This is a genomic window from Lysobacterales bacterium, from assembly GCA_014946745.1.
GTDB lineage: Bacteria > Pseudomonadota > Gammaproteobacteria > Xanthomonadales > Xanthomonadaceae > Aquimonas.
In genome coordinates this window covers 115,344-346,029 of the sequence record JADCRD010000002.1, presented here as the reverse complement: position 1 = coordinate 346,029, position 230,686 = coordinate 115,344, and the positions used below count along the sequence as shown (strand labels likewise).

Genomic DNA, 230,686 nt, shown 5'->3' with positions numbered 1-230,686 from the left:
CAGATCGGACAGCACGTTCACATGCCGCGACTGCTCCAGGCCGATGCGGAAAGCCTGGTCCAGCGAGTCGTCGAAGCGCGGGTCGCCGGTCAGGTTGCGCAGGTCGGCCAGCACCACCCAGTCGCGCTCCGCGAACGCGATCGCCGGCGCGGGCGTGAGGAAATGCCAGGCCGGCAGGGCCACCGCCAGCAGCAGCGCAATCATCTCGAAGGCCAGCATTGCCGGTCGGCGCCACAGCGGTACTTCGCGATGCGCCTTTCCGCTCCAGGCGGGCGCCTTGAAGGGCGCGATGCCGTCCTCTCCGATCTCGTACACGGGCACAGCCTCGGCCACGCCCTTGAAGCGGAAGTCGCCGTGCGCTTTCCACTGCACGCGCGACAGTACGGCGCCCAGTTCGCCCTCGGCGCGATGGGCGAGGGTGTAGGCCACACCCGAGAGCAGGATCTGGCCGGGCAGGGCCATGCCCATCAGGCGCGCCGCCACCGGCTTGGCCAGGCCCTCGACCTCGGTGGGTTTGGCCCCCTTGGCGACGTCGGCCAGGTCGTTCTGCCAGGTCATCACCTCGCCGACGTGCACGCCGATGCGGGCCGAGACCTCAATGCCATGCTCCAGCGAGAACGCGCGCAGTCCGCGCTGGTAGGCCAGCGCGAAGGCCACGGCCTGGATGGGCCGCTCGAACAGGCTCAGGAAACCATCGGTCTTGTCGATCTCCTGCCCGCGGTGCTCGCGGATCAGGCCGCGCAGCAGGCGGTCGTGGGCGCGGATCAGCTCGGTGGCGCGCACGTCGCCCAGCCGTTCAACGAGTGCGGTGGAATCGCAGAGGTCGGCAATGACCACGCTGCGCAGCAGCGCGCGCGCGCCGTCGGGCGCGGGTTCGGTGCCGAGGTCTTCCGGTGCAAGCTGGGCGTTCATCGGTATCGCAGCTCCTCGCACGGCGGCGGCGCGGACCGCCCCCAAGGCGGCCGCGCAGCTCAAGCGGGCTCCCGGCCCCGCGTGGCGACCCCGGCCTCCCGCCGGCGTCGTTCAGGCGGTCGATTGTGCGGCAGTCTCGTTCGCTTCGCCATTGCCCAGGGCACCACCCCGGCCGATGCGACCTGCTGTCGGTGGCGTGTTACTGGGGCTGCTAAGCAGCAGCCGTGTCGAGCATGTCTCGGACAGGACGCGAGGAGAATCCAACTTCGAACCCTGAGCTTGTTGCGCAAGTGCAGCGAGCGGTACAGTCCGCCCTCGCATCCAGATGACTAGTCGGTTCATGAAGGTACGGCGCCGTTTCGGCAGCGTGGTCGAGATCAGCGAACGTCGGCTGCCTGATTTGAAGAGCCTGCTCATGGGCGCTGCAGGTCTCGCTGTCCGGGTGGAAGCCACGGCGACCTGCGTGGTCTCTGGTGCGCAAGCAGAGGTTTCCGCGAGCGAGTTCAGTGTGCTCAGCTGCGTGTCTCGCAGCGAGTGGATCGATGCCGAGGCGCTGTGTCGGGCCGCTGATGTCGACATGGATCTGATCCTCTCGATGGTGGACAAGCGGCTCCTGCTCTCGGATCGAGCGGAGTGCAAGGGCTTGGTGGAAGCCGATGCTCAGCTCGAGGCTCGCGGTTGGCTCCCCATGGCGGCGGCGTATCACGCAGCGACGCGTTGGTCTGGCGTGCTGGGTGATGAAGCTGTGCGTGATCACTCGCCCGACGCGGTGCGCGCGCGCATGGATCAAAGCATGCGGCAGTTTGGCGCGCCGCCACCGCACCTGCCCGAGCACCCGGAAGCCACAGTCAGGATCGCTCTGGGCGAGCAGCGCGTGTCGCCGGCGCTGAGCGTGCTCCTGGGTGACCGCGCCACCCGACGCGCCTATCGCACTGACCTGACGCTTCCCTTCGGTCAGTTCGGGGCGGTTCTGCACGCTGCCTTCGCTGCCCAGGGTGCCCGAACCCTTGCGCCGCACTGCGTCGCCATGAAGCGCACGAGCGCGTCAGGGGGTGGCCTGCATCCCATCGAGCCCTATGTACTGGTTGTCAACGTCGAAGGGCTGGAAAGCGGGCTGTACCACTACGAGTGGGGCAGGCACGCGCTGGCCTTGCTGCGTCCGGTGGACACCGAGATACTGCGAAGCTGCATCGAGCGATTCGTCATCGGCCAGTCCTATTTTGCAGAGGCGCACGCGCTGGTGTTCCATGTGGCGCGCGCTTCCAGAAACACCTGGAAGTACAGAAAGCACGCCAAGGCCTACAAGGTGTTGTTCATGGATTCCGGCCACCTGTCGCAAACGCTCTATCTGGCAGCGGCCGACCTCGGCCTGGGTGCTTTCTTCACGGGAGCCGTCAACGACGCGGATTTCGTCCAGTGGGCGGGTCTAGACCCTCTGGACAGCATAGTCATAGGCGCGAACGGATTCGGCATCATCGATGCTTCGCGCACTGAACTGGATATGCGGCCGGAGCCTTGGGAGGCTTGATCCTGACTGCAGGTTGCACGGTTCGCCCAGGGGGGTGCTGTCCCTGCACCCTCGACAATGACACGTAGCAAGGTTTCTCAAGAGGCCAGCGGGCAGTTCGCCGGCGCCCAGGCTTCGGTTCCTTTCCACCCCGGCGGCACACAAGGAGTGCAGCGCGATGCAGAACAATCAGACCGTGGAGTTCGTCAACCGTCTGGCCCATGACGTGGCCTTCCGTGAATCCCTGCTGCGTGAGCCCGCGGCAGTGCTGGGCCAGTACGGATTCGACGCCGACCTTCTGCCGGGTGAAGGTGGGATCACCTTGCCAGACCCGGAAGCACTGCGGCAGATGGTCAGCGAGATCGAGCTTGAGGGGCATGGCCGCATGGCCATTCTTATCTTCAGTGTCTGATGGCGGAGAGGTTGGCGCCCGACGGGTGCGCGCGTGTCTGTGTACGAAGCATGCATGGGATGGACTCGCTTGAACTCGGTGTTGCCTGAGCGTGTGCGCAGGCGTCATCTGCACTTCATCGCCATAAGGGATGAAGTGCAGATCGACCTCAAGGCGCTATTGGCGGGGAGCCCGCAGCCCGGCTCCTGCATCAGGATCGAGCTGCTCTGCCCGATCACGGGCAAGCGGATTGCCCTGGGTGCCGAGGAGCTTGGGCTGCTCTGCGAGGTTCCGGCAGACCGCTGGAGCACCACCGAGTCCCTGCTTGCGCGGCTTGGAGTCTCGGTAGCGCTGCTGGCTGGCCTGGTGGAGCGAGGCCTGCTGCTTGCGGCCGACGTAGAGGGGGCACACGGTGCGCTTGAGGTCGAGGATGCACGCTTGGGTCGATCAGCATGGCACCCCATCAGCCTGCTTTATCACGCGATGAGTGCCTGGTCTGGCATCTCAAGCGACGACCCCTTGGCGGAGAAGCAGGGCACGGCGTCGCCCGAGCGCCTGCGAAGACACATCGCCAACCATGGCCGGGCACCGGAGCAGTTCTGGCGGCACCCCCAGGGCGCAAGCAGGACATGGCTCAAGGATGACCTGGGTGACAGCGCGTTGGCTGAGCTGTGCATGCACAGGAGCACATCAAGAGCGTTCTGCGTCCAGACGGCGATTGCCAAGGACGCGCTTGCCCGCCTGCTTCGCCTGAGTTTCGGCATGCTCGGGGTGCGCGAGATCGCTCCAGGCCTATCAGCGGGGCACAAGCTGAGCCCCTCAGGCGGTGGGCTCCACCCGATCGAGGCGTTTGTTGTCTGCCTGAACGTCGAAGGGCTGGCCAGCGGCTTGTATCACTACGAGTGCGGGGCGCATGCGCTGAGCGCGGTGAAGCTGGAGAACGTCGAAACGCTGAGGTCGCGCATGACAGAACTGCTGACCGGGCAGTCTTTCTTCGCGGACGCGGCGGTCATCATCTTCCAGGCTGCACGATCGAGCCGGAACTACTGGAAGTACAGGCGTCACGCAAAGGCGTACAAGGTCCTTTTCACGGACGCAGGGCACCTGTCGCAGACCTGGTACTTGGCCTGCGCGTCCGAGGGGCTCGGCGCCTTCTATACCGGCGCCATCAATGATCGCGACTTTTGCGTGTGGGCTGAACTCGACCCGGCAGAGTTCGTCGTGATCGGTGCAAATGGCTCAGGCAAGGTCGAGCAGGCCGATAGCCCCTTGCACCTCAATGCCGAACGACTTGTGCTTGATGCGCGCCCGTGAGCCGTCTCAGCGCCAGCCGATAAACCTGCGCCCGAGGGCGTCCTCGGCCAGGCGCCGCATGCGCGGTGAGGGGTCTGTCGCCGCGACGTTCTGCAGGTGCCACTCGGCATGCTCTGGCAGCAGGGCACGGGCCAATTCGGCCAGATGCAGCCGGGAATCCAGCGGCGAGCCAACCAATCCCGTGACGGTGCGTGCGGCCTCGCAGAACATGTACTGGGGCACGGTGTCGCGCTGTGTGTGCGTCATCAGGTTCAGCGACACCGACAGTGTTTCCGGGGCGATCTGCGAGTGCACGTCTTCGAACGCGCGGTAGAGCATCACATCGCCAGTGGCGAGGCGCTCACGCGCGATGTACTGCAGATCCACGGTTTCACCGATGGCGCGGTCTGTCCACGGGTCGGACCAGCGCCAGTGGTCGGTGAGGTAGCCACTGCCGCAGTAGCCGACGGTGAGCAGGTGAAAATTGTGGTTGTGCGGAATGCCATACCCGAACGCGAGGCGCTCGTGGTGTGAGAGCTTCGAGACTGCGTTTTCGGGCTGCCAGAAGTTGGCACGCAGCAGGTAGTCCGGGGTGACCCGCAGCACCAGCGATTGATAGTTGTAGAAGTTGCCGGCCTGGAACTGATCGCCTTGCTGCAGATGGGCCTGCAGCATCCAATCGCCCAGAAAGTGGGGGTTCTGCGCTAGCGCCCGCAGCGGCTGGGCGGCCGTGCGCAGGCTTTCGGGCTCGCGAAAGTCGATGTTCGCTTCGATCCAGTCCACGAACTGCTGCAGCGAGATCGCGGGCTCAGCGTGTGTGTGGAGCTTGAGACTCATGCTTCGGCTCGCGTCTGTTCCAGACTGGCCTGCACGCGCTGCGCCAGCGCAGCGATCTGCGGATGCGGATCGCCGGAGGCGGCGCCCAGAAGTTCTTCGATGCGATCGGGGGCCAGCCTGTTGCAGGCCTGGGTCGCCGCCCAGCGCAGGAAGTACTCGGGCGCGCTGCGCAGACGCTCAGCAAAGGCTTCCGCTCCGCGATGCCTGGTAGCTAGCAGGAAGTCCAACATCAAGCGCTCGCGCGCGGCGTTGACCCGCGCTGGATACATCATCTGCGCCTTGTGGGTTGCAGCATCGAAGCTCCAGACGAAGCCCCGCTGTCGCGGGCCGTCAATGCGCAGACACAGCGTAGGCCCCTGCACCTGCCAGTCGAAGCTGGTTTCGACACCGGGGCGAAGCCAATGCAGACAGCCGTCAGCCAGCGCGGCTTCATCGGCGTGGTGCAGCTGCTGCCGCGAGTCGAACACGTCGTTGACGACTTCGCCCGAGGTTTCCAGGCGTCGATAACGATCTTCCCGCGCCACAGGCGAAAGCGGGACCAATACGAAGCTGCCGGGTTCGGTGACCCGCGAGCTGCGCGTCTCTGGCGCCAGGGTAATCAGCCGCAGGCGCACCGCGGGGGACTCATGCAGCACCCATTCCCCCGGCGCGCAGCGTGCGGGCAGATGGTCCTGCCGGTGGCGCAGAAGCAGAAGCTCACGCAGCAGCAGGCGGCGCAGGCGTGTCCTCACGTGACGGCCTTGGCAGCGCTGCATCAGCTCGCGCAGCGGATCCGCGCTGTTGGCTGCAAAGGCCTCCTCAGCCTGGACGGACAGAGCGTTGAGAAAGGTCGGGTTCTGCATCGGCATGGCGCGCACCTGCAGGCCGCGCCGCGGGGGCGCGGCCTGCAGTCAGCCCTCAGCGCTGGGCGGCGAAGATGAACGCGGTGGAGGCCGCATTGGCCTCCGGACCGGTCATGGCCATGCCGCCGCTCTCGACGCAGGGATCCTTGCGCGCAGCAAAGATGAAGAGCGTGGACTTCAGTTCGCCCGAAGAGGCCGCGAGGCTGCAGTCCTGATCAAGATCCGGCAGGTCAACGTGCTTGCTCATGTTGGATTTCCTTACGTGCTTGTTATGCCCTGAAGCGGCCAGCGGACGATAGCATGAGCCTGAGACCCGAGGTTCGGGGCGCTTGTGCGCTGGGCCGTTCGCCTAGCTCTCGACTTCGGTCGGCTTGGCGCCGCGGACGATGTCTTCTGCGCTGTTCTGCTTTGCCATGACCTCGCCTACGCGGATGCCGACGCGGGCGCGCAGGGCTTGGCCGGCTTCGCTCGCGAAATCGCGCAGCCCGCGCGGGTAGGCCAGCGCGAAGGCAGCGGCCTGTACCGGGCGCTCGAGAATCACCAGGTAGCCGTCGATCTTGTCGATCTCCTGGCCGGTGTGTTCGTGGATCAGGCGGCAGGCTAAGTGGTCGTTCTGGTGCAAGACTTCGGCGGCGTGCGCATCGCCCAGGCGTTCGACTACGGCGGTTGAGTCGACCGGATCGGTCACCAGCAGGGCCTCCTGAAGCGCACCGCCCCTGGTGTCGTGTGCTTCTGAGCCTCCCTGCCCAGACCCTCGCAGCCATCAGACGCCTGCACGGCGCAGGCGGTAGCGCGGTGACCTGCGCTGGGTCTTTTGGCCACTGCGAGTGCGGGCAATGCGCCGGTCTATCGCCTGTGAACGGACCCGCAATGAGTGCATGCAAGAAATCGCTAAGCTACTGAGTGCGGAATCGTCATCTTGAGCTCGCAATCTGCGCGCAGCTCCGCGAGTCTTTGCATCGCTTTGCTGAGCTGGAATTCATGCTCGCTTCTTCTGGAGGCGGACCCAAGAACTCTCCCTGAATCAAGATCCACGATCTTTGAATCGCGCTTGGTCGGAGGCCACGTGCCGATTAGATTTATGGATACCGTGATCTGGTCTGGAGGGAGTTGAGCATGGAAGTCGCAGAACGCGTCATAGATTATGGCTTCGCCGGGGCCGAAATCCACTGTTGTTGATGGGGTTAGATCGAATCTCGCCGAATTGGATTCGTCAACAGCGCATGCCGTCACCGTTTGATATCCCGGGCCCCAGAAGCAGCAGCTAATCAGCGTCTGGTCGTGGTTGTGACCAATCCTGTAGATATTGGCTGCGGCGCGCTTTGCCCAGGCCGGGGTGTTTTCATTCAGTGGGTACCAAACGTTCGCGCGCAGCATCCAGCATGGCGATCGCCAAAGCACGAATGAGGTAACGTCATAAGGGTTTCGATGCTGCTCCTGCATGCCGCTTTCTACGACCTTCAGAGCCCAATTGCCCAAAATATTCCGAGTCAGACAAAGCTGCTGGAGGGCGACAGCAGCGCGTTCATCACCTTCTGGCGATACTCCAATAGGGTAGGTCCCGAAGTCCCTAAGGAACTCGTCTAGCGAAATGGGCGGCAGACTGGTTCGCCCAAACTTCTTCATGGTCGAGATCCCAATCGTTTCCTAGCCCGGGCCTTCAAAAAGAACAAGTCGGTTTCCACGAGAGCAGAAGCCGCTCGATCCAGCGAGTCGCACGGCAGATCCCGCGCGGCGTCCAGGATCGCAGCCAGTCTGTACGGTGTCGAACTCTCAAGGCGTATGCCAGTGGATTGGAGAGTATGGCCGCACACAACGTGAGAAAGATTGGAGCCGCCCAGAAGTCTTGCGTGGAAACTCAGGCTGCGTGAGCCTTCTGGTAATGCCAGCCCGAAGCCCGGCGGGAGAAGAATCCCGCCGCTGAAGTCTGCCCAGTCATGAACTGGAGTCACTCTGATCTGGGTGGTTGGTGCCGAGACTGGACTTGACGATGCGTAAATCGTCGCAGCGGAGAAGAGTGGTTCAAGAAAAAGGTGAGTGCTCGGGAAACTGGATATGAGGAAGTTGTTATCGGCGCTCACCTCAACAAGGCAGATCTCGATCTCGCTGCTTCGGTAAACGGTGAGTCCTGTCCTCAGATCAGCGGATTCCAACGAGGTCTGGTCAAGAAACTGACGCCTGATCGTCTCTTCGGCAATCTGGAACGCAAGTGGGAGAACATCCAGGCCCAACGATCTGGGTGACCTCGCCCTTAGTGCCCCCCGCAGCAACTGGGTTAATCTGCTGTAGTCTTGAGCCGCTTGTTGCATTTACTTTCTAGCTTGGGTCTGCCGAGTATCGAGGCGTCTGCCTGTGGCTTAGAAGCCACTGCAGGCGCCTATTGGGACCTGCAGTGGAAGTGCCTCGTTCAGGCCTCAGCCCGGAACATGAGTGCCGGGCGCTGATCCTGAGGTGGCAGCATCATGTCGTCGAAGTCCGCCAACTCGGTCGATGACTGGTTCTGGGGAGGCATGACTTCTTCGATCTCATTCTGGTTCATTGGTTTTCTCCATGATCGACGGTGGCTCCGTCGTCCCGAAGGCTAATTCACTCTGCACCGGTGTGCAACGGAAGCTTCACGACGGTAGCGCCGGCTGTCGTGAACTGTGCAGGCTGTCTGTCCCGGGAAACCAAATGTGCTGTTGCCCTGCCGCGCCCGGGAGCTTTCCGCCGCCCTTCGATCATCGTCTCGCAGGTGCGCGCGGCTCCTCGCCTGCCCGCAGGCGCCTCAGAGGATGTAGCGGCTCAGGTCCTCGTCCTTCACCAGGGCGCCGAGCTTGGCGTCGACTTCCGCCGCGTCGATGCGCACGGTGTCGCCCTCGCGATCAGGGGCCTCGAAGGCGATCTGGTCGAGCAGGCGCTCCAGCACCGTGTGCAGCCGGCGGGCGCCGATGTTCTCGCTGCGGGCATTGACCTCGTAGGCGATCGCGGCCAGCCGCTCGATGCCGTCGTCGGTGAATTCGAGCTTGACGCCTTCGGTGCCGAGCAGGGCCTGGTACTGGCGGGTGAGCGCGGCCTTGGGCTCGGTGAGAATGCGGCGGAAATCCTCGCGGGTGAGCGCGGTGAGTTCGACGCGGATCGGGAAGCGGCCCTGCAGCTCGGGGATCAAGTCCGAGGGCTTGGCGAGGTGGAAAGCGCCCGAGGCGATGAACAGGATGTGGTCGGTGCGCACCGTGCCGTACTTGGTGTTGACCATCGAGCCTTCGACCAGCGGCAGCAGGTCGCGCTGCACGCCCTCGCGGCTGACGTCGGCGCCGTAACCTTCCGAGCGCTTGGCGACCTTGTCGATCTCGTCGATGAAGACGATGCCGTTCTGCTCGCAGTTCTCGATGGCCTGCTGGCGGACCTCGTCCTCGTTGACGAGTTTCGCGGCCTCTTCTTCGATCAACTGCGGCCAGGCGGCGCGGATCTTGACGGTCTTGCGCTGGGCTTTCTGGCCGCCGATCTGGTTGAACATCTGCCGGATCTGCTGACCCATGTCCTCCATGCCTGGCGGGGTCATGATGTCGAGGCCGAGGTTCTGCTGGGTTTCGATCTCGATCTCGCGCTCGTCCAGCTTGCCCTCGCGCAGCTGCTTGCGCAGCTTCTGGCGAGTGTCGGAGTCGCTGCCGCCCTCATCGGCCATCGGCCAGCCGGAGGGGTCGCGACGGCGCGGCAGCAGGGCGTCGAGGATGCGGTCTTCGGCGCGGTCCTCGGCCTGGCTGCGCACGCGGGTCTTGGCCTGTTCGCGGTGCAGCTTGACGGCCTGGTCGGCGAGGTCGCGGATGATCTGCTCGACGTCCTTGCCGACGTAGCCGACCTCGGTGAAACGCGTGGCTTCGACCTTGACGAAGGGTGCATTGGCGAGTGCTGCGAGCCGGCGCGCAATCTCGGTCTTGCCGACGCCGGTCGGGCCGATCATCAGGATGTTCTTGGGCGTGACTTCATTGCGCAGGCCCTCGTCGAGCTGCATGCGCCGCCAGCGGTTGCGCAGCGCGATCGCGACCGCGCGCTTGGCCGCGTTCTGGCCGACGATGTAGCGGTCGAGTTCCTGGACGATCTCGCGGGGGGTCATGTTCATTGCGCTTCGATCCGTCGTTGCGGTGTGCGTGGAGGCATTGGGAGGCCGGCTGGAGGGGCGGGGTTGAGCGGGGATTGGGGATTCGGGATTCGTGGAAGCGGGCTGCGGCGAGCTTTTGGCTCTGCGCTCTGTCGAATCCCTAATCCCTAATCCCTAATCCCTAATCCCCAATCCCGAGATCCAAACCGAAGCCGCGGGCTACAGCTTCTCCAACACCACGTTGTGGTTGGTATAGATACAAATGTCGCCCGCGATCTTCAGCGCGCGGGTGGCGACTTCGGCGGGCGGCAGGTCGGTGGATTCAAGCAGGGCGCGGGCGGCGGCCAGGGCGAAGGGGCCGCCGGAGCCGATCGCGATCAGGCCACCTTCGGGCTCGATGACATCGCCGTTGCCGCTGATGATCAGCGAGGTTTCGCGGTCGGCGACCGCGAGCAGGGCTTCGAGCTTGCCCAAGCGGCGATCGGTGCGCCAATCCTTGGCCAGTTCGACGGCGGCGCGGATCAGCTGGCCGTGCTTCTCCAGCTTGGCCTCGAAGTGCTCGAACAGGGTGAAGGCATCGGCGGTGGCACCGGCGAAACCGGCCACCACCCGGCCGTCCGCGATGCGTCGCACCTTGCGCGCATTGGCCTTCATGACCGTATTGCCGAGAGTGACCTGGCCGTCGCCGGCGACGACGACGTCACTGCCGCGGCGGACGCTGACGATGGTGGTGGCGTGGAAGCTTTCGCGCATGGTGGCGTGGGCATGCATTGCGGCGCGGACGCGCCCGGAACACCGCTAGCTGGGGGCGTGATGGCCCGCTTGCAAGCGCGACTGCTGTCGGCATCGTCGGCCGAGATGTCGCGATGTCGCAGATCGAAGCGCGCACAGGGCGGGCCCTGGCCCGTCGGAGCCTCAGCTTCGCCTCGGTGGCGGCGCTTGTCGCCGCCTACGCCACTCCGTGCCGAACGCAAGGTGCCGGAACCTGCACATCGAAGCGCTGCGGTGCCCGCGACCGCGACCGCGAACGGCATGCGCGTGGCGGCGTGGGGTCATGGTGAGCCGCGCCGCGCCCTGTGCGTGAGCGCATGCGCTGAATGCTCGACCCTGTCGCCAAGCGCCAAGCGCCAAGCGCCAAGCGCCAAGCGCCAAGCGCCAGGCCCCAACAGCGAACAGCCCGCGCAAGGCAAACCGTCCGCCATGCATCTGGAGCGTCCCTTCATGCGGCGTGGACGACATCGCCCAGGGGCGAGGTGAGCAGGATGCACCAGGCCTCCATCCGCATCGGCCCGCATCTCAGTAGCGGATCGACCAGCTGTCGAGATAGCCGGTGAAGCCCGTGGCCATGTCGGTAACCCTGAGCTTCCACACGCCGCCCGCGGCCTCTGCAGAGAGATCGACGATGTAGGACGCATTCAGATTGCTTGCCGTGCCTCCCGCGCGGTCGTGCAGCAGGTAGGCGCGACCGCCCGGCGCGATCAGGCTCACCTGCAGCTGATTGATCCGGCCGTGCACGATGGCCACGCTGACCACCGTGCCGGCGGCCGCATTGCCGCTTCGGCCGCCGACGGCAATCGTGCTGTCGATGCTGCTGTTGTCGCGGATCGTGAAGTCGTTGGTGTTGGTGTAGGTGGTGGCACCGGCCCGTGGTGGAGGCGGCGGCGGAGGCGGCGGCGGCGGAACGACCACGGGCGGTGGCTGCACCGGTGCGGGGTTGGCCGGGGGTGGGGCGGAATTCGCGCCGGGGAAGCGGATTCTCCATTCGTCGAGGTAGCCCGTGTGGCCGGTTGCGCCATCGACGATGCGCAGCCTCCAGACGCCGCTGGCAAGCGCCGAGCTGGCGTCGATCGTGTAGGTGGTGTCGATGTTTGCGGCGGTTCCGCCGCTCCTGTCGTGCAGGGTGAACACGCGGTTGTCCGGCGACAGCAACTGCACCGTCAGCTGGCTGATGCGGGAATGCCAGAGCTTGACCGAAACCCGGGTGTCGGCAGGCGCAGCACCCGTCCAGCCAGTGATCGGCAGCGAGCTTTCAACGTTCGCGTTGTCACGAATCGAGAGATCGCGCGTGTTGCTGGCGCTGATTTCCAGCTGGCCGGGCGCGGGCGGCGGTGGCGGCGGCGCCGAGACCGGTGGTGGACCGCTGCCGCCCATCGCCGCCCATGCGTTGACAATGCCAGCACCGCAGCCCTCGGGACAGGCCGCGGGCAATGCGCGCGCGGTGGCTCTGAGCTGGGCCTCGACCTGCGCCGGCGTGCGCGTGCTCAGCCCCTGCATCAGCGCCACCACGCCCGCCACGTGGGGAGCGGCCATCGAGGTGCCGTTGTAGCTTGCATAGCTCGCCGAGAGCGGGGTGGAGCTGCCGGTATTCAGGGTCGAAAGAATGTTCTCGCCCGGTGCCGATACATCAATCGACGCACCGTAGTTGGAGAACGCGGCGCGCCCCCCGCTGCGGGTGGTCGCGGCGACCGTGACGACATTGGCGCAGGACGCCGGCACGAACAGCGTTGCGTCGGAGTTGCTGTTGCCCGCCGCCACGACGACGACGCTGCCGCGCGCGACCGCAGCGTCCACGGCCGCCTGCATGGTGGGGCCACAGCCACCCGAGCCGCCCAGGCTCATGTTGATGACCCTGGCCGGGGTCGGGTTGGCGGGCACTCCTGAGACGCTTCCGCCCGAGGCCCAGATGACGGCATCGGCGACATCCGAGAGGCTGCCGCCGCCGCGCCCGAGCACGCGGATCGGCTGGACCCGCGCGCCGAACGCGACGCCGGCGACTCCGCTGCCGTTGTTGCTGACGGCGGCGACCGTGCCGGCAACATGGGTGCCATGCCAGCTTGAGGGTCTGCCGTTGAAGAAGTCGCCTGGATCTGCAGCACTGCTGTCACGTCCGTTGCCGTCGCCGGCGACGGTCGGATCGCTGATGAAGTCGTAGCCGGGCGCGAGGTTCGCATCCAGATCCGGGTGCGCGGTAATGCCGGTGTCCAGCACGGCCACCACAACGCCCGCACCGGTCCCGAGGTTCCAAGCCGCCGGCAGGTTGATGCCGCCGGTCGTCTCGAAGTAGTGCCACTGCTCAGCGTAGCGGCTGTCGTTCGGGGTCAGCGCCGGATGCAGGATGCGATCGGGTTCGACGAACTCGACGCTGGGATCGGACTCCAGCGTTTCGATCAGCCTCAGCGCTGCGTCCGCACTCAGTGCGCGATCGAGGTGCAGCAGCGAACTGCCGGTGGCAGTGCGCCTGCCCTCGGTCAATTCCAGCCCGAGCTTGCGCTCGGTTCGCATCAGCGAGGTCTCGCGCAGGGACTTCTGCAGCGAGGCCGGGCCGCGGAACTTGACGATGAACTGATCGTAGACCTCGGTCGGGGCGACCAGGGGTTGGCCGTAGCCCGCGAACTCTGCGGTCGCGTCCTGTGCGCCCGCTGTCGTGGCCGATAGCGCGAGCATCAGCGAGGCGGTCAGGAGACTCCGCGTCTGGCTGCGTCGGGCGGGGATCGAATGCGATCGGGAGGGCGGCAGGACTGCGTTGGCGTGCATGTGGGCTTGACCGGGACGAATGCCCGTTCCGTGCAAGCCTCGTGCCGGATTCTGTCGGGTGTGAGGCATTGCAGACTTCCGCTGCAATCACGATCGCGCTCACACGGCGCACGCGCGGAGGTTCACGGAAAACCGATGCGCCCTCGTCCGCGGCTCTGACGCGCAACTCCTCTCGCGTCGACAAGCGGACGCGAGTTGAGGGGCCCATAAACGCCCGAGCCCGCGTACGGCGGGCTCGGGGTGCAGCTGGCGGAGGTGTAGCTCAGCTCACTCGATATCGAGGAAGCTGCGCAGCTGCTCCGAACGGCTGGGGTGACGCAGCTTGCGAAGGGCCTTGGCTTCGATCTGGCGGATGCGCTCGCGGGTGACGTCGAACTGTTTGCCGACTTCTTCCAGCGTGTGATCCGTGTTCATGTCAATGCCGAAGCGCATGCGCAGCACCTTGGCCTCGCGCGGGGTCAGGCCCGCCAGCACGTCGCGCACGGTTTCCATGAGGCCGGTGACGGTGGCGTTCTCCATCGGCGACTCGATGCTTGTGTCCTCGATGAAGTCGCCGAGGTGGCTGTCTTCATCATCGCCGATCGGAGTCTCCATCGAGATGGGCTCCTTGGCGATCTTCAGCACCTTGCGGATTTTGTCCTCGGGCATGTCCATCTTCGCCGCCAGCTCTTCCGGCGTGGCCTCGCGGCCCATTTCCTGCAGCATCTGACGGGAAATGCGGTTCAGCTTGTTGATCGTCTCGATCATGTGCACCGGGATGCGGATGGTCCGCGCCTGGTCAGCGATCGAGCGGGTGATGGCCTGGCGGATCCACCACGTGGCGTAGGTCGAGAACTTGTAGCCGCGGCGGTATTCGAACTTGTCGACCGCCTTCATCAGGCCGATGTTGCCTTCCTGGATGAGGTCCAGGAACTGCAGGCCGCGGTTGGTGTACTTCTTGGCGATCGAGATCACGAGGCGCAGATTGGCCTCGACCATCTCTTTCTTCGCCTTGCGCGCCTTGGCCTCGCCGATGGCCATGGTGCGGTTGATTTCCTTGATGTCCGACAGCGACAGCGACAGCGCCTGCTCGAGCGCGGTCATGCGTTCCTGTTCGGCGACGATCTGGTCCTTGACCTCGCGCAGTCCCGAGGACCACTTCTGCTTGCGGCGGATCATCTCGTCCGCCCAGGTCACATCGGTCTCGGCGCCCGGGAAGGTGCGCAGGAAATCCTTGCGCGGCATTTTGGCCTGGCGCACGCAGAGGTCGGTGATGTTGCGCTCGTGGCCGCGGATCTCGCCGATCACGTCGCGCAGCTTGCGCACGAAGCCATCCATCTGCAGCGGATGCAGCTTCAGGCTCATGAAGATCTCGGCCATCTCCTCGCGCAGCTTGATGACCTTCTTGTCGGCCGGGCCGGCCTTGCCGTGGCCCTTCTGGAACTTGCCGTAAAGGCCGCGCAGCTCGTCCATGCGGCGGGCGACTTCGGCCGGGTCCGGGCCGGTGTCGGCCGGGCTGGCGTCGGCGTCTTCTTCGCTGACTTCCTCTTCGTCCTCGTCCTCGACGTCGACGTCGGCGTCGACAACCGCTTCCGGCGGCACATCCTCGACGGCGTCGTTGAAGCCGACCACGATCTCGTTGAGGCGCTTCTTGCCTTCGAGATGCTGGTCGTAATCCTCCAGCAGCATCTGCACCGACCACGGGAAGCTGGCCAGCGCGCCCTGCACCTGCAGGAGGCCTTCCTCGATGCGCTTGGCGATGGCGATTTCGCCTTCGCGGGTCAGCAGCTCAACCGTGCCCATCTCGCGCATGTACATGCGCACGGGGTCGGTGGTGCGGCCGGCTTCGGAATCGAGAGAGGACAGCGCGGCGACGGCTTCTTCGGTGGCGGTGTCGTCATCGGTGCCGCGCGAGCCTTCGGCCAGCAGCAGGGTTTCGGCGTCCGGCGCAACTTCGTGCACCGCGATGCCCATGTCGTTGATCATTCCGATGATGTCTTCGATCTGCTCGGACTCGACGACGTCGTCGGGCAGCAGATCGTTGATCTCGGAATAGGTCAGATAGCCCTGCTCGCGGCCCTTTTGAATGAGCTGCTTGATCTCGGACTGCTGTTCCTGCTTTTCGATGGCCATGCGGCGCCCGGGTTGGATGCGGGTGGAAGTGAACGCGGCAGTATACGCGGCCGAGGGCCTCGCTGCCATGTCAATGAATGAAAAGCGTTTTTGGCTGGGCTGGGGTTCAGGACCGCGGGCGGGCCGGATGCAAGAGCCCTGCCGTCAGCTTTCCAGCCAGAACGTCACCGGCCCGTCGTTCACCAGCGACACCCTCATATGGGCACCGAACTCGCCGGCTTCAACCGTGGGATGGCGCGTGCGCGCCAGCGCCAGCAGTTCATCGAAGCGCTGCCGGCCGAGCGCCGGTGGCGCGGCGGTGCTGAAGCTCGGCCGCAGGCCGCTGTCGGTGTCAGCGGCCAGGGTGAACTGCGGCACCAGCAGCAGGCCGCCACCGGTGTCCTTGAGCGCGAGGTTCATCTTCCCCTCGCTGTCGCTGAAGACGCGATAGCCCAGCAGCTTCTGCAGTAGGCGTTCGACCTGCGCCGGGCCGTCCTGCGGCTGCACGCCAATCAGGGCCAGCAGGCCGGGACCGATGCGTCCGGTGCAGCGCGCATCGACATCGACGCGCGCTTCGGTGACGCGCTGGATCAGGGCGATCATGCGGGGCGTGCCTCGCGCTCGGGCAGGGGTCGCGGACTATCCGCGCTAGACTTCGTGCATGTCCAGCACCCCTGAATCGAGCGGCCGCGATCGCGCGCTCGCTGCCCTGTTGCACGCCCTGATGCGAGTGATCGGCCGCCTGCCGCTGCAGTCCCTGCACGCGATTGGCGCCGCACTGGGTGAGCTTGCGCGGCGCTTCAACAATCGCGAGACCCGTATCGCCCGGCGCAACCTCGAACTCTGCCTGCCGGAACTCGAAGCCGACGCCCGCGAGCGGCTGCTGCGCGAGGTCATGCGCGAGGCGGGACGCACGCTCACTGAAACCTGCCGCCTGTGGACCCGTCCGCAGGCCGACAACCTTGGTCTCATCCGAGAGGTCGTGGGAGAGGAGCTGTTCCGTGCGGCGCTGGCCTCGGGCCGCGGGCTGATCGTGTGCGCGCCGCACCTGGGCAACTGGGAACTGCTGAACCAATACCTCGCCGCACACACGCCGGTCTCGATCGTCTACCGGCCAGCGCGCCAGGGCTTCACCGAGCTGCTGCTGCGGCGCGTGCGTCAGCATCCGGGTGTGAGCCAGGTGCGCGCGGAAGCTTCGGGCGTGCGCCAGCTGTTTCGCGATCTCAAGGCCGGCGGCGTGCTGGGCATCCTGCCCGACCAGCAGCCCAAGCAGGGCGAGGGCGAACACGCGCTGTTCTTCGGCCTGCCGGCGCTCACCATGACCCTCGTCTCTCGCCTCTTGGAGCGCACCGAGGCCGAAGTGCTGTTCGCCTTTGCCGAGCGCCTTCCCGCAGCCGGCGGATTCCGCATGGTCTTTCTGACCGCGCCTTCAGGTATGGCCGGCAGCGATCGTGCCGCGCTGGAGGCGCTGAACCGCGGCGTCGAGGCCTGCGTGCGCCGGGCGATGCCGCAGTACCAGTGGGGCTACAAGCGCTTCAGCATGCAGCCGCACGAGCGGCTCAGCGTCTACGACCACGCGGGCGCGGTCGAGCGCGTCTGGTAGGCGCTGCACGCTGTCACAACCCTGGCGCAATCAGCATCGCGGTGCGCCGAACCCTCGAGGTGCATGTCCATGTCCGAAGCCGTTGAGACCCGCGGTGCGAGTGAACACAGCGAACTCAAGCCGCTGGCGGCGCAGGCGCGGTGGGGCTTCCAGATCGGCTGGGCCGTCGCCGCGCTGGTGCCGCTGCTGCCGATCGGCCTGATCGCGGGAGCGAACGACGTCGAGGGCCTGTCGCTGTTGGCCCTGTTGGCTGCGGTGTTCTTTGCCCTGCAGCTCGCCGCCTTCCTGTTCGCTCGCGCCAGCTACCGACGCACGCGCTACGCGCTGGACTTCGATGGCCTGCTGATCGTGCGCGGGGTGGTCTGGCAGAGCGAAACCCGGGTGCCGCGCTCGCGGGTGCAGCACACCGACATCAATCGCGGCCCGATTGATCGTTGGCTGGGTTTGGCCGAGCTGAAGGTCCACACCGCCGGCACCCGCCTCGCCGCCGTCAGTCTCGGCGGTTTGAGCGAGGACGAGGCGCGGCGCCTGCGCAACGATCTGCTGGGAGAGGACGATGACGCCGTCTGAGCCCGGCCCCCCGACCGAGCCGCCTGCCGTGCGGCCGCCGCCGCTGCCATCCGCCACGGCTGCCAGCGCGAGCGAGCCGGGTGTCGTGCTGGGCGAAGCGGGCGAAGCGGCGATCGCGCGTCTGCGCGCCGAACAGGATCGCCGTCTGCATCCGCTGTCCTGGCTGTTCGTGCTGCTGGGCAGCCTGCGTCAGTTCGCCCTGCCGCTGATCGCCTTCGTGGTGTTCGGCCAGCGCGCCGATGAAGACGATCTGTGGTTCCAGGCCCTGGGCCTTGCGGCGGGCGTGCTGCTCACGCTGGGCGCGGTCGCGCGCTACTACACCTACCGCTTTCGCATCGAGCGCGGCGTGCTGGTGGTGCGCTCGGGCCTGCTGAGCCGCAACCTGCGGCAGATTCCCCTGGCGCGCATCCAGAACGTGGCCCTCAAGCAGGGCCTGCTGCACCGCGCACTGGGCGTGGCGGACGTGCGGCTGGAGTCTGCGGTCGGCGGCGGCACGCCCGAGGCGCAGATGCAGGTGCTGTCGCTGGCCGATGCCGCAGCGCTGGAGGCGGTGGTACAGGCCGCGGGTGCGGTGAACGCACCGTCTGCCGACGAGGCCCAAGGCGATGCGGCGCGGGTCGCCGCGATGCCCGCTGTGGCCAGCGAGGGGCAGACCCTGCTCAGCCTCGACACGGGCGAGCTGGTCAAACTGGGGCTGACCTCGAACCGCGGCCTGGTGCTGGGCGCGGTCGGCTTCGGTGCCTTCACCCAGTTCGGCGGCGAGGGCTTCGGTCGCACGCTCGCCAACACCGCCGAAGCGGGCGTGGAGTACGCGGGCCAGCTGGGCCTCGGCTGGGCGCAGTGGCTGCTGCTCGGCTTCGTTCTGCTGCTGGCTTTTTTGGCCGTGGCGCGGGCGGTGGCGGTACTGCTGGTGGTGCTGCAGTTCCACGGCTTTCGGCTGACCGAGACGGCCGGCAGCCTCGGCGTGGAGCAGGGGCTGCTGACGCGCCTGCGCATGCGCGCCCCGCTGGCCAAGATCCAGCGCTGGACGGTCTTCGACAGCCTGCTGCACCGGGTCTTCGAGCGCCGCAGCGTACGCGTGGAAACCGCGGCGCTGCAGGCCGTCAACGAACAGCAGGCGCTCGCCGAAGTGATCCCGATCGCGCATCCCGAAACGGTGGACGCGCTGATCCAGCGCTGGCTGCCCGAGATCGACTGGGGACGCTGGAACTGGCAGCCCCTGCATCCGCGCGCGTGGCGCCGCGTGCTGTTTCCTTCGCTGCTGCTGATCGCCGGGCTGACGCTGCTGGCGACGCTGCGCTTTGGTCCGTGGGGTCTGCTGCTGCCGCTGGCGCTGCTGCCGCTGGCCGTGCTGAGAGCGCGTGGCCTCGCGAGGCGCTGCGGCTGGGTGCTGACCGACCGCGTGCTGGCCTGGCGCAGCGGCTGGCTGGACCGCCATGTCTCGTTCGCCGAAGTGCATCGCCTGCAGGGCCTGCGGCTCTCGCAGTCGCCCTTCGATCGCCATCACGGCATGGCCACGCTGTATGCCGACACCGCCGGCAGCAGCCCCTTCACCCACCAGCTGGAGCTGCGCTACTTGCCTGAAGCCGAGGCGCGCGCGCTGTTTGCCGAGATCAGCCGGCGCATCGCGCGGCGCCGGCTGCAGTGGTGATTCACTCCCGCCAGAACCCCGGCGTCAGCAGGACCAGCACCGAGAAGACTTCCAGACGGCCCATGATCATCGCCAGGGTGCCCAGCCAAACGGCGGGCGTGGGCGCTTCGGCAAAGGTCACGGCGACCGAGCCCAGACCGGGGCCGGAGTTGGTCAACATGGCGGTGGCGCCACCGAAGGCCGAGACGATATCGAGGCCGCTGGCGTTCATCGCGAGGGTGAAGCCGAACAGGCAGGAGATCCACAGCACGAAAAAGCCGGAGACGGAGATCACCACGCTCTCCGACAGCGGTTTGCCGCCCATCTTCACCAGGAACTTGCCCTTGGGGTGGACCAGCTGGCGCACCTCGCGAAACCCCTGCCGCAGGACGAGCACGATGCGGGCCACCTTGATGCCGCCCGAGGTCGATCCCGAGCAGCCGCCGATGATGGCCACGCAGAGCACCAGCAGCGGGGCCACACCCGGCCAATCGACAAAGCTGGCGGTGGTGAGGCCGGTGGTGGTCATCATCGAGGTGACCTGGAACAGCGCCTGCATGAACGCGGTGCCGGCGCTCTCGTAGGTGCTGCTGAACCACAGGATGGCGGCGACCACCAGGGACACGCCGAAGACGATGCGGAGATAGGCCTTCATCTCCGAGTCCGAGTAGTAGACCGACATGCTGGCGCGTCGCCAGGCCATGAAGTGGAGGGCGAAGTTCATGCCGCCGAGCAGCATGAAGAGGATGGCGATGGCCTCCAGCAGCCGGCTGTCGAAGTGGGCGAAGCTGGCGTCGTAGTTGCCGAATCCGCCGGTGGAGAGCACCGACATGGCATGGCAGATCGCATCGAATGCGTTCATGCCGGCCACCCAGAACATGCCGGCGCATAGCAGGGTCATGCCGGCATAGACCAGCCACAGCGACTTGGCGGTTTCCGCCACGCGCGGGGTGAGCTTGGAGTCGTTGTTCAAACCGGTGCTTTCGGCCCGGAACAGCTGCGTGCCGCCAATCTTGAGCATGGGCAGGATCGCCACCGAGAGGATGACGATGCCCATGCCGCCGACGAAGTGCAGGATCTGCCGGTACAGCAGCACGCTCTTCGGCAGCGCATCGAGCCCGACCATCATGGTGGCGCCGGTGGTCGTCAGGCCGGAGGTCGCTTCGTAGACCGCAGCCGTGAACGACAGGAAGGGCGGCGCGTACATGAACGGCAGCGCCGACACCAGGCTGGCGAAGATCCAGGTGAGCGTGACCACCAGGAAGCCGTCGCGCAGACGCAGCTGATAGTCGACATGGCGCACCGGCAGCCAGACCGAAACGCCGATCAGGAACGACAGCGCAAAGCTGGACAGAAACACATTCGCGGTCGACTCGCCCAGGGCCAGCGCCAGCAGCGCGGGCGGCAGCTTGGAGATCGAGGTCGAAGCGACGATCACCCCCAGCACGCGCAGGATGGCCTTGACCCGCAGGCTCATAGCCAGGTCGCTCCGGCGTGGAACAGCGCCGTCAGCTCGGGCAGACGCTTCTTGTCGGTAAGGAACACGATCAGGTGGTCCTCGGGTTCGATCACCACATCGTGGTGGGCGATGATCAGTTTCTCGCCGCGAACGATGCCGCCGATCGTGGCCGAGTCCGGCAGCTTCAGCTCCTCGATCGCGCGGCCGATGATGCGCGAGGTGCGGGCGTCGCCGCGGGCGACCACCTCGATGGCCTCGGCGGCGCCGCGGCGCAGGCTGTGCACGCGCGCCGGCGCGCCTTCGCGCACGTGCGCCAGCAGCGCGCCCAGGGTGATCTGCTGCGGGCTGATCGCGATATCGATGCTGCTGCCTTCGACGAGGTCCGCATAGGCCGGGCGGTTGATCAGTGACATCACCCGCTGGCAGCCCATGCGCTTGGCCAGCATGGCCGAGAGGATGTTGGCCTCGTCGTCGTTGGTGAGCGCGCAGTAGACGTCGGTCTGGTCGATGTTCTCCTCGCGCAGCAGGTCTTCATCGGCGCAGTCGCCGACCAGCACGATGGAGTTGACCAGGTCTTCGGCGATCTTCTTGGCGCGATCCTTCGAGCGCTCCAGCACCTTGACGCTGAAGCGGCCCTCCAGCGCCTTGGCGAGGTTGCGGCCGATATTGCCGCCGCCGGCGATGAAGACGCGCTTGGCCGGTCGGTCGACGCGGCGCAGCTCGCTCATCACCGTGGTGATGTTCTTGCGGTCGGCGAGAAAGAACACCTCGTCATCGACGTGGATGACCGTGGCCGCGGTGGGCACGATCGGTTTGCCCTTGCGGAAGATGGCGGCGACTCGCGCATCCACGCCGGGCGGCAGATGGTCGCGCAGCTCGCGGATCTCATGTCCCACCAGCTTGCCCTGCTGCACCGCGCGCACCGCCACCAGCTGAGCGCGACCGTCGGCGAAATCCAGCACCTGCAGCGCACCCGGAAACTCGATCAGGCGCTGCACGTGGTGGTAGACCTGCGCCTCCGGGCTGATCGCGACATCCACCGAGGAGCGGTCGCGGCGGATGAACTCGGCGGCGCCGAGGTAGTCGCTTTCGCGCAGGCGAGCGATGCGGGTGGGGGTGCGGAACAGCAGGTCGCAGACGCGACAGGCCACCAGGTTCACTTCATCGCTGCTGGTGACCGCGACCACCAGGTCGGCGTCTTCGGCGCCGGCGTGGCTCAACACCCGCGGCAGGCTGGCGTGGCCCTCAACGGTGCGGATGTCCAGGCGCTCGGCCAGTTCGCGCAGCCGCGCAGCGTCGTTGTCGACGACCGTGATGTCGTTGTTCTCGGTCGACAGCGCTGCGGCGACGGATGAGCCGACCTGGCCCGCCCCGAGGATCAGAATCTTCATGTGTGCCTCATCCCCCTGATGGGCGGAACCTGTCCGTAGCGCGACCCATCGCGGACAGCAGGCGCGAATGATCGCATGGCATTGCGCTGCAGTTGTCGGCCGAGCGGGCTCGCGATCCTGCACAAGCGCCCGCAGCCTCGTGCGTCAGAACGCTGCTCCGGCGCGGGATCGGCGCAGGATGCTGCGAGCGCACATTGTCGCGCTCCAGCCCCCCGGCAGCGCAAGAGGCGTCGGGAGTCGGCGAAGCGAACCGGCGCGGTGCGTCGCGTTCAGAGCGCTTCCTCGGTTCGCTCGCCGATCTGCAAAAGCAGCTCCGCATACGCCGACTGCATGCGCTCGCGGCTGAACTCTGCGAGCGCACGCTCACGGCCTGCCGCAGCCAGTGCGGCGGCTCTGGCGGGATCGCGCAGCAGGGATTCCAAGGCATCGGCCAGCGCCTGCGGAGAACCGGGCTCGACCAGCACGCCGTCCTGCTCGTGGCGAATCAGCTCCTGTACGCCGGGCACGCGCGAACCCAGGACCGCGCAGCCGGCGGCCATGCCTTCGATCAGCGCCAGCGGCATACCTTCGTAGCGCGTGCTCAGCACGCAGATCTGCTGACTCATCAGCAGTTCGGGCACGTTGCGAACGAGCCCAAGAAAACGCACCTGCTCGGACAGGCCGAGCCGCTGCGCCAGCTGTTCCACCGGACGACGATGCAGGGCCTTGCCGCCACCGGCCAGATGCAGTGTCGGGGTGAGCCCGCGCTGTCGCAGCAGTGCCAGCGCTTCGAGCAGGCTCGCGTGGTCCTTCTGCTTGGAGTAGCGAGCGACCATGACCAGACCAGGCTCACGCGCCGTCAAGGGATGTTCTGCCGCATTCGCGAACGGCTCCAGGCGGATGCCGTTGCTGATGGCGATGCAGCGTTCGGCGGGAAGCCCCTGCGACAGCAGCACCGAGCGCACGCCCTCCGAGCAGCCGACGATGCGCGCGGTTCGTGCAGCCAGCCAGCGCGACTGCAGCAGGCGCAGCCAGGTATAGCGCTCGCGGGTGTTGTGCTCGACGTGAACCAGTGCGGGAACACCCGCGATCAGCCCGGCGTAGCGGCCCCAGAGATGCTCGCTGAAGCCATGTGCGACCAGAACCTGTGGTCGAAACCGTCGACACAGCCGGACCAGGGCCGTGATGGAAGCGAGGTGCGACCAGCCCGGAACCACCTCCACCGCGATGCCGCGCGCGCGCAGTTCCTCGATGCGCGCGGGGTCGGTATGCCGCTTGCGCCGCAGCACCAGCAGGGGCTGGATGCGACCGCCTGCGTTCGGCATCTCGCATAGGGCCGCCGCGACCTGGGTGGCGCCGCCGGAGAAGCCGCCGGTCACGAAGTGCAGCACCCGCAGCGGCTCAGGGCTGTCAGCCATCCTTGCCGCCCCGAAGTTCGATGCCGAGGTCGCGCAGCTTGCGGTACAGGTGGGTGCGCTCCATGCCAACCGCCTTGGCCAGCTTGCCGACGCTACCCTCGCACTGCTCCAGCCAGTGCAGCAGGTAGGCGCGCTCGAACTGGTCGCGGGCTTCGCGCAGCGGCTGCGAGAAATCCGCGCGGAAGCCGCCTTCCTCAGCGGCCGTTGCCGTGGCTGTCGCCGCCGCCGCAGGACGCCGGCCGAGCGCGGATTCCACCTCGCTGGCGTCGATCTGCGCCTCACCGCCCAGCACCAGCAGACGCTGCACCAAGGCGCGCAGCTCGCGCAGGTTGCCGGGCCAGCTGTGTGCCGCCAGACGCGACGCAGCGGCGTCGCTGAAGCGGCGCGGCGGCAGGCGGTCGCGGCTGACAAAGTGCTCGGCCAGGGCCTGCGCCTGCGCCAGCACGTCGGCGCCGCGCTCGCGCAGCGGCGGCACCCGCAGCGGCAGCACGTTGAGCTGGTAGTAGAGATCCTCGCGCAGTCGCTGTGCGCCGAGTTCGGCTTCGAGATCGCGGCTGCTGGCGGCGATCACCCGCGCGCGCAGCGGCACCGGCTGACGGCCGCCGACGCGCAGCAGCTCGCGGCGCTCCAGCACGCTGGACAGACGCAGCTGCAGCTCGGGGCCGAGTTCGGTCAGCTCGTCGAGATACAGCGTGCCGCCCTCGGCGCGCTCGATCAGGCCGGGCACGCTGCCGCTCTCGCCTTCCGAGCCGAACAGCGTCGCTGCAGCGGCCTCGTCGGCAATCGCGGCGCCGGCGACGGTGACGAAGGGCTGGCCGGCGCGCCCGGAGTGCTCGTGCATCCAGCGAGCGAGCCCCTCCTTGCCGGTGCCGGCCTCGCCGAGCAGCAGCACCGGGGCATCGACGCCCGCCAGCCGTTCGAGCTGGGCGCGCAGGCGCTGCATCGCCGGCGATTCGCCCAGCGGTGCAACCGGCGGGCTGAGCTGGCGTCGCAGCGCCTGGTTGTCGGCGCGCAGACGCTGCGCTTCGAGTGCGCGCTCCAGCGTGATCAGCAGCTTTGCCAGGGTCACCGGCTTCTCGATGAAGTCGTAGGCGCCGAGCCGCGTGGCTTCGACCGCGGTTTCGATGGTGCCGTGGCCCGACATCATCACCACCGGCGTGTCGTCGCCCGCGGTCTTCCATTCGCGCAGCAGCGCGATGCCGTCGGTGCCGGGCATCCAGATGTCGAGCAGCACGGCGTCGAAGCGGCCTTCGCCGCGGGCGGCACGTGCGGCCTCGGCGTGCTCGGCGGTGGTAACCGCATAGCCTTCGTCCTCCAGCACTTCGCACAGCAGCTGACGGATATCTGGCTCGTCGTCGACCACGAGCAGGCGGGCATTCGGCATGGGGGGTTCCTGCAGGGCGTTGCCCGTGTTCGAGGCGGACGCGAAGCCTGCAAGGATAGCGGCAGGTGGGCTGCGGCGTGAGGCGCGTCGACGCCGGCCTGTCGAAGCTCAGCCCAGCACGCGCAGCCTCAGCACGCCGCGCCAGCGCTCACCCGGCGCCAGCCGGATCGGCTCGACGATCGCGCCGGGCTCGACGCACAGGAAGCGATCGCCGGCCTCGCCGCCGAGATCGGCGAGCGCCTCCGCGCCTGCGCGGCCGGGATTCCAGATCACCCAGTCGCGGAAGCCCTCGGCCTCGACCGCCAGGGTTGCTTCGCCGTCGTGCAGGCGCAACGCGGGCGCGGGTCCACGGTAGATCCGGTCCAGCGGAGGCGACGGCACCAGCGGGTCATCGCCCGACGCCCGATGCCAGTCGCCGCCTTCCTCGAAACCGCAGCCGGTCAGCCCGAACACGCGTGCCTCGCCGAGCGCGCAAGCGAGGTAGCTGTGCAGGGCGCAGCTGAACTCGAAGGGGCTGGCATCGCGGCTTTCGACCGTCAGCGCCAGCGCCAGTGCGCCCGCCGACAGGCTGGCCTCAAGGCGCAGGGCGAAGCGATGCGGCCACAGCGCGCGCGATGCCTCGGAATCGATGAGCTCAAGCAGCAGCCGCTCGTTTGCACGCTCGCGCAGCTGCCAGGTCTGCGTGCGCGCGAAGCCGTGCCGCACACACGGCCCGCGCGCGTTGAACTGCGGAAAGATCACCGGCACGCCGCCGCGGACCGCAGCGCTGCCGTCGAGCACCGCGCGCGGGCTCAGAAACAGGCGCTCGCGCCCCTGCGTGCGCCAGCACAGCAGCTGGCCGCCGAACAGGCTGAACTCGGCGATGTCATCGCCATGCTGGAGGGTCACGATCGGCATGCGTGGGATGCGTAGGAAGGTCCGCGCGCAGCCTGCCAGAACTGCGATAGCGCGCGCAGCCCCTGGCTGCGCGCCCATGCGTCTGGCATGTCCGCAACACCCAACACGCCGCGTCGGAGCCTGATCCGCGAGCGCGGCGAGCTGGCGCCGACCGCGCTTACAGCTGGGTCAGGCCGACCAGCCGGCGCAGCAGTTTGCGGATGGGGGCGGGCAAGCGCTCGGCCGGAATCGCCTGGCCGTCGATGCTGACGCTGCCGCCGAACTCGGGGCCGTCGCCCTCACGGGTGACGGTGAGGTCGTTGATCTCCAGCACCCGCGGCGTGCTGCTGGTGGCCCCGGCGGCCGGGGTCAGCGTGAGCCGGCCGCTCAGCACGCTCTCGGTGTCGCGGCCTTCGCGGCTGAACTCGCGGCGCAGGCTGCCGCTGATGCGACCGCCGTCCTCGCGCGGCTGGAAGTTGGAGAAGGTGGCGTCGGTGCTGCGGCTGGCGTCGGCCGCGCCGAGCTCGCCGGTGGTCACCGCGACCATCTGGCCGCCGCGGCCGTCGGCGAGGGTGGTTTCCTTGTTGAGGGTCAGGGCCTGTCCCGACTGGGCGAAGGCGAACAGGGCAAGGGCGGCGAGGCTGCTGCGAAGGTTCATCGGGGGTCTCCTGTGGGGGCGCAATGGGAGCAGGCCGCTGTGGGCCTGCCCGCGCTTCAACGCACGGATGCCGGCCGCGTTGACAGCGCCCCGAGCCAGAGCGCGATCAGCGCGAACAGCAGCACCGACAGGAAGCTCGAATACACCGCGTAGTGGGTGTTCAGCGGAAACAGCAGGGTCAGCAATGCGAGGCTCGCCGGCCAGGCCTGCGCGCGCGCGGCCGCGGTCGCCGCGCGCAGGGCGCGCAGGGCGAAGCCCAGCGCGGCCAGCCAGCAGAGCAGTCCGAGCGTGCCGGTCTCGCTCAGGATCTCCAGCACGATCTGATGGGCGTGAAAGGCCCCCTGTTCGCCACGCTCGCCTTGGAACACGAAGCGGTCGTCGGCCGCCGCGTGATCCGGGTACGCATACCGATAGGCGCGCACCCCGACGCCGTTGACGGGATGCGCCTCGATCATCGACAGCGCTGCGCGCCAGATCGGCAGGCGGAAGGACAGCGCGTGGTCCAGTGCTTCGGAGTCGCCACCGAGCGCTGCGGCACTGCGCTCAATACGCTCGGCGAAGCGCTGCGAGCTGTGGTGCAGGACCAGGCCCGCGCCGAGCAGCAGCGCGCAGGCGATCGCCAGCGCACCCAGCCGCTGGGACAGGCGCGGCAGCGCGAACCACAGCAGAAGCGCGAGTACGCCGGCATAGCTGAGCCAGGCCGCGCGGGCGCCGGCCAGCCCGATCACCACCGCCAGTGCCAGCGCCGACAGCGCGAAGCCGCGCCAGCCGAAGCGCTGACGCGCCGCCACCAGCAGCAGCGGCGACAGCGCCGCCATCACCGCGCCGAGCTTCAGATCGTCGTCACCGAAGATGCCGCTCAGGCGATCGACGCGGTTGGCGCCGCCCAGTGAGACGCCGGCCACGGCCTGTATCAGCGCGTCCACGCTCCATAGCGCCACCAGCAGGGCCAGGCCGCGCAGAGCGAAGGCGGCAGCACCCGGCTGCGACAGCCCGCGCTGGGCATACAGCAGCACGGGCAGGAAGCGCAGGTCCACTGCGACCTCCGTCCAGCTCTTGGCTGGCGCAATCGAATCGACAGCCGAGAACAGCTGCGGCAGCCAGTAGCCCAGGAAGAGCAGGGCGGCCAGTCGCTGCAGCGGCTCAGCGCCCGCGCGGAACAGGCCGGGCACCTGCTTCGCGCCGAGCACGGCCATCACCAGCAGCGGCAGCTCGTAGCTGCGCGAGAACGGCAGCAACGCGAATACCGCGAGCAGCGACAGCGCTGGCGCCTGCGCGCGCACCACCGCGAGATGCGCGCGCAGTGCCTCGCTCATCCGCGCGCGGCCGCGAGTTCGGCGTAGAGATCCAGCGTGGCCTGCTGCATGTCGGCGAGGCGGTAGCCCTCGAAGGGCGAAACCGGCACCGGCGAGGCCAGCAGGCGCTGCGCGGCGTCCAGCAGAGCCGCGCCATCCGCCAGGGGCACCGCGCCGGCCGGATACAGCTCGCGCAGCAGTTCGCCGACACCGCCGTGCTCGAAGCCCAGCACCGGCACGCCCATGTGCAGAGCCTCGATCACCGTGCGGCCGAAGGCCTCGGGCTTGCTGGAGAGCTGCAGCACTAGATCGCTGATCGCGTAGACATCGGCCACGTCGGCGCGCGGCGGAGTGATCGCCAAGCGGTCCTCGACGCCGGCCGCACGCGCCTGTGCGCGCAGTCCGGCCAGATAGCGCTGGCGACCGGCTTCGTCGGCGCCGAGCAGCAGCAGGCGCGCATCGACACCGCGCGCTACCAGGCCGGCCAGCAGCGCGATCGCCTGCGCATGGCCTTTGAGCCGCGTGCCGCGGCCGGGCAGGGTCAGCAAATGGCCGCCGGCCAGCTGCGGATGGCTGCGGAAGAAGTCCTCGCGCCAGGCCGGCGTGGGCTCATGCCCCGGCGGGAAAGCAGCAGGCTCGATCCCGCGCGGGATCACCACATAGCGCTCGTCCGGCACCTGCGGGTAGTGCCCACGCAGATACTCGCGCACCGTGCGCGACACGCAGATCACGCGGTCACCGCGGGCCATGATCGCGCTGTAGCGGCCGGGCGAGTTCAGGCCGTGAGCGGTCGTAATGAAGATCGGCCGCGGCCGCAGGCCGATCATCGCTGCGAGCGCCATCCACGCCGGCAGGCGCGATCGCGCGTGCACGATGTCGGGCTTGACCTCGCGGATCAGCCAGCGCAGCGCGAAGATCCGCGCCGGCGTGGCCAGCGATTTGGCGCCGATCTTCAGCTCGACGTGGCTGCTGCGCTCCTTCTCCAGCTGCGCCACCAGCCTGCCGCCCCCGCTGACCACCCAGGAGCGATGCCCGGCCGCGACCAGAGCGCGGCCGATTTCCAGGGTCGAGCGCTCGACGCCGCCCGCGTCCAGTCGCGGCAGCAGCTGCAGCACGGTCAGGCGCTTCGGGCCCGCGGGCTCTTCGATGGGCTCGTCGGGCAGCGGCTGCCCGGGGTCGGCTTCAAGCATGGGTCAGGGTTCGCGCTCGGGCGTGCGGGGGAGGATGGGGCGCCGAAGGGCCAAGATCGCGCGCCACCGCCGGCGCGGGGGCTCACAGATTGGCCTGAGCGGGGTGCCGAGTCTCGTGCCGGCCGGCGTCGCGGCGTGCACGCAGGGCCGGCGCAGCGGAGCAAAGCCCTTGAACTGCCAACCGCGGGCCTGAGGCCCGAAGCCTCAGGCCTTCAGCACGTAGTGGGCGCCGCAGTAGGGGCAGACCGCCTCGCCCTTGGCTTCCACCGGAAGGTAGACCTTCGGGTGCGAATTCCACAGCGACATCCCGGGCATCGGGCAGGACAGCGGCAGATCCGCCTGCGTCACCTCGTAGCGGTTCTGGGCGTTGGCGGGGATCACGCGGTCAGTGGCGGTGGCGGGCATGGTGGTTGGACGCGATGGGGCGAGGATCGGGATTCTAGCGCGGTGAGCAGAAATCACACCCGTGGCGCCAGTGCCCGCCGCTTCGCTTGACCTACCGTCGACGTCATGGCTCCGGTATCGTTTCGCGCCTGACCAGCTTGCTTGGATCAAGATGCGGGGCTTTTGGTGCTAGCGGTTTTCTGCCAGCTGTGGGCCAGACTTGATCCATGACCCGGCATTCCGTATTCGCCGCCCAAGCAAGACGTTCTTACTTCGCGTCTGACTCCGGAGTCTACGATGATCAGTTTTTTCAGAGTTTCGGCTGCGCTCGCGTTTGCAGCATCGAATTGGCTGGGAGTGGCTGCGTGTCATGCAGCTGGGCTCGAAGCGGCAGCGAAGCCGGCGCAACTGGACCATGGTCAGTGGGCGTCGCTCCAAAGGGCCGTCGACGCGAACTTGCAAAGCCTCGTGCAGTTTGAAGGCGATGCGGCCACTGTCGGTGCAGACGGCGCCCCCGAGGATGAGTTCAGCTTTTCAGTGGCGTTCGATGGGGATACAGCTCTGATTGGAGCGCCTCGCGATGATGTTGGCAACGCCGTCGATCAGGGCTCTGTGCATGTGTTCAAGCGAGTCGGCGAAAACTGGCAGTACGAAACCAAGCTGGTGGCTCAGGACGGAGAGTCGACCGATCTGTTCGGCTATTCCGTCGATCTGGATGGGGATACAGCGATCATCGGTGGACTGTTCCGCGGGCCCGATGGCAGCAATCGAATTGCTGTCGCTTACGTTTTTGTGCGCAGTGGCGGGGCGTGGGTTCAGCAGCAGCGACTGACGACTAGCTACATCCATGCCTTCGACCGATACGAGACGTCGGTGGCAGTGAGCGGCGACATTGCGCTGGTGGGCGTTCGACACGAAACGGTTGGCACGGCGGTGGAGCAGGGTGCTGCGTACGTTTTCGTCCGAGTTGGATCAAGCTGGTCTCAGCAGGGCCCAATGCTGGTAGCCGCGGACGGTGGTCGAGGAAGCAGGTTCGGAGCGTCGGTTGACCTCGTTGGCACGACTGCACTGATCGGTGCCTGGACGCATCAGGTGGCCGAAAACTTCGATCAAGGAGCCGCCTACGTGTTTGTCCAGAGTGGCGGCGGGTGGATACAGCAAGCAAGGCTGACGGCCAGCAATGGCGCCGATTATGACTTTTTCGGGTTCTCGGTGGCCTTGGATGGAGATGCCGCGTTGGTTGGCGCACCCAATCATCGTGTTTCGGGAAGCGTGGCACGTGGCGCGGCCTACGTGTTTCGGAGATCCGGCACGAGTTGGTCTGAGGAAGCGCGGCTCTTGGGGTTCGGTGGCGAGGCTGCCGCTAGGTTTGGTCACTCCGTGGCGCTCGACGCGGGCATCGCAGCTGTGGGAGCGCCTACAACCTCTGCTTTCGCTGGGCGCGCCTATGTTTTTGCCCGTACGGGGAGCACTTGGTCTCAGCAGGTCTCCTACTCTGCTCCTCCACCCGTCGAGTTTCAGAGCGCGCTTGGAACCTCAGTTGCACTGAGTGGAGGAAGCTTGCTCATGGGCGCCCCTGGGCGGGACGTGGAGGGAAACTCGAAACAGGGGGCTGCATTTTTTGCTCCGAGCGCGGTCGCGGGCGCCGCTGTTCCGGAACAGATCGCTGTCCGCCGCAGTGGCGACATCAAGGGCTTTGGCTATCGCGTGGATACTCACGACGGGACCGCCGTGGTCTCGGCATCGACAAGCTCCGGAGGGCCTCAAGCGAACCCCGCCGCTGCCTACGTCTTTGCCTACGAGGACAAGCAGTGGATTCTGCAGGCGCGACTGGAGTCGCCGGATCCTTCAATGGGCGATAGCTTCGGCGCATCCGTTGCCATTTTTGGAGATCTCGCATTGGTTGGTGCCCCTCATGCAGCCGTTGGTGGCGTCGCCGGGCGTGGCGCCGTCTATGCGTACCGTCGCAGCGGATCGACCTGGGGGCTGGAGGCTACGCTGACCTCCGAGGACGGGGAGTTTCTTGACGGGTTCGGCGCTGCCCTTGGCTTGCACGGTCAGTCTGCGGTGGTTGGGGCGTTTGGACACAGGATTGGAGGCAACCCTGACCAGGGAGCCGCTTATGTGTTCGTGCGTGACGGCCAGCGGTGGTCCCTCCAGGGCAAATTGACAGCGAGTGATGGCGCGGCCCAGGACCGTTTCGGGCTGAGCGTGTCCATCTACGGCGATAGGGTGCTTATCGGGGCCACGGACGCCATCAATGCCGGCGGCCTCTATCGTGGGGTCGCCTATGTGTTCGAGCGTGTTGGGTCTGCATGGTCGCAGAGCGCCAGGCTTACTCCGGATCTTGAGAGACAGGGGGGAGGCTTTGGCCTCGCAGTGGATCTCGACGCTGACACTGCCGTCATCGGCGGTGCTAGCGAGCGAGCGCAGCCGCAACCTGCGAACGCTGTTTACGTCTTCTCACGAGCAGGCTCCAGCTGGAGCAGACAGGCGAGGCTGGAAAGCGGGCAGTCTTTCTTTGACGCGTTCGGCGCTTCGGTGGCTGTCAGCCGGAACTCTCTTCTGGTCGCTGCGCCCGAGTCAGACTTGGTCTATCTGTTCACGCGAGAACAGGGCGTCTGGTCGCTCGAGAGGGCTCTGACCGACAACGTGGCCCGATCTGGCGACAGATTTGGCAACTCGGTGGCTGCTTCCGGCGGTTTCGCCCTGATTGGTGCCCCTGGCAGCGGGGGCACCCTGCCCTTCGGCAACCCTCAAGACGGCGGGGCTTATGTTCTATCGGGGCTCGCTGAGCTTTTCTCGAATGGATTTGAGTCACCCGCGAGGGCAACGTCCGCACGAGGGAATAGCGACTCTCCCTAGTCGCCGCCGAGGCGACGGAGGCATTGGTGGACGTCGCGGTCCGCGCGAGCCCCGTTAACGGTTGCCGATGCTGGCCCATCCGGCAAAGTCCGAGGCAAAGGCCCGAGGCAACGCTGAAGAATCGAGGGTTGCCTCGCGCGATAGAGGGCGCGCGTGCGCATCAAACACGGGATGCTTGAGCCAGCGAAAGCGAGCCCGGACCCGTGCCGGAATCGCGAGCACTGATCAGTTCCACGATGGCCTTGACCAGTCTCGCCCACCAGTTGTCGCGTCCGCAGACGAGACCCGGTGTGTCGCGCCCTCCAGTCGCTGCAGCACTCGTTGCTGCGACCTGATTAGTGTCGAACCTCAGTGCGCAACGCTGGCCCGGCGATCAGAAATTCCTGCAACATCAAGCCTTGAAGCAAGATTCGCACGGTCGGACTCCGAGGCTCGCCGTGGGTGCGCGAAACTTAGGCCGCTCAGAATCACGAAAGCCAAGTGCTGCAGGAGCCTCGACGCCCAAGCGCTCCAATCGTCAACTGAGGTTCGACACTAATCAGGTGCTGCGAAAGTCAGGGCCTTGGTCGCCGGTGCAGTGCAATCTCTGTTGGTCGTGTCCGCCGCCGGCGAGCAACCTCACGCCTTTCTGCGTCGCTCAGTCGGCAGCGAGCCCGCCCAGCCGCACGGCCTGTTCGCGGACGATGGCGAGGCGGCGCTGGCCGTTGATGACGCCGCCCAGCGAGCCGCCGTCGCTGCTCAGCGCAGTGAAAGCCTCGTACTGGGCGTCACGCCAGGCCATCCACGCGCGCTGCGCGGCCTTGACCTCGGTGAGTGACTCTTCCGACAGGCCGGCGGTCAGCCGCTTGTAGTGCAGGTTGAGCTGCAGATCCCAGCGCTCCATGGCCTCGCCGAGGCACTCGTGCATGCCGAGCGTGCTGTCCCTGAGCTGCATGCAGCTTTCCGCTGCCCGCGCGATGGGGTGCTGGTCGCCCAGGTCGTCCACCACCGGGATCTGCGGGCCACCGTTCGGCAGCACCAGCACGGTGCCATGCTCGGCATCAAAGCCAAGCGCCAGCTCGGCGCCCGGCGCCAGCGCGTCGACGGCCTCCCAAGCGCCGTCGTCGTAGAGCACGCTCAGTTGCCGACCGTCCGCCAGGGCGATCAGGTTGGGGTCGTGCTGATCCTGGAAGACCACGCGGGCCTCGCCGATCAGGTCGCTGGCCTGCGCGGCTCCGGACAGCAGCAGGGTGAGCACGAAGGTCGGGATTCTCTGCATGGCTGGGCGCTCGGCGGGGACCGCTGCGGATACTAGGGCAACGCAGAAGGGCTCGGCGTTGCGGCGCGCCATGGCGGCGGGTTTTCAGGCTGGATCGGGTGATCCGCGGGCGTGACTCGCGGCCGTGCCCTCATCGAGGCCGCACGAACGACGGCGCCCAAGGGATGACACCGGTGGCGCTGGCGCGATCTGCTCTGGGAGGCGCAATGCCGGTCGAACGCGGGGCCTCGCACGCCTGGGCACGACATGCGTTGGACAGTTCAAGTGACGCTGCTTTCATGCTTACATCACGCCCCCGAGGGGCAGGCGCCGGGCCTGCCAACGAGCGAACGTCATGCCCAAAGCCGCCCGCAAACAGTCCATCGATCTGAAGCGCATTCTTGGCCTTGTGCTTGGCATCGCCGCTCTCACGTGGTGGACGCTCGACCGCGCCGAGTACTTCATCTCGCGCAGCATTCTCGTCGCCTACGGCGACTTCGAGACGACCTTCCGCGGGGCCTGGTTCGAGTGGGATGGGGATCTCTACGCGAAGGACTTCCGCATCGTCGACGAGAACACCGGCGAGGCGGTGCTGCGGGCCGAGTACGTGGTCGCCGAGACGCCGGGCTGGTTCTGGGTGCTGCGGAATCTGATCTTCCAGAAGCGCCAGCATCGCATCCAGGTCGATCGCATCCATCTGGAGCTGCTGGGCGTGGAGGCGCATGCCGACCTTGGTGACCCCAGCCTCGGCGATCTCGGGCCCTTCAGCGCCGATGCGGCCTCGCCCTGGGATGGCGAAGGCTGCAGCGACCTGCTGGCCTTCAGCCGCTTCCAGCTTGCCGAACTGGGCTTGAGCCCCGGCGCGGCCAGATTGGTGTTCGACTATGAGATCCGGGGCAGCGACCTGGACGCGCAGATCCTGTTGGAAGTGCCCGGTGTCTCGCAGGTGCGGGTGACGCGCAAGGAGACGCTGCTCGGCGGCAGCAACGCCCTGGTGCTGGATCACCTCGCCACGCAGATCCACTCCGAGCGCATCGAGATCGAAGACTTGGGCTTCGTTGCCGCGCGCAATCGGCAGTGCGCAAAGGTCGCGGGTATCGACGAGGCGGCCTTCGTGCAGCGGCATATCGATTCGCTGCAGCGCATCTTTGCCCACAACGGGCTGTCGGTCGACGATGAATCGGTGCGCCTCTACCGCGAGTTCGCCGCGCGCGGTGGCAGCCTCGCCGCCGAAGTGCGCTATGCGCCGCCGCTCGATTCGGACGACTTCTACGGCGTGCGCCAATCCATGGAGGTGCTGCCGCGCTTGAACATGAGCCTGCAGCGCGCGGGGCGAACGGTGGCCGTGCAGTTGGCGCAGGTCCGTGAGCGTCCGCTCGATGGCTTTGACAGCGCGCTCTCGACCTGGCGTCTGATCGAGCGTGAGCAGGAGGCGCTGGCGCGAGCGCAGGGGCAGGGCAGCGGCCGTCCGCTCGCCAGTCTCGGCGGAAGCGGTGGCGTGCGCTCAGGACGCAGCGTGCAACCCGCGCGCGCGGCCGCCGCTGGAGCTGCGAACGGGGCTGCAGGCTCACCCGCCCCTGTTTCGACGGACGTGCCGAATGCTGCGCTGGCCACGCGCCCTTCGGCGCCGACCAGCAGCGCTGCCGACACCGAATGGCAACCGGAGTATCGCGATCCCAGCGCCCTGCAGTGGGACGAGTTGAAGCCGCTGGTGGGCGAGCAGGTGCGCGTGTTCACCCGCCACAGCGGTGGTCGCGTCGTGGAGCTGATCGAACACCGGGGCAGTGAGCTGCGCGTGCGCGCCGCCTTGGGCGGGGGCAGCGCCGAGTACAGCATCCAGCGCGAAGCCTTCCAGTTCGCGCGCAGGATCTGAGGCGCGACAGCGCACCCGCGCCGCCTCGCGAAGCGCTGAGGGCGTGCCCCGGAACCACCCGACGATAGCCGAAGCCGGAGCATCCAGGTGCCGGGTGTGGGCGGGCGGATCCAGAGTCCAGGCCCGACACGGGGAACTTACGTTGTGACCCACTTCTTCCGTAGCAGGTGGCGGCTGCGGACTTGAGTAGGGCGAAGTCGGTCGGGGTAGATGTGCCGAGGCCCGACGCGCGCCGCTCAGCCCGGCTGCGCAGGCAGACGCACCATCCGATGCATCAGATGCTCCAGCGTGGCCACCAGATCACCGCCGCAGCGGCCCATGTGCACGGGCGAGGTCTGGATGATGGCGCTGCGCTGCGCCGTGAGCCAATGGAAGCGCGTACGCGGCGGCAGCAGGCCGATCGGCGCCGCGGCTTCACCGCCGCGGCAGATCGCCGGGATCGCCTCCAGATGCCGGCAGACCAGTTCCATGTCGATGGCCGGGTCGAGCGCGCGCAGGCGCGCCGCGTCCACCTCGATCCGCGCCTGCAGAAACCCGGCCGCCTCGCAGGACAGGATCACGCCGACGTTGATGAACTCCTCGCGCTCCACGCGCGGCACCACACGAATCACCGCGTAGTCGTAGAGCTCATGTGCGCGCACGGATCGCCTCCTGCACGAAGCCCTGGCGCTCCGCCAGCCGTCTGCTCAAGTAGTCCACGTAGGCCGTGCGCTGGGCGCGCGGATCGCCGAAGTCCTGCGCGCCCTGCAGCCACGCATCGGGCACCTGCACCACGACCTCGGCGATCGCATCACCCTGCAGGCGCTGCGCCATGTCCGCGTCGACCTCCGCGATGGCGGACGCCGCGCGCAGCAGCACGTGGTCGCGGATCAAGGGGAAGGGCTTGCCGGCCTGCGCCGTATCGCCGTTCCAGCCGTGGTGGAAGTACAGCGCCGCGCCATGGTCGATGAGGAACAGCCGGCGGTGCCAGACCATCAGGTTGGGATTGCGCGCCGTGCGGTCGAGGTTGTGGATGTAGGCATCGAACCAGACGATGCGCGAGGCCAGCTCCGCATCGGGCTGCTCGGCGACCGGATCGAAGTTGATCGCGCCGGGCAGATAGTCCATGCCCAGGTTGAGCCCGGCGCTGGCGCGAATCAGATCCTGGATCTCCGGATCGGCCTCGGTCCGCGCCAGCTCCGCGTCCAGATCCATCAGCACGATCTCCGGCACCGGCAAGCCCAACGCCCGCGCCAACCCACCCGCAATGACCTCCGCCACCAGCGCCTTCGGCCCCTGGCCCGCGCCGCGGAACTTGAGCACATACAGCCCCTCGTCCTCGCCTTCCACCACGGCGGGCATGGAACCGCCTTCGCGGAGGGGGGTGATGTAGCGGTTGGCAGCTAAGTGGCGTAGGGGCATGGAGGGAGGATAGCTGTCGGCTTTGGTGTGGGAGCTGCGCAGTGGAGCTGGGCAATTACTTCTCACTCCTGCTGCGTCAGGGGGGACTTTGTGGCTGGAGCAAGGCTAGGGGCGACCGTTCGCGCGACACTTCATGCATTCGGAGGGTCAGTAAGCGGATGTGTTAGAGGCCGCCTTTGGGGCCCTGTGCAGAGTCTCGGCACTCTCGACAACACTCCCAAAGCCGTCACCCGCCAGTGTGTGTCCACCGTGCTTGGGGCGTGAAGCTGTTTTCCCGCCTCCTCACCTGCCGCGAACGTCAGAGCGGACGTCGATACTCTCGCGACCATCCATCGGGGCACATCGACGTTGACCAATCGCATCTCATCGCGCGAGGGCCTGGTCGACGGCCCTTCCGGCGAAGGCTCGGCGCTCATCTGGCCGGCAAGCTACGCCAAAGGTTGGATACTGTCAGAAAACTGCGTACGCTTCTGACAGGAGGATGGCCATGCAGCGTTTGACCGAGCAGATTCTTGAGCACGCAAAGCAGCAGCCGGAAGGCATGCCGGTCGCGGCCAAGAGCTTGCTCCATCTCGGTAGTCGTGCCGCGGTGGATCAGGCCTTGTCGCGTCTGGCCGAGCGTGGTCGCCTGCTGAGAGCCGGGCGCGGCGTCTACCTGCTGCCGGTGACGAGCCGGTTTGGCACGCGGGCGCCGTCGGTGGAACAGGCAGTCGAGGCGCTTGCCGCCCAGCGCGGCGAGGTCATCGTCTCCAGTGGTGCGGCTGCCGCCAACAGCCTCGGCCTTACGACGCAGGTGCCGGTCCGGTCGGTGTATCTGACCTCGGGGCGTACCCGGAAGATGAACCTCGGCAAGCAGATCGTCGAGCTTCGCCACGCCCCGCGCTGGCAACTCGCCATGGCGCATCGGCCGGCGGGGCAAGCAGTGCGAGCGCTTGCCTGGCTCGGACCGGAGCGGGCCGAGTCTGCTCTCCAGACCCTGAAACGCAAGCTTCCGCCCGCCGCGTTCAGCGAACTGGTGGCGGCGGCGCCTCAGCTTCCGACTTGGCTTGCTCGCAGCGTGGGCAAGGTCGCACATGGCTGACGCCTTCCTCCGCCTTCCGGCCGAGGATCGCCTTGAAGCCTTGAGCGTCGCTGCCGACCGCTCGGGTCGACCGGCCCACCTGCTGGAGAAGGATGCGTGGGTGGTGTGGGCGCTGGCGACGCTCTACGGTTCGTCGCTCGGCGAGCATCTGGTGTTCAAGGGCGGCACTTCATTGTCGAAGGCCTACGGCGTCATCCGGCGGTTCTCCGAGGACGTTGATCTGACCTACGACATTCGCGCGCTCGCCCCCGACCTTGTCGGGGATAATGGCGAAGCGCTGCCGAAGACGCGGAGCGAGGAAAAGCGCTGGACCAGCGCGGTGCGCGAGCGCCTGCCGCAATGGGTAAAGGAGGCCGTTCAGCCGGTCATCGCCGAAGCACTGGCGGGCGAGTCCCTATCGGCCGTGATCCGCGTCGAGGGTGAGAAGCTCTTCATTGACTATCAGGCGAGGGCGGCAGGCTCGGGGTATGTCTCGCCCAGCGTCATGCTCGAATTCGGCGCTCGCTCGACGGGCGAACCTGCGAGCCCGCGAGATGTCACCTGCGATGCGGCCGGGCTGGTGGATGGCGTGATCTTTCCGACCGCTCGGCCGAGGGTCATGCATGCCGAGCGGACCTTCTGGGAAAAGGCGACCGCGATCCACGTCTTTTGCCTTCAGGAGCGGCTGCGCGGCCATCGTTTCGCGCGTCATTGGCATGACGTGGTGCGTCTCGATGAAGCCGGCTTCGCGGTGGCGGCGTGCGCTGATCGCGAGCTTGCCAACGCCGTGGCGCGTCACAAGGCGATGTTCTTCCCCGAGAAGGCCGCCGACCGATCTCTGATCGACTACGCCTCAGCTGTGAACGGCGGGTTGCACCTGGTGCCAGCCGGCGACGGCGCGAAAGCTCTCGCAGAAGACTACGCGCGGATGGTCGAGGATGGGCTCCTTCTCGACAAAGCCGAGCCTTTCGAGGTGCTCATGGAGCGCTGTGCAGACATCACCGCGCGAGCCAACAGAGCGGCGGGATGAGCGAGCGTTCACTCCGATCCCTGCTCTTCCAAAAGTCAACCTGACCCCCTTCTACTTTTCTTGAATCTACCTGTTCTTGTGCATGCGGCGCAGCGCCGAGAGTATCGAAGCCCTAACTTGAGGGCTCGCAGGAAGCTTGTCGACATGAACAGATGAAAATGGTCGGGCTTCCGGAGGCATTCTCGCATCTCCAACCGTGATCGGAAGGATGTCCTTGTCAGCTGCGAATGCGCGATCAATAGCAAACGAGATCAAAGGCTTCATATAGTCCTCTCCAGAGAAAACAGGCACCAAGCAATCCGCCTCGTCAATTTCGAGTGAGATCCGATCCGCGGCATTATGGTCACCCACAACCTCTAGGCGTCGTTTTGCACCTCCGTAGCCGGCTTCTTCCGACAGCTTTTGTATCTCCTCAATGAAGCTCGTGTCGCGGGACCCCCCGATTATGCAAATCTTAGGCTGGGTCGATTCCTTGACCTCCTCATTCTCAGCCAAAACTGATTCACCACCTTGATCTCGCGATCGCAAATAGAGCCCCTTCAAAAACTCAACCACTTGCGAATGACTGCCGTCTCTGGCGTACGTTATGCAGTCCAACTGGCGATCTTGCAACAGCCGCCTCCGCTCAAATGCGGAGAACTGATCACTCGGAAGGAGAATAAAATGCCGACCTAAACCTCTCTCGTAAAGAGCGGAAAGCTTGTCGATCACTGCATCAAGATCGGGGTCATCTCCACCAAACCCGACAAATAGCACAGTGTGACTTGAGAAGATTGCCTCCAGAAATGATCTATAGGCCGGGCTCAAGTACAACAATCTCGTGTAATCTCTAGATCCGAGGACAATCGAGCTCGATTGGTTCAAGTCACCGTGCGCCTTGAAAACGAAAAATCGTCCTTCGCGCAAACAACTGAGCGCTTGATCTAAGCCAGCCTGCGAATAGACGGGCGGCAGTATTCCTCCCGACTGCGCAGCGAACGCACCCTCAATTAGCGCGTCATAGTTCGATGTGATTACGCAAGAGACGGGCAGCTTTGTCAAAATCTCGTGAGCCATGCCTGGCCGAGCATCAGCTGTTCTTAGAATTTTGGAGAGGCAAGAAGCCTGTCGCTGGCCAAGCGACTGCTGAAGTTCCTCGGCCACGCTCAAGAACCTTCGCCGATTGACTGCACTTCGAAGCTCGTCAGGTTCGGCCTGAAGCGTAATCCCTTCGTCGACGCACCAATCGATCATTTCGACTAGCAGCCGTTGCCAGTTTGGCAGGGGCTTCCCGTCGGGCGTTTGCGCTTGAGAAGAGAGCCCTGAGCCCGCGAAGATTGCGCAACGACCAGTCGAGAGCGCTCGGACAAGGCTTTGCGGGATCAATCCCTTGAAATCATGGGTTGAGAAACCGATGCTGTCAGATAGATTCTTCATTAATCCAACGCCCTACACGCTTAGAATTCTCGAACAGGTGGCAAATCAGGGGCCACTGGAAATTGCAAGCTTGGGGGCAGGTCTAGCTTTGTAGCTTCGACCAAACGGCGCTGCGCCACGAGAACCGACTGACGCATTGCTGGACCTGACCACGCGCCTCTCCCTCACCTCAACACCCCCACCATCGGATGCCTAGCACTCGCCGCATCCAGCACCACCCGCCGCACCTCCAGCCCCTGCGCTTCCGCTGGACATCGCTGCAGCGCCTGCGCGTAGTCTTCTTCCGTACCCTCGCCCACCTGCAGGCCCAGCGGTGAAGGCAGGCGCATGCCGACGAAGTTGCGGCCATCGCCGGTCGCCGCCTTGATCCAGCCGATGTAGGTCACAACCCCCGCGGGCGCATCAAAGCGCAGGCCGAGGCTGCCCTCGTTCGGCACCTGGTAGCCGCTGCCGCCGCCGGCGTAGTTCCAGTAGCGGATGCCGTTGAATTGCTGCTCGCCGCCGCGCACGACCTCGCAGAAGTAGAACCAGCGCTGGCGCGACTGCATGTCGACGATGTCCCATTCGGTGTCGTTGCCCGTGATCGATCCGAACTCGGCCTTCAGGAGTCCGGGGATGTAGTCGTCCGGCGTAGCGGGCTGCTCGACCTGCCCGAAGTAGGTGGTCAGGGCATTGAAGGCCTGCTGGCACTTGGTCTGCGACTTGTGCCAGCAATCCACGCCGTAGCGGCCAATGACATAGCCGCGCTCAGATAGCGGCACGGCCTCCAGACGCTGCTGCTTGACCTGCGTGTACGGCGTGCACCCCGACACGGCCACCAGCGCGAGCGCGGCGCTGAACATACGACTGCTTCGGATTTTCATGTTGCCCCCTGATGCGAGCCCGCATGAAAGTCCATGAACTGTCGGGCGTCAAGACAGGTCCCGAGTCGAAGTGGGGCCGATCTGCTAGCAGCGGGCGGGCCTGTTGAGCTGGGGACGGGCCGGGTTCACGTTCCAAATTCCGGCATGGGCCGAGGCCCGACAGCGCGACCGATTGCCTCGTGTTCTTTCTATTCCTGGTCTGGCGTCAGCCTCGCTTGCCCGCCACTCCGATGCGCTGAGCGGCCGGCCCGGTGGCCTGAAGCAACCCGCCTCAAGCCCGCTCCAGCGCGTGCTCCAGATCCGCCAGCAGATCCTCGATGTGCTCGATGCCGACGCACAGGCGCACGGTGTCGGGGGTGACGCCGGTCTTCTCCAGTTCGGCCGGTGACAGCTGGCGATGAGTCGTTGATGCCGGATGCGTGGCCAGCGACTTGGCGTCGCCGATGTTGACCAGGCGGGTGAACAGCTGCAGGGCATCCAGAAAGCGCGCGCCGGCTTCGACGCCGCCGGGCAGGCCGAAGGTGAGCAGGCCGGAGGCGCCGCGCGGCAGGTACTTCTTCGCGAGCGCGTGCTCCGGGTGGTCGGGCAGGCCGGCGTAGTTCACCCAGGCCACCTTCGGGTGCTGCTGCAGGTACTGCGCAACCGCCAGCGTGTTCTGGTTGATGCGGTCCATGCGCAGGTGCAGGGTCTCGATGCCCTGAAGGATCAGGAAGGCGTTGAAGGGCGACAGCGCCGCACCCGTATTGCGCAAGGGAACCACGCGGGCACGACCGATGTAGGCGGCGGGGCCCAGCGCCTCGGTGTAGACCACGCCGTGGTAGCTGACGTCGGGCTCGTTCAGGCGCGGAAACCGGGCCCGGTGCTCGGCCCAGGGGAAGCGGCCTGAATCGACGATGGCGCCGCCGATGCTGTTGCCGTGGCCGCCCAGGTACTTGGTCAGCGAGTGCACGACGATGTCGGCGCCGTGTTCGATCGGCCGCAGCAGGTAGGGCGAGGGCACGGTGTTGTCGACGATCAGCGGCACACCGTGCGCGTGCGCGACCTTCGCCACGGCCTCGATGTCGGTGATGTTGCCGCGCGGGTTGCCCACCGATTCGACGAATACCGCCTTGGTGCGGGCGTCTATGAGCTTGGCGAAGGCATCGGGATCGCGGTAGTCGGCGAAGCGGGTCTCGATGCCGAACTGCGGCAGGGTGTGGGCGAACAGGTTGTAGGTGCCGCCGTAGAGCGCGCTCGACGAGACGATGTTGTCGCCGGCTTCGGCGATCGTCTGGATCGCATAGGTGATCGCGGCCTGCCCGGAGGCCAGCGCCAGCGCGGCGATGCCGCCTTCGAGCGCGGCCACGCGCTGCTCCAGCACGTCGGTGGTCGGATTCATGATCCGCGTGTAGATGTTGCCCGGCACCTTCAGGTCGAACAGGTCGGCGGCGTGCTGGGCGCTGTCGAAGGCGTAGGCGACGGTCTGGTAGATCGGCACGGCGACCGCGCGGGTGGTCGGGTCCGGCGTGTAGCCGCCGTGCACGGCAACCGTTTCGGGCTTCCAGTTCGGCGGGGTCTGGCTCATGCGGGCGGCTTCCGTGGGCGATTGGCCCTCGAAGCTAATCGAGCTGCTGCGCCCATGCCTGCATATGGCCCGACATGCTCCGCGACGGACTAAGCCGGCGGCCTCACGAAACGAAGAAGAGCGGCCCCAGGGCCGCCCTTCTGTCGATAACGCGATGCGAAAGCGCTTACTCGGCGGCTTTCAGCGCGCCTTCCAGACCGATCGAGATCTTGATGTCGTCGCCCACGGCAGGCACGGCGTAGCCCATGCCGAACTCCGAGCGCTTGATCGTGGCGGTGGCGTTGAAGCCGACCCACGGCACCTTGCGCATCGGATGTTCGCCGATCTTGTTGACGGTCACGTCGAGGGTGACCGGCTTGGTGACGCCGAGCAGGGTGAGGTTGCCGGCCACGGCCAGCTTGCCTTCGCCGTTCTGGGTCACGCCGGTGGTTTCGAAGGTCATCGCGGGGAACTGCCCGACGTTGAAGAAATCCTTGTTCTTCAGGTGGTCGTTCAGGCCGCCGTGGCGCATGTCGACGGTGCTGGTGTCGATGCTGGCGCTGACGGTGGAGTTCGCCAGGTTCTCCGGGTCGACCTTCAGGTCGATGTCGAACTTAGTGAAGTCGCCGTACATGTCGGAGAAGCCGAGGTGGTTGACGTAGAACCACACGCGGGTGTGCGACAGATCGATCTCGACCGGCTGCGGAGCAGCGAAGGCGGGCGCGGCAAAGGTGGCTGCAAGCAGGGCGGCGGCGATGGGCTTCAGCATGGGCGGTTTCCTCGTGGAGAAGGCGCGGGCGCGCCGGTGGGCGAAGCGCCGCGAAGCGACGCGATGGAGCAGGGGAGCGAGGGCTTACAGAAACTGACAGGCTTCGTCGAAGGGCAGGCGCGGGCTGCGCGCGAACAGCGCGGACGCATCGCCATAGCCGAGGTTGACCAATACATTGCTGCGCCAGCCGCTGTCCTTGAAGAAGGCCTCGTCGACCTTGGACTGGTCGAAGCCGGACATCGGGCCTGCGTCGAGGCCGAGCGCGCGGGCGGCGAGGATCAGGTAGGCCACCTGCAGCGTGCCGTTGCGGAAGGCGGTGGTTTCGGCGACCTGGGCGCTGCCGGTGAACCAGCTGCGCGCGTCGGTGTGCGGAAACAGGTAGGGCAGCTTGTCGTAGAACTTCGGATCGTTGGCGACGATCACCGTGACCGGGGCCGACATCGTCTTGTCGAGGTTGCCGGCCGACAGCGCGGGCTTGAGCCGTTCCTTGGCCGCTTTCGACTGCAGAAAGACGAAGCGGGCCGGCGAGCAGTTGGCGCTGGTCGGGGCCATCTTCACCAAGTCATAGAGCTGCTGCAGCAGGGCGGGCTCGACGGCGCGGTCCTGCCAGGCGTTGTGCGTGCGGGCCTTCAGGAAAAGCTGGTCGAGGGCGGTGCTGTCGAGGGAGGGCATGCGGGGCTCCGGTGCGGGATCTGCGTGAGCAGCGGCAGGCGCTGCGGCTTCACAATCGTAAAGGCTAGGACTGCAGGGGTCAGGAGCCCGTGAGTGCGAGCGGCAGTCTAGGTCTGGTGCAGCCGTGGAATAATCCGGGCCCGACGCAACGCTGCGTTGCAGATCCGGGGCCCCACCGCATGCATCCGACGCTGGCTCCGGCCTGGGTTCTGACCGACGGTGCCGCAGGCAACCGCAAGCCCGCGCTGGCCTTGGCCGAGGCCCTGGGCATCGAAGCCCGCGAGTGGACGCTGCAGACCCGCGCGCCCTGGCGCTGGCTGGCGCCGCGCTGGCTGCCGGAACGCGGGGATGTTTTCGCGCCGGGCATTGAACAGGCGCTGGGCGAGGCGCCGCCGCGGCTGGCGATCGGCTGCGGACGTCAGGGCGCGCTCGCGACGCGCTGGCTGAAAGCGCAGGTCCCGGGCTGCCGAGCCGTGCAGATTCTTGATCCACGCATCGATCTGCGGCACTGGGATGCGGTGTTGGCGCCGGCGCATGACGGGATCGCGGGCCCGAACGTGCTGAGCTTCACGGGCGGCCTGCACGGCGTCGATGGTGCCACCCTGGCCCGGGCGCGGATCGCCCACGCCGAACTGTCGCGTCTGCCCTCGCCGCGGACGGTGGTCCTGCTGGGCGGCCCGCATTCCTCCTTCGATCTCGATCGCGGGCTGTGGCTGCGCCTGTGCACGATCCTGCACCACTGGCAGGCCCGCGACGGCGGCAGTCTGCTGGTCAGCAGCTCGCGGCGCACTCCGCCCTGGCTGCGCGAAGCCGCGCGCAAGGACTTGGGCGATCTGCCCGGTCTGCAGTGGCATGGCGAAGCCGATGGACCCAACCCCTACGGCGGCCTGCTGGCCTGGGCCGACCGCATCGTGGTCACGCCGGACTCCGCCAACATGCTCGCCGAAGCCAGCGCCACCGCGGTGCCGGTGCTGGTGCCGGCGCTGAAGCCGGTGCGCGGCAAGCTGGGACTGCTGTACCGCGACCTGCTGGAGCGTGGTCGGGTGCGACCGCTCAAGCTCGACTTCCAGGCCTGGGATGTTCTGCCGCTGCGCGAAACCGCGCGGATCAGCGCGGAACTGCGGGACCTGCTGGCTGCGAACCCGATCACATCCGCGGCGCGCTCGCCGGCTTCGAACTTAAAGTAGTTTCGAGCTTGGCGGCCCAAGCGCATGTTTCAGTGCGCTTTTGCCCGCGATCTGTCAGAACCCGTTCAGAAAACCCCAATGCCGACAGGGGTTTAGCTGCGTTTTCGCTCCTGAAATTTCTTGACACCCCTTTACACCGTGCTTAGTGTGGGCAGCCGTAGAAAAAACGGGTTTTTTGTGGGGTTCAGTGGGGAATGTTTCAGGGCGAGACCGCCATCACGATCGACGACAAGGGCCGGCTGGCGGTGCCCACCGCTTACCGTGAGCTTGTTGCGCGCGATTGTGCGAACCGCCTTGTCGTGACCTACAACCCTTACGAACAGGGGTGTCTCTGGCTGTACCCGGTCGCCGCCTGGGAACAGGTGCGTGACCAGGTCAACGCCCTGCCAAACGCCAAGAAGGTGCATCGCGCCCTGCAGCTGAAGCTGGTGGGTGCGGCGACCTTCGTCGACGTCGATGCGAACGGGCGCCTGCTGCTGCCGGCCAGCCATCGCAACGCCGCCGGCATCGAGAAGAAGGCCGTCCTGCTGGGCATGGGCGGGAAGTTCGAACTCTGGAGCGAGCAGGCACACCTCGCGCAGATCCGTCAGACCATCGGGGAAGACGAGATCAGCGAGGCCATGCTCGACCTCACGCTGTAGCCGGGGAGGGATCGGGCGATGCGCAACGAAGCGCCGCCGGCCGACCACATCCCGGTGCTGTATGCGCAGGTCATGGAAGGCCTGCGGGTGGTCAAGGACGGTACCTATCTGGACGGCACGTTCGGGCGCGGCGGACACGCGCGCGGTGTGCTGGATCAGCTGGGGCCGCAGGGCCGCCTGCTGCTGATGGACAAGGATCCGCAGGCGATCGCCTGCGCCGAAGCCGAGTTCGCGGGCGATCCGCGGGTGGCGATCCGGCGCGGCAGCTTCGCGGCTCTGGCGGAGTGGGCGGCGACGGCCGATGGGCTGGATGGCGTGCTGCTGGACCTTGGGGTGTCCTCGCCCCAGCTGGACCAGGCCGAGCGCGGCTTCAGCTTCATGCAGGACGGGCCGCTGGACATGCGCATGGACCCGGATTCCGGGGAGAGCGCAGCCGAGTTTTTGGCGCGGGCCACCGAGACGGAGATCGCGGATGTGCTGTGGGCCTATGGCGAGGAGCGTATGAGCCGGCGCATTGCGCGGGCCATCGCTGCGCGCCGGGCCGAGGCGCCGCTGAGCCGTACCGCGGAGCTGGCTGATCTGGTGCGCGCGACCATCGGTCGCGGCGAGCCCGGCAAGCACCCCGCCACACGTACGTTCCAGGCGCTGCGGATCTTTCTGAACCGCGAGCTGGACGATCTGGTTACAGGGCTGGCGGCCGCCCTTTCCCGGCTGAAACCGGGGGGGCGGCTTGCCGTTATCAGCTTCCATTCGCTGGAAGACCGGCAGGTCAAGCAGTTCATGCAGGGGCTGGCCAAGCCGGCGCCCGGCAACCGGCGCCTGCCGGTGGCGGTCGAGTTCACTCCGACCCTGGCCTTGATGGGTGGCGCCATCCGCGCCGACACCGACGAGCTGATGGTCAACCCGCGCGCCCGCAGCGCCGTGCTGCGCGTGGCGGAGAAGCTCGCATGAACCTGCGCGTGCTGATCGGGCTGCCGCTGCTGGTGGGTGTGGTGCTGAGCGGCATCGCGCTGGTGCAGTCGCGCCATGCGCATCGCCAGCTGTTCGCCGAACTGAACCGCCTGGAAGCGCAGCGCGACGAGCTCAACATCGAGTTCGGCCGTCTGCAGCTGGAGCAGGCGACCTGGGGCGAGACCTTCCGCATCGAGCGCGTGGCGCGCGAGCAGCTGGGCATGCGCTCGCCCGAGCCGGTCGAAGTGCAGGTGGTGCGGCAATGAAGAAATCGCGCCGCCCTCCGGTCAATCTGCGCATGCGCCTGAACCTGCTGGCAGCGGGCCTGGCCTGCTGCGGGGTGCTGCTGGTCGCGCGCGCGGCCGATATGCAGCTGCTGCGCGCGGACTTCTACCAAGCCAAAGCCAAGCAATACCACCTGCGCGAGCTGCCGGTGCCTATCTCGCGCGGGATGATCACGGATCGCAACGGCGAGCCGCTAGCGGTGTCCACGCCGGTCGCCTCGCTGTGGGCCAATCCGAAGGAACTCTCCGGCGAACCCGGGCGCATCCCCGAGCTGGCCGCGGCGCTGGGCCTCGATCCGGCCGAGCTCAAGCGCCGCATCGACGAGCGCGCCGACCGCGAGTTCCTGTTCCTGCGTCGGCAGATGAATCCGGACGATGCCGAAGCCGTGCTGGCCTTGGGGGTTCCGGGCGTGCACAACCGCCGCGAGTTCCGCCGCTTCTATCCCTTGGGTGAGATCGCCGCGCACGTGCTTGGCTTCACCAATATCGATGATGTCGGCCAGGAGGGCCTGGAGCTCGCCTTCAACGACTGGCTGAGCGGCAAGCCCGGCAGCAAGCGGGTGCTGCGCGACCAGAAGCTGCGGCCGATCGATGTCGACCTGCTGCGCCCCGCCCAGCCCGGTCGCGACCTTGCCCTGTCCATCGACCGGCGCCTTCAGCACGTCGCCTACCGCGAACTGCGGCGCGCGCTGGAGGAGAACCGCGCGGCCTCGGGCACGGTGGTGATCACCGACGTGCCGACGGGCGAAGTGCTGGCGATGGTCAACCTGCCGACCTACAACCCGAACACGCGCGAAGGTGCCGATGCCTCTGCACGCCGCAATCGTGCGCTGACCGACGTGTTCGAGCCGGGCTCGGTGATCAAGGTCTTCACCGTGGCGGCCGCGCTCGAGACCGGGCGCTGGCAGCCCGACACGGTGATCGAAACCAGCCCCGGCTACATGCCGCTGGCCCGGCACACGATCCGCGACATCCGCAACTTCGGTACGGTCAGCCCGACCCGACTGCTGACCAAGTCCTCGAATATCGCGGCGGTCAAGCTGGCGCTGGACATGCCCAACGAGCATTTCCACGACCTGCTGCGCCGTTTCGGCTTTGGCGAACTCACCGGCGCGGGTTTTCCCGGCGAACAGGCCGGCGTGCTGACGGCACCCAGCGGCTGGGGCGTGCTCGAGAAGGCCACGATCTCCTACGGCTATGGCCTGTCCACCAATGCTCTGCAGATCGCGCAGGCCTATGCCGCGATCGGCAACGGCGGCGTGTGGATGCCGCCCACCTTTGTGCGTGGCGGGGCCGGTGAGGGGCGCTCGGTCATCGATCCGCAGCTGGCCCGGACCCTGCTCGACATGCTCGAAACCGTGACCGGCCCCGAGGGCAGCGCGACCCGCGCGCGCGTGTCCGGCTATCGCGTGGCCGGCAAGACCGGCACCTCGCGGCGTTCGGTGCCGGGCGGCTACGAGAAGCGCTACATCAGTATGTTCGCCGGACTGGTGCCGGCCTCACAGCCCCGCCTCTCGATGGTGGTCGTGATCAACGATCCGGATCCCAGTCAGCATTTCGGCGGCCTCGTGGCTGCGCCCGTCTTCGGCCGCGTCATGGCGGATGCGCTGCGCATCCTTGACGTGCCGCCGGACGACATCCAGCAGTGGTACGTGTCGACGCCGCTCGAGGCGCCGATCCTTCCGCCCGGCGAGCTGCCGCTCGAAGCCGAAGGCGCGATCGAGCCGACGCCCGATACGGGGGTGGTGCAATGAACGCCCGCCTGCCCGCGCTCAGCCTGCAGGAGCTGCTGCCTGAGCGCTGCGATCTGCCCACTCTGTCGGTGTCCGGCCTGCGCTTGGACAGTCGCGCGATCGAGCCGGGCGAAGGTTTCGTCGCGCTCGCGGGTGCGCGCACCCACGGCCTGCTGCACGCCGCCGAAGCCGTACGGCGCGGCGCCGTGGTGGTGCTGTCGGAACCCTTTGAAGGCGAGGCGCCGCTGCTGCCGGTGCCGCTGGTGCTCGTGCCCGGCCTGCGCGAGCGCCTGCCGCAGCTGGCCCAGGCGCTGTATGCCGCGCCCACGCTGGGGCTCGACCTGATCGGCGTCACCGGCACCAATGGCAAGACCTCGACCGTGCAGCTCACCGCCCAGGCCCTGCAGCTGCTGGGTCGCGTTGCCGGCAGCATCGGCACGCTCGGTGCCGGCCTGCACGGCCAGCTGGTGGCGCATGAGCGCACCACGCCTGACGTGCTGGAAGTGCACCGCCTGCTCGCGCATCTCAGTCTTTCCGGCGCGCAAGTGGTGGCGATGGAGGTCTCCTCGCATGCCTTGGACCAAGGCCGCGTGGCGGGCCTGCAGTTCGACATCGCGGTGTTCACCAATCTCAGCCGCGATCACCTCGACTACCACGGCACCATGGAGGCCTACGCCGCCGCCAAGGCCAGCCTGTTCGCCTGGGACAGCCTGCGCGCCGCGGTGATCAATCTGGATGACACCCAGGGTGCGTTGATTGCGGCCGGCTTGCCCGAACGCGTAGATCTGATCGGCTTCAGCGCGCTGGGTGCGGGCGATGCGGTGCTGCGCGCAGGCGATCTCGTGCTGGACGCGGCCGGTCTGCACTTCCAGCTGCAGTACGGCGTCGAGTCGGTGCGCATCGACTCGCCCCTGCTCGGCCGCTTCAACATCGAGAACCTGCTGGCCGTGGCTGGCGTGCTGCTCGCCTTGGGCGTCGACTTCGCGCGCGTGGCGGCGCTGCTGCCGCGGCTCTCCGCCATTCCCGGCCGCATGAACCGTCTCGGCGGCGCAAGCGGCCAACCGCTGTTGGTGGTCGACTATGCGCATACGCCTGACGGCCTCGAACAGGCCCTGGCCAGCCTGCGCCAGCACACCGCCGGCCGCCTGCTCTGCGTGTTCGGCTGCGGCGGCGATCGCGATCGCGGCAAGCGTCCGCAGATGGCGGCCATCGCCGGTCGACTGGCGGATCGGGTGTTCGTCACCGACGACAATCCGCGCAGCGAGGATGGCGAAGCCATCGTCGCCGACATCCTCTCCGGCTTTGCGCCGGGAGCGGCGGTCGAGGTCGAGCGCGACCGCGCCGCCGCGATTGCGGCAGCGGTGCGCGCGGCCGCGCCCGGCGACACCGTGCTGGTCGCTGGCAAGGGGCATGAGACGTATCAGGAAACCGGCAACCGACGGCTGCCTTTCGACGATCTGGCGGTGGCCGCGATGGCCTTGAGAGGACGCGCATGAGGCCGCTCAGCCTTGCCGAGGTGGCGCGGTTTGCCGAAGCCGAAGCGCTGCTCGGCGCCCACGATCACGCGGAACCGGTGCTGCGGGTGCAGACCGATTCGCGCGCGCTGTGCCCGGGCGATCTCTTCGTCTGCCTGCGCGGCGAGCGCTTCGACGGCCACGTTTTCGCCGACGCTGCCCTGGCCGCTGGCGCGACCGCGCTGCTGGTCGAACGGCCGCTGCCGGTGGCACTGCCACAGATCCGTTGCGATGACACCCGGCTGGCGCTGGGTCGGCTCGCGGCCGGCATGGCGCGCAGCCGATCCACCCGCGTGTTCGGCCTGACCGGCAGCAACGGCAAGACCTCGGTCAAGACCCTGCTCGCGGGCATCGTCGAACGCGCCGGCCGCGCCTACGCCAATCCCGGCAACTTCAACAACGAAATCGGTCTGCCGCTGTCGGTGCTGAACCAGCCGGAGGACGCCGAGTACGCGGTCTACGAAATGGGCGCCGGCGCGCCCGGCGACATCGAATGGCTCGCGCGCATCGCGCGGCCGCGCTACAGCCTGGTCAACAACATCGGCCCGGCGCATCTGGAGCGCATGGGCTCCCTGCTCGGCATCGCCGAGACCAAGGGCGCGATCTACCGCGAGCTGCCGGCCGAGGGTGTGGCGGTGATCAATGCCGACGATGCCTTCGCGCCGCTGTTCACACAGATGGTGGGCCCGCGTCGACAGCTGCGCTTCGGGCTGGAGAACGACGCCGACGTGTTCGCGGAGGCGCTGCGCCTGGACGCAGGCGGCAGTTGCTTCCGCCTGTGTTCCCCAGCCGGTGCTCTCGACATCCGGCTGCCGCTGCCCGGCCGGCACAGCGTGATGAATGCACTGGCGGCCGCGGCCATGGGCTTGGCGGCCGGCATGGATCTCGTGCAGATCGGCGAAGGCCTGGAGGGGGCACAGAGCGTCGCGGGGCGCTTCAGCCCGCGCTTGCATGCCAGCGGCGCGCAGATCATCGACGACAGCTACAACGCCAACCCGGGCTCGGTGCGCGCGGCGATCGACACGCTGGCCTCCTCCGCGGGCCCGGCCTGGCTGGTGCTGGGCGACATGCGCGAGCTGGGGCCGGATGGCGAAGCCCTGCACGCGGCGGTCGGTGCGCATGCGCGCGCGCAGGGTCTGTCAGGCCTGTTCACGGTGGGCGAACTCGCCGCTGCCGCCAGCCGCGCCTTCGGCGAGGGGGCGCAGCACTTCGACTCGCAGGAAGCCTTGGCCCAGGCCCTGCGCCCGCGGCTGAGCGCGGGCTTGCGCGTTCTCGTCAAGGGCTCGCGCGGCAGCCGCATGGAGCGCGTGGTCGCCGCGCTTTTCGACGATGCCTACAGCGGAGGCCCGCATGCTGCTTGAACTGGCGCGCTGGCTGGAGGGCTTCGACCGCTTCTTCGCGGTCTTCAACTACCTGACCCTGCGCGCGATCCTCGGTGCGCTGACCGCGCTCGCGCTGTCGCTGTGGCTGGGGCCGGCCTTCATCCGCCGGCTTGCGGCACTGAAGTCGGGCGGCCAGCCGATCCGCAGCGATGGCCCGCAGTCGCACTTCTCCAAGGCGGGCACGCCGACCATGGGCGGCGCCCTGATCCTGTCGACCGTCGCCGCCTCGACCCTGCTGTGGGCGGACCTGTCGAACCGCTACATCTGGATCCTCTTGGGGGTGCTCGTCGCGTTCGGCTTCATCGGCTGGCTGGACGATTACCTGAAGATCGTGCGCCGCGATCCGAAGGGCCTGAAGTCGCGCTGGAAGTACCTGCTGCAGTCGGTGTTCGGCCTGATCGCCGCGATCGCGCTCTACGTCACCGCCGACGTGCCGGCCGCGACCGCCTTCCACATCCCGCTGGTCAAGGACTTCGCGCTGCCGCTCGGCGTGGGCTTCATCGTCGTCGCCTACTTCTGGATCGTCGGCTTCTCGAACGCAGTCAATCTTACCGACGGCCTGGATGGCCTCGCGATCATGCCGACCGTGCTGGTGGCCGCTGCGCTCGGCATCTTCGCCTACGTCTCGGGGCATGCGGTGTTCTCGCAGTACCTGCTGATCCCGCAGATCCCCGGCGCCGGCGAACTGGTGATCCTGTGCGCGGCGATCGGTGGCGCGGGCTTGGGCTTTCTGTGGTTCAACACCTATCCGGCGCAGGTGTTCATGGGCGACATCGGCGCGCTCGCGCTGGGGGCCGTGCTCGGCACGCTGGCGGTGATCGTCCGTCAGGAGATCGTGCTGGTCATCATGGGCGGCATCTTCGTCATCGAGACGCTGTCGGTGATGATCCAGGTCGCGAGCTTCAAGTTGACCGGGCGCCGGGTGTTCCGGATGGCGCCGATCCACCACCACTTCGAGCTCAAGGGTTGGCCCGAGCCGCGCGTGATCGTCCGCTTCTGGATCATCACCGTGGTGCTGGTGCTGATCGGGCTTGCCACGTTGAAGGTGCGCTGATGCTCGGCCTGCCGATGCCGCAAGCGCAGAAGCGCGACGAGATCGCCGGCGCCTACGACGGTGTGCTGATGGCGGTGGTGCTGACCCTGGTCGGCATCGGCGTGGTGATGGTCGCCTCCAGCTCGCTGGCGATCTCCGAGGGCCACGGCGTCGAGCCGCTGCACTACCTGCACCGGCATCTGTTCTTTCTCGCCGTCGGCCTCATCGGCGCCGTGTTTCTGATGCGCACCGAGCTGCGCGCGCTGGAGCGCCGCGGCAGCAGCCTGCTGATCCTCGCCTTCGTCCTGCTCACCGCCGTGCTGGTGCCGGGCCTGGGGCGCGAGGTCAACGGAGCGACGCGCTGGATCGAGCTGCGCTTCTTCGGCTTCCAGGCGGTGGAAGCGGCCAAGCTGCTGCTGATTCTGTGGCTGGCCAGCTACATGGTGCGCTACCGCGAACAGCTGCAGGACCGCTTTTGGGGCGTGTTCAAACCGCTGGCCGTGGTCGCCATGCTCGGCGCCCTGCTGCTGGCCCAGCCGGATTTCGGCTCAACCGTGCTGCTCTGTGCAATCACCGGCGGCATGCTCTGGCTGGGCGGCGCGCGCGCGCCCTTCCTGCTGGCGCCGGCGCTGCTGGGTGCGGTGGGCCTCGCCGCGCTGGCCGTGTTCGAGCCGTATCGCATGCGTCGCCTCGTGTCCTTCCTCGATCCCTTCCAGGATCCCTACGGCGCGGGCTATCAGCTGAGCCACTCGCTGATCGCGATCGGCCGCGGCGAAGCCACGGGCGTCGGCCTCGGCGCTTCGGTGCAGAAGCTCTTCTACCTGCCCGAGGCGCATACCGACTTCATCTTCGCGGTCTACGCCGAAGAGACCGGCTTCATCGGCGTCAGCCTGCTGATCGGTCTGTTCGTGCTGCTTGCGGCGCGGGCGTTCTGGCTGGGCCTGCGCGCGATCGAGATGGGCCGCGCCTTTGCCGGCTATTGCGCGTTCGGCGTCGCCCTGTGGATGAGCCTGCAATCCCTGGTTTCGATCGGCGTCAACATGGGCGTGCTGCCCACCAAGGGTCTGACTCTGCCGCTGATTTCCTCGGGTGGCTCCAGCGTGATCCTGAGCTGCATGGCGCTGGGCCTGCTGCTGCGCGTCAGCTACGAAGCCGAGCGCGCCCGTCGCCAGGCGGGCAAGCTGCGGAGCGAGGATCTGCAGGATCCGGCCGAACTCCTGCAACGCCCGGCGTCCGCTGCGCCGAACCGCGCTGAGGCGCCAAGCCCGGTGTTCCGGCCCGGTCCGGCGCGCGCGCGCATCGAGCCCGGCATCGGAGCGCTGCCATGAGCGGCCCTGTGCTGATCCTCGCCGGCGGCACCGGTGGCCATATCTTCCCGGGCCTGGCGGTGGCGCGCGCCCTGGCGGCGCAGTCGGTCGCGGTCGAATGGCTGGGCGCTGAGGGCGCGATGGAAACCCGGCTGGTGCCGGCGGCCGGCATTGCCCTGCACATCCTGCCGGTGCGCGGGCTGCGCGGCGGCGGGTGGGTGCGCCGGCTCACCGCCCCCTTCATGCTGCTGCGCGCGGTGTTCGGTGCGATGCGTCTGCTGCGCCGGCTGCAGCCGCGCTGTGTGCTGAGCTTTGGCGGTTTCGCCGCGGGCCCCGGCGGGCTTGCGGCCTGGCTGCTGCGACGCCCGCTGCTGCTGCACGAGTCGAACCGCGCCCCGGGCCTGACCAACCGCCTGCTGGCGCGCTTCGCGCGTCGCCGTCTGGTCGGCATGCCGGGCACCTTTGCCCGCGAGGAAGTGGTCGGCAATCCGGTGCGCGCCGAAATCGCCGGGCTGCCGGCGCCGGCCCAGCGCGAGCGCGCGCCCGGGCCGCTGCGCCTGCTGGTGGTCGGCGGCAGCCAGGGCGCGCGCGCGCTCAATCAGCACCTGCCCGAAGCCCTGCGCCTCAGCGGCGTCTGCTGCGAGATCCGCCACCAGACCGGCGCGACCGCGCTCGACGCGACCGCCCAGCGCTACCGCGAGGCTGGGCTGCGCGCCGATACCGTGGCCTTCATCGAGGACATGCCGACGGCCTACCGCTGGGCCGATCTCGTGGTCTGCCGTGCGGGCGCGTCGACCCTGGCCGAACTCTGTGCGGTCGGGCTGCCGGCGGTGCTTGTGCCGCTGCCGACCGCCGCCGACGACCACCAGAGCCGCAACGCCGATTGGCTGGTCGAGGCCGGCGCCGCGCTCAAGCTCAGCGAAGGCGAGGGCTTCGTCCAGCGTCTTGCCGGTGCGCTGGCCCAGCTCGCCACCGACCCCGCGCGTGCCGCCGCAATGGCCGAGGCCGCGCGCCGTCTTGCCCGCGTCGACGCCGCCGAGCGCGTCGCCGCCATCTGCATCGAGGAGTCCTGCGCATGAGGCGCCTGTCCGACCACGGCGACATCGCCAGCGCCTTCCGCCGCGTCCACTTCGTGGGCGTGGGCGGCGTGGGCATGAGCGGCATTGCCGAGGTGCTGTGCACCCTGGGCTACACCGTGTCCGGCTCCGATCTGGCCGACGGCGCCGCCACCGCGCGCCTGCGCGAGCAGGGCGTGCGCGTCGACATCGGCCACCGCGCCGAAAACGTGCGCGAAGCCGACGTCGTGGTGGTCTCGAGCGCGGTGCGCGCCGACAACCCCGAGCTGGTGGAGGCGCGTGCGCAGCGCATCCCGATTGTGCCGCGCGCCGAGATGCTGGCCGAACTCATGCGCTTCCGCCGCGGCATCGCCATCGCCGGTACCCACGGCAAGACCACCACCACCAGCCTGACCGCCAGCGTGCTGTCGGAGGGCGCGCTCGACCCCACCTTCGTGATCGGCGGCAAGCTGCTCTCCGCCGGCGCCAATGCCGGGCTGGGGCAGGGTGACTGGCTGGTAGCGGAGGCCGACGAAAGCGACGGCAGCTTCTTGCGCCTCACGCCGCTGATCGCGGTGGTGACCAATATCGATGCCGACCATCTGGAGAACTACGGCGGCGACTTCGCGCGGGTGCGCGCGGCGTTTTCCGAGTTTCTGCACCGCCTGCCGTTCTACGGCCTCGGAGTGCTCTGCATCGACGATGCCGAAGTGCGCGCACTCGCCGCCGAGATGCCGCGCCATCTGGTCACCTACGGGCTCGCCGAGGAGGCCGACGTGCGCGCCACCGCGGTCAGCCAGCGCGGCGCGCAGATGCAGTTCACCCTGCACCTGCCGGGCGAGGCGCCGCTGCCGGTGCTGCTCAACCTGCCGGGCCGGCACAACGTGCAGAACGCGCTGGCCGCAGCCGCGGTCGGCTGGCAGCTGGGAGTGGAGGGCGCCGCCATCGCCCGCGCGCTGGCGGCCTTCCAGGGCGTCGGCCGACGCTTCAATCGCCTGGGTGCACTCGACTTGCGTGCGGGCAGCGCCGAACTGGTGGACGACTACGGCCACCACCCGCGCGAGCTGGCGGCGACGATTGCCGCCGCTCGCGGCGGCTGGCCCGACAAACGCCTGGTGCTGGCCTTCCAGCCGCACCGCTACAGCCGCACCCGCGACCTGCTCGATGACTTCGCCGCGGTGCTGAGCGAGGTCGACGTGCTCGTGCTGACCGAGGTCTATCCGGCCGGCGAGGCGCCGATTCCTGGGGCCGACGCGCGCGCCTTGGCCCGCGCGATCCGCGCCCGTGGTCGCATCGACCCGGTACTGGTCGGGCATCCGCGCGACCTCGCCGCGACCCTGCCGGACCTGCTGCTCGATGGCGATCTCTTGATCCTCTCCGGCGCCGGCGACATCGGCCGCAGCAGCCAGGCCCTGGCCGCCGCCGGACTCGACTTTTCTGCCCACACGGACGGGGCCCAATGAGCATGAGCACTCTCGATCCCAAGACCTTCGGCCGCGTGGCGGTGCTGCTCGGCGGCAGCTCCAGCGAGCGCGAGGTCAGCCTCGACTCCGGACGCAACGTGCTCGACGCGCTGCGCGCCGGCGGCGTCGACGCCTTCGCGGTCGACGGCATTCCGGCCCTGCGCGAGCTGCTCGCCCAAGGCGCGGTCGATCGCGTCTTCAACATCCTGCACGGCCATCACGGCGGCGGTGAGGACGGCATCGTCCAGGGTCTGCTTGAAGCCTTCGGCGTTCCCTATACGGGCTCTGACGTGCTGGGCTCGGCCCTGTCCATGGACAAGATCCGCAGCAAGCAGGTCTGGCTCGCGCTCGGCCTGCCGACGCCGCGCTACGTCCGCCTAAGGAAAGGCGACGACGTGCAGGCCGCGGCGCGCTCGTTGGGCCTGCCGGTGATCGTCAAGCCGGCCTGCGAGGGCTCCAGCGTGGGCGTCAGTCGAGTCTTCAGCGAAGCCGACCTCGACGCTGCGATCGAGCTGGCCGCGCGCTATCCCGGTGAGCTGCTGATGGAGCAGCTGATCGAGGGCGGCGAGTTCACCGTCGGCGTGCTCGACGGGCGCGCCCTGCCGAGCATCCAGATCGTGCCGAAAGGCGCCTGGTACGACTACGAGGCCAAGTACGTCTCCGACGAGACCCAGTACCTGTGCCCGGGCCTGCAGGGCGACGCGGAAGCGGAACTCGGTGCGCTGGCGCTGGCGGCCTTCCAGGCGCTGGGCTGCCGCGGCTGGGGCCGCGTCGACGTGATGCGCGACCGCGAGGGCCGCAACTGGCTGCTGGAAGTCAACACCGCCCCCGGCATGACCAGCCACTCGCTGGTGCCCAAGGCCGCGCGCCAGACCGGGCTTGGCTTCGAGGCGCTGTGCCTGCGGATCCTGGCCCAGACCCTGGAGGGCCACGCGCGCGCATGAACGCCCTGGTCCGCCTGCTCGCCTGGCTGTTCGCTCTGGCCGTGATCACACTGCCGGTGGTGGCGGTGCTGAACGGCTGGTTCGCGTCCGACCGCTGGCGGCTGGAACAGCTCCGCGTGTCGGCCGAATTCCAGCGGGTCAGCGCAGAGCAGGTGCGGTCAGCGGTGCGGCCCCATCTGGACCGCGGCTTCTTCGCAGTCGACGTCGAGGCGGTGCGCTCGGCGCTGGCGGCACTGCCCTGGGTCGAGCAGGTGGCTGTGCGCAAGCTGTGGCCGGATACGCTCGAAATCGTGCTAGTCGAGCACCGTCCGCTCGCGCGCTGGGGCGAATCGCGCCTGCTGTCCGATCGTGGGCGCCTGTTCGAGGTGCCTGACCTCGAAACCCTGCAGGGCCTGCCGCGTTTCGAGGCCGAGGACCGCGACGTCGCCCGGATGATGGAGATGCACGCCGCCGTGCAGCCGCTGCTGACCCTGGTGGGCGATCCGCCGCAGCGCATGCAGCTCAGCCCGCGCGGAAGCTGGACCCTGGCCCTGGTCAGCGGCACCGAAGTGGTGCTGGGTCGAACCGAGCCGCTGCCGCGTCTGCGCCGCTTTGTCGCCGCGCTGCCCGAACTGGCGCGCTCGGCGGCGCGACCCCTGCTGCGCGCCGACCTGCGCTATGCCAACGGCTTCGCCCTCCTGTGGGCCGAGCCCCCGGCCGTCGAGGCCGGCACCCCCGCTGTCCCGGAACAAGACACATGAACCGCAAAGGCGACAAATCCCTGATCGTCGGCCTCGATATCGGCACCTCGAAAGTGGTGGCGCTGGTGGGCGAGTACTCGCCCGATGAGCCGCTGGAGGTCATCGGCATCGGCAGCCACAGCTCGACCGGCCTGCGTCGCGGTGTGGTCGTCGACATCGAGTCGACCGTGCATTCGATCCAGCGCGCGATCGAAGAGGCCGAAGTCATGGCCGGCTGCGAGATCCGCTCGGTCTACGCGTCGATCTCGGGCAGCCATACCCAGTGCAAGAACTCGCCAGGCATCGTGCCGATCCGCGAGGGCGAGGTCAGCTACGCCGACATGGAGCGCGTGCTGGAGGCCGCCAAGGCGGTGGCGATTCCGTCCGACCAGAAGATCCTGCACGCCATCCCGCAGGAGTACATCGTCGACAACTCGCAGGAGGGCATCCGCCATCCCGTTGGCATGTCGGGCGTGCGCCTGGAAGTGCGCGCGCACCTGGTGGTGGGCGCGCAGTCGGCGGCGCAGAACATCATGAAGTGCGTGCAGCGCTGCGGGCTGCAGGTCGATGACCTCATCCTCGCGGGCCTCGCCAGCTCGCAGGCGGTGCTGACCTCGGACGAGAAGGAGCTGGGCGTCGCTCTGGTCGACATCGGCGCCGGCACCACCGATATCGCCGTGTTCGCCCAAGGAGCGATCCGCCATACCGCCTCGCTGCCGATCGCCGGCGACCAGGTCACCAGCGACATAGCCCACCTGCTGCGCACGCCGACCCCGCACGCCGAAGAGATCAAGGTCCGCTATGCCTGCGCGCTGGCCCAGCTGGCCACGGCCGAGGAGAGCATCCAGGTGCCGAGCGTCGGCGACCGTCCGCCTCGCCGACTGGCGCGGCAGGCCCTGGCCGAAGCGGTGCAGAACCGCTACGAGGAGATCTTCGAGATGGTGCAGGCCGAACTGCGCCGCTCCGGCTTCGAAGAACTGATCCGGGCCGGGCTGGTGCTGACCGGTGGCGCCTCGCGCATGGAGGGCGTCGCCGAGCTGGCCGAGGAAATGCTGCACATGCCGGTGCGGATCGGCATCCCGCAGTACGTCGGGGGCTTGGGCGAAGTCGTGGGCAACCCGGTGCACGCCACTGGCGTCGGCCTGCTGCTGTGGGGCAGCCAGCAGGAACGTCCGCGTCGCGCGCCGGTGGTGCCGGGCAAGGTCGGCAGCGCCTTCGGGCGTCTGCGCAACTGGTTCAGGGGCGAGTTCTAGAGCTGTCGGCGCCGTGCGCCGGCGGAATCAATCAGGGGTCATCAAGCAGCTGCGTCATACGGAACGGAAGGAGAGCACGATGTTTGAACTGGTGGAGCGGACCGCACCTAACGCGGTCATCAAGGTGGTCGGAGTCGGCGGTGGCGGCGGCAATGCCGTTGCACACATGGTGAACTCGAGCCTGGATGGCGTTGAGTTCATCTGCGCCAACACCGACGCGCAGGCGATCCGGGGCACCGGCGCCAAGCGCATCCTGCAGTTGGGCTCGGGCGTCACCAAGGGGCTGGGCGCAGGCGCCAACCCCGAAGTCGGCCGGCAGGCCGCACTGGAAGACCGCGAGCGCATCGTCGAGGCGATCACGGGCGCCGACATGGTGTTCATCACCGCGGGCATGGGCGGCGGCACCGGCACCGGCGCGGCACCGGTGATCGCCCAGCTGGCCAAGGAGATGGGCATCCTGACCGTGGCCGTGGTCACCAAGCCTTTCCCGTTCGAGGGCCGTCGCCGCATGCAGGTGGCACTGAAGGGCATCGAGGAGCTGTCCAGCCACTGCGACTCGCTGATCACGATTCCCAACGAAAAGCTGATCACCGTGCTCGGCCGCGACGCGACCATGGTGCACGCCTTCCGCGCCGCCAATGACGTGCTGCAGGGCGCAGTCCAAGGCATCGCCGACCTGATCGTCCGCCCCGGCCTGATCAACGTCGACTTCGCCGACGTGCGCACGGTGATGAGCGAAATGGGCATGGCGATGATGGGCTCGGGCTGCGCCCGCGGCGAAGAGCGCGCCATGGAGGCCGCCGAGAAGGCGATCAGCAACCCGCTGCTGGACGACATCAACCTGTCCGGCGCCTGCGGCATCCTGGTCAACATCACGGCGGGCCCCGACTTCACGATGCGCGAGTTCGACGAGGTCGGCCGCACCATCGAAGAGTTCGCCTCCGAGGACGCCACCGTGGTGATCGGCACCGTGCTCGACCACGAGATGCAGGACGAAGTCCGCGTCACCGTCGTCGCCACCGGCCTGAATCGCGGCGTGGCGGCCCGCCCGGCCCCGCGCAATGAACGCATCGAGAAGGTCGAGACCCCGCGCCTGCGCCCGGTCGCCGGCCTGCGCGATGCCACCACGGGCATGGCCATCGACCCGGTCGCCGCGCCGGCGCCGCGCGCGGCTTCCCGCGGTGAGGGGCGCGTCGCCACGGCCGACCTGCCGATGGACTACCTCGACATTCCGGCCTTCCTGCGCCGCCAGGCCGACTGATCGAGCCGCACCGGATTCCGCCCCGTTCGCGGGGCTGAATCGCCGCCGACCGCGTTCCGACCGTTCCCGGAACGCGGTCACGGTTCCGTTTCAGTTTGTTGCTTTTTGGCAACGGATTGTGGGGTATTTACCGACTGTTGCGCTTGCGTGACGTTGGGACGCGTGCCATCCTCCGCGTCGTTTTGTCACGCACTCCCTCGGGAAGCCGACCGCGCATGATCCGTCAACGCACGCTCCGCAATGCCATCCGCGCCACGGGCGTGGGCATCCACTCGGGCGAGAAGGTCTACATGACCCTGCGCCCAGCGGCGGTCAATACCGGCATCGTGTTCCGTCGCACCGACCTCGCCGAGCCCGCCGAGATCAAGGCCTGCGCGCACTGCGTCGGCGAGACCAGCATGGCCAGCACCCTGGTCAACAAGGATGGCGTCAAGGTTTCTACCGTCGAGCATCTGCTGTCCGCGCTGGCGGGCTTGGGCATCGACAACTGCTACATCGACCTGTCGGCGCCGGAAGTGCCGATCATGGACGGCTCGGCCGGCCCCTTCGTGTTCCTGGTGCAGAGCGCCGGCATCGAAGAGCAGAACGCCGCCAAGAAATTCATCCGCATCAAAAAGACCGTCACCGTCAAGGACGGCGACAAGTGGGCGCGCTTCGAACCCTTCGAGGGTTTCAAGGTGGGCTTCACCATCGACTTCAAACACCCGGTGTTCTCGAAGAACACTTCCAGCGCCGAAATCGACTTCTCCACCACGAGTTTCGTCAAGGAAGTCAGCCGCGCGCGCACCTTCGGCTTCATGAAGGACATCGAGATGTTGCGCGAGCGCAACCTGGTGCTCGGCGGTTCGATGGACAACGCGATCGTGCTCGATGACTACCGCGTCCTCAACGAGGACGGTCTTCGTTACGAGGACGAGTTCGTCAAGCACAAGATCCTCGACGCCATCGGTGATCTCTACCTGCTCGGCCACAGCCTGATCGGCGCTTTCTACGGCTACAAGTCCGGCCACGGCATGAACAACCAGCTGCTGCGCGCGATGCTGGCCGATGCCAGCGCCTGGGAAGAAGTCACGTTCGAGGACGAAGCCAAGGCGCCGATTTCCTACGCCCATCCGGCGCAGGCCATCGTCTGAAGCATTGCGATCTTTTTTGGGCTGCCGTGTTGGCGGCCCCGGGGCGTTCGCCCCATCAGGACGCGGAATCGGCCAGGGAGGCCAAAGCCAGCAGCTGCTGTCGGAGTTCGGGGTCAGTGGCCTGGAGGGCCGCTTCCCGCAGCGCCGCTGCTGCCGCCGGTGTGACGGGTGAGTGCGATGCCTGCTCCGGGGGAACGGTCAGCATCGGCGCCACTTTCACGGTGAGTTCGAAGGCGGGCACACCGGCTTCGCTGGCCGCAGCCAACAGGCTGACGGCTTCCAGTCGAAGCCGAGTGCGCCACAGCGGCGAACTCGCCAGAAAGACAAGCCTGCCTTCGCGCACGTTGGCCAGACGACACTGGCTGGCGAGCGGCTCGGGCAGGGACTGACGCAGACGCTTGTCGAGCGCGGCCAAGGCACGGGCGCGATCGATCAGGCTGACGAGAGGCGAGCCTTCCTTCGCCGCCAACAGCGGTTGGAAGGTGCTCTTGGGAAAGGTCTGCATGGGCGAACGAACGACCGGAGTGCCATGAACGTCATCATCGTAGCGAGTTTCCTGAAGGCGCCGCGCAAGCTGAATCTGCTTGACGCGCGCCTGATTGCCGGCAGCCTCGCCGCGCTTGCCCTTCTGGTGGGCAGCGGCTTCGGCCTGGGCTGGGTTCTGCGCTCGAGCGAAGCGCTCGCGCTGAACCAGCTTGAAGCCCTGAATGAAGAGTTGGTCGCGCAGCGCGACTCCATCTCCGCCGCGCGCACCGAGGCCGAGGAAGAGCTGAACGCGATGGCGGCTCGCCTCGGTCAGCTGCAGGCCCAGGCCAACCGCCTCAATGCGCTGGGAGAGCGCCTCACCCAGATCGGCCGCCTCGAAGACGGCGAGTTCGATTTTTCCGAGCCGCCGGCCTTGGGCGGCCCCGAAGACATGGGCGCAGTCTCCAACCGTAGCAAGCAGGAGCTGGTGGATTCGCTCGATCGCCTGGCCCAGCAGCTGGCACAGCAGGGTGACCAGCTGGGCGTGCTGGAGAGCCTCCTGCTCGATCGTGAGCTGGAGCAGGCGATGCTGCCCACGGGCAGCCCGGTGCGCTCGGGCTACGCCTCGTCCACCTACGGCACCCGCATCGATCCATTTACCGGTCGCAGCCACTTCCACTCGGGCGTCGACTTCAACGGCCCGCGCGGCAGCGATATTCTCTCGGTCGCCGATGGCGTGGTGGTGTTCTCTGGCCGCCATCCTGGCTACGGCAATATGGTCGATATCGACCACGGCAACGGCTACGTGACCCGCTATGCCCACAATCAGGAAAACCTGGTGAGCGAGGGCGATCGGGTCCGCGCCGGCGACCTGATCGCCAAGATGGGATCGACGGGGCGCTCGACCGGCTCGCACGTGCACATCGAAGTGATCCACAACGGCCGCACGGTCAATCCGCATCCCTTTCTCCGCCAGGCCCGACAGGCCCCCGCGCGAGGCTGATGGCGCATCCGCGCGCCGGGCTGCGTCGCGCTTGATTCGCGCGAATTCACCCACAGGTTAGAATGCCGGGCGCTGCGGCGCTTGAGCGCCAGACCAGGCCGCTGCAAGGCGGCCTTTTTCGTTGGCGGCTTTGTTCCCCTTCTTCCACCTCCACGGCGGCCGCCGGCCGCGACCCGGAACTCCCCATGTTCAACGCCCTTCTGACCCGCATCTTCGGCAGCCGCAACGAGCGCCTGGTGCGGCAGTTCTCCAAGTCTGTCGCGCGCGTCAACGCACTTGAGCCCGCGATGCAGGCGCTCGATGACGAGGCGCTGAAGGCCAAGACGCCGGAGTTCCGAGAGCGTTTGAGCAAGGGCGAGGGCGTCGATCAGCTGCTGCCCGAGGCCTTCGCGGTGATGCGCGAAGCAGCGCGCCGCGTGCTCGGCATGCGCCACTACGACGTCCAGCTGATTGGCGGCATGGTGCTGAACTCGGGCCGCATCGCCGAGATGCGCACCGGCGAAGGCAAAACCCTGATGGCGACGCTGCCGGTGTACCTCAACGCGCTGGAAGGCAAGGGCGTGCATGTGGTCACCGTCAACGACTACCTGGCCAAGCGTGACGCCGCCTGGATGGGGCGCGTCTACAACTGGCTGGGCCTGTCGGTCGGCGTGGTCTATCCCGGCATGCCGCACGGCGACAAGAAAGCCGCTTACGCCGCCGACATCACCTACGGCACCAACAACGAATACGGCTTCGACTACCTGCGCGACAACATGGCGCTGCGCTTCGAGGACCGCTTCCAGCGCGGGCTGCACTACGCCATCGTTGACGAAGTCGACTCGATCCTGATCGACGAGGCGCGCACGCCGCTGATCATCTCCGGCCCGGCCGACGATTCCCCCGAGCTTTACATCCGCGTCAACAAGCTCGTGTCCAAGCTCTCCCGGCAGAGCGACGAGAAGGGCGAAGGCGACTACTGGGTCGACGAAAAGGGCAAGCAGGTGCACCTTTCGGAAGCCGGCATGGAGCACGCCGAGCAGCTGCTGCGCGAAGCCGGCATCCTCAAGAACGACGAGGATCTCTACGCCGCCCACAACCTCGCCGTGGTGCACCACCTGAACGCCGCGGTGCGTGCGCATGCGCTCTTCCAGCGCGATGTCGACTACATCGTGCGCGATGGCGAGGTCATCATCGTCGACGAGTTTACCGGCCGCACCCTGCCGGGCCGGCGCTGGTCGGACGGCCTGCACCAGGCGGTGGAGGCGAAGGAAGGCGTGCCGATCCAGCGCGAGAACCAGACGCTGGCTTCGATCACCTTCCAGAACTACTTCCGCATGTACAAGAAGCTGTCCGGCATGACCGGCACGGCCGACACGGAAGCCTACGAGTTCCAGAGCATCTACGGCCTCGAAGTCACGGTCATCCCGACCCACCGGCCGATGATCCGCAAGGACATGCCTGACCTCGTGTTCCTCAAGAAGGAAGCGAAGTACAAGGCGATCAGTGAGGACATCAAGGCCTGCCACGAACGTGGCCAGCCGGTGCTGGTCGGCACCACCTCGATCGAGACTTCCGAGCTGCTGGCGAGCCTGCTGAAAAAGCAGAAAATCCCGCACGAGGTGCTGAACGCCAAGCAGCACGAGCGTGAGGCCCAGATCGTGGCGCAGGCAGGCCGTCCGGGGGCGGTGACCATTGCCACCAACATGGCCGGCCGCGGCACGGACATCGTTCTCGGCGGCGCGCTGGACTCGGAGCTGCAGGCGCTGGGCGAACAGGCCTCGGAAGCAGACCGCCAGCGCGTCCGCGCCGAATGGCAGGCGCGCCACGATCAGGTGCTGGAGGCTGGCGGCCTGCACATCATCGGCACCGAGCGCCATGAGAGCCGGCGTATCGACAACCAGCTGCGCGGCCGCTCGGGTCGCCAGGGCGACCCTGGCAGCACGCGCTTCTACTTGAGCCTCGAAGACAACCTGATGCGCATCTTCGCGGCCGACTGGGTGCAGAAGGCCATGGCCTTCCTCGGCATGAAGGAAGACGACGCCATCGAGGACCGCCTGGTCAGCCGCCAGATCGAAAAGGCGCAGCGCAAGGTCGAGGCCCACAACTTCGACATCCGCAAGAACCTGCTCGACTTCGACGACGTCAACAACGACCAGCGCAAGGTCATCTACGAGCAGCGCAACGAGCTGCTGGAAGTGGAGGACGTCAAGGACACGGTCGCCAGCATCCGCGCCGACGTGTTCACCGAGGTCACCCAGCAGCACGTGCCGGCCAACTCGATTGACGCGCAATGGGACATCGAAGGCCTGGAGAAGGTGCTGGCCGCCGATTTCGGCCTGCAGGTCGACATCAGAAAGCTGGTCACCGAGCGCGAGGAGCTGACCGCCGAAGACATCGCCCGCCACGTCGTCGAGGCGGCCGAAGCCCTGTTCGCCGAGAAGGAGTCGCAGGTCGGCGCCGAGCTGATGCGCGCCCTCGAGAAGCACGTGATGCTGACCGTCCTCGACGGCAGCTGGAAGGAGCATCTCGCGCGGATGGACTACCTGCGCCAGGGCATCCATCTGCGCGGCTATGCGCAGAAGCAGCCCAAGCAGGAGTACAAGCGCGAGGCCTTCGAGCTGTTCTCCGAGATGCTGGAGAAGGTCAAGCGCGAAGTCACCACCATGCTGGCCCGCGTGCGCATCCGCAGCGAGGACGAGGTTGAGCGCCTGGAGGCCGAGGAGCGCCGCCGCGCCGAGATCGAAGCCAAGCGCATGCAGTTCCAGCACGAGAGCGCGGGCGGCTACGGCGCCGACGAGGAAGCCGCGCAGCTCCAGCAGGCCCAGGCGCAGACGCCGCTGCGGGGCGACCCGAAGGTGGGACGCAACGATCCCTGCCCCTGCGGCTCGGGCAAGAAGTACAAGCACTGCCACGGCCAACTGGCCTGAATGCACACGACAGGGCCGCGCAAGCGGCCCTGCTGCTGTGCGTGGGCGAGCAAGCCAGCGCAACTACCGACATGACCGCGATCCTGCCTGAGCTGCGCGTTGTCGCGGGCCTGCTGTTCGACGCCGCGGGACGCGTGCTGCTTGCGCAGCGTCCCGTGGGGCGCGAGGACGCTGGCCTCTGGGAATTCCCCGGCGGCAAGCTCGAAGCCGACGAGACGGCGTTCGCGGCCCTGCGGCGTGAGCTGATCGAGGAGCTGGGCGTCGAGATCGCTTCTGGCGCGCCGCTGATTCGCGTGCCGCAGCGCCAGCCGCGACGCCTGCTGTGGCTGGACGCCATCGAGGTGCGCGACTGGCGCGGTGAGCCCCGTGCGCTTGAGGCTCAGGCCCTGCGCTGGCTGGCGCCCGCCGATATCGACCCGAACGCGCTGCCGGCGGCGGACCGTCCGATCCTCGCCTGCCTGCGGCAGCCCGCGCACTACTGGATCAGCCCCGAAGCGGTGGCGAAGCCGGCTCTGATGGAGGCCTGGTTCGCCGCGGCCACGGCCGCAGGTGCCAGGCGACTGCAGCTGCGCGTCCCTTCGCTCGGCAGCGAGGCCCGGGCCGCGCTGGCGCGCCTTGCGGCCGAGCGCGCGCAGGCGCTGGGCATCGAGTTGTTGCTGAATGCGCGTGGCCCCGAGGATCTCGAGCTCGCCCGCGCGCTGGGCTGCGGCGCCCAGCTCAGCCGGACCCTGCTGATGCGGCTTGACCAGCGTCCGGAACTGCCTTGCATCGGCGCTTCGTGCCACGACCCGGTGTCCCTGCGCCGGGCCGAGTCGCTCGGCTGCGACTTCGCCCTGCTGTCGCCGGTGCTGCCGACGCTGAGCCATCCGGAGGCGCAGCCTCTGGGCTGGTCAGGCTTCAGCACCCTCCGCGCGGGCACCTCGCTGCCCGTGTATGCCTTGGGCGGCGTCGGGCCCGCCGATCTCGTCGCCGCCCGCGCAGCCGGCGCACAAGGCGTCGCCGGTATTCGCGGCTTCTTTGCGGACGCCGACGAGTAGCGGCCGGGCGGCATCGCAGCGGCAGCCCGCGGACAAGGCCCGAAGCCCCAGGGCAACACGGATGAAGTCCCCCCCGAACTCGATCCTTCGCCGCGAGTCCGGCGTCGCCGGACTCGCTTGCGCTGGATCAAGCATGGCGTGCTCGATCCGCGAGCGTGACCGCCATGACGCGCAAGGCGCTTGGAACACTGGAGTTTCCTGCGCCATCCGGGCCGGCACTGGGCGCCGGCCCATCTGCGCTCAGGCGCGTCCAGGCAGTCGGAAGTCGACAGGCACCCGAGCAATGGCGGCGATCGCACGGCCATCGCGCTCGGCGGGCTTGAAGCGCAGCCGCTTGAGCGCGTAATCGACGGCGGCGCGGTCAAGCGCACGGTGTCCGCTGGAGCGCTCAACCTCGACGTGTGTGGGCACGCCCTGCGTGTCGACGTGGATGCGAAGCATGACCAGGCCCTCCTGGCGAGCCCGCAGCGCGGGTCCCGGGTAGTTCGGTGCGCCGGGCGGACGCGCGTAAGCCAGGTTGCTCACTTCGTAGGGGCCTTCTTCGACAGCAGGACCGGGCCCCGCGTAGGCGCTGGGCAGCTCGCGTGTCGGTTCAATGGGTGGCGTGTAGACCGCCATCGCGCTCGGCTCGGGGATGTCCACCGGCGGCGGGGGGGCGACGGCCGGCAGCGTCGGCCGCGGCGGCGGCGGCCTCTTTGGAGGCGGCGGTGGGGGCGGAGGCGGTGGGGGGGGTGGGGGCGGAGGCGGCGCATCGATCCAGACAAACGGTTCTGACGTAGCGGGTGCCTCGGCCTCTGCGGTCTCGATCGGTTTGGCGCCGACGAACATCATCAGACCGGCGCCGAGATGCAGGCTCAGGGTGGCCGTCATGCCGAGGCAGCGCATGACCGAGAATCCCTGCAGTGTTTTGGAATGGGCTGACATGGAACACGCTCCCCCTGGCAGCGGAAGGGCCAGGCGGAGGCTCTGTACGCAGCAGTCGAGCGAACGGGGTTACGGGCATGCGGGGCTGATCGGCAGCAGCGCCGATCGGGCTGCGCGGAAGGCTTCGGGAGCCGCTGCCGCGCCAAGCCCGGTCTTCGGGCGGCGACGAGCTGCCGCTATACTTCCGTGATCGCCGCCACGGCTTTCGCCGCGCGGCGTGGCCGTGTCCCTTCGCCTGCACGCCCGTCTGCGGCGTGTCCGCCTCGATTCCCCCACAGCGACCGGCCTTGGCCGAGTCGCCGCCAACGGAGCCGCTATGAGCATCGAACAGCTGGAAGACATCGCCCAGGCCATGGTGGCCCCGGGCAAGGGCATCATCGCCATCGATGAGTCCACCAACACCATCAAGAAGCGCTTCGAGAGCGTTGGCGTCGAGAACACCGAGGAGCACCGCCGCGCCTATCGCGAGATGCTGCTTACCGCGCCGAACCTGAGCCAGCACATCTCCGGCGCCATCCTGTACGACGAAACCCTGCGTCAGGCCACCCGCGCCGGCCTGCCCTTCGCCGAGTACATGACCAAGAACGGCATCCTGCCGGGCATCAAGGTCGACAAGGGCACCGCCCCCCTGGCGGGTTTCCCGGGCGAGCTGGTGACCGAGGGCCTCGACGGCCTGCGCGACCGCTTGAAGGAGTACGCCCGTCTTGGCGCGAAGTTCGCCAAGTGGCGCGCGGTGATCACCATTTCCGATGACACTCCCTCGGGCAGCTGCATCGAAGCCAATACCCACGCGCTGGCGCGCTATGCGGCGCTGTGCCAGGAGCAGGGCATCGTGCCGATGGTGGAGCCGGAAGTTTTGATGGACGGCGCCCATGACATCGAGACCTGCTACGAAGTCACCGAAGCGACGCTGCGCTCGCTGTTCGGTGCCCTGTACGAGCAGAACGTGCTGATCGAAGGCACGATCCTGAAAGCCAGCATGGTGCTGCCGGGCAAGGACTGCCCCGAGCAGGCCTCGGTCGAGGAAGTGGCGCTCGCCACCCTGCGCTGCCTGCGCGCCTCGGTGCCTGCCAACCTGCCGGGCATCGTGTTCCTGTCGGGTGGCCAGAGCGATGAGGCCGCCACCCTGCACCTGAACGCGATGAACCAGCTCGGCCATCGCCCCTGGCCGCTGTCCTTCAGCTACGGCCGCGCCATGCAGCAGGCAGCGCTGAAGATCTGGGCCCAGGACATGGCGGGTAACCTCGCGGCCGCGCAGAACACCGTGTTCGAGCGCGCGCGCGCCAACGGCCTGGCCGCGCTGGGCGAATACCCGGGCTGATCGCCCGCGCAGACCGCGATGCCGGGCGCGGGCCGCGTGCTGGGCAGCGCCGTCCCGCCGGGATCGCGCAGGCGCACCGACAGCCGCAGCAAGGGCCCCGGGCGCAACAGAGCAAGCCCCTGACCGGCCGCTCTGTTGCGCAGCCCCGTCGAATCGCGGCGTGCGGAGGTCTGCCGCACGCCACGGGGGCGAGACCGCCGATCAGGCTCAGGATGGACGTGATCCGTGTTGCCTTAAGTACACTGCCACCGATGTCCGCCGCGCGCGGAGCCCATGGAGCATTCCCTTTGAACGCACGTGCCGCACTGCTTCCCTGTCTACTGGCGCTTCAGCTCAGCGCCTGCTCGAACGCGTCCGAATCGATGGACAGCGTGCCTCCGACCACGGAGGTGACTCCATCCACGGAGGCGACTCCACCTGCTGCCGTTGCGCCTGGGCTGATCAAGGACCCCGAGTTCGCCGTCGCGGGCGTCGAGCAGGCGCTGAAGCACTGGCAGCTGCGGCAGCATGCCGGCGATGCCTCGTACAGCCTGGAGGTCAAGGAGGGCTGGGTCGTACTCAAGCGTATCGGCGTCGAACCCTGGGGCAGCATCGGCCAAACCTTCGAAGTGGCTGAACTGGCGGGCAAGACCTTGGAGTGGTCAGCCGAGCTCACCGGCGAAATCGGAGAGGCCCGCGGCGAAGCCTTCGACGCCACCGGCCTGTCCGTCGAGGTCTCCGGCTTCGCGCCGGGAGATCTGCCGATGATGGGCGCGCGGACCCTGCTGGCGCTGTCGACCGAGCCGCCGATGCAGGCCGGTCCCGTCAAGCAGCAGCGCTACAGCCTGCGTTTCCAGATCCCTCAGGGGACCGATCAGCGCCTGAAAGTGGCGGTGCAGCTCACGCGAGACGGCGAACTTCGCATGCGCGCGCCCAGCTTGCAGGTGATCCAGGAAGCGCCCAGCCAGTAGAGCTGTCCTGATCCGCGCGCGCGCCGTCCCTGGCGCGAGAGAAGCTCCGATAGATCGGAGCTTCCTCAGGATGCCGAACCGAGTGCGGCGATCAGTCCGTCATCGGCGCGAAGAGAGCGCGCACGCGTGTGCGCCTCAGGTGCGGGGCAGTGGAAACCGCGCGCGGCTCCGGCGGCTGTCCCCTTGAGCCGCGCGAGCAGCGAACCGGCCTGCTGTTCCAGTCGCCAGTCGTAGATCAGGCTGAAGGCCATGACGCGGGCAACGTACTCGCGGGTTTCGTGGAAGGGAACCGTCTCAAGCCACAGCAGCGGATCGTCCAGCAGTGGCGCGGTCGGCGGCCGCGCTGCCAGCCAGCGTCCAACCGCCGCCGGGCCGGCGTTGTAGGCCGCCGTGGCCAGCCCCGGCTGGCCCTGGTGGGCGTCGAGCATCTGCCGCAGGTAGGCCGTGCCGAGCGCGATGTTCAATCGCGGTTGATGCAGGGCCTGGGCGCCGCTGAAGGCGAGGCCCAGGCGACGCGCGGTATCGCGCCCTGTGCCCGGCAGCAGCTGCATCAGTCCACGCGCATCCGCCGGCGACCGGGCTGATGACATCCAGCTGCTCTCGGCGCGGATCAGCCCTGCCACCCAAGCGGCCGGCAGGCCATGGCGGCGGGCTTCGCGCTGCAGCGCGGCGGCGTGGGGGAGCGGAAATCGCTGCGCGTAGTAGCGCATGCCCGCGCCGCTGCCCAGGGTCTGCGAGGCGCGGTCGTACCAGCCGCGCTGCAGTGCGGCCTCCACCGCCAGCGCCTGCTGGTCCAAGGGCAGCCGCGCCATCGCCTGCTGCCACTGCAGGTGCGCCCAGCCCGGGCGGCCGAGCGCGTACAGATCCAGCGCCTGGGCCACGCCGGCGCGTTCGAGCGCGCGCTTGGCCCCAGCGCCGCGCGCGGCCGGCAGCGGACAGAGCGGGTAGTCGAGGCCTGCCAGTTCGGCTGCCAGAAAGCCGTGGAAATTGGCTTCGGTCGCGGCCTGCCGCAGCCGCGTCTGCGCCGCTTCGGCATCGCCTCGCGCAGTCAGCAGACGGGCCTCGATCAGCTGCCAGCGAGCGCGCTCGCGCAGCGTCTGCGGCATGGCGGCGAGCGCCGCGAGCGCGGCCTCTGCGTCGCGCCGCGCGATCGCTTCGCGCACCCGCCACTCGTGCAGGCGCGCGTCGAAGGCTGCGTTCGGCACGCGAGCGAAGCGGTCGGCGGCTTCCGGCAGATAGCTGGCCGCACTCCACAGGGCGATCGCGTGCCGCACGCGGCCGATCCGATCGCTCTCAAGCGCCAACGGCGCGCTCATGGCATCCAGCAGAGACTCCGCTGACGCAGGATCGCGTCGGGCCAGCGCCGTGAGCCCTGCCTCGATCGCGGCGCGCGTGCGCGGCTTCGCCGGGGATGCCGCTTGGATGAGGCCGGCCGAAGGCGCCTCGACGAAATCCGCCTCGGCTTCGATGCGCTTGCGCAGACCGGGCTCCAGCGACCTGGCGAGGTGCCGCATCAGGCCGGCATTGCCGAGTGCAGCGGCCGCTTCGATCCGCCGCAGCACGCGTGGCGCATCCAGCTGGCCGATCCGCCGCAAGGCCTCGATGGCGGGGTCGCAGGCGGCGGGCAGAGTGTCGCCGCGATCCCAGAGCTGCAGTGCCTCGGCCACGACCGTCGCGTCGTCGCCGCGCGCGAAGCGCGAGGTCAGCTCATGGCAGCGCAACTCGGGATCATTGACCTTGCCAGGGCCCAGGCCGATGCGCTGGAAGCCCGACCAGTCGCCGCGCTGCGCCAGCTCCCGCAGCAGCGCTGTCCGCAGCACGGCCGCGACGGGTTCGCCCGCGTGGCGGTCGAGAAACTCCACGAGGCGCTGTACGGGCACATGCGCCTTGCGGCTGCGCAGGTGCTGCTGCTCGATCCAGGGCCAGAGCGGATCGCGTCCCAGTCGCTGGGCGAGGGCGCGCAGCGTGGCCTCATCGCTCTGCGGCGCCTCCGTAAGCGCGCGCCGCAGTTCGGACAGCCGATCCGGATCCGTGGCGAACACAGGTTCGGCGTGCGCTGCGCGAGGGCCGCACAGGCTCAACAGACACGTCAGAGCGAGCCGCAGGTGATTCAACATTCCGGGTCATCAATGGGAGAGGGGGGCGGCCTGCGTGGGACAATGCCGGGCGGACTGGCCCATCGCCGCCACGTGTCGCGCGCGAACCTGATCGGCGACGACCTTCGTGGTCGGGCAGCGGGGCCGCGCGCTGATTCTTCCACAGGCCCCTGGGCCGTGCCGCTTCGAGGGGACGCTTGCTGATGAGCCTATGGCTGATGTACTTGGCGCTCGGCGCGTGTGCGGGACTGCTGGCCGGTCTGCTGGGCGTCGGCGGCGGGCTTGTGATCGTCGCCGCGCTGGCCTGGCTGCTGCCGCTGCAGGGCGTGCCCGCCGAACAGGTCATGCATGTCGCGCTGGCCACCTCGCTGGCGAGTATCGTGCTGACGGGACTGTCCTCGGCGCGCGCGCACGCGCGCCGCGGCAGCGTGCTCTGGCCCAGCGTCTGGACCTTGGTGCCTGGCCTGCTCGCAGGCGGAATCGCTGGCGCTGTCTTCGCCAGCGCGTTGGCCAGCGACACCCTGCGCTGGTGCGTCGCGGGCTTCTGTCTGCTGGCGGGCAGTCAACTCGCCTTTGGCACGCCGCGCGCCGCGCAGCAGCGCAGCGATGCGCCGCGCTCGCCGGGTCTGGCGGCGGCGGGCCTCGGCATCGGCGGGCTGTCGGCGGTGGTCGGCATCGGCGGCGGCAGCATGACGGTGCCCCTGCTGGTCTGGCTGGGCGTGCCGCCGGTGCGCGCGGTGGGAACGTCCAGCGCCTGCGGCGTGGCCATTGCTTTGGCCAGCGCCAGCAGCTACGCCTGGCTGTCGCCGCCTGCGCCCGGCCTGGCCGGCTCGATTGGCTACGTCTACCTGCCGGCCGCGCTCGGTATTGCTGCGGCTTCGGTCACGATGGCTCCGCTGGGCACGCGCCTCGCGCATCGTCTGAGCGGCCCGGCCCTGAAGCGCGTGTTCGCGGCCTTCCTGTACCTGGTCGGCTTCAGCCTGTTGATCCGTTGAGCGAAACGGATCTGCGCTGAACAGTGTCGTGTCTGATCAGCGCAGCAGGATCAAGAGTTGTCAGCATGCACGCCGCGCGCTAAAACTCCGCGCGCCGATCGCGTCGGGGGACGTCGATCGGCACCGATCCGCGCCTGCGGGCGCTCTTTGCATGAAAGGGGAGCCATGAACACCATCCGTCACCGTCGTCTATCGGCGGCGATCCACTGTGTCCTGCCTGTTCTGCTGCTGCCGGCGCTCGCCGTGGCGCAGGACGAAGCGCGCGAGCTTGAGCGCGTCGAGGTCACCGGTTCGCGAATCAAGAAATCCGAGATCGAAGGCCAGTCGCCGATCCAGGTCATCACCCGCGAACAGATCCAGCGCACGGGCCTCACCGCCGTGGCCGATCTGCTGCAGCAGATGACCGGCGGCGGCTCTTCGCTCAACACCAAGTTCAACTCCAGCGGCAACTTCGGCTTTCCGCCGGACGGCAGCGGTGTGGGCGCGGGCGCCGCCACCGTCGATCTGCGCCACCTCGGCGCGCAGCGCGTGCTGGTGCTGGTCGACGGCGTGCGCTGGGTGAACGAATCCTCGGCCTCGGGCGTGGGCTCGGCCACCGACCTCAACACCATCCCGCTCGGCATCATCGAGCGCATCGAGATCCTGGAGGACGGTGCATCCGCGATCTATGGAGCGGACGCCATCGCTGGCGTCGTCAACATCATCACCCGGCGCGAAACCGACGGCGCCCAGGTCTCGGTGCAGTTCGGCGGCTACGGCGGTGACCGCGGCCAGACCAGCTCGATCGATGCCAGCCTGGGCGGCAGCGGCGATCGCCACGCCTTCTTCCTCGGCGTCTCGCGCACCGAGCAGAAAGAGATCGCGTCCTCGACTTACGACTTTTCCGGCGTTCCGCGTCCCGGCACCGGGCTCACCTTTGGCAGCTCGGCGACGCCGAACGGCCGCTTCGTTTTCACTGACCCCAATACGCGGCAGGCGCAGAACATCACCACGCCGAACGGCCAGTCCTTTCCGAACGGTCCGCGCTACCCGCAGGATTTCATCCCCTTCACCACGGCGAACCGCTTCAACTTTGCCGAGTACAACCTGATTCTCACCCCGAGCACCCGCAAGTCGGTGTTCTCGCAGGGCCGCATCGAGCTGGGTGAATCCACCACCGCCTACGTCCGCGCACTGTTCAACCGTCGCGAGTCGGCCAATCAGGCGGCGCCCGAGCCGATCTTCCTCGGCCCCGACGCCGGCACCGGCAATCCCTATGCCGACAACATCCGCATTTCCGCGAGCAACCCCTTCAATCCTTTCGGATTCGATCTGATCTCCAGCGGCCCCGGCGCCAACCTGGTGCTGATCGGCCGCCGTCCGATCGAAGGCGGCCCGCGCCGCTTCGAGCAGGTGGTCGATACCTGGTACTTCGGCACCGGCCTTGAGGGCAGCTTCGACCTCGGCGGCCGCGCCCTGCTGTGGGACCTGAACTACGCGCGCAGCAGCAACCAGGCGGAGCAGACCAACTTCGGCAGCTACAACATCCGCCGCATCGCTCAAGGCCTGGGCCCGCTGTCGGTCTGCCAGGCCGATCCACGCTGCGTGCCGATCAACATCTTCGGCGGCCCGGGCACGCTGACCCGCGAGATGCTGAACTACATCCAGCCGGTGGTGCGCGACGCCAGCGAGAACAACATCGAGCTGATCTCAGGCAACCTCACCGGCGACCTGTTCAGCCTGCCTGCCGGCGCGCTGTCGTTCGCGACCGGCTTCGAGCACCGTCGCCTGGACGGGTTCTACCGCCCGGATGCGCTCACCGTCGCCGGCGAGTACAACGGCGTGCCCTCGCGACCGACCTCGGGCGAGTACGACGTCACCGAGTACTTCGTAGAGCTCAATGCGCCGATCTATGAGGCTGGGAGCTCGCGCCTCGACCTCAGCGTGGCGGGGCGCTACTCGGACTACTCCACCTTCGGCGGCGAGAGCACCGGCAAGCTCGGCCTGCGCTGGCAGCTCAACGAGCAGTTCCTGCTGCGCGGCACCTTCGCGGAAGGCTTCCGTGCGCCCTCGATCGGCGAACTGTTCGGCTCGGCCAGCCGCTTCGATGCTCAGCTCGACGACCCCTGCCTGATCAGCCTGACCGGGGCGCCGCCCCGCGCGAACTGCGCGGCCTTTGGTGTGCCGGCGGGCGCCCAGCAGGCCAATTCGCAGATCTCGGTCACTACCGGCGGCAACGTCAGCCTGCAGCCGGAAATGGTCGACAGCACCTCGGCGGGCTTCGTGTGGAGCCCGGGCTTCGCCGAGAACAGCGCCTGGTCGCAGCGTCTAGACATCGAGTTCGCCTGGTATCAGCACGAGCTGGAAGGTGGCATCCAGGCCATCGACGCGCAGACCCAGCTGAACCTGTGCGTGGCGGGCGGCCCGTCTTCGCCCTTCTGCCAGGGCATCACCCGCGCCACCACCGGCGGCATCAACGGTTTCGACAACCGCCTGCAGAATCTCGGCAGCTTCGAGACCAGCGGCTACGACTTCGACATCGGCTGGACCTTGCCCGACACGGGTATTGGCCAGTTCCGCGTCGACTGGCAGAACACCTTCGTCGACGACTACGTGGCGCGCGGCGCCAATGGCGTGCAGCAGCCGCGCCGCGTGGGTATCGAGGTCAACAACAGCGCGATCCCCGAGTGGACCTCCAACCTCGCGGTCGACTGGACCTACGGCGATTTCAGCGCACGCTGGACCACCCGCTTCATCGATCGCCTGACGGAAGACTGCGGCACCGCGCGCACGCTCCCGGTCTGCCGCAACCCGGCGCCGAGCGCCAACCCGCTCGGCTCGACCACCTACCACGATCTGCAGCTGGGCTGGCAGGCACCGATGCTGGAAGGCGCCCAGTTCACGCTGGGCGTCAACAACCTGTTCGAGAAGCGGGCGCCGCTTTGCCTCTCCTGCTCATTGAACGGCTACGACGCGTCCACCTACGACCTGCCGGAGCGCTTCATCTACGGCAAGATCGACCTGCGCTTCTGAGCCTCAGTGTGATCGCATGCTGAAATGCACGAGCCCCGCTGCGCGGGGCTCGTGCTTTCGGGGATTCGGGATTGGCGCTAGCGGTGTGCCGAGTAGCTGCAGGCGGCTTTTCGCTACAGCGCCCCTGGCAGTTCGATCTCGGCCGCCACCGGCAGGTGGTCGGCGGGCGCCCCCTCCAGCAGCCAGCGGCGCTGCACCCGGATGCCTTCGCTGACCAGGATGTGGTCGATCGCGCGCTTGGGCCGCCAGCTCGGAAAGCTCGGCAGCATGCTCTCAGGCGGCAGCAAACGGGTGCGTCGATACAGGGCCTGCATCTCGGACGACTGCGGTTCGCAGTTGAAATCGCCCATCAGCAGTGCCCGGGGCGCGTCCTCGATGAGTTCGGCAATGAAGCTGAGCTGCGCCAGTCGCGACTTCACGCCGAGCGAGAGGTGCGCGACCACCACCACCAGGGCATCGCTGCCTTGGCCGTAGCGCGCCAGCAGCGCGCCGCGTCCGGGGATGCGGCCGGGCAGGGGATGGTCGATCACTTCCTGTGGCTCCAGCCGGCTCAGCAGCGCGTTGGCGCTGGTGGCGATGCCGCCCATGCGGCGGTTGGGCTGATGGCTCCAGAACGGAAAGCGGCCGCGCTCAGCCAGGTAGTGCGTCTGGTTGACGAAGCCGGAGCGCAGCGAACCCGGGTCGGACTCCTGCAGGCCCACCAGATCGAAGCCGCGGGCCATGCCGGCCAGTGCGTCGAGATTGCCGCGCTTGTCGCGGTGGGGCAGCACATGCGTCCACGGCCGCGAGACGTAGTCCATGTAGCGGTCGGTGCGCGCCCCGGCCTGGATGTTCGCACTCAGCACGGACAGCCGCGTGGACGCGGGCACCTGAGACGCAGCGGCCCCGGGCGCATGCGCGACCGGGGCCGATGGGAGACGCTTGGGCATTGCGAGCTGGAGCGGCGAATCAGCCGCCCGTGGCGGCGGCATGCTCCTGCGCGACCAGGGCGTCGACGATCTCAAGCAGGCGCGGGAACCCCCCCTGCGCCGGCGACATGACGCGGTACTTGCCGTTGACGATCATCGAGGGCGTGCCCTCAACGCCGTAGCGCTGCACGGTCTGCTGGGCGCGGGCGATCTTCGCGTTGACGGCGAAGCTCTGCATGCTGGCCAGGAAATCCTCGCGGGTCACGCCATAGGGGGTGTACAGATCGGCCACGTCCTCGATGCTCTGGACGGGCTTACGGTCGGTGTGCAGGGCCTTGAAGATCGCGTCGTGCGACTTGTCGAGGATGCCCATGGTCTCGGCGGCGTAGTACGCACGCGCATAGATCTCCCAGGCGCCGCCGAACACCGCGGGCATGTAGCTGAACTGGACGTGCTCGGGCAGCGTCTTCTTCCAATCGTTGACCACCGGCTGGAAGGTCGCGCAGTGCACGCAGCTGTAGCCGAACACTTCGACGACCTCGATCTTGCCCGGGGCGGCGCTGGTCGGCACCGGCGGGTTGATCAGGACGTAGTCGGTGCCGGCGACGGGCGCCGTAGCGGAGGCCGGCGTCTGGGCCGAGCAGGCGGTGGCGGCGAACAGGGCGGCAGCGGCGAACAGGCGCATCAGCATGGAGGGTCTCCGGATAGGTAGAGGCCCGCCGAGCGTAGGCGGGCCTGTCTGAACATCAGGTCACGGCCCGCGGGCACCGCGAGCCAGGCCTGCGACCGCGTGCGGCGCGAGGGGTTCCGCGCCTATTCCGCTTCGTGCAGACCTTCAATATAAGTGGCCAGGGCCTGGATCTCTTCGTCGGTCAGATAGCGCGCCACGCCGGACATCACCGCGTTGGCGTTCGCGTCGCGGCCGTGCACCAGACCGTCGCGGAACAGCTTGAGCTGGGCTGCCGTGTAGGTCGCGTGCTGTCCGCCAAGGCTTGGGTAGGCCGGACCCGGGTTGCCCTTGCCAGCCGGGCCGTGGCACGCCGCACACGCCGGGACGCCGCGTTCGAGGTCGCCGCCGCGGTAGAGCTTCTCGCCTACCTGGTAGAACTTCTTGCCCTCGTTCGGGCCGCTCTCGATCACGCTCTCGTCAGCCAGACCGGCGCGCACCTTCTGGGTGGCGAAGTAGGCCCCGATGTCGCGCATGTCTTGCGGCGACAAACCGGCCGCGAAGCCGAGCATGATCGCGTTGTTGCGCTCTCCGCTCTTGTAGAGCGCCAGATGACGGGCGATGTAGCGCTCATGCTGACCCGCCAGCTTGGGGTACTGCGGATCGGCGGAGTTGCCGTCCATGCCGTGGCAGGCCGCACACACGGCGGCCTTGCTCTGGCCGGCTGCGGCATCGCCAGGCACCGGCTTGGCGTTGTCGTCCGCCAGTGCAGCCACTTGGGCAGGCGCCTGCTCCGGCGCTGCGGTCACCTCCGCGGCGTTCTGGGCGAGGACGGAGGAGGCGGCCAGAAGGCCCGCCAGCCCAAGGAAGCGGCGAAAACTCATACACTTGCTCCGAACTGGAATGCTGTCTCGACCGCTGGCACCACCGTAGGCTACGGCGGGCGCGGGAATCGCGGGATTATTCCAGCCCGCCCATGACGGGTCAACGAAGCCGCATCGCGCGCCGCCCCCGTCCGCCTTGGATTCTTCATGTCAGAGCCGAACCCGTTCCGCGCCGCCAGCTATCTGCTGAGCGTGCACACCCCGCGTCAGCTGCCTGCCGATGACGCCGTCGAAGTGGCGATCGCAGGCCGCTCGAATGCCGGCAAGTCCAGCGCCATCAACCGCGTGTGCGACCAGGGTGCATTGGCCCGCACCAGCAAAACGCCCGGACGGACCCAGCAGCTGGTGTACTTCCAGCTCGCGCCGGCGCGTTTCCTTGTCGATCTGCCCGGCTACGGCTTCGCCAAGGTGCCGCCAGAGCTGCGCGATCACTGGCGGGGGCTGATCGAAGGCTACTTTCAGAACCGCCGCTCGCTCGCCGGCCTGGTGGTGGTGATGGACATCCGCCATCCGTTGCGCGATTTCGACCGTCAGATGCTTGGCTTTGGCGAAGCGCGCGGCCTGCCCTGCCATGTGCTGTTGACCAAGGCGGACAAGCTCGGCCGCGGCGCCCAGGCGCAGACCCTGCGCGAAGTGCGCGCGGAGCTGGGCGAGGGCCAGAGCGCGCAGCTGTTCTCGGCGCAGACCGGCCTCGGCGTGGACGAGGCGCGGGCGCGGCTTGCCGCCTGGCTGCAGTTGGGGCCCGTTGGCGGATGACGGCGGTGACTCCGGCCCTCGTCGCACGCCTGCAGGAGTTGATGAGCGCAGGTCGGATGGCGCAGGCGCTGGCGCTGCTGGAGGCCTGCCCGCTTCAAGACCAGGCCGCGGATGTCGCCTACCTGCATGCGGTGGCGGCGGCCCAGTGCGGGCAGCGTGCCCGCGCCCAGGCGGCGCTGGCCCAGTGCCTGGCCCATGCGCCCGCGCATCCGGGCGCGCACTTCCAGAGCGCAGCGATCGCGCTGCAGGACGGCGACGTCGACGCTGCGCATCGGGGGTTCGACGCGGCTGCGCGCGCTGCCCCGGCCTGGGCCGAGGCGCACTACAACCTCGCCGTGGTGCAGGCGATGCAGGGCGACTTCGCCGCTGCCGAGCACAGTTATCGTGCGGCCTTGCAGGCCAAGCCGCAGCTTGTGCAAGCGGCCAACAATCTGGCCAACCTGCTGAGTGAGCGCGGCGCGCTGGCCGATGCTCAGCTGCTGATGCAGTCCGCGCTCGCCGCCGCGCCGGACTTCGCGATCGGCTGGTGCACGCTGGGGCGGATTTTCTTCCAGTTGCGCCGGTTCACGCCGGCGATCGAGGCGCTGCGTCAGTCGCTGGCGCTGGATGCCGGCCAGTCAGCGGCCTGGGAGAATCTCGGCGAGGCCCTGCAGCTCGCAGGCGACACCGCCGCCGCTGCCGAGGCCTTCGCCGAGGCGCTGGCCTTGAACCCCACCTCGCCCAGTCTGGCCTTCAAGCTCGACACGCTGCGCGGCGGGCAGCCGTCGCGCCCGCCCGATGCCTTCGTCCGTCGTCTGTTCGATGACATGGCCGGCGACTTCGACCAGTGGCTGGTCGAGCGGCTGGGCTATCGCTTGCCCGAACAGCTCGGGCAGTACCTGCCAGCGGCCGCGGATCTTGATGTTCTCGATCTCGGCTGCGGCACCGGGCTGGCCGCCCCCGCCCTGCGTCCGCTGGCGCGACGTCTGGAGGGCGCGGATCTGTCGCCGAAAATGCTGGCGAAGGCCTCGGCGCGCGGGCTCTACGACGCCTTGCACGCGGCCTCGCTGCAGGTGCAACTGGCACAGACACCGCAGGCCTGGGATCTGCTGCTGGCCGCGGACGTCTTCATCTACGTCGGCGCTCTGGAGGAAGTCTTCGCGCTGTCGGCTTCCGCGCTGCGTTCCGGCGGCTGGCTGCTGCTCTCGATGGAAGTCCTGGAAGGTGAGCACGCTCCTGGCTTCCGCCTGCAGCCCAGCGGTCGCTACGCGCATGCAACGACCTATCTGCGCAGGCTCGCCTTGGAGCATGGCTTCGACGTAGAGCTCGATGTGCCGATCGAGCTGCGCCGCGAGCGCGAGACCATGCTGCCGGGCCGCGTGCTGCGCCTGCGCCGCCGCTGAGCCCCGCCCGGCGCGCCGCGGCGGCCCTCAGAACAGCTCGATGTCGTCGCCCTTGTTCTTCATCTTCTCCATGAACTCGGCCAAGGCCTGCTGCACGGACTTTCCGTGCAGCAGCACCGCCTCGAACATCTCCACTTCTTCCGGCATCGAGTAGCGGGCCCGGATCTTCTCCTGCAGCGACAGCCACTCCTCCGGCGTTGTCGCGCGCTGTTCATCGCTGACGACCTCAGCCAGCCACTCCAGGCCGTGGCTGACGTGGCTCAGTCGCTGCACCAGCCGGTCGTAGAACTGGAAGGCGATGATCGACTGGTGAACCATGCCGGTCACCTGCGCGGCGGCGCCGGACATCCGACGCTTGACCTCGCCCAGCTCGCCCTCGTCGGGCAGGCTGGCGGCGTCGGACGCGATCGTCGCCATGTGCCGCGCCATCACCGTGAAGGTGTCGGTCAGGACCTGCACCGAGCTGTCGCTGTCGCGCATTGCGCCTTCGATCTGGCCGACAGCGAGCTCCATCATGAGCACCGTCTCGCGCATCTTGTCCCAATTCGGATCGGGGATCCGCACGCGGGTGCCTCGGGGCTCGGCGGTGTCGCTCATGTCTGGACTCCTGTGAATGGGCGCCGTTGCTGCGGGTGCCCTGCGCTCGGTTGTCCCGACCGGGCAAGCAAGTCCCATACCGCGTGAGTGTCACCGCCGCGTCGCCAGCGGCGACAGCCCACGGCGGCATATCGTTTGCAGGCGTTCGGGCGCAGCGTGCGCTGCCCGACGTGGATTCTTCCTCCTTGTCTGCTGACGCTGCCCCCTACGCGTCTCGATCGCCGCGCTACCAGCGCGCGCGTGCGCTTGCCGGCGCGCTCTTCTTCGGCGTGGTGGCGCTGCTTGCGGCGGTGGCCCTGGTGCCGCCGCCGACGCCCCCGTTGGCCGTGGCCATGGGGCCGTGGTTGGGCTACGACCCGCTGGTCCTGCAGCGTGAGCAGGGGCAGCTGTCGTCGCGCGTGCGCCTGGTCGAGCTGCCTTCAGCGACCGACACCCTCAACGCCCTGCGCGATGGTCGACTCGACGCCGCTGCGGTGACGCTCGATGAAGCGCTTCGGCTGTGGCGCCGTATGCCGGATCTGCGGGTGATCGCCGTACTGTCGGAGTCGCGGGGCGCCGACGGCGTCGTGCTGCGTGCCGGCTTGGATCCGGCCAGAGGCCTTTCGGGACGCACCGTGCTGGTCGAGGACAGCGCCGTGGGCGGGCTGATGCTTGCCGCCAGCCTGCGGGCATCTGGGCTTGGGCCCGACGCCGTCTCTGTGGCGCAGGTGCGTGCGGTCCATCTTGAACGGCGCTGGCAGGATGGCGATGCCGACGCGGTTGTCTGCTACGAGCCTGTGCTGAGTCGTCTGCTGGCACAAGGCCACACGCTGCTGCACAGCACGCGCGAAATCCGCGGTCTGGTGTTCGACGTTCTGGTCGCCCGTGAGCCTGTGATCGAAGGGCGCGCAGACGCGCTGGCCGAGCTGCTGACGGCCTGGCAGCGCGGCGTCGCCGAATTCAGTGCACCTGCGGCCCTGCCGATGGGGCTGCTGCTGCCGGGCACGGGGCTCAGCGAACAGGAGTACCGGGCCGCACTGGCGGGCATCGAGTTCTTTGATGCCCGCCGCAGCCATGTCCTGCTGACGGCACCCGATTCTGCGCTGGCGCGCGTGCTGCCCGAGCTGTCCTCGCTGCTCACTGCTCGCAGAGAGCTGGTCGCTTCGCCAAGCCTGGCTTTGCTTGATCCGCGGCCGCAGGCCGCGCAGCTTGCGAGGGAAGACCGTGCGGATTGAGCAGGGCTTGCGCGCTGTGCTGATCCGCTGGCCGGCTCGGCTGACACTGCCGGTCTTCATCATGTGTCTGTCTGCCCTGGTGCTGCTCGTGCAGTTCCAGCTGCGCAGCATGCAGGCCCTGGAGCAGGTTCGCACAAGCGCCATGCTGAGCCTGGGCGAGCTGGTCGGGCAGACCGCCAGGCGCATCGAAAGCGATGCCGAGATGGGCGATATCGCGGGGCGTCGGGCCTTGGTCACGCGGCTGGCGCTGTACCCGGCGGTGCGCGAGGCCTGGCTGCTGGACGATCGTGGCGAGGTGCTCGCAAGCCTGCGTCGCGCCGACATCGGAGGCGCCCTGCCCGCGATCAAGGCGCGCCTGAACGCCGATGAGCTGAGCCTGCTGCAGCGCCTTGCGGGGTATCCGCCAGAGGACGCCGCACTGATCGAAGCCCCGCCGCGCGCGCTGCGAGTGGAGCCGGTTCTGACCCGCAGCGCGCCGCCCGCCTACGGCCGTCTCATGGTGTTGATGGACATGACGCAGGAAGAGGCCCAGGCACGCTGGGACATGCGCCGACTGTTCCGGGGCGAAGCCTTGATCCTGGTGATTGCAGCGGTCCTGATCTGGTGGTTGCTGCGTCTGCTTCTGCTCGAGCGCAGTGCCCGTCTGCAGGTCGCTGCGCACTCGCTGTACGCCGGCGCCAGCCCGGAGGTTTCCGGCGTCGATGGCGACGATGAGCTGGGCATGATCGGTCGCGCCCTCGATGCCGGGCTTGAACGACTCAATCGCCATGAAGGCGTCCAGCGTCTGACTCTGCACGGGGGGCGCCTGCTGGCCGAGGACCGACCGCTCGACGAGCGCCTGCAGGCCCTGTGCACGCTGCTGGTGGACAGCGGAGGCTTCGCGGCCGCGCGCGTGCTGTCGACCGGCCCCGAGCCGAAGACGCTGGGCGCGGCCGGAGAGATCCCAGCGCCGCTGCAGATCACCTCCGGTGCCCCGAACTGCTGCTTCGATCTGCGCGTGCAGGCGGCGGACGATCCGCACATGCCCGGCCTGCTGGAGGTCTGGCGCACGCCGGGCGAAGGCGAGCGCGAATGGCTTTCTGCCCTGGAGCTGTTGGCGCGCGATCTGCACCTGTTAATCGGCCGCCAGCAGGCCGAGCAGGCACGCCGCAGCGCCGAGCGGCGCGAGCGTCTGGCCATGGAAGCGGCCGAGTTGGGCGCTTGGCAGCTGCACCTGGGCCCCGCGCAGCTGCGCCTGTCAGCGCGCGCCGCGCGCATGCTGGGCACCGAGCTCTGCGCCGGAGCGCAGGCCGAGCTTGACGCTGCCAGCGAATCCAGCGTCAGCGATGCCCTGCAGCCTGTCGAACGGCTGCTGGCGCTGCTGCATCCTGACGATGCGCGCCGACTGCAGGAGCGTCTGCGTCCCGGTGAGCCCTGTCCGATGCTGCTGGACGAGGAGTTCCGGGTGCGTCGCGGCGAGGGCTGGGCGTGGCTGCTCGGCCGCGGCACCGTGGTCGAGCGCGATGCCGCTGGCGAGCCGCGCGCCCTGGCCGGGGTGCTGATCGATATCGACGCGCGCAAGCGCACCGAATCGGCGCTGCGGCTGGTCAGTGAAGTCTTTGCCAGCAGCCAGCTCGGCATTCTGATCTGCGATGCCGAAGCCCGCATCATCGACGTCAACCGGACCTTCGAGACGATCACCGGCTACACGCGCAGCGAGGTGCTGGGACAGCGTCCCAATCTGCTGGCCTCGGGCCACCACACGCCGGAGTTCTACGCCGCGATGTGGCGCGATCTGTCCGAGAAGGGGCGCTGGGAGGGCGAGCTGTGGAACCGCCGGCGTGACGGCAGCGTCTATCCGCAGTGGTTGACCATCACCCGCGTGGATGACGCGCACGGACAGCCGATGCACTACATCGGCCAGTTCGTCGAGACCTCAGACCGCAAGGCCTTCGAGTCGCGCATCGAGTACCTGGGCGCGCACGACCTGCTGACCGGCCTGCCGCGGCGCGAGCGTCTGCTCAAGGCGCTGGAGGCGGAGCTGCAGGCAGGCAAGTCAGCCGTTGCCCTGCTGCATGTCGACATCGATCGCTTTCGTCAGATCAACGAGTCCCTGGGCTATGCCACCGGTGATCTGCTGCTGCGCGCCATGCCCGGACGCATGTCGCGCGAGCTGCCTCCCGAAGCCTGGATATCGCGGATCAGCGCCGATGAGTTCCTGGTGGCGGTGCCCACGGCCAGCGCCGAACAGGCCCAGGCGCTGGCTGTCCGCGTGCAGCGTGCGCTCAGTGAGCCTTTCGAGGTCGACGCCGGCGAGCTGAGCCTCGGCGTCAGCATCGGGCTCGCGATGGGGCCGGAGGACGGTGCCAGCGCCGAGGCTCTGGCCAAGTCGGCCGAGCTCGCGCTTGGCGCGGCTCAGCGGGCCGGTCGCAACACGGTGCAGGCCTATCGCGCCGATCTGGCCAGTCGTGGCCTTGCGGCGCTGACGCTCGAATCGCAGCTCCGGCATGGGCTCATCCGTCAGGAGTTCTTCCTGGTGTTTCAGCCACAGATCGATTTGCGCAGTGGCGCGCTGGTGGGCTACGAAGCCCTGGTGCGCTGGCGCCACCCCGAACGTGGTCAAGTCTCGCCGGCCGAATTCATCCCCCTGGCGGAGCGCACGGGCTTGATCGTGCCGCTCGGCGAGTTCGTTCTGCGCGAGGCTTGTGCGGCCGCCATGCGCCTGCGCCAGCGCGGGCTGCCGGCGGTGCCGGTATCGGTCAACGTTTCGACCCTGCAGTTCAAGCGCGAAGACTTCGAAGCCAGCGTCGAGGCGGCGCTGACCGACAGCGGCCTGCACGCCGAGGCGCTGGAGCTGGAGCTCACCGAGTCGGTGCTGATGGAGCACGCGGATTCCGTGCTGCTGCGCCTGGATCGCCTGCGCGCACGCGGGCTGAAACTCGCCATCGATGATTTCGGAACGGGCTTCTCCTCCCTGGCCTATCTGGGGCGGCTGCGTCCGGATCGGCTCAAGATCGACCAGAGCTTCGTGCGCGGCATGGGCCGCTCGGTCACCAGCCAGGGCGTGGTCAAGGCGATTCTTGCACTGGCTGAAGAGTTCAGCCTCGCCACGGTCGCCGAGGGCGTCGAAACCCACGAGGAGGCCGCAGTGCTGCGCGCGCTCGGCTGCGACACCGGCCAGGGCTATCTGTTCGCGCGCCCGCAGGAAGAAGCCCTGCTGCGCTGGCCGCTCGAACCGCCCGCTCAAGCCTAGGGCCGGCTCGGCCCTCCATCGCCCCGCATCAACGCGGCGCCATAGGGTGGGCCCTGGCCCACCGCGGCGTTGAAGGGTGTACACGTGCGCTGGCCCAGCCACACGAGGTCTGCGGTGTGGGCGGGCCTGCGGTGCGCCAGGGCCCACCCTATGCGTCGCGCTGCTCGATGCGCGCGCGCAGGCCGTCGATCACCGCGTTCACCAGCACGATGCCGACGCCGACCGTCGCCACCACGCCCAGCACCAGGGTGTAGTCGCGGTTGAGCGCGCCCTGCACGAAGTAGCGCCCCAGGCCCGGCAGGCCGAAGATCTGCTCGACCACCGCCGAGCCGCTCAGCAGGTTGATCGCCGCCGGCGCAATCCAGGCCAGCAGCGGCAGCAGGGCCACCGGCGCGGCATGCCGCAGCAGCAGGCTTGATGCGGACAGCCCGCGGGCCTGCGCGGCGCGATACCAGTCCGACTCCCAGGCCTCCAGCAGGCCCGCACGCACCAGCCGCGCCGCATAGGCGAGGTTGGGCAGGCTGAGCGCCAGCACCGGCAGCACCAGTTGGACCGCGCGTCCCCAGCCGCCGGCCGGCAGCAGCTTCAAGAGCACGGCGAACACCAGCACCAGCAGCGGTGCGACCACGTACTTGGGCAGGGCCAGCCCGAGACCCGACACGCCCATCAGCAGGCGATCGGGCCAGCGTCCGCGCGCCCGCGCCGCCAGCCAGCCCAGCGGCAGAGCCAGCACCAGCGCCAGCAGCAGGGCGAGGCCGCCGGTGATCAGCGTCACCGGCAGGGCCTGCAGGATCAGGTCGCTGACCTGCTGGTCGGGATAGGTGAAGCTCGGGCCCAGATCGCCGCGCAGCAGGCCGCCGAACCATTCGAAGTACTGCTGCCACAGCGGGGCATCGAGGCGATAGGCCTGGGCCAGTGCGGCTTCGATTTCGGGCGGTGCGGCGCGCTCGCCGTCGAAGGGCCCGCCCGGCGCCAGCCGCAGCAGCACGAAGCACAGGCTGAGCAGAAGCCACAGCGTCAGTGCGGCTTCCAGGAGGCGTGAGGCGAGGCGCGGCAGCTTCATTCGGCGAAGCGCAGGAAGCGGCTGGGGTGGCGGTCCAGCGGGTTCGGCTCGAAGCCGCGCAGTCGTGGGCTGACCAGATGCTTCGAGGTGTAGAAGTACAGTGGCACGATCGGGAAGGTTTCGAGCAGTCGGGCTTCGGCCTGCGCGCGCAGGCTCGCGCGCACGTCTGGATCGCTGGCGGCGCCGGCTGCGCCCAGCAGGCGCGCATAGTCGGCGTCGGCATAGCCGCTCCAGTTCAGCGGGCTGCCGCTGGCGAACAGGTCGAGGAAGCTGCCGGCATCGTCGTAGTCGGCAATCCAGCCGCCGCGGAAGACTTCGGTCACCCGGCGCTGCCGACGATTCGCCACGAACACCTTCCACTCCTCGTTGCGCAGCTCGGTGATGACGCCAAGCTGCTCGCGCCACATCGCCGCCACCGCCAGCGCCACCCGCCGATGCACGGTCGAGGTGTTGTAGCGCAGGACGAGGCGCGCCGGGTTCTCCGCCGAGTAGCCGGCCTCGGCATAGGCCGAACGGGCGCGCTCCAGCCGCTGTTCCGGCGTCCACTGCGCCCACACCGGTGGGATCGACGCGTGCCCGCGCACGCCCGGCGGCACGAGGGTATAGGCCGGCGCTTCGCCCATGCCCGTTACAGCGCGCACCAGCAGCTCGCGGTCGAGGCTCAGGTTCAGCGCCTCGCGCAGTGGCCTGGAATCCAGCGGCGCGCGTTCGTTGTTCAGGCCCAGAAAGAACACGCCGAGATAGGGGCTGATGCGCAGCTCGTCGCCGAAACGCGCGCGTAGCCGATCCAGCCGGCCCGGCGGCACCGTCTCGGTGATGTGCAGATCGCCCGCGGCATAGCGTTTGAGCTCGCTGGCGGCGTCTTCGGTGACGTGGAAGCGCACGCGCTCGATGGCCGCAGGCGTGTGGAAATGCGGATTGCGCGCCAGCGTAATCATCGACTGCGGCCGCCAGGCGTCGAGACGATACGCGCCGTTGCCGATCAGCCGGCCCGGCTGGGTGTGGCCGGCACCGTGGGTCTCGATGGCGTCGACCCGCAGCGGAAACGCGATCGGCAGGGTGAGACGCGGCAGCAGGTCGATCGGTTCGTGCAGGCGGATGCGCAGAGTGCGCGCGTCCAGGGCTTCGACGCCGAGCGCGCTGGGCGGCGCGCGGCCCGCCTGCACCTCGGCGGCCTGGTCGATCGCATACAGCAAAGGCGCCAAGGGTGCCGCTGTGGTGGGGGCGAAGGCGCGGCGGAAGCTGGCCGCCAGCTGCGCTGCATCGATGGGCTGGCCGTCGCTCCAGCGCGCGCCCTCGCGCAGGGTGAAGGTCCATTCGAGCCCGTCCTCGCTGCGCGCCGAGGCTTGGGCCAGACCGGGGATCAAGGCGCCGTGCGCGTCTTCCGCGACCAGGCCCTCGTAGAGATCGCGCAGCACGTTGGCGCAGGCGATCTCCTGGCAGCGGTGGGCGTCCAGGGTGGAAGGCTCGGGCCCATTGCCGCGTTCCAGCGTCTCCGCCGCCTTGGCCTGCGAGGTGAGACAGGGCAGGGCGCAGGACAGCAGCAGGACGAGAACGAGGGGGCGGGCGATAGACAGGCGCATCGGCAAGGTCGAGAGGCTTCCATGAGGGGCTGCTAAGCTCGCGGCCCCGCGCGGTACGCCGCGCGCCGCGCATGATGGCATTCCCTTGAGTCCGACTTCTTCTCCCGCTGACACAAAGGCTTCCGCCAGCCTCGCCGAACAGCTGCAGCGCCTGATCGATGGCCTGCCCGCGGACGGCCTCGCGCTGGGCGCCCTGCTGGATGCCGTGGGTGAGGAGGGCCTGCTGCTGCTCAGTCTGCTGCTGGTGCTGGTGTTCCTGATCCCGGTGTCGATCCCTGGCGTCAGCACGGTGTTCGGCGCGGCCATCCTGCTGGTCGGCCTGAGCCGCCTGTCGGGCCGGCCGCTGTGGATTCCGGCGCGGCTGAAGCAGCGCCAGCTGCCCTCCGAGCGCGTGCGCGCGGGGCTGAGTTCGGGGCTGGTCTGGGTGCACCGGCTGGAGCGCATCAGCCGCCCGCACCGCCTGCCCTCGCTGGCCGATGGCCGCGGCATCGGCGTCGTCAACAACCTCGCCTTCATCAGCGCGGCCCTGCTGCTGATGGCACCGTTCGGCTTCGTGCCCTTCAGCAACACCCTGCCGGCGCTGGCCCTGCTGTTCTATGCGGTCGGCCTGATCCAGCGCGATGGCCTGGCCATCCTGATCGGCCATGTCGCGCAGATCGCCACCGTGATCTACTTCGGCGTGCTGATCGGTGCGGGCGGACTCGCGCTGGGTCAGCTCTGGCAGAAGCTTGGCGGCTGACGCGGAACGGTCTCGCCGCTGCTTCACGCGGCTGCGGGCAGTGTGCGCGCCGCTTGCGTGGTGCTCGCGCAGGCCCCACTTCCCAGCCTCCGGCCGACGCTGCGCGTTCGCCATTGCTCAGGCCGTGCGCCCGAGCCCCTCGCTACCCAAGGAGTTCCCGCGTGTCCAGCCCCAGCAGCGCGCCCGGTTCACGGATCGAATCCAAGCAGCAGCTCATCGAGGACCTCGCTGCCGGCAACAAGCCGCCCGAAGACTGGCGTATCGGCACCGAGCACGAAAAGTTCGGCTTCCGCCTCTCCGACCTGCGCCCGCCGACCTATGAAGGCCCGCAGGGCATCCGCGCTGTGCTCGAAGGCCTGGCCCAGTTCGGCTGGACCCCGGTGCTCGAAGGCGGGCACCTGATCGCACTGAAAAAGGACGGCGCCTCGGTGACGCTGGAGCCCGCCGGCCAGCTCGAGCTCTCGGGCGCGCCGCTGGAGAACCTGCACCAGACCTGCCGTGAGACCGCCGGACATCTCGGCGAACTCAAGATCGTCTCGGATCGTCTGGGCATCGGCTTCTTCGGGATGGGTTTCCAGCCCAAGTGGACCCGCGAAGACATGCCCTGGATGCCCAAGGGCCGCTACAAGATCATGCGCGAGTACATGCCGAAGGTCGGCGGTCTCGGCCTCGACATGATGACCCGCACCTGCACCGTGCAGGTCAACCTCGACTTCGCCTCCGAAGCCGACATGGTCAAGAAGTTCCGGGTCTCGCTGGCGCTGCAGCCGATCGCCACCGCGCTGTTCGCCGACTCGCCCTTCCGCGAGGGCCAGCCGAACGGCTTCCTGAGCTACCGCTCGCACATCTGGACCGACACCGACCCCGACCGCACCGGCATGCTCGACTTCGTGTTCGAGGACGGCTTCGGCTTCGAGCGCTACGTCGACTATCTGCTCGATGTGCCGATGTACTTCGTCTACCGCGAGGGCCGCTACATCGACGCCGCGGGTCTGAGCTTCCGCGACTTTCTGCGCGGCGAACTCAGCGTGCTGCCGGGCGAGAAGCCAACCCTGAGCGACTGGGGCGACCACCTCACCACGGCCTTTCCGGAAGTGCGGCTCAAGCGCTACCTCGAAATGCGCGGCGCCGACGGCGGCCCCTGGAGTCGCCTGTGCGCGCTGCCGGCGCTGTGGACCGGCCTGCTCTACGACGACACCGCGCTGGATGCCGCCTGGGACCTGGTCCGCGACTTCAGCATGGAAGAGCGCAACGCCCTGCGCGACGGCGTGCCGCGGCAGGCGCTGAAGCTGCCCTTCCGCAACTCCAAGGTGCTGGAGCTGGCCCGCGAGACGCTGAAGATCGCCGCCCACGGCCTGCAGCGCCGCGCGCGCCTCAACTGCAACGGCGTCGACGAGCGCATCTACCTCGAATCGCTGATCGAGATCGTCGACAGCGGCCAGACCGCCGCCGAGCGCAAGCTCGAACGCTTCCATCGCGAGTGGGGCGGCTCGGTGGATCCGCTGTTCCGGGAGTATGCGTATTGAGCCGGGATTCGGGATTGGGGATTCGGGATTCGCGAGAGCAGAGGATTCATTCCGCGTCGATGTTTCATCCGCTCGCGCGATCTTGACCGAGGGGGTGCTGGCTGCAATGCCTTCCGTGGATTGAAGTACAGAGCTGTGCGTATCGATGCGCTCAGCATTGCGCAGACTTCGCCTGCTCACAGCGTTGAGTCGACCGGCTCCTAACGAATCCCCAATCCCTACCCGGCCCTCGCGCACAGCGCTCGGGCGTTCGCCGGCGTGCGCGGCAGCGCCGCGCAAACACGCCGGCTCACCCCCAATCCCGCGCCGCAGGCGCCTCGCGACGCCTGCGGCGTTACCATGTCGGCCCCAGCACACCAAAGGCCGACTCCATGCCCTCGATCACGCCGCCCAATGCGCCGTTCTCCGACGCCGATTTCCAGCGCCTGGACGATCTGCTCTGGGATGGCGCGGTGCCGCGCGACGGCATGAATCTGGAGGCGGTCGACGGTTTCTTCAGCGCGATGTTCGTCGCGCCCGAGCCGGCCGATGTTGAGGCCCTGCTGCCTGCGGTCTGGGGCGGTGGCGACGCGCCCTTCGAGGATGCCGAGCGCAACGAGGAGCTGCACCGTCTGCTGCTGGCGTTCTGGCGCTCGGTGGGCCGCCGTATCGCCCAGACCGACACCGAGGATCTCACCGCGCACATGCCGGCGATCCAGCTGAGCCAGGAGGTGTTCGAGGCGGTCACCGCCAACAGCCTCGATGCGCTCGAAGACGACACGCCCTACGGCGCTGACTGGGCCGCCGGCTTCGAATACGGCATGTACCTGCAGCAGGAGGCCTGGGATGAGCGTCTCGATGCTGACCCCGAGCTGGAAGAGGCTGTCAGCGTGATCTTCGCGCTGAGCGATCCTGACGAGGAGGAGCAGGGCGATCTCGACGACGACCTGGAGGACGACGACTTCGAGCGCGTCGACGAAGCGCCGCTGACGCCCGAGGGCGTCGCTGCCGCCATGGCCGATCCCGAACTGGCGCGCACCGCGCGACTGATCGAGCAGGCCGGCGTGCCCGATACCCAGGTGCGCGCGGCGCTCGACGAGATCATGAACGTGGTGCGCGGCGGTGAGCCGGTGGCCGGCAGCCCGATCACCCGCGGCGCACTGGACGACGCCCTGCGCGAGGTCCGCGAGGAGGCCGACGAACTCGACGAACTCGATGAGGGCTTCGACGAGTCCGAGTTCGAGGGGGATGAGGACATGGAGCCGCTCAGCGCCGCCGAGCGCGTGCAGCTGATCATGGAGCTGCCGGCGGTGCTGCAGGCCCTGCACTTTGCGCGGCTTGAAGAGCAGAAGCCGCAGCCGGCGCGTCGCGAGTCGGAGATCGGCCGCAACGATCCCTGCCCCTGCGGCAGCGGCAAGAAGTACAAGAAGTGCCACGGCGCGCCCGACGCGCTGCACTGAGCCGCCCTCAAGGACGCCGCCCATGTCGCGCACCATCGCCATCGTCGAGGATGAGCCGGCCATCCGCGCCAACTACATCGACGCGCTGAGCCGCTACGGCTACCAGGTGCATGGCTTCGGCAGCCGGCCGGAAGCGCGTGCCGCCTTCGCGCTCAAGCTGCCCGACCTGGTGCTGATTGACGTCGGTCTGGGCGACGAGCCCGAGGGCGGCTTCGAGCTGTGTCGCGAGCTGCGCACGCGCGCACCGACCCTGCCGATCCTGTTCCTGACCGCGCGCGATGCCGACATCGACGTGATCTCGGGCCTGCGCCTGGGCGCTGACGACTACCTCAGCAAGGACATCTCGCTGCCGCAGCTGACCGCCCGCGTTGCCGCGCTGTTCCGCCGCATCGACGCGATGCGCTCGCCGGCCGCGCGCGACACCGTGTTCACCCTGCGCGGCCTGCGCCTGGAGCTGGAGCGCATGCAGGTCAGCTGGAACGGCGAGTCGGTGCCGCTGACCGTCACCGAGTTCTGGATCGTGCACGCCCTGGCCCGCCACCCCGGCCACGTGCGTTCGCGCGAGCAGCTGATGCGTGAGGCCGAAGTCGTCGTCGACGAGGCCACGATCACCTCGCACATCAAGCGCATCCGCAAGAAGTTCGAGGCGATCGACGCGAAGTTCGACGAGGTCGATACCGTGCACGGCGCCGGCTACCGCTGGCGGCCGTGATCCTCCACACGTTCAGCGCCTGAACGCATGCGCCTGCGCCAGCAGCTGGTGCTGCTTGCCGCCGCCGCGCTGGCCCTGCCGGCGGCCGGCTGGGTGCTGGTGCGCGAACTCGAAGCCCAGCTGCGCCGCGGCCAGGAAGCCCAGCAGACCGCCACCCTCGAAGTGATGAGCCGCGCCGTCGAGCGTGCCCTGCTGCGCGATCCCGGCCTGCTGCCGCTGGCGCCTGGTGGCGTCACCGTGCCTGCGGCCACCGGCCCGATCGAGCTTGACGGTTACGACAGCGACTGGCCGCAGACGGCCGAGTCCGCGCGCGCGCTCGACAGCTCTGGCCGTTTGCGTCTGCGCGCGGCGCGCAGCGAGCAGGCCCTGCACCTGCTGATCGACGTCGCCGACACCACGCGCCTGCGCGCCGAAGCCGCGCAGCCGGAGGCGCAGTACGCCGATCGCGTCGAGCTGGATCTGGAGACCCTCGACGGCCGCGCCCGCCTGCGTCTCGCCAACGCGGCGCCCGGTGCCGTCGCCGTGCAGGCGCTGGGTGGGCCTGCGCCGCGCATCAGCGGCTACTGGCAGGAGGACGCCGCCGGCTACCGCATCGAGCTGCGCCTGCCGCCGGGCCTGCGTCCGCTCGCCCTGGGCGTGCAGGCCATCGACCATGCGCGCCCGGGCGAGCCCGGCCTGCGGCTCGGCGATGGCCTGCTGCGGCCGCTGCGCGAGCCGGAGCCGGCGCTGGCGGAGCTGCTGGCGGCGCTGTGCCCGCAGGCGCATGTCTGTGAGCTCCAGGATGGCGACGGTCATCCGCTGCTGCAGGTCGGTGAACTCGCGGCCGATGCCGGCCAGGTGTCGGGCTGGCGGCGCCTGTTCACCGCCGTGCTCGGCGGCATCGAGCCGGCGAACCCGGAGCGGACCGGCGCGAGCGTCGTCGATGGCGTGGAAGCGCCGCGCTGGCGTGCGATCGAGGAGGGCAATCGCCTGCAGCTGTCCGCCCAGGCGGCGATCGAAATCCAGGGCGAAGACCGCGGGCTCCTGGTGCTGCGTCAGGCCAGCGCGGCCCTGCTGCTGGCCGACCGCGCCCTGCTGCGCGTGCTGGGCGTGAGCCTCGCGGTTGTCCTGCTGCTGGCGGGGCTGCTCTACCTGTTCGCCGGACAGCTGTCGACGCGCATCCGGCGACTGTCGCAGCAGGCCGAGGCGGCGCTGGCACGCGGCGGCGCCGACGCTGCGCGCGGCTTCGAGCGCAGCGCGGCGGTGGACGAGCTCGGCGAGCTTTCGCGCAGCTTCGGCACCCTGCTCGACGAGGTCGCTGGCTACACCGCCTACCTGCGCAGCCTCGCCGGCACGCTCTCGCACGAACTGCACACCCCGCTGGCGGTGGTGCGCGGCTCGCTCGACAACCTCGAAGCGCAGGACCTGCCTGAGGCCAGTCGCGTCTACCTCGATCGCGCTCGCGCCGGCAGCGAGCGGCTGGCCGCGATCGTGCGCGCCATGGGCGAGAGTTCGCGCATCGAGCGTGCGATCGCCAGCGCCGAGCCCGAAGACTTCGACCTCACCGGGCTGGTGCGCGCCTGCGGCGAGGGCTATCGCGAGCTGCTGGCGCCGCGCCGGCTCGATGTGCGGGTGCCGGGCCAGTCTCTGCCGTTTCACGGCGCGCCTGACCTTATAGTTCAAGCCCTGGACAAACTGGTCGACAACGCGCGCAGCTTTTGTCCGCCCGAAGGCGAGATCCGTATCGAGCTTGGCGCAGGCGCTCAGGGCCCGCGGATCGCCATTGCCAACACCGGCCCGACGCTGGCGCCAGGCCGCCACGAGAAGCTGTTCGATGCGCTGGTGAGCCAGCGCCCGCGCAGCGCATCCGCCGGCAGCGCGCCGCATCTTGGCCTCGGTCTGCACATCGTCCGGCTTGTCGCCGAGCGCCATGCCGGCAGTGCACGCGCGGCCAATCTCGCCGATGGCAGCGGCGTTGAGTTCACGCTCGAACTTCGCGGCATGGCGCGCCTGCGCTGAGCCCTGCAGCGCGGCAAGGCAGCGGCTTCAGGCGACCGCGGCATCGGCGACGCGAGCGGGTGGAGGTTTGCTGCGAGAGTCGAGCTTCGGTGGGTCAAGACCCACCCTATGGAGCGCCTCAGGTCCGCGAGCGGTCGCGGGTTTGAGGATGCGACCGAGGGGATGTTCGCGGCGAGGATCAAGCATCGGTGGGTCGAGACCCACCCTATGGGGCGCTTCAGGTCCGCGAGCGATCGTGGCCTTGGGGATGCGGCCAAGGGGACGTTCGCGGCGAGGATCAAGCATCGGTGGGTCAAGACCCACCCTATGGGGTCCGTGGGGCGTGTCTTTGGCAAAGCGCGCGACATGCGGATGGGCTATCCCGCGCCTTCAGCGAAGGGGCGAGGCGCGACGGGGTCAGTCGCTGCGAGCGCATGGCCTACCGCCCAGCGCAGCAGCGTCGGTGCGACGTGGCGCTCGTGCACGCGCCGGATCGCGAACAGGTAGAAGGCGCCGAACGCGTTGCGGGTGCTGACGCGTGTGGCCAGTCGGATCTGGCAGCGGCCAGCGGGTTCGAGGCTCACGCTCACGCTGCTGCGGAAGCGCAGGTGTCGATCGTTCGCGCCGAGGATGACTTCCGCCCAGCGGTCGTCCGCCGAGACCTGGCTGGCCAGCACCGGGTAACGGCCGACGAAGCGGTCGGGGGCATCCGTGGTCTGCAAGGAGGACACCGGGCAGCCCAGCGTGGCGGTGCGCAGGCCCAGTGGTTTGACCAGCAGGTTGCGCAGGCGCATCAGCCATCCGACGCTGGCCGGCGGATTTTCCACGAAGCCCTCAAGCACCCGCGCCAGCAGGCGGGTCGCCGAAGGCTGTGGGCCGAACTCGGCCGGCAGTTCGAGCAGCGTGCAGTCGTCGTGGCCTTCCGCCAGCAGGTCGGGCAGCAGGCTGCGCGCGGGCAGCTGCCGCTCACGAATCATCGTTGGCCCAAGAGGCGGCGTGGCGGCCCGGCGTTCCGCGGTTTGCCAGCGCGCGAGTGTCGACTGCAGTCGCCCGTTGGCGCGGCGCAGCAGGTCGCCGAGGCCTTGGGCGTAGCTGTCGGGCTTCGTGGCAAGGCTCAGCCGGTGTTCGACCGCGGGCGCCGGATTTGCGGCCAACAGTGCGCGCACCGGTTCCGGCACGGTCTCGGTAAGGCAGGGAATGTCGGCGCGGTCATCGAGGATCTGCGCGCGCAGGGCCTCGTCGAGCGCGCCGCCCAGCTCGTTGCTGTGGCAGGACAGCGCGAACAGGGCGGCGTGCCCGCGCCCGGGCCGCTGCGGCAGGAACTGGTGCCAGGTGCCGCCGCCGAAGCGCACGCTGAACAGGCTGTCCGGCGGCACGCGAACCTGCTGCAAGGCCCGCACGAAGGCGCTGGGGTCAACAGCCAGCTCGGCATCGCTCGCGCCGGAGAAGCGCAGCAGCGCGCCCGAGCTTCCGGAGATCGCAGTGAACATGCGCGGCCCGGCGTGGCGGTGGAACGGATGGCCCTGCGGGCCCACGACGAAGCTGTACAGCGACGACGGATCGCCGTGGGCGAGGTGCATGCCGGCCAGCCGTACCGAGGGCTCATCCAGGGCGTCGCGATAGGCCGGGTGCGCCCGCTGGCGTGCCGCGGTCTCTTCGATCAGCCGATCGCCGCTGCCTGGGGCGAGCTGGGCGATGAGGTGTATCTCGATCGGCTGCGCGTCGGCGCCGGCATCGAGCCGAAACGCAGGGAAGGCGCCGATGGGTTGGGATGGGTCAGCCATGGTGAAACCTCCGCAAAGGGCGTGCCGAGCGTGTCTGGTGCAGTCGCCGCGCTGCGTGCCGCGCGCCTTCGCCAGATCAGGGGTGCAGCCTCAGCGAGCCCGCGCAGGCCGCGCCTCCAGATCGATCAAGCCGGAGCGTTTCGAGCGGAATGGTTTCAGCATCAATGGCTTCAAGAACTCCGGAAAGATCATTCGCGAGCTGCGGAGGCCACTCGGGGCCTTCAATGCCGGGCGGTTGCCATCGGCGCGGTGAGCGTTACGAGCTGAGATCGCTCACGGGAGAGCGTGCGGGCGGATCGCGCCGCGGAGCCCGGAGGAGCGCGCGCCGCCCAGGCGCCGAGTCCGAGCGGTCAGGTGCGTCCCGGCCCGCCAACGCGGGTGAGGACGCTGTCGCCCAACCCTGCCCGGGCGCGCGCCGTCGGCCAGCGGCTGCCCGCGATCGAGGATGTTTGGGGGCTATGGCGCGCGCGGTCGGCCCGATCGCAGGTGGGTGCGCTTCGACTTCGACTACCGGAACCGAGGCCAGCGTGGCGGCCACGGTGGGTCGAGATCCACCCTATGGGCCGAGCAGTGCGATCTCGGCGGCTTCGGCCCAGGCTGCGTAGAGCGCTGCGCTCGGGTGCAGGCCATCCTCGGCCACCCACTCGGCGCCGTGCTCCCGCGACACCGCGCTGGTGTCGACGAAGCGCACGCTGCTGCCCCGCGCGATCTCGGCGGCGGCGGAGTTGAAGGCATCGAGCTCGCGGGCGATCTGTGCGGTGTCGCGCCCGCTCTTGGCGCCGAAAGGCGTCACACCCCAGTCGGGAATGGCCAGCAACAGCACCCGCTGCGGGTCGTCGCCGGCCAGCGCCAGCGCGCGTTCCAGCAGGGCGGCGAACTGCTCGCGGTACTCATCGAGCGCGCGGCCGCGGTACTGGTTGTTGACCCCGATCAGCAGGCTGACCAGGTCGAAGTCGGCGCGAGTGCCGACCGGATACTTCGCATCCATCGCCGCGGCCAGCTCGTCGGTGGTCCAGCCGGTGGTGGCGATGATCTCGGGTGGGTCGAAGTGGAATTCACGACGGTTGAGCCGGGCCACCAGCTGCACCGGCCAGCGCAGGTCCTCAGCGACGGCTTCGCCGATCGTGTACGAGTCGCCCAGCGCGAGGTACGAGCGGCCCATCATGCAACCGCGCGCTTGATCGCCTGCGCCTGCCGGTCCAGCGCGCCGTCGATGCGCCGGAAGACCTCGGCGATGTCGGCGGGCTCGGGCAGCAGGGTGACGCGGAAGTGGTTGCGATAGGCGACGTTGAAGCTGGAGCCCGGCACGATCAGCACGCCGTCCTGCTCCAGCAGCTCCAGCGCGAAGCGGTAGTCGTCGAAGCCGGGCAGGTCGCGGGTGTCGATGCCCGGAAACGCGAACATCGAGCCGCCCGGCGCCACCACCGACAGCCGCGGGCTCTTCTTGCAGGCGTCGATCACCGCCTGCCGCGCTGCGTGCAGCCGACCACCGGGTGCGGTCAGCGCGCTGGCGGTGTCGGGGCCGTTGAGCGCCGCCGGAATCGCCCACTGCGCGGGCACGTTGGCGCACAGGCGCAGCGCACCCAGCAGGTCGAAGGCGTGGTGGTACTCGGCCAGCCGCCCGCGGTGCCCGGACAGCACCACCCAGCCGGCGCGGAAGCCGCAGCCGCGATAGACCTTGGACAGGCCGCCAAACGACAGGCAGGGGACGTCGCCGCAGAGCGGTGCAAGCGGCACGAACTCCGCACCGTCGTAGGTCAGGCCGTCATAGATCTCATCGACCATCAGCACCAGCCGATGGCGCTCGGCGATCTCGACGATCTGCTTGAGCAGAGCGCGCGGGTAGACCGCGCCGGTCGGGTTGTTCGGGTTGATCAGCACCAGCGCGCGGGTGCGCGCGGTGATCAGCGCCTCGATCTGCTCGGGATCGGGCAGGAAGCCGTGCTCGGGCCGGCAGTGGTAGTAGCGCGGGTTGCCGCCGTTCAACAGCGTGGCTGCGCTCCACAGCGGATAGTCCGGGCTCGGCAGCAGCACTTCCTCGCCGGGGTTCAGCAGGGCGCGCAGCGCGATGTCGATCAGCTCGCTGACGCCGTTGCCGAGGAACACGTCGTTCGGAGTGACGCCACTGCTGCCGCGCGCCACGTGCAGCGCGGCCACGGCTTCGCGCGCCTGCGGCAGGCCCTGCTGGTGGCAGTAGGGATCGCTGTCGGCGATGTGCTCGGCAATCGCCTGCTGGATGTGCGCAGGGGCATGCAGGCCGAACGCGCCGGGGTTGCCGATGTTGAGCTTGTACAGCTTGCGCCCGGCCTGCTCCAGCTCCCGGGCTCGCCGCGCCAGCTCACCGCGGATTTCGTAGCGGACCTGTTCAAGGCGTTGGCTGGTCGGGACGGGGCGGTGCGACATGGGCGTGGGGCGGACGTTCAAGGGGCGTCAAGACTAGCGTTAAACGCCTTGCGGCGTTAGGAGTTTGAAGCCGGGATTGGGGATTGGGGATTCACAGCGGGTGATGTGCCGGGTGCGTCGGGGTGGCCTGGCCGCCGAGTCGACGGCTGTGAAAAACGAAAACCCCCGCGCAGGGCGGGGGGTCTCCAATCTCGCGGCACGGGTCTTCTTCCAATCCCGAATACCTTCCCGGCCCTCGCGCACAGCGCTCGGGCGTTCGTCGGCGCGCGCGGCAGTGCCGCGCAAGCGCGCCGGCTCACCCCAATCCCAGCTCTCACACCAACTTCTTGAACCGCACCCGCTTCGGCTTGGCGCCTTCCTCGCCGAGGCGACGCTTCTTGTCTTCCTCGTACTCGCGGTAGTTGCCCTGGAAGAACTCGACGTGGCTGTCGCCTTCGAAGGACAGGATGTGGGTGGCGATGCGGTCGAGGAACCAGCGGTCGTGGCTGATCACGAAGACGTTGCCCGGGAACTCCAGGATCGCGTCTTCGAGCGCGCGCAGGGTTTCGATGTCGAGGTCGTTCGAGGGTTCGTCGAGCAGCAGCACGTTGCCACCCTGCAGCAGGGTCTTGGCCAGGTGCAGGCGACCGCGCTCACCGCCGGACAGGGTGCCCACGAGCTTTTGCTGATCCTGGCCCTTGAAGTTGAAGCGGCCGATGTAGGCGCGCGACTGGATCTCCACGCCGTTGATGTTGAGGATGTCCGAGCCGCCGGAGACTTCCTGGAACACGTTGTGGTCGCCTTCGAGCTTCTCGCGGCTCTGGTCGACATAGGCCAGCTTGACGGTCGGGCCCATGTTGACCGAGCCCGAATCCGGCTTTTCCTGGCCGGTGATCATCTTGAACAGGGTCGATTTGCCGGCGCCGTTCGGGCCGATGATGCCGACGATCGCGCCGGGCGGCACGATGAAGCTCAGGTTCTCGATCAGCACGCGGTCGCCGAAGCTCTTGGTGACGTTCTTGAACTCCATCACTGAGTTGCCCAGGCGCTCGCCCGGCGGGATGAAGATCTCGTTCGTCTCCTGACGCTTCTGGTAGTCGACCGACTGCAGCTCGTCGAGCTTGGCCAGACGCGCCTTGCCCTTGCTGCGGCCGCCCTTGGCGTTCTGTCGCGCCCACTCCAGCTCACGCGCAATCGCCTTCTGGCGCGCCTTCTCCTGGTTCTCTTCCTGCTTGAGGCGCTCTTCCTTCTGGACCAGCCAGTCGCTGTAGTTGCCCTTCCAGGGAATACCGCGGCCGCGGTCGAGTTCGAGGATCCACTCGGCGGCGTTGTCGAGGAAGTAGCGGTCATGCGTCACCGCCACCACCGTGCCGGTGTAGCGGGAGAGGAACTGTTCCAGCCACTCGACCGACTCGGCGTCGAGATGGTTGGTCGGCTCGTCGAGCAGCAGCATGTCGGGCTTCTGCAGCAGCAGGCGGCACAGCGCCACGCGGCGCTTCTCGCCGCCCGAGAGCGGGCCGATCTTCGCGTCCCAGGGCGGCAGGCGCAGCGCGTCGGCGGCCACTTCGAGCTGTTGTTCCAGAGTGTGCGCATCACCCGATTCGAGGATGGCTTCCAGCCGCGCCTGCTCGGCGGCGAGCTTGTCGAAGTCCGCGCCTTCTTCCGCGTAGGCGGCATAGACCTTGTCCAGCTCGGCCTGCGCCGTGAAGATTTCGCCCAGGCCTTCCTGCACGGCTTCGCGCACGGTGTGCTCGGGGTTGAGCTTGGGCTCCTGCTCCAGATAGCCGATCTTGATGCCCGGCTGTGGACGGGCCTCGCCCTGGAAGTCCTTGTCGACGCCGGCCATGATCCGCAGCACCGTCGATTTGCCGGCGCCGTTCAGGCCGAGCAGGCCGATCTTGGCGCCGGGGTAGAAAGACAGCGAGATGTCTTTGATGATCTGGCGCTTCGGCGGCACGATCTTGCTGACGCCGATCATCGTGTAGATGTACTGCATGGCGGGGTCCTGATCCTGGGGCGTGGGTCGCGCAGGCTCACAGCCCGATGCCGGGAAGGCAGCAGGCGGTCGCACTGGCGCGGAAGACCGCGAAGTCTAGCAGGGCGGGCGCCGAAGCGCCCCGGACCGATCCCCGCAATCCGAGCGATAGGGCGGGTCTTGACCCACCATGAGCTCGACACTCGCCCCAACCCCCATCGAAGCGGCATCGCCCCATCCCCTCCGCGGCCGTGAAGTCCCGACGCATGCGGATGATCGGCACCGTGGCGAACATTCATGCCACGGTGGGTCAAGACCCACCCCATGGGCGTGGCGCGAGCTTTGTCCGGGGCGGGCGTCAACGCCAAGGTGGGTCAAGACCCACCCTATGGACATGTTGTGGTGCAACATCGGCCGAAAGTACGGCAGCGGATGCCCGAGAGCGGCAGGTAGAATCCGCGGCCTTGCCCCACATCCTTGCGAGGCCACGCCCATGAGCGACACCGCACCCGCCGCCCGCGGCGGCAAGAACAAGGTTTACCCGAGCGCGGAGGCCGCGCTGCGCGATCTGGTGGCTGATGGCCAGACGCTGGCGGTGGGCGGTTTCGGCCTCTGCGGCATTCCCGAAGCCCTGATCGCCGCGCTGCGCGATTCGGGTGCCAAGAACCTCACCGCGATCAGCAACAACGCCGGCGTCGACGGCTTCGGTTTGGGCCAGCTGCTTTCCACGCGTCAGATCCGCAAGATGATTTCCAGCTACGTCGGCGAGAACAAGGAGTTCGAGCGCCAGTACCTGGGGGGCGAGCTCGAACTCGAATTCAATCCGCAGGGCACCCTGGCCGAGCGCCTGCGCGCCGGTGGCGCCGGCATCCCGGCCTTCTTCACCCGCACCGGCTACGGCACCGTCGTCGCCGAAGGCAAGGAGACCCGCCAGTTCCCCGACGGCCACTGGTACGTGCTGGAAACCGCGCTCAAGGCCGATGTCTCACTTGTGAAGGCCTGGAAGGCGGACAAGGCCGGCAACCTGGTGTTCCGCAAGACCGCGCGCAACTTCAACCCGGCCTGCGCCATGGCCGGCAAGGTCTGCGTGGCCGAGGTCGAGCAGCTTGTCGAGATCGGCGAGATCGACCCCGACCATGTGCACCTGCCGGGCATCTACGTCGACCGCATCGTGGTCAACCCCACGCCCGAAAAGCGCATCGAGCAGCGCACCACGCGCGCCGCCTGATTCGCGGCGCGCCTGCGGTGGGCCGTGCCGAACGTCCCTAGCCGCCCACCGCGACTGCATAGGGTGGGTCTTGACCCACCGGAGCTCGACACCGCCCCGGTCCAACCCGAACACGACCGCAGCCCGACACCGCCCCGGTCCAATCCCATCACGACACCGCGGGCCCACCGCCCGCCCCATTCGAAGGAAACTCCGACATGCCCTGGACCCGCGACGAGATGGCGCAGCGCGCCGCCCGCGAACTCACCGACGGCGCCTATGTCAACCTCGGCATCGGCCTGCCGACCCTGGTGGCCAACCACATCCCCGACGGCATGGACGTCTGGCTGCAGAGCGAGAACGGTCTGCTTGGCATCGGCCCCTTCCCGACCGAAGCCGAAGTCGATGCCGACCTGATCAACGCCGGCAAGCAGACGGTCACCGCCCGCGCTGGCGCCAGCTACTTCGGCAGCCACGACAGCTTCGCGATGATCCGCGGCGGCCACATCGACCTCGCCATCCTCGGCGCCATGCAGGTCACCGACAAAGGCGACCTCGCCAACTGGATGGTGCCCGGCAAGATGGTCAAGGGCATGGGCGGCGCGATGGATCTGGTCGCCGGCGTGAAGCGCGTGGTGGTGCTGATGGAGCACACCGCCAAGGGCGGCGAACACAAGATCCTGCCCGCCTGCTCGCTGCCCTTGACCGGCGTCGGCGTGGTCAACCGCATCATCACCGAGCTGGCCGTGCTGGACGTGACCCCTGCGGGGCTCAAGCTGGTCGAGCTGGCGCCTGGGGTGAGCTTCGAAGAGCTAAGCGAAAAGACGGGCGTGTCGGTCGCGGCCTGACGCTTCCAGACGTTTCACAGCGAAGCAGTTGGGCCGCGCTGCGCTTGGCCCAACCTACCTGGCTGAGTCAGCGATTCGCGGGTGTGCGGCCTTGAGCCGGGCCTTCGACTTGGCCCAGCCTACGGGCTGCGAGGGCTTGGGTAGGTTGGGCCAAGCGCAGCGCGGCCCAACGTCAGTCTCTGGTGGCTTGCGCATGTGTTGATCTTCGCGCTTCCGGGGCCTGCCTTCAGCCCATCACAGCAGCGCGAGGATCACAGCATCAGCGAGGGCGCGATGCGGCCGTTCTCGACCGGCAGGGTGTCGCCAGGCTTCTCGCGCAGGCGGCTCTCGCCCTCCAGCTCGCCGTAGCGCCAGCGCACGTCGTAGCCGACCACGCGCTCGCGCTCGCCGATCTGGATCTGCGCGCCCGGCTGGGTGCTCACACGCTGGGTCCCGGTGCCGGTTTCGCTGCGGTACTCGACGTCCCAGGCCACGACCACGCGCTCGCTGTCCTGGACCTCGCGGCATTCGCGGACGCTCTCGCTGTAGGGCCGTCCGCCGGTGTGGCGGCGATCGACTTCGCGGCCGATCGCGCCACCCGCGAGCACGCCGGCAGCGGTGGCGGCGGCGCGACCGCTGCCGTCACCGACCTGGTTGCCGAGCAGGCCGCCGATCACCGCGCCCGCCACCATGCCGTCGCGATCGCCGTAGCGCTCCGGCGCGCGCCGCTGCACTGAGCGCTCGCTGCATTCCTGGCGGCTGACCGGCCGGTTCTCCTCGACCGGGCTTGACCGCAGCACCTCGGCCAGTACCGGTTCGGTGACGAGGATCGGCTCGGCCGACAGCACCTGTGCCTGGTTGGCGCGCGAGAAGCCGCCGTACGAGGCGACGGCAACGCCGCCGAGGGCCAGGACGGAAAGCGCAGCGATGATCGGGGTCTTCATGGGATCCACCTGTGTTCGAGTCTGTCAGAGTGCAGCCCCCTGCCAGGTCGGCAGCCTAGGGATTGCAACTGAATGTTTCCCGAAGTGCGGTGGCGCGCGTGGGGGCGTCGTTCAGGGGCCTCGTGTCCCGGCACGCGCGCAAGCGGATAGGGTGGGTCTTGACCCACCGAAGCTCGACATTGGCTTCAATTTGGTCGCGTTCACGCGCCTGCGGGCCGCAGCTTCGCTGCGGAGCGATGATCTGGGCGAATCTGCAGACCACGGTGGGTCAAGACCCACCCTATGGCAGTCTGCGGTGGGTCAAGACCCACCCTATGGCAGTCTGCGGTGGGTCAAGACCCTCCCTAGGCGCGCGCGGGAGTCGAGGCACTCCATCCAAAGCGGCCCGCAAGGGGCGGACGTCGACCCACCGAAGCGCGACGGTGGCTCCAGTTCTGGTCGAAGGACCCGGCGCAGCCGCCAAGCGCTCAAGCCCTGAAGCGCTGCGCCACCTCGTGCAAGCGCGGAATGGCGAGCGCGGCACCGCGCCGCTCGGTGGACAGCGCCGCCACGCGACCGGCCGTACGCACGGCCTCGGCGAAGGGTGCCTCGGGTGCAGACGCCAGCGCCGCCGCCAGCGCGCCGCTGAAGGCATCGCCGGCGCCGGTGGTGTCGATCGCCTCCACCTGTTCCGGCGCGGCCCGGTAGTGCTTGGCGCCATCGCCGCGAGGCTGCGCATCGGCGTGCGAGACAAACGCGCCCTGCGCGCCCAGGGTCAAGACCACCGTTCCTGCGTGCAGGGCCCGACAGAGTGCGTGCAGCGTTTCCGCAGACAGCCCCGCGAGGGTGTCCGCAGCCGGTGCATCGAGCCCGCGCAGCTTCAGCAGCTGCACGAACTCGGTTTCGTTGGGCGTGATCAGGTCGGCGCCGTCGACCAGTTCAAGGTCGCGCGCATCGACCGGCGGCGCCGGATTGTGCAGGCAGAGCACGCCGGCGGCGCGGGCAATCTTCTGCGCGGCCAGCGAGGCCGCGTGGTTCACTTCGTGCTGGGTCACCAGCACGCGCGCGGCGCGAATGACCGCCGCCTGCGCGCTGACGTGGGCCACGCTGAGTGCCGCGTTCGCGCCCGGCCCGACCACGATGAGGTTCTGCCCGCTGTCCTCGACCAGAATCGCCGCGGTGCCGGTGGCCAACTGGGCATGCGTCTCGCAGTGCAGGGCCAGGCCCTCGCTCAGCGCAAGCTCGCGCATGCCGCGGGCGATGGCGTCATCGCCGAGCGCGCCGATGAAGTGGGTCGCCACGCCCTGGCGGGCGCAGGCGATGGCCTGGTTGAAGCCCTTGCCGCCGGGGCCGGTGTCGAAGGTGCCAAGACGCGTTTCGCCCGGCACCGGAAAGCGCGCGGTGCGCCAGACCATGTCCTGGTTGTAGCTGCCGACAACGACGACGCGCGCGGGCACGGCGTCAGCCTGCGAGCTGGGTCAGCACGCCGGCGATGGTGGCGGTCATCAGGGTCGCCAGCGAGCCGCCCAGCACCGCTTTCAGGCCAAAGCGCGCGAGATCGGCGCGGCGCTCGGGCGCCAGCGAGCCGATGCCGCCGATCTGGATGGCGATCGAGCTGAAGTTGGCGAAGCCACACAGGGCGTAGGTGGCGATGATGATCGAGTTCTCGTTCAAGCTCGCCTTGATCGCGGAGAGCTGGTTGTAGGCGAAGAACTCGTTCAGCACGACCTTGGTGCCGATCAGGCCGCCGACGGCGTTGGCGTCTTCCCAGGGCACGCCGACGACCCAGGCGATCGGCGCCAGCACATAGCCCAGCAGCACCGACAGGTCGACCGGCTTGCCGATCGCTGCGGACAGTCCCGTGATTTCGCTGAGCCAGCCGATCGGGGCATTGATGAGGGCGATCAGGGCGGTAAAGGCAAGCAGCATGGCGCCGACGTTGAGCGCCAGCTTGAGGCCCTCGGAGGCGCCCGCAGCCGCCGCATCGATGACGTTGGCGGTGGTCTTCTCGACTTCGACTTCGACCTTGCCCAAGGTCACGGGCTTGCCGGCTTCGGGGCAGAGGATTTTCGCAATCACCAGGGTCGCCGGCGCGGCCATGATGCTGGCGGTGAGCAGGTGCTTGGCGAACTCGGCCTGCGCCGCCGGGTCGCTGCCGCCCAGCATCAGCACGTAGGCGCCGAGCACGCCGCCGGCAATCGTCGCCATGCCGCCGACCATGAGCGTCAGCAGCTCCGAGCGGGTCATGCTGGCCACATAGGGCTTGATGACCAGCGGCGCCTCGGTCTGGCCGATGAAGGCGTTGGCGCAGACCGACAGGGTCTCGGCGCCCGACACGCGCATGGCCTTGGTGATCACCCAGGCCATGCCCTTGACCACCGCCTGCATCACGCCAAGGTGGTAGAGCACGCCCATGAAAGCGGCGAAGAAGATGATCGTCGGCAGCACCTGGAAGGCGAAGATGAAGCCGTAACGTTTGTAGGCTTCTGGGTCAGTTTCGCCTGCACCCACGGCGATCGCGTCACCTGTGAGTTTTTGATCTGCCAGTGAGCCGAAGATCAGGCTGGCGCCCTTGCCAGTGAAGCCAAGCAGCTGAACAAAGCCCTCGCTGAGCGCGCCGAAGATGGTGGCGCCCCAGGGCGTCATGAGCACGAAGATCGCGAAGACGATCTGCAGGGCGACGCCGGTGCCGACCAGCTTCCAGTCCACGCTGCGCTTGGCCTCCGAGAACAGCCAGGCGATCGCTATCAGGCAGGCCAGGCCGAACAGGCCGAACAGGATCTGCAGCATCGGGTCTTCCCCCGCGGCGCGCGGCCGCTCGAAAACGCAAAGGCGGCCACCGCGGCCGCCGGAACAGGTCGTTACCACGGCGGGCCGGCGGCCCCTGCGGTCAGGCCGGGCAGGGTAGGGCAGTGCAGGCAGGGTGACAAGAATTGGGCCTTGAGCGCGGGGATTGGGGGTGAGGCGGCCCGCTTGCGCGGCACTGCCGCGCGGGTCGCCGAACGCCCGAGCGCTGCGCGCGAGGGCCGGGCCAGAGGCAGGCGGCCCGCTTGCGCGGCACTGCCGCGCGGGTCGCCGAACGCCCGAGCGCTGCGCGCGAGGGCCGGGCCAGAGGCAGGCGGCCCGCTTGCGCGGCACTGCCGCGCGGGTCGCCGAACGCCCGAGCGCTGCGCGCGAGGGCCGCCGAACGCCCGAGCGCTGTGCGCGAGGGCCGGGCCGGAGGCAGGCGGCCCGCTTGCGCGGCACTGCCGCGCGGGTCGCCGAACGCCGGAGCGCTGTGCGCGAGGGCCGGGCCAGAGGCAGGCGGCCCGCTTGCGCGGCACTGCCGCGCGGGTCGCCGAACGCCGGAGCGCTGTGCGCGAGGGCCGGGCCGGAGGCAGGCGGCCCGCTTGCGCGGCACTGCCGCGCGGGTCGCCGAACGCCGGAGCGCTGTGCGCGAGGGCCGGGTAGGGATTCGGGATTCGTCGAAGCCGAGCCGCATCGCGTGCGCCGGCCGCATAGGGTGGGTCTTGACCCACCATGAGCCCGACGCCCGCCGTGCGTCGAGGCCATGCTGTGCCCCGGCTCAGCCCAAGCGCAGAGTCGCGCGTTCGCGCCCCGCGCGCTTGCGGGCCGTGGGCTGCGTCGAGTCCACGGTGCGCCAGCACCTCCCCCATGGCGTACTCCCATCAGCGCATCGGCGTACACTGCGCGCCCCCAACGGGGAGTAGTCGCGCGCTGGAGTCCCTCTCGAAACCGGCGCGACCGCCCGTCAACACACTGAGCCGGCCGGCCCTGGCGCGCGGAGCCGGTGGTCGGAGCGATTCCGGCATCGGGCCTGACGAGACCGCTGGCGATGCGTCGACCCGGGCCGGGTGCGACGGCCTCGTCCGCGCGTCCATCCTGTCACCCGGCCACGCACGAGAAGCCACCGACATGGAAGCCCTGCTGTTCTCCACGCTCGCCGTCGCCATCGCTGAAATCGGCGACAAGACTCAATTGCTCTCGCTGATACTCGCCGCCCGCTACCGCCGCTTCTGGCCAATCGCCTGGGGCATCCTGGTAGCCACGCTGTTGAACCATGCGCTGGCCGGCTGGCTGGGGGCGGTGGCCGCGCACTACATTCCCGAGGGCGCGCTGCGCTGGATCCTGTTCGCCTCGCTGCTGGGCATGGCGATCTGGGTGCTGATTCCCGACAGGCTCGATGACGAGGACGCGCCCAAGCCCCGCTTCGGGCCCTTCATCGCCACCACCATCGCCTTCTTCATCGCCGAGATGGGCGACAAGACCCAGATCGCCACCGTGCTGCTGGCAGCGAAGTACGAGCAGCTGGCGATGGTGGTGCTCGGCACCACGCTCGGCATGCTGCTGGCCAATGTGCCGGTGGTGGCGCTGGGCGCCAGGTTCGCCCATCGGCTGCCGCTGAAGGCGGCGCGCTATGCGGCGGCCGTGGTGTTCGCGGTACTGGCGGTGCTGGTGCTGGTACAGGCAGGCACCGGCTGAGAGCGTGTGAAAAAACCACCCGCCTACTGCGGCCGCCTCTGGCCGTCCGTGGCGGCAGCGCGCTCCGCGAATTCCGCGGTCACTAGCTCGCCAAACTCCCTTGAATTCACGTCGTGCGCTTTGCCACGAACACCCAGAGACGCCCTCGCTACGGCGTCTGGGCTTTTTCACACGCTCTGAGCGCAGGCCGACGGCGGCGGCCACATACGCACCGGCATGGCCCGTTGCGGTGCGCGCGGGGCGCTACCATGGGCGGCCCCGCTGTCTCTTGAGCCCCGCGCCCGCCATGTCCGACAACGACGCCTTCAAGCAAGCCGCCCTCGACTACCACCGCCAGCATCCGCCGGGAAAGATCAAGGTCACGCCGACCAAGGCGCTGGTCAACCAGCGTGACCTGGCGCTGGCGTACTCGCCGGGCGTGGCGGCGGCCTGCGAGGCCATTGTCGAGGACCCGAACCAGGCTTCCACCGTCACCGCCCGCGCCAACCTGGTCGCGGTCATCACCAATGGCACTGCTGTGCTCGGCCTCGGCAACATCGGCCCGCTGGCGGCCAAGCCGGTGATGGAAGGCAAGGGCGTGCTGTTCCAGAAGTTTGCCGGCATCGACGTGTTCGACATCGAGGTCAGCGAGAACGACCCCGACAAGCTGGTCGACATCATCGCCGCGCTGGAGCCCACCTTCGGCGGCGTCAACCTGGAAGACATCAAGGCGCCCGAGTGCTTCATCGTCGAGCGCAAGCTGCGCGAGCGGATGAAGATCCCGGTCTTCCACGACGACCAGCACGGCACCGCGATCATCGTCGGCGCCGCGGTGCTGAACGCGCTGCACGTGGTCGACAAGAAGATCGAGGACGTCAAGCTCGCGACCTCCGGCGCGGGTGCCGCCGGCATCGCCTGTCTCGACATGCTGGTGGCGCTGGGCCTGAAGCCCGAGAACATCCTTGCCATCGATCGTGACGGCGTGCTGCACACCGGCCGCACCGATCTCGACCCCGACAAGCGCCGCTACGCGCGCGACACCGCGGCGCGCAGCCTCGCTGAAATCCTGGTTGGCGCCGATGTGTTCCTGGGCCTGTCGGCCGGCAACATCCTGAAGCCGGACATGCTGAGCAGCATGGCCGACCGCCCGGTGGTGCTGGCCCTGGCCAACCCCACGCCCGAGATCGACCCGGCGCTGGCGCGCGCCACCCGCCCCGACAGCATCGTCGCGACCGGCCGCTCGGACTATCCGAACCAGGTCAACAACGCGCTGTGCTTTCCCTACATTTTCCGCGGCGCGCTGGATGTCGGCGCCACCACCATCAACGAGGCCATGAAGCTGGCCTGCGTCAACGCGATCGCCGAACTCGCGCGCAAGGAGGCCTCAGACCTCGGCGCGGCCTACGCCGGCGAGACGCCGAGCTTCGGGCCCGACTACCTGATCCCGCGGCCCTTCGATCCGCGTCTGCTGGCTTCGCTGGCGCCGGCGGTGGCGAAGGCGGCCATGGAATCGGGCGTGGCCACGCGCACGATCGATCTCGATGCCTATCGCGAGCGACTCAACACCTTCGTGTTCCGCACCGGCCTGCTGATGAAGCCGGTGATCGATCGCGCCCGCGCCCAGCTGCAGCGCGTCGCTTACGCCGAGGGCGAAGAAGAAGTCGCCCTGCGCGCGGTGCAGACCGTGGTCGACGAGCGCATCGCGCGGCCGATCCTGATCGGTCGTCCGGCCGTCATTGAAGCGCGCATCCAGCGCTTGGGTCTGCGCATCCGCCCGGGTGTCGATGTCGATATCACCAACATCGATGACGACCCGCGCTTCAACGAGTACTGGCAGCTCTACCACCAGATCATGCAGCGTCGCGGTGTAACGCCTGCGGCCGCCAAGGCGATCGTGCGCTCGCGCGCCACGGTCATCGCCGCGCTCATGGTCCGCCGCGGCGAAGCCGACGCCCTGCTCTGCGGCCTGGTTGGCCGCTACCAGAAGAAGGCCAAGCACGTGCTCGACGTGCTCGGCACCGATCAGGGCGAGGACAAGGTCGCTGCGCTCTCAGCGGTGCTGAACGACAAGGGCGTGTTCTTCTTCACCGATACCCACATGCAGGTGGACCCCACCGCCGACCAGATCGCCGAGAGCGCGCTGCAGGCGGCCTACCGCATCAAGATGTTCGGCATCGAGCCGAAGATCGCGCTGATCAGCCACAGCAATTTCGGCACCCACGACAGCCCCAGCGCGGTCAAGCTGCGCGAGGCGCTGAAGAAGATCCGCGTGCGTGCGCCGAAGCTCGAAGTGGAAGGCGAGATGCACGTCGATGCCGCGCTGAACGAGGACATCCGCGAGCGTCTGTTCCCCGACTCGCGGCTCAAGGGCCGCGCCAACCTGTTCGTGTTTCCGAATCTCGACGCCGCCAACACCGCCTACAACCTGGTCCGCAGCATGACCGACGGGGTGGGCCTGGGTCCGATCCTGATGGGCGTCTCGCACAGCGCCCACGTGCTCACCGCGTCCGCCACCGTGCGCCGCGTCGTCAACATGAGCGCGATCGCCGCGGTGGAAGCGCAGGTGCGGAACGCGATGAGGGGGTGAGAGGCGGGGATTTGGGATTGGGGATTGGCCGACGGTCGGGACGGCGGTCAGGCCTGTAGGCCTTTGACGATCATCGCCCTGATGACACGCCCTCGGCCTCCACACCGCGGGCTGCGAATCCCTGCCCGGCCCTCGCGCACAGCGCTCCGGCGTTCGGCGACCCGCGCGGCAGTGCCGCGCAAGCGGGCCGCCTGCCTCTGGCCCGGCCCTCGCGCACAGCGCTCCGGCGTTCGGCGACCCGCGCGGCAGTGCCGCGCAAGCGGGCCGCCTGCCTCCGGCCCGGCCCTCGCGCACAGCGCTCGGGCGTTCGGCGACCCGCGCGGCAGTGCCGCGCAAGCGCGCCGCCTCACCCCCAATCCCAGCTCTTGAACGCTTCTCATCTGATCGCCTCCACGAAGCCTTGGGTATCCTGCCTATCGGTTTTCGTGGAGGCGGCACCATGCAAGGGCATCCGGAAGTTGTCGAGTATCTGAGGTTCCTGCTGCGCGGCGAGCTGGCTGCGCGCGATCAGTACCTGATCCATTCGCGCCGCTACGACGACCTCGGCCTTGCGGCGCTGTACGAACGCATCAATCACGAGGCCGAGGAAGAGGGGCAGCATGCCGATGCGCTGCTGCGCCGTATCCTGTTCCTCGGCGGTGATCCCGACATGCGGCCTGACGCTTTCGAGCCCGGCCGCACGGTCGAAGAAATGCTGGGCCGCGATCTGCAGCTGGAGTACACGGTGCGCGGGCATCTCGCGCGCGGCGTGGCGCTGTGCGAACAGCATGGCGACTACGTCACCCGCGACATCCTGCTCGCGCAGATGAAGGACACCGAGGAAGACCATACCCGGTGGCTGGAGCAGCAGCTGCGCCTGATCCGCATGCTGGGCCTGGAGCGCTACCAGCAGAGCCAGCTCCGCGGCGCCGGCTGAGCGAACCCATAGGGTGGGGTCTTGACCCACCGGCTTGAGAGCTTTGTCGCGGCCGGGATTCCATAGGGTGGGCTTTGACCTACCGACTTCATCGCCTGGTCGCGGTGCACGCGGCACCTGGGCTTCATGCGGCGGGCGGAAGGCTGGCGGCCGTTGCGAGCGTGGGCTTGGGCGTGTTCGAGGCTTCCGCGCGGTGGGTCAAGACCCACCCTATGCTCGCGCCGATTCCCGATTCCCGATTCCCGATTCCCGATTCCCGATTCCCGATTCCCGATTCCCGATTCCCAATCCCCAATCCCCAATCCCCAATCCCCGCCCTCAGGCGAAGTCGTCGACCAGGCCTTCCCGCTGCCGCGCGGCAGTCGCGCTTGAAGTCTCGGCGCTGTCGGGTCGCGTGGGCTCGGCGCTTTCCTCGCGTCTTGCGAACTGTTCGCGCTGCTGCGGCGCGTCCTGGTAGGCCGCGCGCTCCTGTCCGACCTGGGCGTCGGCCAGGCTGAAGCCCTGCTCGGCCAGCAGTTCACGCAGCCGCGGGACCTGCGTTTCGAGCAGGCTGCGCACCTCAGCGCTGCGGCTGCTGAACTCGGCGCGGATCTCATCGCCGTTCAACTCCAGGCGGATTTCCAAGGGGCCCAGCTCTTCCGGATCGAGCCGCAGTTCGGCGCGGCCGATCTGCTGCGTGGCCATCCACTGCATCTGCTGGCCCAGGGCCGAGCTGAACTGAGGCGAGGCCGCGTCAAGGCGCGCAGTCACGAACAGTGGCGGCAGGGTCATCAGGCTCTCGCGCGGGCTGGCCGTGAGCTCGGCGCGTTCCAGGCCGAAGGGCGTGATGGGCAGCAGGAAGCCGGTTTCGCCCGCAGGTCGTCGTGTGCTGGCGGTGGACTCGAGGTCCGTGCCCGCCAGCGATAGCGCGATGGCATCCCGCGCAGCGATCGGTTCGAGCGCGGAGCTCGCCGGCACAGACGCACCCGGCAGGCCTTGCCCCGGCAGGGACCCCAGGCTGAAGTCGGCCGCCGGGCGCGGGCTCGCGGGCTGGACGAGGGCTGTGAGGCGGATCGACGCGGTATCGACGTTCAGCGCGGAGAGCTGCGCCTTGTCGAGCGCAGTGGCGTCGATACGCGGTTTCGCCGACGGCAGCTCAGCGGCAGCACCTGTGCGCGCCGTGAGGCTGGACGCGAGCGCGGGCGCTGGCGCTGTGGGCGCGAGCGTGGCGGTCGCGGTCGCCGCGGCTGTCGCTGCCAGAGCCTGAACTGCGACGGGTGCAGCCTGGGCGTCCGCGGCGGCTGCAGCCCTGGCGGTGGGCGCGGATGTGGACTGCGCCAGTGCGATCGCGGCCAAGGCCGCAGTCGGCACGCCACCCGCGCCTTGCGGCAGGCTTGCCTCCACCGCAGGCGCAGTCGCCAAAGCGACTGGCGCCGGAAGCGAGGCCGGCGGCGTGAGGGACCGCGCGCTGGCGGCGCCCGCCAGCGATGCGGACGGGGCTGCGGGCAACTGCGCACCCAGCAGACCGCCAAAGCCGGCGGCGCTCGCCGCGCTCCAACCGCCGCCCGCCGCGGGCTCGGGCGGCAAGGGCGCAAGCCCGAGCGCGGCCAAGAGGCTGGCGTCGGGGCTCAGCGGTTCGCTGTCGTCGGTGTTCGCCGGCATGGCGTCGGGGGCGGCAGTCAGCACCTGCGAGGGCAGCGCCGATGGCGTGGGTGGCTCGGATCCGGCCAGCAGTGCAGGGAAAGCGCCCGCCTCGCCCGCGACCTCAGCTCGGGCACCTGCGGCGCGGGCGGGGCTGGCGGCTGTCGCGATCGCGCTGAGTCCGCTCGCGCTCATGGTGTGTCTCCGCGGCCCCGCAGATGCTGGCGGGCGGCGTGGTCATCCAGCTCGCGCTGCGCGCGCTGGTTATCGATGTGCGCTTCGCGCTTCTGGTAGGCCGCGGACAACTTCTCCAGCACCGCCTTCTCGCGGCTGGCGAGCAGCAGTCGGGTGCGCTCGATCTGGCAGTTCTCCTCGGCGCGGCGCACCGCCTGCTGCTGCTGTTTCAGGGCGTCGTCGAGGCGGTCCAGAAAGGCGCGACGGTTTAGCAGCTGGGCCGCGCTGGTCAGCTGGGCGGCAGGCTGGGCGTACTCGTGCGCGTACTTCGACAGTTCATCAAGACGCTGCTGGTGCGTGGCCAGGTGCTTGCTGCGCTCGGCCAGGGCGCGGGCGCGCTCGGTTTCGCGGTCGGTCGCGATCTGCTGGATCGGTCGGAGACGCTTGCTGTCCATTCTCAGGCTCCGGTGCTGCCTTCGTGGATCAGGTGGGAGAGTGCGGCCCGACTGCTGGCGATGTCTGCGGCGTCGGCCACATCCTGGTTGAGGAACCGCATCAGCGCCGGCCAGCGCCGCAGCGCGTCATCGACGCGCGGGTCCGAGCCGCGCTGGTAGGCGCCGATCGAGATCAGGTCCTTGTGGCTCGAATAGGCCGACATCAGCTGCCGCACCTGGCTGATCTGCGCGCGCCAGTCGCTGTCGGCGATCTCGCTGACCACGCGACTGACCGAGGCCTCGACATCGATGGCCGGATAGCGGCCGCCTTCGGCCACTGCGCGCGAGAGCACGATGTGGCCGTCGAGAATCGCGCGGGCGGCGTCCGAGATCGGTTCATGCACGTCGTCGCCTTCGGTGAGCACGGTGTAGAACGCGGTGATGGAGCCGCGTCCCGCAGAGCCATTGCCGGCGCGTTCGACCAGCTGCGGCAGACGCGCGAACACGCTGGGCGGATAGCCGCGGGTGGTGGGGGGCTCGCCCACCGACAGGCCGATCTCGCGCTGCGCCTGGGCGAAGCGGGTCAGCGAATCCATCAGCAGCAGCACATTGCGGCCCTGGTCGCGGAAGTACTCGGCGATGGCGGTGGCGCGCCAGGCGCCGTGCAGGCGCGCCAGCGGCGGTCGGTCGGCCGGCGTGGCGACCACCACCGCGCGGTTCAGGCCCATCTGGCCCAGCGTGTTCTCGACGAAGTCGCGCACTTCGCGGCCGCGCTCGCCGATCAGGCCGACCACCACCACATCCGCCGAGGTGTAGCGGGTCATCATGCCGAGCAGGGTCGACTTGCCGACGCCGGAGCCGGCGAACAGGCCGACGCGCTGGCCGCGGCCGATCGGGATCAGCGCATTGATCGCGCGCACGCCGACGTCCAGCGATTGATGGATGGGCTCGCGCTGCAGCGGATTGATGACCGGCCCGGTCAGGCTGACCGTGGCCTCGCAGCGCGGCTCGCCGCGGCCGTCGAGCGGCACGCCCTCGCCGTCGATCACGCGCCCGAGCAGGGCTTCGCCAACGCGCACGCCGGCAGCGCCGCCGGGCACCGGGACTACGCGCGCATTCGGCAGCAGGCCCTGCACCTCGGTGCTGGGCATCAGGAAGGTGCGCTCGCCGGAGAAGCCGACCACTTCAGCGTCGACCCAGCTGCCGTTGGCCGTCTGCAGGCGGCAGTTCGCGCCGAGCGGCACCTCGCAGCCGACCGCTTCCAGCGTGAGCCCGACCACGCGCTTCAGCACGCCCTCGCGCAGGAACTCGCGGCTGCCGGGCGGCGCTGCATGGGTGCGCAGGCGTGCGGCGAGTCGCGCATGGCGCGCGCTGAGTTCGGCCTGTGCGCTCATGCGGGCTCACCTTCATCGGCCGCGGGCGAGTCCGCCAGCAGGCGCGGCAGGATCTGCTCCAGCCGGGTCGCGAGGCGGGCATCGAGGCGCACGTCCTCGGCGTGCACGCGCAGGTCACCGCGTGCCAGGGCGGGATCGCCGTGGATGCGCACGCCGGCGCTGTCGGGCAGCAAGGGGGCGATTGCTTCGAGGTCTTCGGGGTGCAGCCTCACTTCGACCTGGCGTGGCTTCTCGCCGAGGCTGTCGATGGCCTCGTGAGTCAAGCGCGCCAGCAGTTCGGGTTGCACGACGTAGGCATGGCGCACCAGGGTGCCGGCAATGCGCGCGGCCAGCTCGGACAGCGCCCGCTCGACTTCGCCCTCAAGCTCGGACAGCGGCTTCGAGAACGCATCGAGAATGCCTTCGAGCCGGGCCTGCAGCAGACGCATCTCGGCCTGCGCCTGGGCCAGCCCTTCGGCGTGGCCGGCGGCAAAGCCTTCTTCATGGGCGGCGCGCTGGATGGCTTCGATCTCCTCCAGCGAGGGCGGCAGCGGCAGCGGCTCGTCGGCCTCCGGCTCCAGCGCGGGCGGCGGTGGGGCGTCCAGCACAGGCACTTCCCAGCGGCGCAGCTCCGGGCTGTCGGCGAGCATGCGCACCGGCGCCTGCGGGCTGCTGCTCACAGCAGCTCCTCAGTCTTGGAGCCGAGCTGGATTTCGCCGGCGTCGGCCATGCGACGGACGATGGCGAGAATCTCTTTCTGCGCGGTTTCGACGTCGGACAGGCGCGCGGGGCCGCGAGAGTCCATGTCTTCGACCAGCATCGCGGCGGCGCGCTGCGACATGTTCTTCAGGATCTTGTCCTTGACCTTCGAGTCGGCGCCACGCAGCGCCAGGCCGAGCTTGTCGCCCTGCACCTCGCGCAGCACCGACTGGATGGCGCGGTCGTCGAGGTCGGCGACGTTGTCGAAGACGAACATCAGCTCCTGGATCTGGTTGCACAGCTCAGGATCGATCTCGCGGATGCCGGTGCTGATCTGCTGCTCGGTGTTGGTGTCCAGGAAGTTGATGATGTCGGCCGCGACCTTGACGCCGCCGACCTGGCTCTGGTTCATGCCCTGGTTGCCGGCGAAGCGCTTCTCCATGATGTCGTTGAGCTCCGACAGCGCATTCGGCGGTATGCCCTCCAGCGTGGCGATGCGCATCAGGGCATCGACGCGGGTGCGCGCGGGCAGCAGCTTGATCACGTCGGCGGCCTGGTCGCTTTCGAGAAAGCTGAGCACGATGGCGATGATCTGCGGATGCTCGTTGCGGATTAAGTCGGCGATCGAGCGCGGGTCCATCCACTTGAGCGTTTCCAGGCCCTTGCTGTTGCGGCCGAGCAGGATGCGCTCGATCAGGTTGCCGGCCTTGTCCTCGCCCAGCGCCTGCACCAGCACCTTGCGCACGTAGTCGTCGGCGCCCAGGCCGAAGGCGGTCTGGCTCTGCAGGTCTTCGACGAATTCGTCGACCACCTCGATCACCTGGTCCTTGGTGACGTTGCTGATGGTGGCCATGGCCACGCCCAGCTTCTGCACCTCCTTGGCGTTGAGCTGGCGCAGCACTTCGGCCGCTTCGGCCTCGCCGAGCGACATCAGCAGAACGGCGGCGCGCTGGGTGCCGGTGAGCTTGTCGTTGTTGTCAGGCATCGGCGGCCACCCAGTTCTTCACGACCTGCGCCACGATCTTCGGGTCCTGCGCCACGGTGCTGCGGGCGAGCTGCAGCTTCTCGTCCAAGGTCTTGGCCGCGGCCACCATGGCCTCGCGCTGCTCCTGGGTGTTGTTGACCTGGCCGGGCAGCATGCGCACGCCCTCTTCGTCGTTCTCACCGCCTTCCGTGCGGCCGCTGAGCAGCGGCAGTTCTTCCTCGTCTTCGTTGGCCTCGTCGCGCCGGCGCGGCGCTGGCGCCAGCAGGCTGCGGATCACCGGACGCACCACGAACAGGATCAGCATCATCACCAGCAGCAGGCCGCCGCCGTACTGCAGCAGCGGCCAGAACCACGGCTGCTCCATCAGCGGCACGGCTTCGTCGATCGGCAGCGGCGCCTCGCGCAGGAAGGGCGCATTCATCACGCTCACCGCATCGCCGCGGGCCTCGCTAAAGCCGATCGCCTGCTTGACCAGCTCTTCGACCTGGGCGAGCTGTTCTGGCGTCAGTGGCTGCAGGGCGGGGAGGGCGGGTGCTGCGGCCGCGGCCGCAGCCGCGGGATCTGCAGCGGGGTCTGCGGCCGGGTCCGCCGCGGGGTCTGCGGCCGGATCGGCGGCGGGATCGGCCGCAGCGGGCGCCGCGGCCGGGTCCGGCACCGACAGTACGTGGTCGATCAGCACTGCTGCGGTGATCCGCTGCACGCGGCCGGTGTCGTTGCGGCTGTGGCTGACGGTGCGGTCCATCTCGAAGTTGCGGGTGGCGCTGCGCGAGGCGCTCTGCGGGCCGGCGGTGGCCGCATCAGCGGCCGCACCCGGCGGCGTGTTGGCGGTGGCGCCGGGCACGCCTTCGTTCGGCGGGGTGCTGTTGCTGCTCTCGGCGACCTGCTCCGAACGCAGCTTGGCGGGATCGGGTTCGAAGCGCTCGCGGGCTTCTTCGATCACCGAGAAATCCATGTCCACGCTGACCTGCGCGCTGACCCGTCCGGGCCCGGCGAAGGGTTCCAGCAGCTGCTGGATGCGCGCGACTAGGGTTTCCTCCAGGCGTCGACGCTGCTCGAACTGCAGCGCCGCCAGCACGTTGGGGTCATTGGGGTCGTTGTTGGTGAGCAGGCGCCCGGCCTGGTCGATCACCGTGACGCGCTCGGTGGCGAGGTCGGGGATGCTGCTGGCCACCAGGTGCACGATGGCTGCGACCTGGTCGCGTTCGAGCTGGCGTCCCGGGAACAGCTGCAGCATCACCGAGGCCGAAGCGGGCTGGCGCGCGCGGGTGAAGGCGCTGGGTTTCGGCAGGGCCAGATGCACACGGGCTTCGCGCACGGGGCGCAGTTCGCTGATGGTGCGGGCGATCTCCATCTCCAGCGCGTGCTGGTAGCGCGCACCCTCGACAAACTGGCTGGTGCCAAAGCCCGGGCTTTCATTGATCGATTCGATGCCGGGGCGCGTGGTCTGCGGCAGCCCTTGGGTGGCGAGCTGCATGCGCGCTTCGCGGGCGCGCGCCTCGGGCACGCGGATGGCGCCGGTGACGGCATCCACTTCGTGCGGAATCTGTGCTCCCTGAAGGGCGGTCACCACCTCAGCCGCATCGCGATCGGGCAGGCCGGTGAACAGGTTGACGTAGGTCGGCGACAGCGACCAGAAGAAGCCGGCGATGCCGAGCGCGATTGCACCCGCAAGGGCGAGCAGCAGGCCCGCCTGGCGCACCGCGGGAATGTCCTTGACCTGGGAGAGCGTGAGTTGGTTGTCCATGACCAGCGTCCTGCGCTTACAGCGGCATGTTCATGACGTCCTGGTAGGCCTGGACCAGCCGATTGCGCACCTCGACGGTGGCGCGGAAGCTGACCGAGGACTGCTGCGAGGCGAGCATCACCCGCACCAGGTCGACGTTGGGGTCGCCCATCTCGAAGGCCCGGGACAAGGCGGAGGACTCGTTCTGTTGGTTGTTGACCTGGGTGACCGCGCGCTTCAGCGTGTTGCCGAAGCCGGTATCGGCCGCCGCAGGCGCAGGCGTTTCGACCGGGCTCGGCCGGTTCGTCTGCAGCTGTCCCTGCAGACTGCGGATCTGCGAAAGGATGGCGTTGATGCTGGCGTCGCTCATGGAGGGCCTGGACCGTCCTGACGGGTTCAGGCGGTTCTAGGCAAGAGCTGTGCCGCAGGGCTGTCAGGAATCTGGCGTCAAATTCAAGTCGCCGTCGCGACCCAGGCCGTACTTGCGCAGTTTCTCTACCAGCGTGGTGCGGCGCAGGCCGAGCAGCTGGGCCGCGTGTGCGACCACGCCGTCGGCGCGGTCCAGCGCGGCGCGGATCAAGCTCATCTCGATGCGGGCGATATGGTCTTTCAGGTCGATGCCCTCGGGCGGGAGCGTGTCGACCGCGCCGTGCGACTCGTTGGCGATCACTGCATCGAGCTCGTTCTCTTCCGGCAGCTCGACGCCGTCGCGGTAGCGCGCCGGCAGATCGCGGGCACGCACCAGGCCGCCCGGGTGCAGCACGGCCAGACGCTCGATCAGGTTGGACAGTTCGCGCACGTTGCCCGGCCACGGGTAGGCCTGCAGCACCTGCAGCGCCTCCGGCGACAGCCGCACGCTGCCGCGGCCGGATTTCTCCAGCTGCTTGGTCAGCGCGTTGACCAGGTCCGGGAGGTCTTCGCGGCGGTCGCGCAGCGATGGCATCTCGATGGGGAAGACGTTGAGCCGATAGAACAGATCCTCGCGGAAGCTGCCCTTGACGATGGCTTCTTCGAGATTGCGATGGGTGGCGGCGACGACCCGCACGTTGCAGCGGATGGTGTCGCTGCCGCCAACGCGCTCGAAGCTGCGCTCCTGCAGCACGCGCAGCAGCTTCACCTGCATCGGCATGCTCATGTCGCCGATCTCATCCAGAAACAGCGTGCCGCCCTCGGCCAGCTCGAAGCGACCCTTGCGCGAGGTGATGGCGCCGGTGAACGAGCCTTTCTCGTGCCCGAACAGCTCGCTTTCCAGAAGTTCGGCGGGAATGGCGCCGCAGTTCACCGCCACGAAGGGGCCGTTGCGGCGCGCCGAGCGCTCGTAGATGGCGCGCGCGCAGACTTCTTTGCCGGTGCCGGATTCGCCGAGGATCAGCACGGTGGTGTCAAAACTTGCGACCTGCTCGATCATCCGCCGCAGCTTCTGCACCGCCGCACTGCCGCCTGTCGGGCCGCCGCGCGGCGCGCCGGCGTCGGCGATGTCCTCCATCTTCTTGATGCTGGCGCGGCGCAGGTGTTCCACCAGCTGCGGCTGCTTGATCGGGTAGTCGAGCGGCCAGAAATTGGCGTCGTTCAGGCCGAAGGCCTCGGGCCCGTCGAGATGGTGCTCGGGCAGCGCCAGGATCGGCGGATGCAAGGGGTCGCGCTTCATCCAGTCGAGGAAGGCTTTCCAGCTCTTCACGTCGGTGATCTCGCCCAACACGACGGCGAGCCAGTCCTGCGGGTCGTGGCGCGACAGATGCAGCTCGTCCGCGTCGGTGACCACGCGCGGGGTCAGGTCCATGAAGTCGAGAATGGTGCCGATGCGCTCGCCGCGGCCGCGGTCGGCATCGATCACCAGCACACGTGATTCAGACATGGCCCCGCTCTCCCGCCAACCGCGCCAGGATCGGCATGACCTCCTGGACATAGTTGAGCTTGCTGATGAAGGCATCGGCGCCGGCGCGCGCCGCATGCTCGCGGTGTTCGGCGTCGTCGAAGTGGCTGGCGATCACGATGTACGGCGGCGCGGTCTGCGCTTTGATCAGGCGGGTGGCCTGCAGGCCGCCCATCTCGGGCATGGCCAGATCCATCAGCACCACAGCCGGCTTCAGCTGCTCGGTTTGGGCGATCGCTTCCAGTCCGTTCATCGCGCGGCCGACCACCTCCAGCCAACCGACGTTGCGGAAATGCCGCATCGCCGCGTTGAGGAAGCCATCGTGATCATCGACCAGCAGGACGGTAAGGCGATTCATGGGGCAGTTCTCGTAAAGTGGGGAACGCGGGGAGCTCGATGATCGCCCATCGCCTGCAGACGGCGCTCCTTGGCCGAGCCAATGCCCAGCATTTCGCGATACTTGGCGACGGTGCGGCGGGCGATGCTGACGCCCTGGCGGGCCAACAGGCTGACGATGGTGTCATCCGCCAAGGGGGCGGAAGGATTCTCGGAATCGATGAGGCGTTTGACCATGGCGCGCACGGCGACGCCGGCCACCGACGCGCCCTCCAGGCGCACCGCGAAGAAGTACTTCAGCTCGAACGTGCCGCGCGGGGTCTGCACGTACTTGCCGGTGGTGATGCGCGAGATCGAGGACTCGTGCATGCCGATGGCATCGGCCACTTCGCGCAGGGTCAGCGGGCCCATGCCCTCCTCGCCGCGCTCGAAGAAGCCGAGCTGACGCTCGACGATGGCCTGGGTCGTCTTGAGCAGGGTGTCATAGCGCATTGACAGTCCACGGGTCAGCCAGCGCGCGTCCTGCAGCAGCTCGCGCATCTTCTTGGCGCCGGCATCGTCCTGCGCGGCGTTCTCGAGCAGGGCCTCGCACACGGGGCTGATGCGCACCTTCGGCGCGGTCAGCGGGTTCAGGCTGACCACCCAATTGCCGTTGCGGCCCTTTCGCACGATCACGTCGGGCACCACGTACTGCTGTGGCTCCGGAGTGGAGTACGCGCCCGGCTTGGGATCGAGCGCCATGATCAGGCGCTCGGCACAGATCACCTCGTCGGCGCTGACATCGAGCACGTCGGCAATGGCGTTGTGGTCGTGCTCGGCCATCAGCTGAAGGTGCTCGGACACCATCCGCAGGGCCAAGCCATGGCCGGGTTCATCGTGATCGCGCTGCTCCAGCTGCACCAGCAGACATTCGCGCAGGTCGATGGCACCGAAGCCGGCGGGCTCCAGACGCATCAGCTTCTGACGGATGCCCGCGAGCCGCAGCGGATCGATGCCGCGGGCGCGCGCGGCTGCGGCGAGCTCCGGCAGAGACATTTCCAGATAGCCGGCGTCATCCACCTGGTCGATCAGCCACGCCGCCGCTTCGATCTCGTCGCGTGAGTGCAGCTCCAGGCTCAGCTGCTCCAGCAGACGCTGGCGGATACCGCCGGTTTCGCGAGCGACGCAGCGCGCGAGCGGATCGTCGTCGTCGTTCGGTGCGCTGTTGACCCGGCTCAAGCCGGCTTCGATGAACTCGCTGGGCAGGTCCTCGCGGGGACCGTCCAGGGCGTCCTCCAGCTCCACCTGAGCGGCTTCGGCGGCCTCGTCGGCGGCTTCGTCGTCGACGTCGGCCTCCAGCAGCGGGTTGTCCTCGAGCGCGCGGTTGACCTCCGCCTCAAGCTCGATCGCGTTCAGGTGCAGCAGTCGGATCGACTGCAGCAGCTGCGGCGTCAGGCTGAGCGTTTGGCTGAGCTGCTGTCGCATGCCCTGTTTCATGGAGACCCCTTGCGAACTTCGTCAACGCCCGCACAAGGGGCATGTACTGAACATTCTCGGCATCGAACGTCGGAAAATTAATCAGGGTGGACCCTACATGCGTCGGGGAATCCCCCACAAAAACGGAAACCCGGCGCGGATTGAGCCGGGTTGCAGGCGGTTTTGACGGTCGATCCGGGTAGGAACCGGACGAAGCGCGCGAGGCGCGACCGGCGGCGCCGGTGGTTCGACGTCAGGCGTCGAGCGCGCGCTGCACGGCGAAACGCAGCAGCTCACTGGAGCGTCGGATTCCCAGCGTCTCCATCATCCGCGCGCGATGGGTCTCGACGGTCTTGACGCTGATGCCCAACAGGGCCGCGATCTCCTTGGTGACCTTGCCCTGCGCCAGCAGGCGCAGGATCTCGCGCTGCCGTGGTGGCAGCGCTTCGAGGTCCTGTGCGCCGGGCACGCGCTGATGCGCGTTGCCCAGCATGCGCGACGAGATCTTCGGGCTCAGAAAGGTGTCGCCGCGCAGGGCTGCGCGCAGGGCGATCTCCAGCTCGGCCGGCGCGGCCTCTTTGACCACGAAGCCCAGCGCGCCGCGCTCCAGCGCGGTGCGCACATAGGCAGGATCGGCATGCATGGACATCATCACGATGGCGGTTTCGGGAAACAGCCGGCGCATGTCGATCAGGACGTCGAGCCCATTGCGGCCCGGCATGGCGAGATCGACGAGGGCGATATCCGGACGGTGGATGGCGGTGAGGTCCAGCGCCTCCTGGCCGTCCTGGGCCTCGGCGACGACCTCGATATCGGGCTGTGATTCCAGCAGGCGGCGGATGCCGGCGCGTACCAAGGTGTGGTCGTCGGCGATCAGTACGCGCATGCGCGGCTCTCGGGGAAGCGGTCTTGGAATGGAAACTTAACGCAGCGAACGGATTCGCGAAAGCATGATGGACTTCACGGCATGCGAATCAGCTGCTGCCCCGGCGATGCGCGGCGATCTGCCGGCGGTGCTGGCGGAACAGAAAACGCTCCAGCGCGGCTTCCAGTCCGGCCGGGGCAGGGGTGAAGGACAGCCAGAGCGCCCAGTGCCCGCTGTCCCGCGCTTCGCTGGCGAGCACTTCGACCGGCAGCCGCAGCGGCAGATTGAGCCCGGTCGGCAGCTGCAGGCTGAGCAGATGTCGGCTACCCGCCGTACGTTCAGACGAGGCCACCACCTGCGCGCCCAGGCGCGACCAGCGCACCGGACGCGGCGCCGATTGCGGCTGTTCGGCCGACAGCATCCGCCCCAGCAGCTCAATCGCGAGATCGATCTTGGCTTCCATGCGCAGCAGGGCGGTGTCCTGCGGGCTGTGCTCGGGATCGTCAGGACCGCTGGCCTCAGCGCTCGCAGCGCTGCGCAGCAGCCGTTCGGCCATGGCCTGATGGCGGAGGATCTCATCCGCGCGATCGGGACCCGGGGTCAGGGTCCAGGACAGCTCATCGCTGCACACCAGCGCCTCGCCGAAGAGTCGACGCTCGGCCTCGGTAGGGCTCATTCGCCGCTGTCCGTGAGGTAATGGTTCACGGCCGTGTGGCCTCGGCGTTCATTGCCCAGCCGTTCGCCCAGCTGGTCGCGCAGCGCGAGCATCAGCGAATGCACACGATGCTGGCGCGCCAGCAGGCTGCGGGCCACGGTTTCATCAATGGGGTGCGGGCTGGCGAAAGCCGCGCGCACCGCGCAGTCGTGTTCGGCCAAGGCTTCCGCGGCGCCGTCCAGCTCACCGCGTTCCAGGCGCGAGGCGAGCGCTTCGAATCGTTCGAGGATCTCGCGCATGCCTGGGCTCCGGTGAACAGCGTGGTCAGCCGGCCTTTTGCTGCAGCTCCGGCGGTATCGCAGCCCAGGCGGACTGCACCTCGGCGAGCAGCCCATCGACCTCAGTGAAAGCGGCCGGATCATTGCCGGCATTGCCTTCCACCAAACGGCGGGTGGCGTAATCGTAGAGCGCTTCAAGGCTTCCGGCCACATCACCGCCGGCGCTGTGGTCCAGCGAGCCGCGCAGACTGTCGATGATTACGCAGGCGCGGCTGATGGCCTCGCCCTTGGCGGCCACGCGGCCTTCGGCCATCGCGGTCATGGCGAGGGCGATGCGCTCGCGGGCGCCGCTCAGCAGCAGACTGATCAGTTTGTGCGGGCTGGCATCGATCACCGAGCCTTCAAGGCCGGTGCTGCGGTACTGCTTCAAGTAGGCCTGTGCGCCGTGCATGGGAGCGTCCTCGTGGTTTAGCGGGCGGCAGACGGCAGCTGGGCGAGCTGACTGGCCAGGAAGCTGCTCGTGCCCTGCAGCTGGGCGACGATCTTCTCCATGGCGGTAAACTGCGCTAGATAGGTCTTCTGCACGCCCTCCATTCGCAGATCCAAGGCTTCGCGCTGACGCGTGACGTCGTCTAGACGTTCATTGATGGCCTTGTTGCGGCTGGTGATGACGCCATTGGCGCCGGTGAAGCCGTCCACCAGGTCGACAACGCGCTTGCCGCTGCTGCCGTCGCCACTGAACAGTTTGGCCACGGCCTGCGGGTTCGCGTTCATCGCGGCGTCGAAACGCGCTGCGTCGAGCTTGAGGCTGCCGTCGGCCTGGAAGGCGATGCCGACCGAGTTGAGCGAGGCGAAGCCCGGCGGCTGTCCGGGCACGCTGGCGCCGATCGCGTTGCGCAGCTGGCTGACCAGCGAGCGCGGCAGCGCGTCACCCGTGAGCGGCGAAGTCACCTCGGTTTGCGGGTTGGCCAAAGTCGCCACCTTGACCGCGCTTAGCACGCTGTTCACCGAAGTCACGAAGGCTTCGGCCTGCTTGCGTGCAGCGCCATCGTCGCGGCCAATGCTCAGCGTGGTGCGGGTGGTGGCGGGGTCGGTTTCCGCCTTGGTCGCGGTGAAACTGACGCCGGGAATCACTGAAGCAAAAGTGTTGCTGCTGGACGAGGCCAGGTTGCCGTCGACCCGGACCTGGGCGTTGGCTGCCGTCGAGTTGACGGTAAAGGCCGTGGCAAACGCGGCAAGGTCGCCGCCGCCGCTGATCGACAGCGCTTTGGCCGCGCCTGTCTCGCGGCCGGTCAGCACCAGGCGAACGCCGTCATCTGTGGTGACCAGGCTGGCGGCAACGCCCGCGTTATCGCTGGCGCTGTTGATGGCGTCGCGCAGGCCCTCCAGGGTGATCGGGGCGCCGCCGGCATTCACCGTAAAGCTCGACGCGCCGACGTTCAGCGTCAGGCTGCCGCTGCCCAGCGAAGTGGCGGGGGTGGCGCGCACAGCCGAGCTCATCTTTCCTGCGCGCGCGAGATTGACGACTTCGATCTCGTAGCTGCCCTGCTGGGCCTGGGGGCCGGCGGTGGCGCTCAGGTAATTGGCGTTGCTCAAACCGACGGTGCGCGCGCCGAAGCCACTCGCTCCGCTGAACGCGCCGGCTGCTGACTTGAGCTGGGCCAACACGCTGCTGAGGTTGCCCAGCGAACTCAGCTGGGCGCGCGCGCCGGACTCGATGCGCGACAGGCGCTGCGCCTGCGGGGCGCGCTCGGCGGCCACCAGCTGGCTGACCAGACCCTGGATGTCGAGACCCGAACCGACGCTTCCCACGCTGGACATGGCTGCGGCGCTCCCTGAGGCGCTAGGCGCTTTCGTTGATCATGCCCGAGCCCAGCTCGGCCATGCGCTTGGCGATGCGCAGCGAGACCTCGGAGGGGATCTGCTGGATCACGTCGCCGGACGTCTGGTCGACGATGCTCACCACGACCCGGTTCGAGTCGTCGTCGACGCGGAAGCGCAGCGAAGTCTGGACGCCCTTCATGACCTCGTCGAGCTGGCGCTGCAGGTCTTCCTTGTCCGGTCGGCCTGCCGCGGGCTCGCGCTCCTGGGCACCCACCTTGGGCGCGTTCGGCCCGTTGGCCTGCAAAGCCTGCGCCGGCAGTGCGTTGGCGCCTGCTGGCGTCGCGCTTGACGTCGCCGGCTGCACCGCCCCGGAAACCGCAGAAGCCCCGCTGCTGCGCGAGGCAGCGGCCGGGCTGTAGGCACTCAAGAGTGGATTGATCGTATTCATGGCGGCTCACCTTGTAGCCGAGGGGAGTGCAGCCTGCGCTGCACTCCCCGGCCTGAAGCCTGAAGTCGTTTCTTAGCGGAGCAGGCTCAGGACGTTCTGCGGCAGCTGATTGGCCTGGGCCAGCATCGCCGTGCCGGCCTGCTGCAGGATCTGGCCGCGCGTCAGCTCGGCAGTTTCCTTGGCGTAGTCGGCGTCACGGATGCGGGAGCGCGAGGCCGACAGGTTCTCGGAGCTCGTCTGCAGGTTGGTGACCACCGAGCTGAAGCGGTTCTGGATCGCACCGAGTTCAGCGCGCGAGGAGTTGACGGCGGTCAGAGCGTTGTCGATCTGGCCGATCGCGAGCTGGGCGTCGGTGAAGCTGGACACGTTGACCGAGGTGATTCCGGTGCTGGTGGCCGACGTGCCGGTGAAGGCGTTGGCAATACCTGCGACGGTCGCCGAGTTGGTGGTACCCGTGGTGACCACCGCGGCGTTGCTGACCAGGGTCACATCGCCGGTGGTGGCGTCGTAGGAGGCACCCACGCCGGACTGGGCGGACACGCGGTTGATGGCTTCCACCAGCTGGCCCGCGCGCTCCTGAGCGTTGGCAGCCGCACCGATCGCACCGACATCCGTTCCGTTGAGCACCAGGCCACCGGCCGCGATCGCGGTCGCGAAGCCCGTCAGCGCCGTCGCATTGAAGCTGCCGGTGGTGCGGGTGAAGGTGCCGCCGATCGCTGCCGTTTGAGTGTTGGCGATGCTGGAGATGCTGATGGTCTCACCGGCATTGGCGCCGACCTGGAAGGCGACCGCGGTGAACGAGCCGTCCAGCAGCTTGGTGCCGTTGAAGCTGGTCTGCTCGGACACGCGCTGGATTTCGGCCTTCAGCTGGGTGACTTCGGCGTTCAACGCGTCGCGGTCGGTCTGGTTGTTGGTGCCGTTCGAGGCCTGCACGGCCAGCTCGCGAATACGCTGGAGGTTGTTGCCGACTTCGGCCAGCGCGCCTTCAGCGGTCTGCGCCAGCGAAATGCCGTCGTTGGCATTGCGGGCCGCCTGGTTGACGCCGCGGATCTGGCTGGTGAAGCGCTCGGAGATGGCGAGGCCGGCGGCGTCGTCCTTGGCGCTGTTGATACGCAAGCCGGAGCTCAGGCGCTGCAGCGAGGTGGCCAGCGATGAGCCGGAAGTCGACAGGTTGCGCTGGGCGTTCAGCGAGGCGGTGTTGGTGTTGATCACTTGCATGATGACTCTCCTCGGGGTTCGGGTTCCGTCGGCCTAGGGGCCTGGATTCCGCAGGGGGGTTGGCCTGTTGCCGAGGCCCCGGCGCCTGCTGAGACAGTTAACGTCCTCGCCAAGGATTTCTTTAGGGCGCCGCTGGCGGCGAATCGAGTAGGGGTGTACCTGACACTGGCGGGGCGGCGCGGTTTCGACGCCCATCCTCCGGGCGGCACCCACACCGGACCGCGGCTTCCGACAGTGGGCCTCGTGTCGCGACGATCTGCCGAGGCAAAAGCGGACCTGCCTTTGAGGAAGGTGAGAACACGTCCGTCCGGGCGTTGTTCAGACGTCGCGAGTCCGGCGCGGGTCCGGACGCGTTCGGCCGCAGCGCGGCGACGCCTTCGCTGCGCTCGGTCACCCCAGATCAAGCACTGACGTGCTCGATCCGCGTGCTCGCCCTCCGTGGCGCGCCGGAAGCTCCCATAGACCAGAGCTTCCTTCGCGCGCAACGCGTGCGAGAAACCGTGAGCGCGGGCTCTGCGGGCGCCCGCGGGCGCAGCGCTTGCCGGCGGCAACCTCCGTCTGCCGAGAACCAAACGGGCCCTCGCGGGCCCGTGTCGTTGCAAACGCGTCCGAAGCCAGACCTCAGCGCAACAGGGCCAAGGCCGTTTGCGGATTCAGATTCGCCTGCGCGCCCACCACCTGCGCGCCGGCAGTCTGCGCCTGCTCGCGCAGGCGGCCCAAGCTCTCGTTGATGCGCTGGGCGGTCTCAGCGCGGGTCTGCTCCAACAGCTCGGACGCCGACGGCGCCCCGCCTTGGGCCGTGCGCGCCAACTCGGCGCTACCGGTCAATGGGCGAGGCCGCGACAGGAACTCGGCGCCCAGGGCGAAGGTGTCCTGCCCCGGCTGGATGCGCTGATCGATCTGCAGGCCCACGTTTGAGGCCTGCTGGGTTTCGGCTGCGCCGGTCGGGTTCAGCGCCTGACCGCTGCCGAGACGCTGCCCGGCGCGTGACTGCGTGTCGAGGTCAAGCGCGCGCGTGGACTGGGCGGCCAGAGTGGGTTTGGTGTTGATCTGCATGGCGGCCTCCCGGTCGGGACCAGCTCGTACGACGAAACGCAGTCTAGGCCTGAGCTCGCGCGCGTGTCGTCAAGTCGGACACGGTCGGCTGTCAGGGGGAATCTGACATGCGCTCAAGGTCGAACTCAGAAGCATCAGCGCTTTGGCAGTCGTACCGTCAGGGTGCCGGACGCGAGTTCATGCCAGCTGCGGCGCTCGCGGTCGATCAGCACCCAGGCGAAACCCAGACCGGCGGCCGCGAGTGACACGACGCCCACGGCGAAGCGCAGTGTGATCGCTGTCCAGCCGGGCGGATTGCCGTTCGCATCCACCGCACGCAGACGCCAGGCGCGCATGCCCAGCGTCTGCCCGCCGAGGCGCCAGGACAGCCCGGCGTATAGAAAGGTCACGCCAACCAGGGCCAGAAACTCCAGCCAAGCGCCGAGGCTGCCCGGCCTGACCGGCTCGCCGCCGTTCCCGGCATAGCTCAGCACCGCCACCGCGAACCACAGGCCCAGCAGCGGAAAAACGTCATAGACCAGCGCAAGCAGGCGCGGCATCAGGGGGGCGGTTTCGACTTCGAGGCGGGGGCTGGTTGCGGTGCTCATGGGCCGCAAGGATACCGGCGAGGCCCGCTAAGCTTGTACGCATGCCGAATCCGCGCACGCCGAAACCGCCCACGCCGAAACCCGCGTCCGCCGCCGAGCGACGGGAACAGACACTCTCTCTGCCTCCGGTGCGCGCCGCCGACCAGCACTTGATCGATGCGTTCATCGAGCGCGCCTGGGCCGAGGACGGGCTGTCGCGGAACACCCAGGACAGCTACCGCCGTGACCTGGAAGGCTTCGCCCGCTGGCTGGTCGGTCAGGGCCCCGGCCTGTTCGAGCTCGGTCGCAGCGAGGTCTACGCGTATCTGGCCTGGCGCAGCGCCCGCGGCTACAGCCCGCGCAGCGGCGCGCGCCTGCTGTCCAGTCTGCGTCGCTTCTATGCCCAGGCCCTGCGCCTGAATCGCATCGGCACCGATCCCCTTGCTCTGATCGAAAGTCCCAAACTGGGTCGGCCGCTACCCAAGGCGCTGACCGAGGCTGAGGTCGAGGCGCTGCTGGCGGCGCCCGAGCTCGCTACACCGCTGGGTCTGCGCGACCGCGCCATGCTGGAACTGATGTATGGCACCGGCCTGCGCGTGTCCGAGCTGGTCGAGCTGCCGGCCGGGGCAGTCAACCTTCGCCAAGGTGTGCTGAGGGTCATGGGCAAGGGCAGCAAGGAGCGCCTGCTGCCGATGGGCGAGGAGGCTCAGCACTGGCTGCAGCGCTATCTGGACGAGGCCCGACCGTGGCTTGCGCGCGGCCAGCAGCCGGTGGCGCTGTTTCTGTCGCGGCTGGGCGAGGGCATGAGCCGGCAGATGTTCTGGCACGGGGTGAAGCAGCTGGCCCTGCGCGCCGGCATTCCCGCCGAACGGGTCAGCCCGCACACCCTGCGACACGCCTTTGCCACCCATCTGCTGAATCACGGCGCTGATCTGCGCGCGCTGCAGATGCTGCTGGGCCACAGCAGCCTGTCGACCACGCAGATCTACACCTTCGTGGCCCGTGAAGGCTTGAAGCGCCTGCACAGCCAGCACCATCCGCGCGGCTGAGGCCGGCCGAAGCCGTGCATCCCGCTCGGTTACACTCGCCGCCGCCCGTCTTTGGCGCGGCACTGAACTTCCGGCCCGGGGCACGGTCGCAGCGCGACAGGCCCGCAGCCCGCCGGCCCTTTCCAGCTTCGAGGAACTGCATGTCCCGCATCCTTGCCGGCGCCGTGATCGCCGCCCTGAGTATCGTGGCCACCGCCACGCCCGCCTTTGCGCAGTCTGGTGAATCCGCGGTCCGCGGCGCCATCGAAAGCCTGGTGCCCAACGCCAAGATCGACGGCATCGCCGAGTCGGTGGTGCCCAATCTGTACGAAGTCACCATCGAAGGCCGCGTCGTCTACGTCACCGCCGACGGTCGCTACCTGGTCCAGGGCTCGCTGTTCGACATCCCCAACCGGGTCGACATCACCGAGGCCAGCCGTGCCAAGGTGCGGCGCGAGGCGCTGGCGCAGGTCACCACCGGCCGCATCGCGTTCGCGCCGCCCGATCCGAAGTACACGCTCACGGTGTTTACGGACATCGACTGCGGCTACTGCCGCAAGCTGCACGAGCACATCACCGAGTACAACAGCGCTGGGATCGCCATCGAGTACCTGTTCTTCCCGCGCGCTGGCATTGGCTCGGAGAGCTACCAGAAGGCGGTGTCAGTCTACTGCTCGACCAACCAGCAGAAGGCGATGACCGACGCCAAGGCCGGCCAGCCGCTCGACATCAAGGAGTGCGAGAACCCGATCGCTGACCAGTACACGCTGTCGCAGCAGATCGGCGTGACCGGCACCCCGGCGATCTTCACCGAGGACGGCACCCAGCTCGGCGGCTACCTGCCGCCTGACCAGCTGATCCAGCGCCTGGAGGCGATGGCGGCGGCACCCAAGCAGTAAGCGCCACCTCAAGCGCCATCGCCCAGAGACGGCGACTCTCCTCGGAGTCGCCGTCTGTCGTTTGGCGCTTCCGCTTGTGCGGCGTCGCTGGCGAGCGCGTTGTACCGTAGCCCTGCAAACAGGCCGCCGCCGCCCGGATCGCCCCGGTCCGCTTTGAGCAAGCTGGTAGAATCCGCGGCCCGCATTCCTCGCGCCTCGTGCGCGTGACAAGGTCAGCATGATCGTGTTCGAGGGCCAGGCGGCCCTGTCGTCCTTCCGTCTGGCGGCCCTGGCCGCCCGCGTTGGCAGCCTGGCATCGGGCCTGGGCCCGGTCTCCACCCGCTGGCTGTACTTCATCGAGCTGGAGCCGGGTGTCGCGCTGGTCGAGGCGGACAGCGAGCGCCTGGGGCGCATCCTCGAAGCCCGGCCTTCGAGCGCAGCGCCCGCGCCGACCTCGCCCTGGGTGCTGCCGCGTCTCGGCACGCGCTCGCCTTGGTCGACCAAGGCCACCGAGATTCTGCGCGGCGCCGGCCTGCCGGTGGTGCGGGTCGAGCGTGGCTTGGGCTACGCCTTGAACGCCGAGCTGCCGGCCACGCCGGGTCTGGCGGTACTGCTGCACGATCCGATGACCCAGAGCCTGGTGGTCGAGGGCTCGCGTCTCGCCGGCCTGTTCGCTGCGCAAGCGCCGCAGCGCGCTGAGCGCATCGCCCCGGCTGAGCTGCCGGCGGCCAATCAGCGCCTGGGCCTGGCCCTGTCCGAGGACGAGATCGAGTACCTGCAGGCGCGCTTCGCCGAGCTGGGCCGCGCACCGTCGGATGCTGAGCTGATGATGTTCGCGCAGGCCAACTCCGAGCATTGCCGGCACAAGATCTTCAACGCCAGCTGGCGGATCGACGGCGAAGACAAGGCGATTAGCCTGTTCGGCATGATCCGCAACACGCAGAAGGTCTCACCGCAGCTGACCCTGTCCGCCTACAAGGACAACGCCGCCGTGGTCGAGGGCTTCAGCGCCCGCCGTTTCGCCGCCGGCCCCGACCGCGTTTACGTGGAGCGGCCGGCCGCCCCCTCGGCCTTCGCGATCAAGGTCGAGACCCACAATCACCCGACCGCGATCTCGCCCTTTCCGGGGGCGGCCACCGGCTCGGGCGGCGAGATCCGCGACGAGGGCGCTACCGGCCGCGGCGGCAAGCCCAAGGCCGGGCTCACCGGCTTCACCGTCAGCCATCTGCGCATTCCCGGCCTGCCGCGACCCTGGGAGCGCGAGCGCCCGCTCAACCCGCGCATGGCGACGGCCTTCGAGATCATGCGCGATGGACCGCTCGGCGCGGCCGCCTTCAACAACGAGTTCGGCCGGCCGGCCTTGACGGGCTACTTCCGCAGCTTCGAACTGCCCACCGAGCAGCCCGGTGTGTACCGCGGCTATGACAAGCCGATCATGCTGGCCGGCGGCGTCGGCAGCATCGAGCGCGACCAGGTCGAGAAGCGCCGCCTGCGCCCTGGCGATGCAGTCGTCGTGCTGGGTGGACCCGGCATGCTGATCGGGCTGGGCGGCGGGGCTGCGTCCTCGGTGGCCTCCGGCCAGAGCAGCGAGGATCTGGACTTTGCCTCGGTGCAGCGCGACAACCCCGAGATGCAGCGTCGCTGCCAGGAAGTGATCGACCGCTGCTGGCTGCTGGGCGAGGCCAATCCCATTCTGTCGGCGCACGACGTCGGCGCAGGCGGTCTGTCGAACGCGCTGCCCGAGCTGCTCAACGATTCCGAAGTCGGCGGCGAGATCGATCTGGCCCAGGTGCCCTCCGACGATCCCGGCCTGTCGCCGATGCAGCTGTGGTGCAACGAAGCACAGGAGCGCTACGCGCTGGGCATCGCCGCCGAGCGCCTGGCCGAGTTCGAGGCCCTGTGCCGGCGCGAACGCTGCATCTACGCCGTGGTCGGCCGGGTCACCGCTGAACGCCATCTGCGCATCACCGATTCGCGCCCGCAGGCGCTTGCGGTCACGGGATCGCCCGAGGCGGTGATCGACCTGCCGATGGACGTGCTGTTCGGCAAGGCGCCGAAGATGCATCGCGACACCCGACCGCCGCGCGCCATGGCTTGGCCCCGTCTCGACCCGGCGAGCGTCGACCTGCGTGAGGCCGCGCTGCGCGTGCTGGCGCATCCCAGCGTGGGCGCCAAGCAGTTCCTCGTCACCATCGGCGACCGCACGGTCGGCGGGCTCTCGGCCCGCGACCAGATGGTCGGGCCCTGGCAGCTGCCGCTCGCCGATGTGGCCGTCACCCTGGCTGACTTCGAGGGCTACACCGGCGAAGCCATGGCCCTGGGCGAGCGCAGCCCGCTGGCCCTGATCGATGCCGCCGCCTCCGCCCGCATGGCGGTCGGCGAAGCCCTGACCAATCTGGCCGCGGCACCTGTGGCCTCGCTGAAAGAGGTGAAGCTGTCGGCCAACTGGATGGCCGCCGCGGGCTTCGAGGGCGAGGACGCCCTGCTGTTCGAAGCGGTGCAGGCGGTTGGCATGGAACTCTGCCCCGCGCTCGGCATCGGCATTCCGGTCGGCAAGGATTCGCTGTCGATGCAGGCGCGCTGGCCGCATGCCGGCGAAACCCAGACCGTCGCCTCACCGGTGTCGCTGGTGATCAGTGCGTTCGCCCGCGTCGAGGACGCGCGCGCCACCCTCACTCCGGTGCTCGCTACCGACCGGGGCGAGACCGAGCTGTGGCTGATCGGTCTCGGTGCCGGCAAGCAGCGCATGGGCGGCTCGATTCTGGCGCAGTGCTTTGATCGCTTCGGCGGCGCCAGCCCCGACGTCGACGATCCCGAGATGCTGCGTGAGTTCTTCGAACTGATCCAGGCCGCGCGCGCGGAAGGATTGATCCTCGCCTATCACGATCGTTCCGACGGTGGCGCTTTCGCCGCCGCCTGCGAAATGGCCTTCGCCGCCCACTGCGGCCTGCGCCTGCAGCTGCAGGGCTGGTCCGAACAGTCGATCCCGGCCCTGTTCAACGAGGAGCTGGGCGCGGTCGTGCAGATCCGCACCGAAGATCGCGCCGCCTTCGCCGACCTGGTTGAGCGCCACGGTTTGATCCACTGCGCGCAGCGCATCGGCCGCCCCAGCCGCCGGCCCAGCGTGCGCGTGCTCGATGGCGACGACACCGTCGCCGAGTGGAGCTGGCAGGAGTTGTTCGAGGCCTGGTGGTCGACCAGCCACGCCATCCAGCAGCGCCGCGACGAGCCCGGCTGCGCCGACGCCGAGTTGCGCCAAGCCAGCGATTTCGAGGCCGCAGCGCTGGAGGCCATGTCGAGCTTCGACCCCGAGGACGACATCGCCGCGCCCTTCATCAATACCGGCGCGCGGCCACGCGTGGCAATCCTGCGCGAGCAGGGCGTCAACGGCCAGATCGAGATGGCGGCCGCCTTCCACCGCGCCGGCTTCGAGGCGGTCGACGTGCACATGAGCGACCTGCTCGAGAACGGCGGCTCGCTGGAGGGTTTCCGCGGCCTCGCCGCCTGTGGTGGCTTCAGCTATGGCGACGTGCTGGGCGCGGGCCGCGGCTGGGCGACTTCGATTCTGGAGCACGCCAGACTCCGAGCCGAGTTCGAGCGCTTCTTCCATCGGGCCGATGCCTTCGCCCTCGGCGTCTGCAACGGCTGCCAGATGCTGAGCCAGCTGAAGGATCTGATCCCCGGCGCTGAGGACTGGCCGCAGTTCCACCGCAATGCCTCCGAGCAGTACGAGGCGCGGCTGGTGCAGGTCGAGGTGCTGGAGTCGCCGTCCATCCTGCTGCGCGGCATGGCCGGCTCGCGCCTGCCGATCGTGGTCAGCCACGGCGAGGGGCGCGCGGTGTTTGCCTCGGCCGAGCAGCAGGGCAGGGCGACGGTGGCGATGCGCTTCGCCCGACATGGAGGCGGCCCGGCAACGGCCTATCCGCTGAACCCGAACGGCTCGCCCGAGGGCATCACCGGCCTGAGCAACCGTGATGGTCGGGTCAGCCTGATGATGCCGCACCCCGAGCGCGTCTTCCGCACGGTCCAGATGAGCTGGCATCCGGCCGGCTGGGGTGAAGCTTCGCCCTGGCTGCGACTGTTCCGCAACGCTCGCGCCTGGGTGCAGTGATGCAGCTCTCGCCGCTGCGCCAGTTCATTCTTGCCGCCGCGCTCTGGCTGCCGGCCTGCTTCTTTCTGTGGGCGGTGCTGATCTCGCCGATCCTGCTGCCGGTGGCCAAGATCGCGCAGCTGGTGCTGCTGCAGCTGTTGCCGCAGACGGTGGAACTGATCGAGCAGGACGGCCAGAACTTCGAGGTGGTCACGCGGCTCATGACCGAGGCCGATGCCAGCGGCCGGGTCGGCCAGCTGGTGCTGACCTCCACACCGATGATCTACGCCTGGTGCCTGCCCCTGTTTGCCGGCCTGGTGATGGCCGCGCCCATTGAGGTGCGGCAGCGTCTGAAGCAGTTCGCCATTGGCGTTCCGGTGCTGTGGCTCGTGGTCAGCTGGGGCGCGGTTTTTGACGCGCTCTACCTGCTGCAGTTCCAGGCAGGCCCCTTGGGCGAAGCGGCGCTGCAGCAGGCCGGACTCGCCCCCAACTTCGTTGCCATGGGCTACCAGTTCGGCTATCTCATCCTGCCGCCGGTGGTGCCGATCGTGCTGTGGATAGGATTGAACAGCGCCTTCCTGCAGGAACTCGTCGAGTTCACCCGGGAACCACCGGAGCCGCCCGCAGTCTGAGACCCGCTTCCGCGTCGCGGCAGCCCCCGTGCCGGCCTTGGGGTTATTCTTGCCGGCCCGATCTTTCTGGCTGCCCGAGGCAATCCGCTTGAACGCTGCGCTGGCTGACCCCCCGCCCGCCGAACGCTTGGCTGACGCTGACGGCGTCGACGCAAGCTTGATCGCGCTCGAAAACCGCATCAGCGAGGCCCTGCTGGCCCGCGGTCGACTGAAAGACGCCGATCTGCAGCGCGCACGCCGTCTGCTGGAGGAGAACCCCGGCAGCCTGATCGGCCTGATCACGCGGATCGGCCTGGCCTCCGAGCGCGATGTCGCCGAGGCCAGCGCGGAAGTGCTGGGCCTGCCGCTGGTCTCGACCAAGGACGTGCCCGAGCAGCCGCCGCAGAACGTGCAGCTGTCGCTGCGCTTCCTGAAGCAGCAGCATGTCTGCCCGATCGGTGAGAGCGAGGCCCACGTCGATCTGCTCACCGCCGATCCGCAGGATCACTACCTCGTCGACGCGGTACAGCTCGCCACCGGCAAGCAGGTCAAGCTGCACGTGGGCCTGCGCTCGGAGATCGACGACCTGATCGAGCGCTACTACGGTGCCGGTCGCTCGGCCATGGGCACGATTGTCGAGAACCTCGCCGAAGGCGACGTGCGCAGCGAGGACGACGTCGAACACCTGCGCGACCTGGCCTCCGAAGCGCCGGTCATCCGCCTGGTGAACCTGGTGATCCAACGCGCAGTGGAGCAGCGCGCCTCGGACATCCATATCGAACCCTTCGAGAGCCGCCTCAAGGTGCGCTACCGCATCGACGGCGTGCTGCACGAGGTCGAGTCGCCGCCTTCATCGAGCACGGCCGCGGTGATCTCGCGCATCAAGATCATGGCCAAGCTCAACATCGCCGAGCGCCGCCTGCCGCAGGACGGCCGCATCATGCTGCGCGTGCAGGGCAAGGAGCTCGACCTGCGCGTTTCGACCGTGCCGACGGCGCACGGCGAGTCGGTGGTCATGCGTATCCTTGACCGCGAGTCGATCGTCTTCGACTTCCACAAGCTCGGCTTCACCGACAACTTCCTCGACAAGTTCGTCAAGGTGCTGGAGCTGCCGCACGGCATTCTGCTGGTCACCGGCCCCACCGGCTCGGGCAAGACCACCACGCTCTACACGGCGCTTTCGAGGCTCAACACGCCGGATCTCAAGATCATCACGGTTGAAGATCCGGTCGAGTACCAGATCGAGGGCATCAACCAGATCCAGGCCAAGCCGCAGATCGGCCTCGATTTCTCGCATGCCCTGCGTTCGATCGTCCGCCAGGACCCTGACGTCATCATGATCGGCGAGATGCGCGACCTGGAGACGGCGAAGATCGCGATCCAGTCGGCGCTGACCGGTCATCTGGTGCTGTCGACCCTGCACACCAACAACGCCGCCGGTGGCATCACCCGTCTGCTCGACATGGGCGTCGAGGATTACCTCCTGACCTCGACCGTCAACGGCATCCTCGCCCAGCGTCTAGTGCGCCGACTGGTGCCGGAGTATCGGGAGGCCTATGTGGCGATGCCCGAGGTGATCGAGGAGTTCGGCCTGCGTCGCTTCACCGATGCCGACCCGGTGACGCTCTATCGCCCGGTGGCCAGCGCCGGCTCCAGCACCGGCTACCACGGGCGGACCACGATTATGGAATTCCTGGTCATGAACGACCCGCTGCGCCGGCTGGTGATGAAGCACGCCGGCATGAATGAACTCGAGCAGGCCGCCCGCGAGAACGGCATGCGCACCATGTACGAAGACGGCCTGGTCAAATCCCTGGAAGGCGTGACCACGATCGAGGAGGTCCTGCGGGTGACGCAGGAGGGCTGAGTGCGGGGATTGGGGATTGGGGATTGGGGATTCGGGATTGAACCTGATCCGCATTGCGGTGTCCCGAGTCCCTGTGCTTCGTTACCGCGCGCGCATTGCAGCCGGCCCAGTTTGTGGTTTTGCAATCCCCAATCCCCAATCCCCAATCCCGGCTCCTGAATGCCCCAATTCCGCTACAAAGCCCTGAGCCCCGCCGGCGAGGCGCTGGATGGCCTGATGGAAGCCGCGAGCGCCGATGAGGTGATCGCCAAGCTGCAGGACGCCGGCAATATTCCGCTGAAAGCGCTGCCCGCGGATCAGGCGCAGGGTTCGGGCCTGTCCGCGCTGTTCCAGCGGGCCCCCATGGGCGCGAACCAGGTGCTGCAGTTCACTCAGCAGCTGGCGACTTTGCTGGGCGCCGGTCAGCCGCTGGATCGCGCCCTGCAGATCCTGCTCGATCTGCCGGAGTCCGAGCAGGCGCGACGGGTGATCGACCGGATCCGCGAGGCGGTGCGCGGCGGCACGCCGCTGTCGCAGGCGATGGAGGCGCAGAGCGGCGTGTTCTCGCGGCTGTACGTCAACATGGTGCGTGCCGGCGAAGTCGGTGGTGCGCTCGACGACACCCTGAAGCGTCTGGCCGACTACCTGGAGCGCAGCAAGGCGCTCAAGGAAAGCGTGATCAACGCGATGATCTACCCGAGCATCCTGATCGTGCTGGTGCTCGGTGCCATCGGTCTGCTGGTGGGCTATGTGGTGCCGCAGTTCCTGCCCCTGTTCGAGGACATGGGCGCAGAGATCCCCTGGCTGACCGCCGCGATCATGAGTCTGGGCCTGTTCGTGCAGGGCTGGTGGTGGCTGCTGCTGTTAGCTGTCATCGGCCTGGTGTGGTTCGCTTCCCATGCCCTTGCGGATCCCGCAAGACGACTGCAATTCGACACCTGGATCCTGGGTCGCGGCCTGTTCGGTCAGCTGCTCGCCAAGCTCGACACCGCCCGGCTCGCGCGCACGCTTGCCACGCTGGTACACAACGGCGTGCCGCTGCTCACCTCGCTCGCCATCGCCCGCAACGTGCTCACCAACAGCGCCCTGTCCGAGGCCGTCGGTCAGGCGGCGGAAGAGGTCAAGACCGGCGGCGGACTGGCCATCGCGCTGGGGCGCAGCAAGCTGTTCCCTCGGCTCGCCCTGCAGATGATCAGCGTCGGTGAGGAGTCCGGTGAGATGGACACCATGCTCGGTAAGGTCGCCGACACATTCGACGCCGATGTGAGGAACACTGTCGACCGCCTGCTGTCTGCCTTGGTCCCGGTCATTACCATCGTCATGGCCGTTGCCGTGGCTGTCATCATGATGGCCATCCTGATTCCGATCTTCGAACTCACCAACACCGTGGGATGAATGCCATGAACACTTCCAGCTCCGCGCGCCTGCGCAGCCTCCGCCAGGGCGGCTTCAGCCTGATCGAAATCCTCATCGTGGTTGCGCTGATCGCGGTGATCGTCGGTTTCGCCACCAACCAGATCTTCGGCGGCCAGGACAAGGCCAAGGCCAATCTGGCGAAAGCGCAGATCCAGACCCTGGTCGGCAAGATCGAGCAGTTCCAGCTCGACAACGGCGGCGCTCCGACCAGCCTGGAGGATCTCGTACGCCAGCCGTCGGGCTCGCGCACCTGGCTGGGGCCCTACGCCAAGGAGTCCGACCTCAAGGACCCCTGGGGCCGTGCCTTCCAGTATCAGACTGGCGGGGCCACTGATTTCGAGATTGTCAGCCTCGGCAAGGACGGCAAGGCCGGTGGCGACAGCGTCAACCGCGACATCAAGAGCAGCGAGTAATCCGGCCTCCCCGCGGGCGTCCCAAGGGCAACCCATGCGCGCACGCGGCTTCAGCCTGGTGGAAGTCCTGGTGGTGGCGGCCATCATTGCCTTCGCAGTCGCGATGCTTGCTGGCGCCATGGGCTATAGCTTGACCGGCCAGCAGATGCGCGGCGCCAGCCGCGATCTGGTGGCCGCACTGCGCTATACCCGCGGCCAGGCCATCGTGAAGCGCGAGGCCCAGGTGCTCACGCTCAATCTCGACCAGAAGAGCTACCGCGCCGCCAATCGGCCGCCTGTGCAGTTACCCCCCAAGTTCGAGCTCGCGATCGAGACCGCGCGTCAGGAGATGCTCAGTCAGAGCGAGGGCGGTATCCGCTTCTTCCCGGATGGCTCCTCCACCGGCGGCAACATCGAGCTGTCCCGCGGCGACACCGTCTGGCGGATCGACATCAACTGGCTGACGGGCGAGGTGAATCTGCGTGAGCCGGGCAGCCGCTGACATGCGCCAACGGGGTTTCACCCTGATCGAGGTGGTGATCGCGCTCGCCGTCTTCGCGGTGGCCGTAGGCGTGTGCATGCAGATCGCCACGGCTGGCCTGCGGCAGAGCCGCATCGCCGCCGAGCAGACCCAGGCGGCGCTGCTGGCGCAGTCCCTGCTGGACATGCACGGCGTTGGCGAACGTCTGGAGCCGGGCCGCAGCAGCGGTCGCCTGGAGGGCGACTACCAGTGGGACATCGAGATCACGCCTTACGAGGTGCCGCTGCAGACCGACAGCCCCTTGGCGCCCGGCTTCAGCGCGGTGCAGCTGTTCCGTCTGGATCTGACGATTCGCTGGCCCGCTGGCCAGAACGAGCGCAGCGCGCGGTTCTCCACGCTGCGGGCGATGACTCCCGATCCCAATGTGCCAGTGACGCCGACTGCCCCTGAACCCTCGGGAGAAGACGGATGAAGCGCCGACTCCGCGGGTTCACTCTGGTCGAGATCCTGATCGCCACCAGCCTGCTGGCGCTGATGATTCTGGGCGCGATGGCGGCTCTTTCCAGCAGCGTGCGCGCAGTGCGCTCGGGCGAGGCGCTGGTCAACCGCACCGACAGCGTGCGGATCGCACAGGAGTTTCTGCGGCGCCAGCTCTCGCAGGCTCTCGCGCTTCCCTTCGAGCGCACCGACGACCTCGGCATGGTGTTCGTGTTCGAGGGGGACGATCGTGACCTCAAGTTCGTGGCGCCCATGCCGGGGCACCTGGCGCGCGGCGGCCCTCATGTCCAGCAGATCAGCATCGGCAGCGGTGCGCGTGGCACAAAGCGCATCGAGTTCACGCATGCGCTGTTGAACGGCTACGACGATCCGCTCAATCGCGCGGATCCGCGCCCGCCCGTTGTCGTGCTGGAGGGTCTGCAGGACGCCTACTTCGAGTACCGCTCGGTCGACGACAACGGCCGTCTTCTGCCGTGGAGCCGCAGCTGGGACTATCCGCAGTTCCTGCCGATGATGGTTCGGCTCGTCGCCGAGTTTCCGGCCGAACGCCCCCAGCATTGGCCACAGTTTGAGGTGCCGGTGCATGCAGGCGCCGCCGGCTCGGTGAGCAGCTTCTACAGCCGCCTGCCGTTCTCGCGTCAGCGTCGTGATCGGGAGAGCGACAGCCCCGACAGGCCGCCGCAATGAGGCGCTCGGATTCCCCCCGAAGCGGCCGCGGCATTGCTCTGGTCTTCGTGCTGTGGGTGCTGGCGCTGTTGACGCTGCTGCTGGCCAGCTTTGCGCTGGTGACGCGCACCGAGTCCCTGCAGTCGAGGCATCTTTTTGACAGCACGCGCGCGCGCTATGCCGCCGAAGCGGGCATCAATCAGGCCGCCTGGTCGCTGTCGCTGCCCGACCCGGTGCTTCGCTGGCTGCCCGACGGTCGTGAGTACCGGGTGGAATTCGAAGAAGCCGATATCTCGATCCGGATCACCGACGAATCGGGGCTCATCGACTTGAACGCCGCTGAACCGCCGACGCTGACCAACCTGTTCGTCGGTGTGGGCGTCGATCCGATTGCCGCCGCCGCGCTGGCTGATGCGATCCTCGATTGGCGCGATGGCGACGACCTAAAGCTGCTGAACGGAGCGGAAGACGCAGACTACCGTGCGGAAGGCTACCCCTATGGCGCCAAGGACGCGCCGTTTGATCTGGTCGGCGAGCTGGAGCAGGTGATGGGCATGACGCCTGAGCTGTATCGGCAGGTGGCGCCCGCGCTGACGGTGTACTCCGGGCAGGCGGTGCCAAATCTCGCCTATGCGCCGATCGAGGTCATTCGCGCCTTTCCGAACATCGATCCGACGCTGGCGCAGCTGCTGATCGAGCAGCGTCACGCTTGGCTTCCGGGTCTTGGTCTGCCGCCCCCCACCTTGCCGGATGGCACTCCGCTCGTGGCGGAGGGGGGCACCGGGACGTATAGTATCGAGTCGCGTGCCACCCTTCCGAACGGCGCTTTCACGGAACTTCGGGTGACTCTGCGACTCGGAGGCTCCGGCATTTCCGGCCGCGCTTTCAGCGTCCTGCGTTGGCAGGACACGAGCGCGCTGTGAGGGCCCCGGTCCTTTTCCCGTCCCAACCATTCGAAGCTGGCGCATGACACTGGCGGATGCCTTGAACCCGCTGCTTGCGCGACTGCGGTCGCGCTTCGCTCAGACACCGCTGCCGCAGTTCTGGCGCTGGTGGACGGGCGAATTGCTGTCCTTCCTCCCGCCGCGCTGGCGTGAGGCTTTGGCGGTGGAGCAGGCCTGCTTGCTGCTTTCCTCCACGGAGGGCGGCGTGACGCTCGAACTCGAACGTGCCGCCCAGCGCAGCGCCGTGTTTCATCTCGACGGCGAGCGAGACGCATGGGCTCAGCGCTTCGGGGCCGAAGTCGACGAAAACCTGCGCGAACTGCCTTTGATTCTCGGTCTTCCCGCGAGTCGAGTGCTCCGTCGCACGCTGTCGTTGCCGGTTGCCGCGCTGGAAAACCTGGACGCCGTGCTCGGCTTCGAGCTGGACCGACAGACCCCGTTCAAACCGGAGCAGGTGTACTTCGCCAGCCGCGTGCTTCGCCACGATCCAGGCGCGAAGCAGGCCCAGATCGAGTTGACGGTCGTGCCTCGGCCGGTGTTGGAGGAGGCTGTTGCAAGCCTTGCCGGTCTGGCCGAGCGCCTCGCGGCCGTCGATGTCGTCGATGCTCGCGGTGAGCGGCTCGGCGTCAACCTGCTGCCGATGGAGCGGCGTGCGCGGCAGCCGCGTACTCAGCCCCTCATCCAGCTGGGCCTGCTGTTCGCCGCAGTCATCCTGGTCTTCTTCGGCCTCAGCCAGATCGTCCAGAACCGGCAGGCGGCGGTGGAAGAGATGGAGGCCCTGGCCCAGGCCCAGCGCGAACGTGCCCGCGAGGTGGGCGCCCTGCGCGCGCAGCTTGAAGATGCTGCGGCGGCGGCCAACTTCCTGGCGGTGCAGAAGCAGACCCAGGCTTCTATGGTGCTCCTGCTCGACGAGGTCACCCAGCGTCTGCCGGATGACACGTTCCTGACGCGCCTGTCGGTGAGTGGCAACCAGGTGAGCCTGAGCGGTTACAGCGCGCAGGCGCTGAAGCTGGTGGGTGAGCTGCAGAAATCCGGCGTGCTGAAGGACGCTGCATTGAACGGTGGTGTCCAGCAGGAGCCGCGCGTTTCGCGCGACATGTTCACCATCAACGCCACCTACGGGCCCGACCCGAAGGCCCAGCCATGATGTCCCCTCAACTGACGCCGCAGCAAAGCCGCTGGTTGGCTCTGGGCCTGCTTGGACTGGTGCTGGGCCTGTTCTACCTGCTGTTCGTGCACTGGTGGTTCGTTGTGCCGTTTCTGGATGCGCGCGCAAGCTTCATCGAGGAGCGCGAGCAGGAGCAGCGGCTGCGCGCCAATGCCTCGCAGCGCGAGGAGATCGAAGCACGCCTGGCGGAGGTGCGTGCTTTTGAGGCGGGCAACCCCGGGTTCCTTTCGGAAACGAGCTTCGATCTGGCGGCGCCTGCGCTGATCATGCGAATTCAAGGCGCTGTCGAGCGCCAGGGGCAACCGGAGCGTTGCCTGGTGATCAACAGCCAGCCCATGCGCGGACAACAGGCCGAGAAATTCGAGCGCGTGACGATCCAGGTGCGGCTGCGCTGCGAGCTGGAGCATCTGTATCTGGTGCTCCACGAGCTCGAAAGCGGCAGCCCCCAGCTGTTCCTGTCGGAGCTCAACATCATCGCGAGGCGCATGCCCTCGCATGCCGGAGGCGAGGTCTTCATCGGCTACGTCGATGTGTCCTTCAATGCTCACGGCTACCTGCGACCGCAGGGAGGGCGCTGATGGCCAGTCGATCGCAGATACTCCTCACCGCTGCCCTGGGCGCCGCAACCGCATGGAGCGCCGCATTTGCGGTCCTCGGCGTGGCCGGACTCGGTGGTCGCTACGGCACCCTGCCGGACGATCCCGGCCTGGTCTCGCCCCTGCCCGAGATCAATCTTGAGCAGGCTGTCAGTACCCTTGACGGCGTGGGCAGCTATGCGGCCATCGGTGACCGCCCGCTGTTCAACTTCGATCGTCGCCCTTTGCCTGCGGTCTCTGCCGCGCCGGCTGAGGGAGAAGGGGGCACGCCCGCGCCAGCGCCGCCCGAGTTCATCCTGACCAGTGTGATCAAGAGTGGCGACAAGCAGATCGCCATCATCCTGCACACACCCTCCGGAAAGAGCCAGACCGTTGCGGTTGGCCAGCCGCTGCAAGCCGAGCTCTCGGGCTGGACTCTGGTTGAGCTTGCATCGCGCGGCGCCGTGTTCGAGGGGGGCGGTGGCCGAAAATCGTTCGATCTGCGTGTTTTCGACGGCACGGGCGGCCAGCCGCCCACGCCAATCGATGTGCCCCCTCCGCAGACGCCTCCGCCAGCGGATGGCGCGGCCCCACCGCCGGTGGGTGCCGATGGTCAGCCACAGCAGGCCGCCGTCGACACGCCTGAAGCTCGCGCTGAAATGATCCGACGCCGGATCGAAGAGCGCCGACGCCAGATGCGCGAGGAGGCAGAACGTGCGCGCCAATGAGTCCCCCGCTGTGAGCGGGAACCTTCGCCGGGACGGGCGCTCTGTCGCCGTCCCCAAGCCCGGGGTTGCTAGCGCAGCCCCCGTTGCAGGAGCCATACGCGTGAGCCAACGCATCCTCGGTCTGCTCGTCTGCGCGAGCCTGGTTATTCTCAGCGGCTGTGCCAGTACGGGCGGTTATGCGCCGCTCGAATCCCGCCCCCAGCCCAGCCAGGCGCTTGCTCGCGAAATCGCCTTGGAACGAAGCGCGGACGAAGAATCGGAAGAATCCTCCGAAGAGACAAGCGAGGACACCGCCAGCGAGGAGCCGGAGGCTGTCCGCCTCGGCAGCGGCAGTTTCATCAATCGCGACTTGGCCAGCCGTGGCCCGGCGGGCGCGGGCGCCACGGGTGAGGTGACCTTCAACTTTGAAGGCGAGTCGCTGCACGCGGTGGTGAAAGCCATCCTTGGCGACTTCCTGCAGGAGAACTACGTCATCGCACCCGGTGTGCAGGGCACGGTCACCTTCTCAACGGCCAAGCCACTGCGTGGCGACCAGGCGCTGTCCATTCTTGAAATGCTGCTGCGCTGGAACAACGCCACCGCGGTCTGGCAGGACGGCCGCTACACCATTCTGCCGGTGTCCCAGGCCCTGCAGGGCAACCTCACCCCGCGAACCGGCGCGGCCGCCGGCGCGCGCGGCTACGAGGTGCGTGCGGTGCCGCTGCAGTTCATCTCGGCCATCGAGATGGAGAAGCTGCTGAAGCCCTATGCAAAGCCTGAGGGCATCATCAACGTCGACCCCGCGCGCAACATGCTTGTGCTTGCGGGCACGGCGGCGGAGCTTGCCAACTACCAGCAGACCGTCGAGATCTTCGACGTCGATTGGCTGGCCGGCATGTCCGTTGGCACCTACCGCCTGGAGCAGGCCGAGGCCGCCAAGGTGGTGACCGAGCTTGAGAAGGTCTTTGGCGAGGGCGCTGGCACGCCGCTGTCTGGCATGTTCCGCTTCATTGCCCTGGAAGGCGTCAACTCCATCATCGTCATCACGCCGCAGCCGAAGTATCTGGCCCAGGTGCAGGAGTGGATCGAGCGTCTTGATGCGGGCGGCACACAGAGTGGCTCCCGCCTTTACGTCTACGACGTCAAGAACGTCAAGGCGACGGATCTGGCCGGCACGCTGGGCGAAATCTTTGGCGGCCAGCCGCGCCAACAGGCCTCATCGCAATCCGGGTCGGTGGCCCCGGGGCTTGACCCCGTGCGTGCGAGCACGCTCGGCCGCGGCGAGCAGCCGCGCTTCGACAACAATCCCGAACCGCGGGTGGACGCCACCGAGATCGCGTTCGGCGTCGCTAACCCACCTTCTGCGGGCGGCGGCTCCGGTATCCCGGGCGCCTCCGGAATCTCAGGCCCGGTGGTGGACGCCGCGGGCGGCATCGCTTTGGGCTCAGAAGAGAACGTGCGGGTTTCCGCCATCGAGGAGAACAACCAGCTGCTGGTCAAGGCCACCAGCCAGCAGTGGGAGTCGATCCGTCGGGTGATCGAGCGACTGGACCAGATTCCGCTGCAGGTGCATATCGAAGCCAAGATCGTGTCCGTGGTGCTCAACGACAACCTGGAATACGGCGTGAGCTCCTTCTTCGAGGGGGCGGTGCCGGAGGCCCTCAGGGGGGCCGCTGCCCTTCGCAACAGCTGGAGCGCGGTCAATGGCACGATCGGGGCAGGCAACGCGCTTTGGAACTTCGTAGGGCCTGATGCTGCGGCAACCCTGAGGTTGCTGCAGACGATCACCAACACGCGCGTGCTGGCCTCGCCGTCTTTGCTCGTGCTCAACAACAAGAGCGCGACCATCAACGTCGGAGATCAGATCCCGGTGAGCAGCGTGTCGATCGGCGTGCCCGGTACGGGAGTGGGCAACGGGCTGGGTACGAGCAGCTACACCCAGTACTTGCAGACCGGCATTACCTTGAATGTGACCCCTCGGGTCAACCCGGGGGGGCTAGTCTTCATGGAGATCGAGCAGGAAGACAGCCAGCCGGGGGCTCAAGTTGGCGATACCGGCAACCGCGAGATCTCCACCAGGAACATCTCCAGCGAGGTTGCTGTGCAGTCCGGTCAGACCATCATCCTGGGCGGCTTGATTCGCCAGACCGATAGCCGGGGCTCAGGCGGACTGCCGTTTCTCAACCGTATCCCGGTCTTGGGGGGACTGTTCGGCTCGCAGTCGCGGCGCGACGAGCGCACCGAGCTGCTCGTGATGATCACTCCCCGCGTCATTGCCAACCAAGAAGAAGCCACCCGCGTCACGCAGGACTACATGCGCCAGTTCCGCGGCCTTGCCCCCCTTCGCGTCATCAACGAAACCCCCGCAGCCGATCAACCTTAATCGCCGGTGCGGTACAGCTCTATAGTCAGAGGAACCCCGATGTATCCCAAGCGTTTCGCTTTCTTGGCCCTGCTCCTCACACTGCTGGCTGGCTGTGCGGCGGGCGGTGGCCCCAAGCCGACTGCCGCGATCGCCCTGTCCGACGACGAGCAGCTCACGACGCGCCCGATCGAGCGCTGGGAGCATCTGATCGCCAAGCGCCTCGATCCGGCGTGGGAGTACCTGAGCCCAGGCTATAGGGGAACTCGCGACAAGGACGAGTACATCGCAACGATGAGCACACGGCCGGTGCGCTGGCTGCGGGCGGAGTATCACTCGCACAAGTGCATCGACGTCGGCAGCTTCTGCGAGGTCAACCTGAAGGTCACCTTCCTCGTCGTGTCCCGCCAGATCGGGGTGGGAGAGATGCAGTCCTTTGGGTATGTCACCGAGCGTTGGGTCAAGTCTGGCGACTACTGGTATCACGTGCCGGAAGACATCTCCGGCTGAGGTTTGGAGCCGCTTGGAGGCGTGCTCGATGCATGGTGGTCCTGGCTCCCGGGCGGGGCGGAGTCAGGGCCATGCCGCGATCAAGCCGGCCTGCAACCTTGTCCTTGTGCAGCGTTGCGTGGCCTGGATCGATGTGGCAGACTGCCAGCGCTCTTGTCTAACCTCGCCCATGTAAGGCGGGTGGAACACCGCCGTCATGGCGTGCGGTTGGTCGGTTGGCAAAAGCACAAAAAGCCCTGTGGTTGAATTTAGGAGTGTTGTGATGAAAAAGAGTTCTCTGACCACTGCCGTGGTCGCAGGCATCGTGGGCGCCGCCGGTCTGGTGAGCGTTTCCAACGCCGTTAACATCAACCCGGACGGTCTGGGCCAGGCCCTGATCTATCCGTACTACACCGTGAACAAGGGCAACAGCACCCTGGTGTCGGTCGTCAACACGACCAACCAGACCAAGGCTGTCAAGGTCCGCTTCATGGAAGGCCGGAACTCGGAAGAAGTCCTCGACTTCAACCTGTACCTGTCGCCGTTCGACGTTTGGACCGCCGCTGTCGTCTCCGACGGTCCGGAAGGCACCGTTCCGGCCTCCGCTCCGGCTGCGCGCATCTTCACCAGCGACAACTCGTGCACCGTGCCGGCCATCCCGGCTGCGGGTGAGACCTTCAAGAACTTCCAGTACGCCACTGGCGACGTGAAGGCAACGGGTCCGTGGGAGCTGAGCCGTACGCGTGAAGGCCACCTCGAAATCATCGAGATGGGCGTTCTGACCGCTGGCGGTACCTTCGCCAACGCTGCCAAGCACAACCCGCAGGGCGTCCCCGCCAACTGCGCCGTGCTGGACAGCGCCTGGTCGCCGGGCGGTACCGGCACCTGGCTGACCAACTCCAGCACCCAGATCGAGCCGCCCTCCGGCGGTCTGTTCGGCGGCGCCGAGATCGTGAACCCCGCCAATGGCACCAACATCAGCTACAACGCTGACGCCATCGAAGGCTTCTTCATCTCCACCACCGCTAACCTGCACACCAACCCCGGCTCGGTCCTGCCCAGCCTGGCGCAGGCCCAGACCAGCGATGCTGGTGACGCCACGGCGATCGTCTTCAACAACGGCACCCTGACCCAGTTCCCGTTCACGGGCACCGGCGCTGGCCTGCGCGCGGTCTCGGCTGTGTTCATGCACAACGAGATCTACAACGAGTTCGCCAGCCGCACCTCGTCGAACCTGTCGGTGCAGTCGGAGTGGGTGGTCACCTTCCCGACCAAGCGTCTGCACATCCGCCAGGCTCAGCCTGCGCGCCTGCCGTTCCGCACCCCGTACAACATCGCCGCTGGCGGCGCATGCGAAATCGTGCAGATCACCTTCTGGAACCGCGAAGAGAGCGCCGTGGCTCCGGGCGGCACCGGCTTCTCGCCGCCCCCCCCGGGCCAGACCTCGGCCAACCCGCAGCTGTGCTTTGAAGCGCAGGTCGTGACCTTCAACCAGACGAACATCGGCGACTACCTGACCTCCGGTAACCGTTCGGGTGTGCTGGGCTCGTACTACGCCCGCAACATCGCGACCGGCAACGCTCTGGAAGGCTGGGCTCGAATCCGTCTGGGCGACCAGGACGCCGCCTCCTTCACGCAGAACTTCCTGCCGCTGGCCACCCCGACCGCAACCGCTCAGAACACCACCGCTCTGGTGGGTCTGCCGGTCACCGGCTTCTGGGCTGCCAACTACGCAGGTACCGGCGCCCCGGGCGTGCTGGCGAACTACTCGATCGTGCACAAGCACCGCGCCGATCGCCTGATCGCCAACATCTCGACTCAGATCGTTCCGGTCCCGGGCTCGACCTCCACCCCGCCGGCCACCACCCCGGTGTGGCGCGCTCCGGTTGTTCCTGCCCAGTGATTCATCCAGACTTGATCTGGAGCTGAGGCGTCAAGACGAAGGGGGCCTTTGGGCCCCCTTCGTTCGTCTTCACCATCGATTCAGCTGTTTCCAACAAGCCTGTCGGCTCCGGCGGCGTCCTGCTGCCGGTGAACTCGGAGCTACTCATGACCCATAAATTCAGTGCGCTCGCGGCATCCATCGGCCTTCTGCTGGGCTCTGGTGCTGTGCATGCGCAATCTTCCTTGACCTTTCGCGGCTCTACGCTCTCCCCCATCCCTCTCGACGTCAGCCAGCCCCTGACGGTGGCCGACGATGGCTCGGTGCAGGCGACCTGCTTGTTCCAAGTCGGCACCACCGTCTGCCAGGGCGTCAGTCCTCCGCAATCGCAACAGGTGCCCACAGCGGCCCTGAGCGTGACCGGCCTCACCCCTGACGGGCAAGGCCGCTTCCAGGTCAATGCCGGTCAGTCGGTGCCGGTCGCGCGCGCAATCACCAACACTGCAGACGTGTGCATTGCCAGTGTGACCTCCACCACGGGTGGCGCGAGCGGTTGGTCGAACCTGTTTGCGCCTGCAGCGAGCACATCGGCGAACGTGCAGTTCACGGGTAGCGGCGACGTCACCCTGGGCTTACGTTGCTACAACCAGGCCGGCGCTCCGGCCACGGCCAGTCAAATTCGCTTCATCGTGGCAGCGGCTATCGGCCCCAACCCGGATCTCTGTGAGCTTCCGCAAAATCCGCTGATTCGTCCGCAGGGTTTCACGCGTCATGTCCTGTCTTGGAATGACCTGTTCCGCGTCGGGCCCTTCCCGGCTGCGCCTGGCTACCTGCAGCCGGTGGGCTCCTACTCGATTGGGCGCACGATTCCAGCGGTCAGCTCCGCTGCCATGTACATCACCGTCCCCATCGTGCCTGAAGCCGGCAAGACCTACGTCTTCAATCACTCGACATCGCAATCCGTGTTCGCTGCGGGCTACCCTGGTGGCCCGTTCCGTGCGGGTGGCAACTTCATCTCGATCAGCCCTTGCGCCGGAGATCTTCGCGCGCACGTACAGGGCAGCCCGGACCCGCTTCTGAGCGCGTGCCGTGCTGACGTCCCCATCTATGAGGGTGCCTGGCGTTTCACCACTTCGACGTCCCCAGGCTCTCCGGCCTGTCGATTGGTGGCTGGCCAGACCTATTGGCTCAACTTCATGATGAACAATCCGGCGACGTTGGTGAACCAGACCACGGGCGCCATTAACCTGACGCAGACGACATGCGATCAGGGCGACCAGTGCGAAACTCTTCTCCAGATCAGCGTTCTCAACCAGCCGTAAGCGACGCATCCGCGAGCCGGGCAGTCCTGTACTGCCCGGCTCAGTTTTTTCCCGGCTGTCGGAAACGTCGAATGCCGTGAACTTCGCGGGAACTTGAGCCCCCCGTCTACCTCGTAAACCTAGCGGCCAGGTCCCACAGGCATCGAGCTGCTTGAGCGCAAGCCCGCGATCAAGACAGCAGCGCCGCCCACTTCCAGTTACCGTCAGAAGTACCCCAATGCTTATGCACCACGCGCCACGTTCCTTCATCTTCGCTGCAATCCTCTGTCTGTCGGGCGCGATAAACGCCCAACCGATGGCCCCCAAGGACCCAAAAGCCGTCATCGTCGCCGAGCGCGACGGCGTGAGCGTTTCGCTCCACGAGGTAGATGCGCAGGTGATGGCGCTGCCAAGCGCGCTGCGCGCCCGCTATCTGGACGATCCCGAGCGCCTTGAAGAGGTCGTACAAGGTCTTCTGGTCAACAAGCAGCTCGCCCTGCAGGCGCTGGCCCGGGATGTTGAATCTGACCCCTTCCTTGAAACGCAACTGCAGTCGGCCCGCGAAGAGTGGCTGGCGCGCCGTGCGAGAAACTTCCACGAGGACGATGTGCTGGCGAGCATGCCCGACTTCGAACAGCTCGCAGAAGAGATCTACAAGACCCACCCGCATCGGTTCAGACGACCCGTTACGCTGCAGCTGAGCCATATCCTTGTCCGTATTGGCGGTCGAGGCGAGCAGGCTGCACAAGAGCGAATCGAAGCCGCTCGGGCGGCCCTACTCGCGGGAGAGCTTGAGTTCAAGGACATCTACCTCGAGTACAGCGACGAGGCGGCGGACCCGCTCAACGTTGGCGGCGGCGTGCTTACAGATGTCGTTCCCGGCTTGACTGAAAAGCCGTTCGAAGATGCGGTGTTCAAGCTCACAGAAGTCGGCCAAGTGTCCGAGATCATCCGCACGCAGTACGGCTTCCACGTCGCCAAGCTCATGAAGCGGGTGGAGCCGAGCGTAAAGACCTGGGAAGAGGTCAAGACGACACTGATCGAAGAGCAACGTCAGCGCTATCTGACTGAGCGCCGCGGCCGTCAGCTCGCAGAGCTTCAGAAGGCTCCGATCAAGGCCGACCCCGTTGTCGTGGCGCAGCTCCGTTCGCGCTACGCCCGCGCTGCCGAAGGCATCCTGCCGCCTGCGCTCGACGGCAGCGAGGCGCCCGACGAACTCCCTGAGAACTCGAAGCAAGAGCCCTGAGAGGGCCCGAGACTCCGTGAGCGAGTCGCTACGAACCGCGCCGCGGAGCACGGCACTGCTGGCCCTGTTCGTTCGCCAGGAGATGCGCCAGCGCTTCGCGGGCAACCTGCTCGGCGTCGCTTGGGCCGTTCTCGCTCCCCTGTTGCAACTTGCGGTTTTCAATCTTGTCTTCGTGCACATCCTCAAGGCCCGCGTGCCCGGTCTTGAGGGCGGCGCCTACCTCGTCTTCCTCGCGCTAGGATTCTGGCCCTGGTTCGCGTTCTCGGAAGCGGTCACGCGCGGCTGCACGGCAATCACTGACCACAGCGGCTTGGCAGGCAAGGTTGCGGTGCCTCGATCCGTTCCCGTGCTTGCAGCGGTCAGCACCGCCTTCTTGCTGCACGGTCTAGGCTATCTGCTGGTGTTGCTGGCGCTCGCGCTGTTCGGTCCGGCGTTGAATTGGAGCCAGCTGCCGATTGCACTCCTCTACTGGTTGCCGCTAGCTGTCATGGCGGCTGGACTGGCGCTTACGCTGGCGGCTGTGCAGGTGTTCATCCGCGATCTCGCGCAGACCATCGGGTTGCTCATCACCCTCTGGTTCTTCCTGACGCCAATCATCTATGCGCCCGAGACGGTCCCCGGAGGCCTTGCGAAGTGGCTCGCGTTCAATCCCGTCACGGGTGTCGTGGACGCCCAGCGCGCGCTGCTGCCAGGCCTGAGCGCTCTACCAGGAAGTGTCACGGCCACCTGGCTGGGCGCCGTACTGGTGCCCATCCTGGGTGTCCTGGTGTTCAAGCGCCTGCGCCCGCACCTGGAAGAATTCGAGTGAGCGCGCCGCTGCTGCGCGTAGAGGCCTTAGGCAAAAGCTGGCCCGTCGATGCCAGCCCGCGTGCGCGCGCTTCCGCTCTGCTGCGCGCGCTGCTCGGACGCCCCATCGCGCGCACGCCGGTGCTTCGCGAGATCAGCTTCGAAATCCGGCCCGGCGAGTCGCTGGGCATCATTGGAGAGAACGGTGCCGGCAAATCGACCCTGCTGAAGCTCATTGCGGGCGTGCTCACGCCCAGCGAGGGCAGGGTGCAACTCAATGCAAGCGTCGGCGCTCTGCTGGAATTGGGGGCCGGGTTCGAAATGGAGCGCACGGGCCGCGAGAACATCGGTATCGCCGCCGGCCTGATGGGCTGGTCACGCCGCGAGATCGAGTCGCGCACGCCGGAGATCGAAGCCTTCGCCGACATCGGTCGCTACCTCGACGAGCCGGTCAAGCACTACTCCTCGGGCATGGTGGTGCGGCTCGGCTTCGCCATCATCGCCACGGTGCGGCCGCAGCTGCTGATCACGGACGAGGTGCTGGCCGTGGGCGACGAGAGCTTCCAACGCAAATGCATCCGCTGGATCGAGGATTACCTCGAGCACGGCGGCACCCTGCTGCTGGTCTCGCATTCGACCTACCACATCCAGAAGCTCTGCAAGCATGCGCTGTGGCTGCGCGAGGGCAGGGTGCAGGCCTACGGCGATGTGTTTGACGTGACCCAGGATTACTTGGCCTACCACGAGCGCAAGATCGCTGCCGAACGCGGGCCGGAGCTCGATGCCGGCTACGTAGGCAACGAGTACCGGCTGGTGCGCGTCGCCATCAACGAGACCGAGGACGAAAGCGCCCGCCTGCTCGCCGAGGGCGAGCTGCTGCGGGTCGATGCCGAGCTGCACAGCCCCGATGGCCGCAGCCCGCAGTTCAGCTTCGGCGTGATCCGCGCGGACGGCACTGCGCTGTACGGCCAGGTCGCCGAGATTGAGGGCGTGCGCGGCGAGCCGATCGGAGGACGTCGAACGCGTTATGCGCTGGAGATCGATCCCTCCGCCCTGCTGCCCGGCAGCTACGTACTGCGGCTGCATGCGATGGACCCGGAGGGCCTGCGCGTGTTCGATACCGTGGAGCGAGCCTTCACCCTGCGTGGCGCCAGTCGAGAACTCGGCTGCCTGCGCCTGCCACACCGCTGGCTGCATGCGGGCGCCACGCGATGAGCGAGCGTTCCATGCAGGTGATCGTGCCGGTGTATCGGGCCCTGCCGGCGCTGCAGCGTCTGGTTGCCGGCCTGCGCCGCACGCTGGACTCGGGCGAGCGCGTGCTGTTCTGCGACGATGCTTCGCCCGAGGCAGAAGTCTCCGCGTACCTGCAGAGTCTGCCTGGCACGCTGCCTTTCGAGACGCGCGTGGTGCGGCGGGAGCGCAACCTCGGCTTCGTCGGTAACGTCAACGCTGCCTTCGCCGAAACCGGCGAGGACGATGTGGTGCTGCTCAACAGCGACACGGTGCCCAGCGCGGGCTGGCTGGACCGCCTGCGCGTCTGCTTCGCGGCGGATCGGCGCATCGCCACCGCAACGCCCTGGTCCAACAACGCCGAAATCTGTTCGCTGCCGCATCTGTGTCGGCCCGGCCCGCTGCCGGACGACCCCGACCGCTGGGCCCGCGCCTGCATCGATGCCTGTGCTGGCGAGTATGTCGACCTGCCCACCGGCGTTGGCTTCTGCATGGCGATCCGCCGTGCTTGCCTGGATCGCATCGGTGCCTTCGATGCAGAGACCTTCGGTCGCGGCTACGGCGAGGAAAACGATTTCTGCCTGCGTGCCGAAGGCCACGGCTGGCGCAACGTGCTCTGCGCCGACGCCTTCGTCGCGCATGAAGGGGGCGCCTCCTTCAGCCTGGAGGGGCTGGCGCCCGGCGGCGGCAACCTGGCCCGCTTGCTGAACCGCTACCCCGACTACAACCGCCGCGTCGCCGAGTTCATCATGGCGGACCCGATCAAGCCCCTGCGCCTGCGCGTGGTCGAGCGCTATGCCGCGCTGGCCGCCGGTCAGCCCGATGCCACGGGCCTGCAGGGTCAGCTGTTTCAATAAACCATCCGAGGTTGTCCGCGATGAGCGAATCGACGCCGGCGCTGGAATTCACCGGCGAACGCTTCACGCCGGAGTGCGTGCGCGAGATCTGGTACGAGCACTACCACCGCTACGCGTTCGCGCAGCCGATAGCGCGCGGCAGGCGCGTGCTGGATGCCGCCTGCGGCGAGGGCTATGGCTCGGCCCTGGTCGCGAGCGCTGCCGCGTCCGTGCTTGGCCTCGACGTTTCCGGGCAGGCCATCGCCCACGCGCGCGCGCGCTACGCGCAGCCCAAGCTGCGCTTCGACCAGGCCGACGTCACCGCGCTGGATCACCTGCCCGCCGCTAGTTTCGATCTGATCCTGAGCTTCGAGACGCTTGAGCACCTGCACGCGCAGGAGACCATGCTGCAGGGCTTCCGCCGCCTGCTGGCGCCCGGGGGCCTGCTGCTGGTGTCGACGCCTGACAAGCGCAACTACACGGACATCCCGCAGTTCCACAACGAACACCACGTGCGCGAGCTCTACCGCGAGCAGTTCGAGAGTCTGCTGGCCGGGATCTTCCCGCATCGGCGGCTGTTTGCGCAGAAGCTGCTGTTCCAGTCAGCGCTGTGGGCGCTGGAGGTGGACGAGGGTAGACCCGCCGCGGCCACCTTGAGCCGCGAGGGCAGCCTAAGCGAAGGCCTCGCCTACCCGCCGCTGTACTACATCGCCGCCTGCGCGATGGAGCCGCTGCCGGTACTGCCTGCCGTGCATCTCTTCGGCGATGCGGAAGAGAGTGTCTATGCCCACTACAACCATGAGATCCGCAAGAACATGGCGGCGGGGCATCGCATCCTCGAACTCGAGGCTGAACTCGCGGCGGCGCGCGCTGAACTTGCCGCGCTGCGCGGCTGAGACCGACGCCCGGTGAGCACAGAGCCTGCCGCTGTGGGCGCGCCGCGCACGCTCCCGCGTGCGGTCGACCTCGCGGTGCTGATCGTCAGCCATGACAGCAACGATGTGCTGCCGAGTTGCCTCGATGCGCTGGCTGCGCAGTGCGGCATTGCGCTCGAAGTCGTGGTCGTCGACAACGCCTCTGCCGTGCCACCGGCGGCGCATCCGCGGCTTGACCAGCTGATCCGCAATCCCGACAACCCGGGCTTTGCGGTCGCCTGCAACCAGGCAGCGGTGCGGGCGAGCGCGGATTGGCTGCTTTTCCTCAATCCCGACTGCTTTCCGGGCCCGAACGATCTTGCGGCCCTGCTCGCGCTCGCTGAGCAGGCCAACGCTGAGGGTCGCCTGGGCGCACTGGGGGCGCAGCTGCTTGAGGCCGATGGCAGCGCCCAGGCGGCCTCCTATCGATACGACCCGACGCCTGTGCGACTGCTGGCGGCTCTGCGCCGCGGTCGCGCCGCGATTGAACCGGCGCCGCCCAGGACGGGCGAGATGCTGGACGTCGAGGCCATTTCCGGGGCTCTGATGCTGCTGCCGCGCGCGGCTTTCGATGCGGTGGGCGGCTTCGATGCCGGCTATCGTTTGCACTTCGAGGATCTCGACCTGTGCCGGCGCCTGCGTCAGCACGGACTGCGCGTGCGGTTCGCGCCGATGCCGCGCATCACCCACCTCAAGGGCACCAGCAGCCGCCGCCGTCCGCTGTGGGTGGCCTGGCAGAAGCACCGCGGCTGGCGCCGCTACTTCGAGCGCTTCGATGCACACTCGCTGGGCGTGCCGGCACGCTGGGGTTTTCGTCTGCTGCTCTGGCTGGCGCTGCCGGGGCTGCTGCTGCGCGCGCTGAAGCCCTCCCCCTGATCCGTCTTCCGAGCTTCACTACCGACACCATGAGCAACACGCCCGCGCCCACCGACATCGTGCTGCACCAGCGCTCGCGCATCCTCGAAGTCGCCTTCGCGGACGGTGCGCGCTTCCATCTACCCTGCGAGTACCTGCGGGTGGAATCGCCCTCGGCCGAAGTGCAGGGTCACGGGCCGGGCCAGAAGGTGCTGGTGGCGGGCAAGCGCGAGGTCGGCATCCGCGCGATTGAGCCGGTGGGCCACTACGGCGTGCTGCTGCGCTTCGATGACGGTCACGACACCGGCATCTTCAGCTGGTCCACCCTGCACGAGCTGGGAAGCACGCAGGAGCAGCGTTTTGCTGCCTACCTCGATGCCCTGGCCAAGGCCGGGCTGTCGCGCGAGCGCAGCTGAGCGCTGCGCTTCAGAACACCAGATAGCTCATGCCCAGCACCAGGCCGAGATAGAGCAGGGACAGCGGCAGGCCGACCTTGAGCAGGTCGCGGACGCGATAGCCGGCGGCGCCGCTGACCATGGCCAGCACCGGGTTCGAGCCGGTCAGAAAGTTGTTCGAGGCCGACAGCGCCACCACCACGGCGAACTGGATCGGTGCCGCTCCGGTCGAGATCGCGATATTGATCGCCATCGGCACCATGATCACGGTGGCGCCGACGTTGCTGATCACCATCGCCATCGCCGTGGTGATCAGGCCCAGCACGCCAAGCAGGGCCCAGCTCGGCAAGTGTCCGAAGTGTTCCAGGGTCTGGCTGGCGACGAAGTTGGCCACGCCCGAGCTGTCGACCGCCCAGCCCAGCGGAATCAGGCAGGCCATGATGAATACGGTCTTCCAGTTCACCGAGGCATAGGCCTCGTCCATGTTGATCACGCCGAGCAGCAGCATGCCGACCACGCCGGTCATCAGCGCCACCGGCACCGCGACTTCGCTGGACAGGGCCAGTGTCAGCGCCAGCGCGAAGCAGAACAGCGCGTGCCACAGCTTGTGCGGGCGCTGCTCGTCCTTGGGGTAGTCGGTCACCACGACGAAGTCACGGCTGCTCGCGGCCGACCCGAGATCGCGCCAGAAGCTGTGGAACACCAGCAGGTCGCCGGCGCGCAGCGGCGTGCGGCGGATCGCCTCGCGATAGACCTCGTTGCCGCGGTTGATCGCCAGCACGCTGATGCCGAGGCGCTTGCGCAGGTGCAAGTCTTCGAGGGTCTGCCCGATCAGCTGGGAATTCGGCGGGATCACCGCTTCAGAAATGCCGGCGCGGCTGGGGTTGAACAGATCGGCGAAGTTGCGCAGTCGCGCCTGCAGGCGCAGCAGGTTGTTCTGCGCGTAGTCGGCGACCTGCTCGCGCGGGCCCATCACGCCGAGCACGCTGCCAACCCAGATCATTTCGTCGGCGGGCGGCGCGAGACGGGCCTCGTTGCCGCTCTTCAGCGCCAGCAGCAGCGGCGCGCCGCGCATGGACTCGGCTTCGAGCACGGACATGCCGACCAGCGGGCTGTCGGAAGTCACCGTCAACTCGTAGACGTCGCCCTCGATGCCGTAAGCGCGGGCGAAGTAGCTGTCGGTGCGGCCCGGCGCCACGCCCTTGTCCTCGCCCTGGCCCAAAAGACGGGCGCCGAACAGGCGGAAGAAGAGCAGGGCCATCAGCAGCAGGGCAAGGCCGATCGGCAGCGGCGCGAAGATCGGCAGGGGCTCCAGCGAAGCCACGCCCGAAGGCAGGTTGCGGTTGGCTGCGACCAGCAGATCGTTCAGCAGGATCAGCGGCGAGCTGCCGACCATGGTCAGCGCGCCGCCCATGACCACACAGACCGCGATCGGCAGCAGCAGCCGGCCCAGCGACACGCCGGTACGTGCCGAGAGGCGCGCGGCCACCGGCAGGAACAGCGCGGTCACCGAGGGGTTCTGCATCACCGAGGACACCAGCCCCGCGACGCTGCTCGACAGCAGCACGAGTCGTTCCTCGTAGCCCTTCGACTTGCGCAGCAACCAGACCGCGACGCGGTTCAGAAGGCCGGTGCGGTCGAGCCCCGCGCCGAGGATCATGGTGGCTATCACGCTGATCACCGCGTCGCCGGCGAAGCCATCGAACAGCTGCTCCACCGGCACCAGCCCAAACAGGCCCAGGCAAACCAGCACCAGCAGGGCAGTGACGTCCTGGCGGACGCGCTCCCACACGAACATGCCCATGGTGAAGGCCATCAGGCCCATCACCAGCCACATATCGAGCGGGAGGCCGGCGACCATCTACCCGCTCCACCGCTGCAGGCGGAGCGCGCGCTGCGGTCGTATGTCGGCGAAGCGGATCCGCATGCGCGTCTAGACCCGGCGGTAAAGCAGATCCCAGACCCCGTGGCCCAAGCGCAGGCCGCGGCGCTCGAAATGGGTCTCGGGGCGCCAGTCCGGGCGCGGCACATGGCCGCCGGGGCCTTCGGTGTTGCGGAACGTGCTGGCGGCGTCCATCACCTCCCACATCTGCTCGGCATAGGGCTGCCAGTCGGTCGCGAGATGCAGCAGCCCGCCTGGGGCGATGCGGCTGCTCAATAGTTCGACGAAGCCGGGCTGGATCAGCCGCCGCTTGACGTGGCGCTTCTTGTGCCAGGGGTCGGGAAAGTAGATCCGCACTTCGTCGAGCGCGCCTTCGCCGATGCACTGCTTCAGCACTTCGACGGCGTCTTCCGCGTAGAGGAGAACGTTGGACAGCGCGTTCGACTCGATCGCATTGAGCACGCGGCCCACGCCGGGCTTGTGCACCTCGATGCCGATGAAATCGCGCTCGGGCGAATGCAGAGCGCCGTGGATCAGAGCCTCGCCGTTGCCGAAGCCGATCTCCAGCACCAGAGGCGCCGTGCGGCCGAAGCGCGCCGGGGCATGCAAGGGACCCTGGGCGATCTCAAGCCCGTACTTCGGCCACAGAGCATCGAGCGCGCGCTGCTGCGCTGGCGTGAGTCGACCTGCACGCTGCACAAAGCTGCGCAGCACGCGCGTCGCGGCTTCCGGCAGCGCGCGGGGAGGTTTGGGCTCAGCTTCGGTCATCAGAAGAACAGCCCATCGACCGGCGAAGAGGCGCTGGCGTAGCGCTTGCGCGGAATTCGCCCGGCCAGAAACGCCTCGCGACCGGCTTCGACGGCCTTGCGCATCGCGCTGGCCATCAGCACCGGGTGCTTGGCGCTGGCGATTGCAGTGTTCATCAGCACGCCGTCACAGCCGAGTTCCATCGCGATGGCGGCGTCTGACGCCGTACCCACGCCGGCATCGACGATCACTGGCACCGACAGGCTCTCGATGATTTCCAGCAAGGTGTAGCGGTTCTGGATGCCCAGCCCCGAGCCGATCGGCGCGGCCAGGGGCATCACTGCGACGCAGCCGACCTTCTCCAGTTCGCGGGCCACGATCGGGTCGTCGCTGGTGTAGACCATCACTTCGAAGCCATCGCGCACCAGAACTTCCGCGGCGCGGAGTGTTTGCACGACGTCGGGGTAGAGGGTCTTCTCATCGCCCAGCACCTCGAGCTTGACCAGGTTGTGGCCATCCAGCAGTTCGCGCGCGAGCCTGCAGGTGCGCACCGCATCGTCGGCGCTGTAGCAGCCCGCGGTGTTCGGCAGCAAGGTGTAGCGCTCCGGCGCCAGGTAGTCGAGAAGATTCGGCTCGCCGGCGTTCTGCCCGAGATTTGTGCGGCGAATCGCGACGGTGACAATCTCTGCGCCGGCCGCCTCGCTGGCGCGGCGGGTCTCGTCGAAGTCTCGGAACTTGCCGGTGCCTGTGAGCAGGCGGGAAGAAAAACTGCGGGTGCCGATCTTGAGCCGGTCGGCGGCGGGCTGGGCTGCGCTGTCCATCGCCGGATTATCGACCGAACCCGCAGGCGCTGTCGCGACGATGCCCGCGATTGCGTCGGAATCGCTTCAGCCGCCGCCCAGCGCGTGCACCAGTTCGACGACATCGCCGTTCGCCAGCGCGTGCTCGGCATGGCGACTCTTGGGCACGATCTCGCGATTCACTTCCACCGCGACGCGGCGGCCGACGTGGCCCAGAAGCTCGATGAGAGCGGCGACAGTGGTGCCGGCGGGCAGATCGCGCGCCTCGCCGTTCAACTGGATCTGGATCATGGGGTGGGTGTGCATCGGTGCAGAGGGGAGGATGGCGCGCGATGCGCTGCACGAAGACTCTCGCGCGGCATTGCCTGCGCGGTGCGCGCGGGGCTAAGCTCTCGCACCGCAGCGCGGGTGTAGCTTAATGGTAAAGCAGCGGCTTCCCAAGCCGCCGACGTGGGTTCGATTCCCATCACCCGCTCCACTCGAAGTCGCCGCCCGAGCCATGGTCGAAACCGCTCCCATCGTGCTCGGCTGGTGCGAAACGCTCGCCCTTCCCGACCTTTCCCTCCCGGCGATCGAAGCCAAGATCGACACCGGCGCGCGCAGCTCGTCGCTGCACGTCGACAGTCAGCAGTGCTTCGAGCGTGCAGGACGCGAGTGGGTGCGGTTCGCTCTGCACCTGGACGGCGCGGCGGCCAAGCGAGCCGTGCAGGCCGAGGCGCCCGTGCATGATCGCCGTGCGGTGCGCGATTCCGGCGGACACGAGACCGAGCGCGTGTTCATTCTCACCACGCTGGCGATCGCCAACATCCGCTATCCGATCGAGATCAACCTCGCGGCGCGGCGCGGGCTGAAGTTCCCGATGCTGCTCGGCCGCACCGCCCTTGCCGGCCGCTTCCTCGTCGACCCCGCACGCAAGCACGCCTTGTCCGAGGCCGCGCCGTAACCCGCGCGACGCCGGCCAGCGCTACGCTGCCAACGATTCCCGATTCCCGATTCCCGATTCCCGATTCCCGGCCCAATGAAACTCGCCATCCTCTCGCGCAACTCCAAGCTTTTCTCCACCCAGCGCCTGGTCGAGGCCGGCCGCGTGCGTGGCCACAGCGTGCGCGTGCTCGATCCGCTGCGCTGCTACATGCGCATCGCTCCCGGCGACTTCCAGATGCACTACCGGGGCAAGGAGCTAACCGACTTCGATGCGGTGATCCCGCGCATCGGCGCCTCGGTCACCTTCTACGGCACCGCCGTGCTGCGCCAGTTCGAAATGATGGGCACCTACACACCGAACGGCTCCGAGGCGATCCTGCGCGCGCGCGACAAGCTGCACTGCCACCAGCTGCTGGCGCGCCAGGGCATCGGCCTGCCCAAGACGGTGTTTGGCGACAATCCGGACGACACCGCGGACCTGCTGGCCATGCTTGGCAAGCCGCCGCATGTCATCAAGCTCACGGAAGGAACGCAGGGCACGGGCGTGATCCTGGCCGAACGCGCGTCCTCCTCGCGCAGCGTCATCGAAGCCTTTCGCGGCCTGTACGCCAACTTCATCGTGCAGGAGTTCATCGGCGAGGCCAAAGGCGCGGACCTGCGCTGTTTCGTTGTCGGCAGTCGCGTCGTCGCATCGATGCGTCGCCAGGCCAAGGAGGGCGAGTTCCGCTCCAACCTGCACCGCGGCGGCACGGCCAAGGCGGTCGAACTGAGCGACGAGGAGCGCGACATCGCGATCCGCGCAGCGCGCGTGATGGGTCTGGGCGTCGCTGGCGTTGACCTCTTGCGCTCAAAGCGCGGCCCGCTGGTGCTGGAGGTGAATTCCTCCCCGGGCCTCGAAGGCATCGAAGGCGCGACCAGCGTGGATGTGGCCGGCGAGATCATCGACTACATCGACCGGCGCCTGCGCGCGCGCAAGCACAAGGACTGATGGCAGCGCGCTCAAGAATGCCGAGGTGCGGGCGCAAGAACTTCGCTGGGCTTCCTTGGCGAGATCGGCTTACCCTGGGCCCTTTAGCAGGCAGGTCGCCGCGCGGTGCGCACTGTGCGCGGACGCCACGAGTCCGCAGCGGCGGCCACACTCGAAGCAAGGGGCCGACAGCCCCACCGCTCGGCGCTTCGGTGCAGCGGCTGTCAAGGTGAAGGACCGTGCTTTCCTGCACATCCCGCTTAACGCACCCGCAAGCCCCGCTTAACCCCGATTTAATTGGCGCCGGCGCACCCTAGGCCCACCGTGTCCTCTGCTCGGCACTCCTAAGTCTTCGTGACTGGCAGATCCATCGGTATCGGGGCAGTACCTCTTCAACCCGCCGTGCGCAGTTCCCCCTGCACCGGCGGGTTTTCTTTTGTCCGTGCCCGCCGGGTTCAGAACGCGTGGGAGAACCCGGATGTCGCTGTACGGCCCGCCGCGCGCTGATCACGGGCGGAGCGTGCAAGTGCCTGCTTGAGTTCGGCGCGCCGAGGGCGGGTGGGTTGACGCGTCTCGCGCCGCTTGCGACTGAGCCGCACGCGCGATGTGGAAATCAGGATCGCAGACATGCGAAGGGGGAGCCGGAGCTCCCCCTTCGCCGTCCACATTGACCCGCAGGGATCAGAAGGAGACGTTCACGCCGACGGTGTAGAAGCGACCGATGGCATCGTAGAACTGCGGGAAGGTGTTGCCGCTGTTCTCCGTGGTGGTGCCGATGGTGTTGCCCACTTCCGGCGGATCCTTGTCGGTCAGGTTGCTGATCGACAGGTTCAGGCGGATGTTGTCGGTCACCTTGTAGCGAGCACCCAGATCGAAGTAGTTGTACGACGGGATGCTGGCGTACGGGGCGAACCACGTGCCGGTGTTCGGCTCGACCTCAAGACCGCCGAGGTGACGCCAGACCAGGTTCACGCCCAGATCGCCCTTGCTCCAGCCCGCACGGAAGACGGACTTCAGGTCGTGAATCGGCGTGCAGCTGGTGCTGTAGTAGCCGTTGCAGTCACGATTCACCGAGGCCGGGTTGGCCTGGAAGTTCCAGCCCTGCACCTTGGTCACGTTCAGGCCGAAATCCAGGGCGCCGATGTCGCCCAGATCGTGCAGGTAGGTGACGCCGAGGTCGAAGCCGTCGGTCTCAAGGCGACCCAGGTTCGACGAGGCCAGAACGATACCGCGCGCTTCGCCGTTGAGGTTGCCCGTGCGCGGATCGCGCTGGACGAGGCCGCACGCGGTGTTGCTCTGGGCGACGCCCGAAAGGCCGTAACAGGCGTTGACGATGTCGGCCACGGTGGCCGAGGACACCAGGTCCTCGATGTCGACCTTGTAGTAGTCGAGCGTCACGCTGAGGTTCTCGACGAAGCCCGGCGTCCACACCAGACCGAGGGTGCGGGTATCCGCCACTTCAGGCTCGAGCAGCGGGTTGCCGCCGGTCAGCACGTTGACCTGGCCGGCCGCCGGCTGGTCGACGGTGCCAAAGGCTGCGGCGGGAACGCCGGACAGCGAGCACAGTGCCTGGGAGGCAAGCGGGGTACGGCCGGCGCAGGGGTCGACCGCAAGATTGCTGAGGCCGGTCACCTGCGGGGCGAACAGCTCGTTCACGTTCGGGGCGCGGGTTGCACGCTGCTGCAGGGCACGGAAACGCAGGCTTTCGATGGGAGCCCACTCACCGCCGTACTTGTAGGTGTTGTAGGTGGTCGAGTTGCCGGCGGTCTCGAAACGGCTGCGACGGAAGCCGCCCTCGAACGACAGCGAGTAGGCCGCCGTCGCGTCGTTGATGATCGGCGCGATGATTTCGGCATAGCCTTCGATGAGCTCGAAGTCGCCGCGGCGGTCCGGAGTCGGCGCACCGGTACCGATGACTTCGCTCTGGATCTGCGAGGCCTGGTCCGACTTGGTGCCGGCGGCGACTTCGCGCTGCTCGATACCCGCCGAAACGGCGATCGGGTAGGCCGCCCAGGGGCTCTGCAGGGCTTCACCCAAGTCGCCGCTCACGTTGCCGGCCAGCACGTCCTGGGTGACGAACTGGGTCGACAGTGTGTCGAGGTTGATGAAGCGCAGCATTGCCGGGGTGATCGGCGCGCCCGAGAAGATGTCGAGCGGCACGCAGCCGTTGGCCGGGTTGATGCAGGCGGTGGTGCTGGTGGCGCCCAGGGCCTGGATGAAGCGCGAACGCGAACCCCAGTTGCCGCGGGTCGTGGTCTGGTCGGCTTCGCCAAAGCTGTAGTACGCGTCGTACTTCCATGCATCGGTCAGGTAGCCGCGGAAACCCACGGTGCCCTGGAAGGTCCGGTTCTCGAATGCGTTCAGACGCGGCCCGAGTTCCACCAGACGACGGCTGACCGTCATCGGAACGACCGTGGTACTGCCGACCACGCACTGCGCCGCCGGAATGTTGCGCTCTGCGCAGATCTGCTGGCGAGCGGCTGCGGGCAGGAAGGGGTTGCCGATCGGCAGGCTCACCGGCACGCCGCCGGCGGGCGACTCGGCCAGCTGGGTCTGGACGTCGCTGCGGGTGAACATCAGCTCCGAATAGGCTTCGTGATCCTCAGTGATCGCGAACGAGCTGAGGGCGTTGGCCTGGAGGCGGTCCAGCGGAGTCTGGAACAGGTTGAGCGGGTTGAAGTTGAACGAACCCACGCAGCTCGCCGAGAGCGAACCGTCGGGGCACAGGCCGCGGTTGCCGATGCCGGTGATGTTGATGGTGGTCGGCAGGCCGGTCGGCGAACCTGCCGGGGCGCCGTTGTTCGAGCCGCGCGACACCTGGCCGATGGCGCGCGAACCCTGCAGCACCGGATCGGTCTGGGTGTGGCCGACGCTGACCACGGCGTTGCCGCGGCCTTCAGCGAAGTTGCCGCCGATGGTGACGTCCACGCGCTGGCGATCGCCGTCGCTGTCAGAGGACTGGCCCCACTGCGCGGCAAACTCGGCGCCTTCGAAATTGGTCTTGAGGATGAAGTTGACGACGCCGGAGACGGCGTCAGCGCCGTACACCGCGGACGCGCCGCCGGTGACGATATCAACACGCTCGATCAGGGCGACCGGGATGTTGTTGGTGTCGACCACGCCAGCCAGGTTGAAGGGAACGACGCGGCGACCGTTGATCAGGACCAGGGTGCGGTTCGCGCCGAGGCCGCGCAGGTCGATGGTGGCACCACCGCCGCTGCCGTTATTGGTGCCGGGGCCGATAGCGGGCACCAGGGTCGGCAGCTCACGCAGGAAATCTTCGACCGTGACGATCTGCTTGACGGCCAGCTCTTCAGCGGTGAAGGAGCTGATCGGGCTGTTCGCGACAACGCCCGGCGAGCTCAGGCGGGTACCGGTAACGGTGATCTGATCCAGCTCGGCGGCTTCATCCTGGGCGACAACGAACCCAGAAGCGGTAAGGCCTACTACACCTACGCACAAGGCCAGACGCACGGCAGCGCCCAGGGTGTCCTGTTTCATTTGCATTTCCTATCTCCTGCATCTTGCTGGTTACATGCGGGCGTCCACGAGGTGGGACCGAATCCATCGGCAATCCTCGGACCGCCGCATACTAGCCGCAGCTGGAATCTAATAAAAGCGTTAATCGCCTGTGCAAAACTGCACGCTAAGCGAGCGAACCAATGCGCGCCGCTGCGGCCTCGCAAGCGCAAGCTGCACTGCAACATCGTATGCCCGGCGACCAGTTGGCGGCGACTCAGGGGGGCTTTCCGCAGTCGCGAGGGGCTGTTCGGGCTTCCGTTAGGACAGATGACTTTTTGTGAATTTTCCTGAACGCGCTCAAGTCGCGCATCGCAGCGCGGGAATTGACCCTGCGGCGCGCGCTCGATGGATACGGGCTTGTGGCATTCGCGATGAAGCGCCGGGCCACCACGACGGACTGAACAAGTCCGCCACGCGTCGGATCAGGCGCCCCGCGTTCGCAGCCGGTTTTGGAACGACTCTCGTCGCATGGGCAAGCCCTGCGCTTGGCCAGGCGATACCGTGTCGGGACCTGCGCGGAACCTGCGACCGCTTGTCAGGGACAGGATGAACGTCATCCGTGTTGCCCCGGCCACTGCAGCATTCCCGCAGATATCCGCGTAATGCAAGGCTCTCGGTGCTGGGTTCCCGCGGCGGCTGCGCGAATTCATCGAGCGCCGCAGGAGCCTCATCAGGCGCCGGGCCCCCGGTGGAACTCGCCGATGCCTTCAATGATCGACGTAAGCGCCTGGCGTTCGGCGGCATCGAGCTCCGGGTGCCATGCGTCCATGAGCAGGATGACTCGCGGCGCGTCGCTTTCGTTGATGGCCTCGTGCAGGAAAGTGTCGTCAAAGACCCAGGTCTCGCCTTCTCGCCATGGCCTCGTTTCGCCGCCTACGGTCAAGCGGCATCCGTCGGGAATCACCAGGCCCAGATGAACCACGACCCGCGCATTGGTCACGCCGTGATGCGGCTTGATGTGCGTGCCAGGCGCGAGCACGGAAAAGCAAATCTCGGGGGCATGGCCGGGGATTCGGACCAGGGGCAGATCTTTCAGGAACGCGGACGTCCCGGGTGCTGCGGCTGCGCCCGCTGGCACCGCCAGACCGTGACGATAGAAGAACAGGGCGTCCCAGCGGGCTTGGGCACCTCCCAGATAGGGGCTGAGGTCGACCGTCTCCGCCCCCTCCAGAAAGGGCTGCAGTCCCAGGCGGGATTCAAGCAGGTCAAGCGCCTCTTCGCGGGCGCATGGAAAGTGCGCTTGCAGACGGCTGCTCAGCTCGCCGTGCGTGTTGTCGAGCCAAGGCCGCGCTTGCAGCCCTGGGACATGCAGGAAGCGTGGGGCTTGGCGTGGATCCGCAGGCGGGTGTGGTTCGACGCCGAGGTAGTTGGACAGCGCTGCACGCACGCGCAGCATCGCCTTTGTTCCGTGCTCGGCTTCGAGCGGTTCCAGAAGCGCCATCAGCAGGGGAACGCGCTGCTCGCGGACCTGCTGCATGGCGTGCAGCACATCCGCCTGCAGCCAGGTCGGAGTCGTGGCCTCGTTCAACCACAGCTCGCGCGACTGCGCTTTCGTGATCGCGCGGAAGTAAGCGCTCACCGCGTCCCAGGCGCGTCCTCGTCGCTCCAGCAGCCGTCCCAAGTGCAGGTGCGTTGCGGGCAGGTCGGGATCGAGGCGCAGGGCCTCACGCAGCGCCTGTTCGGCTGCGTCCTCATCGCCTGCCGCCAGCAGTGCGACGCCGTGACTGCGCGCAAGGTGGGCGTTGCCGGGTGCCAGCCTGCGGGCCTCCTGCAGGAGTGCAGCGGCCTCCCGCGGGCGTTTCGCCTGCATTTCGGCGCGCGCGGCCTGCACCAGATCGCCGTGTTCGGAGTCGGTCGTTCCGCGCGTGGCCTGGGCGCTCGAACCCGCCACGCGCGCCTCCACGAACAGTGAGTACTTGGCACCGGCATGTCCGGCCCCGGCGACTGCGCTGGCCTCATCCACGCGCAGGTCGGGATCCTCGCTTTGCATATAGGCGCTGCGGGTGACCGAGCTGAATCCGGCGCGCTCAAGCAGGTCGCGAAGGGTTTCAAAGTCGTAGCCGAACTTGTGCGCCTCGAAGAAATAGCCCGGCTCGGGACCGGCGCCCGCGTAGTTCAGAAACTGCGCGAGCAAGGGGCCGTCGCCGCGCGCGCCCGGCCAGTGCGCGCCGCGTGCGGCAAAGAAAGCGCGGTCTTCGCGCACGTAGGCATCGATGAGCGCGGCGACATCGGGCACGATCAAGCGCAGCCGTCCACCGGGGCCCAGCGTGCGTTTCAGTTCGCGAAGAAAGGCGAGCGCCTCGCCCGGGAAGAACAGATGCTCAAGCAAGTGCGAAACGAAGACATGGCTTGCTGCGCCGTCGGCGAAGGGCAAGCCCCACAGCACGTTCCAGCAGAACGGCGCGGGATGGACATCCAGATTGATCCATCCTGGCAGCGCATGACCGCCGCAGCCGATGTGCAGCTTCAATTCGCGGGTCTCTGCCGACACGCCCACGGCGTCGCGCTGCCGGCTCAGCCATGCCGGACGCGCCGCCGCCAGTGCGCTGCGCATGCTGCGCACTTCAGCCAGCAAGGCCGCGAGTCTCGCTTCCGGGGTTTCCACTGCGCCCTGCGCGTCCGGCCCAAAGGCCCGAAGATCGCCAGACAGGGCGTAAATCTCGCGCGCCAGTTCGGCGAGCAGACGTGCGTTCAGTGCAGCGGAAGGGTCGCTGCCTGCGGAGAAAGGCGCAGGGGGCATCTTGTCTCGATCTAGAAAAGCAGGTAGGTGGACAGGATGTACTTGTCACCCGACAGCGGCGGGCGACCTTCGTGCTGGTACATCCAATAGGGCGGGAACATCAGCAGGCGTCCCGCGCGCGGCTTGACCTCAAGGTCGAGATCGACGAACGCAGTCTCGCCGCCCTCAGCGACATCGTTGAGATACCACAGGCAGACGAGATAGCGGTTGCTCACTGCACCAAGCGAGTCGAAATGCGGCTGGAAGCGCTCCTCGCCACCGGGGCGATAGCGCTTGATGATCAGCTCGCTGGTGCGCGTGGTGAAGGGCACCGGCAAGGTGAAGCCAAGCATCGCGTTGTAGCGCTGCAGGTGGCGGGCGATGTTGTCGAGCAGCAGCGACCGGAAGGCGGCGTCCGAGAGCGGCCCCACATCGAGCTCGGTCCAGGCACTCTCGCCCAGCCAACTCTGCCGATTGCGCCCGTTCTCGACCTGAAAGCGCGAGAGCATCGCGAACGACTCGACCATCTGTGAGCAGAACGCGGCCGGCAGTGCGTCATCGAAGACCTGGACGCAGCGGGAGAGTGCGTCCCGCGAGGACGTCGACGTCGGCAGGATGCGGGGGGCGGAGTCGGCGGCCATCGGCGAAGGCTTCCAGTACGATTCGGCGTGTTGCCGCTCCGGGCAATTTAGCAAAGGAAGAACCTTGACCCTAGCGCTTTCCCCCGCGGCCGATGCGGCGCTTGAACTCATCGCCAGCGGGCTTCCGGAACAAGCGGAAGCGGTCGCGCGACGCGCGCTCGTGCCTGTCCCGGACCCTGGCTGGACCCTGGTTCTGGCGCTTGCCTTGAGTGCGCAACGACGCGCCAGCGAAGCCCTGCCCGTGTTCGAGCAGCTCGTGCGGGTACAGCCTGAGGTCCCGGAGCACTGGTCGAACCTCGGCAACTGTCTGTGTGAGCTCGAGCGCGAACAGGAGGCTCTCGTGCCATTGCAGCAGGCGTTTCAGCGCGGAGATCGCAGCGCCGCGCTGTTCTTCGCGCTGGCCCGCGCCGAACTCGCGTACGGTCGGCCGCTGCAGGCGCGCGTCTGCATCGAACGCGCGCTGCAGCAAACCCCTCTGGACCCCGAATTTCTGCTGCTGCGCGCGCGCGTCCTGTACGCCTTGGATGAGACCGAGGCGGCTGCCGACGTCCTGGCCCAGCTCAGAGATTCGCGTCTGCCCTTGGGGCTCAGGGTGGAGGCCGCAGAGATCCAACTGAACCTCGCGCACTACGCGGATGCCGAACGCGCGTTTTCGGCGGTTCTGAAAGAAGATCCCGGCGAGCCCAGTGCGCTTATTGGACTCGCCACCTGCCATGAGCGCGCCAATCGCCTCGATCAGGCGGCTGAGACCCGCAGCCGGGTGGATGCGAACCGTGCCTGCGCTCGGCCTGAGGTTGCGAGCGCGCTTCAGCAGCTGGATGCGCGCCTCGCGACCCGGCGCGGAGACCTCGCGCAAGCGCGCGCGCTGTTCGAGTCAGTGCTTGCCGACCCGCCGCGTGATCCGGCCCTGCGCACGCATCTGCGATTCGAGCTTGGCAAGGTCTGCGCCAGCCTCGGTGACACCGAGGCCGCGATGCAGACCTTCGAACGCGGCCACGCCGAGCGCGAGGCGGCCGTCACTGCAGCGCATCCGAATCTCTCACGCGAAGACGGCTTGCTCGCCGCTCTCGACAAGCCGGTGCCGGATTTCGCGGTTGGCGCGCGCGAGGGCGCAGAAGACGGTCGCCGTGATCCGCTGTTCGTTGTTGGCTTTCCGCGTTCGGGCACCACGCTTCTTGAACAGCTGCTGGATGCGCACTCCGATCTCGCCTCCTTCGACGAGCAGCCCTTTCTGCAGCGTCTGGTGACCCGGCTCAATCGCGAGCAGGGAGGCTATCCGCAAGCGCTTGCGAGACTCGGGGCGCCAGAGCGCGCCGAATTCCGGCGCAGCTACTTCGCTGATGTCGATAGGCAGCGCCCCGACCTCGGCGCGCGCCGACCGGTCGACAAGAACCCGCTGTACCTCATCCGCTTACCGCTCGCTGCAGCCTTGTTCCCGGATCTCCAGGTCGTGCTCGCCCTGCGCCATCCCTGCGACGTGGTCTTGTCCTGCTTCATGCAGAACTTTCGAGCGCCCGCTTTCGCCGTGACGTTCGCGACGCTCGCAAGCACGGCCCGCATGTACGACCGCGTGTTTCGCACCTACTACGGGTTCCGCGACCAGCTTGCGCTGCCGACGCACGTGCTGCGCTACGAATCCCTGGTGGCGGATGTCGAGGCCGAGTCCAAGCGCTTGTTCGCATTCCTCGGGCTCCCCTGGACAGACGAGCTGCTCGCGTTCACCGAGCGCGCCAAGCAGCGCGGCGTGATCAGCACGCCCAGCTACACGCAGGTCGTGCAGCCGGTGAACCGTCGAGCGGTCGGCCGCTGGCAGCAGTGGCGCCCGTGGTTCGAGGGTGAGGTCCTGGACGTGCTGGGGCCGTGGGTCGAGCGCTTCGGCTATCGGCTCGACTGAGTGCGTGCAGGACATCGCGTTCTGCGGCCGTTGCCGCTGCTGTTGCTGACCAGGCCAAAGAAAAGGCCGCGCGGTTGCCCGCGCGGCCTGGCTGGTACGCAGCCGAGTTGGTAGATCAGAAGCTCACGGTCGCCGTCATCCAGTAGTAGCGGCCGATCGTGTCGAACGTGCGCTCATCCGTGTTGCCGTTAAGCGAGTTGTTCTGGAAGATGATCGGCGGCTGCTTGTCGAAAGCATTGTCGACGCCCAGCTGGAACTTCGTACCCCAAGGCTCCATGTTGTAGCCGAACACGAAGTTGTGGTAGGTCTGGCTGCCGCGCTCGAAGAAGCATCCCGGAGTGCCGCCCGGTGCCAGCGCCAAGCCGAGATCCGCGCACGTATTGGTACGGGTGTTCGGGAAGATGGATCCGACCGAGAAGCCGCTGACGTAACGGCCCGTCCACTGCGCATCGAAGTTGCCAAGGCTCCAAGCGATGCTGCCCAGCGAGCGTACGCGGCTGTAGTTGCCGAGGCCGCCGTTGGCCGAGGACAGGAACGTGCCCGCCAGAAAGGAGCGCGCCACCACTTGACCCAGCACGATCGTCTGCACGTCGAACTGCGAGGTGTAGGTCGTGTCCAGCGAGAAGCGGAAGTCGCCGATGCCGGTGTCGTCGAGGCGGTACTTCAGGCCCACGTCGACGCCCTTGGTGTCCGTACGACCCACATTGGCGTTGCGATCGAACAGACGCAGGATCTCGCCCTGGGAGTTGCGCGAGAACAGGTCGCAGAACGAACCATTGTTGAAGCAGTTGTTCAGGATGGTCTGGGTGCCGACGGTGCCAATGGTGTCGTTCAGATACACGCGCCAGAGGTCGACCGACAGCGAAGCGCCGCTCAGCCAGCTGGGGTCGTACACAACACCGTAGGTAAACACCTTGCCCTGCTCAGGCTGCAGAGCTGCATTGCCACCCTTGATGGCAGAGAGCTGGGTGTCGGTCTGATTGAAGCTGCCGTCGGTCGCGACGTTCTGACACGCCAGTCGCTGCGGGCTGCCCGCAGGCGCACCGCGCCAGCCGTTGCAGGGGTCGGAGAAGCTGTCAGAGGACGCAGAGTCACCCTGGAACAGATCGCCGATGGTTGGCGCACGGAACACCTCCGCCACCGTGCCGCGTACCAGAACGTCGCCCATCGGACGCCACTCAAGGCCAAGCTTCCAGTTGCTGGTGCTGCCGAAGGTGGAGTAGTCGGACCAGCGGAAGCCGAAGGTGGCGCTCAGCGATTCAGCAAACGGAGCGTCGGACAGCAGTGGCACCAGGGCTTCGCCGTACAGCTCGCTGACGTCGAAGCTGCCGATGGCGGAGGTCGTGCAGGCCTCTGACGAGATCAGGCAGGTGTAGTTGGTGGTGTCGACAACGGCCAGGAAGTCAGGCACGAAGGCAAAGGCTTCTTCTCTGTACTCAACACCAAAGGCGGTCGATACCGGGCCCGCCGGCAGCTCGAACAGATCGCCGCTGACAGTGCCGTAGAAGTTCTTCAGATCGGCGTCGGTGGTGTTGCGCGCGGGCGAGGAAATCCGCGCCAGTGCGGCCTGGTCGGAGGCGCTGGTCAGCGGGCCGAAGAAGTTGACTGGCGTGCAGTTCGGAACGATGTTGTCCGGCGTGCCGCAGCGCAGCGTCCCCGAGGAATCGCGGAAGGACGGTCCCAGCGCGGAGGCGAGGGCGGGCGTGAACAGATAGCCGGTGGACAGGCCTTCCTGTTCAAGCTTGCCGTAGGTGAAGCCGACGTCGTAACCCCAGCGGCCGTCGCCGATCAGGCCTTCCACGCCGGTGGTGATCTGTTTGACATCGGTCTGGAACGAGAAGCGGCGGTTGCCGATCGCCGACAGGCGCAGGCGGAGGTCATTGCCGGACAGGCCCGTGGTCAGGCCAGTGAAGGGCCAGAACACGCTCTGCGGGGAAATCGTCACTTCGTCCTGACCCGGGCGCGCGTCGAACGGCAGCGGCGCGATCTGGCCGTAAGCGCGCGTGTTCTGGGTGTAGATGTCGGAGTAGAGAGTGGCGCTTTCGGTCAGGTTGAAACGGCTGGCGATGAACACGCCGGCGCGCTCCTGCGGAGTCAGCTGCAGATTGCCCACGGCCTGGTAGTTGAACAGGTCCGTCGCGTTGTCGAAGCAGCGGAAGTCGGACCAGGCGGAACCCGGGCGGTCGGAGCGGCGGGTCAGCGCGACGTTGGCGCCAGTGCCCGGGCAGTTGATGCCGTTGGCTGCTGCGGACGTGCGCGGCACGCTGTAGCGACCGGTGGTGGTGCGGCTGGAGCCGCCCACGGTGACGGTGCCGGAGTACAGGGTCAGGGCGTCGCGGGAGTAGTCGCGGTCGGCCGCGAGCACTTCCTGCTGGTCGTTGTAGTTGAGGTTGAACAGGATGTTTCCGCGCTCACCCGACCAGCCATAGGTGAAGTTGGCGGTGGTGCGCTGGGCGTCGCTCCGCGAGGACTCGCCGTAGCCGATCGACAGCTCGCTGCCGTCAAAATCGCGCTTGAGGATGAAGTTGACCACGCCGCCGATCGCGTCCGTGCCGTACACCGCCGAAGCGCCGTCCTTCAGGATTTCGACGCGCTCAATGGCCGCCATCGGAATCGAGTTGATGTCCGCATAGACCATGCGGCGGCCGTTCAGAAGGGTCAGCGTGCGCGAGTCGCCCAGGCCGCGCAGCGAGACCGTGGCCGAACCGTCGCCACCGCCGTTGTTCACGGACGGGTTCGTGGCGGCGCCGGAGATCGCCGGGATGTCCTGCAGGAAATCGCCAATGGTGGCTGAGCCCGTGCGGTCAATCGCCTGGCGATCGATGGTGAACACCGGGCTCGCGGTCTCGGCGTCAACCCGGCGGATGCGGCTACCGGTCACGACGACGGAGTCGAGGGTCTTGGCCTGCTCCTCGTCGGCGTTCTGTGCGAAGGTCGGCGCCGCCAGCGTGGTGGAACCCGCCAGGCCGAGCACGAGTGCCTGCCTGATTCTGAGCGAGAGCTCGTTCTTGAGCTTCATAGGGAAATCCTTGCGTGTAATCAATCGGTTGCGTGGGATCGTGCAGCAGGCGGCTACCGCTTGACTCCTGCCTGCTGTGGCAAGCAATCCGTGCGGCGCCCCGCACTTTTTAAGGCTTTGTTCACGCCTCGTCCAGCGTTGTGTAATCGACGGTGACTTGGCCCACCCACTTTCCACACTTCGAGGACCTCAGGATTCCGTCGTAGGATCGGGCCACGACGGCAAGATCTGTTGAGGCGCGTGATTCGTTCTATGGCTTCCTTCGATGGCGCTTGAAGAGCGCAGCCTGCCCCTGGTCGCCCTCCAGCCCGGCATGTTCGTCTGTCGCATCGACCGCCCCTGGGCGGAAACCCCGTTTCCGCTGCAGGGCCTGCAGATCACCTCGCAGGCGGACGTCGATTCGCTGCGGCCCTACACCGAAGAAGCGGTGGTCGACTTCCGCCGCAGCGTATTGCCCGAGGGTCGCAACCGCCTGCTGACGCTTGGCTTTCGGGCGCCGCCGGGCGAGCGCATGCCCGAGTTGCGCCACTACCCCGAACCGCTCCAGGTCGAGCAGGAGCTCCCGCGCGCCCGCGCCGCGCATGCCTTGGCGCTGGGCTTGGCGCGCGGTCTGCAGGAGGATCTGCGCGCCGGCCGGCCGCTGGGGCTGGAGCAGCTCAGCGAGGCGGTGCAGCCGGTGGTTGCGAGCGTGCTGCGCAGTCCGGACGCATTCTTCTGGCTGGTGGCCCTGCGCCACCGCGACCCCTACGCCTACGGGCATGCGCTGAACACCTCGGCCTACGTCACCGCCCTGGGCAGACAGATCGGGCTGCCGGTGGACCTCCTGATCGAGCTGGCAGGTGCTGCGCTGCTGATGGACATCGGCATGCCACTGCTGCCGGACGGCCTGTGCAACCACGGCCTGCTGCTGTCGTCTGCCGAGCACCGTCGAGTGCAGGCGCATGTCGCGCTGGGGCTTCAGGCACTGCAGGGGCGGGAGGGGGTGAGTGAGGCCCAAGGCCAGTGGATCGCCGCCCACCATGAGCGCCACGACGGCAGCGGGTATCCGCTGGGGCTCTCCGGCGTCGAGATTCCGCTGTTCGCCCGCATGCTCGGCCTGGTCGATACCTTCGATGCCATGTGCACCGACCGCCCGCACCAGAAAGCGGTCTCACGCCACGACGCAACGCAGTTCCTCTATCGAGAGCGCGATCGTCTGTTCCAGGCCGAGCTGGTCGAGCAGTTCGGCCAGGCGCTGGGCGTGTATCCCACCGGTACGCTGATCGAACTGTCCAGCGGTGAGGTCGCGGTCGTCACCCAGCAGAACGCGGCGCGGCGGCTGTTCCCGCGAGTGACCGTGCTGACCTTTGCCGACAAGCGGCTCGACCCTGCCTTTCCACAGATTGATCTGTGGCTCGATGAATCGCCGGACGGCGGTCGACGCACCATCTTGAGGGGGCTGCGGCCGGGCGCCTACGGCATCGATCTCGCCCAGCTGTTCCTGGGCGATGAAGCCGTCGAGCTTCGGCCGTGACGAGCGGACAGCCTGCATGCCTGAACTGAGCCCGGACTGGCCTGCCCTTCGAGCCTTCATCGATGCCGCGCTGGGTGCTCCCGACGCCCAGCCCCTGGCACTGCTGCATCTTCATCTGCGCCGGCATCGAAGCTTGCGCGCCCGCCTGGGTGAAACGCTGCTGCTGGAGATGGGCGAGCGCGCGCTCGAGCGCGTGCGGCGAGTCCTGCGTCTGCAGGACAGAGTGCTGCGGCTGGGCGAGGCCGATCTGCTGATCGTGCTGCCAGGCCTGCTGGGTGTCGGCCACGCGCGACTCGCCGCGCAGGCACTGCAGCGCGCGCTGGCGGAGCCGCTGCAGTCAGGCGAACTCTGCTTGCGTCTGCAGCCTGAGATCGGGCTGGCCTTGGCGCCGCAGCATGGAGCGGACGCAGAACGGCTGCAGCGTGCGGCCAGCGCGGCCGTGGAGAGTGCGCGCGGGACCGCGGGAGGCATTGCCGAAGCCGCCGCCGCGCCGGCGCCGCTGCTGTACACCGAACTCGCCCAGGACCTGCGCATCAACGCGCTGCAGATGGAGTTCCAGCCGATCGTCCGGCTCCGCGACGGTCGTCGCGTCGGCTATGAAGCGCTGGCGCGCTGGCGTCATCCGGTCACTGCGGAGCCCGTTTCGCCCGGCCTGTTCGTGGTGCAGGCCGAGGAAGCTGGGCTTGTGCACGAATTGACGCGCTGGAGCCTGCAGGCGGCGCTGCGCGAGTTCCGCTCTTTGCACGCCGCAGACAGCCAGCTGCACTGTGCCCTGAACCTGTCGGCTCGGGCTTTCGAGGACAGCGCACTCGTTGAACAGATCGCCTCCGCGCTCGATATCTGGGGGCTCCCGCCCTCGGCCCTGCTGATCGAGATCACCGAGACTGCGCTGCTGGAGGAACCCCAGCGCAACGCGCGCCAGCTCTCGCGTCTGCGCGCACTCGGAGTTGGCGTGGCGCTGGACGACTTCGGCCAGGGCTATTCCTCGTTTGGCTATCTGCAGTATCTGGAACTCAGCCTGCTCAAGGTAGACCGCCGCTTCCTTGAACGGCTCGACGGAGGCAGGGAGCAGGGACTGGTGCACTCGATGATCCAGCTGGCGCACCGCCTGCAGATGGAGGTGGTGGCGGAGGGCGTTGAGACCCCGCAGGTCGCAGAGACGCTGGCACAGCTGGGCTGCGACTTTGCGCAGGGCTGGCATTTCGGCCGCCCCGGCCCGCTCGCCCATTGGCTGGCGGGCCACTGAGTTCGCATCGCGCGCGGATTCGCGTTTGCCCCCCTCCCGACCCTCGGCGACAATGCGCGGATTACCGCCCTGTCGCCCTTGGACCGCCCGATGCCCAGCCGTCGCGAACTCGCCAACGCTATCCGCTTCCTTTCCGCCGACGCCGTCGAGGCGGCCAAGAGCGGCCACCCGGGCATGCCGATGGGCATGGCCGACATCGCCGAAGTGCTGTGGAACGATGTCCTGAAGCACAGCCCCGGCAACCCGGGCTGGGCCAACCGCGACCGCTTCGTGGTCTCCAACGGCCACGGCTCGATGCTGCTGTACTCGCTGCTGCATCTCTCCGGCTACGACCTGCCGATCGACGAGCTGAAGCGCTTCCGCCAGCTGCACTCCAAGACCCCGGGCCACCCTGAGGCCTTCCACACCCCGGGCGTGGAAACCACCACCGGCCCCTTGGGCCAGGGTCTGGCGAATGCGGTCGGTATGGCGCTGGCTGAGAAAGTGCTGGCGCGGCGCTTCAATCGGCCCGGCTATGGCCTGGTCGACCATCACACGTATGTGTTTCTCGGTGACGGCTGCCTGATGGAGGGCATCAGCCACGAAGCGTGCTCGCTGGCCGGCACCATGAAGCTCGGCAAGCTGATCGCCTTCTGGGACGACAACGGGATCTCGATCGACGGCGAAGTGCACGGCTGGTTCACCGACGACACGCCGGCGCGCTTCGAGGCCTACGGCTGGCAGGTGATCCGCCGCGTCGACGGCCACGACCCCGAAGAGATCGCCCAGGCCATCCGCACCGCTCGGGCCGAGACCGATCGGCCCACCCTGATCTGCTGCCTCACCACCATCGGCTTCGGCGCACCGACCAAGGCCGGCAAGGAGGCCTGCCACGGCGCGCCGCTGGGCAAGGACGAAATCGCCGGCGCTCGCGCGGCGCTGAACTGGCCGTATGCGCCCTTCGAGATCCCGCAGGAGATCTACGCCGGCTGGCGCGCGCGCGATCTCGCAGGTGCGGAGGCACAGTGGAACGCGATGTTCCAGGCCTATGCGCAGGCGAATCCCGAGCTGGCGGCCGAGTTCGAGCGTCGCATGCGCGGCGAGCTGCCGGCCGACTTCGTGGCGGCGGCCGATGCCTACATCGCCAAGCTCCAGGCCGACGGCCCGACCGTGGCCTCACGCAAGGCCTCGCAGATGGCGCTCGAAGCCTTCGGCCCGCTGCTGCCCGAGCTGATCGGCGGCTCAGCCGATCTCGCCGGCTCCAATCTGACGCTCTGGAAGGGTTCGAAGGACGTCAACGCCGAAGATCCGAACGCCAATTACGTGTACTACGGCGTGCGCGAGTTCGGCATGAGCGCGATCGCCAATGGCCTCGCCCTGCACGGCGGCTTCCTGCCCTACGACGCCACCTTCCTGGTGTTCAGCGACTACGCGCGCAATGCCCTGCGCATGTCGGCGCTGATCCCGACGCGGACCCTCCACGTGTTCACCCACGACTCAATTGGCCTGGGCGAGGACGGCCCCACGCACCAGCCGGTCGAGCACTTGGCCAGCCTCCGCTACATCCCCAACAACCACGTGTGGCGGCCCTGCGATGCGGTTGAGAGCGCGGTCAGCTGGAAGGCCGCGATTACCCGCGCCGATGGCCCGAGCTGCCTGATCTTCAGCCGCCAGAACCTGCAGCACCAGCAGCGCACGGCCGGGCAGGTCGCCGATATCGCCCGCGGCGGCTACGTGCTGACCGACCCGCCGGAAGCGCGCTTCGACCTGATCCTGATCGCCAGCGGCAGCGAGGTTGAACTCGCCATGCAGGCCGCCCGTGCGCTGGAAGCCGAAGGCACCCGGGTGCGCGTGGTCAGCATGCCCTGCAGCAATGTGTTCGACGCCCAGCCGCCGGCGTGGCGCGAAGGCGTGCTGCCCTCGTGGTGCCGTAAGCGCATCGCTATCGAGGCGGGCGTGTCCGACTTCTGGCGCAAGTACGTGGGCCTCGACGGCGCGGTCATCGGCATCGACAGCTTTGGCGCCTCGGCACCGGCGGATCAGCTGTTCAAGCACTTCGGGTTCACGGTGGAGAAAATCGTGGCGGCGGCGAAGGGGCTTTGAGGGCCGGGAATCGGGAATCGGGAAACGTTAGAAGCGGGGGGCGCTTCGCATGGAGTCATGCGAAGAGGATTCGGCTCTGGCTCTGGCTTCTCGCTACTGCTCTTGCGGGCAGGAGCCCGCGCTCTTCCTGGGGCCCCTGGGGAGCGGCGGGAGGCGGTCGAATCGCCCGCAGGGTTGCCCGCATGGATGCGGGCAAGGTTTTCGACAGGCCAGGGATGGCCTGTACGAAAACCCCGACCGACTCACGCGAACCCTCTGCGCAAGGATGCGCAGAGGGCGCGGACGAGGGGTGCCCTTCTCTTTGGTTACTTTCTCTTGGGCACGCAAGAGCAAGTGACTCGGGCCGGCCGCAGGACGGACCGAAAGCTCTTGCTCTTCGCTCCAGGCATTCGACGCAAGAGCCGACAAACAACACGCGGCAAGCGCCGCCGCAACACGGTGCGCCAAGGCGCACCCTATTGATTCACGGAGGCCCCCTTGAGTCTTGCCACATCCCTCGAACTTGTAGGGTTCGACGCCGACGACACGCTGTGGCACAGCGAAATCCACTTCCAGCAGGCCCACGCCGAGTTCGAGCGTATCGTCGGCCAGTACGTGGATCTCGCCGATGCCGGCCTGCATCAGCGCATGCTCGACACCGAGCGCCGCAACATCAAGCTGTTCGGCTATGGCGCCAAGGGCATGTGCCTGTCGATGATCGAGACCGCCATTGCCCTGACCCAGGAGCGCATCAGCGCGGCTGACGTCCATCGGCTGGTGGACCTCGGCAAAGGCATCCTGACCCACCCGATTGAACTCCTGCCTGACGTGCGCGCGGCCGTAGAAGCGGCCGCCCGACTCGCGCCGCTGGTGCTGATCACCAAGGGCGACCTGTTCCACCAGGAGGCCAAGATCCGCCAGTCCGGTCTTGCCGAGCTGTTCCCGCGCATCGAAATCGTGTCCGAAAAGGACACTCAGACCTATGCCCGCGTACTCGCCGAGTGCAAGGTGCTGCCGGCGCGATTCGCGATGGTCGGCAACTCGCTGCGCTCGGACATCGAGCCGGTGCTCGCGCTCGGCGGCGCGGGCGTGCATGTGCCCTATGCGGTGACCTGGGCGCTGGAAGCCGAGCACGCGGTCGATCCTGCCCATCCGCGGCTGCGCTGCGTGCAGCGCACGGTCGACATCCCGGCCGCGCTGCGCGATCTGGCGGAACGCTGAGCCCCGGCGAGCTCCGTTTGCGCTAGCCTCGCGTCCGATTCTCGATTCCCGATTCCCGATTCCCGATTCCCCGCATGTACACCCAATGCCCGCACTGCCTGACGGTACACGCGCTCAACGCCGCCCAGATCGCCCTGGCGCGCGGTGAGCTGGTCTGTGGCGTCTGCGAGAAACAGTTCAACGGGCTCGAACGTCTGGCGGATAGCCCGGCGCAAGCGGCCGTCGGCTACAGCCGCGGCAGCCTGGCGCAGGCGCCGCGCGTGCTGCCCGAAGCCATGGTCGACCCCCGCGCGCGCGCCTCGGACAGCGTGCCGGCGAGTTCGGCGGCGCCGCAGTTCGCACTGCGGCGGCGTCGCGCCGCGGCGGCCAAGAGCGGCCGCTGGTGGGCCGCGACCGCCCTGCTGGGCGTGCTGCTCAGCGGGCAGATCGTGCTCGCCCAGCGCGCCGAGCTTGCGCAGGATCCAACGCTGCGACCGTGGTTGCAGCGCTTGTGTGCGGCGCTCGCCTGCGACATTCCTGCGTATGCGGAGCCTGCGCGCATCAGCCTCTTGAGTCGCGACGTCAGTCCCCACCCTTCGGTGTCGGACGCCCTCCTGATCAGCGCCAGCTTCCGCAACGATGCGGTGTGGCCGCAGGCTTGGCCCGTGCTCGAGATCAGCATGTCCGACCTTGACGGTCGTCTGGTCGCACTGCGGCGTTTCGGCGCTGTGGACTATCTGGGGCAACCCCCGGAGCGCGCAGTGCTCGCCCCCGGCGAATCGGTGCTGGTTGAACTGGAGGTGGTCGACCCGGGCAACCAGGCCATCGCATTCGAATTCAGCTTTCTTTAACAGCGTGTTGAAAATCTCCCTTCCGGGGAGTTTTTCAAGTCGGCGGTCCAGCGCAGGTCCGGACTCGCTTACGCCGGCTAGGACACTTGCGTGCCTGATCCGCGAGCGCGCCGCCCGGGGCGCGCGGCAGCGCCGACTTCCTCAGCCTTGCCCTCAGCGCTTCGACCGCGGCGTCGAAAGCGGCGGCGGGTCTTGGCGAGACCGGCGAGCGCTCGCGCTGCCGAGGCCGGTGTCCCCGGATCGTCCCGCTTCCGTCAAGCCCATGACCAGCGGCGCAGGGGCCTGCTCCGGCCCGGCTGCTACACTCGGCGAGCCCCGCGACGGGCCTTCGAGAGCGAGATGCCCCGCCGATGAATCCGCGACCCGCCGAAACCGAGCTGCCTGCCATTGACGATGAAGCCGGTCGCGATGCGCGCCGTTTGTCGTACTCGGAGCTCGCTCTGTTCGAGCGGGTTGGCGAGCGCCGCGTGGTGGCGGCCGGCGAGTTGATCTTCCGCCGCGGCGAGCTGGGTCGCACGATGTTCGTGGTGGTCGAGGGCGAGGTGGCGCTGGAGTTCGGTGACGGGATGCGCGACAAGCGCATCGGCGCCGGCGAGTATTTCGGTGAGCTGGCCTTCTTCATCGGCAATCACGCGCGCCTCGCCAGCGCGGTGGCGGTTGGGCCCTGTCTGCTCGTTGCGGTGTCGAACGGCGACTTCGATGCGCTGCTCGAACACGAGCCCGCCAGCATTGCCCGCTTCATGCGCCGCAGCTTCGCCTACCTCGTGTCCAGCGAGCAGCAGCTGATCCTCAACCTGAAGCGTCGCAACGAAGAGCTGCTGCTGACGCTCGACTCGCTCAGGCAGACCCGTACCCGTCTCAACAACGCCGAGACCCTGGTGCAGACCGATGAGCTCACGGGTCTGCGCAATCGGCGCGGTCTGTACGCCCATCTCGACGACATCGAACATCTGCCGCGGCCGGGTGCACTGGGACTGCTGCTGGTCGACCTGGATGACTTCAAAGCCATCAACGACAGCTTCGGCCACATCACCGGCGACCGCGTGCTTGAGGCGGTCGCCGGCCAGCTGCGGCGCATCGCTGGCGAGTTCGATGTGCCTGCGCGCTTGGGCGGCGATGAGTTCGCTCTGCTGCTGCGTGTCGACCGCCCGGAGGAAGTGGAGCTGCGCGCCCGCGGCCTGGTCGACAGCGTCCGCCTGCTGGCTTTGCCTGAGCCCCTGCACGCCACCACGCTGACGATCAGCGTGGGCGCGGTGGTCTGTGATCCGGATACCGGCTGGTCGGTCTGGTACAGCCAGGCGGATCGTCTGCTGTATCGAGCCAAGGCTGAGGGTGGTGATGACTTCCGCTTTCAGGGGTTCGACTGAGGTAAGGCGGCACTCAACCTTGGCTTAGCCCATCGCCGAATGTCATCTCGGTCAGGCTTGACAATTCCGTAGCAGCGCATCAAGACTGCGCCCCATGCCCTCGATGCCGATCCTCAGCAGCTTGAACCACGACCGCCTTGCCGCGGCGTCGCTGCTTCTTATCGGCCTTCTTCTTCGACCGCACAGGTGCGGACTCGAACTCTAGGGCGCGCGTAGAACACTGACCCGAGATTCCGAGAACCCCGCACCGGGCAACCGAGGCGGGGTTTTTCTTTGCCTGCGATTTGCCAAGACCCTCGAACCCACCGACCTCTTTCGCTTCTGAAACCCGCTGGAGCCGCCATGAGCCACCGCATCCGCATCTTCGATACCACCCTGCGCGACGGCGAGCAGTCGCCGGGCGCCAGCATGGGCCCCGCCCAGAAAAAGGTGATGGCGCGTGCGCTCGCCGAGCTTGGTGTCGACGTCATCGAGACCGGCTTTCCCGCCAGCTCGCAGGCCGATCGAGAAGCGACCGATGCCATTGCCCGCGAGATCGGCCAGCAGGTCACGCTAGCCACGCTGTCGCGCTGCGCCGAGGCCGACATCGAAGCCTGCGCACGCGCCATGGAGAAAGCGCACAAGCCGCGCATCCACGTGTTCATCTCGACGAGCCCCTTGCACCGCAAGTTCAAGCTCGGCATGAGCGAACAGCAGGTCATCGAGCGCGCCGAAAGCGCGGTGGCCTACGCGCGGCGCTATTTCGACGATGTCGAGTTCTCGGCCGAAGACGCGATCCGCACCGAGTTCGAGGTGCTGGTGAACGCCTTCAGCGCAGCGGTACGCGCCGGTGCGACCACGCTCAACGTGCCCGACACGGTGGGCTACACCACGCCCGAGGAGATCCGCAGCCTGTTCGAGCGTCTGCGCACGGCAGTGCCGGGTGAGCACCTGATCTGGAGCGCGCATTGCCATAACGACCTTGGCCTGGCGGTGGCCAACTCGCTGGCAGCCATCGAGGGTGGCGCACGCCAGGTCGAGTGCACGATCAACGGCATCGGCGAACGCGCCGGCAATTGTGCGGTGGAAGAACTGGTGATGGCGCTGCGCGTGCGCCACGGCTTCTATAGCGCCGACACCGGCATCCGCAGCGAGCGCCTGGTACCCACCTCGCGCCTGCTGCAGCGCCTGACCGGCATGATGGTCCAGCGCAACAAGGCGATCGTCGGCGTCAATGCGTTCGCGCACGAGGCCGGCATCCACCAGCACGGCATGCTGAAGAACCGCGAGACCTACGAAATCATGCGCCCCGAGGACGTGGGTTGGCCCAAGTCCGAGCTGGTCCTGGGCCGCCACAGCGGCCGCGCCGCATTGAACGAACGTCTGCGTGCGCTTGGCTTCGTGTTCGAGGATGACGAGTTCGAACACGTGTTCGCCAACTTCAAGGCGCTGACCGAAACCCAGCGCGTGGTCGGCGACCGCGATCTGGAGCAGCTGATCCTGGGCGCCACCGCCAGTGCGGGTCAGGGCTATCGACTGGCCTCCATGCGCATCTCGGATGCCGGCGGCCAGGCCCGCGCCGAAGTCGAGCTCTCCGACCCGGAAGGCCACCATGTGGCCGAGAGCGCCGACAGCGACGGCCCGGTCGCCGCCCTGTTCGCGGCGATGGCGGCGGCCACGGGCATCGAGTTGAAGCTCGAAAGCTACCAGGTACACAGCATCGGCATGGGCGCCCAGGCCCGCGGCGAGGCCAGCCTGTCGGTCAGCTTCGAGGACGAGGAGTACACCGGCGTTGGCGTCAGCCGCGACATCATCGAAGCCAGCGCGCTGGCCTGGCTCGATGTCGCCAACCGCCTGCTGCGCAAGCGCGAGATCGCGCCGACCTCCGCGACAGCCTCGGCTTGACCGAAGGCCCTGCCGCAAGCCCCTCTCCCCTGGAGGGAGAGGGGTTGGGGAGAGGGGGGCGAAACACGCCGCAAGCTTTCCACCCCTCTCCCCCGCCCCTCTCCCTCAAGGGGAGAGGGGAGCAAAGCGGCTCCGATTGAACGATCGAAGCGCGCTCTTACGAATCCCCAATCCCGAATCCCCAATCCCGGCCCTCCAATGCCCCGTACCCTCTTCGAAAAACTCTGGGACGCCCACGTCGTCGTTCCTGAAACCGAGTCCGCGCCTGCGGTGCTCTACATCGACCTGCATCTGCTGCACGAGGTCACCACGCCGCAGGCCTTCTCTGAGCTGGAAGCCCGCGGGCTGTCGCCGCGCTGCCCCGAACGCTGCATGGCGACCCTGGATCACAGCACGCCGACCCTGCCGGCCGATGCGAACGGTCGATTGCCCTATGCGACGGCCGCCTCCGAGAAGCAGGTCGACCAGCTGCGCGCCAACTGCGCGCGCCACGGCATCGAGCTGTTCGACATGGGCGATGCGCGGCGCGGCATCGTGCATGTGGTGGCGCCGGAGCTGGGTCTCACGCGGCCGGGCATGACCATCGTCTGCGGCGACAGCCACACCAGCACCCACGGCGCGTTTGGCGCGATGGCGTTTGGCATCGGCACCAGCGAGGTCGGCCATGTGCTGGCGACGCAATGCCTGCTTCAGCGCAAGCCGAAGACGATGGCGATCGAGGTCGAAGGCGAGCTCGCGCCCGGTGTCGGCGCCAAGGACGTGATCCTGCACGTGATCGGCGTGATCGGCGTCAACGGCGGTACCGGCTACGCGCTGGAGTACCGCGGCTCGGCGATCCGCGCGATGGACATGGAAGCGCGCATGACCCTGTGCAACATGTCGATCGAGGCGGGCGCGCGCTGCGGCATGGTCGCGCCCGATGCCACCACCTTCGAGTGGCTGCGCCGCGCGCCGCGTGCGCCCAAGGGCGCGGCCTTCGAGGCGGCGATGATCGAGTGGTCGAAGTTCGTCAGCGATGCCGACGCTGCGTTCGACCGCGTGGTCCGCATCGACGCCGCCGACATCCGCCCGACGCTGACCTGGGGCACGCATCCGGGCACCGCGATCGCGGTCGATGCGGTGGTGCCGGAGCCGGCCGACGCCAGCGCGCGCAAGGCGCTCGACTACATGGGCTTTGAGGCCGGATTCGGCCTGGTCGGCCAGCCGGTGGACGTGGTCTTCGTCGGCAGCTGCACCAATGGCCGCCTGGCCGACCTGCGCGATGTCGCGAAAATCCTGAGCGGGCGCCGCGTGCATCCGCGCGTGCGCATGCTGGTGGTGGCCGGCTCGGAGAAGGTCAAGCGTGAGGCCGAGGCCGAGGGCATCGACGCGATCGTGCGCGCGGCGGGCGCTGAATGGCGCGAGCCCGGCTGCTCGATGTGCATCGCCATGAACGGCGACATCGTGGCCCCGGGCCAGCTCGCGGTCAGCACCAGCAACCGCAACTTCGAGGGCCGACAAGGGCAGGGCGCGCGCACCGTGCTGGCCTCGCCGCTGTCGGCAGCGGCGGCAGCGGTGGCTGGCCGCATTGCCGATCCTCGCGAATTCCTCACTGCTACTGCCAAGGTCGCCTGATGAGCGCCATCACCCACATCCGCAGCCGCGCCGTCGTACTGCGCGGCGAGAACATCGACACCGACCAGATCATCCCGGCGCGGTTTCTCTCCACCACCACCCGCGCGGGCCTGGGCCAGCACGCCTTCAGCGACTGGCGCAAAGAGCCAGCCTTCGCCTTCAATCAGCCGGCGAACGCGGGACGGCAGATTCTGATCGCCGGCCGCAACTTCGGCTGTGGCAGCTCGCGCGAGCACGCGCCCTGGGCGCTGACCGATCTGGGCCTGAAGGCCGTGGTCAGCAGTCAGATCGCCGACATCTTCCGCAGCAACGCGCTGAAGAACGGGCTGGTGCCGATCGTGCTGGACGAAGCGATTGTGCAGCAGCTGATGCAGCAGGCTGACGGCGAGTTCGTCATCGACATCGCGGACTGCACGCTGACCGCGCCGCAGGGCCAGGTGCACCGCTTCCCGCTGGATGCTTTCGCCCGCACCTGTCTGCTTGAAGGTGTCGATGAGCTGGGCTATCTGATCGCCCGCGAGGCCGCGATCAGCGCCTTCGAGTCCGCGCGTACCCGCGATTTCTCCCTGCCCACGCCTGCCGTTGAGGAGCCTGCCCATGCGCGCTGAAATCGTTCTGTTGCCGGGCGATGGGATCGGCCCGGAAGTCACCGCCGCGGCCGTCGAGGTGTTGAAGCGGGTGGCTACCCGTCATGGCCACGATTTCCACTTCAGCACGCAGCTGATCGGCGGCGCCGCCATCGATGCCACCGGCGAGCCATTGCCCCCGGCCACACTCGCCGCCTGCCGCAAGGCCGATGCGATCCTGCTCGGCGCGGTCGGCGGGCCCAAGTGGTCGGACCCGAAAGCCAAGGTGCGGCCCGAGCAGGGCCTGCTGGCGATTCGCCAGGCGCTGGGCCTGTACGCCAACCTGCGGCCGGTGACGCCGCACCCGGCGGTGCTGGATCGGGCGCCGATCAAGGCGCATCTGCTGAACGGCGTCGACCTGCTGGTGGTGCGCGAGCTGACCGGCGGCATCTACTTCGGCGAGCGCACCCGCAGCGAGCACGGCGCCTCGGATCTGTGCGTGTACTCGGTGGCGGAGATCGAGCGGGTGATCCGCCGCGCCTTCGGCTTCGCCCGTGCGCGCCGCGGCTACCTGGTCAGCGTCGACAAGGCCAATGTGCTGGAAACCTCGCGGCTGTGGCGCGAAATCGCCACGCGTATCGGCGCGGAGGAGTATCCGGACGTGCGCCTGGAGCATCAGCTGGTGGACTCCATGGCCATGCACCTGATCGCGCGTCCGCGCGAGTACGACGTGATCGTCACCGAGAACATGTTCGGTGACATTCTCACTGACGAAGCCTCGATGCTGGCCGGCTCGCTGGGGCTCCTGCCGAGCGCTTCGCTGGGCGAAGGCAAGCGCGGCATCTACGAGCCGATCCACGGCAGCGCGCCCGACATCGCCGGCCGCGGCATCGCCAACCCGATCGCGACGATTCTGAGCGCGGCGATGCTGCTGCGGCATTCACTGGGCCTGGAAGACGAGGCCCGCGAGATCGAGCGCGCGGTCAGCGAATCGCTGGATGCCAAGGTGTTCAGCGCCGATATCGCTGGTGGCGAGCGGGCCTACTCGACGCGGGAGGTGGCCGATGCCGTGCTGGAGCGCCTGCCAGAGCGTCTGCCGGCGGTGGCGATGCGGGATTGAGACTTGCGCCCGGCCGGCAGCGATGGCGGCTGCCGCGTCCGCCTCATCCGCCTCATCGTCGGTGGACTGACCTCACGCCTTTGGGTCCACTGCTGGCCGCGGCAGCGCGCGCGTGTCCGTGCGTGCAGCGCTAACCGCCAAGGCAACACGGACCAAAGCCATCCTCAGCGTTCTCCGTGGTCGCCTGGCCTGCGAGGCTGTACTCGCTGCCGCTGGATCAAGCGCTGACGTGCCCGATCCGCGGGCGTGCCCTCCATGGCGCGCCACAACGCTGAATTCTTCAGCGTTGTCCTAACCCACCGCCGCCAGGGCCACGAACCGCCCCTCCAGACGTGCGGCCTCGCGGCCGTCCTTCAGCCGCACGCTGGCCACCAGCTTGAGCCGCGCCTTGCGGCGGCTGCGCATGGCGCGCAGCGCGGCGTCGAGATCCTCGCCATCGGCCAGGCGCGCTTCCGCTTCGATGTCTTCAAGCACCGGCACGAAGTACTGCAGCTGGCTGTCCTGCACGTAGACCTCGGCGATCAGCCCGGCCTGCTTGAGTCGCGCGCTGAACAATCCCCAGCAGGCCACGGTCATCAGCCCGGCAAGGCTGCCGCCGAAAGCGCTGCCCTTGTCGTTGACGTTGGCGTCCAGTGGCGCGGCGAGCACCAGGCGCTCCGGCTCGACGCAGGCGACGCGGCAGCCCATGGCGCGCAGAGGCGGCATCGACAGCAGCACGCGTTCAAGCTCCTGTCCCAGCTGGAGATCGGGTTCGGCGATCAGCGGTGCGGCTTGGCTCATGGACAGCATCGATCGGACAGGCGCCAGGGCGGCGGGGCAGACTATCTAGCATGCGCACGCGGATACCCACGAGTACGGACGTTTCGGTCACATCGCAGCCCTTGGCCGGCTGGACCCTGATCAGCTTGCGCGAGCGCAGCCAGCAGGCTGCGGCGAAGCGCGCGATCGAAGCGGCGGGCGCGCGCGCGCTCGCGCTGCCAGGTCTGCGTCTGCAGGCCTTGGATGCGGGCGCGGCGCTCGAACACGCGCTGGCCGAGCGGCCCAGCATCGCGCTGTGCATCAGCCCGGCGGCGGTGCGCTTTCTGCGCGCGCTGGCCCCGCAGATCGCCGCGCGCGTCCCCATCGGCGCCGGCGTGGGTGCGGGGACAGCGTCGGCGCTGCGGCGCGCGGGCTTTGTCGAGGTGTTGGCACCCCAGCAGGGTGGGCCACAGATCAGCGAAGGTCTGCTGGCGCACCCGCGGCTGGCGCGCGGTGCGGGCGAGCGTGTGCTGCTGGTGGGCGCGCCCGGCGGACGCGGGGTGCTGGCGCCCGAGCTGCGCGCACGCGGCTTCGCGGTCGCGGAAGTGCAGGTGTATCGGCGCGGGCCGGCGCGTCTTGATGCGCGGCACTCGCGCGCGGTGGCAGCGGCGCGTGCGCCACTGGGCCTGCTGCTGTCGAGCGCGGAGGCGCTCGACAACGTGTTGGCGCAGCTGCCGGCCGGGGCGCTCGCGGCGCTCAGGCGCGCTCGGGTCGTCGCCAGCAGCGAGCGACTGCTCGCGCACGCACAGTCGCTCGGCTTCACCGACTGCGTGCTGGCCGCCGGGCCGCAGCCGCAGGCTCTGGTCGCGGCGCTGGCGGCCTCTGCCGGCGCCTGAATCGGATCCGCGTGAGTGCCTCACGCCCGGGCTTCGAGACGCTCTGCCGGTTGGCCACGAAGCGGAGACCGAAGGGCCGCATTCACGCCATGCGCATTCCTGTCAGCACCTGACGGGCCTTCACGTTTGCGCACGGCGCGGCGGGCGCGCCCAAGCGCCGCAGCGCATACACTTGCGCCCCAGATCGGGGCCACACCCGACGCCCTTCCGCCCGCGAGCTGCGGGCCGCATTCCGAACGTGGGGATCCGGTTGTTGCGAACGCTGCCACTGCTGAGCGTGCTGCTGCTTCCTGCTGCCTTGGTGGCGCAGCCGACCGAAGAACGCTGGGCCGGCGATCCGCTGGCGCCGGCCGCGCCGGTGGAGATCGCCGCGCCCCTGCAGGCGCGTCTGGTCGAAGCCGAACGACTGGCGGCCAGCGGCGATTTCGCCATGGCGGGCACCGTGCTGAAGGAAGCCTCCGGGCTTGCCGCCGCGGGCTCCGCCGAGATCGACGCGGTCGATCGCGTCTCCGCGCAGATCGAGTTCCGTCGCGGTCGCTACCCCGAGGCGCTGGCGCTGCAGCGCGGCATCCTGGAGCGCGCCAGCCGCCGCGGAGACACCGCGAGCGTGGCCCGCGCCGAGACCGACATCGCCATCCTGCTGCGCCGCCAGGGCGATCTGTCGCCCGCGCTGTCGGGCTTCGAGCGTGCCTTGAACCTCTACCGCCAGCTCAAGGACAACGACGGCATCGCCGATGTGCTGACCCACATCGGCCTGATCCGGCTGAATCAGGGCCTGTACTCGACCTCGCTGGAGTCGCTGCGGGAGAGTCTCAAATTGCAGCAGGCCGGCGCCAAGGCCGAGATCGAGCGCACCTACCACTACCTTGGCCTGCTCTACGCCGGCCTGCGCGAGTACGAAACCGCGCGCACCTTTCTCGACCGCGGCCTGGCCGAGGCGCGGCGCTTGGCCGACCCCTCGCGCGAGGCGCCGCTGCTCGGCAGCATGGCGCGCACCGCCAACCTCGCGGGCAGCCACAGCGAGGCGCTGACCCTGGCCTTGGAGGCGGAGCGCCTGGCCGAGCGCCTGGGCAGCCCGCCGGGACAGGCCTACGCCCTGCTGGAGAACGGTCGCGCCAAGCTTGGCCTCAACAAGCTGGACGAAGCGCGCGAGGCCCTGCTGCGCGGTGCGGCGGTGGCCGAGCGCCTGGGCCAGCGCAGCACGCTGGCCCGCTATCGGGCAACGCTGGCCGAAGTGGCGGCCCGCCAGGACCGCCCCGAGGAAGCGCTGGCGCTGTGGCAGCAGGCCCTGCCCGAGTTCAAGAGCGGCGATGACCAGCCGCAGCTGCTCGACAGCTACAAGCTGATGGTGCCGCTGCTGCGCGCGCAGGGCGAGGAAACCCGCGCCCTCGATATCGCGATGGAAAGCCTGGCCCTGCAGGAGCAATTGGCCGGCCTCGACATGAACCGCCGCGTTGCGGTGATGGAAAGCGCCTACCGCGCGCAGGAGGCCGAACGTCAGATCGAGCTGCTGCAGCGCGATCTGGAGATCCAGGCGCTGAAGCTGCGGCAGGAGTCGCTGGGCCGCTGGCTGGCCACCTTCGGCGTGCTCAGCCTGCTGGTGATCGCGGGTCTTCTGGGTTTCCGCTATCGCGAAAGCCGGCGTCTGGGCCGCCAGCTGTTCGAGGCGAACGCCGAGCTGGAGCGCAATCGCGAAGCGCTCGCTCTGGCCAATGTCGAGCTGGAAAAGCGCGCCGAGGCGCTGGCGCATGCGGCCAGCATCGATCCGCTGACCGGCATCGCCAATCGGCGCGCCTTTGTCGAGCGCTTCGAGGTGCACTGGGCCGATGCGATGAGCCGGCACACGCCGCTGTCGATCGCCCTCATTGATGTCGACCACTTCAAGCGCATCAATGACACCCAGGGCCACGCGGTGGGCGACAGCGTGCTGTGCGCGCTGGCCAATACTCTGCAGGGCCTGCTGCGCGCCGGCACCTTGCTGGCGCGCTGGGGCGGCGAGGAGTTCGTGGTGCTGATCCCGGGCGCCAACGCGCAGGCCGCCGCCGGGCTCGCCGAGCGCTTGCGCGCGGCGGTCGAGAACCTGCGCCGCGAGGATCTGCCGCCGATCACCATCAGCGTTGGCGTCGCCTCGCTGTCCGGCCGCACGCGCCTGCGTCCCGAGGGCCTGTTCGACGAGGCCGATGGCGCGCTCTATGCCGCCAAGACTGCCGGCCGCAATCGCGTGGTGGTGGTGGCCGACCCGGCGCCGGAGGGCGCGGAGCCGGGCTGAGAGTCCGCGAGCTCTGCGAGAGACGCCGTGCCGCGGATTGGCGATCTGGCCGCCGGCTCCCATCGCCCTGCAGACGTCCATCCACGCCATCTGCGCGCTCGCACTGTTGTCATGCGCGCATGCCCATCGACCCGCCGTCCGCCCTCGACCTGTTCCCACCCACCCGCGCCGAAGGCCTGCGTCGGCTGCAGGCCTTCCTGCCGCGTGCCGGCGCGCGCTATGCCGCCGAGCGCAACCATGACCTGGGCCTGGAGGCGCGCGGCAATGTCTCGATGCTCTCGCCCTATCTGCGCCACCGCCTGCTCACCGAGGCCGAGGTGGTGCGCGCGGTGCTGGCGCGGCATGGCCATGCCGCAGCCGAGAAGTTCGTGCAGGAGGTGCTCTGGCGCACCTACTGGAAAGGCTGGCTTGAGCTGCGCCCCGAGGCCTGGCGCCGCTATCGCGCTGAACTCATGCGTGAGCGCGCGGCGACCGCCGCCAACGCCGGCCGGGCGCATGCGCTGGCCCAGGCCGAGCGTGGCGCCACCGGCATCGAGGGCTTCGACGACTGGGCGCGCGAACTCGTCGACACCGGCTACCTGCATAACCATGCGCGCATGTGGTTCGCCTCGATCTGGATCTTCACCCTGCGGCTGCCGTGGACGCTGGGCGCCGATTTTTTCGCGCGCCATCTGCTCGATGCGGATGCAGCCTCGAACACGCTGGGCTGGCGCTGGGTGGCCGGCCTGCAGACGCCCGGCAAGACCTATGCGGCCAGCGCCGACAACATCGCCCGCTACAGCGGTGGGCGCTTCCGACCGCAGGGGCTGGCGAGCGTGTGCGAGGCGCTGACCGAGCCGGCGCTGCCGCGCGCGCAGGCGCTGCCACAACGCGCGGCGCTCGATTCGGCCACGCCCTTCCTGCTGCTGATCCACGGCGAGGATCTCGACCCGCACAGCCTGCTGCCCGAGTGCCTGCTGACAGGGGGGGCGCGGGCGCGCCACGTGCTGATCGTGGAGCGGGTTGGCTCGGCCGCGTCCGATACCTCCAGTGCGGGCAGCGCCTGGCCCTGGGGCGAGAAGGCGCAGGCCTTCGTGCGTGGCGCCTGCATCGATCTGGAAGCGCGGCTGGTGGCCGAAGGCCAGGCGGTGACGCGGCTCTCCGGCCTCGATCCAGACACGCTGGCGACGATCGCCGCCGATGTCGGCGCAGCCTGCGTGGCGACGGCGGAGGCCCCGGTCGGACCGGTCGCCGATGCGCTGGATGCCCTCGCGTCTTCGCTGGGCGCGCGCAGCCTGCGTCTGCAGCGCCTGCGCCGCGACTGGGACAGCCGCTTCTGGCCGCGCGCCAGCCGCGGCTTCTTCGCTTTCCGCGAGCACATCGCCGACGAGCTGCGCGCGCTCGGGATGCCTGGCCTGTGAGCATGCCCGCGCTCACCGTCTGGTACGACGGCGCCTGTCCGCTGTGTCGTCGCGAAATCGCCCTGATGCGCCGACTCGACTGGCGGCGGCGCGTGGCCTTTATCGACCTGGGCGACGCACCGCGCGATGCGTGTCCGCTGGATCCGGCCGAACTGCTGGCGCGCCTGCATGCGGCCGAAGGTGAGCGCATGCATGACGGTGCCGCGGCCTTCGCTGCGCTGTGGCGACAGCTGCCCCTGCTGTGGCCGCTGGGCCAGCTGGCGCGCCTGCCCTTCGTGCTCGCCCTGCTGGAGCGCGCCTACGCACGCTTCCTGCGCTGGCGCCCGCGCCTGCAGCGCTGGGCGGGCCGCTGAGCGCGCGCAGAGCGCGCAACCGCCTCGGTCCGCTAGGGGATGCCCTCGCGGCAGCGTCAAGGTTGTTCCGCAGCGTCGAGCGGACAGTGAACCCTGCGCCCTCAGAGCGTGTGAAAAAATCCAGACGCCGTAGCGAGGGCGTCGCTGGGGGTTCGTGGCAAAGCGCGCGACGTGAATTCAAGGGAGTTCGGCGAGCTAGTGACCGCGGAATTCGCGGAGCGCGCTGCCGCCACGGACGGCCAGAGGCGGCCGCAGTAGGCGGATGGTTTTTTCACATGCTCTCAGCCTTGGCCTACCTCACCACCCGCATCGCCCGCCCCGACGCGCCGTGCATCAGCCGCGGCAGCAGGCCCTCGTGCTCCAGCAGCCAGCGCTTGCGCTCCAGCCCCGCGGCGTAGCCGGTGAGAGCGCCGCGCGCGCCGACCACGCGATGGCAGGGCAGGACCAGCAGCAGCGGGTTGGCGCCGACCGCCGCGCCCACTGCGCGCGCGCTGCCGGCGCGGTCGATGCGCGCCGCGAGCTCGGCATAGCTGCAGGTCTGGCCCGGCGGAATCGCGCGCAGTGCGCTCCACACCAGCCGCTGCAGGGCGCTGCCTGGCGTATCCACCGTCAGCGCTTCCAGCGCCTGGAAATCACCCTCGAAGTAGCGGCGCAGTGCCGCCACCGCAGGCGATTCCCCTGGCGCCGCGCGCGCCGCGGCCAGCGCCGCGCGCCGTGTCGCCGGGAGACGATCGAGCGTATCGAGCCAGTCGACCACGGCGAGGTGGCCATCAGGCGTGCTGAAGACCAGCAGTTTGCCCAGCGGCGTGGCGAGGCTTTCGCGCGTCAGGGAAGTCATGTCGCGCATTGTCGCCGGCGGGCTCCGGCGCGTCAGCCCTTGCAGCCGCGTGCGCGTGCTTCCCAGCGCTGGGTCGGAGGGCGGCGCCGGCGGGGCAGGGCCGATGTCGGCAGCGGTCTTCACGGGCTTCATGCCTTCACGACGCCCTCGCGCGGGCCCGGACGCCAGCGCTCGGGGGCATGCGGATTGCAGCGCGCCTGTCCGCCCAAGCCGCGGCCTCGTGAAGCCCTGTCCGCATGCACGCATTCTTTCTTTTCCGCGACGGCGCGCCGACGCCGCTGCTGGTGGGCACCCATGACCCGGGCCTGGTCGGCCTGGCGATTTTCGTCGCTCTGCTGTCGGCAGTGCTGGCCCTGCCCCTGGCCCGCAGCGCGATCGGTACGCAGGGGCTGGCGCAGCGCGAACTGCCCTTGGCCGCCGCCGCGGTCGCGTTCGGCGGCGGTGTCTGGGCCATGCACTTCATCGCGATGCTGGCCTTCGAGCTGTGCACGCCGGTGCGCTATGCCGTGCTGCCCACCCTGCTGTCGATCCTGCCCGCCGTGCTTGCCACTCGGGCGGCGTTCGGCCTGATCAGTCGCGAGCAGGTCAGCACCGCCCAGATCCACCTGGCCGGCAGCCTGCTGGCGGTGGGAATCGGACTCATGCATTTCACCGGCATGGCCGCCATGCGGATGACGCCGCTGCTGCGCTACGACCTGCCCTGGTTTGTCGCCACCCTGGTGCTGGCCGTGCTGTTCAGCACCCTGGGCCTGTGGCTGGAGGTGCGGCTGCGCGACGGCGCCCGTTTGCCGTCGCGGTGGGCCCTGCTGCTCAGCGCCTGCGTCATCGGTGGCGCGATCTGCATCGCCCACTTCGTCGGTATGGCCTCGGCGCGCTTCATCGGCGAGGTGGACCCCGCGTACACGCCGGGTTCGGGCGGACAGTTCGGCATGGCGATGGCGGTGGCGGCGGTGGTGATCGGCGGGGTGCTGGTGGTCGCGGGGGTGCATTCGCTGACCCGCTATCGCGCGCTCGCCCGTCGCGCCAACGAGGATGAGGCGCGGATGCGCGCCATCGTCGACACCGCCGTGGACGCCATCCTGACCGCCGACGCCGACGGCCGTATCCAGAGCTTCAACCGCGGCGCCGAGCGCCTGTTCGGCTGGTCGGAGAAGGAGGTGCTCGGGCGGCACCTGCGCCGGTTGATTCCGCCGCCCCTGTTCGATCCGCTGATGGTCGAGTTCCGGCGCTTGCTGCAGACGGGGCAGCCGCAGGTGCTCGGCGAAGGCGGCGAACTGCAGGCCCTCACCCGTGACGGCAGCCTGCGCCCGGTGCGCGTCTCGATGGGCCGTGCCGATACGCCTGGGCGTCCGCTGTTCGTCGCCTTCGTCAAGGACATGAGCGAGCGGCAGGCCCTGTCCGACAGCCTGCGCGAGCAGGAGCGCCTGACCCGCACCCTGATTGCCAACCTGCCGGGCGTGGCCTTCCGCTGCCGCAACGACGCGCAGTGGTCGATGCTGTTCGTCAGCGATGGCGTCGAGCCGCTGACCGGCTGGCCCGCCGAGGCGTTCTTGAGCGGCGAGACCAGCTTTGGTCGGATCCTCCATCCGGACGATGCGCCGCGCTGCCGCGACAGCGTCGAGGCCGCATTGGCCGAGAACCGCCCTTGGGTGGGCCTCGAGTACCGAATTCTTCGCGCCGACGGCAGCGAGCGCTGGGTCTCCGAGACTTCGCGCGGCGTGTTCGATGAGCAGGGCCAGCTGCAGTGGATCGATGGGGTCATCTTCGACATCACCGAGAACAAGCGCCGCAAGGCCGAGCTGGCCAGTCTGGTCGCGGCCATCGACCGCGCCCTTGCCCTCGTTGAGTTCGACCTGCAGGGGCGGATCCGCCACGCCAACCAGAATTTCCTGAACCTGACCGGCTATCGGCTGGAGGAACTGGAAGGCCAGACCTACCGGTCCCTGCGCGGCGCGCAGGACGGCGAGGCCACCGACCCCGAACCCTGGGCGGCACTGGCGCGGGGCGAGGTGGTGCGCAGCCATCTCGCCCTGCGCACCCGTGCCGGTCGCACGCTGTGGCTGCGGCTTGCGTTCAACCCGATCTTCGACGCCGATGGCCGGCCCTCGCATGTGGTCCTGTTCTGCGTCGACCTGACCTCGCTGCGCGAGCTCGAGTCCAGCCTGCGCGAGGCTAAGGAGCGCGCCGAACAGGGCGCCGCGGCCAAGAGCGCCTTCCTCGCCAACATGAGCCATGAGATCCGCACGCCGATGAACGCGATCCTGGGCTTCGCCGAGCTGCTGCTCGACACCCCGCTGCAGGAAGACCAACGGCGTCACCTCGGCACCGTCCGCAATTCGGCGCGCTCGCTGCTGGGCTTGCTGAACGACATCCTGGACACCGCCAAGCTCGAGCGCGGTGCCGTCGAGATCGAGGACACCGACTATGACCTGCGCGAGCTCTGCGAGCAGGTTGCCGCCTCGCTGCGGATCAACGCCGAGCGCAAGCAGCTCGGTCTGCACCTCGATTGGGATGACGGGCTGCCGCGCTTCTTCCGTGGCGATCCGACGCGGCTGCAGCAGGTGCTGGTCAACCTGCTGGGCAATGCGGTCAAGTTCACCGAAGCCGGCGAGGTCCGGCTGCAGGTCGGACGGCGCGGCGAGCGTCTGTGCCTCGCGGTCCTCGACACCGGCATCGGCATCGAAGCGCAGCGCCTGGAGCGCATCTTCGAGCCCTTCGCGCAGGCCGACGCCTCGATGACACGTCGCTTCGGCGGTACCGGGCTGGGCACCACCATCGCCCGCCAGCTGGTCGAACTGATGGGCGGCTGCATCGAAGTCGAGAGCACGCCCGGCCGCGGCAGCTGTTTCCGCGTGCTGCTGCCGCTGCGCGCGGGCGAGGCGCCCGCCGCCGTCGAGCAGGACGCGCTACCGGCGCTGCCGCCGCTGGATCTGCTGGTGGTCGATGACGTCGCCCAGAACCTCGAGCTCATGCAGCTCGTGCTGGGCCGCATGGGGCATCGCATCCGCACCGCCCGCAATGGCGAGGAAGCCCTGGCCGTGCTGGCGGGCGCGCGCTTCGATGCGGTGCTGATGGACATGCACATGCCGGTGCTCGACGGGTTGGCAGCCACGGCGGCCCTGCGCGAACGCGAGCGCGCCGCAGGCGCCGCGCGGACGCCGGTGCTGGCGCTGACCGCCAGCGTGCTGGAGGAGGATCGCCGGGCCGCGCGCGCGGCCGGGATGGATGGTTTCTGCGTGAAGCCGCTGGAGCCGCACGCCCTGGTCCGCGAGCTGGTGCGGGTGCTGGGGCTGCGCGTACACGGCCCCGAGACCGCGGTCGAGCGCTCGACCGGCAGCCATCACGAGGTGGTCGACTGGGTGCGCGGCGTAGCCCTGTGGGGCGGCGAGGCCGCCCTGATCCAGGCGGCCCGCCGCTTCTGCGACGAGGCCGAGGCGGCGCTCGCGCTCACTGCCAGCCCGGACCTCGCGCTTGCCCACCGGCTGCACGGTACGGCGGCCAACCTCGGCCTCAGCGATTTTGCGATGCTGGCCGGCGCGCTGGAGGCCGCCCTGCGCGACGCGCCCGAGCGCGTGAGCGCGCTCGATGTCGAGGGCCTGCGGGCGGCCCTTGGCCGCGTCCGCGCGGAACTGGATGCCGAAGCCGCGCCCGAAGAGGAGGCCGGGCGTGGCGTGGACGTGCCGCGCGCCCGCGCGGCGCTGCAGGCGCTGGCGCGCGGGCTGGTGCACGGCGAGCTCGATGAGCCGGCGCTGTCCGCGCTGGCGGACAGCCTGCCGATCGCGCAGCGCCGCCCGCTGCTGGACGCGCTGGAGGGCTTCGACTTCGCCCGCGCCGCGTTCGAGATCGACCGTCTCGATGGTCAACTGGCTGCCCTGGAGGACACGGACCGATGAGCACTGCGCGCGATACTTTGCCTCGCCTGCTGCTGGTCGACGATGAGCCGCTCAACCTGCAGGTGCTCCGGCAGGTGCTGAACGCCGACTACCGGCTGCTGTTCGCCACCGACGGTGGCACTGCGATCGACCTGGCGCTCAAAGAGCAGCCCGACCTGATCCTGCTCGACGTGATGATGCCGGGTCTGAGCGGCCTCACCGTCTGCGCCCGCCTCAAGGCCGAGCCGGCCACCGCGCACATCCCGGTGATCTTCGTCACCGCCCTGGCCGAAGAGCAGGACGAAACTGGCGGTTTCGCGGTCGGCGCGGTCGACTACATCACCAAGCCGATCAGCCCGCCGGTGGTGCGCGCGCGGGTGCGCACCCACCTCTCGCTGGTGCGTGCGGAAACCCTGCGCCAGACCCGGCTGCAGATCGTCCAGCGGCTCGGCCGCGCGGCCGAATACAAGGACAACGAGACCGGCCTGCACGTCATCCGCATGAGCCATTACGCGCGCCTGATCGGCGAGGCGATCGGCTATGGCGACAGCGAGGCCGAGGAGCTGCTCAACGCAGCTCCGATGCACGACGTCGGCAAGATCGGCATCCCCGATGCGATCCTGCGCAAACCCGGCAAGCTCGACCCGGCCGAGTGGTCGGAGATGCAGCGGCATCCGCTGATCGGCGCCGAGATCATCGGCAGCCACGCGGGTGGCTTGCTGAAGCGCGCCCACGACATCGCGCTGGGCCACCACGAGAAGTGGGACGGCAGCGGCTACCCCTTCGGAAAACGGGCTGAGGAGATTCCTCTGGACGCGCGCATCGTCGCGGTCGCCGACGTGTTCGATGCGCTGACCTCGGTGCGGCCGTACAAGCCTGCCTGGACGGTGGAGCAGGCGCTCGGCCTGCTGCGCGATCAAGCGGGCGCGCACTTCGAGCCGCGCCTGGTCGAGGCCTTTCTCGACCTGCAGCCGCGGGCCCGCGAGATCATGCGGCGCTGGGCCGAGCCCGGTTCGCAGGGCGCTGGCTGAAGCACCGCGGCATGCGTCTTGCCTTCATTGCTGGGACGAGAGCGGCGGGCTGAGCCCGGCTTCACCGCGCTCGATGACTTCCTCCCAGCTGACGAACCCTGCATGAAGCGCATCCTTTTTCTGTGTCCCGACAACAGTGTGCTGAGCCCGATGGCGCAGTCCCTCGCACGGCTCTATGCGGCGGAGGGAACGCAGACCTACAGTGCCGGCCTCAGCGCAGCAGAGGCCTTCGAGCCGCGGCTCGCTTCGATGCTCGGCGAGTTGGGTCTCTCCCCCCGCCTGCCGGCGCCGCAGTCGCTGGCGGAACAGGCCGACCTCAGCTTCGACTGCTGCGTGTGGTTGGGCCCCACCGCCGCGTCGCAGCCGGGCCTCAATCTGGACGTGCAGTGGGTGCTGCCCGACCCGGCCGGCCTCACGGACGACGCGTACCGCCACTTCCGCGATCGTCTTGCCGAGCGCGTGCGCAACCTGATGAACATGTTCGAGACCGACCTCGAATGAGCGCGCCGCTGCGCCCGGGTCCGCGTTCGGATCGCAGTGCGATGACGGGTGCGAGCGGCGGCCCAGATTCTCTCTTCCCCTGCGAGGGGTTTCCCGCAGATTCCCGCTGACGACCGCGCGCCTTCGCGGCGATTGACGAGTCCCATGGCCACCATTGAAATCACGCCCTTCCTGCGCGTGATGGCCGAACACCACGCGTCGGACCTGTTCTTCTCGGTAGGCGCGCCACCCAGCATCAAGATCCAGGGCGTCACCCGCCACGTCGGCGACAAGGTGCTCAGCCCGGAGGCGCTGCTCGATCTCGCGTATGCGGCGATGAACGACAAGCAGCAGCGCGAGTTCGAGGCCCAGCTTGAGGTGAACCTCGCCATCGCCCTGCCGGGCACGGGGCGCTTCCGTCTGTCGATCTACCGCCAGCGCGGCAGCATCGCGGTGGCGGTGCGCTACATCACCAGCCAGATCCCCTCGCTGGAAGCGCTCCACCTGCCGCCGGCGCTGAACGAACTGATCCTGTTGCCCCGAGGCTTGATCCTGGTGGTGGGGGCGACCGGCTCGGGCAAGTCCTCGACGCTGGCGGCCATGACCGACCACCGCAACCGCACCCGCACCCGCACCCGCACCGGCCACATCCTCACCGTCGAGGACCCGATCGAGTTCCTGCACGAGCATAAGCAATCGGTGGTCGACCAGCGAGAGATCGGTATCGACACCCTGAGCTATGCGGTGGCGCTGAAGAACGCGATGCGGCAGGCGCCCGAGGTGATCATGATCGGCGAGATCCGCGATCGCGAGACCATGGCCGCTGCCATCGCCTATGCCGAGAGCGGCCACCTCTGCCTGTCGACCCTGCACGCCAACAACGGCAACCAGACGCTCGACCGCATCATCAACTTCTTCCCCGAGACCGCGCGTCACCCGCTGCTGATCGACCTTTCGCTGAACCTGAAGGCAGTCATCAGTCAGCGCCTGGTCCGCGCGGTCGACGGCACCCGTGTGCCGGCGGTCGAGATCCTCATGTCCAGCCCCTTCATCGCGGATCTCATCGAGAAGGGCGAGATCGCCAGCATCAAGGAGGCGATGAAGGCCTCGAAAGAGAACGGCATGCAGACCTTCGACGGCGCCTTGTACGACCTCTATGCCGCCGGCCGCATCAGCTACGAGCAGGCGATCGAGAACGCCGACTCGCGCACCGATCTGGCCCTGCGGATCCGCCTCGAAGGAGGCCCGGTCAGCCATGAGCTGGACGGCATGAGCATTGCCGGCCTCGATTCGAGGCGCTGAGGGGCGTCCCGCACGAAGGCAGGGCTGATCGGCCTGCGCTATCCGCCGGCAGGCTCCCGGAGCGGCTGTGCTCAAAGCAAGCCTCGTGGCAGTAGGCTTGCCGCGCGCAATCGAAGGCTCGATTGCGAAGCGGTCGAGCGGGTCGCGAGGGACGCGGGACTCGCCGTGAAGATCGAGTCTCTTGGGCTGAATCCGGGGAGTCTCAGAGCGTCCAGGCGGTCTGTCAGTCCGGGGTGCCGCTGTGAACCAGAAAGGAGCGCCTGGCTGTCATCGCAAGGCGCGCTGCGGACGAAGCCAAGGCAACGTCAGCATCAAGCATGGCGGTGCGACATTCGGTCGCATTCCTGCGGCGACTGCCGCTTCCTAAACTCCGCGCCCCGATCGCAGGCTCATCGTGGCGTCGTTTTCCGGCCCTGTGCGCTGCGGTTGCCCCAGACAGGCATGCGCCCATGGCTTCGCCCCCCAGCCTCAACGCCGCTACGAACGCTCGCCCCGCGGCAGTCCCCAAGGTTCGTCGCCTGCATCGGCTCTGCCTGTGGCTGGCGGCGCTGAGCCTGTTCGTCTGGGTGGGTTCGGGCCTGCTGCATCCCTTGATGGGTGTGCTCGGCCCGCGGCCGCAGGCCTTCATGCCGCCGCCGCTGGCGATCGACGGTGCCGCGCTGGCGCAGGGTCTGCCGGCGCTGCTCCCTCAGCTTGAGGGCGCCGGTTTGGCGCGCGTGGTGCCCTCGGCCGCCGGCCCTCTGTGGCAGATCACCGCACCGCACAGCCTGCAGCGCCGCTACCTGCAGCTGGACGGTAGCCCAGCGTCACTCACCGATGCCGGACAGGCGCAGTGGCTGGGCGAGCACTACACCGGCCGAAGTGCGCTTGCCGCACCGCCGCGTCTCATCACCGAGTTCGATGCGGACTATCCCGCAGTCAACCGTCTGCTGCCGGTGTGGCGGCTGGAGTATTCAGGGCCTGAACAACAAGTGGCCTACGTGCACACCGAGACCGGCGTGCTGACGGGCTATGTCGATCCGCGCAAGCGCGCGATGCAGACCGCGTTCCGGCAGCTGCACACCCTGGCCTTTCTGGATGCCCTGCCGCTGGCCCAGCGCGTGCTCAGCGGGTTGGCGATGCTGAGCGTGCTGATCATGGCCGTGACCGGCCTGCTGCTGGCACGGCAACGCGGTGGTGCCCAGCCGGTGCGGCGCTGGCATCGCCGGCTCGGCTGGATCGTCCTGCTGCCGGTGCTGCTGATGGCGGGCAGCGGCCTGCTGCACGCCTGGTTCGCACCGGCCCTGCGCGCCTCCGAGCTGCGCCTGCCGCCGCCGCTGCAGACGGCGGCCGCGCGTGAGGCCGCAGCGGTCACTCTGCCGGCCGCGCTGCAGGCCGCAGCGCTGCGACCCGGAGCGAACGGCGCGCTGTGGCTGGTTTGGCAGGCCTCGGCAGTGGCGCCCACGGTGGCAGCTGCCGCGCACCATGGCCCGGCTGCGCCCGCTACGAGTGCGCTCGAAGGTCTCGCGCTGGATGGCAGCGCGCGTGGTCTCAGCTTGACGGAGCTGGGTGCGTCTGCCGCCGCGCTGCACATGGCCAAGGCAGACGCAGGACGCCCGCTGTTCGGCTTCGATCCCGACTACGACTTCCGCAACCGGCGGCTGCCGGCCTGGCAGATTCGTGAGCCGACCAGCGGCGATCTGCTGAGCTTCGATCCGCTGACCGCCGTGCAGATCGATCGTGCCGCTGGCGCGACCCGCTTCGAGGCGTGGACCTTCGCCTGGCTCCACAAATGGAACCCGTTGTCCGCGCCGCTGGGCCGCTTCGGCCGTGACGCCCTGCAGGCCCTGTGGCTGCTGCTCGCGCTCGGCGTGGCAGGCCTGGGTTTGTGGATTCGTCTGCGTCGCCCGCGTCGTTCTGGCTCTGCTTCTTCTCCTTCACCCCGAGGTGTCTGATGTCCGCTGCTGTCTCTGTTTCCGCCCTGCGTCCGCTGCCCCTGCTGATCGGCGCGCTGCTTGCCAGCACGGCGCAGGCGGCAGCGCCCGCGCGCGAGGACGCGCGCACGCTGGATCGCCTTGAAGTGCGCGAGCGTGCGCCGGGCGCGTATGCGCCGCTGCCGCTTGAGGCGGCGCGGCTGCGCATCGAGGAGCGCGCGGGCGGCGTCGGCATCGTCGACGGGGAGGCCTACCGCAGCGGCCGTGTGAGCACGCTCACCGATGCCTTGGGCCTCGCACCGGGCGTATTCGTGCAGTCGCGCTTCGGCGCCGAGGAAGCGCGCGTGTCGATCCGCGGCTCGGGCCTGCAGCGCACCTTCCACGGCCGCGGCCTGCGCGTGCTGCAGGATGGCGTGCCGATCAACCTCGCCGACGGCGGCTTCGACATGCAGTCGCTGGAGCCGCTGGCCGCGCGCTACATCGAGGTCTATCGCGGCGCCAACGCGCTGGAGTACGGCGCGGCCACGCTGGGCGGTGCCATCAACTTCGTCTCGCCGACTGGTCACGACCTTGGCGCGACCCAGGCCCGGCTTGAGCTGGGCAGTTTCGGCTACCAGCGCAGCCAGGCCTCCTTGGGCGCAGCCGGCGCGCGGCTCGACGGCGTGATGAGTCTCTCAGGCTTCGTCCAGGATGGCTTTCGCGACAATGCCGAGCAGGAGACCTATCGCGCGTTTGGCAACCTCGGCTGGCGTGCCTCCGATGCGCTCGAGAGCCGGCTCTACCTGGCCCATGTGCACACGCGCTCAGCGCTGCCGGGCTCCCTGACCTTCGCCCAGTTCGCCGCCGATCCTGCGCAGGCCAACCCGGGCAGCATCGCGCTGGACCAGCGTCGCGATTTCGAGCTGTCGCGCCTGTCCGGCGTGCTGGCCTGGCAGCCTAGCGACAGCCAGCGTCTGCAGTTCTCGGCCTTCTACAGCGACAAGCAGCTCGACCACCCGATTTTCCAGGCGCTGCTGCAGGACAGCCGCGACCGCGGCGTCGACCTGCGTTGGCGCATGGAGGGCAGGCTCGCAGGCCAGCCCAATGTGCTGGTGGCGGGCCTTGGCTACTCGCGCGGCGATACCCGCGATGACCGCTTCCAGAATCTGGGCGGGCGACGCGGCAACCGCACCGGGCAGAGCGACCAGCTCGCCGAGAATCGCGAGCTGTTCATCGAGAACCAGTGGCAGTTCGCCGAGCGCTTCACGCTGGCCACGGGCGTGCAGGCGCTGCGCGCGAGCCGCGATTTCAGCGACCTGTTCCGCGCGGGCGGCGTCAACCGCAGCTTCCTGACGCGCTATTCCGGCAGCAGCCCCAAGCTCGGCCTGCGCTTCGCCGCCACCGAGCGCACCACGCTGTTCGGCAACCTGAGCGACAGCCGTGAGCCGCCGAGCTTCGGTGAGCTGGCGGGCGGCCCCGGCATCACCCAGGTGGATCAGCAGCGCGGCCGCACGCTGGAGCTGGGACTGCGCCACCGCAGCGAAACTCTGCAGATCGATGCGGCGGCCTATCGCGCGCGTCTGCGCGACGAGCTGCTGGCGCTGAATGATGCGGCCGGCAATCCGCTGGGTACGATCAACGCCGAGCGCACCCTGCATCAGGGCCTCGAGTTCGGGCTGGCCTGGCAGTTCGTCGAAGCTCTTCGCTTCGATGCGAGCTATCTGTACAACGACTTCCGCTTCCAGAACGACGCGGTGTACGGCGACAACGATCTCGCCGGCGTTCCGCCCCAGCTGCTGCGCGCGCAGCTGCGCTGGGCGCCCAGCGCCCGCTTTAGCCTGACGCCGGGCATCGAGTGGTCGCCGCAGCGCAGCTTCATCGACCACGCCAATACGCTCGCCGCCCCCGGCTACACCGTGTTCCATTTGCGCGCCGGGCTTGAGCTGGGCGCTTCCTGGCAGCTGTTTGCCGACCTCCGAAACGTCACGGATCGCAGCTTCGTGGCCAGCACGGGTGTGGTCGCCGATGCGCGTGGACGCGACGGCGCCTATCTGCTGCCGGGCGATGGTCGCGGCTTGTTCATCGGCCTGCAATGGCGGCCGCGCGACTGAGTGAGCGCTGCGCCATCGGGTGCGTGTGAGCGTCCCAGGGTGTACCAGACACAAACTCAAGAGTTGAGCAGCGGGGCGACGGAAACGTCGCCCCGCTGCGTATGCGGCTGGCGCTTTCGCGCTTCGACCACACGCCCCAGCCGACCCTTTACGTATGTCTACGCTCACTCCTCTTCCGCTGCGCCTGCGGCGCGCTTGGCCTGTCTGTCTGTTCTGCGCGCTGGCGTTGAGCGCCTGCGGCCAGGCCCCGACCCCTACGGCTGCGGCACAGACGCCGGCATCCGACGAAGCTGCAGAACCCGGCCGTCCGGTACGCGCCTACACCCTGGCCCCGCGCACCCTGGGCCGCAGCGTGCTGGTGGCCGGCACGGTCGAACCGCTGCGCAGCATCCAGCTGGCCGCGCGCACCGACGGCGTGGTCGCCGAGGTCGCTGTGGAGGCCGGCGACCGCGTACGCGCCGGCCAGCTGCTGGCGCGCATCGACGTCAGCGAGCAGCAGGCCGAGCTCAACCGGGCCGAGGCCGCGCTGCGCGAGGCGCGCGCCAACTTCGAGCGGCTGGACGCCCTGCGCGGCCGCAGCTTCGTCGATGCCGCCAGCGTGCTGAGCGCGCGCTCGGCGCTCGAAGTCGCCGAAAGCGACGTGGAGCTCTGGCGCACCCGCGTCGAGTTCGGTCGCATCGAGGCCAGTATCGACAGCTACGTGATTGATCGTCTGATCGAGCCGGGCGCGGCGGTGGGGCGGCTGGCGCCGGCCTTCGAGCTGGCCGATCTGGATCAGCTGGTGCTGCGGGTCGGCGTGTCCGAGCTGGATGCCGCGCGCATCGCGCCGGGCGGCGAGGTCGAGGTGACGGTCGACGCGCTCGCCGGCGAGACCGTTGAAGCCCGCGTGCGCCGCGTGTTTCCCGCGGCCGATCCGACCAGCCGGCTGGTCACGGTCGAACTTGAACTGCCGCAGGCGCATGCGCGCGGCGTGCGCCCCGGCTTTCTGGCGCGCGCGCGCTTCGCCATCGAGGCGCGCAGCGACGTGCTGGCCGTGCCTGCGGCGGCAGTAGGCCTCGGCGAGCAGAGCTTCGTGATGGTGATCGACGGCGAAGGCCTCTTGGCCCGTCGCGAAGTGGAGACCGGCGTGGTGCGCGGCGAGTGGCGCGAGATCACGGCAGGCCTCGAAGCGGGCGAGCGCATCGTCGCCACCAGCCCGCTCGACCTCGCCGCCGGCGACCGCGTGCGCGTGGTCGAAACCGTGGGAGACGAGGCATGAGCGGCGAGGGCTCGATCCGCGCCAAGGCCGCGCGCCGCTACCGTGGCCTCACTCACGCCGCCATTCGACGCCCGATCGGCACCGCCGCGATCACCAGCGTGGTGCTGGTGCTGGGCCTGTTCTTCATCGGCCGTTTGCCGGTCGATCTCTTGCCCGAGGTGGTCTACCCGCTGATCCGAGTCGATGTGTCCTACCCCGGCGTGGCGCCCGAGGTGATGGAGGAGCAGATCACCCGCCCGCTGGAGCGCCAGCTCGCGTCCACCGAGGGCCTGACCCTGATGGCCAGCGAGGCCGAAGAGGGCAGCACCGACGTCAGTCTGCTGTTCCGCTACGGCACCGATCTCGATCTCGCCCTGCAGGACGCCGCGCGTCTGGTCGAGCGCGCGCGCGGGCAACTGCCGGACGACATCGAGCCGCCGCGCCTGTCGAAGTTCGACCCTGGCGCGCAGGCGGTGTTCGAGGCGGGCTTCTCGTCGGACCGGCGCAGCGCGCGCGAAGTGCGCGACTGGCTCGACAACCGGCTCGCGCCGCAGCTGCAGTCGATTCCCGGCGTGTCCGGCGTGCTCAGCGTCGGCGGCCAGGAGCGCGAGCTCGAAGTGGTGGTCGACCAGCAGCGCCTGCGCGCCTACGGCCTGAGCCTGGCCGATGTCTCGGCCCAGCTCGCCGCCGAGAACCAGAACGTCTCGGCCGGCAACATCACCAGCAGCAGCCTGGACGTGCGTGCGCGCACCGAAGGCCGCTTCAGGTCGGCCGAGGACATCGCCGCCGTACTGCTGCAGATCCCCAACAGCGACCGCCGCATTCGCCTCGATGAAGTCGCCGAAGTGCGCGACGGCTTCCGCGAGCAGCGCGTGTTCGTGCGCCTGAACGGCGAGGCCGCCACCCAGCTGTCGGTGTTCAAGCAGCCCGATGCCAACACCGTGCAGGTGGTGGACGAAGTGCAGGCGCGGATGGACTCGCTGCGCGCCTCGGGCTTCATCCCCGACGACATCGTCTTCAGCACCACCCGCGACGGCGCCTACTTCGTGCGTGGGTCGGTGGAGTCGGTCGCGTCAGCGGCGATCATGGGCGGCGTGCTGGCGATGCTGGTGGTGCTGTTCTTCCTCGGCAGCGTGCGCGGCAGCGTGGTGATCGGGCTGTCGATCCCGCTGGCGATCATGGCGACCTTCGCGCTGATGGGCGGCGCCGGCTTGAGCCTCAACGTGATGAGCCTCGGCGGGCTGGCGCTGGGCGTGGGCCTGCTGCTGGACAACGCCATCGTCATGCTGGAGAACATCGAGCGCCACCGCAGCCAGCTCAGGGAAGACCCGCAGCAGGCCGCGCACGCAGGCGCGGACGAGGTGATCTCGGCAGTGACCGCCGGCACCCTCACCAACCTCGCCGCAGTGCTGCCCTTCCTGCTGATTACCGGCCTTGCGACGCTGGTGTTCCGCGAGCTGCTGGTGACGATCTCGTTCGCAGTCATCGCCTCGCTCGCCGTGGCGCTGACCCTGGTGCCGATGCTGGCCGCGCAGATGGCCAAGCTGCGCTTTTCCTCTGGCTTCGACCGCAGCCTGCCGTACCTGGCCTTCAGCCGCTTCATGCACGCGGTCACCGAGGGGTATCGAAACCTGCTGCGCGCGCTGCTGCCGCGCCGCGTCTGGGTGCTCGTGCTCACCTTCGCCAGCGTGCTCGCGGCGCTGCCGCTGGGCTCGCGGCTGGGCAGCGAGTTCCTGCCCCAGCTCGACGACGGCAGCCTGAACGTGCGTCTGGCCCTGCCGGCCGGCACCACGCCCGAGCAGACCGACCGCGCGACCCGCGAAGTGGAAGCCGCGATCCGCGCGCTGCCGCATGTGAGCAGCGTGTTCACCGTGTCCGGCGGCAACGTCTGGGGCGGCACGGTGTCCGAGCGCGCCGGCCGCGGCTGGCTCTCGATCCAGCTGGAAGATGCCCGCCTGCGTCCGGACTGGCCAATCGGCCGCTGGGCGCGCGAGGCGCAGCGCAAGGTCAGCGCGCTCGACATCGCCGGCGCCGACATCGCGGTGCGCAGCAACGGTATCCGCGGGCTCAACTTCGGCCTGTCGGGCAACGACATGGAGCTGAAGGTGCTGGGCGAGGATCTGCCGACCCTGCAGACGCTGGCCCGCGAGATCATCCGCGCGATCGAGGACGTGCCGGGCCTCGATGCCGTCGAGATGGACGACGAGGACCGCACGCCGGCCCTGCAGATCGAGGTCGATCGCGAGCGCGCCGCCGCGCTCGGGCTGGACGTGCGCGCGGTGGCCCAGGCCCTGCGCCAGGCCGTGACCGGCACCGTGCCGACCCGCTACAGCACCGGCGTCAACGAATACGACGTGCGCGTGCGCCTGCCGCGCGAAGAGGTCGAGAACCTCGACCGCCTGGGCGAAGTGATCGTCGCCAACGGCGCCAACGGGCCCATCCAGGCGCGGCAGGTGGCGAACTTCACGCTCGGCGAGGGCCCGGCCGAGATCGGCCGCGAGAACCAGCTGCGCATTCAGCGCATCGTCGGCGCCTTCAATACGGCGGAGAACGACGTCGGCAGCATCCTGTCCGAGGTCCAGCGCCGGCTGGCGACGATCGAGATGCCCGAGCAGTACGGCGTGGCGCTCGGCGGCCAGTTCGAGACCGTGCAGGAGACCGAGCGCGAGATGAACACGGTGATCGTGCTGGCCGTGTTCCTGGTGCTGGTGGTGATGATCGTGCAGTACGAGCAGCTGACCAATCCGCTGGTGATCATGACGGCAGCGCCGCTCGCGCTGGGTGGCGCGCTGCTGGCGCTGTGGGTGAGCGACACGCCGCTGTCGGCGCCGGTGTTCCTGGGCGCGGTGCTGCTGATCGGCATCGTGGTGAACAACGCCATCCTGCTGGTCGAATACATCGAACAGGGTCGCGCGCGCGGTCTGGCAGACGAGGAGGCGGTGATCGAAGCCGGTGCGGTGCGCCTGCGGCCGATCCTGATGACCACGCTGACCACCGTGGTCGGCATGCTGCCGCTGGCGATGGGCCTCGACGCCGGTGGCCTGCTGATGCAGCCGCTGGCGGTCGCCGTGGTCGGCGGCCTGATGAGCTCGATGCTGCTGACCCTGGTGCTGATCCCCTGTCTGTACCTGGTGGCCCAGCCGGCGTCACTAAAGGTCATCGACTTCCTCACCCGTAGGCGTGCACGGCTGGCGGCTTCGGGGGCGTAAGCGAAAAGGAGGGCCGTCCCTGGCCCGGGCGGGTGGCGGCCGGGAGACCGCCGCCGCCCCAAGGACATCGACTACATCTCGTGCTGGGCGAGCGTCTCCAGCGGCGCGGGCGGGCCCACGTGCAGGGCATCCGCCGCGCTGACCGGAGTGGCGGCGACCGGTGCTGCGGCCTCCGGCTCGCTCGGCGGCGTGCCGCGCTGGTAGGCGATCCGCGCGGTGCCGCCGTTGCAGCTGCCGACGATGCGGCCGACGTCCGTGGCGTTCGGCTCGACGATCTGCAGCTGGTAATGCTGCACGCCATTGGCCTCGATGCGCGCAGCGATCTCGGACTTCAGCGCTTCGCAGTCCTTGCGCGCCGTCTGCGCATGGGTGGGGGAGGCCAGCAGCCCCAGCGCGCTCAGCGCCAGGCTGGAGTGGAGGAGGGCGAGGGCAAGGCTGCGCTTCATGGCGGGCTCGTATGCGGTGGGCGACGCGGGCTGCGTCGGAACACAGGCTGCGCCCGCCAGCGGGCGGCGACAGGGAGCGCTTGTGGCGGAATGCGGGCAGCGACCGGAGCGCGCGCTGCGCTTGGCCCAACCTGCGGGGCGTCGTGCTTTTGTAGGTTGGGCCAAGCCGAAGGTGCGGCCCAACGGCGCGGCGTTGCAGGTTTCATCGAGGCTTGGGCGTGCGGTGTTGGGCGTGGCCTTGCAGGTCTCGTCGAGGTTTGGCCGTGCGATGTTGGGCCGCGCTGCGCTTGGCCCAACCGACGGGGCTGCGCTCGCCTCGACCTGCGAGACCCGGGCGGCAGGGTAGGTTGGGACACGCCGCGGGCGTGCCCCCACATCGCGGCGGTGATTCCTGCGGCGAGGTATAGCGCCTCAGCGCGGCACCTCCTCCTGCCGCCGGTGCACGAGGCGATACAGCGCCGGCAGCACCAGCAGGGTCAGCAGGGTCGAGCTCAGCACGCCGCCGATCACCACCGTCGCCAGCGGGCGCTGCACTTCGGCGCCTGCGCCCACCGCCAGCGCCATCGGCACAAATCCCAGGCTCGCTACCAGCGCGGTCATCAGCACCGGCCGCAGGCGGGTCAGCGCGCCCTGTTCGATGGCGGCATCCAGGCTCAAGCCTTCTGCGCGCAGCTGGCGGATGAAGCTCAGCATCACCAGCCCGTTCAGCACCGCGATGCCGGAGAGCGCGATGAAGCCGACGCCGGCCGAGACCGACAGCGGCAGGCCGCGCAGCAGCAGCGCCGCCACGCCGCCGGTCAGCGCCAGCGGCACGCCCGAAAACACCACCAGCGCGTCGCGGCCCGAGCGCAAGGCCAGCAGCAGCAGGCCGAGGATCAGCGCGAGCGTCAGCGGCACCACGATCGACAGCCGCTGTGAGGCGCTGATCAGCTTCTCGAAGCTGCCGCCGTAGCCGATCCAGTAGCCCGGCGGAAGTTCGACGTCGCGGCGGATCCGCCCGCGCAGGTCCTCGACGAAGCCGCCGAGGTCGCGGCCGCGGATGTTGGCGGTCACCACCACCCGGCGCTTGCCGTTCTCGCGGTGGATCTGGTTGGGGCCGGTCTCGATGCGCAGCTCGGCCAGCTCGGCGAGCGGCAGGCTGCGCGGCAGGCCCTCAGCCTGCGCGGGCAGCAGGATCGGCAGCGCGCCCAGTCGCGCCAGATCCGCGCGCTGCGCTTCGTCGAGGCGAACGACAATCGGCACCCGGCGATCGCCCTCGTAGTACAGCCCGGCCTCGACGCCGCCGATGGCCATGCGGATCGCGTCCTGCAGGTCGGCCACGCGTAGGCCGGCGCGGGCCAGCGCCTCGCGGTCGGGCGCGATCTGCAGCATGGGCAGGCCGGTGGTCTGCTCGACGGCCACGTCCTGCGCGCCGGGGCTGTTTTCCACCACCGCGCGGATCGCTTCGCCCAGGTTCGCCAGCGTGTCCAGATCATCGCCATAGACCTTGACCGCGAGGTCGGCGCGCACGCCCGAGATCAGTTCGTTGAAGCGCATCTGGATCGGCTGGGTGATCTCGTAGTTGTTGCCGGGCACGTGGTCCAGCACCGCCTGCAGCTCGGCGATGAACTGCGCGCGCGGCTTGCGCGGCTGGGGCCAGTCGCGGCGCGGCTTCATCAGCACGTAGATGTCGGCGACCGAGGGCGGCATCGGGTCGGTGGCGACTTCGGCCGTGCCGATCTTGCCGATCACGCGCTCGACCTCGGGCAATCGAGAAATGCGCGCTTCCAGCTGACCCTGCATGTGGATGGCCTGGCTCAGCGAGGTGCCGGGGATGCGCATGGCGTGCAGGGCGAAGTCACCCTCATCGAGACTGGGCATGAACTCGCTGCCCATGCGGCTGGCGGCGAAGCCCGCGCCCAGCACCAGCAGCGCGGCCACGGCCACCACCGGCAGGCGGGCGCCAAGCGCGCGGCGCAGCGCCGGCCGGTAGGCGCGCGTGGCCACGGACATCACCCGGCTCTCGTGCGCCTGCACGCGGCCGCTCAAGGCCACCGCGATCATCGCCGGCACGAAGGTGAGCGACAGCAGCATGGCCGCGGTCAGCGCCAGTACAACGGTCATCGCCATCGGGTGGAACATCTTTCCTTCCACGCCTTCAAGCGCAAAGATCGGCAGGTAGACCGCGGTGATGATGCCGACGCCGAACAGCGCCGGGCGAATCACCTCGGTGGTCGCCTCGGCCGCCAGCGCATAGCGTTCGCGCGCCGACAGCAGACGGCCGAGGCGCTGCTGTTCATCGCCGAAACGACGCAGGGCGTTCTCGATGATGATCACCGCGCCATCGACGATCAGGCCGAAGTCGAGCGCGCCGAGGCTCATCAGATTCCCCGACACGCCGGCCTGGCGCATGCCGATCGCGGTCATCAGGAAACTCAGCGGAATCACCGCCGCGGTGATCAGGGCCGCGCGCAGATTGCCCAGCAGCAGGAACAGCACGGCGATCACCAGCAGGGCGCCTTCGGCCAGCGAAGTCGCCACCGTGCGCACGGTGCGATCGACCAGGGCGGTGCGGTCGTAGGCGGTGACCAGGCGCACGCCCGGCGGCAACGAGGCGCGGATCTCCGCCACGCGCGCATCGACCGCGCGCGCCACCTCGCGGCTGTTGGCGCCGATGCGCATGAAGACGGTGCCCAATACGACCTCGCGGCCGTTCTCGGTGGCCGCACCGCTGCGCAGCTCCAGGCCTTCCTGCACGCGGGCGACATCGCGCAGGCGGATCAGCGCATCGCCGCGGCTTGCCACCACCAGCGCCTCCAGCGCTTCGATGTCCTGCAGCTGGCCGGGCACGCGCACCAGCACCTGCTCGCCAAAGCGCTCGATGTAGCCGGCGCCGACATTGGCGTTGCCAGCTTCGATGGCTTCGACCAGATCCTGCAGGTCCAGGCCCACGGCCTGCAGCTGCGCCAGATCGGGCGCCACCTGCAGCTCGCGCGCATGGCCGCCGATGGTGTTGATCTCGACCACACCGGGCACGCCGCGCAGCTGCGGGCGCACGATCCAGTCCTGCACGCCGCGCAGGTCGGTGGGCGTGTACGCGCTGCCGTCGGGCTTGCGGGCGTCCGGGTCGGCCTCGACCGTGTACAGGTAGATCTCGCCGAGGCCGGTGGCGATCGGGCCCATCGCAGGCTCCAGCCCCGGTGGCAGCTGGCCGCGCACTTCCTGCAGGCGTTCGGCGATCTGCTGGCGCGCCCAGTAGATGTCCGTGCCGTCCTCGAACACCACGGTGACCTGCGACAGGCCGTAGCGCGACAGCGAGCGCGTGTAGTCGAGCTGCGCCAGGCCGGCCAGCGCGGTCTCAAGCGGATAGCTGATGCGCTGCTCGGTCTCCAGCGGCGCGTAGCCCGGCGCCTCCGTGTTGATCTGCACCTGCACATTGGTGATGTCGGGCACGGCGTCGATCGGCAGCTGGCGCAGCTGCCAGGCGCCGAAGGCGGCCAGCGCCAGCACCGCGGCCAGCACCGCCCAGCGCTGCCGGATGGCGGCGTGGATCAATGAATCCAGCATGGTCGGTGCTCCCTCAGTGGTCGTGGCCGGCGCCGGACTTCTCGATGTCCGCCTTGATCAGAAAGCTCTGCTCGACCACGACTTCGTCGCCCGTCTTCAAGCCTTCGAGCACCTCGACCCAGTCGCCGTCGCTGCGGCCGAGTTCGAGCGGACGGATCTCGTATTCCTCGCCAACGCGGAGGAAGGCCACCTGCCAGTCGCGGAAGCGCTGCAGGGCCGACAGCGGCAGGCGCAGCGGCACTTGGTCGGCGCTGAGCAGCAGCGAGGCCTCGACCGCCATGCCCGGCCGCCACTGGCCGTCATCGACCGGCAGACGCGCGCGCGCGATCAGGCCCTGGCTGACCGCATCGGCCTGCGGCAGCACAGCCTGCAGCGGGGCCTCGATTTCGCGGCCATCGATCAGGCGCGTCAGCCGCACCGGCGTGCCGGGCGTGAGCGCCAGCGCTTCCGCGCCGAACACCGGCAGGTCGACGACGAGCGCCTCCAGCCGACCGATCACCAACAGCGGTGACTCGCCGGCCATACCGCCGAGCGCGGCCGCGCGCTCCAGCACAACGCCGTCGATCGGACTGCTCACCGAGTAGCGGCCGAGGCTGGCATTGCTCTCGATCTCGGCCAGCACCTGGCCGGCGCTGACGCGCTCGCCAATGTCTGCGCGCAGGCTGCGGATCAGGCCGGGGAAGCGTGCCGACACCGCCGCCTGCGCGCTGGCCGGCAGCACGACCCGACCCTGCGCGCGCAGGCGCTGTTCGATGCGTCCGCTGCCTACGGCTTCAACGCGAATGCCGATCTCATCGGCCGCGGCCTGCGCGATGCGCGTGCGGCCCTCGAAGCTCTCGTAGCGCCATTCGGCGCGGCGGTCTGCGGCTTCCGCACGCAGGGTGACCACGAAGCTGTGCGGCTCGCCGACCACGTCGCTGCCGACCAGACGATCGTTCTGCGGCCTCAGCGTGTGGGTGTCGACCTGGCCGCCCAGGCGTTCGAGCTGCACGCTGACCTCGGCGCTGGCGGGCGGCACCGGCTGGCCGTCCAGCCTGACCCAGGCGGCATAGCGCGGCGGCTGGCCGTCTTCCTCGATCTTGAGTTCCACCGAGAGGCCGTTGTCCTCGTGGAGACGGCCGCCGTTCGGACCCTTGGGCGCTTCGTCGGCGTGGTCTTCGTGGCCGTGCTCGTCATGGCCATGGCCGTGCTCATCCTCGTGCGCGTGCTCGCCGCAGGCGGCGAGGCCCAGCGTCAGCAGGACGAGCAGCAGGGTGTTGCGTGCGGGGCGGATCATCGGGCGTCTCCGGTGTGCGCGCCGGCGCCGAAGGGCTCGGCGGTCAGACGCTGCAGTTCGATCAGGGCGCGCTGCGCATCGGCGCGCGCGGCGAGCAGCTCCATGCGGGTGGCGAGCACGGCGTTCTGCAGGCTGGCCCACTCCAGCCAGGACAGCGCACCGCTGCGATAGGCCCGGGCCGCGCTGTCGGCAGCGCGCTGCTGGGCCGGCAGTACGCGCTGTTGCAGGCCCTCTGCGCGTGCGCTGTGGCGCTGGGCCAGATCGAGCGCGGCCAGGGCCAGGGCTTCCAGCCGCAGCGCCTCGGCGGCACGCGCGCTGTCGAGCGCGGCCAGCTCCGCCTCGGCGGCGGCGATGCCCGGCTGCGCGCGGCGCGCCGAGCCCAGCGGCAGCGAGAGGCCCGCAATGAGTGCGGTATCGCGCCCGTCCTGCAGACGTCGCAGTCCCAGCTGCCAGTCGAGGTCGAAGCTCGCAGCGCTGCGCGCGAGCTGAAGTTGGGCTTCCGCCAGCCGCTGCTGGTCGGCGAAGGCGCGCAGCTCGGGCGTGCGCTGCAGAAGCTCGCGCAGCTCGGCGGGTGAGGGCAGGGCAGGCGCCTGCGCGGGCAGGCTGGCGAGGTCGGGAGGGCTCGCATCGGCGGTCTCGCCCCAGAGCAGGGCGAGGCGCTGCCAAGCTGCGGCTTCGGCCTGTGCGCGTGCTTCGATCGCGAGCTCGATCTCGACCTCCGCCGCGGCGGCCGCGAGCGCCGCTGTTTCGGGCTCGGCGCCGCGCTCGAAGCGGGCGCGTGCCGCGCGGACAAGCTCGCGTCGAGCCTCCCGCTCGGCCTGCAGCAGGGGTGCGCGGTCCTGCCACTCGGCGAGCTCCAGATAGCGCCGTGCGACTTCGGCCAGCAGATCCAGTTCGCTGGCCGCACGCTGCGCGCCGAGCGCGTCGAGCCGACTGGAGGCGAGTGCCCGCCGCGCCTCGCGCTTGCCGCCGCGCTCCAGCACGCCGGCGAGACTGAGCGTGAGTTCGGCGCCCGAGAACCCGCCGAGTTCACCGCTGCCGGGCGCGTTCTCCAGCTCGGCTTGCAGCCGTCTCGCCGGTGTCTGCGCCGCGAGTTCGATGTCGGCAGCGAGCGCAGCCGTGCGTGCGGCGTAGCCGCGCAGATCAGGGTGGTTCTGGATGACGCGTTTCAGTGCCTCATCGAGGCTGAGTTCAGACGCAGCGGGCGCGGCCAGCGCCGGCCACGCCGCAACGACCGCAAGCGCGGTCCAAAGGCATCGCATGGGAGTCTCCGAAAGGGCTGGGGTCAGGGTCGCCGGTGGACGGCGACAGGCCTGGGAGCAGCGGGCGGGCGAGCGCGGCTCGGCGCGTGCCTCAGCGAGAGCTCACGGCCGAGGGAGCGAGCCTGCGCCGGTTCAGCCGATCGGAGGGCGCAGCGGGCTGTCGAGGCGAGGGGGCGCGGACTGCGCAGTGACGGCGGGGCAGGGCGCTTCCGGCGCCAGCACGGCGGGCGCCGAGGGCAGCCGCGGGCTGGGCGCCAAACTCAGGGCGCAACAGCTCAGTTCATGCGCGAGGAGATGCGCGAAGCCGTCCCAGCCGCTATCGGCGTGTTCGCCGTGGTGGGACTCAGCATGGACGTGCGCGTGGTGGGCCTCATGGCCCATCGCCCAGTGCGCCGTCGGCAGGCCCATGCCCAGCGAATCCACCGCCACATGCGCCGAGGCGAACGCACCCAGCGCCGGGAACAGCGCCGCCCACAGCGCGAGAGCCAGGCAGACGAGGCGCAGCGGCGTGGGCGGGAGGAGACACATGGGCGTGGAGTGTAGCGGGCAGGGCAAGGGCGTGAGCGCGCGGACATCGCCGGCTAGCAGGTTGGGCCAAGCCGCAGGCGCTGCCCAACATCCTGGGGTTGCAGGTAACGCCGAGGTTTGAGCGCGCGGTGTGGGGCCGCGCTGCGCCTGGTCAACCCTGCCGGCTGTTTGTAGGAGCGAGCTTGCTCGCGACCCAGACCGCGACCCGCACGCAGACCATGGGCGGGGCGCAGTCTGCGGTCGCCTGCGAGCAGGCTCCTACAAAGTGCGGGTGCGGCGCGAAGCGCTCGCCTCGGGCCGCTCTGCGAATCCCCAAACCCCGAATCCCAAACCCCAAACCCCAAACCCCAAACCCCGAATCCCGAATCCCGGCTCACTCGCTATGCAGCTCCGCCACGAAGTCGTAGGCATCGCCGCGGTAATAGCTGCGCGAGAACTCGACCACGCGGCCGTCGCGCAGGAAGCCGCGGCGTTCGATGTACAGGCCCGGCGTGCCGGGCAGCAGGTGCAGCAGGCGCGCCTGTTCAGCGGTGAACGCGATCGCGCGCAGGCGCTGCAGCGCGCGCACCGGGCGTCCGGCCAGACGGTCGAGCGTCTCGTACAGCGAGTCCTGCACCATTTCCGGATCGCGCAGGATTTCCTGCGGCACGGCGCTGCGCTCGATCGCCAGCGGTTCGTCGCCGGCATAACGAAGGCGCGTGAGTCGCACCACGCGCGCGCCGGGCGAGAGGTTGAGCGCCATCGCCTCGGCCGGCGTCACTTCACCGGTCTCGCGCTCGAGAAAACTGGAGCGCGGGCGCAGTCCGCGCGCGCGCAGGTCGTCGGTGAAGCTCGACAGCTTGCTGATCGCCTTGACGATGCGGTCGGCGATGAAGGTGCCCGCGCCCTGCCGCTGCACCAGCAGGCCGTCCTTGACCAGGCCGCTGATCGCCCGGCGCACGGTGACCCGCGACAGCTCCAGGCTCTCGGCCAGATCGCGCTCGCCCGGCAGGGCCTGGCCCGGCGCCAGCCGGCCGCTTTCAATGAGCCGGCGCAGGGCCTCGCGCAGCCGCATATAGGCCAAGGGGCGGCTGCCGATCGGCGCCACGTCCGTCTGGGCAAGCATTTCGGCGATCAGTCGATGCATACGTATACAAGACCAATAGGATACCGGGCGCAGCATAAGCCCCTTGAAAGCGCCTTGGAAAGGGGTAAATTCGCAGACCACCGGGCTTGATTGGTATGTCGATGGACTTCGGACCAGCAGACCGGAACCCCCCCGCCCATCCGAGGTAGCGCATGAGTCCGGCGATCGTTCCCGCCGATCCCTTCGATCTGGTCATCTTTGGCGGTACCGGCGACCTCGCCCTGCGCAAGCTGCTGCCCGCCCTGCTGCATCGCTTCGCCGACGGTCAGATCATGCCCGGCACCCGCATCCTCGGCGTCGCCCGCGACGAGGGCCTCGACGATGCGGGCTACCGCGCCAAAGTACGCGACTGGCTGCAGCCCGCCGCCCGCCCCGAACTGCTCGACAGCTTTCTGCCGATGCTGCAGTACCGCGCCCTGGATGCGCGCAAGGAAGCCGGCTGGGAGGAGGTCACCGCGCTGATCCAGCAAGGCGGCGAGCGGGTGCGCGTGTTTTATCTCGCCACCGCGCCCGACATCTTTGTGCCGATCTGCGAGCGCCTGCGCGACTGCGGTTTGAACGGGCCGTCCTCGCGGGTGGTGATCGAGAAGCCGATCGGCACTGACTTGGCGAGTGCGGCGCGGATCAACGACGCCGTCGGCCACTGTTTCGACGAAAGCCAGACCTATCGCATCGATCACTACCTCGGCAAGGAGACGGTGCAGAACCTCACCGCGCTGCGCTTCGCCAACGCGCTGTTCGAGCCGATCTGGCGCGCCGAGCACATCGACCACGTGCAGATCACCGTCGCGGAAACGGTAGGCGTGGAGGGCCGCGCGCCCTATTACGACCGCGCCGGTGCGATGCGCGACATGATCCAGAACCATCTGCTGCAGCTGCTGTGTCTGGTGGCGATGGAGCCGCCCGCCAGTTTCTCGGCCGACGCCATCCGCGACGAGAAGCTGAAGGTGCTGCGCGCGCTCAAGCCCATCACTGCCGCCAACGCCAGCCTGATGAGCGTGCGCGGCCAGTACCGCGCCGGTGCCGTCTGCGGCCAGGCCGTGCCGGGCTATCCCGATGAGCTGGGCGGCAGCTCGCGCACCGAGACCTTCGTCGCGCTGAAGGCCGAAGTCGCCAACTGGCGCTGGGCCGGCGTGCCCTTCTACCTGCGCACCGGCAAGCGCATGCCCGAGCGCGTCTCCGAGATCGTGGTGACCTTCCGCCCGGTGCCGCATTCGATCTTCGGCGAGGTCACCGGGCCCATCCACCCGAATCGCCTGGTGCTGCGCCTGCAGCCCGACGAGAGCGTGACCCTGTGGCTGACCAACAAGGTGCCCGGCCCCGGCGGCCTGCGTTTGCGCCATGTGCCGCTCGACATGAGCTTTGCCGAAACCTTCAGCGGCCTGCGCCATGTCGACGCCTACGAACGCCTGCTGATGGACGTGGTGCGCGGCAATCCCATGCTGTTCATGCGCCGCGACGAAGTCGAAGCCGCCTGGGTGTGGGCCGATCAGATCCTGGCCGCGTGGTCGGCCAGCGACGAGGCGCCCAAGCCCTACACCGCCGGCAGCTGGGGCCCGAGCGCTGCGGTCGCCCTGATCGAGCGCGACGGCCGCACCTGGAGTGACCATGTCGAGTGAGCGTGCCCGCGATGTGCCGCTGCTGATCCCGCAGCCGCGTGAGCGCGTGTTCGCCGGTGGCGCGGAACTCGCCCGCGGCCTGGCTGAGCGCGTCGCCACCGAACTTGACGCCGCCCTACGCGCGCGCGGTCGCGCCCTGCTGGCGGTCAGCGGCGGCAGCACGCCCAAGCGATTCTTCGCTGAACTGTCGAAGGCCGCCATCGACTGGCGCGCCGTGGAGATCACCCTCGCCGACGAGCGCTGGGTGCCGGCCAGCGACGAACGCTCGAACGCGCGCCTGGTGCGCGAGCAGCTCCTGGTCAACGCGGCGGTCGCGGCACGGTTCGTGCCGCTGCAGCGCGACGGCCTGACGCCTGAGACCGGCGCTGCAGCGATGGAGCGCGAGTTCGCAGCGCGACTGCCGATCGATGTGCTGATCCTCGGCATGGGCAATGACGGCCACACCGCTTCGCTGTTTCCCGGCGGCGACCAGCTTGATGCGGCACTCGATCCCGCGGGCACGCGCATGCTGCTGCCCATGCACGCACCCGGCGCCCCCGAACCGCGGATCACCTTCACCCTGCCGGCGCTGGTGGCGGCAAAGCATCTGCATCTGCACATCGAAGGCGCAGCCAAGCAGACCGTGCTGCGCGAGGCCCTGGCCCGCGGCAAGCTGCCGATCGCGAAGGTGCTGGCGGCGTGTGAGCGGCCGGTGGATGTGTGGACGTGTGCTTGAAGCCGGGATGGGGGATTCGGGATTCGGGATTCGCTGAGCAGGCGCACCGGATTCGCGAGCCTTCCAGGCAGATCGCTGTTTCAGCATGTGTTGGAGCTGGCGTTCACGCGAAACTTCGACACCTGAGCCCCTGTCCCGGTGGGAGAGGGGTGAACAGCGGAGCTGCTGCTCGCGCGACGCTTTCTCGCTTGAGCCCCTCTCCCGGTGGGAGAGGGGTTGGGGAGAGGGTCCGGAAGTCCTCTCGCGTCCCGCGCTTGCGAGCGATCGCCGAGTTCTCTGAAGCCCTGCACCGCGAGCCTCAGAGCGCCTGCTCCGACCGAACCCTCTCCCCCGTCCCCTCTCCCACGGGGAGAGGGGTGAACAGCGGCGCTGCTGCTGTGTTCGTCTGACCCGGAGCCCCCCATGAGCACCGCCACCCTCCCCTCCTGCCTCATATACACATCTGACGCTGCCGCCGACGCCTTTAGTCCATGCATAAGAGGTTTAAGGACGGCAGCCGCGAGACGCGTGCGGTCTACCTCGAACGCATTCGTCGGGCACGCGCGGAGAGCACCCATCGACGGGCACTGTCCTGCGGCAATCTCGCGCATGGCTTCGCCGCCTGCGCGGACACCGACAAGGACCGCCTGCGCTCCGGGGTCATTCCGAACCTAGGCATCGTCACCGCCTACAACGACATGCTGTCGGCGCATCAGCCCTACGAGCGCTATCCGGAGCTGATCCGCGGCATCGCCCGCAAGCTGGGGTACACCGCGCAGGTGGCCGGTGGCGTGCCAGCGATGTGCGATGGCGTCACCCAGGGCCGCGCCGGCATGGAGCTGTCGCTGTTCTCGCGCGACGTCATCGCGCTGTCGACCGCGATCGCGCTGTCGCATGACATGTTCGACGCCGTGGTCTGTCTGGGCATCTGCGACAAGATCGTGCCGGGCCAGCTGATCGGGGCATTGGCCTACGGGCATCTGCCGACCCTGTTCATTCCGGCGGGACCGATGCCCTCGGGCCTGCCCAACAGCGAGAAGTCGCGCGTGCGCCAGCTCTACGCCGAGGGCAAGGCCGGGCGCGAGGAGCTGCTGGAAGCCGAGGCCGCGAGCTACCACAGCCCCGGCACCTGCACCTTCTACGGCACCGCCAACTCGAACCAGATGTTCATGGAGATCATGGGCCTGCACCTGCCCGGTTCGAGCTTCGTCAACCCCGGCACGCCGCTGCGGGAAGCGCTCACTAAAGCCGCGATTGAGCAGATCTTTGCGATCACCCACGCCGCCGGCGACTACCGTCCGATCGGCGAGGTCATCGACGAGCGCAGCTTCGTCAACGCCATCGCCGGACTGCACGCGACCGGCGGCAGCACCAATCACCTGCTGCACCTGGTGGCGATGGCCGCGGCCGGCGGCATCCAGCTCAGCTGGGACGACTTCGATGCGCTCTCGCATGCGGTGCCGCTGCTGGCGCGCGTGTACCCGAACGGCAGCGCCGACGTGAACCATTTCCACGCCGCCGGCGGCATGGGCTTCATCATCCGCGAGCTGGGCCGCGCTGGCCTGCTGCACCTCAATGCACGCACCGTGTGGGGCGGCAGCCTCGCCGACTACGCGCAGGTGCCGCAGCTCGACGGCGAGCGCCTGCACTGGACAGCGCTGACCGCGCCGAGCGGCGATGAGAGCCTGCTGCGTCCGGTCGATCGCCCCTTCCGCGCCGACGGTGGCCTGCGTCTGCTGCAGGGCCCGCTGGGCCGCGCGGTCATCAAGGTCTCGGCGGTGCAGGACGACCGCATGGTGGTGCAGGCGCCGGCGCGCATCTTCCACGAGCAGGACGAGGTCAAGGCCGCTTTCGAGCGCGGTGAGCTGGAGCGCGATCTGATCGTGGTGCTGCGCTTCCAGGGCCCGGCCGCCAACGGCATGCCCGAGCTGCACAAGCTGACCCCGCTGCTCACCGTGCTGCAGAAGCGCGGCTTCCGCGTGGCCCTGGTCACCGACGGCCGCATGTCGGGCGCCTCGGGCCAGGTGCCGGCGGCGATCCACTGCACGCCCGAAGCCGCCAAGGGCGGTGGCCTGGCACGTCTGCGCGATGGCGATGTGGTGACCGTCGATGCGGTCAACGGTCGCCTCGACGTCGCCGTCGACCCCGCCGAATTCGCCGCCCGCGAGCCGGCCGTGGCCGACCTCAGCCACTACCACAGCGGCTTCGGTCGCGAGCTGTTCGCGGCGATGCGCGCCACGGTCGGCGCCGCCGATCTCGGCGCCAATTCGCTGCCGTGAGCGCGCGACCCATAGGGTGGGTCTTGACCCACCATAAGCTCAACGCTCGCCTCGGTCTTGTTCTGCGCTCGCGTTGTTTGGAGCGAAGCGCAAGATCTTTCGGTCCGTCCTGCGGCCGGCCCGACCTCGCTGCTGTCATAGGGTGGGTCTCGACCCACCATGAGCTCCACACTCGCCTCGGTCTTCTTTCGTCGCTTCGTCGCTCGAAGCGAAGAGCAAGAGCTTTCGGTCCGTCCTTCCGCGCTCCCAAAGCATGGCCATCCATGGCCATTCCCGCGTGCGGCCGGCCCGACCTCGCTGCTGCCATAGGGTGGGTCTTGACCCACCATGAGCTCCACACTCGCCTCGGTCTTCTTTGGTCGCTTCGTCGCTCGAAGCGAAGAGCAAGAGCTTTCGGTCCGTCCTTCCGCGCTCCCAAAGCATGGCCATCCATGGCCATTCCCGCGTGCGGCCGGCCCGAGTCCCTTTTCTTTGCGTGGCCACTGCGCCGCAGGAGCGGCGCGAACGCCGAAGGCGGCCCCGAAGGGGCGGGGGGCAGGATGCCCGGAGTCAAGAAAAGGAACCAAAAGAAAGGCCACCCCTCGTCCGCGCCCTCTGCGCATCCGTGCGCAGAGGGTTCGCGTGAGTCGGTCGGGGTTTTCGGACAGGCCCTCCCTGGCCTGTCGAAAACCTTGGCCGCATCCATGCGGCCAACCCTGCGGGCGGATCGACCGCCTCCCGCCGCTCCCCAGGGGCCCCTTGGAAGAGCGCGGGCTCCTGCCCGCAAGAGCCACAGCCAAAGCCAAAGCCAAAGTCCAAAGCCAACGCCAACGCCAACGCCGCTCAGGCTGCCCGGTAGGTTGGGCCAAGCGCAGCGCGGCCCAACGACGCACCTCGATGCCGCCAGCGCGATCGGATCTGCGGGGCCGCATCCTGATCCCGATGCTCCCCGGCTGGCGCCCCGCATCGAGTCTTCCGCCAACACGTCGGGCGACATCGGCACGCGACATCCGCTCCCCAGGGGCGGTGGTTTTGCGGCTTCAGCCGCTGCGAACTCCGGCTACGACCCCGCTGCGCGAACTCCACCGCCGACGGCCGCTGTACGCAGCGCCCGGCCTGCCACATCCTTCCAACGCTTCGATCCCGCGCTGACCGCGCGTCTACCGGAACCCTCGCCATGAACCTGCTCGAATCGCACACCCATCGCCTCGCCACGATCCTGGATCTCGCCCCGGTGGTGCCGGTGGTGGTGGTGCATCACATCGAACACGCGGTAAAGCTTGCTCGCGCACTGGTGGCGGGCGGCATTCCCGCGATCGAGGTGACTCTGCGCACGCCGGTGGCGCTTGATGCGGTGCGCGCGATTGCGGCCGAGGTCGAAGGCGCGGTGGTCGGCGTCGGCACGGTGATCGAGCCGCGACAGTTCGATGAAGCGCTGGCTGCCGGCGCGCAGTTCGCCGTGTCGCCGGGGGCGAGCCCGAAGCTGTTGGCCGCCGCGCGCGCGCACGCGCTGCCCTGGCTGCCGGGCGCGGCCACCGCCAGCGAGTGCATGGCCCTGTTCGAAGAGGGCTACCGCCTGCTCAAGTTCTTTCCGGCCGAGGCCGCGGGTGGCGTCAACGCGCTGAAGGGCTTCGGCGGGCCATTGCCGCAGCTGAGTTTCTGCGCGACGGGCGGCATCAGCCTCGACAACGCGCCGAAGTACCTCGCCCTGCCCAATATCCGTGCCGTCGGCGGCAGCTGGCTGACGCCGGAGTCCGCGCTTGCCGCGGGCGACTATGCGCGCATCGAAGCCCTGGCGCGCGAGGCCGCGGCGCTCAAGCGCGCATAGGGCGGGTTCTGGGCGGCCCTGGGCTTCGCGCTGGTCGCGGTCCTTCAATCCCATAGGGTGGGTCTCGACCCACCGATGCTGAGCGCTGCGACCGTCCATGGATCGCCCTGTGTGGACCCAGCGGCAACACGCGCCGAGGATGTGGTGAGGCCGAGTTCCGGTGGGTCAAGACCCACCCTGTGGGCATCGAGACCACTGAATCCTCGTCGTACCGGCTACCCTGTGTGGCTTCGCCCCGTGCCGCGCGCCCATGAGCCTGATCGAGATCGTCGTCCTTGCCCTGCTGCAGGGCTTTACCGAATTCCTGCCGGTGTCGAGTTCGGCGCATCTGATCCTGCTGCCAATCTTCGTCGGCTGGAAAGATCAGGGCCTGGCCTTCGACCTCGCACTGCATCTCGGCAGCCTGATCGCTGTGCTCGTGTACTTCCGCACCGACCTCTGGCACATCGCGCGTGACCTTGCCGCCAGCTTTGCCGGGCGCGGCGTGAGCGCGAACGCGCGGCTCGGCTGGTCGGTGGCGCTGGGTACGATTCCCGTGGGACTGGCCGGGCTCGCCTTCAAGCCGGTGGTGGAGACCACCCTGCGCACGCCGGAAGTCGGCGCGCTGGTGATGGCCTTCGGCCTGATCTTCTTCGGCCTGCTGCTGGGCTTGGCCGACTGGCGCTTTCGCGGCGAGCGCACGGTCGAGCAGATGGGCTGGAAGGACGTCGCTGTGATCGGTTTCGCGCAGGCGCTGGCGCTGATTCCCGGCACCTCGCGCTCGGGCATCACCATGACCGCAGGCCTGTTCCTCGGGATGAGCCGTGAAGCGGCTTCGCGCTTCTCCTTCCTGCTGTCGATCCCGGTCACTGCGCTGGCGATCCTGCTCAAGCTGCTCGATCTGTTCGAGCCCGGCGCGGTGGTGGACTGGCAGGCGCTGGGACTTGGCACCGTGTGTTCGGCGATCGCCGCCTATCTGTGCATCCACTACTTCCTCGCCTTCATCCGCCGCATCGGCATGCAGCCCTTCGTGATCTACCGTCTGCTGCTCGGCGGCCTGCTGCTGTGGCTGTTCTGGCCGTGAGCGTGTGCGCTTGGCGTTGAGGTGGGGCGGGGGCGTGTTGAGGGATCAGGCCGTTGGCACGATCCACATGCAAGCGCATCGATGAAGCTGCCGGGTCAAGACCCACTTGCGCGCATGGATGAAGCCGGTGGGTCAAGACCCACCCTATGCTGCAGACGCGTGATCGAGCCCGCAGCACGAGTTCGACTCCATCGCGCGAACGCCATAGGGTGGGTCTTGACCCACCGCTCTGGCCCTGACGCTTTGGCCAAGATCACGCGCATCGCGATGCCCAATCCCCGATGCCCAATCCCCAATCCCCAATCCCCAATCCCACCCTCACGCCATGAACCCGAGATCCCGGCTCGCGAAGTTGGGCAGGTTGGGGAAGATCGCGTCCAGCGCGCTGCTGTCGGTCACGCCCATCCAACGCGCGAGGGTGGCGCCGAACTGCTCGACGCCGGTGGTCGGGATGTACTGGCCGCGCGAGAAGCTCCAGTCCTGGTTGGCGTTGTCGTCGGCGTCGAGCTGCAGGTTCGGGTAGCGGCCGTACAGCCGCCCGCCGTTGACCGCGCCGCCCAGCACGAACTGGTTGCCGCCCCAGGCGTGGTCGCTGCCGTTGCCGTTGCCCGACAGGGTGCGCGCGAACTCGCTCATGCTGAAGGTGGTGACCTCGCTGCGCGCGCCGAGCTCGCCGAGTGCCTCCCAGAACGCGCCGATCGCCTGGTTCAGCTGGGTCAGCAGGGCGCCGTGGCCGCTGGTCGCCACCGGTTGGCCGGCGGCGAACATGCCGCTGTGCAGGTCGAAGCTGCCGAAGCGCACGAAGTAGACCTGCCGCTGCGCGCCGAGCGTGCGCGAGACCTTGATCATCCGCGCCACCATCGCCAGCTGGCCGCCCAGCGTGGTGTCCGGGAAGGGCGTGGCGAGGCGGCCGTCGGGTGACTCCAGCAGCCCGTACAGGGCCTCGCCCACGGCCAGACTGCGCGCGCTGGTGGCAGCAAAGTTGCGCGCATACGGGTTCGACTGCGGTGCCGCCAGCAGGGCGTTCAACACCGCGCGCCGCGCCTCGGGGAAGTTGTTGGCGGCTGCGCCCTGGCTGTACTGGTCGAGCAGGTTCACGCCGCCGCTGTCGATCTGGTAGGGCAGGATCTGGTCGCCAACCAGGAAGCGCGCGCTGCCGGCCAGCGAGATCGCCGGTGACAGACCGTTCGGCAGGGTCGCAAAGCCGGCGCGCGCGGCGACGCGGCCGCCCCAGCCGTACTTCGCCAGCGGGCTGCTGGTGTCGGTGAGGCCGAGCTGCCAGAGCAGCTCCTGGTCGTTGTGCGAGAACAGCTGCTTCGGCCGCGGCGCGCCGGCGTTGTACTCGGCCTTGCTGAGCGGCTGCACCAGCGGGCCGGTGTTGCAGACGAAGGCCAGCCGGCCGGCGTCGAACAGGCTCTTCAGGCCCGGCCGCGCGCCGGACAGATCGAAGTCGGCGCAGGCCGGATGCAGGCCGAAGCCGCTGGACGCGCCCTGCGGGCTGATCGGCAGCAGATCGTTGAAGCCGAGCGCGAGCCCGGCCGGATTCGCGCCGGACCACACGCCGCCGCGCGCCGCGCGGTAGCCGTCGTAGCGGCTGCCGCCGAGCTCGCTGTCGCGCGGCACCAGCAGGTTGTAGCTGTCGTTGGCGCCGGCCAGGTAGACGCAGACGAGCGCGCGGTAGTCGTTGCCGGCCTTGCCCTGCGCGGCATGCGCGCGCGGCAGCAGGGCCAGCTGGGGCAGAAAGGCCTGGGTGCCGGCGGCGGCCAGGGCGCAGCCGAGGCCGGTCAGCAGGCGGCGGCGGGCGAGGCTCTTGGGCGTACTGATCTCGATGGTCATGGCAAGGCTCCTTCAGTACTGCAGGGCGAATTCGGGTGAGATCGCGATCAGGTGGATCAGGTTGAGCGCCTTGCGACGCGGATCGGCCACCGCCATCGGCCCGGTCACCAGATCGATCAGCAGCTGACGCATCGAGGCGGACATCCGGCCGGCGAGCAGGCGCTCGTCGAGCGCATCGACCAGGGCGGCCGGGTCGCTCGGCAGCGCTTCGAGTTCGGCCGGCGGCAGGTAGGCGAGGTTGGCCGGCACGCTGAAGGGCGTGCTGGTCTGGCCGCTGCGGCTGTAGCCGGCCCACAGCCGCGCCCACAGGTCATCGCTGGCGGTGACCACGCTGGTCTCGTTGACGATCTGCAGCTCGGGCGCGTACAGGCCGCGCTCGGCGAACTCGCCGGGCGGCTGGTAGTCGGGCTCGTAGAAGTTGAACACCGAGGGCGCGCCCAGCGGACGCTGCTGGTAAGCGCGCTCCGGCCGCGTCAGGCCGATGCCGCCGCTGCTGCCGGGCTGGGCGCCGAAGGCCCGCCACACCGCCAGCAGACCGAGCATGGGCTCGCGCAGCTTGCCGAACTCCGGCCCGGGCCGGTTGTTCATCGCCTCGGCGTCGAGCAGCACCGCGCGCACCACTGCGCCGAGGTTGCCGCGCACGCCGCTGCCGTCGTTCTCGAACACCTCGGCGACGCGGCGGATATAGCCGGGCGAGGGGTTGCTGGTGACTAGGCGCTGGATCAGCTGGCGCGCGACGAAGGGTGCGGCGTTGGGATGCGCGGCAAGGCTGGCGACCACGGTGTCGACCTGGTCATCGCAGTAGTCGATGCAGGCCTGCCGATCCTGCGCCGGCGTGCCGGCGTGGCAGGCGACGGCGCTCGGCCCGAGGGTGATGCCGGCGAGCAGGGTCTTGCGGTCGTGCGGCGCGGGCAGCACCGCATAGCTGTCCACCGCGGTGGCGCTGCGGCCGGTGTCGGCGTAGCGCGGGTAGCAGACCATCGGCGCATAGCGGTCTGGATGCATCAGGCCGCTGCCCTGGTAGCTCGGCGGCGTCTGCGCGTACAGCAGGGTGGAAAAGTTGCAGGCGCTGCCGGTGCAGCCGCAGTTGCGGTTGATCGCGACGCCGCCGGGGCTGGCCGGGCCGGTGCAGGCGAAGGCCAGGCCGGTGAAGGCCCGCGCGGTGGCGCCGATCAGGGCCTGGTCGTAGGTCTGCTGCGGCTGGCCGTCGCCGCCCAGCACCGGACTGAAGTCGAGGTTGCGCTCGACCAGGCCGATCGAGAACAGCTGCATGACCTCGCGCGCGTAGTTCTCGTCCGGGCTCAGCGGGCTGGGGCCGAGCACGCCGTTGGTGTAGCTCCAGTCGGTCTTGCTGTTGCGCAGGTGGCTCAGGTACGCGCCCATCGCCGGGCTGCGCGTCACCGCGCGCAGCAGGTCCTCGTAGCGGCCGAAAGCGTGGCGCAGCAGGGTGTCGTTGTACTCGGCCACCGCCTGCACTTCGCCGTCGAGCGGGCTGCCGTCGGCGTCGCTCACCACCAGCATCTGCGACAGCGCATAGGCCACCTTCTGGCGCAGCACATCGGGGGCGTCGAGCTGGGTGCGGAACCAGCGCTCAAGGCGCAGCGGGCGATAGGCCGGGCCATTGCGCGGATCGACCAGCACCGCCGCGGCGATGGCGCTCTCCACCGCCGGCCGCTGCAGGCTGATCGGCGCAGCCATCTGCGCGTCGATCCAGGCCGCGTATCCCTGCTGCATCAGCGCTTCGGCCTCGCCCGGTCGCGCGCCAAAGCCCGCGCGCTGCAGAAAGCGCACGGCTTCGGCGCGCGAGCGCGGCGCCGGCGGCGGGGCCTCGAAGCCGCCGCCATCGCCACCGAACAGGGCCTCCGCCCGCGCGGAGGGCAGCGGCGCACACAGCAACAGCAGCAGGACGAACACGGCAAGGCGCAGCGTCATGACGGACCTCCCGCCCGCAGGCGGCAATGGGTGGATGCGAGAGCCAGCAACGCGCGTCGCTGTGTTCGGTTGACGCGCTACCAGGGGCGGGTGGATTCGAAGCGGGCGCCGAAGATGAAGTCGCGCGGAATCGGGTCCTCGACCGGCTCGCCGAGGGCGCCGCGGCGCACCCAGTCGTGCACCAGGGCCTGCAGCTCCCGCGAGACCGCGCCGCCCGGCGGCATCGGCTGGCCCACGTCAGGGCTGCTGCAGTTCAACTTCTGAACCAGCAGGCTGCGGGCGGGGTCGCCCGGTTCGACCAGCGCCAGCGAAGACGCCTGACTGCTGGGCTGGCCGACCAGAAAGAGCACCGCAAAGCGCTGGTTCGACAGATCGAGCCCGGCCGCCGGCTGGCTGCCGAGGTGACAGTTCTGCCCGCAGCCGGCTTCGGCATTCAGCCGCTGCCAGACCTCGGGCCACTGCACGTCGAAGCGCAGCGGGATCGCGTCGAGATCGGCGCAGCCGGAGGCGGCCTGCGCCTGCGGCAGCAGCAGGGACAGGACGCTGATGAGAGCGGCCGTAAGGCCGCCGGGTGATCGATTCGCCATGTCCGCGCTCCGCTACAGGTTCTCACCGGCAACGCAGGGGGACGCAGCCGGTTGACTGCGGACGGCATGCCTGCGGCGGACTGCGCGCGTCTGTCGCTGGCGGAGACGCGATCGCCGCGCGGCGGCGGAGCGCCGCACAGGCACTCCGCTGCAGGGCGCGTCGTGTCGCCCCCTTCGTGGAGGCATCGATTCGACGCTGTGGGCGGCGCTTGACGCGTGCGCCGCCCCCCGCACGCTTGCACCCGAATCCCGAATCCCGAATCCCGAATCCCGAATCCCGAATCCCGAATCCCGAATCCCGAATCCCGAATCCCGAAACTAGCGCCTCAGCAGCCGCGCCTCGCGCTCGGCCGGCGTCATCGCCATCAATTCTTGCCGCAGCACTTCGCGCTGCTCGGCGGGCAGGGTCTCGAACTCGGCGCGCAGCGCGCGTCGGGCTTCCGGGCTCAGGCTGCGGACCATCGCCCAGCTGGCTTCGCGCTGTTCGGGCGGCAGGTGGGCAAAGGGGCCGGGCGGACGCGCCTGGCCGCTGCGGCGCATGGCCTCGGCGCCCTGCACGAAGGCGCGACGCTCGGCCGGGCTCATCGCCTCGAAGCGGCGGCGCAGTTCGCGGCGCTGCTCGGGCGGCAGGTTCTGGAACTCGCGGAAGCGCTGCTGCAGGCGCTGTTGCTGCTCTGGAGTAAGTGCCCGGTAGCGTTGATGGGCCTCACGCAGTCGCTGGCGCTGCTCGGGCGGCAGGCGCTGCCATTCGGCCAGACGCTCGGCGGCGCGCGCGCGCTGCTCGGGGCTCATGCTCACCCAGCGCTGGGCGCCGCGGCGCAGCTGCTCGCGGGTCGCGGCATCCAGGCTGTCCCAGCTGTCGGCAAAGGGCGTCAGCACGCGCTGCTCCGCGGGCGGCAGTGCGGAAAACGCGGTGTCCTCAGCCTGCACCGCTGGCGCCGCCAGCAGCGCCAGGCTCAGCAGCGCCGCGCGTGCGAA

The 230,686-nt window shown here is 68.4% G+C and carries 185 protein-coding genes and 1 tRNA gene (2 of these 186 only partly in view); 103 read left to right on the top strand and 83 right to left on the bottom strand.

Annotated elements, in window-relative coordinates:
* Positions 1-912, bottom strand: the start of a protein-coding gene (locus H4O13_13745; protein MBE5316452.1) for a putative peptide modification system cyclase. The gene continues 1,791 nt to the left of window position 1, outside the view; 912 of the gene's 2,703 nt are visible here — the first part of the coding sequence; its start codon is at positions 910-912; its stop codon lies beyond the left edge, outside the window.
* Between the two features lie 340 nt (positions 913-1,252).
* On the opposite strand from H4O13_13745, the gene H4O13_13740 reads away from it, so the two are divergent.
* The 3 genes from H4O13_13740 to H4O13_13730 all read left to right on the top strand — a co-directional run bounded on the left by H4O13_13740 (position 1,253) and on the right by H4O13_13730 (position 4,124).
* The gene (locus tag H4O13_13740) at positions 1,253-2,440 is read left to right on the top strand and encodes a putative peptide maturation dehydrogenase (GenBank protein MBE5316451.1); all 1,188 of its coding nucleotides are present in this window, start codon (positions 1,253-1,255) and stop codon (positions 2,438-2,440) included.
* Between the two features lie 157 nt (positions 2,441-2,597).
* Positions 2,598-2,831, top strand: a complete 234-nt coding sequence (locus H4O13_13735) for a hypothetical protein (GenBank protein ID MBE5316450.1) — start codon at positions 2,598-2,600, stop codon at positions 2,829-2,831.
* Positions 2,832-2,900: 69 nt separating this feature from the next.
* A complete protein-coding gene (locus H4O13_13730) occupies positions 2,901-4,124 on the top strand; it encodes a putative peptide maturation dehydrogenase (protein MBE5316449.1) in 1,224 nt (407 codons plus the stop codon).
* Positions 4,125-4,130: 6 nt separating this feature from the next.
* Here the strand turns inward: H4O13_13730 and H4O13_13725 are convergent, their stop codons facing one another.
* The 10 genes from H4O13_13725 to H4O13_13680 all read right to left on the bottom strand — a co-directional run bounded on the left by H4O13_13725 (position 4,131) and on the right by H4O13_13680 (position 16,088).
* Complete coding sequence (locus H4O13_13725; protein ID MBE5316448.1) at positions 4,131-4,940, bottom strand: hypothetical protein; 810 nt, start codon at positions 4,938-4,940, stop codon at positions 4,131-4,133.
* Positions 4,937-5,788, bottom strand: a complete 852-nt coding sequence (locus H4O13_13720; GenBank protein MBE5316447.1) for a hypothetical protein — start codon at positions 5,786-5,788, stop codon at positions 4,937-4,939. The genes H4O13_13725 and H4O13_13720 overlap by 4 nt, the downstream gene beginning before the upstream one ends.
* Positions 5,789-5,837: 49 nt before the next feature.
* Complete coding sequence (locus tag H4O13_13715) at positions 5,838-6,029, bottom strand: hypothetical protein (GenBank protein MBE5316446.1); 192 nt, start codon at positions 6,027-6,029, stop codon at positions 5,838-5,840.
* Between the two features lie 102 nt (positions 6,030-6,131).
* Positions 6,132-6,470 (bottom strand): hypothetical protein, encoded by a 339-nt coding sequence (locus H4O13_13710; GenBank protein MBE5316445.1) that lies wholly within the window; start codon positions 6,468-6,470, stop codon positions 6,132-6,134.
* A gap of 203 nt (positions 6,471-6,673) precedes the next feature.
* A complete protein-coding gene (locus H4O13_13705) occupies positions 6,674-7,408 on the bottom strand; it encodes a hypothetical protein (GenBank protein MBE5316444.1) in 735 nt (244 codons plus the stop codon).
* Positions 7,409-8,549: 1,141 nt separating this feature from the next.
* Entirely contained in the window at positions 8,550-9,875 is a 1,326-nt protein-coding gene (gene hslU / locus H4O13_13700) for an ATP-dependent protease ATPase subunit HslU (GenBank protein ID MBE5316443.1), read from the bottom strand.
* 204 nt (positions 9,876-10,079) lie between these two features.
* A complete protein-coding gene (gene hslV / locus H4O13_13695; GenBank protein ID MBE5316442.1) occupies positions 10,080-10,613 on the bottom strand; it encodes an ATP-dependent protease subunit HslV in 534 nt (177 codons plus the stop codon).
* Between the two features lie 543 nt (positions 10,614-11,156).
* Positions 11,157-13,463 carry a S8 family serine peptidase gene (locus tag H4O13_13690; protein MBE5316441.1) on the bottom strand — a complete coding sequence of 769 codons (2,307 nt, stop codon included), beginning with the start codon at positions 13,461-13,463 and terminating at the stop codon, positions 11,157-11,159.
* A gap of 198 nt (positions 13,464-13,661) precedes the next feature.
* Positions 13,662-15,506, bottom strand: a complete 1,845-nt coding sequence (rpoD, locus tag H4O13_13685) for an RNA polymerase sigma factor RpoD (protein ID MBE5316440.1) — start codon at positions 15,504-15,506, stop codon at positions 13,662-13,664.
* A 144-nt stretch (positions 15,507-15,650) separates the two neighbouring features.
* Positions 15,651-16,088, bottom strand: coding sequence for a D-tyrosyl-tRNA(Tyr) deacylase (locus H4O13_13680; protein ID MBE5316439.1), 438 nt, complete (start codon positions 16,086-16,088; stop codon positions 15,651-15,653).
* A 58-nt stretch (positions 16,089-16,146) separates the two neighbouring features.
* Between H4O13_13680 and H4O13_13675 the strand changes: the two genes are divergently transcribed.
* From H4O13_13675 to H4O13_13665, 3 genes are all read left to right on the top strand, one after another.
* Positions 16,147-17,088: a lipid A biosynthesis acyltransferase gene (locus H4O13_13675; protein ID MBE5316438.1), complete on the top strand. Its 942-nt coding sequence runs from the start codon at positions 16,147-16,149 to the stop codon at positions 17,086-17,088.
* Between the two features lie 69 nt (positions 17,089-17,157).
* A complete protein-coding gene (locus H4O13_13670; protein ID MBE5316437.1) occupies positions 17,158-17,658 on the top strand; it encodes a PH domain-containing protein in 501 nt (166 codons plus the stop codon).
* Complete coding sequence (locus H4O13_13665; protein ID MBE5316436.1) at positions 17,645-19,309, top strand: PH domain-containing protein; 1,665 nt, start codon at positions 17,645-17,647, stop codon at positions 19,307-19,309. The genes H4O13_13670 and H4O13_13665 overlap by 14 nt, the downstream gene beginning before the upstream one ends.
* Position 19,310: 1 nt before the next feature.
* Here H4O13_13665 and H4O13_13660 read toward each other — a convergent pair whose 3' ends face one another.
* From H4O13_13660 to H4O13_13620, 9 genes are all read right to left on the bottom strand, one after another.
* Entirely contained in the window at positions 19,311-20,765 is a 1,455-nt protein-coding gene (locus H4O13_13660; GenBank protein MBE5316435.1) for a potassium transporter, read from the bottom strand.
* On the bottom strand, positions 20,762-22,138 hold the full coding sequence (gene trkA / locus H4O13_13655) for a Trk system potassium transporter TrkA (GenBank protein ID MBE5316434.1): 1,377 nt from the start codon (positions 22,136-22,138) through the stop codon (positions 20,762-20,764). Before trkA ends, H4O13_13660 begins: the two co-directional genes overlap by 4 nt.
* 269 nt (positions 22,139-22,407) lie before the next feature.
* On the bottom strand, positions 22,408-23,535 hold the full coding sequence (locus tag H4O13_13650; protein MBE5316433.1) for a glycosyltransferase: 1,128 nt from the start codon (positions 23,533-23,535) through the stop codon (positions 22,408-22,410).
* Complete coding sequence (locus tag H4O13_13645) at positions 23,528-24,919, bottom strand: sigma-54-dependent Fis family transcriptional regulator (GenBank protein ID MBE5316432.1); 1,392 nt, start codon at positions 24,917-24,919, stop codon at positions 23,528-23,530. Before H4O13_13645 ends, H4O13_13650 begins: the two co-directional genes overlap by 8 nt.
* Before the next feature lie 108 nt (positions 24,920-25,027).
* On the bottom strand, positions 25,028-25,816 hold the full coding sequence (locus tag H4O13_13640; protein ID MBE5316431.1) for a D-hexose-6-phosphate mutarotase: 789 nt from the start codon (positions 25,814-25,816) through the stop codon (positions 25,028-25,030).
* 157 nt (positions 25,817-25,973) lie between these two features.
* Positions 25,974-26,453, bottom strand: coding sequence for a hypothetical protein (locus H4O13_13635; protein MBE5316430.1), 480 nt, complete (start codon positions 26,451-26,453; stop codon positions 25,974-25,976).
* 56 nt (positions 26,454-26,509) lie between these two features.
* Entirely contained in the window at positions 26,510-27,769 is a 1,260-nt protein-coding gene (locus H4O13_13630) for an O-antigen ligase family protein (protein MBE5316429.1), read from the bottom strand.
* Entirely contained in the window at positions 27,766-28,938 is a 1,173-nt protein-coding gene (locus H4O13_13625; GenBank protein ID MBE5316428.1) for a glycosyltransferase, read from the bottom strand. Before H4O13_13625 ends, H4O13_13630 begins: the two co-directional genes overlap by 4 nt.
* A 204-nt stretch (positions 28,939-29,142) precedes the next feature.
* A complete protein-coding gene (locus tag H4O13_13620) occupies positions 29,143-29,343 on the bottom strand; it encodes a zinc-finger domain-containing protein (protein MBE5316427.1) in 201 nt (66 codons plus the stop codon).
* Between the two features lie 276 nt (positions 29,344-29,619).
* Here H4O13_13620 and H4O13_13615 point away from each other — a divergent pair, with 276 nt between their 5' ends.
* The gene (locus H4O13_13615; protein MBE5316426.1) at positions 29,620-32,187 is read left to right on the top strand and encodes a hypothetical protein; all 2,568 of its coding nucleotides are present in this window, start codon (positions 29,620-29,622) and stop codon (positions 32,185-32,187) included.
* Between the two features lie 637 nt (positions 32,188-32,824).
* Here the strand turns inward: H4O13_13615 and H4O13_13610 are convergent.
* Positions 32,825-33,445, bottom strand: a complete 621-nt coding sequence (locus tag H4O13_13610; GenBank protein ID MBE5316425.1) for a DUF1311 domain-containing protein — start codon at positions 33,443-33,445, stop codon at positions 32,825-32,827.
* Between the two features lie 334 nt (positions 33,446-33,779).
* On the opposite strand from H4O13_13610, the gene H4O13_13605 reads away from it, so the two are divergent.
* Positions 33,780-35,297: a hypothetical protein gene (locus tag H4O13_13605; GenBank protein ID MBE5316424.1), complete on the top strand. Its 1,518-nt coding sequence runs from the start codon at positions 33,780-33,782 to the stop codon at positions 35,295-35,297.
* A 236-nt stretch (positions 35,298-35,533) separates the two neighbouring features.
* Here the strand turns inward: H4O13_13605 and H4O13_13600 are convergent, their stop codons facing one another.
* Together H4O13_13600 and H4O13_13595 are read right to left on the bottom strand one after the other, a co-directional pair.
* Positions 35,534-35,938: a DUF3037 domain-containing protein gene (locus tag H4O13_13600; protein MBE5316423.1), complete on the bottom strand. Its 405-nt coding sequence runs from the start codon at positions 35,936-35,938 to the stop codon at positions 35,534-35,536.
* Complete coding sequence (locus H4O13_13595) at positions 35,925-36,698, bottom strand: aminotransferase class I and II (protein MBE5316422.1); 774 nt, start codon at positions 36,696-36,698, stop codon at positions 35,925-35,927. The genes H4O13_13600 and H4O13_13595 overlap by 14 nt, the downstream gene beginning before the upstream one ends.
* A gap of 487 nt (positions 36,699-37,185) precedes the next feature.
* Here H4O13_13595 and H4O13_13590 point away from each other — a divergent pair, with 487 nt between their 5' ends.
* Positions 37,186-37,779: a hypothetical protein gene (locus H4O13_13590; GenBank protein ID MBE5316421.1), complete on the top strand. Its 594-nt coding sequence runs from the start codon at positions 37,186-37,188 to the stop codon at positions 37,777-37,779.
* The gene (locus H4O13_13585) at positions 37,772-38,788 is read left to right on the top strand and encodes a nucleotidyl transferase AbiEii/AbiGii toxin family protein (GenBank protein ID MBE5316420.1); all 1,017 of its coding nucleotides are present in this window, start codon (positions 37,772-37,774) and stop codon (positions 38,786-38,788) included. Before H4O13_13590 ends, H4O13_13585 begins: the two co-directional genes overlap by 8 nt.
* Positions 38,789-38,854: 66 nt before the next feature.
* On the opposite strand, the gene H4O13_13580 is transcribed toward H4O13_13585, so the two are convergent.
* The 5 genes from H4O13_13580 to H4O13_13560 form a co-directional block, all read right to left on the bottom strand.
* The gene (locus H4O13_13580; GenBank protein MBE5316419.1) at positions 38,855-40,204 is read right to left on the bottom strand and encodes an SIR2 family protein; all 1,350 of its coding nucleotides are present in this window, start codon (positions 40,202-40,204) and stop codon (positions 38,855-38,857) included.
* 164 nt (positions 40,205-40,368) lie between these two features.
* Positions 40,369-41,046: a hypothetical protein gene (locus H4O13_13575; GenBank protein ID MBE5316418.1), complete on the bottom strand. Its 678-nt coding sequence runs from the start codon at positions 41,044-41,046 to the stop codon at positions 40,369-40,371.
* Between the two features lie 292 nt (positions 41,047-41,338).
* A complete protein-coding gene (locus tag H4O13_13570; protein MBE5316417.1) occupies positions 41,339-42,631 on the bottom strand; it encodes an O-acetylhomoserine aminocarboxypropyltransferase/cysteine synthase in 1,293 nt (430 codons plus the stop codon).
* Positions 42,632-42,797: 166 nt separating this feature from the next.
* On the bottom strand, positions 42,798-43,379 hold the full coding sequence (locus H4O13_13565) for a YceI family protein (protein MBE5316416.1): 582 nt from the start codon (positions 43,377-43,379) through the stop codon (positions 42,798-42,800).
* Positions 43,380-43,463: 84 nt separating this feature from the next.
* Positions 43,464-44,051, bottom strand: coding sequence for a malonic semialdehyde reductase (locus H4O13_13560; GenBank protein ID MBE5316415.1), 588 nt, complete (start codon positions 44,049-44,051; stop codon positions 43,464-43,466).
* A 179-nt stretch (positions 44,052-44,230) separates the two neighbouring features.
* On the opposite strand from H4O13_13560, the gene H4O13_13555 reads away from it, so the two are divergent.
* From H4O13_13555 to H4O13_13480, 16 genes are all read left to right on the top strand, one after another.
* Positions 44,231-45,238 carry a mitochondrial fission ELM1 family protein gene (locus H4O13_13555; GenBank protein ID MBE5316414.1) on the top strand — a complete coding sequence of 336 codons (1,008 nt, stop codon included), beginning with the start codon at positions 44,231-44,233 and terminating at the stop codon, positions 45,236-45,238.
* Between the two features lie 194 nt (positions 45,239-45,432).
* Positions 45,433-45,879: a division/cell wall cluster transcriptional repressor MraZ gene (gene mraZ / locus H4O13_13550; GenBank protein MBE5316413.1), complete on the top strand. Its 447-nt coding sequence runs from the start codon at positions 45,433-45,435 to the stop codon at positions 45,877-45,879.
* An 18-nt stretch (positions 45,880-45,897) separates the two neighbouring features.
* Positions 45,898-46,830: a 16S rRNA (cytosine(1402)-N(4))-methyltransferase RsmH gene (gene rsmH / locus H4O13_13545; GenBank protein ID MBE5316412.1), complete on the top strand. Its 933-nt coding sequence runs from the start codon at positions 45,898-45,900 to the stop codon at positions 46,828-46,830.
* A 2-nt stretch (positions 46,831-46,832) separates the two neighbouring features.
* Positions 46,833-47,096 carry a cell division protein FtsL gene (gene ftsL / locus H4O13_13540; GenBank protein MBE5316411.1) on the top strand — a complete coding sequence of 88 codons (264 nt, stop codon included), beginning with the start codon at positions 46,833-46,835 and terminating at the stop codon, positions 47,094-47,096.
* Positions 47,093-48,868 carry a penicillin-binding protein 2 gene (locus H4O13_13535; protein MBE5316410.1) on the top strand — a complete coding sequence of 592 codons (1,776 nt, stop codon included), beginning with the start codon at positions 47,093-47,095 and terminating at the stop codon, positions 48,866-48,868. The genes ftsL and H4O13_13535 overlap by 4 nt, the downstream gene beginning before the upstream one ends.
* On the top strand, positions 48,865-50,343 hold the full coding sequence (locus tag H4O13_13530; GenBank protein ID MBE5316409.1) for a UDP-N-acetylmuramoyl-L-alanyl-D-glutamate--2,6-diaminopimelate ligase: 1,479 nt from the start codon (positions 48,865-48,867) through the stop codon (positions 50,341-50,343). Before H4O13_13535 ends, H4O13_13530 begins: the two co-directional genes overlap by 4 nt.
* On the top strand, positions 50,340-51,722 hold the full coding sequence (locus H4O13_13525; GenBank protein ID MBE5316408.1) for a UDP-N-acetylmuramoyl-tripeptide--D-alanyl-D-alanine ligase: 1,383 nt from the start codon (positions 50,340-50,342) through the stop codon (positions 51,720-51,722). The genes H4O13_13530 and H4O13_13525 overlap by 4 nt, the downstream gene beginning before the upstream one ends.
* Positions 51,712-52,797, top strand: a complete 1,086-nt coding sequence (locus tag H4O13_13520) for a phospho-N-acetylmuramoyl-pentapeptide-transferase (protein ID MBE5316407.1) — start codon at positions 51,712-51,714, stop codon at positions 52,795-52,797. Before H4O13_13525 ends, H4O13_13520 begins: the two co-directional genes overlap by 11 nt.
* Positions 52,798-52,811: 14 nt before the next feature.
* Complete coding sequence (ftsW, locus tag H4O13_13515; protein MBE5316406.1) at positions 52,812-54,104, top strand: putative lipid II flippase FtsW; 1,293 nt, start codon at positions 52,812-52,814, stop codon at positions 54,102-54,104.
* Positions 54,101-55,162, top strand: a complete 1,062-nt coding sequence (gene murG, locus H4O13_13510) for an undecaprenyldiphospho-muramoylpentapeptide beta-N-acetylglucosaminyltransferase (protein ID MBE5316405.1) — start codon at positions 54,101-54,103, stop codon at positions 55,160-55,162. Before ftsW ends, murG begins: the two co-directional genes overlap by 4 nt.
* Positions 55,159-56,601: a UDP-N-acetylmuramate--L-alanine ligase gene (gene murC, locus H4O13_13505; GenBank protein ID MBE5316404.1), complete on the top strand. Its 1,443-nt coding sequence runs from the start codon at positions 55,159-55,161 to the stop codon at positions 56,599-56,601. The genes murG and murC overlap by 4 nt, the downstream gene beginning before the upstream one ends.
* A complete protein-coding gene (locus H4O13_13500) occupies positions 56,598-57,545 on the top strand; it encodes a D-alanine--D-alanine ligase (protein MBE5316403.1) in 948 nt (315 codons plus the stop codon). The genes murC and H4O13_13500 overlap by 4 nt, the downstream gene beginning before the upstream one ends.
* Positions 57,542-58,285, top strand: coding sequence for an FtsQ-type POTRA domain-containing protein (locus H4O13_13495; protein MBE5316402.1), 744 nt, complete (start codon positions 57,542-57,544; stop codon positions 58,283-58,285). Before H4O13_13500 ends, H4O13_13495 begins: the two co-directional genes overlap by 4 nt.
* On the top strand, positions 58,282-59,517 hold the full coding sequence (ftsA, locus tag H4O13_13490; GenBank protein MBE5316401.1) for a cell division protein FtsA: 1,236 nt from the start codon (positions 58,282-58,284) through the stop codon (positions 59,515-59,517). The genes H4O13_13495 and ftsA overlap by 4 nt, the downstream gene beginning before the upstream one ends.
* Positions 59,518-59,596: 79 nt before the next feature.
* Positions 59,597-60,778, top strand: a complete 1,182-nt coding sequence (gene ftsZ, locus H4O13_13485; protein MBE5316400.1) for a cell division protein FtsZ — start codon at positions 59,597-59,599, stop codon at positions 60,776-60,778.
* Between the two features lie 215 nt (positions 60,779-60,993).
* Positions 60,994-61,911 (top strand): UDP-3-O-acyl-N-acetylglucosamine deacetylase, encoded by a 918-nt coding sequence (locus H4O13_13480; GenBank protein ID MBE5316399.1) that lies wholly within the window; start codon positions 60,994-60,996, stop codon positions 61,909-61,911.
* Between the two features lie 55 nt (positions 61,912-61,966).
* On the opposite strand, the gene H4O13_13475 is transcribed toward H4O13_13480, so the two are convergent.
* Positions 61,967-62,416: a DUF721 domain-containing protein gene (locus tag H4O13_13475; protein MBE5316398.1), complete on the bottom strand. Its 450-nt coding sequence runs from the start codon at positions 62,414-62,416 to the stop codon at positions 61,967-61,969.
* A gap of 24 nt (positions 62,417-62,440) precedes the next feature.
* Here H4O13_13475 and H4O13_13470 point away from each other — a divergent pair, with 24 nt between their 5' ends.
* From H4O13_13470 to H4O13_13460, 3 genes are all read left to right on the top strand, one after another.
* Entirely contained in the window at positions 62,441-63,379 is a 939-nt protein-coding gene (locus H4O13_13470) for a peptidoglycan DD-metalloendopeptidase family protein (GenBank protein ID MBE5316397.1), read from the top strand.
* Between the two features lie 185 nt (positions 63,380-63,564).
* Positions 63,565-66,288: a preprotein translocase subunit SecA gene (gene secA, locus H4O13_13465; GenBank protein MBE5316396.1), complete on the top strand. Its 2,724-nt coding sequence runs from the start codon at positions 63,565-63,567 to the stop codon at positions 66,286-66,288.
* A 71-nt stretch (positions 66,289-66,359) separates the two neighbouring features.
* A complete protein-coding gene (locus H4O13_13460; GenBank protein ID MBE5316395.1) occupies positions 66,360-67,325 on the top strand; it encodes a Nudix family hydrolase in 966 nt (321 codons plus the stop codon).
* A gap of 240 nt (positions 67,326-67,565) precedes the next feature.
* Here H4O13_13460 and H4O13_13455 read toward each other — a convergent pair whose 3' ends face one another.
* Positions 67,566-68,249 carry a TonB family protein gene (locus H4O13_13455; protein MBE5316394.1) on the bottom strand — a complete coding sequence of 228 codons (684 nt, stop codon included), beginning with the start codon at positions 68,247-68,249 and terminating at the stop codon, positions 67,566-67,568.
* A gap of 316 nt (positions 68,250-68,565) precedes the next feature.
* On the opposite strand from H4O13_13455, the gene H4O13_13450 reads away from it, so the two are divergent.
* Together H4O13_13450 and H4O13_13445 are read left to right on the top strand one after the other, a co-directional pair.
* Positions 68,566-69,570 carry a fructose-bisphosphate aldolase class I gene (locus tag H4O13_13450; protein MBE5316393.1) on the top strand — a complete coding sequence of 335 codons (1,005 nt, stop codon included), beginning with the start codon at positions 68,566-68,568 and terminating at the stop codon, positions 69,568-69,570.
* A 389-nt stretch (positions 69,571-69,959) separates the two neighbouring features.
* Positions 69,960-70,520, top strand: coding sequence for a hypothetical protein (locus H4O13_13445; protein MBE5316392.1), 561 nt, complete (start codon positions 69,960-69,962; stop codon positions 70,518-70,520).
* 65 nt (positions 70,521-70,585) lie between these two features.
* Here the strand turns inward: H4O13_13445 and H4O13_13440 are convergent, their stop codons facing one another.
* On the bottom strand, positions 70,586-72,637 hold the full coding sequence (locus tag H4O13_13440; protein ID MBE5316391.1) for a lytic transglycosylase domain-containing protein: 2,052 nt from the start codon (positions 72,635-72,637) through the stop codon (positions 70,586-70,588).
* Positions 72,638-72,819: 182 nt separating this feature from the next.
* On the opposite strand from H4O13_13440, the gene H4O13_13435 reads away from it, so the two are divergent.
* Both H4O13_13435 and H4O13_13430 read left to right on the top strand, forming a co-directional pair.
* On the top strand, positions 72,820-73,611 hold the full coding sequence (locus H4O13_13435) for a sulfite exporter TauE/SafE family protein (GenBank protein ID MBE5316390.1): 792 nt from the start codon (positions 72,820-72,822) through the stop codon (positions 73,609-73,611).
* A gap of 165 nt (positions 73,612-73,776) precedes the next feature.
* Positions 73,777-76,623 (top strand): TonB-dependent receptor, encoded by a 2,847-nt coding sequence (locus tag H4O13_13430; protein MBE5316389.1) that lies wholly within the window; start codon positions 73,777-73,779, stop codon positions 76,621-76,623.
* Positions 76,624-76,736: 113 nt separating this feature from the next.
* Here the strand turns inward: H4O13_13430 and H4O13_13425 are convergent, their stop codons facing one another.
* The 3 genes from H4O13_13425 to H4O13_13415 all read right to left on the bottom strand — a co-directional run bounded on the left by H4O13_13425 (position 76,737) and on the right by H4O13_13415 (position 79,082).
* A complete protein-coding gene (locus H4O13_13425) occupies positions 76,737-77,468 on the bottom strand; it encodes an endonuclease/exonuclease/phosphatase family protein (GenBank protein MBE5316388.1) in 732 nt (243 codons plus the stop codon).
* A 103-nt stretch (positions 77,469-77,571) separates the two neighbouring features.
* Positions 77,572-78,222 (bottom strand): thiol:disulfide interchange protein DsbA/DsbL, encoded by a 651-nt coding sequence (locus H4O13_13420; protein ID MBE5316387.1) that lies wholly within the window; start codon positions 78,220-78,222, stop codon positions 77,572-77,574.
* A 122-nt stretch (positions 78,223-78,344) separates the two neighbouring features.
* Positions 78,345-79,082: a c-type cytochrome gene (locus tag H4O13_13415; protein ID MBE5316386.1), complete on the bottom strand. Its 738-nt coding sequence runs from the start codon at positions 79,080-79,082 to the stop codon at positions 78,345-78,347.
* A 147-nt stretch (positions 79,083-79,229) separates the two neighbouring features.
* Between H4O13_13415 and H4O13_13410 the strand changes: the two genes are divergently transcribed.
* Together H4O13_13410 and H4O13_13405 are read left to right on the top strand one after the other, a co-directional pair.
* On the top strand, positions 79,230-79,838 hold the full coding sequence (locus H4O13_13410) for a YihA family ribosome biogenesis GTP-binding protein (GenBank protein MBE5316385.1): 609 nt from the start codon (positions 79,230-79,232) through the stop codon (positions 79,836-79,838).
* A gap of 5 nt (positions 79,839-79,843) precedes the next feature.
* Entirely contained in the window at positions 79,844-81,220 is a 1,377-nt protein-coding gene (locus H4O13_13405) for a tetratricopeptide repeat protein (protein MBE5316384.1), read from the top strand.
* A 27-nt stretch (positions 81,221-81,247) separates the two neighbouring features.
* Here H4O13_13405 and H4O13_13400 read toward each other — a convergent pair whose 3' ends face one another.
* Positions 81,248-81,817: a hypothetical protein gene (locus tag H4O13_13400; protein MBE5316383.1), complete on the bottom strand. Its 570-nt coding sequence runs from the start codon at positions 81,815-81,817 to the stop codon at positions 81,248-81,250.
* A 185-nt stretch (positions 81,818-82,002) separates the two neighbouring features.
* Between H4O13_13400 and H4O13_13395 the strand changes: the two genes are divergently transcribed.
* Both H4O13_13395 and H4O13_13390 read left to right on the top strand, forming a co-directional pair.
* Positions 82,003-83,031, top strand: a complete 1,029-nt coding sequence (locus H4O13_13395; GenBank protein MBE5316382.1) for an ABC transporter substrate-binding protein — start codon at positions 82,003-82,005, stop codon at positions 83,029-83,031.
* A 7-nt stretch (positions 83,032-83,038) separates the two neighbouring features.
* A complete protein-coding gene (locus H4O13_13390) occupies positions 83,039-86,263 on the top strand; it encodes an EAL domain-containing protein (GenBank protein ID MBE5316381.1) in 3,225 nt (1,074 codons plus the stop codon).
* A 148-nt stretch (positions 86,264-86,411) separates the two neighbouring features.
* On the opposite strand, the gene H4O13_13385 is transcribed toward H4O13_13390, so the two are convergent.
* Positions 86,412-87,326, bottom strand: coding sequence for an ABC transporter permease subunit (locus H4O13_13385; protein ID MBE5316380.1), 915 nt, complete (start codon positions 87,324-87,326; stop codon positions 86,412-86,414).
* Positions 87,323-88,909 carry a peptide ABC transporter substrate-binding protein gene (locus tag H4O13_13380; GenBank protein ID MBE5316379.1) on the bottom strand — a complete coding sequence of 529 codons (1,587 nt, stop codon included), beginning with the start codon at positions 88,907-88,909 and terminating at the stop codon, positions 87,323-87,325. Before H4O13_13380 ends, H4O13_13385 begins: the two co-directional genes overlap by 4 nt.
* An 85-nt stretch (positions 88,910-88,994) precedes the next feature.
* Between H4O13_13380 and H4O13_13375 the strand changes: the two genes are divergently transcribed.
* The 5 genes from H4O13_13375 to H4O13_13355 all read left to right on the top strand — a co-directional run bounded on the left by H4O13_13375 (position 88,995) and on the right by H4O13_13355 (position 95,323).
* Positions 88,995-89,648, top strand: a complete 654-nt coding sequence (locus tag H4O13_13375; GenBank protein ID MBE5316378.1) for an exopolysaccharide biosynthesis protein — start codon at positions 88,995-88,997, stop codon at positions 89,646-89,648.
* Positions 89,649-89,809: 161 nt separating this feature from the next.
* Positions 89,810-91,174, top strand: a complete 1,365-nt coding sequence (locus H4O13_13370; protein ID MBE5316377.1) for a glutamate--cysteine ligase — start codon at positions 89,810-89,812, stop codon at positions 91,172-91,174.
* 371 nt (positions 91,175-91,545) lie between these two features.
* Positions 91,546-92,613 carry a UPF0149 family protein gene (locus H4O13_13365; GenBank protein MBE5316376.1) on the top strand — a complete coding sequence of 356 codons (1,068 nt, stop codon included), beginning with the start codon at positions 91,546-91,548 and terminating at the stop codon, positions 92,611-92,613.
* 22 nt (positions 92,614-92,635) lie between these two features.
* The gene (gene pdsR / locus H4O13_13360) at positions 92,636-93,325 is read left to right on the top strand and encodes a proteobacterial dedicated sortase system response regulator (protein ID MBE5316375.1); all 690 of its coding nucleotides are present in this window, start codon (positions 92,636-92,638) and stop codon (positions 93,323-93,325) included.
* 27 nt (positions 93,326-93,352) lie between these two features.
* Positions 93,353-95,323 carry a histidine kinase gene (locus H4O13_13355; protein ID MBE5316374.1) on the top strand — a complete coding sequence of 657 codons (1,971 nt, stop codon included), beginning with the start codon at positions 93,353-93,355 and terminating at the stop codon, positions 95,321-95,323.
* A gap of 356 nt (positions 95,324-95,679) precedes the next feature.
* Here H4O13_13355 and H4O13_13350 read toward each other — a convergent pair whose 3' ends face one another.
* The 4 genes from H4O13_13350 to ettA all read right to left on the bottom strand — a co-directional run bounded on the left by H4O13_13350 (position 95,680) and on the right by ettA (position 101,464).
* Positions 95,680-97,086, bottom strand: coding sequence for a DUF2867 domain-containing protein (locus tag H4O13_13350; GenBank protein ID MBE5316373.1), 1,407 nt, complete (start codon positions 97,084-97,086; stop codon positions 95,680-95,682).
* Positions 97,087-97,642: 556 nt separating this feature from the next.
* Positions 97,643-98,248: an SGNH/GDSL hydrolase family protein gene (locus H4O13_13345; protein ID MBE5316372.1), complete on the bottom strand. Its 606-nt coding sequence runs from the start codon at positions 98,246-98,248 to the stop codon at positions 97,643-97,645.
* A complete protein-coding gene (locus H4O13_13340; protein MBE5316371.1) occupies positions 98,248-99,489 on the bottom strand; it encodes an aminotransferase class I/II-fold pyridoxal phosphate-dependent enzyme in 1,242 nt (413 codons plus the stop codon). Before H4O13_13340 ends, H4O13_13345 begins: the two co-directional genes overlap by 1 nt.
* Before the next feature lie 313 nt (positions 99,490-99,802).
* A complete protein-coding gene (gene ettA / locus H4O13_13335; GenBank protein MBE5316370.1) occupies positions 99,803-101,464 on the bottom strand; it encodes an energy-dependent translational throttle protein EttA in 1,662 nt (553 codons plus the stop codon).
* A 472-nt stretch (positions 101,465-101,936) separates the two neighbouring features.
* Here ettA and H4O13_13330 point away from each other — a divergent pair, with 472 nt between their 5' ends.
* Positions 101,937-102,671 (top strand): CoA transferase subunit A, encoded by a 735-nt coding sequence (locus H4O13_13330; GenBank protein MBE5316369.1) that lies wholly within the window; start codon positions 101,937-101,939, stop codon positions 102,669-102,671.
* Positions 102,672-102,868: 197 nt separating this feature from the next.
* Positions 102,869-103,498 (top strand): CoA transferase subunit B, encoded by a 630-nt coding sequence (locus H4O13_13325; GenBank protein MBE5316368.1) that lies wholly within the window; start codon positions 102,869-102,871, stop codon positions 103,496-103,498.
* Between the two features lie 251 nt (positions 103,499-103,749).
* Here H4O13_13325 and H4O13_13320 read toward each other — a convergent pair whose 3' ends face one another.
* The 3 genes from H4O13_13320 to H4O13_13310 form a co-directional block, all read right to left on the bottom strand.
* Positions 103,750-104,421, bottom strand: a complete 672-nt coding sequence (locus tag H4O13_13320; GenBank protein ID MBE5316367.1) for a glycine zipper 2TM domain-containing protein — start codon at positions 104,419-104,421, stop codon at positions 103,750-103,752.
* Between the two features lie 467 nt (positions 104,422-104,888).
* Positions 104,889-105,857, bottom strand: a complete 969-nt coding sequence (locus H4O13_13315) for a ribokinase (protein MBE5316366.1) — start codon at positions 105,855-105,857, stop codon at positions 104,889-104,891.
* Positions 105,858-105,861: 4 nt separating this feature from the next.
* Positions 105,862-107,190 carry a NupC/NupG family nucleoside CNT transporter gene (locus H4O13_13310; GenBank protein ID MBE5316365.1) on the bottom strand — a complete coding sequence of 443 codons (1,329 nt, stop codon included), beginning with the start codon at positions 107,188-107,190 and terminating at the stop codon, positions 105,862-105,864.
* A gap of 1,125 nt (positions 107,191-108,315) precedes the next feature.
* Between H4O13_13310 and H4O13_13305 the strand changes: the two genes are divergently transcribed.
* The 3 genes from H4O13_13305 to bfr all read left to right on the top strand — a co-directional run bounded on the left by H4O13_13305 (position 108,316) and on the right by bfr (position 112,364).
* Positions 108,316-108,882, top strand: coding sequence for a TMEM165/GDT1 family protein (locus H4O13_13305; protein MBE5316364.1), 567 nt, complete (start codon positions 108,316-108,318; stop codon positions 108,880-108,882).
* Positions 108,883-109,168: 286 nt separating this feature from the next.
* Positions 109,169-111,448 carry an NADP-dependent malic enzyme gene (locus tag H4O13_13300; GenBank protein ID MBE5316363.1) on the top strand — a complete coding sequence of 760 codons (2,280 nt, stop codon included), beginning with the start codon at positions 109,169-109,171 and terminating at the stop codon, positions 111,446-111,448.
* 439 nt (positions 111,449-111,887) lie between these two features.
* Positions 111,888-112,364 carry a bacterioferritin gene (bfr, locus tag H4O13_13295; protein ID MBE5316362.1) on the top strand — a complete coding sequence of 159 codons (477 nt, stop codon included), beginning with the start codon at positions 111,888-111,890 and terminating at the stop codon, positions 112,362-112,364.
* Between the two features lie 318 nt (positions 112,365-112,682).
* Here bfr and H4O13_13290 read toward each other — a convergent pair whose 3' ends face one another.
* The 19 genes from H4O13_13290 to H4O13_13200 all read right to left on the bottom strand — a co-directional run bounded on the left by H4O13_13290 (position 112,683) and on the right by H4O13_13200 (position 129,967).
* Positions 112,683-114,179 (bottom strand): flagellar hook-length control protein FliK, encoded by a 1,497-nt coding sequence (locus H4O13_13290; protein ID MBE5316361.1) that lies wholly within the window; start codon positions 114,177-114,179, stop codon positions 112,683-112,685.
* Complete coding sequence (fliJ, locus tag H4O13_13285) at positions 114,176-114,613, bottom strand: flagellar export protein FliJ (GenBank protein ID MBE5316360.1); 438 nt, start codon at positions 114,611-114,613, stop codon at positions 114,176-114,178. Before fliJ ends, H4O13_13290 begins: the two co-directional genes overlap by 4 nt.
* A gap of 2 nt (positions 114,614-114,615) precedes the next feature.
* Complete coding sequence (gene fliI, locus H4O13_13280; protein ID MBE5316359.1) at positions 114,616-115,986, bottom strand: flagellar protein export ATPase FliI; 1,371 nt, start codon at positions 115,984-115,986, stop codon at positions 114,616-114,618.
* The gene (locus H4O13_13275) at positions 115,983-116,615 is read right to left on the bottom strand and encodes a flagellar assembly protein FliH (protein ID MBE5316358.1); all 633 of its coding nucleotides are present in this window, start codon (positions 116,613-116,615) and stop codon (positions 115,983-115,985) included. The genes fliI and H4O13_13275 overlap by 4 nt, the downstream gene beginning before the upstream one ends.
* Before the next feature lie 26 nt (positions 116,616-116,641).
* Positions 116,642-117,649, bottom strand: a complete 1,008-nt coding sequence (gene fliG, locus H4O13_13270) for a flagellar motor switch protein FliG (GenBank protein ID MBE5316357.1) — start codon at positions 117,647-117,649, stop codon at positions 116,642-116,644.
* On the bottom strand, positions 117,642-119,393 hold the full coding sequence (gene fliF, locus H4O13_13265; GenBank protein ID MBE5316356.1) for a flagellar M-ring protein FliF: 1,752 nt from the start codon (positions 119,391-119,393) through the stop codon (positions 117,642-117,644). The genes fliG and fliF overlap by 8 nt, the downstream gene beginning before the upstream one ends.
* 16 nt (positions 119,394-119,409) lie before the next feature.
* On the bottom strand, positions 119,410-119,742 hold the full coding sequence (gene fliE, locus H4O13_13260; GenBank protein ID MBE5316355.1) for a flagellar hook-basal body complex protein FliE: 333 nt from the start codon (positions 119,740-119,742) through the stop codon (positions 119,410-119,412).
* Positions 119,743-119,805: 63 nt separating this feature from the next.
* Positions 119,806-121,227, bottom strand: a complete 1,422-nt coding sequence (locus tag H4O13_13255) for a sigma-54-dependent Fis family transcriptional regulator (protein ID MBE5316354.1) — start codon at positions 121,225-121,227, stop codon at positions 119,806-119,808.
* A complete protein-coding gene (locus tag H4O13_13250; protein MBE5316353.1) occupies positions 121,220-121,603 on the bottom strand; it encodes a response regulator transcription factor in 384 nt (127 codons plus the stop codon). Before H4O13_13250 ends, H4O13_13255 begins: the two co-directional genes overlap by 8 nt.
* Positions 121,600-123,057: an RNA polymerase factor sigma-54 gene (gene rpoN, locus H4O13_13245; GenBank protein ID MBE5316352.1), complete on the bottom strand. Its 1,458-nt coding sequence runs from the start codon at positions 123,055-123,057 to the stop codon at positions 121,600-121,602. The genes H4O13_13250 and rpoN overlap by 4 nt, the downstream gene beginning before the upstream one ends.
* A 232-nt stretch (positions 123,058-123,289) precedes the next feature.
* Positions 123,290-123,922 (bottom strand): response regulator transcription factor, encoded by a 633-nt coding sequence (locus H4O13_13240; GenBank protein MBE5316351.1) that lies wholly within the window; start codon positions 123,920-123,922, stop codon positions 123,290-123,292.
* Positions 123,923-124,010: 88 nt separating this feature from the next.
* A complete protein-coding gene (locus tag H4O13_13235) occupies positions 124,011-124,577 on the bottom strand; it encodes a PilZ domain-containing protein (GenBank protein ID MBE5316350.1) in 567 nt (188 codons plus the stop codon).
* Positions 124,574-124,855: a hypothetical protein gene (locus H4O13_13230; GenBank protein ID MBE5316349.1), complete on the bottom strand. Its 282-nt coding sequence runs from the start codon at positions 124,853-124,855 to the stop codon at positions 124,574-124,576. The genes H4O13_13235 and H4O13_13230 overlap by 4 nt, the downstream gene beginning before the upstream one ends.
* Positions 124,856-124,880: 25 nt before the next feature.
* Complete coding sequence (gene fliS / locus H4O13_13225; protein MBE5316348.1) at positions 124,881-125,285, bottom strand: flagellar export chaperone FliS; 405 nt, start codon at positions 125,283-125,285, stop codon at positions 124,881-124,883.
* A 17-nt stretch (positions 125,286-125,302) separates the two neighbouring features.
* Positions 125,303-126,655 (bottom strand): flagellar filament capping protein FliD, encoded by a 1,353-nt coding sequence (fliD, locus tag H4O13_13220; GenBank protein MBE5316347.1) that lies wholly within the window; start codon positions 126,653-126,655, stop codon positions 125,303-125,305.
* Positions 126,656-126,677: 22 nt separating this feature from the next.
* The gene (locus H4O13_13215) at positions 126,678-127,106 is read right to left on the bottom strand and encodes a flagellar protein FlaG (GenBank protein ID MBE5316346.1); all 429 of its coding nucleotides are present in this window, start codon (positions 127,104-127,106) and stop codon (positions 126,678-126,680) included.
* 72 nt (positions 127,107-127,178) lie between these two features.
* On the bottom strand, positions 127,179-128,327 hold the full coding sequence (locus H4O13_13210; GenBank protein MBE5316345.1) for a flagellin: 1,149 nt from the start codon (positions 128,325-128,327) through the stop codon (positions 127,179-127,181).
* 618 nt (positions 128,328-128,945) lie between these two features.
* Positions 128,946-129,380 carry a hypothetical protein gene (locus tag H4O13_13205; protein ID MBE5316344.1) on the bottom strand — a complete coding sequence of 145 codons (435 nt, stop codon included), beginning with the start codon at positions 129,378-129,380 and terminating at the stop codon, positions 128,946-128,948.
* Between the two features lie 134 nt (positions 129,381-129,514).
* On the bottom strand, positions 129,515-129,967 hold the full coding sequence (locus H4O13_13200) for an RDD family protein (GenBank protein ID MBE5316343.1): 453 nt from the start codon (positions 129,965-129,967) through the stop codon (positions 129,515-129,517).
* 41 nt (positions 129,968-130,008) lie between these two features.
* Between H4O13_13200 and xerD the strand changes: the two genes are divergently transcribed.
* The 25 genes from xerD to H4O13_13075 all read left to right on the top strand — a co-directional run bounded on the left by xerD (position 130,009) and on the right by H4O13_13075 (position 157,563).
* Positions 130,009-130,995 carry a site-specific tyrosine recombinase XerD gene (gene xerD / locus H4O13_13195; protein ID MBE5316342.1) on the top strand — a complete coding sequence of 329 codons (987 nt, stop codon included), beginning with the start codon at positions 130,009-130,011 and terminating at the stop codon, positions 130,993-130,995.
* Positions 130,996-131,135: 140 nt separating this feature from the next.
* The gene (locus H4O13_13190; GenBank protein MBE5316341.1) at positions 131,136-131,873 is read left to right on the top strand and encodes a DsbC family protein; all 738 of its coding nucleotides are present in this window, start codon (positions 131,136-131,138) and stop codon (positions 131,871-131,873) included.
* A 217-nt stretch (positions 131,874-132,090) separates the two neighbouring features.
* Positions 132,091-135,963, top strand: coding sequence for a phosphoribosylformylglycinamidine synthase (gene purL, locus H4O13_13185; protein MBE5316340.1), 3,873 nt, complete (start codon positions 132,091-132,093; stop codon positions 135,961-135,963).
* Entirely contained in the window at positions 135,963-136,574 is a 612-nt protein-coding gene (locus H4O13_13180) for a hypothetical protein (protein MBE5316339.1), read from the top strand. The genes purL and H4O13_13180 overlap by 1 nt, the downstream gene beginning before the upstream one ends.
* Positions 136,575-136,701: 127 nt before the next feature.
* The gene (gene gspE, locus H4O13_13175) at positions 136,702-138,420 is read left to right on the top strand and encodes a type II secretion system ATPase GspE (GenBank protein MBE5316338.1); all 1,719 of its coding nucleotides are present in this window, start codon (positions 136,702-136,704) and stop codon (positions 138,418-138,420) included.
* Positions 138,421-138,579: 159 nt separating this feature from the next.
* Positions 138,580-139,794, top strand: coding sequence for a type II secretion system inner membrane protein GspF (gspF, locus tag H4O13_13170; protein MBE5316337.1), 1,215 nt, complete (start codon positions 138,580-138,582; stop codon positions 139,792-139,794).
* 5 nt (positions 139,795-139,799) lie between these two features.
* Positions 139,800-140,228, top strand: a complete 429-nt coding sequence (gene gspG / locus H4O13_13165; GenBank protein ID MBE5316336.1) for a type II secretion system major pseudopilin GspG — start codon at positions 139,800-139,802, stop codon at positions 140,226-140,228.
* A 34-nt stretch (positions 140,229-140,262) separates the two neighbouring features.
* Entirely contained in the window at positions 140,263-140,709 is a 447-nt protein-coding gene (locus H4O13_13160) for a GspH/FimT family pseudopilin (GenBank protein MBE5316335.1), read from the top strand.
* A 1-nt stretch (position 140,710) separates the two neighbouring features.
* Positions 140,711-141,160 carry a prepilin-type N-terminal cleavage/methylation domain-containing protein gene (locus H4O13_13155; protein MBE5316334.1) on the top strand — a complete coding sequence of 150 codons (450 nt, stop codon included), beginning with the start codon at positions 140,711-140,713 and terminating at the stop codon, positions 141,158-141,160.
* Positions 141,157-141,873, top strand: a complete 717-nt coding sequence (locus H4O13_13150; GenBank protein ID MBE5316333.1) for a prepilin-type N-terminal cleavage/methylation domain-containing protein — start codon at positions 141,157-141,159, stop codon at positions 141,871-141,873. Before H4O13_13155 ends, H4O13_13150 begins: the two co-directional genes overlap by 4 nt.
* Positions 141,870-142,775, top strand: a complete 906-nt coding sequence (locus H4O13_13145; GenBank protein MBE5316332.1) for a general secretion pathway protein GspK — start codon at positions 141,870-141,872, stop codon at positions 142,773-142,775. The genes H4O13_13150 and H4O13_13145 overlap by 4 nt, the downstream gene beginning before the upstream one ends.
* A 43-nt stretch (positions 142,776-142,818) precedes the next feature.
* The gene (locus H4O13_13140; protein MBE5316331.1) at positions 142,819-143,943 is read left to right on the top strand and encodes a PilN domain-containing protein; all 1,125 of its coding nucleotides are present in this window, start codon (positions 142,819-142,821) and stop codon (positions 143,941-143,943) included.
* Positions 143,943-144,542: a general secretion pathway protein GspM gene (locus H4O13_13135; GenBank protein MBE5316330.1), complete on the top strand. Its 600-nt coding sequence runs from the start codon at positions 143,943-143,945 to the stop codon at positions 144,540-144,542. Before H4O13_13140 ends, H4O13_13135 begins: the two co-directional genes overlap by 1 nt.
* Positions 144,542-145,267, top strand: coding sequence for a hypothetical protein (locus tag H4O13_13130; protein MBE5316329.1), 726 nt, complete (start codon positions 144,542-144,544; stop codon positions 145,265-145,267). The genes H4O13_13135 and H4O13_13130 overlap by 1 nt, the downstream gene beginning before the upstream one ends.
* Positions 145,268-145,367: 100 nt before the next feature.
* Positions 145,368-147,629: a type II secretion system secretin GspD gene (gene gspD, locus H4O13_13125; protein MBE5316328.1), complete on the top strand. Its 2,262-nt coding sequence runs from the start codon at positions 145,368-145,370 to the stop codon at positions 147,627-147,629.
* Between the two features lie 39 nt (positions 147,630-147,668).
* Positions 147,669-148,118 (top strand): hypothetical protein, encoded by a 450-nt coding sequence (locus H4O13_13120; GenBank protein ID MBE5316327.1) that lies wholly within the window; start codon positions 147,669-147,671, stop codon positions 148,116-148,118.
* Between the two features lie 262 nt (positions 148,119-148,380).
* Positions 148,381-150,000: a hypothetical protein gene (locus H4O13_13115; GenBank protein MBE5316326.1), complete on the top strand. Its 1,620-nt coding sequence runs from the start codon at positions 148,381-148,383 to the stop codon at positions 149,998-150,000.
* A gap of 146 nt (positions 150,001-150,146) precedes the next feature.
* On the top strand, positions 150,147-151,301 hold the full coding sequence (locus H4O13_13110) for a hypothetical protein (protein MBE5316325.1): 1,155 nt from the start codon (positions 150,147-150,149) through the stop codon (positions 151,299-151,301).
* A 217-nt stretch (positions 151,302-151,518) separates the two neighbouring features.
* Positions 151,519-152,526 carry a peptidylprolyl isomerase gene (locus H4O13_13105; protein ID MBE5316324.1) on the top strand — a complete coding sequence of 336 codons (1,008 nt, stop codon included), beginning with the start codon at positions 151,519-151,521 and terminating at the stop codon, positions 152,524-152,526.
* A gap of 16 nt (positions 152,527-152,542) precedes the next feature.
* Positions 152,543-153,334 carry an ABC transporter permease gene (locus tag H4O13_13100; protein ID MBE5316323.1) on the top strand — a complete coding sequence of 264 codons (792 nt, stop codon included), beginning with the start codon at positions 152,543-152,545 and terminating at the stop codon, positions 153,332-153,334.
* The gene (locus tag H4O13_13095; protein ID MBE5316322.1) at positions 153,331-154,527 is read left to right on the top strand and encodes an ATP-binding cassette domain-containing protein; all 1,197 of its coding nucleotides are present in this window, start codon (positions 153,331-153,333) and stop codon (positions 154,525-154,527) included. The genes H4O13_13100 and H4O13_13095 overlap by 4 nt, the downstream gene beginning before the upstream one ends.
* The gene (locus H4O13_13090; GenBank protein MBE5316321.1) at positions 154,524-155,399 is read left to right on the top strand and encodes a glycosyltransferase family 2 protein; all 876 of its coding nucleotides are present in this window, start codon (positions 154,524-154,526) and stop codon (positions 155,397-155,399) included. The genes H4O13_13095 and H4O13_13090 overlap by 4 nt, the downstream gene beginning before the upstream one ends.
* Positions 155,400-155,419: 20 nt before the next feature.
* The gene (locus tag H4O13_13085) at positions 155,420-156,274 is read left to right on the top strand and encodes a class I SAM-dependent methyltransferase (GenBank protein ID MBE5316320.1); all 855 of its coding nucleotides are present in this window, start codon (positions 155,420-155,422) and stop codon (positions 156,272-156,274) included.
* A gap of 12 nt (positions 156,275-156,286) precedes the next feature.
* Positions 156,287-157,168 (top strand): glycosyltransferase family 2 protein, encoded by an 882-nt coding sequence (locus tag H4O13_13080; GenBank protein ID MBE5316319.1) that lies wholly within the window; start codon positions 156,287-156,289, stop codon positions 157,166-157,168.
* A gap of 29 nt (positions 157,169-157,197) precedes the next feature.
* Entirely contained in the window at positions 157,198-157,563 is a 366-nt protein-coding gene (locus tag H4O13_13075) for a DUF971 domain-containing protein (GenBank protein ID MBE5316318.1), read from the top strand.
* Positions 157,564-157,573: 10 nt separating this feature from the next.
* Here H4O13_13075 and H4O13_13070 read toward each other — a convergent pair whose 3' ends face one another.
* From H4O13_13070 to thiS, 4 genes are all read right to left on the bottom strand, one after another.
* Entirely contained in the window at positions 157,574-159,403 is a 1,830-nt protein-coding gene (locus H4O13_13070; protein MBE5316317.1) for an SLC13 family permease, read from the bottom strand.
* A gap of 72 nt (positions 159,404-159,475) precedes the next feature.
* The gene (gene trmB, locus H4O13_13065) at positions 159,476-160,192 is read right to left on the bottom strand and encodes a tRNA (guanosine(46)-N7)-methyltransferase TrmB (protein ID MBE5316316.1); all 717 of its coding nucleotides are present in this window, start codon (positions 160,190-160,192) and stop codon (positions 159,476-159,478) included.
* Positions 160,192-160,992 carry a thiazole synthase gene (locus H4O13_13060; GenBank protein MBE5316315.1) on the bottom strand — a complete coding sequence of 267 codons (801 nt, stop codon included), beginning with the start codon at positions 160,990-160,992 and terminating at the stop codon, positions 160,192-160,194. Before H4O13_13060 ends, trmB begins: the two co-directional genes overlap by 1 nt.
* Before the next feature lie 66 nt (positions 160,993-161,058).
* The gene (gene thiS / locus H4O13_13055) at positions 161,059-161,277 is read right to left on the bottom strand and encodes a sulfur carrier protein ThiS (GenBank protein ID MBE5316314.1); all 219 of its coding nucleotides are present in this window, start codon (positions 161,275-161,277) and stop codon (positions 161,059-161,061) included.
* Positions 161,278-161,375: 98 nt separating this feature from the next.
* Between thiS and H4O13_13050 the strand changes: the two genes are divergently transcribed.
* From H4O13_13050 to rimK, 3 genes are all read left to right on the top strand, one after another.
* Positions 161,376-161,449, top strand: a tRNA-Gly gene (locus H4O13_13050).
* 21 nt (positions 161,450-161,470) lie between these two features.
* The gene (locus H4O13_13045; protein ID MBE5316313.1) at positions 161,471-161,914 is read left to right on the top strand and encodes an ATP-dependent zinc protease; all 444 of its coding nucleotides are present in this window, start codon (positions 161,471-161,473) and stop codon (positions 161,912-161,914) included.
* A gap of 75 nt (positions 161,915-161,989) precedes the next feature.
* Positions 161,990-162,883: a 30S ribosomal protein S6--L-glutamate ligase gene (gene rimK / locus H4O13_13040; GenBank protein MBE5316312.1), complete on the top strand. Its 894-nt coding sequence runs from the start codon at positions 161,990-161,992 to the stop codon at positions 162,881-162,883.
* A gap of 660 nt (positions 162,884-163,543) precedes the next feature.
* On the opposite strand, the gene H4O13_13035 is transcribed toward rimK, so the two are convergent.
* The 3 genes from H4O13_13035 to H4O13_13025 form a co-directional block, all read right to left on the bottom strand.
* Entirely contained in the window at positions 163,544-166,369 is a 2,826-nt protein-coding gene (locus H4O13_13035; protein ID MBE5316311.1) for a TonB-dependent receptor, read from the bottom strand.
* 685 nt (positions 166,370-167,054) lie between these two features.
* Positions 167,055-169,124, bottom strand: a complete 2,070-nt coding sequence (locus H4O13_13030) for an aspartyl/asparaginyl beta-hydroxylase domain-containing protein (GenBank protein MBE5316310.1) — start codon at positions 169,122-169,124, stop codon at positions 167,055-167,057.
* A gap of 11 nt (positions 169,125-169,135) precedes the next feature.
* Positions 169,136-169,744 carry a 2OG-Fe(II) oxygenase gene (locus H4O13_13025; GenBank protein MBE5316309.1) on the bottom strand — a complete coding sequence of 203 codons (609 nt, stop codon included), beginning with the start codon at positions 169,742-169,744 and terminating at the stop codon, positions 169,136-169,138.
* A 205-nt stretch (positions 169,745-169,949) separates the two neighbouring features.
* Between H4O13_13025 and H4O13_13020 the strand changes: the two genes are divergently transcribed.
* A complete protein-coding gene (locus tag H4O13_13020) occupies positions 169,950-171,638 on the top strand; it encodes a sulfotransferase (GenBank protein ID MBE5316308.1) in 1,689 nt (562 codons plus the stop codon).
* A 115-nt stretch (positions 171,639-171,753) separates the two neighbouring features.
* Here the strand turns inward: H4O13_13020 and H4O13_13015 are convergent, their stop codons facing one another.
* Positions 171,754-174,657, bottom strand: a complete 2,904-nt coding sequence (locus H4O13_13015) for a TonB-dependent receptor (GenBank protein ID MBE5316307.1) — start codon at positions 174,655-174,657, stop codon at positions 171,754-171,756.
* 265 nt (positions 174,658-174,922) lie between these two features.
* Between H4O13_13015 and H4O13_13010 the strand changes: the two genes are divergently transcribed.
* From H4O13_13010 to leuB, 10 genes are all read left to right on the top strand, one after another.
* On the top strand, positions 174,923-176,170 hold the full coding sequence (locus tag H4O13_13010; GenBank protein ID MBE5316306.1) for a DUF3391 domain-containing protein: 1,248 nt from the start codon (positions 174,923-174,925) through the stop codon (positions 176,168-176,170).
* Between the two features lie 16 nt (positions 176,171-176,186).
* A complete protein-coding gene (locus H4O13_13005) occupies positions 176,187-177,416 on the top strand; it encodes an EAL domain-containing protein (protein MBE5316305.1) in 1,230 nt (409 codons plus the stop codon).
* A gap of 90 nt (positions 177,417-177,506) precedes the next feature.
* Complete coding sequence (tkt, locus tag H4O13_13000; GenBank protein MBE5316304.1) at positions 177,507-179,498, top strand: transketolase; 1,992 nt, start codon at positions 177,507-177,509, stop codon at positions 179,496-179,498.
* A gap of 477 nt (positions 179,499-179,975) precedes the next feature.
* Entirely contained in the window at positions 179,976-180,698 is a 723-nt protein-coding gene (locus tag H4O13_12995; protein MBE5316303.1) for an HAD family hydrolase, read from the top strand.
* A 74-nt stretch (positions 180,699-180,772) separates the two neighbouring features.
* Complete coding sequence (locus tag H4O13_12990) at positions 180,773-181,528, top strand: DUF3426 domain-containing protein (GenBank protein ID MBE5316302.1); 756 nt, start codon at positions 180,773-180,775, stop codon at positions 181,526-181,528.
* 350 nt (positions 181,529-181,878) lie between these two features.
* The gene (locus H4O13_12985) at positions 181,879-182,895 is read left to right on the top strand and encodes a GGDEF domain-containing protein (GenBank protein ID MBE5316301.1); all 1,017 of its coding nucleotides are present in this window, start codon (positions 181,879-181,881) and stop codon (positions 182,893-182,895) included.
* A 342-nt stretch (positions 182,896-183,237) separates the two neighbouring features.
* Positions 183,238-184,779 (top strand): 2-isopropylmalate synthase, encoded by a 1,542-nt coding sequence (locus H4O13_12980; GenBank protein ID MBE5316300.1) that lies wholly within the window; start codon positions 183,238-183,240, stop codon positions 184,777-184,779.
* A 198-nt stretch (positions 184,780-184,977) separates the two neighbouring features.
* A complete protein-coding gene (gene leuC / locus H4O13_12975) occupies positions 184,978-186,393 on the top strand; it encodes a 3-isopropylmalate dehydratase large subunit (protein ID MBE5316299.1) in 1,416 nt (471 codons plus the stop codon).
* On the top strand, positions 186,393-187,001 hold the full coding sequence (leuD, locus tag H4O13_12970; protein MBE5316298.1) for a 3-isopropylmalate dehydratase small subunit: 609 nt from the start codon (positions 186,393-186,395) through the stop codon (positions 186,999-187,001). Before leuC ends, leuD begins: the two co-directional genes overlap by 1 nt.
* Positions 186,991-188,079 (top strand): 3-isopropylmalate dehydrogenase, encoded by a 1,089-nt coding sequence (gene leuB / locus H4O13_12965; GenBank protein MBE5316297.1) that lies wholly within the window; start codon positions 186,991-186,993, stop codon positions 188,077-188,079. The genes leuD and leuB overlap by 11 nt, the downstream gene beginning before the upstream one ends.
* Positions 188,080-188,370: 291 nt before the next feature.
* On the opposite strand, the gene H4O13_12960 is transcribed toward leuB, so the two are convergent.
* The gene (locus tag H4O13_12960; GenBank protein MBE5316296.1) at positions 188,371-188,859 is read right to left on the bottom strand and encodes a YiiD C-terminal domain-containing protein; all 489 of its coding nucleotides are present in this window, start codon (positions 188,857-188,859) and stop codon (positions 188,371-188,373) included.
* Between the two features lie 50 nt (positions 188,860-188,909).
* Between H4O13_12960 and H4O13_12955 the strand changes: the two genes are divergently transcribed.
* From H4O13_12955 to H4O13_12940, 4 genes are all read left to right on the top strand, one after another.
* Entirely contained in the window at positions 188,910-189,713 is an 804-nt protein-coding gene (locus H4O13_12955) for a uroporphyrinogen-III synthase (GenBank protein MBE5316295.1), read from the top strand.
* Positions 189,714-189,966: 253 nt separating this feature from the next.
* Positions 189,967-191,982 (top strand): diguanylate cyclase, encoded by a 2,016-nt coding sequence (locus tag H4O13_12950; protein MBE5316294.1) that lies wholly within the window; start codon positions 189,967-189,969, stop codon positions 191,980-191,982.
* Between the two features lie 119 nt (positions 191,983-192,101).
* Positions 192,102-193,382, top strand: coding sequence for a DNA photolyase FAD-binding protein (locus H4O13_12945; GenBank protein MBE5316293.1), 1,281 nt, complete (start codon positions 192,102-192,104; stop codon positions 193,380-193,382).
* Between the two features lie 2 nt (positions 193,383-193,384).
* Complete coding sequence (locus tag H4O13_12940; GenBank protein ID MBE5316292.1) at positions 193,385-193,735, top strand: DUF393 domain-containing protein; 351 nt, start codon at positions 193,385-193,387, stop codon at positions 193,733-193,735.
* A gap of 292 nt (positions 193,736-194,027) precedes the next feature.
* Here H4O13_12940 and H4O13_12935 read toward each other — a convergent pair whose 3' ends face one another.
* Positions 194,028-194,573, bottom strand: a complete 546-nt coding sequence (locus H4O13_12935) for a methylated-DNA--[protein]-cysteine S-methyltransferase (GenBank protein ID MBE5316291.1) — start codon at positions 194,571-194,573, stop codon at positions 194,028-194,030.
* A gap of 236 nt (positions 194,574-194,809) precedes the next feature.
* Between H4O13_12935 and H4O13_12930 the strand changes: the two genes are divergently transcribed.
* The 8 genes from H4O13_12930 (at position 194,810) to H4O13_12895 (ending at position 209,707) form a co-directional block, all read left to right on the top strand.
* On the top strand, positions 194,810-198,466 hold the full coding sequence (locus tag H4O13_12930; GenBank protein MBE5316290.1) for a PAS domain S-box protein: 3,657 nt from the start codon (positions 194,810-194,812) through the stop codon (positions 198,464-198,466).
* On the top strand, positions 198,463-199,476 hold the full coding sequence (locus H4O13_12925; protein MBE5316289.1) for a response regulator: 1,014 nt from the start codon (positions 198,463-198,465) through the stop codon (positions 199,474-199,476). The genes H4O13_12930 and H4O13_12925 overlap by 4 nt, the downstream gene beginning before the upstream one ends.
* A 102-nt stretch (positions 199,477-199,578) precedes the next feature.
* On the top strand, positions 199,579-199,977 hold the full coding sequence (locus H4O13_12920; protein MBE5316288.1) for a hypothetical protein: 399 nt from the start codon (positions 199,579-199,581) through the stop codon (positions 199,975-199,977).
* 153 nt (positions 199,978-200,130) lie between these two features.
* Positions 200,131-201,258, top strand: a complete 1,128-nt coding sequence (locus H4O13_12915) for a PilT/PilU family type 4a pilus ATPase (protein MBE5316287.1) — start codon at positions 200,131-200,133, stop codon at positions 201,256-201,258.
* Between the two features lie 449 nt (positions 201,259-201,707).
* Positions 201,708-203,192, top strand: a complete 1,485-nt coding sequence (locus H4O13_12910; protein ID MBE5316286.1) for a PepSY domain-containing protein — start codon at positions 201,708-201,710, stop codon at positions 203,190-203,192.
* Positions 203,192-205,261 (top strand): TonB-dependent receptor, encoded by a 2,070-nt coding sequence (locus H4O13_12905; GenBank protein MBE5316285.1) that lies wholly within the window; start codon positions 203,192-203,194, stop codon positions 205,259-205,261. The genes H4O13_12910 and H4O13_12905 overlap by 1 nt, the downstream gene beginning before the upstream one ends.
* Positions 205,262-205,415: 154 nt before the next feature.
* Positions 205,416-206,519 carry an efflux RND transporter periplasmic adaptor subunit gene (locus tag H4O13_12900; protein MBE5316284.1) on the top strand — a complete coding sequence of 368 codons (1,104 nt, stop codon included), beginning with the start codon at positions 205,416-205,418 and terminating at the stop codon, positions 206,517-206,519.
* Positions 206,516-209,707, top strand: coding sequence for an efflux RND transporter permease subunit (locus H4O13_12895; GenBank protein ID MBE5316283.1), 3,192 nt, complete (start codon positions 206,516-206,518; stop codon positions 209,705-209,707). The genes H4O13_12900 and H4O13_12895 overlap by 4 nt, the downstream gene beginning before the upstream one ends.
* A gap of 71 nt (positions 209,708-209,778) precedes the next feature.
* Here the strand turns inward: H4O13_12895 and H4O13_12890 are convergent, their stop codons facing one another.
* The 6 genes from H4O13_12890 to H4O13_12865 form a co-directional block, all read right to left on the bottom strand.
* Complete coding sequence (locus H4O13_12890) at positions 209,779-210,153, bottom strand: DUF1161 domain-containing protein (protein MBE5316282.1); 375 nt, start codon at positions 210,151-210,153, stop codon at positions 209,779-209,781.
* 411 nt (positions 210,154-210,564) lie between these two features.
* Positions 210,565-213,699, bottom strand: coding sequence for a CusA/CzcA family heavy metal efflux RND transporter (locus H4O13_12885; protein MBE5316281.1), 3,135 nt, complete (start codon positions 213,697-213,699; stop codon positions 210,565-210,567).
* Between the two features lie 13 nt (positions 213,700-213,712).
* Positions 213,713-214,975 carry an efflux RND transporter periplasmic adaptor subunit gene (locus H4O13_12880; protein ID MBE5316280.1) on the bottom strand — a complete coding sequence of 421 codons (1,263 nt, stop codon included), beginning with the start codon at positions 214,973-214,975 and terminating at the stop codon, positions 213,713-213,715.
* A complete protein-coding gene (locus H4O13_12875) occupies positions 214,972-216,237 on the bottom strand; it encodes a TolC family protein (protein MBE5316279.1) in 1,266 nt (421 codons plus the stop codon). Before H4O13_12875 ends, H4O13_12880 begins: the two co-directional genes overlap by 4 nt.
* A gap of 132 nt (positions 216,238-216,369) precedes the next feature.
* Positions 216,370-216,765 (bottom strand): hypothetical protein, encoded by a 396-nt coding sequence (locus H4O13_12870; GenBank protein ID MBE5316278.1) that lies wholly within the window; start codon positions 216,763-216,765, stop codon positions 216,370-216,372.
* Between the two features lie 373 nt (positions 216,766-217,138).
* The gene (locus H4O13_12865) at positions 217,139-217,891 is read right to left on the bottom strand and encodes a GntR family transcriptional regulator (protein ID MBE5316277.1); all 753 of its coding nucleotides are present in this window, start codon (positions 217,889-217,891) and stop codon (positions 217,139-217,141) included.
* Positions 217,892-218,043: 152 nt separating this feature from the next.
* Between H4O13_12865 and zwf the strand changes: the two genes are divergently transcribed.
* The 5 genes from zwf (at position 218,044) to H4O13_12840 (ending at position 225,353) form a co-directional block, all read left to right on the top strand.
* Complete coding sequence (gene zwf / locus H4O13_12860) at positions 218,044-219,510, top strand: glucose-6-phosphate dehydrogenase (protein ID MBE5316276.1); 1,467 nt, start codon at positions 218,044-218,046, stop codon at positions 219,508-219,510.
* Positions 219,500-220,225 carry a 6-phosphogluconolactonase gene (gene pgl / locus H4O13_12855; GenBank protein MBE5316275.1) on the top strand — a complete coding sequence of 242 codons (726 nt, stop codon included), beginning with the start codon at positions 219,500-219,502 and terminating at the stop codon, positions 220,223-220,225. The genes zwf and pgl overlap by 11 nt, the downstream gene beginning before the upstream one ends.
* Positions 220,226-220,695: 470 nt before the next feature.
* The gene (locus H4O13_12850; protein ID MBE5316274.1) at positions 220,696-222,483 is read left to right on the top strand and encodes a phosphogluconate dehydratase; all 1,788 of its coding nucleotides are present in this window, start codon (positions 220,696-220,698) and stop codon (positions 222,481-222,483) included.
* 1,156 nt (positions 222,484-223,639) lie between these two features.
* Positions 223,640-224,290 (top strand): bifunctional 4-hydroxy-2-oxoglutarate aldolase/2-dehydro-3-deoxy-phosphogluconate aldolase, encoded by a 651-nt coding sequence (gene eda / locus H4O13_12845; GenBank protein ID MBE5316273.1) that lies wholly within the window; start codon positions 223,640-223,642, stop codon positions 224,288-224,290.
* A gap of 250 nt (positions 224,291-224,540) precedes the next feature.
* Entirely contained in the window at positions 224,541-225,353 is an 813-nt protein-coding gene (locus tag H4O13_12840; GenBank protein ID MBE5316272.1) for an undecaprenyl-diphosphate phosphatase, read from the top strand.
* A gap of 318 nt (positions 225,354-225,671) precedes the next feature.
* Here H4O13_12840 and H4O13_12835 read toward each other — a convergent pair whose 3' ends face one another.
* The 4 genes from H4O13_12835 to H4O13_12820 all read right to left on the bottom strand — a co-directional run.
* Positions 225,672-227,189 (bottom strand): DUF1501 domain-containing protein, encoded by a 1,518-nt coding sequence (locus tag H4O13_12835; protein ID MBE5316271.1) that lies wholly within the window; start codon positions 227,187-227,189, stop codon positions 225,672-225,674.
* 12 nt (positions 227,190-227,201) lie between these two features.
* The gene (locus H4O13_12830; GenBank protein ID MBE5316270.1) at positions 227,202-229,121 is read right to left on the bottom strand and encodes a DUF1800 family protein; all 1,920 of its coding nucleotides are present in this window, start codon (positions 229,119-229,121) and stop codon (positions 227,202-227,204) included.
* Between the two features lie 77 nt (positions 229,122-229,198).
* On the bottom strand, positions 229,199-229,708 hold the full coding sequence (locus tag H4O13_12825; protein ID MBE5316269.1) for a hypothetical protein: 510 nt from the start codon (positions 229,706-229,708) through the stop codon (positions 229,199-229,201).
* A 318-nt stretch (positions 229,709-230,026) separates the two neighbouring features.
* Positions 230,027-230,686, bottom strand: partial view of a DUF3106 domain-containing protein gene (locus H4O13_12820; protein MBE5316268.1) — the 3' portion only. 30 nt of this gene lie beyond the right edge of the window; only the last 660 of its 690 coding nucleotides appear in the window; its start codon lies off the right edge, out of view — the gene reads right to left on this strand; it ends in the stop codon at positions 230,027-230,029.

Bases quoted from the DNA above. Each gene is read 5' to 3' on its own strand.
- H4O13_13740 (MBE5316451.1), top strand. From the start codon at position 1,253: ATGAAGGTACGGCGCCGTTTCGGCAGCGTGGTCGAGATCAGCGAACGT.
- H4O13_13735 (MBE5316450.1), top strand. From the start codon at position 2,598: ATGCAGAACAATCAGACCGTGGAGTTCGTCAACCGTCTGGCCCATGAC.
- H4O13_13725 (MBE5316448.1), bottom strand. From the start codon at position 4,940: ATGAGTCTCAAGCTCCACACACACGCTGAGCCCGCGATCTCGCTGCAG.
- H4O13_13720 (MBE5316447.1), bottom strand. From the start codon at position 5,788: ATGCCGATGCAGAACCCGACCTTTCTCAACGCTCTGTCCGTCCAGGCT.
- H4O13_13715 (MBE5316446.1), bottom strand. From the start codon at position 6,029: ATGAGCAAGCACGTTGACCTGCCGGATCTTGATCAGGACTGCAGCCTC.
- H4O13_13705 (MBE5316444.1), bottom strand. From the start codon at position 7,408: ATGAAGAAGTTTGGGCGAACCAGTCTGCCGCCCATTTCGCTAGACGAG.
- hslU (MBE5316443.1), bottom strand. From the start codon at position 9,875: ATGACCCCCCGCGAGATCGTCCAGGAACTCGACCGCTACATCGTCGGC.
- hslV (MBE5316442.1), bottom strand. From the start codon at position 10,613: ATGCGCGAAAGCTTCCACGCCACCACCATCGTCAGCGTCCGCCGCGGC.
- H4O13_13690 (MBE5316441.1), bottom strand. From the start codon at position 13,463: ATGCCTCACACCCGACAGAATCCGGCACGAGGCTTGCACGGAACGGGC.
- rpoD (MBE5316440.1), bottom strand. From the start codon at position 15,506: ATGGCCATCGAAAAGCAGGAACAGCAGTCCGAGATCAAGCAGCTCATT.
- H4O13_13680 (MBE5316439.1), bottom strand. From the start codon at position 16,088: ATGATCGCCCTGATCCAGCGCGTCACCGAAGCGCGCGTCGATGTCGAT.
- H4O13_13675 (MBE5316438.1), top strand. From the start codon at position 16,147: ATGTCCAGCACCCCTGAATCGAGCGGCCGCGATCGCGCGCTCGCTGCC.
- H4O13_13670 (MBE5316437.1), top strand. From the start codon at position 17,158: ATGTCCGAAGCCGTTGAGACCCGCGGTGCGAGTGAACACAGCGAACTC.
- H4O13_13665 (MBE5316436.1), top strand. From the start codon at position 17,645: ATGACGCCGTCTGAGCCCGGCCCCCCGACCGAGCCGCCTGCCGTGCGG.
- H4O13_13660 (MBE5316435.1), bottom strand. From the start codon at position 20,765: ATGAGCCTGCGGGTCAAGGCCATCCTGCGCGTGCTGGGGGTGATCGTC.
- trkA (MBE5316434.1), bottom strand. From the start codon at position 22,138: ATGAAGATTCTGATCCTCGGGGCGGGCCAGGTCGGCTCATCCGTCGCC.
- H4O13_13650 (MBE5316433.1), bottom strand. From the start codon at position 23,535: ATGGCTGACAGCCCTGAGCCGCTGCGGGTGCTGCACTTCGTGACCGGC.
- H4O13_13645 (MBE5316432.1), bottom strand. From the start codon at position 24,919: ATGCCGAATGCCCGCCTGCTCGTGGTCGACGACGAGCCAGATATCCGT.
- H4O13_13640 (MBE5316431.1), bottom strand. From the start codon at position 25,816: ATGCCGATCGTGACCCTCCAGCATGGCGATGACATCGCCGAGTTCAGC.
- H4O13_13635 (MBE5316430.1), bottom strand. From the start codon at position 26,453: ATGAACCTTCGCAGCAGCCTCGCCGCCCTTGCCCTGTTCGCCTTCGCC.
- H4O13_13630 (MBE5316429.1), bottom strand. From the start codon at position 27,769: ATGAGCGAGGCACTGCGCGCGCATCTCGCGGTGGTGCGCGCGCAGGCG.
- H4O13_13625 (MBE5316428.1), bottom strand. From the start codon at position 28,938: ATGCTTGAAGCCGACCCCGGGCAGCCGCTGCCCGACGAGCCCATCGAA.
- H4O13_13620 (MBE5316427.1), bottom strand. From the start codon at position 29,343: ATGCCCGCCACCGCCACTGACCGCGTGATCCCCGCCAACGCCCAGAAC.
- H4O13_13615 (MBE5316426.1), top strand. From the start codon at position 29,620: ATGATCAGTTTTTTCAGAGTTTCGGCTGCGCTCGCGTTTGCAGCATCG.
- H4O13_13610 (MBE5316425.1), bottom strand. From the start codon at position 33,445: ATGCAGAGAATCCCGACCTTCGTGCTCACCCTGCTGCTGTCCGGAGCC.
- H4O13_13605 (MBE5316424.1), top strand. From the start codon at position 33,780: ATGCCCAAAGCCGCCCGCAAACAGTCCATCGATCTGAAGCGCATTCTT.
- H4O13_13595 (MBE5316422.1), bottom strand. From the start codon at position 36,698: ATGCCCCTACGCCACTTAGCTGCCAACCGCTACATCACCCCCCTCCGC.
- H4O13_13590 (MBE5316421.1), top strand. From the start codon at position 37,186: ATGCAGCGTTTGACCGAGCAGATTCTTGAGCACGCAAAGCAGCAGCCG.
- H4O13_13585 (MBE5316420.1), top strand. From the start codon at position 37,772: ATGGCTGACGCCTTCCTCCGCCTTCCGGCCGAGGATCGCCTTGAAGCC.
- H4O13_13580 (MBE5316419.1), bottom strand. From the start codon at position 40,204: ATGAAGAATCTATCTGACAGCATCGGTTTCTCAACCCATGATTTCAAG.
- H4O13_13575 (MBE5316418.1), bottom strand. From the start codon at position 41,046: ATGTTCAGCGCCGCGCTCGCGCTGGTGGCCGTGTCGGGGTGCACGCCG.
- H4O13_13570 (MBE5316417.1), bottom strand. From the start codon at position 42,631: ATGAGCCAGACCCCGCCGAACTGGAAGCCCGAAACGGTTGCCGTGCAC.
- H4O13_13565 (MBE5316416.1), bottom strand. From the start codon at position 43,379: ATGCTGAAGCCCATCGCCGCCGCCCTGCTTGCAGCCACCTTTGCCGCG.
- H4O13_13560 (MBE5316415.1), bottom strand. From the start codon at position 44,051: ATGCCCTCCCTCGACAGCACCGCCCTCGACCAGCTTTTCCTGAAGGCC.
- H4O13_13555 (MBE5316414.1), top strand. From the start codon at position 44,231: ATGCATCCGACGCTGGCTCCGGCCTGGGTTCTGACCGACGGTGCCGCA.
- mraZ (MBE5316413.1), top strand. From the start codon at position 45,433: ATGTTTCAGGGCGAGACCGCCATCACGATCGACGACAAGGGCCGGCTG.
- rsmH (MBE5316412.1), top strand. From the start codon at position 45,898: ATGCGCAACGAAGCGCCGCCGGCCGACCACATCCCGGTGCTGTATGCG.
- H4O13_13535 (MBE5316410.1), top strand. From the start codon at position 47,093: ATGAAGAAATCGCGCCGCCCTCCGGTCAATCTGCGCATGCGCCTGAAC.
- H4O13_13530 (MBE5316409.1), top strand. From the start codon at position 48,865: ATGAACGCCCGCCTGCCCGCGCTCAGCCTGCAGGAGCTGCTGCCTGAG.
- H4O13_13525 (MBE5316408.1), top strand. From the start codon at position 50,340: ATGAGGCCGCTCAGCCTTGCCGAGGTGGCGCGGTTTGCCGAAGCCGAA.
- H4O13_13520 (MBE5316407.1), top strand. From the start codon at position 51,712: ATGCTGCTTGAACTGGCGCGCTGGCTGGAGGGCTTCGACCGCTTCTTC.
- ftsW (MBE5316406.1), top strand. From the start codon at position 52,812: ATGCCGCAAGCGCAGAAGCGCGACGAGATCGCCGGCGCCTACGACGGT.
- murG (MBE5316405.1), top strand. From the start codon at position 54,101: ATGAGCGGCCCTGTGCTGATCCTCGCCGGCGGCACCGGTGGCCATATC.
- murC (MBE5316404.1), top strand. From the start codon at position 55,159: ATGAGGCGCCTGTCCGACCACGGCGACATCGCCAGCGCCTTCCGCCGC.
- H4O13_13500 (MBE5316403.1), top strand. From the start codon at position 56,598: ATGAGCATGAGCACTCTCGATCCCAAGACCTTCGGCCGCGTGGCGGTG.
- H4O13_13495 (MBE5316402.1), top strand. From the start codon at position 57,542: ATGAACGCCCTGGTCCGCCTGCTCGCCTGGCTGTTCGCTCTGGCCGTG.
- ftsA (MBE5316401.1), top strand. From the start codon at position 58,282: ATGAACCGCAAAGGCGACAAATCCCTGATCGTCGGCCTCGATATCGGC.
- ftsZ (MBE5316400.1), top strand. From the start codon at position 59,597: ATGTTTGAACTGGTGGAGCGGACCGCACCTAACGCGGTCATCAAGGTG.
- H4O13_13480 (MBE5316399.1), top strand. From the start codon at position 60,994: ATGATCCGTCAACGCACGCTCCGCAATGCCATCCGCGCCACGGGCGTG.
- H4O13_13475 (MBE5316398.1), bottom strand. From the start codon at position 62,416: ATGCAGACCTTTCCCAAGAGCACCTTCCAACCGCTGTTGGCGGCGAAG.
- H4O13_13470 (MBE5316397.1), top strand. From the start codon at position 62,441: ATGAACGTCATCATCGTAGCGAGTTTCCTGAAGGCGCCGCGCAAGCTG.
- secA (MBE5316396.1), top strand. From the start codon at position 63,565: ATGTTCAACGCCCTTCTGACCCGCATCTTCGGCAGCCGCAACGAGCGC.
- H4O13_13460 (MBE5316395.1), top strand. From the start codon at position 66,360: ATGACCGCGATCCTGCCTGAGCTGCGCGTTGTCGCGGGCCTGCTGTTC.
- H4O13_13455 (MBE5316394.1), bottom strand. From the start codon at position 68,249: ATGTCAGCCCATTCCAAAACACTGCAGGGATTCTCGGTCATGCGCTGC.
- H4O13_13450 (MBE5316393.1), top strand. From the start codon at position 68,566: ATGAGCATCGAACAGCTGGAAGACATCGCCCAGGCCATGGTGGCCCCG.
- H4O13_13440 (MBE5316391.1), bottom strand. From the start codon at position 72,637: ATGTTGAATCACCTGCGGCTCGCTCTGACGTGTCTGTTGAGCCTGTGC.
- H4O13_13435 (MBE5316390.1), top strand. From the start codon at position 72,820: ATGAGCCTATGGCTGATGTACTTGGCGCTCGGCGCGTGTGCGGGACTG.
- H4O13_13430 (MBE5316389.1), top strand. From the start codon at position 73,777: ATGAACACCATCCGTCACCGTCGTCTATCGGCGGCGATCCACTGTGTC.
- H4O13_13420 (MBE5316387.1), bottom strand. From the start codon at position 78,222: ATGCTGATGCGCCTGTTCGCCGCTGCCGCCCTGTTCGCCGCCACCGCC.
- H4O13_13415 (MBE5316386.1), bottom strand. From the start codon at position 79,082: ATGAGTTTTCGCCGCTTCCTTGGGCTGGCGGGCCTTCTGGCCGCCTCC.
- H4O13_13410 (MBE5316385.1), top strand. From the start codon at position 79,230: ATGTCAGAGCCGAACCCGTTCCGCGCCGCCAGCTATCTGCTGAGCGTG.
- H4O13_13400 (MBE5316383.1), bottom strand. From the start codon at position 81,817: ATGAGCGACACCGCCGAGCCCCGAGGCACCCGCGTGCGGATCCCCGAT.
- H4O13_13385 (MBE5316380.1), bottom strand. From the start codon at position 87,326: ATGAAGCTGCCGCGCCTCGCCTCACGCCTCCTGGAAGCCGCACTGACG.
- H4O13_13380 (MBE5316379.1), bottom strand. From the start codon at position 88,909: ATGCGCCTGTCTATCGCCCGCCCCCTCGTTCTCGTCCTGCTGCTGTCC.
- H4O13_13365 (MBE5316376.1), top strand. From the start codon at position 91,546: ATGCCCTCGATCACGCCGCCCAATGCGCCGTTCTCCGACGCCGATTTC.
- pdsR (MBE5316375.1), top strand. From the start codon at position 92,636: ATGTCGCGCACCATCGCCATCGTCGAGGATGAGCCGGCCATCCGCGCC.
- H4O13_13355 (MBE5316374.1), top strand. From the start codon at position 93,353: ATGCGCCTGCGCCAGCAGCTGGTGCTGCTTGCCGCCGCCGCGCTGGCC.
- H4O13_13350 (MBE5316373.1), bottom strand. From the start codon at position 97,086: ATGGCTGACCCATCCCAACCCATCGGCGCCTTCCCTGCGTTTCGGCTC.
- H4O13_13345 (MBE5316372.1), bottom strand. From the start codon at position 98,248: ATGGGCCGCTCGTACCTCGCGCTGGGCGACTCGTACACGATCGGCGAA.
- H4O13_13340 (MBE5316371.1), bottom strand. From the start codon at position 99,489: ATGTCGCACCGCCCCGTCCCGACCAGCCAACGCCTTGAACAGGTCCGC.
- ettA (MBE5316370.1), bottom strand. From the start codon at position 101,464: ATGCAGTACATCTACACGATGATCGGCGTCAGCAAGATCGTGCCGCCG.
- H4O13_13330 (MBE5316369.1), top strand. From the start codon at position 101,937: ATGAGCGACACCGCACCCGCCGCCCGCGGCGGCAAGAACAAGGTTTAC.
- H4O13_13325 (MBE5316368.1), top strand. From the start codon at position 102,869: ATGCCCTGGACCCGCGACGAGATGGCGCAGCGCGCCGCCCGCGAACTC.
- H4O13_13320 (MBE5316367.1), bottom strand. From the start codon at position 104,421: ATGAAGACCCCGATCATCGCTGCGCTTTCCGTCCTGGCCCTCGGCGGC.
- H4O13_13310 (MBE5316365.1), bottom strand. From the start codon at position 107,190: ATGCTGCAGATCCTGTTCGGCCTGTTCGGCCTGGCCTGCCTGATAGCG.
- H4O13_13305 (MBE5316364.1), top strand. From the start codon at position 108,316: ATGGAAGCCCTGCTGTTCTCCACGCTCGCCGTCGCCATCGCTGAAATC.
- H4O13_13300 (MBE5316363.1), top strand. From the start codon at position 109,169: ATGTCCGACAACGACGCCTTCAAGCAAGCCGCCCTCGACTACCACCGC.
- bfr (MBE5316362.1), top strand. From the start codon at position 111,888: ATGCAAGGGCATCCGGAAGTTGTCGAGTATCTGAGGTTCCTGCTGCGC.
- H4O13_13290 (MBE5316361.1), bottom strand. From the start codon at position 114,179: ATGAGCGCGAGCGGACTCAGCGCGATCGCGACAGCCGCCAGCCCCGCC.
- fliJ (MBE5316360.1), bottom strand. From the start codon at position 114,613: ATGGACAGCAAGCGTCTCCGACCGATCCAGCAGATCGCGACCGACCGC.
- fliI (MBE5316359.1), bottom strand. From the start codon at position 115,986: ATGAGCGCACAGGCCGAACTCAGCGCGCGCCATGCGCGACTCGCCGCA.
- H4O13_13275 (MBE5316358.1), bottom strand. From the start codon at position 116,615: ATGCTCGCCGACAGCCCGGAGCTGCGCCGCTGGGAAGTGCCTGTGCTG.
- fliG (MBE5316357.1), bottom strand. From the start codon at position 117,649: ATGCCTGACAACAACGACAAGCTCACCGGCACCCAGCGCGCCGCCGTT.
- fliF (MBE5316356.1), bottom strand. From the start codon at position 119,393: ATGGACAACCAACTCACGCTCTCCCAGGTCAAGGACATTCCCGCGGTG.
- fliE (MBE5316355.1), bottom strand. From the start codon at position 119,742: ATGAGCGACGCCAGCATCAACGCCATCCTTTCGCAGATCCGCAGTCTG.
- H4O13_13255 (MBE5316354.1), bottom strand. From the start codon at position 121,227: ATGTCTGAATCACGTGTGCTGGTGATCGATGCCGACCGCGGCCGCGGC.
- H4O13_13250 (MBE5316353.1), bottom strand. From the start codon at position 121,603: ATGAATCGCCTTACCGTCCTGCTGGTCGATGATCACGATGGCTTCCTC.
- rpoN (MBE5316352.1), bottom strand. From the start codon at position 123,057: ATGAAACAGGGCATGCGACAGCAGCTCAGCCAAACGCTCAGCCTGACG.
- H4O13_13240 (MBE5316351.1), bottom strand. From the start codon at position 123,922: ATGCGCGTACTGATCGCCGACGACCACACCTTGGTACGCGCCGGCATC.
- H4O13_13235 (MBE5316350.1), bottom strand. From the start codon at position 124,577: ATGAGCCCTACCGAGGCCGAGCGTCGACTCTTCGGCGAGGCGCTGGTG.
- H4O13_13230 (MBE5316349.1), bottom strand. From the start codon at position 124,855: ATGCGCGAGATCCTCGAACGATTCGAAGCGCTCGCCTCGCGCCTGGAA.
- fliS (MBE5316348.1), bottom strand. From the start codon at position 125,285: ATGCACGGCGCACAGGCCTACTTGAAGCAGTACCGCAGCACCGGCCTT.
- fliD (MBE5316347.1), bottom strand. From the start codon at position 126,655: ATGTCCAGCGTGGGAAGCGTCGGTTCGGGTCTCGACATCCAGGGTCTG.
- H4O13_13215 (MBE5316346.1), bottom strand. From the start codon at position 127,106: ATGAATACGATCAATCCACTCTTGAGTGCCTACAGCCCGGCCGCTGCC.
- H4O13_13205 (MBE5316344.1), bottom strand. From the start codon at position 129,380: ATGCAGATCAACACCAAACCCACTCTGGCCGCCCAGTCCACGCGCGCG.
- H4O13_13200 (MBE5316343.1), bottom strand. From the start codon at position 129,967: ATGAGCACCGCAACCAGCCCCCGCCTCGAAGTCGAAACCGCCCCCCTG.
- xerD (MBE5316342.1), top strand. From the start codon at position 130,009: ATGCCGAATCCGCGCACGCCGAAACCGCCCACGCCGAAACCCGCGTCC.
- H4O13_13190 (MBE5316341.1), top strand. From the start codon at position 131,136: ATGTCCCGCATCCTTGCCGGCGCCGTGATCGCCGCCCTGAGTATCGTG.
- purL (MBE5316340.1), top strand. From the start codon at position 132,091: ATGATCGTGTTCGAGGGCCAGGCGGCCCTGTCGTCCTTCCGTCTGGCG.
- H4O13_13180 (MBE5316339.1), top strand. From the start codon at position 135,963: ATGCAGCTCTCGCCGCTGCGCCAGTTCATTCTTGCCGCCGCGCTCTGG.
- gspF (MBE5316337.1), top strand. From the start codon at position 138,580: ATGCCCCAATTCCGCTACAAAGCCCTGAGCCCCGCCGGCGAGGCGCTG.
- gspG (MBE5316336.1), top strand. From the start codon at position 139,800: ATGAACACTTCCAGCTCCGCGCGCCTGCGCAGCCTCCGCCAGGGCGGC.
- H4O13_13160 (MBE5316335.1), top strand. From the start codon at position 140,263: ATGCGCGCACGCGGCTTCAGCCTGGTGGAAGTCCTGGTGGTGGCGGCC.
- H4O13_13155 (MBE5316334.1), top strand. From the start codon at position 140,711: ATGCGCCAACGGGGTTTCACCCTGATCGAGGTGGTGATCGCGCTCGCC.
- H4O13_13150 (MBE5316333.1), top strand. From the start codon at position 141,157: ATGAAGCGCCGACTCCGCGGGTTCACTCTGGTCGAGATCCTGATCGCC.
- H4O13_13145 (MBE5316332.1), top strand. From the start codon at position 141,870: ATGAGGCGCTCGGATTCCCCCCGAAGCGGCCGCGGCATTGCTCTGGTC.
- H4O13_13140 (MBE5316331.1), top strand. From the start codon at position 142,819: ATGACACTGGCGGATGCCTTGAACCCGCTGCTTGCGCGACTGCGGTCG.
- H4O13_13135 (MBE5316330.1), top strand. From the start codon at position 143,943: ATGTCCCCTCAACTGACGCCGCAGCAAAGCCGCTGGTTGGCTCTGGGC.
- H4O13_13130 (MBE5316329.1), top strand. From the start codon at position 144,542: ATGGCCAGTCGATCGCAGATACTCCTCACCGCTGCCCTGGGCGCCGCA.
- H4O13_13120 (MBE5316327.1), top strand. From the start codon at position 147,669: ATGTATCCCAAGCGTTTCGCTTTCTTGGCCCTGCTCCTCACACTGCTG.
- H4O13_13115 (MBE5316326.1), top strand. From the start codon at position 148,381: ATGAAAAAGAGTTCTCTGACCACTGCCGTGGTCGCAGGCATCGTGGGC.
- H4O13_13110 (MBE5316325.1), top strand. From the start codon at position 150,147: ATGACCCATAAATTCAGTGCGCTCGCGGCATCCATCGGCCTTCTGCTG.
- H4O13_13105 (MBE5316324.1), top strand. From the start codon at position 151,519: ATGCTTATGCACCACGCGCCACGTTCCTTCATCTTCGCTGCAATCCTC.
- H4O13_13090 (MBE5316321.1), top strand. From the start codon at position 154,524: ATGAGCGAGCGTTCCATGCAGGTGATCGTGCCGGTGTATCGGGCCCTG.
- H4O13_13085 (MBE5316320.1), top strand. From the start codon at position 155,420: ATGAGCGAATCGACGCCGGCGCTGGAATTCACCGGCGAACGCTTCACG.
- H4O13_13075 (MBE5316318.1), top strand. From the start codon at position 157,198: ATGAGCAACACGCCCGCGCCCACCGACATCGTGCTGCACCAGCGCTCG.
- H4O13_13070 (MBE5316317.1), bottom strand. From the start codon at position 159,403: ATGGTCGCCGGCCTCCCGCTCGATATGTGGCTGGTGATGGGCCTGATG.
- trmB (MBE5316316.1), bottom strand. From the start codon at position 160,192: ATGACCGAAGCTGAGCCCAAACCTCCCCGCGCGCTGCCGGAAGCCGCG.
- H4O13_13060 (MBE5316315.1), bottom strand. From the start codon at position 160,992: ATGGACAGCGCAGCCCAGCCCGCCGCCGACCGGCTCAAGATCGGCACC.
- thiS (MBE5316314.1), bottom strand. From the start codon at position 161,277: ATGCACACCCACCCCATGATCCAGATCCAGTTGAACGGCGAGGCGCGC.
- H4O13_13045 (MBE5316313.1), top strand. From the start codon at position 161,471: ATGGTCGAAACCGCTCCCATCGTGCTCGGCTGGTGCGAAACGCTCGCC.
- rimK (MBE5316312.1), top strand. From the start codon at position 161,990: ATGAAACTCGCCATCCTCTCGCGCAACTCCAAGCTTTTCTCCACCCAG.
- H4O13_13035 (MBE5316311.1), bottom strand. From the start codon at position 166,369: ATGCAAATGAAACAGGACACCCTGGGCGCTGCCGTGCGTCTGGCCTTG.
- H4O13_13030 (MBE5316310.1), bottom strand. From the start codon at position 169,124: ATGCCCCCTGCGCCTTTCTCCGCAGGCAGCGACCCTTCCGCTGCACTG.
- H4O13_13025 (MBE5316309.1), bottom strand. From the start codon at position 169,744: ATGGCCGCCGACTCCGCCCCCCGCATCCTGCCGACGTCGACGTCCTCG.
- H4O13_13015 (MBE5316307.1), bottom strand. From the start codon at position 174,657: ATGAAGCTCAAGAACGAGCTCTCGCTCAGAATCAGGCAGGCACTCGTG.
- H4O13_13010 (MBE5316306.1), top strand. From the start codon at position 174,923: ATGGCGCTTGAAGAGCGCAGCCTGCCCCTGGTCGCCCTCCAGCCCGGC.
- H4O13_13005 (MBE5316305.1), top strand. From the start codon at position 176,187: ATGCCTGAACTGAGCCCGGACTGGCCTGCCCTTCGAGCCTTCATCGAT.
- tkt (MBE5316304.1), top strand. From the start codon at position 177,507: ATGCCCAGCCGTCGCGAACTCGCCAACGCTATCCGCTTCCTTTCCGCC.
- H4O13_12990 (MBE5316302.1), top strand. From the start codon at position 180,773: ATGTACACCCAATGCCCGCACTGCCTGACGGTACACGCGCTCAACGCC.
- H4O13_12985 (MBE5316301.1), top strand. From the start codon at position 181,879: ATGAATCCGCGACCCGCCGAAACCGAGCTGCCTGCCATTGACGATGAA.
- H4O13_12980 (MBE5316300.1), top strand. From the start codon at position 183,238: ATGAGCCACCGCATCCGCATCTTCGATACCACCCTGCGCGACGGCGAG.
- leuC (MBE5316299.1), top strand. From the start codon at position 184,978: ATGCCCCGTACCCTCTTCGAAAAACTCTGGGACGCCCACGTCGTCGTT.
- leuD (MBE5316298.1), top strand. From the start codon at position 186,393: ATGAGCGCCATCACCCACATCCGCAGCCGCGCCGTCGTACTGCGCGGC.
- leuB (MBE5316297.1), top strand. From the start codon at position 186,991: ATGCGCGCTGAAATCGTTCTGTTGCCGGGCGATGGGATCGGCCCGGAA.
- H4O13_12960 (MBE5316296.1), bottom strand. From the start codon at position 188,859: ATGAGCCAAGCCGCACCGCTGATCGCCGAACCCGATCTCCAGCTGGGA.
- H4O13_12955 (MBE5316295.1), top strand. From the start codon at position 188,910: ATGCGCACGCGGATACCCACGAGTACGGACGTTTCGGTCACATCGCAG.
- H4O13_12945 (MBE5316293.1), top strand. From the start codon at position 192,102: ATGCCCATCGACCCGCCGTCCGCCCTCGACCTGTTCCCACCCACCCGC.
- H4O13_12940 (MBE5316292.1), top strand. From the start codon at position 193,385: ATGCCCGCGCTCACCGTCTGGTACGACGGCGCCTGTCCGCTGTGTCGT.
- H4O13_12935 (MBE5316291.1), bottom strand. From the start codon at position 194,573: ATGACTTCCCTGACGCGCGAAAGCCTCGCCACGCCGCTGGGCAAACTG.
- H4O13_12930 (MBE5316290.1), top strand. From the start codon at position 194,810: ATGCACGCATTCTTTCTTTTCCGCGACGGCGCGCCGACGCCGCTGCTG.
- H4O13_12925 (MBE5316289.1), top strand. From the start codon at position 198,463: ATGAGCACTGCGCGCGATACTTTGCCTCGCCTGCTGCTGGTCGACGAT.
- H4O13_12920 (MBE5316288.1), top strand. From the start codon at position 199,579: ATGAAGCGCATCCTTTTTCTGTGTCCCGACAACAGTGTGCTGAGCCCG.
- H4O13_12910 (MBE5316286.1), top strand. From the start codon at position 201,708: ATGGCTTCGCCCCCCAGCCTCAACGCCGCTACGAACGCTCGCCCCGCG.
- H4O13_12905 (MBE5316285.1), top strand. From the start codon at position 203,192: ATGTCCGCTGCTGTCTCTGTTTCCGCCCTGCGTCCGCTGCCCCTGCTG.
- H4O13_12900 (MBE5316284.1), top strand. From the start codon at position 205,416: ATGTCTACGCTCACTCCTCTTCCGCTGCGCCTGCGGCGCGCTTGGCCT.
- H4O13_12895 (MBE5316283.1), top strand. From the start codon at position 206,516: ATGAGCGGCGAGGGCTCGATCCGCGCCAAGGCCGCGCGCCGCTACCGT.
- H4O13_12890 (MBE5316282.1), bottom strand. From the start codon at position 210,153: ATGAAGCGCAGCCTTGCCCTCGCCCTCCTCCACTCCAGCCTGGCGCTG.
- H4O13_12885 (MBE5316281.1), bottom strand. From the start codon at position 213,699: ATGCTGGATTCATTGATCCACGCCGCCATCCGGCAGCGCTGGGCGGTG.
- H4O13_12880 (MBE5316280.1), bottom strand. From the start codon at position 214,975: ATGATCCGCCCCGCACGCAACACCCTGCTGCTCGTCCTGCTGACGCTG.
- H4O13_12875 (MBE5316279.1), bottom strand. From the start codon at position 216,237: ATGCGATGCCTTTGGACCGCGCTTGCGGTCGTTGCGGCGTGGCCGGCG.
- H4O13_12870 (MBE5316278.1), bottom strand. From the start codon at position 216,765: ATGTGTCTCCTCCCGCCCACGCCGCTGCGCCTCGTCTGCCTGGCTCTC.
- H4O13_12865 (MBE5316277.1), bottom strand. From the start codon at position 217,891: ATGCATCGACTGATCGCCGAAATGCTTGCCCAGACGGACGTGGCGCCG.
- zwf (MBE5316276.1), top strand. From the start codon at position 218,044: ATGAGTCCGGCGATCGTTCCCGCCGATCCCTTCGATCTGGTCATCTTT.
- pgl (MBE5316275.1), top strand. From the start codon at position 219,500: ATGTCGAGTGAGCGTGCCCGCGATGTGCCGCTGCTGATCCCGCAGCCG.
- H4O13_12850 (MBE5316274.1), top strand. From the start codon at position 220,696: ATGCATAAGAGGTTTAAGGACGGCAGCCGCGAGACGCGTGCGGTCTAC.
- eda (MBE5316273.1), top strand. From the start codon at position 223,640: ATGAACCTGCTCGAATCGCACACCCATCGCCTCGCCACGATCCTGGAT.
- H4O13_12840 (MBE5316272.1), top strand. From the start codon at position 224,541: ATGAGCCTGATCGAGATCGTCGTCCTTGCCCTGCTGCAGGGCTTTACC.
- H4O13_12835 (MBE5316271.1), bottom strand. From the start codon at position 227,189: ATGACCATCGAGATCAGTACGCCCAAGAGCCTCGCCCGCCGCCGCCTG.
- H4O13_12830 (MBE5316270.1), bottom strand. From the start codon at position 229,121: ATGACGCTGCGCCTTGCCGTGTTCGTCCTGCTGCTGTTGCTGTGTGCG.
- H4O13_12825 (MBE5316269.1), bottom strand. From the start codon at position 229,708: ATGGCGAATCGATCACCCGGCGGCCTTACGGCCGCTCTCATCAGCGTC.